The sequence below is a fragment of the Escherichia sp. KTE114 genome, assembly GCF_000407765.1.
Classification (GTDB): domain Bacteria; phylum Pseudomonadota; class Gammaproteobacteria; order Enterobacterales; family Enterobacteriaceae; genus Escherichia; species Escherichia ruysiae.
Window position 1 is genome coordinate 572,512 of record NZ_KE136626.1, and the last position, 175,703, is coordinate 748,214.

The 175,703-nt window shown below is 51.3% G+C and carries 170 protein-coding genes, 3 tRNA genes, 1 other RNA gene and 6 pseudogenes; 79 read left to right on the forward strand and 101 right to left on the reverse strand.

The window, feature by feature from the left end; genetic code table 11:
• Positions 1 to 375: 375 nt before the first annotated feature.
• From exuT to WC5_RS17740, 12 genes are all read left to right on the forward strand, one after another.
• Positions 376 to 1,674, forward strand: a complete 1,299-nt coding sequence (exuT, locus tag WC5_RS17790; RefSeq protein ID WP_016159739.1) for a hexuronate transporter ExuT — start codon at positions 376 to 378, stop codon at positions 1,672 to 1,674.
• A gap of 129 nt (positions 1,675 to 1,803) precedes the next feature.
• Positions 1,804 to 2,580, forward strand: a complete 777-nt coding sequence (exuR, locus tag WC5_RS17785; protein WP_000406484.1) for a transcriptional regulator ExuR — start codon at positions 1,804 to 1,806, stop codon at positions 2,578 to 2,580.
• A gap of 187 nt (positions 2,581 to 2,767) precedes the next feature.
• Positions 2,768 to 2,902 carry a hypothetical protein gene (locus WC5_RS26105; RefSeq protein ID WP_423779528.1) on the forward strand — a complete coding sequence of 45 codons (135 nt, stop codon included), beginning with the start codon at positions 2,768 to 2,770 and terminating at the stop codon, positions 2,900 to 2,902.
• A 21-nt stretch (positions 2,903 to 2,923) separates the two neighbouring features.
• Positions 2,924 to 3,586: a DedA family general envelope maintenance protein YqjA gene (yqjA, locus tag WC5_RS17780; RefSeq protein ID WP_000422149.1), complete on the forward strand. Its 663-nt coding sequence runs from the start codon at positions 2,924 to 2,926 to the stop codon at positions 3,584 to 3,586.
• A 3-nt stretch (positions 3,587 to 3,589) separates the two neighbouring features.
• Positions 3,590 to 3,973, forward strand: coding sequence for an EnvZ/OmpR regulon moderator MzrA (mzrA, locus tag WC5_RS17775; protein ID WP_001166775.1), 384 nt, complete (start codon positions 3,590 to 3,592; stop codon positions 3,971 to 3,973).
• Positions 3,974 to 4,119: 146 nt separating this feature from the next.
• Complete coding sequence (gene yqjC / locus WC5_RS17770) at positions 4,120 to 4,488, forward strand: DUF1090 family protein YqjC (protein WP_010350688.1); 369 nt, start codon at positions 4,120 to 4,122, stop codon at positions 4,486 to 4,488.
• Positions 4,489 to 4,525: 37 nt separating this feature from the next.
• On the forward strand, positions 4,526 to 4,831 hold the full coding sequence (locus WC5_RS17765) for an ElaB/YgaM/YqjD family protein (protein WP_000031409.1): 306 nt from the start codon (positions 4,526 to 4,528) through the stop codon (positions 4,829 to 4,831).
• Positions 4,832 to 4,833: 2 nt separating this feature from the next.
• Positions 4,834 to 5,238, forward strand: coding sequence for a phage holin family protein (locus WC5_RS17760; protein ID WP_000785727.1), 405 nt, complete (start codon positions 4,834 to 4,836; stop codon positions 5,236 to 5,238).
• Entirely contained in the window at positions 5,228 to 5,527 is a 300-nt protein-coding gene (locus WC5_RS17755) for a YqjK-like family protein (protein ID WP_000015589.1), read from the forward strand. Before WC5_RS17760 ends, WC5_RS17755 begins: the two co-directional genes overlap by 11 nt.
• Positions 5,528 to 5,712: 185 nt before the next feature.
• Positions 5,713 to 6,105: a DoxX family protein gene (locus tag WC5_RS17750; RefSeq protein WP_000732237.1), complete on the forward strand. Its 393-nt coding sequence runs from the start codon at positions 5,713 to 5,715 to the stop codon at positions 6,103 to 6,105.
• Positions 6,106 to 6,176: 71 nt separating this feature from the next.
• Entirely contained in the window at positions 6,177 to 7,163 is a 987-nt protein-coding gene (gene yqjG, locus WC5_RS17745; RefSeq protein WP_000531186.1) for a glutathionyl-hydroquinone reductase YqjG, read from the forward strand.
• Positions 7,164 to 7,455: 292 nt separating this feature from the next.
• Entirely contained in the window at positions 7,456 to 7,824 is a 369-nt protein-coding gene (locus WC5_RS17740; protein ID WP_001314179.1) for a DUF805 domain-containing protein, read from the forward strand.
• Positions 7,825 to 7,857: 33 nt separating this feature from the next.
• On the opposite strand, the gene yhaJ is transcribed toward WC5_RS17740, so the two are convergent.
• Positions 7,858 to 8,754, reverse strand: coding sequence for a DNA-binding transcriptional regulator YhaJ (yhaJ, locus tag WC5_RS17735; RefSeq protein WP_001041002.1), 897 nt, complete (start codon positions 8,752 to 8,754; stop codon positions 7,858 to 7,860).
• Positions 8,755 to 8,858: 104 nt separating this feature from the next.
• Here yhaJ and WC5_RS17730 point away from each other — a divergent pair, with 104 nt between their 5' ends.
• A complete protein-coding gene (locus tag WC5_RS17730) occupies positions 8,859 to 9,560 on the forward strand; it encodes a pirin family protein (protein ID WP_000633571.1) in 702 nt (233 codons plus the stop codon).
• A 22-nt stretch (positions 9,561 to 9,582) separates the two neighbouring features.
• A complete protein-coding gene (locus tag WC5_RS17725; protein ID WP_010346326.1) occupies positions 9,583 to 9,747 on the forward strand; it encodes a protein YhaL in 165 nt (54 codons plus the stop codon).
• A gap of 147 nt (positions 9,748 to 9,894) precedes the next feature.
• On the opposite strand, the gene cyuA is transcribed toward WC5_RS17725, so the two are convergent.
• The 9 genes from cyuA to tdcA all read right to left on the reverse strand — a co-directional run bounded on the left by cyuA (position 9,895) and on the right by tdcA (position 21,619).
• A complete protein-coding gene (cyuA, locus tag WC5_RS17720; protein ID WP_000460497.1) occupies positions 9,895 to 11,205 on the reverse strand; it encodes a cysteine desulfidase in 1,311 nt (436 codons plus the stop codon).
• Positions 11,206 to 11,232: 27 nt separating this feature from the next.
• Entirely contained in the window at positions 11,233 to 12,564 is a 1,332-nt protein-coding gene (locus WC5_RS17715) for an SLC5/6 family protein (protein ID WP_000401617.1), read from the reverse strand.
• A gap of 276 nt (positions 12,565 to 12,840) precedes the next feature.
• Entirely contained in the window at positions 12,841 to 14,205 is a 1,365-nt protein-coding gene (gene tdcG, locus WC5_RS17710) for an L-serine ammonia-lyase (protein ID WP_000622148.1), read from the reverse strand.
• 69 nt (positions 14,206 to 14,274) lie between these two features.
• Positions 14,275 to 14,664, reverse strand: coding sequence for an enamine/imine deaminase (locus WC5_RS17705; protein WP_000719986.1), 390 nt, complete (start codon positions 14,662 to 14,664; stop codon positions 14,275 to 14,277).
• A gap of 13 nt (positions 14,665 to 14,677) precedes the next feature.
• A complete protein-coding gene (tdcE, locus tag WC5_RS17700) occupies positions 14,678 to 16,972 on the reverse strand; it encodes a 2-ketobutyrate formate-lyase/pyruvate formate-lyase (RefSeq protein ID WP_000861697.1) in 2,295 nt (764 codons plus the stop codon).
• Between the two features lie 33 nt (positions 16,973 to 17,005).
• The gene (gene tdcD / locus WC5_RS17695; RefSeq protein WP_010352086.1) at positions 17,006 to 18,214 is read right to left on the reverse strand and encodes a propionate kinase; all 1,209 of its coding nucleotides are present in this window, start codon (positions 18,212 to 18,214) and stop codon (positions 17,006 to 17,008) included.
• Between the two features lie 25 nt (positions 18,215 to 18,239).
• Positions 18,240 to 19,571, reverse strand: a complete 1,332-nt coding sequence (gene tdcC, locus WC5_RS17690; RefSeq protein WP_000107716.1) for a threonine/serine transporter TdcC — start codon at positions 19,569 to 19,571, stop codon at positions 18,240 to 18,242.
• Positions 19,572 to 19,592: 21 nt separating this feature from the next.
• The gene (tdcB, locus tag WC5_RS17685; protein ID WP_000548355.1) at positions 19,593 to 20,582 is read right to left on the reverse strand and encodes a bifunctional threonine ammonia-lyase/L-serine ammonia-lyase TdcB; all 990 of its coding nucleotides are present in this window, start codon (positions 20,580 to 20,582) and stop codon (positions 19,593 to 19,595) included.
• A 98-nt stretch (positions 20,583 to 20,680) separates the two neighbouring features.
• Positions 20,681 to 21,619: a transcriptional regulator TdcA gene (gene tdcA / locus WC5_RS17680; RefSeq protein WP_000104198.1), complete on the reverse strand. Its 939-nt coding sequence runs from the start codon at positions 21,617 to 21,619 to the stop codon at positions 20,681 to 20,683.
• A gap of 313 nt (positions 21,620 to 21,932) precedes the next feature.
• On the opposite strand from tdcA, the gene tdcR reads away from it, so the two are divergent.
• The gene (gene tdcR / locus WC5_RS0121890; RefSeq protein ID WP_032159882.1) at positions 21,933 to 22,151 is read left to right on the forward strand and encodes a transcriptional activator TdcR; all 219 of its coding nucleotides are present in this window, start codon (positions 21,933 to 21,935) and stop codon (positions 22,149 to 22,151) included.
• A gap of 355 nt (positions 22,152 to 22,506) precedes the next feature.
• Here the strand turns inward: tdcR and rnpB are convergent.
• The 4 genes from rnpB to garL all read right to left on the reverse strand — a co-directional run bounded on the left by rnpB (position 22,507) and on the right by garL (position 25,848).
• An RNA gene (gene rnpB / locus WC5_RS23530) (RNase P RNA component class A) lies at positions 22,507 to 22,883 on the reverse strand.
• 32 nt (positions 22,884 to 22,915) lie between these two features.
• Complete coding sequence (gene garK / locus WC5_RS17675) at positions 22,916 to 24,061, reverse strand: glycerate 2-kinase (protein WP_010352085.1); 1,146 nt, start codon at positions 24,059 to 24,061, stop codon at positions 22,916 to 22,918.
• Between the two features lie 96 nt (positions 24,062 to 24,157).
• A complete protein-coding gene (gene garR / locus WC5_RS17670) occupies positions 24,158 to 25,048 on the reverse strand; it encodes a 2-hydroxy-3-oxopropionate reductase (RefSeq protein WP_016231474.1) in 891 nt (296 codons plus the stop codon).
• Between the two features lie 29 nt (positions 25,049 to 25,077).
• Complete coding sequence (garL, locus tag WC5_RS17665) at positions 25,078 to 25,848, reverse strand: 2-dehydro-3-deoxyglucarate aldolase (protein ID WP_001058059.1); 771 nt, start codon at positions 25,846 to 25,848, stop codon at positions 25,078 to 25,080.
• Between the two features lie 543 nt (positions 25,849 to 26,391).
• Here garL and garD point away from each other — a divergent pair.
• The 3 genes from garD to yhaV all read left to right on the forward strand — a co-directional run bounded on the left by garD (position 26,392) and on the right by yhaV (position 28,911).
• Entirely contained in the window at positions 26,392 to 27,963 is a 1,572-nt protein-coding gene (garD, locus tag WC5_RS17660; RefSeq protein WP_001273784.1) for a galactarate dehydratase, read from the forward strand.
• Positions 27,964 to 28,111: 148 nt separating this feature from the next.
• Positions 28,112 to 28,447 (forward strand): type II toxin-antitoxin system antitoxin PrlF, encoded by a 336-nt coding sequence (prlF, locus tag WC5_RS17655; protein ID WP_016159726.1) that lies wholly within the window; start codon positions 28,112 to 28,114, stop codon positions 28,445 to 28,447.
• Positions 28,447 to 28,911 (forward strand): type II toxin-antitoxin system ribonuclease toxin YhaV, encoded by a 465-nt coding sequence (gene yhaV, locus WC5_RS17650; protein ID WP_000346922.1) that lies wholly within the window; start codon positions 28,447 to 28,449, stop codon positions 28,909 to 28,911. The genes prlF and yhaV overlap by 1 nt, the downstream gene beginning before the upstream one ends.
• Positions 28,912 to 28,965: 54 nt before the next feature.
• Here yhaV and agaR read toward each other — a convergent pair whose 3' ends face one another.
• Positions 28,966 to 29,775: an aga operon transcriptional regulator AgaR gene (gene agaR / locus WC5_RS17645; protein WP_000072178.1), complete on the reverse strand. Its 810-nt coding sequence runs from the start codon at positions 29,773 to 29,775 to the stop codon at positions 28,966 to 28,968.
• Between the two features lie 249 nt (positions 29,776 to 30,024).
• Between agaR and kbaZ the strand changes: the two genes are divergently transcribed.
• The 11 genes from kbaZ (at position 30,025) to WC5_RS17590 (ending at position 39,402) form a co-directional block, all read left to right on the forward strand.
• Positions 30,025 to 31,305 carry a tagatose-bisphosphate aldolase subunit KbaZ gene (kbaZ, locus tag WC5_RS17640; protein WP_000876166.1) on the forward strand — a complete coding sequence of 427 codons (1,281 nt, stop codon included), beginning with the start codon at positions 30,025 to 30,027 and terminating at the stop codon, positions 31,303 to 31,305.
• Between the two features lie 22 nt (positions 31,306 to 31,327).
• Complete coding sequence (agaV, locus tag WC5_RS17635; RefSeq protein WP_010352084.1) at positions 31,328 to 31,801, forward strand: PTS N-acetylgalactosamine transporter subunit IIB; 474 nt, start codon at positions 31,328 to 31,330, stop codon at positions 31,799 to 31,801.
• Between the two features lie 10 nt (positions 31,802 to 31,811).
• On the forward strand, positions 31,812 to 32,591 hold the full coding sequence (agaW, locus tag WC5_RS17630) for a PTS N-acetylgalactosamine transporter subunit IIC (protein WP_000406230.1): 780 nt from the start codon (positions 31,812 to 31,814) through the stop codon (positions 32,589 to 32,591).
• Positions 32,581 to 33,459, forward strand: coding sequence for a PTS N-acetylgalactosamine transporter subunit IID (gene agaE, locus WC5_RS17625; RefSeq protein ID WP_016231475.1), 879 nt, complete (start codon positions 32,581 to 32,583; stop codon positions 33,457 to 33,459). Before agaW ends, agaE begins: the two co-directional genes overlap by 11 nt.
• Positions 33,460 to 33,476: 17 nt before the next feature.
• A complete protein-coding gene (gene agaF, locus WC5_RS17620) occupies positions 33,477 to 33,911 on the forward strand; it encodes a PTS galactosamine/N-acetylgalactosamine transporter subunit IIA (RefSeq protein ID WP_000948830.1) in 435 nt (144 codons plus the stop codon).
• A gap of 430 nt (positions 33,912 to 34,341) precedes the next feature.
• Complete coding sequence (locus tag WC5_RS17615) at positions 34,342 to 35,496, forward strand: AgaS family sugar isomerase (protein WP_001114848.1); 1,155 nt, start codon at positions 34,342 to 34,344, stop codon at positions 35,494 to 35,496.
• Between the two features lie 12 nt (positions 35,497 to 35,508).
• Positions 35,509 to 36,369: a tagatose-bisphosphate aldolase subunit KbaY gene (kbaY, locus tag WC5_RS17610; RefSeq protein ID WP_016231476.1), complete on the forward strand. Its 861-nt coding sequence runs from the start codon at positions 35,509 to 35,511 to the stop codon at positions 36,367 to 36,369.
• 165 nt (positions 36,370 to 36,534) lie between these two features.
• Complete coding sequence (gene agaB, locus WC5_RS17605; protein WP_000098036.1) at positions 36,535 to 37,011, forward strand: PTS galactosamine transporter subunit IIB; 477 nt, start codon at positions 36,535 to 36,537, stop codon at positions 37,009 to 37,011.
• A 38-nt stretch (positions 37,012 to 37,049) separates the two neighbouring features.
• Positions 37,050 to 37,853, forward strand: coding sequence for a PTS galactosamine transporter subunit IIC (agaC, locus tag WC5_RS17600; protein ID WP_000544481.1), 804 nt, complete (start codon positions 37,050 to 37,052; stop codon positions 37,851 to 37,853).
• Complete coding sequence (gene agaD / locus WC5_RS17595; protein WP_000534348.1) at positions 37,843 to 38,634, forward strand: PTS galactosamine transporter subunit IID; 792 nt, start codon at positions 37,843 to 37,845, stop codon at positions 38,632 to 38,634. Before agaC ends, agaD begins: the two co-directional genes overlap by 11 nt.
• Complete coding sequence (locus tag WC5_RS17590; RefSeq protein ID WP_077767117.1) at positions 38,635 to 39,402, forward strand: galactosamine-6-phosphate isomerase; 768 nt, start codon at positions 38,635 to 38,637, stop codon at positions 39,400 to 39,402. It abuts the gene before it with no gap.
• A 50-nt stretch (positions 39,403 to 39,452) separates the two neighbouring features.
• Here WC5_RS17590 and rsmI read toward each other — a convergent pair whose 3' ends face one another.
• Positions 39,453 to 40,316 carry a 16S rRNA (cytidine(1402)-2'-O)-methyltransferase gene (gene rsmI / locus WC5_RS17585; protein WP_000809263.1) on the reverse strand — a complete coding sequence of 288 codons (864 nt, stop codon included), beginning with the start codon at positions 40,314 to 40,316 and terminating at the stop codon, positions 39,453 to 39,455.
• A 64-nt stretch (positions 40,317 to 40,380) separates the two neighbouring features.
• Here rsmI and lpoA point away from each other — a divergent pair, with 64 nt between their 5' ends.
• Genes lpoA through dolP form a run of 4 tightly spaced genes read left to right on the forward strand, consistent with a single transcriptional unit; the run spans position 40,381 to position 43,965 of the window.
• Positions 40,381 to 42,417: a penicillin-binding protein activator LpoA gene (gene lpoA, locus WC5_RS17580; RefSeq protein WP_000249112.1), complete on the forward strand. Its 2,037-nt coding sequence runs from the start codon at positions 40,381 to 40,383 to the stop codon at positions 42,415 to 42,417.
• The gene (locus WC5_RS17575) at positions 42,375 to 42,770 is read left to right on the forward strand and encodes a YraN family protein (protein WP_000246842.1); all 396 of its coding nucleotides are present in this window, start codon (positions 42,375 to 42,377) and stop codon (positions 42,768 to 42,770) included. Before lpoA ends, WC5_RS17575 begins: the two co-directional genes overlap by 43 nt.
• 19 nt (positions 42,771 to 42,789) lie before the next feature.
• A complete protein-coding gene (gene diaA, locus WC5_RS17570) occupies positions 42,790 to 43,380 on the forward strand; it encodes a DnaA initiator-associating protein DiaA (protein ID WP_001158034.1) in 591 nt (196 codons plus the stop codon).
• Positions 43,381 to 43,389: 9 nt separating this feature from the next.
• A complete protein-coding gene (gene dolP / locus WC5_RS17565) occupies positions 43,390 to 43,965 on the forward strand; it encodes a division/outer membrane stress-associated lipid-binding lipoprotein (RefSeq protein WP_000646033.1) in 576 nt (191 codons plus the stop codon).
• 103 nt (positions 43,966 to 44,068) lie between these two features.
• Here dolP and WC5_RS17560 read toward each other — a convergent pair whose 3' ends face one another.
• Both WC5_RS17560 and WC5_RS17555 read right to left on the reverse strand, forming a co-directional pair.
• On the reverse strand, positions 44,069 to 45,109 hold the full coding sequence (locus tag WC5_RS17560) for a permease (RefSeq protein ID WP_000147591.1): 1,041 nt from the start codon (positions 45,107 to 45,109) through the stop codon (positions 44,069 to 44,071).
• A gap of 72 nt (positions 45,110 to 45,181) precedes the next feature.
• Entirely contained in the window at positions 45,182 to 45,817 is a 636-nt protein-coding gene (locus tag WC5_RS17555; RefSeq protein ID WP_001385509.1) for an NAD(P)H-binding protein, read from the reverse strand.
• A gap of 127 nt (positions 45,818 to 45,944) precedes the next feature.
• Here WC5_RS17555 and yhbO point away from each other — a divergent pair, with 127 nt between their 5' ends.
• The gene (yhbO, locus tag WC5_RS17550) at positions 45,945 to 46,463 is read left to right on the forward strand and encodes a protein/nucleic acid deglycase (RefSeq protein WP_000037602.1); all 519 of its coding nucleotides are present in this window, start codon (positions 45,945 to 45,947) and stop codon (positions 46,461 to 46,463) included.
• Here the strand turns inward: yhbO and WC5_RS17545 are convergent.
• On the reverse strand, positions 46,443 to 46,886 hold the full coding sequence (locus WC5_RS17545) for a YhbP family protein (RefSeq protein WP_000449442.1): 444 nt from the start codon (positions 46,884 to 46,886) through the stop codon (positions 46,443 to 46,445). The genes yhbO and WC5_RS17545 overlap by 21 nt on opposite strands.
• Before the next feature lie 50 nt (positions 46,887 to 46,936).
• Here WC5_RS17545 and yhbQ point away from each other — a divergent pair, with 50 nt between their 5' ends.
• A complete protein-coding gene (gene yhbQ / locus WC5_RS17540; protein WP_010350072.1) occupies positions 46,937 to 47,239 on the forward strand; it encodes a DNA damage response exodeoxyribonuclease YhbQ in 303 nt (100 codons plus the stop codon).
• On the opposite strand, the gene WC5_RS17535 is transcribed toward yhbQ, so the two are convergent.
• Positions 47,226 to 47,729: a GNAT family N-acetyltransferase gene (locus WC5_RS17535; protein WP_000908554.1), complete on the reverse strand. Its 504-nt coding sequence runs from the start codon at positions 47,727 to 47,729 to the stop codon at positions 47,226 to 47,228. The genes yhbQ and WC5_RS17535 overlap by 14 nt on opposite strands.
• Positions 47,723 to 48,247: a ubiquinone anaerobic biosynthesis accessory factor UbiT gene (gene ubiT / locus WC5_RS17530; protein WP_001517154.1), complete on the reverse strand. Its 525-nt coding sequence runs from the start codon at positions 48,245 to 48,247 to the stop codon at positions 47,723 to 47,725. The genes WC5_RS17535 and ubiT overlap by 7 nt, the downstream gene beginning before the upstream one ends.
• Positions 48,248 to 48,455: 208 nt before the next feature.
• On the opposite strand from ubiT, the gene ubiU reads away from it, so the two are divergent.
• The 3 genes from ubiU (at position 48,456) to WC5_RS17515 (ending at position 51,426) form a co-directional block, all read left to right on the forward strand.
• Positions 48,456 to 49,451 (forward strand): ubiquinone anaerobic biosynthesis protein UbiU, encoded by a 996-nt coding sequence (gene ubiU, locus WC5_RS17525; protein WP_000421305.1) that lies wholly within the window; start codon positions 48,456 to 48,458, stop codon positions 49,449 to 49,451.
• 8 nt (positions 49,452 to 49,459) lie between these two features.
• Positions 49,460 to 50,338, forward strand: a complete 879-nt coding sequence (locus WC5_RS17520) for a U32 family peptidase (RefSeq protein WP_001298329.1) — start codon at positions 49,460 to 49,462, stop codon at positions 50,336 to 50,338.
• A gap of 80 nt (positions 50,339 to 50,418) precedes the next feature.
• Positions 50,419 to 51,426, forward strand: coding sequence for a luciferase-like monooxygenase (locus WC5_RS17515; RefSeq protein WP_000130413.1), 1,008 nt, complete (start codon positions 50,419 to 50,421; stop codon positions 51,424 to 51,426).
• Positions 51,427 to 51,498: 72 nt separating this feature from the next.
• On the opposite strand, the gene mtr is transcribed toward WC5_RS17515, so the two are convergent.
• The 12 genes from mtr to WC5_RS17460 form a co-directional block, all read right to left on the reverse strand.
• Entirely contained in the window at positions 51,499 to 52,743 is a 1,245-nt protein-coding gene (gene mtr, locus WC5_RS17510; RefSeq protein WP_000224323.1) for a tryptophan permease, read from the reverse strand.
• A gap of 153 nt (positions 52,744 to 52,896) precedes the next feature.
• Entirely contained in the window at positions 52,897 to 54,786 is a 1,890-nt protein-coding gene (deaD, locus tag WC5_RS17505; RefSeq protein ID WP_010350076.1) for an ATP-dependent RNA helicase DeaD, read from the reverse strand.
• Entirely contained in the window at positions 54,779 to 54,859 is an 81-nt protein-coding gene (yrbN, locus tag WC5_RS24695; protein ID WP_010723222.1) for a protein YrbN, read from the reverse strand. The genes deaD and yrbN overlap by 8 nt, the downstream gene beginning before the upstream one ends.
• Positions 54,860 to 54,965: 106 nt before the next feature.
• Positions 54,966 to 55,850: a lipoprotein NlpI gene (gene nlpI / locus WC5_RS17500; protein WP_000802080.1), complete on the reverse strand. Its 885-nt coding sequence runs from the start codon at positions 55,848 to 55,850 to the stop codon at positions 54,966 to 54,968.
• A 108-nt stretch (positions 55,851 to 55,958) separates the two neighbouring features.
• Positions 55,959 to 58,094, reverse strand: coding sequence for a polyribonucleotide nucleotidyltransferase (pnp, locus tag WC5_RS17495; RefSeq protein ID WP_000933927.1), 2,136 nt, complete (start codon positions 58,092 to 58,094; stop codon positions 55,959 to 55,961).
• Positions 58,095 to 58,340: 246 nt separating this feature from the next.
• Positions 58,341 to 58,610 carry a 30S ribosomal protein S15 gene (rpsO, locus tag WC5_RS17490; RefSeq protein WP_000059470.1) on the reverse strand — a complete coding sequence of 90 codons (270 nt, stop codon included), beginning with the start codon at positions 58,608 to 58,610 and terminating at the stop codon, positions 58,341 to 58,343.
• 148 nt (positions 58,611 to 58,758) lie between these two features.
• Positions 58,759 to 59,703, reverse strand: a complete 945-nt coding sequence (gene truB, locus WC5_RS17485; RefSeq protein WP_000089703.1) for a tRNA pseudouridine(55) synthase TruB — start codon at positions 59,701 to 59,703, stop codon at positions 58,759 to 58,761.
• Complete coding sequence (rbfA, locus tag WC5_RS17480; protein WP_001040205.1) at positions 59,703 to 60,104, reverse strand: 30S ribosome-binding factor RbfA; 402 nt, start codon at positions 60,102 to 60,104, stop codon at positions 59,703 to 59,705. The genes truB and rbfA overlap by 1 nt, the downstream gene beginning before the upstream one ends.
• A 162-nt stretch (positions 60,105 to 60,266) precedes the next feature.
• Positions 60,267 to 62,939: a translation initiation factor IF-2 gene (infB, locus tag WC5_RS17475; RefSeq protein ID WP_000133059.1), complete on the reverse strand. Its 2,673-nt coding sequence runs from the start codon at positions 62,937 to 62,939 to the stop codon at positions 60,267 to 60,269.
• 24 nt (positions 62,940 to 62,963) lie between these two features.
• Positions 62,964 to 64,451, reverse strand: a complete 1,488-nt coding sequence (nusA, locus tag WC5_RS17470) for a transcription termination factor NusA (RefSeq protein ID WP_001031044.1) — start codon at positions 64,449 to 64,451, stop codon at positions 62,964 to 62,966.
• Between the two features lie 27 nt (positions 64,452 to 64,478).
• Positions 64,479 to 64,931 carry a ribosome maturation factor RimP gene (rimP, locus tag WC5_RS17465; protein ID WP_001300397.1) on the reverse strand — a complete coding sequence of 151 codons (453 nt, stop codon included), beginning with the start codon at positions 64,929 to 64,931 and terminating at the stop codon, positions 64,479 to 64,481.
• A gap of 206 nt (positions 64,932 to 65,137) precedes the next feature.
• Positions 65,138 to 65,214 (reverse strand) — tRNA-Met (locus tag WC5_RS17460).
• A gap of 347 nt (positions 65,215 to 65,561) precedes the next feature.
• Between WC5_RS17460 and argG the strand changes: the two genes are divergently transcribed.
• Entirely contained in the window at positions 65,562 to 66,905 is a 1,344-nt protein-coding gene (gene argG, locus WC5_RS17455) for an argininosuccinate synthase (RefSeq protein ID WP_016231478.1), read from the forward strand.
• Between the two features lie 239 nt (positions 66,906 to 67,144).
• Here the strand turns inward: argG and yjhR are convergent, their stop codons facing one another.
• From yjhR to WC5_RS17430, 5 genes and pseudogenes are all read right to left on the reverse strand, one after another.
• Complete coding sequence (gene yjhR / locus WC5_RS17450; protein WP_000378099.1) at positions 67,145 to 70,660, reverse strand: helicase YjhR; 3,516 nt, start codon at positions 70,658 to 70,660, stop codon at positions 67,145 to 67,147.
• A gap of 489 nt (positions 70,661 to 71,149) precedes the next feature.
• Positions 71,150 to 72,097: a nucleotidyl transferase AbiEii/AbiGii toxin family protein gene (locus tag WC5_RS17445; RefSeq protein ID WP_000342501.1), complete on the reverse strand. Its 948-nt coding sequence runs from the start codon at positions 72,095 to 72,097 to the stop codon at positions 71,150 to 71,152.
• Positions 72,090 to 72,485 carry a DUF6088 family protein gene (locus tag WC5_RS17440; protein ID WP_000152740.1) on the reverse strand — a complete coding sequence of 132 codons (396 nt, stop codon included), beginning with the start codon at positions 72,483 to 72,485 and terminating at the stop codon, positions 72,090 to 72,092. Before WC5_RS17440 ends, WC5_RS17445 begins: the two co-directional genes overlap by 8 nt.
• Before the next feature lie 69 nt (positions 72,486 to 72,554).
• Positions 72,555 to 73,145, reverse strand: a pseudogene (locus WC5_RS17435) (DUF4942 domain-containing protein); the annotation flags it as partial.
• A 110-nt stretch (positions 73,146 to 73,255) separates the two neighbouring features.
• Positions 73,256 to 73,340 (reverse strand) — tRNA-Leu (locus WC5_RS17430).
• Positions 73,341 to 73,491: 151 nt separating this feature from the next.
• On the opposite strand from WC5_RS17430, the pseudogene WC5_RS24700 reads away from it, so the two are divergent.
• A pseudogene (locus tag WC5_RS24700) lies at positions 73,492 to 73,623 on the forward strand (alcohol dehydrogenase); the annotation flags it as partial.
• Between the two features lie 116 nt (positions 73,624 to 73,739).
• Positions 73,740 to 75,242 carry a helicase HerA-like C-terminal domain-containing protein gene (locus WC5_RS17425; RefSeq protein ID WP_001294528.1) on the forward strand — a complete coding sequence of 501 codons (1,503 nt, stop codon included), beginning with the start codon at positions 73,740 to 73,742 and terminating at the stop codon, positions 75,240 to 75,242.
• 127 nt (positions 75,243 to 75,369) lie between these two features.
• Here WC5_RS17425 and lptG read toward each other — a convergent pair whose 3' ends face one another.
• From lptG to ytgA, 3 genes are all read right to left on the reverse strand, one after another.
• Entirely contained in the window at positions 75,370 to 76,452 is a 1,083-nt protein-coding gene (lptG, locus tag WC5_RS17420; protein ID WP_010346283.1) for an LPS export ABC transporter permease LptG, read from the reverse strand.
• A complete protein-coding gene (gene lptF, locus WC5_RS17415; protein ID WP_000584137.1) occupies positions 76,452 to 77,552 on the reverse strand; it encodes an LPS export ABC transporter permease LptF in 1,101 nt (366 codons plus the stop codon). Before lptF ends, lptG begins: the two co-directional genes overlap by 1 nt.
• Before the next feature lie 62 nt (positions 77,553 to 77,614).
• A complete protein-coding gene (gene ytgA, locus WC5_RS25625) occupies positions 77,615 to 77,665 on the reverse strand; it encodes a protein YtgA (RefSeq protein WP_211180521.1) in 51 nt (16 codons plus the stop codon).
• 153 nt (positions 77,666 to 77,818) lie between these two features.
• Between ytgA and pepA the strand changes: the two genes are divergently transcribed.
• The 3 genes from pepA (at position 77,819) to valS (ending at position 82,761) form a co-directional block, all read left to right on the forward strand.
• Positions 77,819 to 79,330: a leucyl aminopeptidase gene (gene pepA / locus WC5_RS17410; protein ID WP_000397162.1), complete on the forward strand. Its 1,512-nt coding sequence runs from the start codon at positions 77,819 to 77,821 to the stop codon at positions 79,328 to 79,330.
• Positions 79,331 to 79,462: 132 nt separating this feature from the next.
• A complete protein-coding gene (gene holC / locus WC5_RS17405) occupies positions 79,463 to 79,906 on the forward strand; it encodes a DNA polymerase III subunit chi (protein ID WP_024192185.1) in 444 nt (147 codons plus the stop codon).
• Entirely contained in the window at positions 79,906 to 82,761 is a 2,856-nt protein-coding gene (valS, locus tag WC5_RS17400; RefSeq protein WP_000416397.1) for a valine--tRNA ligase, read from the forward strand. Before holC ends, valS begins: the two co-directional genes overlap by 1 nt.
• Positions 82,762 to 82,810: 49 nt before the next feature.
• Here the strand turns inward: valS and WC5_RS17395 are convergent, their stop codons facing one another.
• Positions 82,811 to 83,998: a YjgN family protein gene (locus WC5_RS17395; RefSeq protein WP_001014715.1), complete on the reverse strand. Its 1,188-nt coding sequence runs from the start codon at positions 83,996 to 83,998 to the stop codon at positions 82,811 to 82,813.
• A 192-nt stretch (positions 83,999 to 84,190) separates the two neighbouring features.
• On the opposite strand from WC5_RS17395, the gene WC5_RS17390 reads away from it, so the two are divergent.
• Positions 84,191 to 84,694, forward strand: a complete 504-nt coding sequence (locus tag WC5_RS17390) for a GNAT family N-acetyltransferase (RefSeq protein WP_010353854.1) — start codon at positions 84,191 to 84,193, stop codon at positions 84,692 to 84,694.
• Between the two features lie 45 nt (positions 84,695 to 84,739).
• Here the strand turns inward: WC5_RS17390 and rraB are convergent, their stop codons facing one another.
• Entirely contained in the window at positions 84,740 to 85,156 is a 417-nt protein-coding gene (gene rraB / locus WC5_RS17385) for a ribonuclease E inhibitor RraB (protein ID WP_000002947.1), read from the reverse strand.
• Positions 85,157 to 85,317: 161 nt separating this feature from the next.
• Between rraB and argF the strand changes: the two genes are divergently transcribed.
• Positions 85,318 to 86,322, forward strand: coding sequence for an ornithine carbamoyltransferase (argF, locus tag WC5_RS17380; protein ID WP_000012938.1), 1,005 nt, complete (start codon positions 85,318 to 85,320; stop codon positions 86,320 to 86,322).
• A 45-nt stretch (positions 86,323 to 86,367) separates the two neighbouring features.
• On the opposite strand, the gene tabA is transcribed toward argF, so the two are convergent.
• Entirely contained in the window at positions 86,368 to 86,820 is a 453-nt protein-coding gene (gene tabA, locus WC5_RS17375) for a toxin-antitoxin biofilm protein TabA (RefSeq protein WP_000583474.1), read from the reverse strand.
• Between the two features lie 262 nt (positions 86,821 to 87,082).
• Here tabA and pyrL point away from each other — a divergent pair, with 262 nt between their 5' ends.
• The 5 genes from pyrL (at position 87,083) to WC5_RS17355 (ending at position 89,610) form a co-directional block, all read left to right on the forward strand.
• Positions 87,083 to 87,217, forward strand: coding sequence for a pyr operon leader peptide (pyrL, locus tag WC5_RS0121900; RefSeq protein WP_001296693.1), 135 nt, complete (start codon positions 87,083 to 87,085; stop codon positions 87,215 to 87,217).
• Between the two features lie 2 nt (positions 87,218 to 87,219).
• Entirely contained in the window at positions 87,220 to 88,155 is a 936-nt protein-coding gene (gene pyrB / locus WC5_RS17370) for an aspartate carbamoyltransferase (RefSeq protein ID WP_000013052.1), read from the forward strand.
• Positions 88,156 to 88,167: 12 nt separating this feature from the next.
• Positions 88,168 to 88,629, forward strand: a complete 462-nt coding sequence (gene pyrI / locus WC5_RS17365; RefSeq protein ID WP_000148581.1) for an aspartate carbamoyltransferase regulatory subunit — start codon at positions 88,168 to 88,170, stop codon at positions 88,627 to 88,629.
• A gap of 72 nt (positions 88,630 to 88,701) precedes the next feature.
• Complete coding sequence (locus tag WC5_RS17360) at positions 88,702 to 89,088, forward strand: enamine/imine deaminase (RefSeq protein WP_000047542.1); 387 nt, start codon at positions 88,702 to 88,704, stop codon at positions 89,086 to 89,088.
• 66 nt (positions 89,089 to 89,154) lie between these two features.
• Positions 89,155 to 89,610, forward strand: a complete 456-nt coding sequence (locus tag WC5_RS17355; RefSeq protein ID WP_001130091.1) for a transposase — start codon at positions 89,155 to 89,157, stop codon at positions 89,608 to 89,610.
• A 45-nt stretch (positions 89,611 to 89,655) separates the two neighbouring features.
• Here the strand turns inward: WC5_RS17355 and mgtA are convergent, their stop codons facing one another.
• Positions 89,656 to 92,352: a magnesium-translocating P-type ATPase gene (gene mgtA, locus WC5_RS17350; protein ID WP_000471852.1), complete on the reverse strand. Its 2,697-nt coding sequence runs from the start codon at positions 92,350 to 92,352 to the stop codon at positions 89,656 to 89,658.
• A gap of 140 nt (positions 92,353 to 92,492) precedes the next feature.
• Positions 92,493 to 92,546, reverse strand: coding sequence for a mgtA regulatory leader peptide MgtL (mgtL, locus tag WC5_RS25210; protein WP_001387276.1), 54 nt, complete (start codon positions 92,544 to 92,546; stop codon positions 92,493 to 92,495).
• 171 nt (positions 92,547 to 92,717) lie between these two features.
• Here mgtL and treR point away from each other — a divergent pair.
• The 5 genes and pseudogenes from treR to nrdG all read left to right on the forward strand — a co-directional run.
• Positions 92,718 to 93,668: pseudogene (gene treR, locus WC5_RS17345) on the forward strand (trehalose operon repressor TreR); the annotation flags it as partial.
• Positions 93,669 to 93,786: 118 nt separating this feature from the next.
• Positions 93,787 to 95,208: a PTS trehalose transporter subunit IIBC gene (treB, locus tag WC5_RS17340; RefSeq protein ID WP_016231480.1), complete on the forward strand. Its 1,422-nt coding sequence runs from the start codon at positions 93,787 to 93,789 to the stop codon at positions 95,206 to 95,208.
• 49 nt (positions 95,209 to 95,257) lie between these two features.
• Positions 95,258 to 96,913 (forward strand): alpha,alpha-phosphotrehalase, encoded by a 1,656-nt coding sequence (gene treC, locus WC5_RS17335; RefSeq protein WP_000183359.1) that lies wholly within the window; start codon positions 95,258 to 95,260, stop codon positions 96,911 to 96,913.
• A gap of 393 nt (positions 96,914 to 97,306) precedes the next feature.
• Positions 97,307 to 99,445 (forward strand): anaerobic ribonucleoside-triphosphate reductase, encoded by a 2,139-nt coding sequence (gene nrdD, locus WC5_RS17330; protein ID WP_000187803.1) that lies wholly within the window; start codon positions 97,307 to 97,309, stop codon positions 99,443 to 99,445.
• 186 nt (positions 99,446 to 99,631) lie between these two features.
• Positions 99,632 to 100,096, forward strand: coding sequence for an anaerobic ribonucleoside-triphosphate reductase-activating protein (gene nrdG, locus WC5_RS17325; RefSeq protein WP_001106233.1), 465 nt, complete (start codon positions 99,632 to 99,634; stop codon positions 100,094 to 100,096).
• Here the strand turns inward: nrdG and WC5_RS0121905 are convergent.
• The 4 genes and pseudogenes from WC5_RS0121905 to pmbA form a co-directional block, all read right to left on the reverse strand.
• Positions 100,097 to 100,386, reverse strand: a pseudogene (locus tag WC5_RS0121905) (type II toxin-antitoxin system RelE family toxin).
• Entirely contained in the window at positions 100,376 to 100,618 is a 243-nt protein-coding gene (locus WC5_RS17320; protein ID WP_000212715.1) for a type II toxin-antitoxin system RelB/DinJ family antitoxin, read from the reverse strand. The pseudogene WC5_RS0121905 and the gene WC5_RS17320 overlap by 11 nt, the downstream one beginning before the upstream one ends.
• A gap of 191 nt (positions 100,619 to 100,809) precedes the next feature.
• Complete coding sequence (gene cybC, locus WC5_RS17315) at positions 100,810 to 101,196, reverse strand: cytochrome b562 (RefSeq protein ID WP_001232263.1); 387 nt, start codon at positions 101,194 to 101,196, stop codon at positions 100,810 to 100,812.
• Between the two features lie 54 nt (positions 101,197 to 101,250).
• On the reverse strand, positions 101,251 to 102,603 hold the full coding sequence (gene pmbA, locus WC5_RS17310; RefSeq protein WP_001162191.1) for a metalloprotease PmbA: 1,353 nt from the start codon (positions 102,601 to 102,603) through the stop codon (positions 101,251 to 101,253).
• 93 nt (positions 102,604 to 102,696) lie between these two features.
• On the opposite strand from pmbA, the gene yjgA reads away from it, so the two are divergent.
• Positions 102,697 to 103,248, forward strand: a complete 552-nt coding sequence (gene yjgA / locus WC5_RS17305; RefSeq protein ID WP_000166265.1) for a ribosome biogenesis factor YjgA — start codon at positions 102,697 to 102,699, stop codon at positions 103,246 to 103,248.
• Positions 103,249 to 103,333: 85 nt separating this feature from the next.
• Here the strand turns inward: yjgA and mpl are convergent, their stop codons facing one another.
• Entirely contained in the window at positions 103,334 to 104,707 is a 1,374-nt protein-coding gene (mpl, locus tag WC5_RS17300; RefSeq protein ID WP_001219775.1) for a UDP-N-acetylmuramate:L-alanyl-gamma-D-glutamyl-meso-diaminopimelate ligase, read from the reverse strand.
• 175 nt (positions 104,708 to 104,882) lie between these two features.
• On the opposite strand from mpl, the gene fbp reads away from it, so the two are divergent.
• Entirely contained in the window at positions 104,883 to 105,881 is a 999-nt protein-coding gene (gene fbp, locus WC5_RS17295; protein WP_000853756.1) for a class 1 fructose-bisphosphatase, read from the forward strand.
• A 158-nt stretch (positions 105,882 to 106,039) separates the two neighbouring features.
• Here the strand turns inward: fbp and yjfF are convergent, their stop codons facing one another.
• From yjfF to ytfQ, 4 genes are all read right to left on the reverse strand, one after another.
• On the reverse strand, positions 106,040 to 107,035 hold the full coding sequence (gene yjfF / locus WC5_RS17290) for a galactofuranose ABC transporter, permease protein YjfF (RefSeq protein ID WP_000596028.1): 996 nt from the start codon (positions 107,033 to 107,035) through the stop codon (positions 106,040 to 106,042).
• On the reverse strand, positions 107,022 to 108,044 hold the full coding sequence (ytfT, locus tag WC5_RS17285; RefSeq protein WP_010349751.1) for a galactofuranose ABC transporter, ATP-binding protein YtfT: 1,023 nt from the start codon (positions 108,042 to 108,044) through the stop codon (positions 107,022 to 107,024). Before ytfT ends, yjfF begins: the two co-directional genes overlap by 14 nt.
• Before the next feature lie 13 nt (positions 108,045 to 108,057).
• Positions 108,058 to 109,560 (reverse strand): galactofuranose ABC transporter, ATP-binding protein YtfR, encoded by a 1,503-nt coding sequence (ytfR, locus tag WC5_RS17280; RefSeq protein WP_000205842.1) that lies wholly within the window; start codon positions 109,558 to 109,560, stop codon positions 108,058 to 108,060.
• 213 nt (positions 109,561 to 109,773) lie between these two features.
• Positions 109,774 to 110,730, reverse strand: coding sequence for a galactofuranose ABC transporter substrate-binding protein YtfQ (ytfQ, locus tag WC5_RS17275; protein WP_000265933.1), 957 nt, complete (start codon positions 110,728 to 110,730; stop codon positions 109,774 to 109,776).
• Between the two features lie 308 nt (positions 110,731 to 111,038).
• Here ytfQ and ppa point away from each other — a divergent pair, with 308 nt between their 5' ends.
• Positions 111,039 to 111,569, forward strand: a complete 531-nt coding sequence (ppa, locus tag WC5_RS17270; protein ID WP_000055074.1) for an inorganic diphosphatase — start codon at positions 111,039 to 111,041, stop codon at positions 111,567 to 111,569.
• Between the two features lie 375 nt (positions 111,570 to 111,944).
• Here the strand turns inward: ppa and WC5_RS17265 are convergent, their stop codons facing one another.
• From WC5_RS17265 to tamA, 3 genes are read right to left on the reverse strand one after another with little or no spacing between them, the layout of a single operon-like run.
• On the reverse strand, positions 111,945 to 112,289 hold the full coding sequence (locus tag WC5_RS17265) for a gamma-glutamylcyclotransferase family protein (protein ID WP_001219162.1): 345 nt from the start codon (positions 112,287 to 112,289) through the stop codon (positions 111,945 to 111,947).
• 2 nt (positions 112,290 to 112,291) lie between these two features.
• Complete coding sequence (gene tamB / locus WC5_RS17260) at positions 112,292 to 116,071, reverse strand: autotransporter assembly complex protein TamB (RefSeq protein WP_016231481.1); 3,780 nt, start codon at positions 116,069 to 116,071, stop codon at positions 112,292 to 112,294.
• On the reverse strand, positions 116,068 to 117,801 hold the full coding sequence (tamA, locus tag WC5_RS17255; protein ID WP_001269289.1) for an autotransporter assembly complex protein TamA: 1,734 nt from the start codon (positions 117,799 to 117,801) through the stop codon (positions 116,068 to 116,070). Before tamA ends, tamB begins: the two co-directional genes overlap by 4 nt.
• 205 nt (positions 117,802 to 118,006) lie before the next feature.
• Here tamA and msrA point away from each other — a divergent pair, with 205 nt between their 5' ends.
• Both msrA and paeA read left to right on the forward strand, forming a co-directional pair.
• Positions 118,007 to 118,645 carry a peptide-methionine (S)-S-oxide reductase MsrA gene (msrA, locus tag WC5_RS17250; protein ID WP_016159990.1) on the forward strand — a complete coding sequence of 213 codons (639 nt, stop codon included), beginning with the start codon at positions 118,007 to 118,009 and terminating at the stop codon, positions 118,643 to 118,645.
• 187 nt (positions 118,646 to 118,832) lie between these two features.
• Entirely contained in the window at positions 118,833 to 120,176 is a 1,344-nt protein-coding gene (paeA, locus tag WC5_RS17245) for a polyamine export protein PaeA (protein ID WP_000935031.1), read from the forward strand.
• Between the two features lie 59 nt (positions 120,177 to 120,235).
• Here paeA and WC5_RS17240 read toward each other — a convergent pair whose 3' ends face one another.
• On the reverse strand, positions 120,236 to 120,442 hold the full coding sequence (locus WC5_RS17240; RefSeq protein WP_016231482.1) for a DUF1107 domain-containing protein: 207 nt from the start codon (positions 120,440 to 120,442) through the stop codon (positions 120,236 to 120,238).
• 324 nt (positions 120,443 to 120,766) lie between these two features.
• On the opposite strand from WC5_RS17240, the gene WC5_RS17235 reads away from it, so the two are divergent.
• A complete protein-coding gene (locus WC5_RS17235; RefSeq protein ID WP_000175263.1) occupies positions 120,767 to 121,324 on the forward strand; it encodes a YtfJ family protein in 558 nt (185 codons plus the stop codon).
• Here WC5_RS17235 and cysQ read toward each other — a convergent pair.
• Complete coding sequence (gene cysQ, locus WC5_RS17230) at positions 121,314 to 122,054, reverse strand: 3'(2'),5'-bisphosphate nucleotidase CysQ (RefSeq protein ID WP_000893403.1); 741 nt, start codon at positions 122,052 to 122,054, stop codon at positions 121,314 to 121,316. The genes WC5_RS17235 and cysQ overlap by 11 nt on opposite strands.
• A gap of 170 nt (positions 122,055 to 122,224) precedes the next feature.
• Here cysQ and cpdB point away from each other — a divergent pair, with 170 nt between their 5' ends.
• Positions 122,225 to 124,168: a 2',3'-cyclic-nucleotide 2'-phosphodiesterase gene (cpdB, locus tag WC5_RS17225; RefSeq protein ID WP_016231483.1), complete on the forward strand. Its 1,944-nt coding sequence runs from the start codon at positions 122,225 to 122,227 to the stop codon at positions 124,166 to 124,168.
• Between the two features lie 128 nt (positions 124,169 to 124,296).
• Here the strand turns inward: cpdB and WC5_RS17220 are convergent, their stop codons facing one another.
• Positions 124,297 to 124,677, reverse strand: a complete 381-nt coding sequence (locus WC5_RS17220; protein WP_010351323.1) for a winged helix-turn-helix transcriptional regulator — start codon at positions 124,675 to 124,677, stop codon at positions 124,297 to 124,299.
• 88 nt (positions 124,678 to 124,765) lie between these two features.
• Between WC5_RS17220 and qorB the strand changes: the two genes are divergently transcribed.
• From qorB to ytfE, 3 genes are all read left to right on the forward strand, one after another.
• A complete protein-coding gene (gene qorB, locus WC5_RS17215) occupies positions 124,766 to 125,626 on the forward strand; it encodes an NAD(P)H:quinone oxidoreductase (protein WP_000560595.1) in 861 nt (286 codons plus the stop codon).
• A 108-nt stretch (positions 125,627 to 125,734) separates the two neighbouring features.
• Positions 125,735 to 126,700 carry a DMT family transporter gene (locus tag WC5_RS17210; protein WP_010351319.1) on the forward strand — a complete coding sequence of 322 codons (966 nt, stop codon included), beginning with the start codon at positions 125,735 to 125,737 and terminating at the stop codon, positions 126,698 to 126,700.
• Between the two features lie 107 nt (positions 126,701 to 126,807).
• The gene (ytfE, locus tag WC5_RS17205; RefSeq protein ID WP_000331447.1) at positions 126,808 to 127,470 is read left to right on the forward strand and encodes an iron-sulfur cluster repair protein YtfE; all 663 of its coding nucleotides are present in this window, start codon (positions 126,808 to 126,810) and stop codon (positions 127,468 to 127,470) included.
• 246 nt (positions 127,471 to 127,716) lie between these two features.
• On the opposite strand, the pseudogene WC5_RS17200 reads toward ytfE, so the two are convergent.
• The 4 genes and pseudogenes from WC5_RS17200 to bamJ form a co-directional block, all read right to left on the reverse strand.
• Positions 127,717 to 128,784, reverse strand: a pseudogene (locus WC5_RS17200) (hypothetical protein).
• Between the two features lie 104 nt (positions 128,785 to 128,888).
• Positions 128,889 to 129,317, reverse strand: a pseudogene (locus WC5_RS17195) (hypothetical protein); the annotation flags it as partial.
• Positions 129,318 to 129,451: 134 nt separating this feature from the next.
• Positions 129,452 to 130,855 (reverse strand): D-serine/D-alanine/glycine transporter, encoded by a 1,404-nt coding sequence (gene cycA / locus WC5_RS17190; protein WP_000228358.1) that lies wholly within the window; start codon positions 130,853 to 130,855, stop codon positions 129,452 to 129,454.
• A 308-nt stretch (positions 130,856 to 131,163) separates the two neighbouring features.
• Positions 131,164 to 131,784 carry a BamJ family beta-barrel-assembly machinery protein gene (gene bamJ, locus WC5_RS17185; RefSeq protein WP_000211237.1) on the reverse strand — a complete coding sequence of 207 codons (621 nt, stop codon included), beginning with the start codon at positions 131,782 to 131,784 and terminating at the stop codon, positions 131,164 to 131,166.
• Positions 131,785 to 132,000: 216 nt separating this feature from the next.
• Between bamJ and ytfB the strand changes: the two genes are divergently transcribed.
• Positions 132,001 to 132,639 carry a cell division protein YtfB gene (ytfB, locus tag WC5_RS17180; RefSeq protein ID WP_001119467.1) on the forward strand — a complete coding sequence of 213 codons (639 nt, stop codon included), beginning with the start codon at positions 132,001 to 132,003 and terminating at the stop codon, positions 132,637 to 132,639.
• Here ytfB and WC5_RS17175 read toward each other — a convergent pair.
• The gene (locus WC5_RS17175; protein WP_010351312.1) at positions 132,623 to 133,270 is read right to left on the reverse strand and encodes a TetR/AcrR family transcriptional regulator; all 648 of its coding nucleotides are present in this window, start codon (positions 133,268 to 133,270) and stop codon (positions 132,623 to 132,625) included. The genes ytfB and WC5_RS17175 overlap by 17 nt on opposite strands.
• 211 nt (positions 133,271 to 133,481) lie before the next feature.
• Between WC5_RS17175 and WC5_RS17170 the strand changes: the two genes are divergently transcribed.
• The 6 genes from WC5_RS17170 (at position 133,482) to WC5_RS17145 (ending at position 140,901) form a co-directional block, all read left to right on the forward strand.
• Entirely contained in the window at positions 133,482 to 134,273 is a 792-nt protein-coding gene (locus WC5_RS17170) for a 3-ketoacyl-ACP reductase (RefSeq protein ID WP_000843403.1), read from the forward strand.
• A 9-nt stretch (positions 134,274 to 134,282) separates the two neighbouring features.
• Positions 134,283 to 135,125, forward strand: coding sequence for a sugar phosphate isomerase/epimerase family protein (locus WC5_RS17165; RefSeq protein WP_001205222.1), 843 nt, complete (start codon positions 134,283 to 134,285; stop codon positions 135,123 to 135,125).
• 9 nt (positions 135,126 to 135,134) lie between these two features.
• The gene (locus WC5_RS17160) at positions 135,135 to 135,911 is read left to right on the forward strand and encodes an enoyl-CoA hydratase/isomerase family protein (protein ID WP_000999666.1); all 777 of its coding nucleotides are present in this window, start codon (positions 135,135 to 135,137) and stop codon (positions 135,909 to 135,911) included.
• A 9-nt stretch (positions 135,912 to 135,920) separates the two neighbouring features.
• Entirely contained in the window at positions 135,921 to 137,462 is a 1,542-nt protein-coding gene (locus WC5_RS17155) for an acyl CoA:acetate/3-ketoacid CoA transferase (RefSeq protein ID WP_001226883.1), read from the forward strand.
• A complete protein-coding gene (locus WC5_RS17150; RefSeq protein ID WP_000081830.1) occupies positions 137,459 to 139,531 on the forward strand; it encodes an FAD-dependent oxidoreductase in 2,073 nt (690 codons plus the stop codon). The genes WC5_RS17155 and WC5_RS17150 overlap by 4 nt, the downstream gene beginning before the upstream one ends.
• Before the next feature lie 92 nt (positions 139,532 to 139,623).
• A complete protein-coding gene (locus WC5_RS17145; RefSeq protein WP_001033619.1) occupies positions 139,624 to 140,901 on the forward strand; it encodes an MFS transporter in 1,278 nt (425 codons plus the stop codon).
• Between the two features lie 100 nt (positions 140,902 to 141,001).
• Here the strand turns inward: WC5_RS17145 and rplI are convergent, their stop codons facing one another.
• From rplI to rpsF, 4 genes are read right to left on the reverse strand one after another with little or no spacing between them, the layout of a single operon-like run.
• The gene (rplI, locus tag WC5_RS17140; protein ID WP_001196062.1) at positions 141,002 to 141,451 is read right to left on the reverse strand and encodes a 50S ribosomal protein L9; all 450 of its coding nucleotides are present in this window, start codon (positions 141,449 to 141,451) and stop codon (positions 141,002 to 141,004) included.
• A gap of 41 nt (positions 141,452 to 141,492) precedes the next feature.
• Entirely contained in the window at positions 141,493 to 141,720 is a 228-nt protein-coding gene (gene rpsR, locus WC5_RS17135; RefSeq protein ID WP_000135199.1) for a 30S ribosomal protein S18, read from the reverse strand.
• A 4-nt stretch (positions 141,721 to 141,724) separates the two neighbouring features.
• Positions 141,725 to 142,039 (reverse strand): primosomal replication protein N, encoded by a 315-nt coding sequence (gene priB / locus WC5_RS17130; RefSeq protein ID WP_016159978.1) that lies wholly within the window; start codon positions 142,037 to 142,039, stop codon positions 141,725 to 141,727.
• Positions 142,040 to 142,045: 6 nt separating this feature from the next.
• A complete protein-coding gene (rpsF, locus tag WC5_RS17125; protein ID WP_001216676.1) occupies positions 142,046 to 142,441 on the reverse strand; it encodes a 30S ribosomal protein S6 in 396 nt (131 codons plus the stop codon).
• A 326-nt stretch (positions 142,442 to 142,767) separates the two neighbouring features.
• Between rpsF and yjfY the strand changes: the two genes are divergently transcribed.
• The gene (gene yjfY / locus WC5_RS17120) at positions 142,768 to 143,043 is read left to right on the forward strand and encodes a DUF1471 family protein YjfY (protein ID WP_000492914.1); all 276 of its coding nucleotides are present in this window, start codon (positions 142,768 to 142,770) and stop codon (positions 143,041 to 143,043) included.
• Between the two features lie 74 nt (positions 143,044 to 143,117).
• On the opposite strand, the gene WC5_RS17115 is transcribed toward yjfY, so the two are convergent.
• From WC5_RS17115 to ulaA, 7 genes are all read right to left on the reverse strand, one after another.
• Positions 143,118 to 143,669, reverse strand: coding sequence for a YagU family protein (locus WC5_RS17115; protein WP_001008012.1), 552 nt, complete (start codon positions 143,667 to 143,669; stop codon positions 143,118 to 143,120).
• A 96-nt stretch (positions 143,670 to 143,765) separates the two neighbouring features.
• On the reverse strand, positions 143,766 to 144,452 hold the full coding sequence (gene ulaF, locus WC5_RS17110) for an L-ribulose-5-phosphate 4-epimerase UlaF (RefSeq protein WP_001170783.1): 687 nt from the start codon (positions 144,450 to 144,452) through the stop codon (positions 143,766 to 143,768).
• Positions 144,452 to 145,306: an L-ribulose-5-phosphate 3-epimerase UlaE gene (gene ulaE / locus WC5_RS17105; RefSeq protein ID WP_000949498.1), complete on the reverse strand. Its 855-nt coding sequence runs from the start codon at positions 145,304 to 145,306 to the stop codon at positions 144,452 to 144,454. Before ulaE ends, ulaF begins: the two co-directional genes overlap by 1 nt.
• Positions 145,307 to 145,315: 9 nt before the next feature.
• Positions 145,316 to 145,966 (reverse strand): 3-keto-L-gulonate-6-phosphate decarboxylase UlaD, encoded by a 651-nt coding sequence (ulaD, locus tag WC5_RS17100; RefSeq protein ID WP_000056749.1) that lies wholly within the window; start codon positions 145,964 to 145,966, stop codon positions 145,316 to 145,318.
• A gap of 13 nt (positions 145,967 to 145,979) precedes the next feature.
• A complete protein-coding gene (gene ulaC / locus WC5_RS17095) occupies positions 145,980 to 146,444 on the reverse strand; it encodes a PTS ascorbate transporter subunit IIA (protein WP_000776505.1) in 465 nt (154 codons plus the stop codon).
• Positions 146,445 to 146,453: 9 nt separating this feature from the next.
• Complete coding sequence (gene ulaB / locus WC5_RS17090; RefSeq protein ID WP_000218350.1) at positions 146,454 to 146,759, reverse strand: PTS ascorbate transporter subunit IIB; 306 nt, start codon at positions 146,757 to 146,759, stop codon at positions 146,454 to 146,456.
• Between the two features lie 15 nt (positions 146,760 to 146,774).
• Positions 146,775 to 148,172 carry a PTS ascorbate transporter subunit IIC gene (ulaA, locus tag WC5_RS17085; protein WP_001355100.1) on the reverse strand — a complete coding sequence of 466 codons (1,398 nt, stop codon included), beginning with the start codon at positions 148,170 to 148,172 and terminating at the stop codon, positions 146,775 to 146,777.
• A gap of 354 nt (positions 148,173 to 148,526) precedes the next feature.
• On the opposite strand from ulaA, the gene ulaG reads away from it, so the two are divergent.
• Positions 148,527 to 149,591 (forward strand): L-ascorbate 6-phosphate lactonase, encoded by a 1,065-nt coding sequence (gene ulaG, locus WC5_RS17080; protein WP_010351293.1) that lies wholly within the window; start codon positions 148,527 to 148,529, stop codon positions 149,589 to 149,591.
• A gap of 108 nt (positions 149,592 to 149,699) precedes the next feature.
• A complete protein-coding gene (ulaR, locus tag WC5_RS17075; RefSeq protein ID WP_000133631.1) occupies positions 149,700 to 150,455 on the forward strand; it encodes an HTH-type transcriptional regulator UlaR in 756 nt (251 codons plus the stop codon).
• Here the strand turns inward: ulaR and yjfP are convergent.
• Positions 150,452 to 151,201 (reverse strand): esterase, encoded by a 750-nt coding sequence (gene yjfP, locus WC5_RS17070; RefSeq protein ID WP_000571046.1) that lies wholly within the window; start codon positions 151,199 to 151,201, stop codon positions 150,452 to 150,454. The two genes, ulaR and yjfP, sit on opposite strands and share 4 nt — an antisense overlap.
• A gap of 181 nt (positions 151,202 to 151,382) precedes the next feature.
• On the opposite strand from yjfP, the gene bsmA reads away from it, so the two are divergent.
• Positions 151,383 to 151,712: a biofilm peroxide resistance protein BsmA gene (bsmA, locus tag WC5_RS17065; RefSeq protein ID WP_000254624.1), complete on the forward strand. Its 330-nt coding sequence runs from the start codon at positions 151,383 to 151,385 to the stop codon at positions 151,710 to 151,712.
• 148 nt (positions 151,713 to 151,860) lie between these two features.
• Positions 151,861 to 152,136, forward strand: a complete 276-nt coding sequence (yjfN, locus tag WC5_RS17060) for a DUF1471 family protease activator YjfN (protein WP_000811566.1) — start codon at positions 151,861 to 151,863, stop codon at positions 152,134 to 152,136.
• Positions 152,137 to 152,252: 116 nt separating this feature from the next.
• Here the strand turns inward: yjfN and WC5_RS17055 are convergent, their stop codons facing one another.
• The 21 genes from WC5_RS17055 to nnr all read right to left on the reverse strand — a co-directional run bounded on the left by WC5_RS17055 (position 152,253) and on the right by nnr (position 174,203).
• Positions 152,253 to 153,878 carry an isovaleryl-CoA dehydrogenase gene (locus WC5_RS17055; protein WP_010351289.1) on the reverse strand — a complete coding sequence of 542 codons (1,626 nt, stop codon included), beginning with the start codon at positions 153,876 to 153,878 and terminating at the stop codon, positions 152,253 to 152,255.
• Positions 153,879 to 153,961: 83 nt separating this feature from the next.
• Positions 153,962 to 155,125 (reverse strand): glutathionylspermidine synthase family protein, encoded by a 1,164-nt coding sequence (locus WC5_RS17050; RefSeq protein WP_000943937.1) that lies wholly within the window; start codon positions 155,123 to 155,125, stop codon positions 153,962 to 153,964.
• 2 nt (positions 155,126 to 155,127) lie between these two features.
• Positions 155,128 to 155,766 (reverse strand): DUF1190 domain-containing protein, encoded by a 639-nt coding sequence (locus WC5_RS17045; RefSeq protein ID WP_000101663.1) that lies wholly within the window; start codon positions 155,764 to 155,766, stop codon positions 155,128 to 155,130.
• A 9-nt stretch (positions 155,767 to 155,775) separates the two neighbouring features.
• Positions 155,776 to 156,174, reverse strand: coding sequence for a DUF350 domain-containing protein (locus WC5_RS17040; RefSeq protein WP_000547757.1), 399 nt, complete (start codon positions 156,172 to 156,174; stop codon positions 155,776 to 155,778).
• Positions 156,175 to 156,191: 17 nt separating this feature from the next.
• On the reverse strand, positions 156,192 to 156,851 hold the full coding sequence (locus WC5_RS17035) for a YjfK family protein (protein WP_000012523.1): 660 nt from the start codon (positions 156,849 to 156,851) through the stop codon (positions 156,192 to 156,194).
• Between the two features lie 50 nt (positions 156,852 to 156,901).
• The gene (locus WC5_RS17030; RefSeq protein ID WP_000511940.1) at positions 156,902 to 157,600 is read right to left on the reverse strand and encodes a PspA/IM30 family protein; all 699 of its coding nucleotides are present in this window, start codon (positions 157,598 to 157,600) and stop codon (positions 156,902 to 156,904) included.
• Between the two features lie 18 nt (positions 157,601 to 157,618).
• Complete coding sequence (locus WC5_RS17025) at positions 157,619 to 158,020, reverse strand: YjfI family protein (protein WP_000220110.1); 402 nt, start codon at positions 158,018 to 158,020, stop codon at positions 157,619 to 157,621.
• Between the two features lie 126 nt (positions 158,021 to 158,146).
• Positions 158,147 to 158,878 (reverse strand): 23S rRNA (guanosine(2251)-2'-O)-methyltransferase RlmB, encoded by a 732-nt coding sequence (gene rlmB / locus WC5_RS17020; RefSeq protein ID WP_016231484.1) that lies wholly within the window; start codon positions 158,876 to 158,878, stop codon positions 158,147 to 158,149.
• A gap of 295 nt (positions 158,879 to 159,173) precedes the next feature.
• On the reverse strand, positions 159,174 to 161,615 hold the full coding sequence (gene rnr / locus WC5_RS17015; protein WP_000076290.1) for a ribonuclease R: 2,442 nt from the start codon (positions 161,613 to 161,615) through the stop codon (positions 159,174 to 159,176).
• 38 nt (positions 161,616 to 161,653) lie between these two features.
• Positions 161,654 to 162,079 (reverse strand): nitric oxide-sensing transcriptional repressor NsrR, encoded by a 426-nt coding sequence (gene nsrR, locus WC5_RS17010; protein WP_001177639.1) that lies wholly within the window; start codon positions 162,077 to 162,079, stop codon positions 161,654 to 161,656.
• A gap of 204 nt (positions 162,080 to 162,283) precedes the next feature.
• Positions 162,284 to 163,582 carry an adenylosuccinate synthase gene (purA, locus tag WC5_RS17005; protein ID WP_000527963.1) on the reverse strand — a complete coding sequence of 433 codons (1,299 nt, stop codon included), beginning with the start codon at positions 163,580 to 163,582 and terminating at the stop codon, positions 162,284 to 162,286.
• Positions 163,583 to 163,685: 103 nt separating this feature from the next.
• Positions 163,686 to 163,883: a DUF2065 domain-containing protein gene (locus WC5_RS17000; RefSeq protein WP_001089300.1), complete on the reverse strand. Its 198-nt coding sequence runs from the start codon at positions 163,881 to 163,883 to the stop codon at positions 163,686 to 163,688.
• Positions 163,884 to 163,964: 81 nt separating this feature from the next.
• Positions 163,965 to 164,969 (reverse strand): protease modulator HflC, encoded by a 1,005-nt coding sequence (gene hflC / locus WC5_RS16995; protein WP_001232411.1) that lies wholly within the window; start codon positions 164,967 to 164,969, stop codon positions 163,965 to 163,967.
• Positions 164,970 to 164,971: 2 nt separating this feature from the next.
• Complete coding sequence (gene hflK, locus WC5_RS16990; RefSeq protein WP_000312488.1) at positions 164,972 to 166,231, reverse strand: FtsH protease activity modulator HflK; 1,260 nt, start codon at positions 166,229 to 166,231, stop codon at positions 164,972 to 164,974.
• Positions 166,232 to 166,317: 86 nt separating this feature from the next.
• Positions 166,318 to 167,598, reverse strand: a complete 1,281-nt coding sequence (gene hflX, locus WC5_RS16985; RefSeq protein ID WP_000460360.1) for a ribosome rescue GTPase HflX — start codon at positions 167,596 to 167,598, stop codon at positions 166,318 to 166,320.
• 75 nt (positions 167,599 to 167,673) lie between these two features.
• The gene (hfq, locus tag WC5_RS16980) at positions 167,674 to 167,982 is read right to left on the reverse strand and encodes an RNA chaperone Hfq (RefSeq protein WP_001051883.1); all 309 of its coding nucleotides are present in this window, start codon (positions 167,980 to 167,982) and stop codon (positions 167,674 to 167,676) included.
• 85 nt (positions 167,983 to 168,067) lie between these two features.
• Positions 168,068 to 169,018: a tRNA (adenosine(37)-N6)-dimethylallyltransferase MiaA gene (gene miaA, locus WC5_RS16975; RefSeq protein WP_001280353.1), complete on the reverse strand. Its 951-nt coding sequence runs from the start codon at positions 169,016 to 169,018 to the stop codon at positions 168,068 to 168,070.
• Positions 169,011 to 170,858: a DNA mismatch repair endonuclease MutL gene (gene mutL / locus WC5_RS16970; RefSeq protein ID WP_001122464.1), complete on the reverse strand. Its 1,848-nt coding sequence runs from the start codon at positions 170,856 to 170,858 to the stop codon at positions 169,011 to 169,013. Before mutL ends, miaA begins: the two co-directional genes overlap by 8 nt.
• Before the next feature lie 9 nt (positions 170,859 to 170,867).
• Entirely contained in the window at positions 170,868 to 172,205 is a 1,338-nt protein-coding gene (gene amiB, locus WC5_RS16965; RefSeq protein ID WP_000990343.1) for an N-acetylmuramoyl-L-alanine amidase AmiB, read from the reverse strand.
• A 17-nt stretch (positions 172,206 to 172,222) separates the two neighbouring features.
• A complete protein-coding gene (tsaE, locus tag WC5_RS16960; protein ID WP_000981978.1) occupies positions 172,223 to 172,684 on the reverse strand; it encodes a tRNA (adenosine(37)-N6)-threonylcarbamoyltransferase complex ATPase subunit type 1 TsaE in 462 nt (153 codons plus the stop codon).
• A complete protein-coding gene (gene nnr / locus WC5_RS16955; RefSeq protein ID WP_010349095.1) occupies positions 172,656 to 174,203 on the reverse strand; it encodes a bifunctional ADP-dependent NAD(P)H-hydrate dehydratase/NAD(P)H-hydrate epimerase in 1,548 nt (515 codons plus the stop codon). The genes tsaE and nnr overlap by 29 nt, the downstream gene beginning before the upstream one ends.
• Between nnr and queG the strand changes: the two genes are divergently transcribed.
• The gene (queG, locus tag WC5_RS16950; RefSeq protein WP_010349097.1) at positions 174,202 to 175,341 is read left to right on the forward strand and encodes a tRNA epoxyqueuosine(34) reductase QueG; all 1,140 of its coding nucleotides are present in this window, start codon (positions 174,202 to 174,204) and stop codon (positions 175,339 to 175,341) included. The two genes, nnr and queG, sit on opposite strands and share 2 nt — an antisense overlap.
• Here queG and WC5_RS25215 read toward each other — a convergent pair.
• A complete protein-coding gene (locus tag WC5_RS25215; protein WP_105285681.1) occupies positions 175,324 to 175,377 on the reverse strand; it encodes a hypothetical protein in 54 nt (17 codons plus the stop codon). The genes queG and WC5_RS25215 overlap by 18 nt on opposite strands.
• A 233-nt stretch (positions 175,378 to 175,610) precedes the next feature.
• Positions 175,611 to 175,686: transfer RNA gene (locus WC5_RS16945), tRNA-Gly, on the reverse strand.
• Positions 175,687 to 175,703: the final 17 nt, after the last annotated feature.

Below are 175,703 nucleotides of genomic sequence, written 5' to 3' on the forward strand. Positions count from 1 at the left end.
CAATAAACGTAGTTAAAAAAATTACTCTCAAAGTGGTAAATATCGCTGCAAGCCGCGCCGTTACTGGCCTCGCTATCATCCTGTAATGTCCCTACAAATATTCGCACATTTGTGATGGCTCTCACCTTTTAAAGTTGTATGACAAGTTATCTTTTTGCTGTCGCAAATCATAAGTCGACGGAATGCAAATTGCCGATTCATTCATTGGATAAATCGGGTTGACCGGTACGGAAGCCGAATTAACACGAAACTTTCATGGCAACGTTCGGGGCGTGCCGGTTTTTTTTCGGTTACCCGGTCGTAAGTAACATCTTCAGCCTCTGGCGGGATGATGGCCGCGATTACTGCGGATATAACAAAACGATGAGGTTTTACATGCGTAAAATTAAAGGGTTACGTTGGTATATGATCGCACTGGTGACGCTCGGCACCGTGCTCGGTTACCTGACGCGTAACACTGTGGCGGCAGCTGCGCCAACTCTGATGGAAGAGTTAAACATCTCCACCCAACAGTATTCCTACATCATCGCAGCTTATTCTGCTGCTTATACGGTCATGCAACCGGTAGCGGGTTATGTACTGGATGTTCTGGGTACAAAAATCGGTTACGCGATGTTTGCCGTGTTGTGGGCTGTGTTCTGTGGCGCTACCGCGCTGGCAGGTAGCTGGGGCGGCCTGGCGATTGCTCGTGGTGCGGTAGGTGCTGCTGAAGCAGCAATGATCCCGGCGGGTCTGAAAGCCAGTTCCGAATGGTTCCCGGCGAAAGAACGTTCCATCGCAGTAGGTTACTTTAACGTTGGTTCTTCAATTGGTGCGATGATTGCACCGCCGCTGGTGGTATGGGCAATCGTGATGCACAGCTGGCAGATGGCATTTATCATCTCCGGTGCACTGAGCTTTATCTGGGCGATGGCATGGCTGATTTTCTATAAGCACCCACGCGACCAGAAACATCTGACTGATGAAGAACGCGAATACATTATTAACGGTCAGGAAGCCCAGCACCAGGTTGGCACGGCGAAGAAAATGTCCGTTGGTCAGATCCTGCGTAACCGTCAGTTCTGGGGTATCGCGCTGCCGCGTTTCCTGGCTGAACCGGCGTGGGGTACTTTCAACGCGTGGATCCCGCTGTTCATGTTTAAAGTTTACGGCTTTAACCTGAAAGAGATCGCGATGTTCGCCTGGATGCCGATGCTGTTTGCTGACCTCGGTTGTATCCTCGGTGGTTACCTGCCGCCGCTGTTCCAGCGTTGGTTTGGCGTGAACCTGATCGTCTCCCGTAAGATGGTAGTAACGCTGGGTGCGGTGCTGATGATTGGCCCAGGTATGATCGGTCTGTTCACCAACCCATATGTCGCGATTATGCTGCTGTGTATCGGTGGTTTTGCTCACCAGGCACTGTCTGGCGCACTGATTACGCTCTCTTCTGACGTGTTCGGTCGTAACGAAGTGGCAACGGCAAACGGTCTGACCGGGATGTCCGCATGGCTGGCTAGTACGCTGTTTGCGCTGGTTGTTGGTGCTCTGGCTGACACCATCGGCTTCAGCCCGCTGTTCGCAGTGCTGGCAGTGTTCGACCTGCTGGGTGCGCTGGTTATCTGGACGGTATTGCAGAACAAACCGGCGATTGAGGTTGTGGAAGAAGCGCATAACGATCCCGCTCCACAACATTAACGCTTCGTGTAAGTTTTAGTTTCCCTTCAAAGCCGCCTTCTCAGGCGGCTTTTTCATCACTGCGAGTAGAGCTAAACTCGCAAAAGTGGTATAACAAATATAGTCTGCCGTATCATGCCTGGAGCGCATATGGAAATCACTGAACCACGCCGTTTGTATCAACAGCTCGCCGCTGACCTGAAAGAGCGCATCGAGCAAGGCGTCTATCTGGTGGGAGATAAACTGCCCGCCGAACGTTTTATTGCCGATGAAAAAAACGTCAGCCGCACCGTGGTTCGTGAAGCCATCATCATGCTGGAGGTTGAAGGTTATGTCGAAGTGCGCAAAGGCTCCGGCATTCATGTGATTTCAAACCAGCCTCGCCATCAGCAAGCGGCTGACGATAATATGGAATTTGCCAATTACGGCCCATTTGAACTGCTGCAAGCTCGCCAGCTTATCGAAAGCAATATTGCCGAGTTTGCCGCAACCCAGGTGACCAAGCAGGACATCATGAAATTGATGGCCATCCAGGAGCAGGCTCGCGGCGAACAATGCTTCCGCGATTCCGAGTGGGATTTGCAGTTCCACATTCAGGTAGCATTAGCGACTCAAAACTCCGCGCTGGCGGCCATCGTTGAGAAAATGTGGACCCAGCGTAGCCATAACCCGTACTGGAAAAAGCTCCACGAACACATTGATTCCCGTACCGTCGATAACTGGTGTGATGACCACGATCAAATCCTTAAGGCGTTGATTCGCAAAGATCCTCATGCAGCCAAACTGGCAATGTGGCAGCATCTGGAAAACACCAAGATAATGTTATTTAACGAAACCAGCGACGATTTCGAGTTCAACGCCGACCGTTACCTGTTCGCAGAAAACCCGGTTGTGCATCTGGATACGGCCGCCAGCGGCAGCAAATAAAACGCCCATCCGACAGGCGCTGACGCGCGCCTGTACGCTTTGTCAGTAAGCAAAAAGTATAAAGTGTCAGCCTGTGTAAATCCTCTCGCCACCCTCCCCTGCAATCAGCAAAATCAGACTCCACGGACATGTAATTTTGATAACGAACAACGTTGACCTTTGTTACAATTAGATTCAATTTGAATTTATGCTATTAAATGTTTTCTTATCTCACGTTTTAACAGGGAATAGTTCAGGCCGTGTTGGTGTCTCGACCCGCAATCCATACAAAAACAGCAATAATCTGGCGGGAGTACATCATTTAAAACCGGCGTGGCGTTAACCGATTCACCAGGAATAATGAATGGAACTTTTGACCCAATTACTGCAGGCCCTGTGGGCGCAGGATTTTGAAACGCTGGCCAATCCATCGATGATTGGCATGTTGTATTTTGTCTTGTTTGTAATTTTGTTCCTTGAAAACGGCTTGCTTCCGGCGGCCTTTTTACCGGGCGACAGCTTACTGGTGTTGGTCGGCGTATTGATTGCTAAAGGCGCGATGGGTTATCCACAAACGATTCTGTTACTGACCGTTGCCGCCAGCCTTGGCTGCTGGGTCAGTTACATACAGGGGCGATGGCTGGGCAATACCCGCACTGTGCAAAACTGGCTTTCCCATTTACCCGCGCACTATCACCAACGCGCACACCATCTTTTTCACAAACACGGTTTATCGGCGCTATTAATTGGTCGCTTTATTGCATTTGTCAGAACACTGCTGCCGACCATTGCCGGGTTATCAGGGCTGAATAACGCTCGCTTTCAGTTCTTCAACTGGATGAGCGGTCTGCTGTGGGTGTTGATCCTGACAACTCTGGGTTACATGCTCGGCAAAACGCCGGTATTTTTGAAGTACGAGGATCAGCTAATGTCATGCCTGATGCTGCTCCCGGTGGTACTGCTGGTATTTGGCCTGGCAGGTTCTCTGGTCGTGTTATGGAAAAAGAAATATGGAAATCGGGGGTAAGGGATGCAAATACCTCGCATGTCGCTTCGCCAGCTAGTCTGGTCCGGCGCTGCTTTATTGCTGGTCGGCACGCTGCTGCTGGCCTGGTCTGCGGTTCGTCAGCAAGATTCGACGCTGGCGATCCGTGCCGTTCATCAAGGAATGACGATGCCAGACGGTTTTTCCATCTGGCATCACCTTGACGCTCACGGCATTCCTTTCAAAAGCATTACCCCCAAGAACGACACTCTGTTAATTACATTTGACTCCAGCGATCAGAGTGCCGCCGCAAAAGCGGTCCTCGACAGAACATTGCCCCATGGCTACATCATTGCGCAGCAGGACGATAACAGTCAGGCCATGCAGTGGCTGACCCGGCTGCGGGATAATTCTCATCGCTTCGGATAACTTCCTGTTATCCGAAACATATCACTCACTTTGGTGATTTCACCGTTACTGTCTATGATTAATGAGGCGGTGGTTAACACCACCGCTTCGTTGTCTGGACAATCGTTCCTTTGTAATAGGTCCGAATCACAATGGAAGGTTCAAGAATGAAATACGGCATCGCTTTAGCTGTTTCTCTTTTTGCTCTTAGTGCCGGTAGTTATGCCACTACCCTGTGTCAGGAAAAGGAGCAAAATATCCTTAAGGAGATCAGCTATGCCGAAAAACACCAAAACCAGAATCGTATTGACGGTCTGAATAAAGCCCTGAGTGAAGTCCGGGCCAACTGTTCAGATAGCCAGCTGCGCGCCGATCATCAGAAGAAAATCGCTAAGCAGAAAGATGAGGTGGCGGAACGCAAGCAAGATTTAGCCGAAGCGAAACAAAAAGGCGATGCGGATAAGATTGCCAAACGCGAACGGAAACTGGCAGAAGCGCAGGAAGAGCTGAAAAAGCTGGAAGCGCGCGACTACTAATTCACAATAGTCACTACTTACTCACCTGGAGAAAACTATGTCGAAAGAACACACTACGGAACATCTGCGTGCAGAGTTGAAATCCCTGTCTGATACGCTGGAAGAAGTACTAAGCGCCTCAGGAGATAAGTCGAAAGAAGAGTTGAGTAAGATTCGCAGTAAAGCGGAGCAGGCGCTAAAACAGAGCCGCTATCGCCTGGGTGAAACTGGCGAGGCAATTGCCAAACAGACTCGTGAAGCGGCGGCGCGTGCCGATGAGTACGTGCGTGAAAATCCGTGGACGGGTGTGGGCATTGGCGCTGCAATCGGTGTAGTGCTCGGCGTTCTGCTGTCGCGTCGTTAATTATGGCGGACACTCATCACGCGCAAGGGCCCGGTAAAAGCGTTCTGGGCATCGGGCAGCGAATTGTCACCATCATGGTCGAAATGGTGGAGACACGTCTGCGGCTGGCGGTGGTGGAGCTGGAAGAGGAAAAAGCCAATCTCTTTCAACTGTTACTGATGCTGGGCCTGACGATGCTTTTCGCTGCATTTGGTCTTATGAGCCTGATGGTGCTGATTATCTGGGCGGTTGATCCGCAATATCGCCTGAATGCGATGATTGCCACCACCGTGGTGTTGTTGCTACTGGCACTGATTGGCGGTATCTGGACGTTACGCAAGTCACGGAAATCGACATTGTTGCGTCATACGCGCCATGAACTGGCGAACGATCGGCAACTGCTCGAGGAGGAGTCCCGTGAGCGGTAAAGTCGAACGTGAACGCCGCAAGGCACAGCTACTTAGCCAGATCCAGCAACAACGGCTGGATCTTTCCGCCAGTCGTCGAGACTGGCTGGAAGCAACAGGCGCTTACGATCGTCGCTGGAATATACTGTTGAGTCTGCGCTCATGGGCGCTGGTTGGCAGTAGCGTGATGGCTATCTGGACAATTCGCCATCCGAATATGCTGGTCCGCTGGGCCAGGCGCGGTTTTGGAGTATGGAGTGCCTGGCGTCTGGTTAAAACCACCCTCAAACAGCAACAGCTTCGCGGTTAACGCCTTTCTGGCCGGAGTCATTCCGGCCTTATCCCTCAAAATTTTTGAAAAAATTTGACAGTTTTCCTTGCTAACAATCACCATTCACTACGTTTATGCTTCTCTCCATCGACAGCAACGACGCTAATACCGCGTCAATGCACAAAAAAACAATCAGCAGCCTGAGCGGCGCAGTGGAGAGTAAGATGAAAAAATTAGAAGATGTTGGTGTACTGGTAGCGCGTATTTTAATGCCGATTCTGTTTATTACGGCCGGCTGGGGAAAGATTACTGGCTACGCTGGTACGCAACAATACATGGAAGCGATGGGCGTCCCGGGCTTTATGCTGCCGCTGGTGATTTTGCTTGAATTTGGTGGTGGTCTGGCAATTCTGTTTGGTTTCCTGACTCGCACCACGGCGCTGTTTACCGCTGGCTTTACACTGCTGACTGCATTTTTATTTCACAGCAATTTTGCAGAAGGCATGAACTCGCTGATGTTTATGAAAAACCTGACCATTTCTGGCGGATTCCTGCTGCTGGCGATTACGGGTCCGGGCGCATTCAGCATCGACCGCCTGCTGAATAAAAAGTGGTAAGCACACGCTATACTTAACGATAAAAAAACGAGGAGAAACACTCCTCGTTTTTGCTATTGGAGGAGAGAAAAATGGGTCAACTGATTGACGGCGTCTGGCATGACACCTGGTACGACACCAAATCCACCGGCGGTAAATTTCAACGTTCAGCTTCCGCATTTCGTAACTGGCTCACCGCTGACGGCGCACCAGGACCAACCGGCAAAGGTGGTTTTGCCGCAGAAAAAGACCGTTATCATCTCTATGTTTCACTCGCCTGCCCGTGGGCACACCGCACGCTAATCATGCGTAAACTCAAAGGCCTGGAACCGTTTATCTCCGTTTCCGTGGTGAATCCGCTGATGCTGGAAAATGGCTGGACCTTCGATGACAGTTTCCCGGGTGCAACCGGCGATACGCTCTATCAACATGAATTTTTGTATCAGCTTTATCTCCACGCCGATCCACACTACAGCGGACGTGTCACTGTTCCCGTGCTGTGGGACAAAAAGAACCACACCATTGTCAGCAACGAATCGGCGGAAATCATCCGCATGTTAAATACCGCGTTTGATGCACTGGGCGCGAAAGCTGGTGATTACTACCCACCAGCCCTACAAACGAAAATTGACGAACTTAACGGCTGGATTTACGACACCGTCAACAATGGCGTGTATAAAGCCGGTTTTGCTACCAGCCAGGAAGCCTACGACGAGGCGGTGGTGAAAGTGTTTGAATCGCTGGCGCGACTGGAGCAGATCTTAGGTCAGCATCGCTATCTGACCGGTAACCAGTTAACCGAAGCTGATATTCGCCTGTGGACCACGCTGGTGCGTTTTGATCCGGTGTATGTCACCCACTTCAAATGTGATAAGCACCGCATCAGCGATTACCTGAACCTGTACGGCTTCCTGCGCGATATCTACCAGATGCCGGGGATTGCCGAAACTGTCAATTTCGATCACATCCGTAATCACTACTTCCGCAGCCATAAGACCATCAACCCTACGGGGATTATTTCGATTGGTCCGTGGCAGGATCTCGATGAACCACACGGGCGGGACGTTCGCTTCGGCTAGACAAAGGCACCCTTCGTGGTGCCTCTGATTGTTGGCTAAGTGCGTGTTGTTCATGTCGGATGCGGCGTGAACGGCTTATCTGACCTAAAAATATTGTACATTCAATATATTGCAGAGGCCGCGTAGACCAGATAAGCGTAGCGCATCTGGCGATTTTACGCTTGCCATCAGTCTGAAGTTCCGTTCATTGCACCTAATTAATTCACCATGGTGATATTTACTGCCATTTCATTCATGTCTATTCTTAATTTGCTGCTTTAAAAACAAGTGATTGAGCAAAATTGAGGCAAAAATGGACTGGTATCTGAAAGTACTAAAAAATTATGTCGGATTCCGGGGTCGTGCGCGGCGCAAAGAGTACTGGATGTTTATTCTGGTCAACATTATCTTTACGTTCGTGCTGGGGCTGCTGGATAAAATGTTAGGCTGGCAACGCGCTGGTGGCGAAGGCATCCTGACGACAATCTACGGTATTCTGGTTTTTTTACCGTGGTGGGCGGTTCAGTTCCGCCGCCTGCACGACACCGACCGCTCGGCGTGGTGGGCACTGCTGTTCTTGATCCCGTTTATCGGCTGGCTGATTATCATCGTCTTTAACTGCCAGGCGGGTACACCGGGTGAAAACCGCTTTGGACCAGACCCGAAACTGGAACAGGAATAATAATTAAGCACCTTGTGAAAGGTGCTTAATCGTTTATTTTCCGGCGAATAATTTTGGAATTTCCCGCAGACACCAGGATTTTGCTTCTCCCATACTGTCGCGACGCCAGGCCATAATAATATCGATCTCGCTGGTCGATTCCGGGCTGACGACACGCAGCCGCCCTTCCGCAATATCTTTTTCGACCATCGGATACGGCATCGTCGCCACGCCAAGCCCCGCCAGTAATGCCTGACGTTTATCTTCAATCGTGCTCACCGTTAAGCGCGGCTGTTTGTCCAGCAACTGCACCGTCAACACCGGGCGCTCACGAGCGGTATCCGCTACCGCAATTCCACGATATTTCACGCGCGTCACTTCAGATAACGGTTCCGGCTCCTGATGAATCGGGTGATCAGGCGCGGCAACGTAGACGTTCATTAAGGTATAGAGCTTGCGCGAGTTGATCTCCGACGAGGAACGAAAATGCATATCCGGCGCGATAACGATATCCGCTCGCCCCTGCTCCAGCCGCTCCCACGCGCCCGCCAGCACTTCGGTGATGATTGCCAGTTGGGTGTTAGCCTTCACCGCCAGTTTGTCGATCAACGGAAAAAAGGCAGCCGTCGGCACCAGCGCCTCGGTCACAATGGTAAGATGCGTCTCCCAGCCGCGCGCGAGGGCTTCGGCATCGGTAGTCAGCTTATCTGCTGCCTCCAGCAGAACGCGTCCCCGCTCCAGCAACATACGCCCGACATTGGTGAATTTTGTCCGATGACCCGAACGGTCAAACAGCACCACATCCAGCTCTTCTTCCAGTTTTTGCATGGTGTAGCTAAGCGCAGAAGGCACGCGTCCCAGCTCATCTGCCGCTGCCGCAAAACTGCCACGGCGATCGATCGCGTCCATAACACGCAGTGCTTCCAGCGTTAATGCCCTTTCTTTGGCCATGTCGTTCTCATTCAGGAAATTTGAACATACCGGGCAGAATATCTGGCTAACAATGTAGCGTCCAGCCCCTTACCATAAAAGGAAGTAAAGAGAGGTCAATAATTATGATTACTACCCGAACTGCCAGGCAGTGTGGACAAGCAGACTACGGATGGTTACAGGCCCGATATACTTTTTCCTTTGGACACTACTTCGACCCGAAATTGTTAGGCTACGCCTCCCTGCGCGTGCTCAACCAGGAAGTGCTGGCTCCAGGTGCCGCCTTTCAGCCGCGAACCTACCCAAAAGTCGATATTTTGAATGTGATTCTGGATGGAGAAGCGGAATACCGCGACAGTGAAGGCAATCATGTTCAGGCCAGCGCCGGCGAAGCCTTATTGCTTTCTACTCAGCCGGGCGTGAGTTATAGCGAACATAACATCAGCAAAGACAAACCGTTAACGCGGATGCAGCTTTGGCTGGATGCCTGCCCGCAGCGAGAGAATCCGCTGATTCAAAGACTGGCGCTTAATATGGGCAAGCAGCAATTAATCGCCTCACCCGATGGTACAAAGGGCAGCCTGCAACTGCGCCAGCAAGTGTGGCTACATCATATTGTGCTCGCTAAGGGCGAAAGTGCGAACTTTCAACTGCACGGCCCGCGCGCCTATTTACAATCGATTCACGGCCAATTTCATGCGATTACGCATCATGAAGAGAAAGCGGCACTGACCTGCGGTGATGGTGCATTTATTCGTGACGAGGCTAACATTACGCTGGTTGCTGATTCCCCGCTGCGCGCTTTACTGATAGATTTACCTGTCTAGTTGTTTTTACAGGGAGAAGATGATGAGTAAAAAATCGGCGAAGAAACGCCAGTCAGTGAAGCCCGTTGTGGCGAAAGAAACTACTCGCGCAACTAAAAACTTTGGCTATGAAGAGATGTTGAGCGAGCTGGAAGCGATAGTCGCCGACGCCGAAACGCGGTTAGCCGAGGATGAAGCCGCCGCATAAAGACAGGTTGCCGGATGCGGCGTAAACGCCTTATCCGGCCTACAAAACCCAATAACATCAATAAATTGCGCACCCCGTAGGCCGGATAAGATGCGCCAGCATCGCATCCGGCTTCAGGCATCCGGCACGATACCCAAGACCCGCCGCTTATCTGGCCTTGCTCGCCATAATCTCGATAATCTGCCGATCCGTTTGCTGCATCGAATGGCTTGCCAGCGCACACAGGTTGGCAATCGACTGCTCAACATCATGCGCCACAATGCCTTCATTGCCGGTCACAGCGGTATCATCCAGCGCCATTAACACCGCTTTCCACGCAGCCGAAGCACTGGTCGAAACCTTCATCGCGCAACTGTTCGACGCACCATCGCAAATCATGCCGCTGACATCGCCGATCATACTGCTGATAGCCATAGAGATCGTTTCATAACGCCCATCCACCAGCCACGCCATCCCGGCGGCAGCCCCCATTGCTGCCGTCGTTGCAGCACACAGCGCGGATAAACGCGGCAACTGGTTATGGATGTAAATCGCGCTCAAATGCGAAAGCATCAGCGCGCGCGCCAGCCGTTCATCATCCGCCCCGAAGTGTTCCGCGACCACCACCACGGGCATTGTCGCGGTGATCCCCTGGTTGCCAGAACCGGAGTTACTCATCGCCGGAAGCGTTGCGCCGCCCATACGCGCATCGGATGCCGCGCTGGTACGAATCACAATCGACGAAGAGAGATCTTTCGCCAACAAACCGCGTGCACACTGTTTTTCCAGCGTTGCGCCAATATGCAGTCCCCAGTTGCCACTCAAGCCTTCCTGCGATAATGCGCAGTTTAGCTTCGCAGAATCGAGAATAAAGCGGATCGCCTCAAACGGAACTTCATTGACGAACTTCAGGATCTCGGCCAGCGTCGTTCTGGAGAGCACCGCCAGCGGCGACTCTTGCTCGCCCTCTGTCACACATGCCTGCTGGGTAAATACCACGCCATTGTGCGTCTCAATATGCACAATGTTGGTATGTCCACCGACAATGGTGACACACGCCCACTTCTCGCCGTTCCAGACTTTGGCGCGTGAGAAGAGGATCTCGTCGCAAGGTTCCTGGATCTTAACCGAGACTTTCCCCGCCGCCAGCAATGCTTTGGCATCGGCAATCGCCTGCGCAGTTGCGTCTTTCAGCACTTCCAGCCCGGCTTTGGCATTTCCGCCTAACGCTCCCAGCGCCGCCGCAATCGGCAGCCCCACCATTCCCGTGCCGGGAACGGTGACGCCCAGACCGTTCTTCATCAGATTTGGCGAAACCCAGGCTTCTACACGTTCAACCGGACCTTCCAGTTCTGCCGCAGCAACCGCCGCTGCCAGCGCCAGTGAAATAGGTTCAGTACATCCCAGCGCCGGTTTTACTTCCTCCTGAACGGCGAGGATGTAACGCTGCCATAACGGATTTAAAGTCGAATCAAACATAATAAAAACCTTAAAATTTCAGGTAAATCAAGAAAATGCCAGGAACGGAGAAACGCAAAGCAACAAACCAGTGACGATAATCAGGTACAGAGACATCCCTTTGTATTTGTGCAATGCCGGTACTTTGTAAACCAGCCACGCCGGGATCAGGCACCCTACCATGCCGAAAATCGGGCTACAGATAGAGGTGAAGCTCAACACCGGCGCGTTCAGTACGATGGCGCTCCAGGCCAGTAAAATGGCGAAAATCATGATGCCGCGCTGGACGAGATTTTCGTTAATCTTCTCAGCAGGTATCTTGCGGCGCAGGATGTTCATTACGATCCCTTGCGTTGCTTCACGGAAGCCTAAATAGACGCCAAAAAACGCGGTCATTACGGCAAAGATATTGAGAATGACACTAACCACTTTTACCCACGCAGCACCGTCACCGCTAATAAACTGTGCGGCAATCGCCAGCGCGGAAATATTCTGCTCGTAGGCTTTTACCGCTTCGTCATGTCCCATCGCCAGCGTAAACGACACGGCGTAGAAAAAGACAGTGACAAACAGAATGCCGAACGCGATGTTCATTGCCCGCAACGCTTTATGCCGCGCTACTTCAATCGATTTTTCCCGCGAGCGATAGGAAATCACCATCGGGCTTAATGTCTGGATAAACAGAATCGACGTCAGGGTAAACGGCAGCGTAATAATGGCGTTTTTCACCAGCAGCCCCAGCGGCGGCAGCGAACCCACGTTATACAGATGCCACATTCCCACCATCGACACGCCCAGCGCAGCGACTACCAGCAGTTTGGTCAGTACCATGCCAGTCGAAATCTTGAATAACAGTTTCTCGCCGCGTGAGGAGATGGCGACCAGAATGCAAATCAGTACCAGTCCATAAAACGGATTGTCTGATAGCACGCTTTCCGTCACGCCAAAAGTATGTAAATAGGAGGCGCTATCGTTGGTGATGGCGGTGGAATACACGAACATCCAGATCACCAACATCACGAAATAGAGCGCCCCCAACAGGATGCCCCAGTTTTTGCCTAAATAACCGCTGATGACGCTCGGGTAATCTTTACACTCCGGTGATTCTGCCAGCGTATTAATAAACAACCGCTGAAACAGATACATTGCCGGGTAACCAATCACTGATGAGAGCAAAAATACCCACAATCCCATCAAACCGACCTGCACCGGGAGAAAAACAATCCCCGCGCCAATCGCCATCCCGATACTCATAATCACCCAGCCGGTGTCGGTACTGTCGAATTTGATTGCTTCACGCCATTCACTTTCACTCATTCCAGCACGACCCGCCGGGGTCGAAGCGTCTGCAATGACGCCTTTATTCGTTGCAATTTCCATAATTTCTCGCTCAATATTTTGTAGGGCTTTTTATTTTTTCGAGCCGCATCAAGGCGATACGCGGTCTACGTTTTTTTGCAGGCGAGTTATTAGAATGAAGAAATGATACGCGTGAGGTTAGAGAAAATCTTCACAATCAAGACTTTGAAATAGCAGTTATGGATAATAATTTTCTATCAAATCAACCAAAGAGAAACAGTTATTCTCTATTTGCGGCAGATCACAATAAAAAAGGGTGCACATTTTGTGCACCCAAAGATAAATGCGGATGAAATATCAGCCGCAGACTACTTTTATGGCCAGTCCTCCGCGTGAAGTTTCGCGGTATTTATCGTTCATATCTTTGCCGGTTTCATACATCGTCTCGATCACTTTATCGAGCGAAACACGCGGTGCCGAGGTGCGACGCATCGCCATTCGCGCGGCGTTTACCGCTTTCACAGCGTTGATAGCATTACGTTCAATACACGGAATTTGCACCTGTCCGGCAACCGGATCGCAGGTCAACCCAAGGTTATGCTCCATAGCGATTTCCGCCGCATTGCATACCTGCGCCGGGCTGCCGCCCAACAGTTCGGTTAACCCTGCCGCAGCCATCGAACAGGCCACGCCAATTTCGCCCTGACACCCCACTTCTGCACCAGAGATGGAGGCATTCATTTTATACAGCGCGCCGATAGCGCCAGCCGCCAGCAGAAAACGGGCGATGGATCGCTCATTGAGCGGACGGCGGAATTTATCGTAATAGGCCAGCACTGCCGGAATAATACCGCAAGCGCCATTAGTTGGTGCTGTCACTACACGTCCGCCAGCGGCGTTTTCTTCGCTGACCGCCAGCGCAAACATATTGATCCAGTCGATGACGTTCATTGGATCGTTAGAGATATTGTCACTAGAGACCAGCAAACGGCGCAACGCCACCGCCCGGCGTGGGACATTGAGTGGACCTGGCAATACGCCTTCGGTATTCATGCCGCGTTCAATACCGTCGTGCATCACCTGCCAGATACGAGCAAACCCTGCATCAATTTCCGCTTTGCTGCGCAGCGCCAGCTCGTTATGCATCATCAGGCCAGAAATAGACAGGCCGTTGTAATCACACATTTTCAGCAGTTCGCCTGCCGAGTGGAAGTCATAAGGTACGGGTGTTTCGACATCGTGCGACATGCCGAAGTGTTCTTCTTCAACGATAAACCCGCCGCCGACAGAGTAATAGGTTTTGCTTAATAGCTCTTCCTGCCCGTTCCAGGCAGTAATCCGCATCCCGTTCTCATGACGAGGCAACATTTCGGGATGGAAGATAATGTTCTTTGCTACAGGAAAATCAACAATATGCGCACCAGAAGCCACCGGCAGTCGCCCACTGCGCGTCACAAGTTCAATAAATGCAGGGATCTCATCAATAACAACGTCCTGCGGGCTGTTTCCTGCCAGTCCCATAATGATGGCGATATCCGTGGCATGGCCTTTGCCCGTCAGTGACAACGACCCGTAAAGATCGACCACAATATGACTTGTTGCAGTTAATAAGCCACTACTCACCAGTCGGTCGATAAAACTTTTTCCAGCATTCATTGGCCCCACGGTATGCGAACTGGAGGGACCAATACCAATTTTGAAAATATCGAATGCACTAATCATAACCACACTCTCGGATTGCCGTTCTGTGAAGAGGAGCGGGACGACTCTACGGTCGCCCCGCTCCGGGCTTTACACGCTACGTACTGCGATAGCTTCAATTTCCAGCTTCACATCTTTCGGCAAACGCGCGACCTGCACGCAGCTACGGGTCGGGTAGGTCGCCTGATGCTCATCGAAGAATTGCTTATAGACTTCATTGATGGTGGCAAAGTCATTCAGATCGGTGATGAATACCGTCATCTTGATGATATCGCCCACGGTGAGGCCAGCAGCAACCACGATCGCTTTGACGTTTTCAAGGCTTAAACGCGCCTGATCTTTCACATCAGCCGGGATCTCGCCGGTCTGCGGGCAAACCGGAATTTGCCCGGAGGTGAAGACCATGCTGCCTAAATCAACGCCCTGAACATAAGGGCCGATTGCGCCTGGGGCACGTTGCGTTTCGATAATCTTTTTCATACATCCTCCGGCGTCAGAGCGCCTGGGTAAAGGTACGTGAAATCACATCCTGTTGCTGTTCGCGAGTCAGCGCGTTAAAGCGCACGGCGTAGCCAGAGACACGGATTGTCAGGTTCGGGTATTTTTCCGGGTGCTCAATGGCATCCAACAACATTTCCCGATTCATAACGTTAACGTTGAGATGTTGACCGCCTTCGATGTCCGCTTCGTGGTGGAAGTAACCATCCAGCAGGCCAACAAGGTTGGTTTTGCGTACCGGATCTTCTTTACCCAGCGCCGCAGGGACGATCGAGAAAGTGTACGAAATACCGTCTTTGGCGTAAGTGAACGGCAGTTTTGCCACGGAAGTCAGCGAGGCTACCGCACCTTTGCGGTCACGACCGTGCATCGGGTTAGCGCCCGGCGCAAACGGCGTACCCGCGCGGCGACCGTCCGGCGTATTACCGGTTTTCTGTCCGTACACCACGTTAGAAGTGATAGTCAGAATCGACTGCGTCGGCACGGCGTTACGATAGGTTGGCAGGGCTTTAATTTTCTTCATAAAGCGTTCAACCAGGTCACAAGCGATGCTGTCTACGCGCTCGTCGTTGTTGCCGTACTGTGGATATTCGCCATCGATTTCAAAGTCCACCGCCAGACCGTTTTCGTCACGGATCGGTTTCACACGGGCATATTTAATGGCGGAAAGTGAATCCGTCGCCACCGACAGACCCGCGATGCCGCAAGCCATGGTGCGATAGACATCACGATCGTGCAGCGCCATCAGCGAGGCTTCGTAGCTGTACTTGTCGTGCATGTAGTGGATGATGTTCAGCGCGCTGATGTACTGCACCGCCAGCCAGTCCATGAAATGGTCGAGGCTGTCCATTACTTTGTTGTAATCCAGCACGTCGTCCATCAATGGTGCCGTTTTCGGGCCGACCTGAATCTTCAGTTTCTCGTCCACCCCGCCGTTGATTGCGTACAGCAGCGTTTTCGCCAGGTTAGCGCGTGCGCCGAAGAACTGCATCTGCTTACCAATCACCATTGGGCTGACACAGCAGGCAATTGCGTAATCGTCGCTGTTGAAGTCAGTGCGCATCAGATCGTCGTTTTCATACTGCAAAGAAGAGGTGACAATAGACACTTGCGCCGCATATTTTTTGAAGGCAATCGGCAATGCTTCTGACCACAGAATGGTCAGGTTCGGTTCCGGCGCTGGTCCCATGGTGTGCAGGGTATGCAGATAGCGGAAGGAGTTTTTAGTCACCAGAGTGCGACCATCCAGCCCCATCCCGCCGATCACTTCCGTCGCCCAGATAGGGTCGCCGGAGAACAGCGAATCAAATTCCGGTGTACGCAGGAAGCGCACCATGCGGATCTTCATGATGAAGTGGTCGATCAGTTCCTGCGCCTGCTGCTCATTAAGCACGCCGGCTTTAAAGTCGCGCTCAATGTAGATATCGAGGAACGATGCGGTACGACCAAGAGACATTGCGCCGCCGTTCTGCGATTTCACCGCCGCCAGGTAAGCGAAGTAGAGCCACTGCACCGCTTCCTGCGCATTCTGTGCCGGACGGGAGATGTCGAAGCCGTATTTCGCCGCCATTTCCTGAATCTGCAACAGCGCATGACGATGTTCTGCCAGCTCTTCACGCAGACGGATGGTGGCTTCCAGATCCTCACCTTTTTCCAGACGAGACTGGAGATCGGCAAATTGCAGTTCGCGTTCACGTACCAGATAACTGATGCCGTACAGCGCCACGCGGCGATAGTCACCGATGATACGCCCACGACCATAACCGTCTGGTAAACCGGTCAGGACACCAGATTTACGGCAGCGCAGCATATCCGGTGAGTAAACATCAAATACCCCCTGGTTATGGGTTTTACGCAGATCGGTAAAGATGTACTCAAATTCGCTGTCCATTTCACGGCCATAGGCGTGGAATGAACTTTTAATCATATTAATGCCACCGAACGGATGCAGCGCGCGCTTTAACGGCGCATCGGTTTGCAGACCAACAATTTTTTCCAGCGGCTGATTAATATAACCAGCATCATGGGCGGTAATGGTAGTGGCAATATTAGTATCGAAATCAACCGGCGCGTGGGTCGCATTTTCGATACGAATGCCTTCCATTACTTTTTCCCACAATTCCGTGGTCGCTGGCGTTGCTTCAGCAAGGAAAGATTCATCACCTTCATACGGTGTATAGTTTTGTTGAATAAAATCGCGGACATTAATTTCGTTTTTCCAGTCCGTACCTTTAAAGCCAAGCCATGCGTCGGCGTACAGCTTATCGCCGGTATCAATATCTACCTTCATGAAAAATAATCTCTCTACAATACTTCAACTAAATTATGCAAACTCTGCGGGGGCGTTAACTTTGCCTAAATGAATTGCATCTAAGGCAATCATTTTTTCTTCATTAGTCGGAATAACGGCGCAAATTACGCGCGCATTTTCACTGGAAATAATTCGTTCACCGTAGGAATTAGATTGATTATTCATTTCCACATCAATCTCAACGCCTAATACGGCTAAATGTTCCATGACCAGACGACGAATTAAACTTGAGTTCTCCCCTATTCCACCGGTAAATATAATGCCATCCAGACGATGTAATGAGGCGGCATGTCCGGCAATATGACGGGCAATTCGATGAACAAAAGTTTTAATTGCCAGTTGTGCGCGTTCGTGACCTTCATGCCAGGCTTTTTCCAGAACGCGTAAATCTGAAGACAGACCGGAAATACCTAATAATCCCGACTCTTTATTCACTACGCGTTCCAGATCGCCCAGGCTCTGATTGGTTTGGCTGGCAACCCAGGACATCGCGCCGAAGTCGACATCACCACTGCGCGTCCCCATCATCAACCCTTCCAGCGGCGTCATTCCCATTGAGGTATCTACGCTCTGACCGTTACGAACCGCGCAGATTGACGCGCCATTACCAAGATGCGCCACAACCAGCCCGGAGTCATCTTCCACAAGGTTCAGCAGAGAATGCGCTCGCTGGGAAACATAGCGATGTGACGTGCCGTGGAAACCATAACGGCGCACACCTAACTCTTCATAATATTTCCACGGCAGGCCGTATAAATAAGCCTCTGGTGCCATCGTCTGGTGGAAACTGGTATCAAATACCGCCACCTGAGTTACGCCAGGAAATAATTGCTGCGCCGATTCAATGCCACTTAAATTGGCGTAATTATGCAGCGGAGCCAGTGGAGAAACGCGACGGATATTATCAATGACTTCATCGGTAATAATGGCGGACTCGGTAAAAATACTCCCGCCGTGGGCGATGCGGTGGCCAATTAAAGCCACACTGCCATTTAAATTTCGTTTTTCCAGTTCAAATGCGATTGCTTTCAATGCACCTTCGTAGCTGTGGTGAGCCAGCGGTGCTGGCTCTCCCCCATTTACGGATAAGAATGCATTTTCCGAGTTAATACCGTCGGCAATACCTGACATTAATACTTCACAGTCGCTGGCATCAAGCACGGAAAACTTAATCGAAGACGAACCACAGTTAATAACCAAAACAACCGGAAATTCATTCATCTCTTTTCTCATCCTGAGTTATGGATTAAAACAGTTTGTATACGATGTTCAGGATGGTCAGCAGACCAATCACGGTAACAAACACGTTATCCAGACGACCACGGTATTTCGCCAGAGACGGCGCTTTACGGATGGCGTACATCGGCAACAGGCACAGCAAGGATGCGATAATCGGCGCGCCCATGGCTTCAATCAGATCCAGGATGTTCGGGTTGGCGTAGGCAACAACCCAGGTTGAACCCATGATGAAGATCATGCTGATAGTGTTCAGTTTGCCCGCAGAAACTTTCGTTTTGTCGCCTTTATAACCAAACTTCAGAACCAGGCCGTTCAGACCTTCCAGCGTCCCCAGATAGTGACCGAAGAAAGATTTGAAGATAGCAACCAGCGCGATGATGGACGCCGCATATTCCAGAATAATAGCGAACGTCGTTTTGGTGCCGGTCATGGATGCAAAGTGGTTAGCCAGGTAAGAGAGCACCGGAATGTTCTGCGCTTTTGCTTCCGCCATGTTCGCCGGAGACAGCGTAAACAGGCAGCTGAAGGCAAAGAACATGACCACTGCAACCATCAGCATACTGGCGCGAGAGATGATTTGTGAACATTTCTGCTCAGTGAAGTCGCGACCAAAGTCTTTCTCATACTCTTCACGCTTAGAAACCACGAAAGAAGAGACGATTGGCGAGAAGTTGAAGGAGAAGACCATGATGGAAATCCCCAGCCAGACGGTGATCAGGATACCGTCATGACCAGTTAACGACAGCGCGCCAAGGTCAACTTGATCGATAACCGCAGAGTTCCAGTAAGGGATCAGCGACAGAGAAATCAGCACCAGGCTGGCGATAAAAGGCCATACCAGGTAGCTCATCACTTTAACCATCAGATCCTTACCAAACCAGATGACGAACGCCATCAGCAGCAGCAGGAACAGCGCCACGAAGCCACGGTTCAGCGGCGCAAAGCCGAGCTGGTTTTCCCAGAAGGTCATAAAGGTGTTGGTGATGGTAACGCCATAAATCCACAACAGTGGGCAAATCGCGAAGAAATACAGGAAAGTGATGACCACACCGCCGGTTTTACCAAAGTGCTCTTCTACCGTTTCCGTAATGTTGCCGGAAGGATTAGAGCCAGAGAGACACAGACGCGCCAGCGCCCGGTGGCAATAAAACGCAATCGGGTATGCCAATACCAACATCAGAAGAATCGGGATCAGTCCGCCAAAACCTGCGCGGATAGGGAAGAACAGCACCCCGGCGCCGATTGCCGTACCAAACAAGCCTAACGTCCATGTGGTATCTGATTTACGCCAGGACGATTGTTTTGTCTGGCTGGATACAATGCTATCTGAAGTACTCATATCCTATCCTCAACGAATTAATTAAGCGTCAACGAAACCGGTGATTTGAGAGACGCGAGAAAGATCGATATTACCGCCAGAAATAATACTGACGGTTTTTCTGTTTTGAATATATTGGTCTAATTTACCGCTTAATAATGCAGCACATGCCAGAGCGCCAGCGCCTTCGGTGATGACTTTATTACGCTGAATTAAGGCAACCATACTGTTTCTGATTTCGTCTTCGCTGACCAGCACGATGTCATCGACTAATTCACGAACGATTTCGTAAGTTAAATTACCCGGGCGGGCGACATCACAACCATCCGCCAGGGTGCCGGTAGTTCGGTGCGTGGTTATTTCTCCGGAGTGGAAAGAAGCCGCCATGCCGTGAACGTTTTCTGACTGTACGCCAATAACACGAATGGTAGGGTTAATAGATTTAATTGCCACCGCAATACCTGCAATTAAACCGCCACCGCCAATTGGCACAATGACGTTATCGACATCATAAAGATCTTCCATAATTTCCAGCCCAATGGTCCCCTGACCGGCAATCACTTTCGGATCATCATAAGGTGGAATAAAGATGCGACCTTCCGTTTCGACAATTTCGCTCACTTTGGCGATGGTGTCGTTGAAGTTGTCGCCGTGCAGTACCACTTCAGCAGAGTAGTCACACGTTGCTGCAACTTTGGATTTTGGCGCGCCTTTCGGCATTACAACTTTACCATCAATACCCAACATCGCACAGGAAAGCGAAACCCCTTGCGCGTGGTTCCCTGCTGAACAGGCCACTACACCTTTACGTTTCTCAGCATCAGTTAAGGAGCTTAATTTATTAAATGCGCCACGAATTTTAAATGAACCGGTACGCTGCATGTTTTCAAACTTAAGGAATATTTCACCTTTGCAACGTTCACTAAAATAGTTAGATCGAGGCATTCCTGTTTTATAAATTCGCCCAGCCAGACGTTGTTTTGCTTCAATAATGTCATCAATAGCAACCGGCAGATCGTATGTAATATGCATTATAAAACCTCTTAGCCTGAATTAAATATGTAGGTAACCGTAACCAGCACCTGCAAAAAGGCAGGTGGATTATTTATGTTTAAATAAAAAACAAATAACTAACAAGCTTCTATTAATTGCTTTCGTCTACACCCATTATAAGATGAATATTCTTTGGCTAATTCCACCAAAACCGATGCTGCTTTTTTAATACGATAATTTTTCGACCATACTGCGGCATATTGCGCTACCGGTAATGTTTCCTCAACCGGAATGGTAATAAATTGATTAGAACCAAAAGGTGAAGTCATATCGCAGGGAATCACGGTTAAGAAATCAGCATTGAGAACAAGATTATAAATTGTCACGACTGAGTCGGTTTTAACGATGTTTTCAATACTGATGCCATTTCTTTGTAACGTGGTGAGTAGTTCGCTGTAGTATCCCATATTCGTTTGCGGCAACACCCACTGTTCGTTCTTCAAAGACTCCAGCGTGGTGGTGCCGGTGGATGTTCGGGACTTACTGGCAACCAGCACAAACTCTGACTCGAACAGCGGCTCGACATGCAAATCCTGAAGCTTCATTTCTGCACTTAACGTACCTATCGCAAAATCCAGACGCCCGTCGCGGATAGCCGGTAAGAATGAGGACAATTGCGCTTCATACATTGAGACCTGCGCTTTCGGGAACACCTCTTTGAATTTGTTGATCATCCCGGACATAAAGGTAAAGCCAATCAGCGATGGAAAACCAAATGAGACCTCCACGACTGCATCAGAGGACATACCGCTAATCTCATTAACCATATTTTTCATTTCGCGGGTAATGGATTCGGAGCGTGAGAGCAACAATTGACCAGCTGGCGTCAGCGTTACACCGGTATTTTTCCGCACCACTAATTCCACGCCAAAATAATCTTCGATATCGTTAATGATTTTACTGACCGCTGGTTGAGTTAACCCTAATTCTTTTGCAGCCGAGCCAATAGAGCCACTTCTGATGACTTCCTGAAAGACTACCAGGTGTTGCGTTTTAGGAAGAAGAATAGTGCTCATAACAACCCGCGTTAATTACCTCATTGACGGTATGAAGTGTATCAAAATGCAATGAATAGGATATGTGCGACCACTCACAAATTAACTTTCAATAGTTTTCCAGGCATATCCTTAAAGGCATATAATCATTTAATATCAATGAGTTATATAAATAAAATCAACACAAAGGCTGACTTTTATCAAAAAAACAAGGGGGGATAACCATATTTTATGGCGATAACGGCGCACTTAATTTTTGTTATTAAAAAATGCTCTTAGACGATATTTCAAGCAATTATCGTGTATTTCGCAGACGAATTTTAAGTTAAATTTAATGAGCAAGTTATCAAATTTTATTATAAATAAATCATTTCCACAGATAAATAATGCGGTACGTCACATTTTTTTTCGCCATTTGTTGGAGATAGAACATTTATTTTATCAATATTTTAAAATTTCGAATACAGATATTGATCATCTCGAACAATTGATTAACGTCAATCATTGTCTCTTTTGCAGAACGTCATTTTGTGAATGCAATCGTTTTCCATGATTTATTGTCGCATTCCGGTTGCGGAACAGCATTTTGTGTTGAGGATCACAAAACTAATAATTGCAATTCGCAAGTAAGCTATCAGAAGAGAGCACAGGGTGACTAAAAAGAGTGTTTATATTGAACCAACAGGCCGCTTTCTTTTGGGTATAGCGTCGTGGATAGTCATTCATCTTTCCGCCTGCTCCAAAAGCAAAAACCCGCCAGTCTGCACTGGCGGGTTTTCGTTAAAACAGGTGAAACTGACCGATAAGCCGCTTTCTTTTGGGTATAGTGTCGTGGACAGTCATTCATCTTTCCGCTCGCTTCAAAAGCAAAAACCCGCCAGTTTTGCACTGGCGGGTTTCTGTTGAAGAGGTGAAACTGACCGATAAGCCGGGTTCTGTCGTGGACAGTCATTCATCTAGGCCAGCAATCGCTCACTGGCTCAAGCAGCCTACCCGGGTTCAGTACGGGCCGTACCTTATGAACCCCTATTTGGCCTTGCTCCGGGTGGAGTTTACCGTGCCACGGACTGTTACCAGCCGCGCGGTGCGCTCTTACCGCACCCTTTCACCCTTACCTGATCCCACTTGCGTGAGCCATCGGCGGTTTGCTCTCTGTTGCACTGGTCGTGGGTTTCCCCCCCAGGCGTTACCTGGCACCCTGCCCTATGGAGCCCGGACTTTCCTCCCCTCCGCCCGTCTCCCCCGAAGAGGACGACGACGAAGCGGCGACTGTCTGGTCAGCTTCGGCGCGCAGTATAGAGGGTTTGCGCGCCCTTGTCACCCCGCGTCGCGCATTCCAATCGCCAGCGTCGCGGCGATATTGCGCGAAGCACGGTAAATATTGTCATAAGCCCCGCTGAAAGCTTCATCCAGCGTAACAATACTGTTCAACACGCTGAATACAGCATCGATGCCATGCTGATGCACAACGCCGACATCCTTCGTCAGACTACCCGCAATACCAATTACCGGTTTATTGTATTTCTTCGCGACGTTCGCTACGCCAATCGGCACTTTGCCGTGAATGCTCTGGCTATCGATGCGACCTTCTCCGGTGATCACCAACGAGCAATCATGAATATGTTCTTCCAGATTGAGCGCCGTCGTCACAATTTCAATGCCGCTCTTTAGCTCTGCGCCAAGAAACGCCATTAGCGCCGCACCCATGCCGCCTGCCGCCCCTGCACCAGGAACGTTTTTCACATCAACATGCAGCGATTTTTTGATGACATCAGCATAGTGAGAGAGATTCCTGTCCAGCTCGATAATCGTGGCCTCATTAGCCCCTTTTTGCGGGCCAAAGATACGCGAAGCACCGTTATCGCCCACCAGCGGATTAGTGACATCGCAGGCGACGCGAATAGCGCAATCTTTTAAACGCGGCTCGAGGCCGGAAATATCAATATCATTCAGGGTATTAAGACTGCCACCGCCAAAACCGATTTCATTACCGTTGACATCGCTTAACTTCGCCCCCAGCGCCTGCATCATCCCCGCGCCGCCGTCGTTGGTGGCACTGCCGCCGATGCCAATAATAATGCTGGTCGCGCCACTCTCCAGCGCCTGTAAAATTAACTCCCCCGTGCCGCGAGAAGTCGTCACCAACGGATCACGCTTTTCCGACGGTACTAACGCCAGCCCACTGGCCGCCGCCATTTCAATAAACGCGGTTTTACCATCGCCAGAGATCCCCCAACTGGCATTCACCTTTTCGCCCAGTGGCCCTGTAACCCAGGCGTGACGTTCGAAACCCTGGGTGGCTGCAATCATCGCTTCCACTGTTCCTTCGCCGCCATCAGCAACCGGAACCGAAACGTACTGTGCATCAGGAAAAATTTCCCGAAATCCTTTTTCTATCGCCTGCGCAACCTCGCTGGCAGATAAACTTTCTTTATAAGAGTCTGGGGCGATTACGATTTTCATACCTGTGCCTGTTACCACATGACGCCGGAGGGCGTTTCTCTTATTCGGCCTGGATTCCAGACCCGGATTGCAATACGCCATCCGGGCGCGACGCCATTAACGAGTAACTTCGACTTTTGCCAGTTTTTCGTAGTAGCACGCCAGGGCGCTATGATCCGCCGTTCCCAAACCATCGGCACGCAGTGCCTGCATCATCTCCATAACCGCAGCAGTTAGCGGCAATTGCGCACCAACGCCGTGAGAGGTATCCAGCGCATTCGCCAGATCTTTAATATGCAGATCAATACGGAAGCCTGGCTTGAAGTTTCTGTCCATGACCATCGGCGCTTTAGCATCAAGAACGGTACTGCCAGCCAGCCCACCGCGAATTGCCTGATACACCAACTCCGGGTTAACGCCCGCTTTGGTTGCCAGCGTTAACGCTTCTGACATCGCGGCAATATTCAGCGCCACAATGACCTGATTTGCCAGTTTGGTGACGTTACCTGCACCGATCTCCCCGGTATGCACCACGGAACCCGCCATCGCTTTCATCAAATCATAGTATTTGTCGAAAATAGCCTTGTCGCCGCCCACCATCACTGACAGCGTACCGTCGATGGCTTTCGGTTCACCGCCGCTCACCGGGGCGTCCAGCATATCAATACCTTTCGCTTTCAGTGCTTCGCTGATTTCACGGCTTGCCAGCGGAGCGATTGAACTCATATCGATCAATACCGTACCTGGCTTCGCGCCTTCAATGATGCCATTTTCACCCAGCGCCACCTCTTTCACATGAGGGGAGTTTGGCAGCATGGTTATGATGACGTCGCACTGTTCAGCGATAGTTTTAGCCGTAGACGCTGTTTCTGCGCCTGCGGCAATCACTTCAGCAATGGCTTCAGGGTTACGGTCAGCAACCACCAGCGAGTAACCTGCTTTCAGGAGGTTTTTACTCATTGGTTTACCCATAATACCCAGGCCAATAAAACCAACTTTCATAGTCATATCAATCATCTCTCTTGTTGCGGTGGTGGTTATTTTTTAAAGGTATCTGCCAATTTCTGCGTGGCGGAACGGAATACGCCGAGATCGCTGCCGACGGCCACAAACGTAGCGCCCCATTCCAGATAACGACGCGCATCGGCCTCGACAGGGGCAAGGATGCCGCAGGGTTTGCCGTTGGCTCTGGCGCGATTAAAAATATGTTGAATCGCTTTTTGCACATCCGGATGTGACGCATTGCCGAGATGACCTAATGCCGCCGCCAGATCGCTGGGGCCAACGAAGATACCGTCAACGCCTTCAGTTGCGGCGATAGCATCAACGTTATCAACGCCTTGCTGGCTTTCGATTTGCACCAGAATGGTGATGTTCTTATTCGACTGAGCGAAGTAATCCACCACGGTGCCAAACATATTGGCGCGGTGAGAAACGGACACGCCGCGAATACCTTCTGGTGGATAACGGGTAGATGCCACCGCCTGCACTGCTTCTTCTTTCGTTTCGACAAAGGGGATCAGGAAGTTATAAAAACCGATATCCAGCAGACGCTTAATAATTACCGGTTCGTTGGTCGGTACACGCACCACTGGCGCGCTGACACTCCCCTTCAGAGCCATCAACTGAGGAATGAACGTGGAGATATCGTTTGGCGCATGTTCGCCATCCAGCACCAGCCAGTCAAAGCCAGCTAAACCAAGAACTTCAGTGCTAATTGGGTTAGAAAGTGCTGACCAGCAGCCAATCTGTACCTGTTTCGCTGCCAACGCGGCTTTGAACTTATTTGGGAAAATATCGTTATTCATCGCTTATACCTTTGCTTATTTCTGCAATTCCATACGTTTAATGTCGCCAGTCAGGCTTCCCGGTGCAGTATTGAAAGAGGGCAATCTCTTCGATGACAATAAAAATAGGCAGTAAGATTAAAAAGGCACATGCGTTCCTTATTCAGCAATCCCACTAATTATGTTTATATTCCGTCGATAGCAAAAAGGTCAGTGCTATTTATTAAATATTCTCTTAACGAATATTGACCCTGTTCAATAATAAATCTGTTTTCGACAATGAGTATAATCAGACCAGAAATAATAGGCATTGTGCAAATGCTCATTATGATTGCCTGATATAAATATTATTTTGAGCATATGCCTATCACGCTGCGTGCCAATGCACATATTTACGCTTTGCCGGCCCCAGTCGCCCTGCTATCACGATAATTAGTGATGTTGATCACATACTGACTTTTCATCTCCTGACACTCTTATTCCATCTCACAGATGAAATTATTTCTGTCATCAGAATCACTCAACATAAATTTATTATTACCAGCGACCGGAGAAAACGGGATAATGGCCAACATCGAAATCAGGCAAGAAACGCCGACTGCGTTTTATATAAAAGTTCACGACACAGATAATGTGGCAATTATTGTTAATGATAATGGCCTGAAAGCAGGAACACGTTTCCCGGACGGACTGGAATTAATTGAACATATACCCCAGGGGCATAAAGTCGCATTAGTTGATATCCCTGCGAATAGCGAAATTATTCGTTACGGTGAAGTGATTGGTTATGCCGTGCGCGCAATCCCACGCGGAAGTTGGATCGACGAATCAATGGTCGTACTGCCGGAAGCGCCGCCGTTACACACGCTGCCACTGGCAACTAAAGTGCCGGCCCCCTTACCGCCGCTTGAAGGTTATACCTTTGAAGGCTATCGCAATGCCGATGGCAGCGTGGGTACCAAAAACCTGCTCGGCATCACCACCAGCGTGCATTGTGTGGCAGGTGTTGTCGATTATGTGGTGAAAATTATTGAACGCGACCTGCTGCCGAAATACCCGAACGTCGATGGTGTGGTGGGGCTGAATCACCTGTACGGTTGTGGCGTGGCGATTAACGCTCCGGCGGCGGTGGTGCCTATTCGTACCATTCACAACATTTCGCTGAACCCAAACTTTGGCGGCGAGGTGATGGTGATCGGTCTGGGTTGCGAGAAATTGCAGCCTGAACGCCTGCTGGTCGGCACGGATGATGTACAAAGCATTCCGCTGGAGAACGCCAGTATTGTCAGCTTGCAGGATGAAAAGCATGTCGGTTTTCAGTCCATGGTCGAGGATATTTTGCAGGTTGCCGAGCACCACCTGCACAAATTAAATCAACGGCAGCGAGAAACCTGTCCGGCTTCAGAACTGGTTGTCGGTATGCAGTGCGGCGGCAGCGATGCGTTTTCTGGTGTAACGGCAAACCCGGCAGTGGGCTATGCATCTGATCTACTGGTGCGCTGCGGCGCAACGGTGATGTTCTCAGAAGTAACGGAAGTGCGTGACGCGATCCATCTGCTGACACCGCGCGCTATTAATGAAGAGGTCGGCAAGCGCCTGCTGGATGAGATGGAGTGGTACGACAACTATCTTGATATGGGAAAAACCGACCGCAGCGCCAACCCTTCGCCGGGCAACAAGAAAGGCGGTCTGGCAAACGTGGTGGAAAAGGCACTCGGCTCCATTGCCAAATCGGGTAAAAGCGCGATTGTTGAAGTGCTGTCACCCGGTCAGCGTCCGACCAAACGCGGATTAATTTACGCCGCGACGCCAGCCAGCGATTTCGTCTGTGGCACCCAACAGGTGGCTTCAGGGATTACCGTGCAAGTATTTACCACCGGTCGCGGCACACCATACGGTCTGATGGCAGTGCCGGTCATTAAAATGGCAACCCGCACCGAACTGGCGAACCGCTGGTTTGATTTGATGGATATTAATGCGGGCACTATCGCCACCGGCGAAGAGACCATTGAAGAGGTGGGCTGGAAGCTGTTCCACTTTATTCTTGACGTCGCCAGCGGGAAGAAGAAAACCTTCTCGGATCAATGGGGACTGCATAACCAACTAGCAGTATTTAACCCGGCACCGGTGACCTGATTTCTTTTGGAACGCGCCTCGCAAAACATGGCCTTAGTGCCATGTTTTTATTGTTTCAAGTCCCCTCATCCATTAATAATGCATTTGCATTACCTTAGTTGAAGATTATAATTTGAGCAGAAAAAAGGCTGTAAAAGGACAGTGAACAATGCCCGCAAATGCTCGCTCTAACGCTGTACTGACCACTGAATCAAAGGTCACGATACGCGGACAAACAACTATCCCCGCGCCAGTGCGTGAGGCCTTAAAACTGAAGCCAGGCCTGGACAGCATTCATTACGAAATCCTGCCTGGTGGGCAAGTATTTATGTGCCGTGTGGGAGATGAACAGGAGGATCATACTATGAATGCATTTTTGCGTTTTCTGGATGCAGATATCCAGAACAACCCGCAAAAAACCCGTCCATTCGAAATTCAACAAGGAAAAAGACTTGTCGCTGGCATGGACGTCAACATTGATGATGAGATTGGCGACGACGAATAATGGATTTTCTACAAAGGGTTAATGGTTGGGCGCTATATGCTCATCCCTGCTTTCAGGAAACCTACGACGCTTTAGTTGCCGAAGTTGAGACATTAAAGGGAAAAGATCCTGAAAATTATCAGAAAAAATCCGCCACAAAGTTATTGGCGGTAGTACATAAAGTTATTGAGGAGCATATCACGGTCAATCCATCATCACCGGCATTCCGTCATGGCAATTCGTTAGGCTCAGGGAAAAATAAAGACTGGTCACGGGTAAAATTTGGCGCTGGTCGTTATCGTCTCTTCTTTCGTTATAGCGAAAAAGAGAAAGTCATCATTCTTGGATGGATGAACGATGAAAACACGCTGCGCACCTACGGTAAAAAAACAGATGCCTATACCGTATTCAGCAAAATGTTAAAAAGAGGACATCCTCCTGCCGACTGGGAAACCCTCACCAGAGAGACTGAAGAAACCCATTGATGGTGTTCACAATGCCCGCCGAACGCATCCGTTTTGACCAGCGGGCACCATTTCTCACTCCCCGACCAGAATCACCTCAACCCCAGCCTTTCGCAGCCCTTCCAGACTATCCGCAGGAATGCCTTCATCGACAATGATCATGTCGATCCGTTGAGTATCGATGATCTTATGTAAACTGGAGCGGTTGAACTTACTGGAATCGGTGACCACGATGATCCGTTCCGCAACTTCGCACATCCGGCGGTTTAAACGAGCTTCATCTTCATTATGCGTACTGACGCCGCGCTCCAGATCGATAGCGTCTACGCCGAGAAACAGCATATCGAAGTGGTAATTTTGCAGCGATTGTTCAGCCTGATCGCCGTAAAAAGATTGCGACTGGCGGCGCAGATGCCCTCCGGTCATCAGCAGTTCAACGCCCTCCGCTTCCAGCAAAGCATTCGCCACGTTCATACCATTGGTCATCGCAATCACATCGGTGTGCTTGCGCATCAGACGGGCAATCTCAAAGGTGGTGGTTCCGGAATCGAGGATCACCCGATGACCTGGCTTAATCAACTCAACGGCAGCTTTCGCAACGCTGCGTTTCATCGCCGTGTTCAGCGCGCTTTTATCTTCTACCGAAGGCTCGACTGACGGCGTCGAGCCATCGCAGATCAGCGCGCCGCCGTAGGCACGCACGGCAATCCCCTGTTTTTCCAGAAACGCCAGATCGTTGCGGATTGTCACAGTAGATACACCATACAATGCCGACAGATCGTTAACCTGCACACTCCCTTGCTGACGCAGGCGCTGAATGATCTGCTCTCTTCGCTCGCTGGTGCCAGTCACTCGCTTCTCACCTGATGCGTCGGTATTACTCATAGTAAATCCTTTCGTAAATCTTTCGTTTCATTTCGTTTTTCTTATTAACGCCTTTCTATTAACCAAATGCAAGCCCACATTGCCTATTGACGTAAGCGACTCTTGTTTCAGTAACTTTCATTATGTTTCTTTTGTGAATCAGATCAGAAAACCATTACCTTTCGTTTTATTTTTACCTCACCATGGCGCAGTATAAATTGAAACAAAACGAAAGATTAACAATGGCAATTATTTGGTCTGGAGAAGAAAGTGAAATATCTGATAGAAATGGTGAGACAGCACAAAGAGGGCAAAACAAATGGGATTTATGCCGTTTGCTCCGCACATCCGCTAGTGCTGGAAGCGGCCATCCACTATGCCTTCGCAAACCAAACGCCGTTACTGATTGAAGCAACCTCCAATCAGGTGGATCAGTTCGGCGGTTATACCGGAATGACGCCCGCCGATTTTCGCGGCTTTGTTTGCCAGCTTGCCGACTCGCTGAATTTCCCGCAAAACGCGTTGATTCTCGGTGGCGACCATCTGGGGCCAAACCGCTGGCAGAATCTGCCTGCCGCTCAGGCGATGGCCAATGCCGATGATTTGATTAAAAGCTACGTCGCGGCGGGGTTCAAAAAAATCCATCTTGATTGCAGCATGTCCTGTCAGGGCGATCCGGTTCCCTTAACCGATGACATCGTGGCTGAACGCGCTGCCCGTCTGGCAAAAGTCGCGGAAGAAACCTGCCGCGAACACTTTGGCGAGACCGATCTGGTGTATGTCATCGGCACCGAAGTTCCGGTGCCCGGCGGCGCTCATGAAACCTTAAGCGAACTGGCGGTTACCACGCCGGATGCCGCCCGCGCCACGCTGGAAGCCCATCGTCACGCCTTTGAAAAACAAGGTCTGAATGCCCTGTGGCCACGCATCATTGCCCTGGTGGTACAACCCGGCGTCGAATTCGATCACACCAACGTTATTGATTATCAGCCCGCAAAAGCGACCGCCTTAAGCCAGATGGTCGAAAACTACCAAACGCTGATTTTCGAAGCTCACTCTACCGATTATCAAACGCCGCCATCACTACGCCAGTTGGTAATCGACCACTTTGCCATTCTGAAAGTTGGCCCGGCGCTGACCTTCGCCCTACGTGAAGCCCTGTTTTCTCTGGCGGCGATTGAAGAAGAACTGGTGCCAGCGAAAGCCTGTTCCAGTCTGCGTCAGGTCCTGGAAAACGTGATGCTTGACCGTCCGGAATACTGGCAAAGCCACTACCACGGTGACGGCAACGCACGTCGTCTGGCACGCGGTTACAGCTACTCAGATCGTGTGCGCTACTACTGGCCGGACAGCCAGATTGATGACGCTTTCGCCCATCTGGTTCGTAACCTGGCGGATGCGCCAATTCCGCTACCGCTCATCAGCCAGTATCTGCCGCTGCAATACGTCAAAGTTCGCTCCGGCGAGCTACAGCCAACGCCGAGGGCGCTCATTATCAACCATATTCAGGACATCCTGGCGCAGTACCACACAGCCTGTGGAGGCCAATAACCAAAACAAAGAGGAACACGCTATGCCAAATATTGTTTTAAGCCGGATCGATGAACGCTTGATTCACGGTCAGGTCGGCGTTCAGTGGGTCGGATTTGCGGGGGCAAATCTGGTTCTGGTAGCCAATGACGAGGTAGCCGAAGATCCGGTACAACAAAACCTGATGGAAATGGTACTGGCAGAAGGGATCGCTGTGCGTTTCTGGTCGTTGCAGAAAGTGATCGACAACATCCATCGCGCCGCTGAACGGCAGAAAATCCTGCTGGTTTGCAAAACACCAGCCGATTTCCTGACGCTGGTGAAAGGTGGTGTCCCGGTGAGTCGCATTAATGTTGGCAATATGCATTACGCCAATGGCAAGCAACAAATCGCCAAAACGGTTTCTGTAGATGCGGGTGATATCGCGGCGTTTAACGATCTGAAAACCGCCAGAGTGGAATGCTTCGTTCAGGGCGTCCCGACAGAACCTGCTGTGGAGCTCTTTAAATTACTTTGAGGGATTCATCATGGAAATCAGTCTGTTGCAGGCATTCGTGTTGGGCATTCTCGCCTTTATCGCTGGCCTGGATATGTTTAACGGCTTAACCCATATACACCGCCCGGTGGTTCTTGGGCCGTTGGTTGGGCTGGTACTTGGCGATCTACATACCGGTATTTTAACCGGCGGTACGCTGGAACTGGTATGGATGGGGCTGGCTCCGCTGGCTGGCGCACAGCCGCCTAACGTCATTATCGGTACTATCGTCGGTACGGCATTTGCTATTACCACCGGCGTGAAACCCGATGTCGCAGTCGGTGTCGCCGTGCCTTTCGCCGTCGCGGTACAGATGGGGATTACCTTCCTGTTCTCGGTGATGTCTGGCGTAATGTCCCGTTGTGACCGGATGGCGGAAAATGCCGATACACGCGGCATTGAGCGAGTGAACTATCTGGCACTGCTGGCGCTCGGCACCTTCTATTTTCTTTGTGCTTTCCTGCCGATTTACTTCGGCGCGGAACATGCCAAAACCATCATTGATGTCCTGCCGCAACGGTTAATCGACGGCCTTGGCGTCGCAGGCGGCATCATGCCAGCAATCGGTTTTGCCGTGCTGCTGAAAATCATGATGAAAAACGTTTACATCCCCTACTTCATCCTGGGCTTTGTTGCCGCCGCCTGGCTCAAGTTACCGGTGCTGGCTATTGCTGCCGCCGCGCTGGCTATGGCGCTGATCGACCTACTACGTAAATCTCCTGAACCGACTCAACCTGCGGCACAGAAAGAGGAATTTGAAGATGGCATCTAATCAAACGACCTTGCCGAACGTCAGTGAAAACGAAGAAACACTGCTGACTGGCGTCAATGAAAACGTATATGAAGATCAGAGCATTGGCGCAGAGCTGACGAAAAAAGATATCAACCGCGTCGCCTGGCGTTCCATGCTGTTACAGGCTTCGTTCAACTACGAACGTATGCAGGCTTCCGGCTGGCTGTACGGTCTGCTGCCTGCACTGAAAAAGATCCACACCAATAAACGCGACCTGGCGCGTGCCATGAAAGGCCATATGGGCTTTTTCAATACTCACCCGTTTCTGGTGACGTTTGTTATCGGCATTATCCTCGCGATGGAACGCTCAAAACAGGACGTGAACAGTATTCAGAGCACCAAGATTGCCGTTGGTGCGCCGCTCGGCGGGATTGGCGATGCGATGTTCTGGCTGACGCTGCTGCCAATTTGCGGCGGGATTGGCGCCAGTCTGGCGCTGCAAGGCTCCATTCTCGGCGCTGTGGTATTTATCGTGTTATTCAACGTGGTGCATCTCGGTCTGCGTTTTGGTCTTGCGCATTACGCTTATCGAATGGGCGTCGCGGCGATCCCGCTGATTAAAGCGAATACCAAAAAAGTCGGTCATGCCGCGTCTATCGTCGGGATGACGGTGATCGGCGCGCTGGTAGCAACCTATGTCCGATTAAGCACCACGCTGGAAATCACGGCGGGCGACGCAGTGGTTAAGCTACAGACTGACGTTATCGACAAACTGATGCCTGCCTTCTTGCCGCTGGTCTATACCCTGACCATGTTCTGGCTGGTACGTCGCGGCTGGAGTCCGCTGCGCCTGATTGCAATCACTGTGGTTCTCGGCATCGTCGGTAAATTCTGTCATTTCCTTTAAATACAATGAGGTATTAGATGTTAAGTATTATTTTGACAGGGCATGGCGGATTTGCCAGCGGCATGGAAAAAGCAATGAAGCAAATCCTCGGTGAGCAATCGCAGTTTATCGCCATTGATTTTCCAGAAACCTCAAGCACTGCGCTGCTTACATCGCAGCTTGAAGAGGCTATCGCCCAACTGGATTGTGAAGACGGCATTGTTTTTCTGACGGATTTGCTGGGAGGCACGCCGTTTCGCGTAGCTTCAACGCTGGCGATGCAAAAACCGGGATGTGAAGTGATTACCGGCACTAATTTGCAACTATTACTGGAAATGGTGCTGGAGCGCGAAGGGTTAAGCAGCGAAGAATTCCGCGTGCAGGCGCTGGAGTGCGGACACCGTGGGCTGACCAGTCTGGTGGACGAATTAGGTCGCTACCATAAAGAATGTCCGGTCGAGGAAGGAATATAAGGTAAACGCCCCGCCGCTGTTGGTAAAAGACAGTGAATGGCGTTTTACACTTTCGTTTCTTTATCTGGCTTTCACTTCCCCCACGAGGCCATTTTTTTCTTTTGTTTTGACTTTTGCACCGGTGTCGGATGCGACGCTGACGCGTCTTATTCGACCTACGGCTGGGCAGGTGGCAGCCTGGCTGGATCAGGCGTTTACGTCGCATCCGGCAATCGGTGCAAATATCCCCCCATCACGCAATACCTTTATCTTCCCTTGTCTTTTCTTTCAACGATCACAAATTTCGTTTTATTTCTTTCTTCATCATTGAACTTTCAGTTTATTTTCTATAAATTTTAATCAACGAAAGACATCACAAAGTGAAATGAAACGAAAGGCAAGCGAAAGCGATAATGCCAGACGTCAAGTTCATCAAACTAAGGATTGAGTTATGCCAGAAAATTACCCCCCTGCGACCACCACCACCGGCACATGGACTGAAGAAGAGATCCGCCATCAGCCTCGCGCGTGGCTTCGTTCGCTCGCCAACATTGACGCGCTACGTTCCGCGCTCAACAGTTTCCTTGCACCGTTACTGCGCAAAGAGGATCTGCGGATAATCCTGACCGGAGCCGGAACCTCGGCATTTATCGGTGACATCATCGCGCCGTGGCTCACCAGCCATACCGGCAAAAACTTCAGCGCCATACCAACCACCGATCTGGTTACCAATCCAATGGACTATCTGAATCCAGCGCATCCGCTGCTGTTGATCTCCTTCGGTCGATCCGGCAATAGCCCGGAAAGCGTCGCCGCCGTGAAACTGGCAAATAAGTTTGTACCGGAGTGCTATCACCTGCCGATCACCTGCAATGAAGCGGGCGCTCTCTATCAAAACGCGATCAACAGCGATAACGCGTTTGCCCTACTGATGCCCGCAGAAACGCACGATCGCGGCTTTGCGATGACCAGCAGTATTACCACCATGATGGCCAGCTGCCTCGCGGTTTTCGCACCTGAGATGATCAACAGCCAGACCTTCCGCGATGTGGCGGATCGTTGCCAGGCGATCCTGACCTCGCTCGGCGATTTCAGCGAAGGCGTGTTTGGTTACGCGCCGTGGAAGCGGATCGTTTATCTCGGCAGCGGTGGCTTACAGGGCGCGGCACGCGAGTCGGCGCTGAAAGTGCTGGAACTGACAGCGGGTAAACTGGTGGCCTTTTATGATTCCCCGACCGGATTCCGTCATGGCCCGAAATCACTGGTCGATGACGAAACGCTGGTGGTGGTGTTTGTCTCCAGCCACCCCTACACCCGTCAGTATGATCTTGATCTGCTGGCAGAACTCCGCCGCGATAACCAGGCAATGCACGTGATCGCCATCGCCGCTGAAAGCAACGACACTATCGCCGCCGGCCCGCATATCATCCTGCCGCCTTCCCGTCACTTTATCGACGTTGAGCAGGCATTTTGCTTCCTGATGTACGCCCAGACGTTTGCACTGATGCAGTCGCTACATATGGGCAATACGCCGGATTCCCCATCAGCCAGTGGCACCGTAAACCGCGTGGTGCAAGGCGTAATTATTCATCCGTGGCAGGCATAAGAGGATCGCATTATGAGCATTATCTCCACCAAATATCTGTTACAAGACGCCCAGGCCAATGGCTACGCGGTGCCTGCGTTTAACATCCATAACGCCGAGACGATCCAGGCGATCCTCGAAGTGTGCAGTGAAATGCGATCGCCGGTGATCCTCGCCGGGACGCCTGGCACCTTTAAACATATCGCGCTGGAAGAGATCTACGCCCTGTGTAGCGCCTATTCCATAACTTACAACATGCCGCTGGCGCTGCATCTCGACCACCACGAATCGCTCGATGATATTCGCCGTAAAGTCCACGCTGGCGTGCGCAGCGCGATGATCGACGGCAGTCACTTCCCGTTTGCTGAAAACGTAAAACTGGTGAAATCGGTTGTCGACTTCTGCCACTCGCTGGATTGCAGTGTGGAAGCCGAACTGGGCCGTCTGGGAGGCGTGGAAGATGATATGAGTGTTGACGCAGAAAGCGCGTTCCTCACCGACCCACAAGAAGCCAGACGCTTTGTCAAACAGACTGGCGTCGACAGCCTGGCGGTAGCGATTGGTACGGCGCATGGCCTGTACAGAAAAATACCGAAAATTGATTTTCAGCGGCTGGCGGAAATTCGTGAAATGGTAGACATCCCTCTGGTACTGCATGGCGCCAGCGATGTCCCGGATGAATTTGTTCGCTGGACTATTAAACTGGGTGTGACGAAAGTTAATGTCGCAACAGAATTAAAAATAGCCTTCGCCGGCGCGGTTAAAGCCTGGTTTGCAGAAAACCCGCAGGGTAATGATCCGCGCTATTATATGCGCGTCGGCATGGATGCAATGAAAGAAGTGGTCAGAAATAAAATTAATGTCTGTGGTTCAGCAAATCGCATTTCAGCATAATCATTAATTTTATAAAATTTATTAATAAGTACTGCTCGACTAATATCGGGTAGTGCCTTAATGGCAAAGGAAATGAGTAAACCGTAATAAATACATCAGTACAATATCGCAACGATAATATATTTTAAAATTATATTATTCAATTTTTATGGTGAGGATTACATAATGAGCAGTCCAAATATTCTCTTAACCCGTATTGATAACCGTCTGGTTCATGGCCAGGTTGGCGTGACCTGGACATCCACCATCGGTGCGAATCTGCTGGTGGTCGTGGATGATGTTGTCGCTAACGATGATATTCAGCAGAAACTGATGGGTATTACTGCGGAAACCTACGGCTTTGGTATCCGCTTCTTTACTGTCGAAAAAACCATTAACGTCATCGGCAAAGCAGCGCCACATCAGAAGATTTTTCTGATTTGCCGTACGCCGCAAACGGTACGTAAATTGGTCGAGGGTGGTATTGACCTGAAAGATGTCAACGTCGGCAATATGCATTTCTCGGAAGGGAAAAAGCAAATAAGTAGTAAAGTTTATGTCGATGACCAGGATCTCACGGACTTACGCTTTATTAAACAACGCGGCGTGAATGTTTTTATTCAGGACGTCCCGGGCGATCAAAAAGAACAAATCCCTGACTAAATCTAACATCGCCTTAATACTGGTTTGAGGTAATAAAAATGCATGAAATAACCCTACTTCAGGGATTATCCCTGGCGGCATTAGTTTTCGTTCTGGGGATTGATTTTTGGCTGGAAGCCTTATTTTTATTCCGCCCGATAATCGTTTGTACCCTTACAGGTGCTATTCTCGGTGATATTCAGACTGGCTTAATTACCGGTGGTCTGACAGAACTGGCTTTCGCCGGATTAACCCCTGCTGGTGGTGTTCAGCCGCCTAACCCGATTATGGCCGGTCTGATGACTACCGTTATTGCATGGTCTACGGGCGTCGATGCCAAAACGGCGATTGGTCTTGGCCTGCCGTTCAGCCTGTTAATGCAGTACCTCATTCTGTTCTTCTATTCGGCATTCTCGCTATTTATGAGCAAAGCCGATAAATGCGCCAAAGAGGCGGATACAGCAGCGTTTTCCCGACTTAACTGGACAACGATGCTGATTGTTGCCTTTTCGTATGCGGTGATTGCTTTCCTCTGTACTTACCTGGCGCAAGGTGCGATGCAGGCGCTGGTAAAAGCAATGCCCACATGGTTGACCCACGGCTTTGAAGTGGCTGGCGGTATTCTGCCTGCCGTCGGTTTTGGCTTGCTGCTGCGCGTGATGTTCAAAGCGCAATATATCCCTTACCTGATCGCCGGTTTCCTGTTTGTTTGCTACATCCAGGTCAGCAACCTGTTGCCGGTTGCCGTACTGGGCGCAGGCTTTGCGGTGTATGAGTTTTTCAATGCGAAATCCCGGCAGCAAGCGCAACCGCAGCCCGTTGCCAGTAAAAATGAAGAAGAGGACTACAGCAATGGGATCTGAAATCAGTAAAAAAGATATCACCCGTCTGGGCTTTCGTTCGTCGCTGCTGCAAGCGAGCTTTAACTACGAAAGGATGCAGGCTGGCGGCTTTACCTGGGCGATGTTGCCGATCCTGAAAAAGATTTATAAGGACGACAAACCGGGCTTAAGCGCGGCGATGAAAGATAATCTCGAATTTATTAATACCCACCCGAATCTGGTCGGATTCCTGATGGGGTTATTGATTTCGATGGAAGAGAAAGGAGAAAACCGCGACACCATTAAGGGTCTGAAAGTGGCGCTGTTTGGCCCAATCGCCGGGATTGGCGATGCGATTTTCTGGTTTACCTTGTTGCCGATTATGGCGGGGATTTGCTCATCGTTTGCCAGTCAGGGAAACCTGCTGGGGCCGATTCTGTTTTTCGCCGTTTACCTGCTTATCTTTTTCCTGCGCGTCGGCTGGACCCACGTCGGTTATTCAGTCGGCGTGAAGGCTATTGATAAAGTACGAGAGAACTCGCAAATGATCGCCCGTTCGGCAACCATCCTCGGGATCACGGTAATCGGCGGGCTGATCGCTTCGTATGTGCATATTAATGTGGTGACGTCGTTTGCTATCGACAGTAGCCACAGCGTCGCGCTGCAACAGGATTTCTTCGATAAAGTCTTCCCGAATATTTTACCGATGGCCTATACCCTACTGATGTATTACTTCCTGCGGGTGAAAAAAGCGCATCCGGTGCTGTTAATCGGCGTGACGTTTGTGCTCTCTATTGTTTGTTCCGCATTTGGCATTTTGTAAATGGAACAAGGCACTGCGCCTGGTGGTGCCTCTTTACTTAAGGAATTTCATCCTGTGCAAACCCTTCAGCAAGTTGAAAACTATACGGCGTTAAGTGAACGCGCCAGCGAATATTTATTGGACGTGATCCGTAGCAAACCAAAGGCCGTGATTTGCCTCGCGACCGGAGCGACGCCATTACTGACGTATCATTATCTGGTAGAAAAAATCCACCAGCAGCAGGTTGATGTCAGCCAACTCACCTTCGTGAAGCTCGACGAATGGGTGGATCTGCCATTAACCGCGCCCGGCACCTGCGAAACTTTCCTTCAGAAGCATATCGTGCAGCCGCTGGGGTTACGTGAAGACCAGCTCATCAGCTTTCGCTCCGAAGAGATAAACGAGACAGAGTGCGAGCGGGTAACGAATCTGATTGCGCGCAAAGGCGGTCTCGATTTGTGCGTTCTCAGACTAGGGAAAAACGGCCATCTTGGGCTGAACGAACCGGGAGAAAGCCTGCAACCGGCCTGCCATATCAGCCAACTTGATGCGAAAACCCAGCAGCATGAGATGTTAAAAACCGCTGGTCGTCCCGTGACTCGTGGAATCACCTTAGGCATGAAGGATATTCTCAATGCCCGCGAAGTTTTGTTACTGGTGACTGGCGAAGGAAAGCAGGATGCGACAGAACGTTTTCTCACGGCTAAAGTCTCCACCACTATCCCGGCGTCGTTTTTATGGCTGCATAACCATTTCACATGCGTAATTGATGAGATGTGTCGTCGTTAACTCGCCAGGAACAGGCGTTGCAGCTCTTATTCCTGCTGCAACGCCTGTAATTACTCCCCTTGCTGCTCCAGCGCATACTTATACAGCGCATTTTTCTTCACGCCGTGAATTTCTGCTGCCAGCGCCGCCGCTTTTTTCAGCGGCAGTTCTGCCTGTAACAGCGCCAGCGTGCGCAGCGCATCGGCAGGCAAGTCTTCTTCCTGCGCTTTATGTCCTTCGACAATCAGTACCATTTCGCCTTTGCGGCGGTTTTCATCTTCTTTTACCCACGCCAACAGTTCGCCAACGGGCGCGCCGTGAATGGTTTCCCAGGTTTTGGTCAGTTCTCGCGCCAGCACCACGTAGCGGGACTCACCCAGCACCGCGACGATATCTTCCAGGCTATCTAACAGACGGTGGGTCGATTCATAAAAAATCAGCGTGCGCGGTTCCGCTTCAATCGCTTTTAGCGCATCACGGCGGCCTTTCGATTTAGCGGGCAGAAAGCCTTCATAACAAAAACGGTCGGATGGTAAACCAGCGGCGCTTAATGCAGTGATGGCAGCACACGGTCCCGGTAGCGGCACCACGCGAATCCCCGCTTCACGGCAGGTACGCACCAGATGGTAACCAGGGTCGTTAATCAGCGGCGTTCCGGCATCAGAAACCAGCGCAATGTTTTGTCCCTCTTGCAGCTTCGCCAGCAGCGTTTCGGCTTTCTGTTGTTCGTTATGGTCGTGCAGAGCGAACAGTCGGGCGTTTATCCCAAAATGTTGCAGCAGTAAACCGGTATGACGCGTATCCTCGGCGGCAATCAGATCAACGGCCTGTAATACCTCCAGCGCACGCTGGGTGATATCCGCCAGATTGCCGATTGGCGTCGGTACAATGTAGAGCTGACCTTGAGAATTATCCGCCGATTGGTGTTGTTTCATTGTGTCGTCCGTATTGCCGATTTAATATTGAGAATTGCGTAAAAAAAATATCACTGGATACATTATGGTACCCTCAACATTTTCTCGTTTGAAAGCCGCGCGTTGTCTGCCTGTTGTTCTGGCAGCCCTGATTTTCGCCGGTTGTGGCACCCATACCCCCGATCAGTCCACTGCCTATATGCAGGGCACGGCGCAGGCCGATTCTGCCTTTTATCTTCAGCAGATGCAGCAAAGCTCTGATGATACCAGGATCAACTGGCAATTACTCGCCATTCGTGCACTGGTGAAAGAAGGTAAAACCGGGCAGGCGGTTGAACTGTTTAACCAGCTGCCGCAAGAACTGAACGATATCCAGCGTCGTGAAAAATCTCTGCTGGCGGTAGAGATTAAGCTGACACAAAAAGATTTTGCTGGCGCGCAGACCTTGCTGGCTAAAATTACTCCGGCAGATTTAGAGCAAAACCAGCAGGCGCGTTACTGGCAGGCAAAAATCGATGCCAGTCAGGGACGTCCTTCCATTGATTTATTGCGCGCATTAATTGCTCAGGAACCGTTACTCGGTGCGCAAGAAAAACAGCAGAATATCGATGCCACCTGGCAGGCGCTCTCCGCCATGACCCAGCAGCAGGCGAATACGCTGGTGATCAACGCCGACGAAAACATCCTGCAAGGCTGGCTGGATCTGCAACGCGTCTGGTTTGATAACCGCAATGACCCCGAGATGATGAAAGCCGGGATCGCTGACTGGCAGAAACGTTATCCGAACAATCCGGGCGCGAAAATGCTGCCAACGCAGTTGGTAAATGTAAAAGCGTTTAAACCAGCGTCAACCAACAAAATCGCCCTGCTGTTACCGTTGAATGGTCAGGCCGCAGTGTTTGGTCGCACTATTCAGCAAGGCTTTGAAGCGGCGAAAAATATCGGCACTCAGCCGGTAGCGGCTCAGGTAGCAGCCGCGCCTGTCGCTGACGTAGCAGAACAACCCCAGCCGCAAACCGTAGACGGCGTTGCCAGCCCGGCACAAGCGTCTGTTAGCGATCTGACAGGTGAAGAAACCGCCGCACAGCCGGTGCCTGTAAGCGCCCCTCCGGCAAGCACCGCAGCGGTAAGCTCTCCGGCGAATCCATCCGCAGAACTGAAAATCTACGATACCTCATCACAACCACTTAGCCAGATCCTCAACCAGGTTCAGCAGGATGGCGCGAGTATTGTAGTCGGTCCACTGCTAAAAAATAACGTTGAGGAGTTGCTCAAGAGCAACACCCCGCTGAACGTGCTGGCACTCAATCAGCCGGAAAATATCGAAAACCGCGCCAATATCTGTTACTTCGCGCTATCGCCAGAAGATGAAGCGCGCGATGCAGCGCGTCATATTCGTGACCAGGGTAAACAAGCACCGCTGGTACTGATCCCACGCAGTTCGTTGGGCGATCGCGTAGCCAATGCGTTTGCGCAAGAGTGGCAGAAACTCGGCGGCGGCACCGTTTTGCAACAAAAATTTGGTTCCACCAGCGAATTACACGCGGGTGTTAACGGCCGTGCAGGTATCGCTTTAACAGGTAGCCCGATTACACCCAGAGCGACAACCGACTCCGGCATGACGACCAACAATCCAACCCTGCAAACCACGCCGACCGGAGACCAGTTCACCGATAATGGCGGCCGTGTCGATGCGGTGTACATTGTGGCAACGCCAGCCGAAATCGCCTTCATCAAACCGATGATCGCCATGCGTAACGGCAGTCACAGCGGTGCAACGTTGTACGCCAGCTCCCGCAGCGCAGGAGGCTCTGCTGGCCCGGATTTCCGACTGGAGATGGAAGGCTTGCAGTACAGCGAAATCCCGATGCTGGCAGGCGGTAATCTGCCGTTAATGCAGCAGGCGCTCAGTGCGGTAAATAATGATTATTCGCTGGCGCGCATGTATGCGATGGGCGTCGATGCCTGGTCACTGGCGAATCATTTCTCGCAAATGCGCCAGGTTCAGGGTTTTGAAATCAACGGTAATACCGGAAGTCTGACGGCTAACCCGGATTGCGTGATTAACAGGAAGTTATCATGGCTACAGTACCAACAAGGTCAGGTAGTCCCCGCCAGTTAACCACTAAACAGACCGGCGATGCGTGGGAGGCACAAGCGCGTCGCTGGCTGGAAGGCAAAGGACTGCGCTTTGTCGCCGCTAACGTGAACGAGCGTGGCGGCGAGATTGATCTGATAATGTATGAAGGCCAGACCACCGTTTTTGTTGAGGTGCGCTACCGCCGCTCTGCCCTATATGGTGGCGCAGCAGCCAGTGTGACCCGCAGCAAACAACACAAATTATTACAGACTGCCCGCTTGTGGCTCGCGCGTCATAATGGGAGTTTTGATACTGTGGATTGCCGGTTCGATGTGATAGCCTTCACCGGGAATGAGGTTGAGTGGATTAAGGACGCCTTTAATGACCACTCATAATTAAGGTTTAAGGATTAGCGTGCAAGAAAGAATCAAAGCTTGCTTCACTGAAAGCATTCAAACTCAAATTGCAGCGGCAGAGGCGCTTCCGGATGCCATCTCCCGTGCAGCCATGACGCTGGTTCAGTCTCTGCTCAATGGCAACAAAATCCTCTGTTGTGGTAATGGAACCTCCGCTGCCAATGCACAGCATTTTGCTGCCAGCATGATCAACCGTTTCGAGACGGAGCGACCCAGCCTACCTGCCATTGCACTAAATACCGATAATGTTGTCTTAACGGCGATTGCCAACGATCGCTTACATGATGAAGTGTATGCAAAACAGGTGCGGGCGCTGGGACATGCGGGAGATGTGTTGTTAGCTATTTCTACTCGTGGCAATAGCCGAGATATCGTAAAAGCTGTTGAAGCCGCCGTTACGCGTGATATGACCATTGTGGCATTAACCGGCTATGACGGCGGTGAACTTGCAGGTTTGTTAGGGCCACAGGACGTGGAGATCCGCATTCCCTCGCATCGTAGTGCTCGCATTCAGGAAATGCATATGCTGACGGTAAATTGCCTGTGCGATCTGATCGATAACACGCTTTTCCCTCACCAGGATGATTAAGGAGAACACATGAAGGCATTATCGCCAATCGCAGTCCTTATTTCCGCGCTGCTGTTGCAAGGTTGTGTTGCTGCTGCCGTAGTAGGTACTGCCGCTGTGGGTACTAAAGCGGCGACCGACCCCCGCAGTGTCGGCACCCAGGTGGACGATGGTACTCTGGAAGTACGCGTGAACAGCGCATTGTCAAAAGACGAACAGATTAAGAAAGAAGCGCGCATTAATGTAACGGCCTATCAGGGCAAAGTGCTGCTGGTTGGGCAGTCACCAAACGCTGAACTTTCGGCTCGCGCCAAACAGATTGCTATGGGCGTAGACGGTGCCAACGAAGTGTATAACGAGATTCGTCAGGGTCAGCCGATTGGTCTGGGCGAAGCGTCTAACGATACGTGGATCACCACCAAAGTGCGTTCGCAGCTCTTAACCAGCGACCTGGTGAAATCGTCCAATGTGAAAGTGACCACCGAAAACGGCGAAGTGTTCCTGATGGGGCTGGTGACTGAACGTGAAGCAAAAGCGGCGGCAGATATTGCCAGCCGGGTGAGCGGCGTGAAGCGGGTGACCACGGCGTTTACGTTTATTAAATAACTGTCCCTTGTAATGCCTGATGCGACGCTTGCCGCGTCTTATCAGGCCTACAACGACACAAACCGTAGGTCGGATAAGGCGTTTACGCCGCATCCGACATGTTTCAGGCCAACAGCGCCAGACTACCGACAATCACGCCTGACACCGCCACCATCGCTCCGGTCAGCCATAATGCTTTTGCCGGAAATGCTTTACGCAACATAATCAGTGACGGCAAACTCACCGCCGGGAGCGTCATCAACAATGCCAGCGCCGGAGCTGTTCCCATACCTGCCAGCATCATCGTTTGTACAATCGGAATTTCTGCTGCCGTGGGAATGACAAACAAGCATCCTGCTACCGCCATCGCCACCACCCACATCAGGCTGTTATCGACAGCACCATCGGCATGGGGGAATAACCAGACGCGAGCGGCACCCAACGCCAGCACCGCCAGGATATAAACCGGGATCGTACTCCAGAACAGAATCCACAGCGCCCTTCCCCAGCGGGTAAAAAATCCGCCCTGCGCTTCCGGCATGTCAATTTCAACTGGAGCATGGGTTTGCGGTGTCTCATGCACCCATTTTTGCACCAGCGTCGCAATCAGCAACACCATCACCAGCCCCGCCACCAGACGAATCGCCGCAAAACCCCAGCCGAGGACAAACCCCATAAACACCAGCGTCGCCGGGTTTAACAACGGATTCCCCATCCAGAATGCCAGCGCACCGCCCATCGATACCTGTTGGCGACGCATTCCCGCCGCGACCGGAGCCGCACAGCAGGTACACATCATGCCCGGCAGCGAAAACAGCGTTCCCAGCAGAGTTCCGCGAAAGCGCGATTGCCCCAGCGTGCGCAGCAACCAGTCACGGGGAATCAGCACCTGAATCAACGAACCGAGGATCACCCCCAGCACCGCCGCTTTCCATACCGCAAGGAAATAGATCATCGCGTAGTCCCACGCAGCCAGCCACGGATTAGCATCCGCCTGCGCGAGTATTGATTTACCGATGCTGTGGGTTTCGGCGGCGGTAAACGCTTTGCCGTAGTAGGGTTGCCATTTCACATACCAAAGTCCGGCAATGACAACGAGAAAGAAAAGCGCGGGTTTCCACCACTGAATGGGCGTTGCCGCCTGAGATGAAGACTGACCAGTCATAGCATTCCCCAGGAATAAGTTATGATAATTGAGCGCGTGAATATTACGCTCACTATCAATCCTTGGGAATAATTATTCAGCTCTTTTGCGTAGTTCTGAAGAGCTTAAAATAGTCACCCCTTCATGTTCAGGCCGCATGGCTTCTGCCAGCATGACCCGCGCCACATCCCGTGCATCAATGGATTTCCAGTTGCCAGGCAGCAAACGAAACAGCGGCGCAAAAAGCGTTTCGTTCATCCTCTGCTTGCTACGATCGCCCAGCAACATCGACGGACGCGCAATGGTCAGTTTCGGCCAGTTCTGGGCGATTAACGCTTCTTCCATCTCCCCTTTGACGCGGTTATAGAAAAACGGCGAATGCGCGTTTGCGCCCATCGCACTGACCACTAGCATATGCTGTGCACCCAGCCGCCGTCCGGTTAACGCGGTGTCCACGACCAGCGTGTAATCGGCATGAATAAATGCCTCTTTGCTACCCGCTTCCCGCCGCGTGGTGCCGAGACAACAAAACACAATGTCGATGGGATCGGTAACCTGCGCCAGCGCGTCGGTCAGTTGTGGATCATGGGGATTGAACACGCCTGGCATATCGCCCAACGGGCGTCGCGTCGGCGCGACTATGGCGTTTACTTTCGGTTCGTTAATCAACATCCGCAGCAGGTGACCGCCCACCAGCCCCGTTGCGCCTGTAATCAGTACCTGACTCATCTTCGCTCCTTTACAGAATTGTCCGCCTTGCACTCCCCGGTACATGCACCAGGCTTAATAGTCTACGAGGTAATTATCCCCGATTGTGGGAAATTCGCCTCATCCAATGCAACAACGCGGAGGAAGCATGAGTAAAAAGATTGCTGTTTTAATCACTGATGAATTTGAGGATTCAGAATTTACTTCACCCGCAGACGCATTTCGTAAAGCCGGGCACGAAGTTGTCACTATTGAAAAGCAAGCGGGTAAAACGGTGAAAGGGAAAAAAGGGGAAGCCAGCGTCACCATTGATAAATCCATCGATGAAGTGACGCCAGCAGAGTTTGATGCCCTGCTGCTTCCAGGTGGCCATTCACCAGATTATCTGCGTGGTGATAATCGTTTTGTCACCTTCACACGAGATTTTGTGAATAGCGGTAAACCGGTCTTCGCTATCTGCCACGGCCCGCAACTGCTGATTAGCGCCGATGTTATTCGCGGTCGTAAGCTGACCGCCGTTAAACCGATCATTATTGATGTTAAAAACGCAGGAGCGGAATTTTACGATCAGGAGGTGGTGGTCGATAAAGATCAGCTGGTTACCAGCCGAACGCCAGACGATCTGCCAGCATTTAACCGCGAGGCGTTACGCCTGCTCGGTGCCTGAGCCGCGTAGCCAGACCAGTTTTTTACCAAAGCCCAGCGTGTTGTCGGTGAATTTGATTTCATCAAGCCGGATTTGCCATACCGGTGCCGACAACATTCGGGCAACCGGAAAGCGGCGATTGTACGCCTTGCGTGCGAGGTCGCTTTCCTCACCTTCCAGCCTGCGGATCTCGCCTTTAAACTGTACGCCACGGATTAACGCTACCGTTTTCGGCTGACCGTTTACCGTTCCGGCAACCGGAGCCTGCGACCCGCTCATCTGTGCATGACGCGTTTTATCTTCCGTGAGAATGTAAAGAGCAACCTTTTGCGAATCAAACAGATAAAAGGCATTGGCGCACCAGAGTTCCCCTTCCTGCTGCACACACCAGGTGACAACATGTTGTTTTGCCAGCCAATGGCTAATAGCGGTGAGTGTTTCCATTTTTGTTCTCTTTTATACTGGTGGCCTGACCTTAACATGTGACACAAACGATGACACCCTGGTATCTCTATTTGATTCGTACCGCCGATAATAAGCTTTACACCGGGATCACCACGGATGTCGAACGCCGCTATCAGCAGCACCAGAGCGGCAAAGGCGCGAAAGCACTGCGTGGGAAAGGAGAACTAACGCTGGCGTTTTCCGCGCCAGTAGGCGACCGTTCGCTGGCACTACGGGCGGAATATCGCGTTAAGCAGTTAACCAAACGGCAAAAAGAGCGTCTGGTAGCGGAAGGCGTAGGGTTTGCAGAGTTATTAAGGAGTCTGCAAACCCCGGAGATTAAAAGCGATTGAAATGCTCGTGGTACTCAACCAGACCAGTTACGCCATTCAGCGCGTCATCCGCTAAACGATGTACCTGGAAGGCGCTTTCAGTGCCCGGCCAGCGACAACGCAGATCGTGATGCGCAGCCAGCTCAAAGCCGAAACGACTGTACAGCGCCGGATCGCCCAGCGTCACCACTGCGGCATAGCCGAACTCATTAAGCGAATCGAGTCCTTCATAGACCAGTTGGCGTGCCAGCCCCTGTCCACGGTATTTTTCATCAACCGCCAGCGGCGCCATGCCAACCCATTGCAGGTCTTCGCCCTGCACATCAACCGGACTAAATGCCACATAGCCAATGACCTGACCTTCGTCATCTGTCGCCACCAGCCCCAGCGTCAGAAAGCCATCTTCACGCAGATCGTGAACCAGCTTCGCTTCCGCATCGCTTTCGAATGAACGACGCAGCAGGGCATCAATACCCGGCGCATCAATGGGAATTTCTACTCGAATTAGCATGGTTCACCTACCGATGTCTGTTTGGTTTCAGGCGTGGTTTTCATTCCCGCCTCAACAAAATCCGCCAGTTGCAGCAGCATCATGCGTAAGGCTTTCGGCATTTGCTCCAGCTCAATGGCGTCCATCAGGTTTTTCACATACAGCCCCAGCTCCGTATCGCCTTCAATCACCAGCCGACGCTGGAAAAAAAGCGTATCCGGATCTTGTTTACGCGCCGCAATCATCAGCAGATCGCTGGCGTCGGCACTAAAACTCACATCAGCTTGCGCGTTCTGGCTGACAACCAGTTTGCCATTCACCACCGAGGTAAACCACTGCAGATCAATATCACGCACATGAATACTTAACCAGCGACCTTCAAGGAACTCCAGCTCGCCGTCGTCCAGCGCCTGGCGAAATTGCCAGCTTAAGACCTGCTCAAGAACCTGGCGTTTTAGCGCAAATGGCGTCAGTTTTACCGGTACACTCAACAGAGATGGCCCCAAATGCACAATACGGGAACGCAGTTTATCCAACACGAGTTTTACTCCCTGTTTCAACAATCGTCCTATTTTGCCATATCAGGAAAATAACATAGCGGTATAAATCAACAATTCCATATGAAATTGCTGCTACCACCAATACAACTTTAACTGCCTTAAATCAAAAATTGTCGCAGCAAGGTTAACTAAAATCCCAGTTCGTTAACATTTTTGCGCTTTGATAGCGCAACCTTCAGGAAAAATTATGGAGCTGCTCTGCCCTGCCGGAAATCTCCCGGCGCTTAAGGCGGCCATCGAAAACGGCGCAGATGCTGTTTATATCGGGCTAAAAGATGATACCAATGCCCGCCACTTCGCCGGCCTTAACTTTACCGAGAAAAAATTGCAGGAAGCGGTGAGTTTTGTCCATCAACATCGCCGCAAACTTCACATCGCAATTAACACTTTTGCGCACCCGGACGGTTACGCCCGCTGGCAGCGCGCCGTGGATATGGCGGCGCAGCTGGGTGCCGACGCGCTGATCCTCGCCGACCTCGCCATGCTGGAGTACGCCGCCGAGCGTTACCCGCATATTGAGCGTCATGTGTCAGTGCAGGCTTCGGCGACCAATGAAGAGGCGATTAACTTTTATCATCGCCATTTTGACGTTGCCCGCGTGGTGCTGCCGCGCGTGTTGTCGATTCATCAGGTGAAACAACTGGCGCGGGTTACCCCTGTACCGCTGGAAGTGTTCGCTTTCGGCAGCCTGTGCATTATGTCGGAAGGGCGCTGCTATCTGTCGTCGTATCTGACAGGTGAGTCGCCCAACACCGTCGGTGCGTGTTCTCCGGCTCGCTTCGTGCGCTGGCAACAAACGCCGCAGGGGCTGGAATCCCGTCTTAACGAAGTGCTGATCGACCGTTATCAGGATGGCGAAAACGCAGGTTATCCGACGCTGTGTAAAGGGCGTTATCTGGTAGACGGCGAACGCTATCACGCGCTGGAAGAACCAACCAGCCTCAATACCCTGGAACTACTGCCAGAGTTAATGGCGGCAAATATTGCTTCGGTGAAAATTGAAGGCCGCCAGCGTAGCCCGGCGTATGTCAGCCAGGTGGCGAAAGTCTGGCGTCAGGCTATCGACCGTTGTAAGGCCGATCCACAAAACTTCGTACCGCAAAGCGCGTGGATGGAGACGCTCGGGTCGATGTCCGAAGGCACGCAAACCACCCTTGGCGCGTATCACCGTAAATGGCAGTGAGAAAAGCAATGAAATATTCCTTAGGGCCAGTGCTGTGGTACTGGCCAAAAGAGACGCTGGAAGAATTTTATCAGCAGGCCGCCGCCAGCAGCGCCGATGTTATTTATCTCGGTGAAGCCGTGTGCAGCAAGCGTCGGGCAACCAAAGTTGGCGACTGGCTGGAGATGGCAAAATCGCTCGCCGGTAGCGGCAAGCAGATTGTGCTCTCCACACTGGCGCTGGTTCAGGCATCCTCTGAACTTGGCGAACTGAAACGCTATGTTGAGAATGGCGAATTTCTGATTGAAGCCAGCGATCTCGGCGTGGTGAATATGTGCGCTGAACGCAAACTGCCGTTCGTCGCCGGGCACGCGCTGAACTGCTACAACGCAGTGACGCTGAAAATATTACTCAAACAGGGCATGATGCGCTGGTGTATGCCGGTGGAACTTTCCCGCGACTGGCTGGTGAATCTGCTCAATCAGTGCGATGAGCTGGGCATTCGCAACCAGTTTGAAGTGGAAGTCTTGAGCTACGGTCATCTGCCGCTGGCCTATTCCGCCCGCTGCTTTACCGCGCGTTCGGAAGACCGCCCGAAAGATGAGTGTGAAACCTGCTGCATTAAGTATCCGAACGGGCGCAACGTGCTGTCGCAAGAGAATCAGCAAGTGTTTGTACTCAACGGTATTCAGACTATGAGCGGCTACGTGTACAACCTCGGTAACGAGCTGGCATCCATGCAGGGGCTGGTCGATGTGGTTCGCCTGTCACCGCAGGGTACTGACACTTTCGCTATGCTCGACGCCTTCCGCGCCAATGAAAATGGCGCTGCGCCACTGCCGTTGACGGCAAACAGCGATTGTAACGGCTACTGGCGACGGCTGGCAGGACTGGAGTTGCAAGCGTAAGTAAATAGCTCACTTTGTTAACAAGTTTAACTACTCTTTAATGCAGTATTAAAGATTAATCGGTAACAAAGTGAGCTGTTATGACTGATAAAACTATTCCTTTTTCGCTACTCGATCTGGCTCCCATCCCCGAAGGTTCTTCAGCACGAGAAGCGTTCTCCCACTCTCTCGACCTCGCCCGTCTGGCTGAAAAGCGCGGCTATCATCGCTACTGGCTGGCGGAACACCACAATATGACCGGCATTGCCAGTGCTGCCACATCGGTGTTAATTGGCTATCTGGCGGCGAACACCACCACGCTACACCTGGGTTCCGGCGGCGTGATGTTACCTAACCACTCACCGTTGGTGATTGCCGAACAGTTTGGCACGCTCAATACGCTCTATCCGGGGCGAATCGATTTAGGGCTGGGTCGTGCACCGGGTAGCGATCAACGGACAATGATGGCGCTACGTCGACATATGAGCGGTGATATTGATAATTTCCCCCGTGATGTTGCAGAGCTGGTGGACTGGTTTGACGCCCGCGATCCAAATCCGCATGTGCGCCCGGTGCCTGGCTATGGCGAGAAAATCCCGGTGTGGTTGTTAGGCTCCAGCCTTTACAGCGCACAACTGGCGGCGCAGCTTGGCCTGCCGTTTGCGTTTGCCTCACACTTCGCGCCGGATATGTTGTTCCAGGCGCTACATCTTTATCGCAGCAACTTCAAACCGTCGGCACGGCTGGAGAAACCATACGCGATGGTGTGCATCAATATTATCGCTGCCGACAGCAACCGCGATGCCGAATTTCTGTTTACCTCGATGCAGCAAGCCTTTGTGAAGCTGCGCCGTGGCGAAACAGGGCAACTGCCGCCGCCGATTCAAAATATGGATCAGTTCTGGTCACCATCCGAGCAGTATGGCGTGCAGCAGGCGCTGAGTATGTCGTTGGTAGGTGATAAAGCGAAAGTGCGTCATGGCTTGCAGTCAATCCTGCGCGAAACCGACGCCGATGAGATTATGGTTAACGGACAGATTTTTGACCACCAGGCGCGGCTGCATTCGTTTGATCTGGCGATGGATGTTAAAGAAGAGTTGTTGGGGTAAGTGCATTTTCCGCGCCGGGCAGTCCCCTCTCCCTGTGGGAGAGGGTTAGGGTGAGGGCATCAGACCTCACCCTTACTGATATACCGGCAGCAAATTAAAGCTCGATAAAATATGGATCAGTGCATTGCCAATGCCAAACACCAGAATCAGGACAATCATCGGCTTGCCGCCCCAGACGCGGAATTTCGGGCTACCGAAGCGTTTACGCGATGCGCGAGCCAGCAGCGCCGGAACAATTGCCGCCCAGATGGTAGCCGCTAAGCCAGCATAACCAATGGCATACAGGAATCCGTTCGGGAACAGCAGGCCACCAACAACAGGCGGTGCAAAGGTCAACAGTGCCGTTTTAAAGCGACCCAGAGCCGAGTCGTCGAAACCAAACAGATCTGCCAGATAATCGAACAGACCAAGCGTTACGCCGAGGAACGAACTCGCTACCGCAAAGTTTGAGAACACTACCAGCAGCAGATCCAGACTACGACTGTTCAGCACACCGCTTAACGCCTGTACCAGCACGTCAATATTGCCGCCCTTCTCGGCGATGCCGATAAACTCCGGACGTGGGATGTTACCCATCGTCGCCAGCAACCAGATGGTATACAGCGCCAGCGCCATCAGCGTACCGTACACCAGACATTTGACGATAGTTTTCGGGTCCTTGCCATAATATTTCATCAGGCTCGGCACGTTACCGTGATAACCAAACGATGCCAGGCAGAACGGCAGCGTCATCAGCAGATACGGCGCATAAGACGCATTGCTTTCGGCGACGTTGAGCAATGTCGCAGGCTGTACATGCCCCAGCAGGCTGCCGAAAGTGAGGAAAAAGGTAATGACCTTCGCCCCCAGCACAATCGCCGTCATTCGGCTGACGGCTTTAGTGCTCAACCACACCACAAACGCCACCAACAGTGCAAAACCAAAACCCGCCGCCCGTGCCGGGACATTTAGCGACATCTCTGCGAAGGTGTGATGCAAAATCGAACCGCAGGCAGAGATATAAGCGTAAGTCAGGATATAGAGCACAAAGGCAATGGAAATGCCATTGACCACGTTCCAGCCTTTGCCCAGCAAGTCTTTGGTGATGGTGTCAAAGCTCGAACCGATTCGATAATTCAGGTTAGCTTCCAGAATCATCAAACCGGAATGCAGCATACAAAACCAGGTGAAGATTAGCGCCGCCATTGACCAGAAGAACCACGCACCGGACATGACCACAGGCAGAGAAAACATTCCTGCGCCAATAATGGTGCCGCCGATAATCACCACGCCGCCAAGCAGCGACGGTGACGTTTGGGTGGTGGTTAGTGTTGCCATAAGGGCTTCTCTCCAGTGAAAAATAGTGCGACTGCGTTGTTATGTGTTGCACTGTACCAGTACGCGAGTACAAAAGACAGAAAAAAAACCCCGATTGTTAAAATCGGGGCTGTATATATTATTTTACAGATTGTGTTCGATGGTCAGCGTGTATTACGCATCACCACCGAAACGACGACGACCGGTAGAGTCATCACGACGCGGTGCGCGGCCTTCACGACGTTCGCCGCTAAAACGACGACCATCACCACGACCACCTTCACGGCGTTCACCGCTGAAGTTACGACCGCCTTCACGACGCTCGCCACCGACACCACGACCACCGCCACGACGCTCACCGCCAGTATGCGGCTGTGCATCGCCCAGCAACTGCATGTTCATCGGTTTGTTGAGAATGCGAGTGCGCGTAAAGTGTTGCAGCACTTCACCCGGCATACCTTTCGGCAGTTCGATGGTGGAGTGAGAAGCAAACAGCTTGATGTTACCAATGTAACGGCTGCTGATGTCGCCTTCGTTAGCAATCGCGCCAACGATATGACGAACTTCAACGCCATCATCACGACCCACTTCAATGCGGTACAGCTGCATGTCGCCAACATCACGACGTTCACGACGCGGACGATCTTCACGGTCGCCACGCGGGCCACGGTCGTTACGATCGCGCGGACCACGGTCATCACGGTCACGGAATTCACGTTTCGGACGCATCGGCGCATCTGGCGGAACAATCAGAGTACGTTCACCCTGTGCCATTTTCAGCAGTGCGGCTGCCAGAGTTTCGAGATCCAGTTCTTCACCTTCTGCGGTCGGCTGAATTTTGCTCAGCAGTGCACGGTATTGATCCAGATCGCTGCTTTCCAGCTGCTGCTGTACTTTAGCGGCAAATTTTTCCAGACGACGTTTGCCCAGCAGTTCTGCGTTCGGCAGTTCTACTTCTGGAATGGTCAGCTTCATAGTACGTTCAATGTTGCGCAGCAGACGACGCTCGCGGTTCTCAACGAACAGCAGCGCGCGGCCAGCACGACCCGCACGACCGGTACGACCGATACGGTGAACGTAAGACTCAGAATCCATCGGGATATCGTAGTTAACTACCAGGCTGATACGCTCAACGTCCAGGCCACGAGCCGCAACGTCGGTCGCAATCAGGATATCCAGACGACCATCTTTCAGGCGTTCCAGAGTCTGCTCACGCAGCGCCTGGTTCATGTCACCGTTCAGCGCGGCGCTATTGTAGCCGTTACGCTCAAGGGCTTCAGCCACTTCCAGAGTCGCGTTTTTGGTACGAACGAAGATAATCGCCGCATCAAAATCTTCTGCTTCCAGGAAACGTACCAGTGCTTCGTTTTTACGCATACCCCAGACAGTCCAGTAGCTCTGGCTGATGTCAGGACGGGTAGTCACGCTGGACTGAATGCGCACTTCCTGCGGCTCTTTCATAAAGCGGCGGGTAATGCGACGAATCGCTTCCGGCATGGTGGCAGAGAACAGAGCGGTCTGATGACCTTCCGGGATCTGCGCCATAATGGTTTCAACATCTTCAATGAAGCCCATGCGCAGCATTTCGTCAGCTTCATCCAGAACCAGACCGCTCAGTTTAGAGAGATCCAGAGTGCCACGTTTCAGGTGGTCAAGCAGACGGCCCGGAGTACCGACAACGATCTGCGGCCCCTGACGCAGGGCGCGTAATTGCACGTCATAACGCTGGCCGCCGTACAGGGCAACCACGTTTACGCCGCGCATGTGTTTAGAGAAATCCGTCATTGCTTCAGCAACCTGTACCGCCAGTTCGCGGGTCGGTGCCAGCACCAGAATCTGTGGTGCTTTCAGCTCAGGATCAAGATTCTGCAGCAGAGGTAAAGAGAATGCTGCAGTTTTTCCGCTCCCCGTCTGGGCCATACCCAGTACGTCGCGGCCATTCAGCAGATGTGGAATACACTCTGCCTGAATTGGAGATGGTTTTTCGTAACCCAGATCGTTAAGGGCTTCAAGGATAGGAGCCTTCAGGCCCAGATCTGCAAAAGTGGTTTCGAATTCAGCCATGTAGTACGTGTGCCTCAAAATTAATGGCGGCCAGTCTACATAACTCATCATGAAATTGATCAGCAATTTTCATTGAAAAGTGTGAACCGGCTCAAAGTAGGTGTATTAACGAACAACAACGCCCTCACCCGTTAAGGTGATGGCAATCAAATAAGATTACGGGCTGATGTGTACGTCAGCTATTGCTGGTCCGATTCTGCCAGGTCATCTTGGTCCTGGCCCAGGAGCGATAATTCCAACAATGCGTATCGGTGCTCAACAAAGTTATGAACGTTGTTGGCAACCGCCAGTTTGAACAGTGCCGTGGCGCTGTCCAAATCCCCCAGACTTAGGTAGTACTTACCTAAATAGAAGTTGGTTTCACTGAGATGCTCAGCGAGCGAGGTGTTATCCGTTGCGTCCGCCTTGAGCCTTTCCATTAACGTTTGTTCGCTAATGTTGCCCAGGTAGAACTCGACAATGTTCCATCCCCACTGCTCCTTGTCCGATTTTTCGAAGTGCTGTTTTAACACTTCTTTAGCCTGCTTCTCATCGAGCTTCTGCTCGGCGAGATAAAGCCACAGACTACGGAAAGGATCATTGGGATCGTCTTGATAAAACGCCAGCAGATCATCTTGCGCTAACTTGTCACGACCGCCGTAATATAATGCGATCCCGCGATTCAAGTGCGCGTAGTTGTAAGTTGGATCAAGCTCAAGTACAGAATCAAACGCTTCATAGGCAGCATCAAAATTGCCTGCCTGCGTTAAATATATGCCTAAGTAATTGAATACTTCAGGCATATCCGGTCGGATTGCCAGCGCCTGCGAAAAATCGTTACGCGCTAATGCCCTCAGACCGAGACTATCATACAACACTCCGCGCTCATATAAAAGCTGTGCGCGTTCGTCATCGGTTAAAGCCCGACTGGCAAGGATCTGTTCCATACGTGCCAGAATCACTTCCTGCTGTAAAGTCGGTTGCAATGGTACTGCGAGGACTTCACTTTTACGCCAGGAAGTATTACTGCATCCTGCAAGCGTAAGTGCTGTCGCAACGAAACACCAGCGCAAAAAAGGCTTCATTTCCCACTCCCGAAGACCACGGTTGAATGAACGTCCTGTTCCCGGTTGCTAACAAGGCGTCCTGCCTGGTTAAAAGCCCCCCGCCGCAGCGGAGGGCAAATGGCAACCTTACTCGCCCTGTTCAGCAGCCGGAGCTTCCGGTGCCGCAGCAGGTTGAGACTGCTCAGTCGCTTCTTTAATGCTCAGACGGATACGGCCCTGGCGATCAACTTCCAGAACTTTCACCGGTACTTCCTGACCCATCTGCAGGTAATCGGTCACTTTCTCAACGCGTTTGTCAGCGATTTGAGAGATGTGTACCAGACCTTCTTTACCGCCGCCGATGGCAACAAATGCGCCAAAGTCAACGATACGGGTCACTTTACCATTGTAGACGCGGCCCACTTCGATTTCCGCCGTGATCTCTTCGATACGACGAATGGCGTGTTTTGCTTTCTCGCCGTCGGTCGCTGCGATCTTCACAGTACCGTCATCTTCGATTTCGATGGTGGTGCCGGTTTCTTCGGTCAGGGCACGGATAACTGAACCGCCTTTACCGATAACGTCTTTGATCTTGTCCGGGTTGATCTTGATGGTATGGATACGCGGAGCGAACTCAGAGATATCACCGCGCGGCGCGTTGATCGCCTGTTCCATTACGCCAAGGATATGCAAACGCGCACCTTTAGCCTGGTTCAGCGCAACCTGCATGATCTCTTTGGTGATACCTTCAATTTTGATATCCATCTGCAATGCAGAGATACCGTCGCGGGAACCCGCAACTTTGAAGTCCATATCGCCCAGATGGTCTTCGTCACCCAGAATGTCAGACAGTACAACGTAGTTGTCGCCTTCTTTCACCAGACCCATTGCGATACCCGCAACGGCGGCTTTGATCGGCACACCTGCGTCCATCAGCGCCAGAGAAGCGCCGCACACGGAAGCCATAGAAGAGGAACCGTTGGATTCGGTGATTTCAGATACAACACGTACGGTGTACGGGAATTTGTCCATATCCGGCATTACTGCCAGCACGCCGCGCTTCGCCAGACGACCGTGACCAATTTCACGACGCTTCGGAGAACCGACCATTCCAGTTTCGCCTACGGAGTACGGAGGGAAGTTGTAGTGGAACAGGAAGGTGTCAGTACGTTCGCCCATCAGTTCATCAAGAACCTGCGCGTCACGTGCTGTACCCAACGTTGCGGTAACCAGCGCCTGAGTTTCACCACGGGTGAACAGCGCAGAACCGTGAGTACGCGGCAGCACGCCAGTACGGACATCCAGACCACGGATCATATCTTTTTCACGGCCGTCGATACGCGGTTCGCCTGCCAGTACGCGGCTACGAACAACGTTTTTCTCGATAGCGTGCAGAATTTCACCCAGTTCGTTTTCGTCCAGGGTTTCGTCTTCAGCAAGCAGCGTCGCGATGGTTTCAGATTTGATCACGTCAACCTGTGCATAACGCTCTTGTTTGTCGGTGATGCGGTAAGCATCGCTCAGACGAGCTTCAGCCAGTGCAGCAACGCGTGCGTTCAGCTCTTCGTTTACCGGCTCCGGCTGCCAGTCCCAACGCGGTTTACCGGCTTCTTTCACCAGTTCATTGATGTTCTGAATAACAACCTGCTGTTGTTCATGACCGAACACCACTGCGCCCAGCATCTGGTCTTCGCTCAGCAGTTCAGCTTCAGATTCAACCATCAGTACAGCGGCTTCAGTACCCGCAACAACCAGATCCAGTTTGCTTTCTTTCAGCTCGTCCTGGGTCGGGTTCAGTACGTACTGATCATTGATGTAACCCACACGGGCAGCACCAATCGGACCATTGAACGGAATACCAGACAGAGACAGTGCTGCAGAAGCGCCAATCATCGCGACGATATCCGGGTTAACCTGCGGGTTAACAGAAACTACGGTGGCGATAACCTGAACTTCGTTGACGAAGCCTTCCGGGAACAGCGGGCGAATCGGGCGGTCAATCAGACGCGCGATCAGGGTTTCGCCTTCGCTTGGGCGGCCTTCACGACGGAAGAAGCTACCCGGGATACGACCAGCAGCGTAGGTACGCTCCTGATAGTTAACGGTCAGTGGGAAGAAGTCCTGACCTGGTTTGGCTTTTTTCTGGCCAACAACGGTAACAAATACCGCAGTGTCATCCATGCTAACCATAACAGCGGCAGTGGCTTGACGCGCCATCATGCCTGTTTCCAGAGTTACGGTGTGTTGGCCGTACTGGAATTTACGAACGATCGGATTAAGCAATGTAATATCCTTTCTCTTTCTTAGACAGCACCTTAACGGCACTGGTGTTAATACCCGATCTTCTGCGCATCCTCGCGACTAATGACAACCCTAACCCAGCCTGATGTGGGTAAAGCCTCTCATTAGCCGCGCGAACCTCTGCAACGGAAGATCATTCATAGCAACAATACATTAGTTTCCAGTGAATTGCTGCCGTTAGCTTGAAAAAAGGGGCCACTCAGGCCCCTTTTCTGAAACTCGCAAGAATTAGCGACGCAGACCCAGGCGCTCGATGAGCTGGGTGTAACGTGCTACATCTTTACGTTTCAGGTAGTCGAGCAGTTTACGACGCTGAGAAACCATGCGCAGCAGACCACGACGGCTGTGGTGATCTTTTTTGTGCTCTGCAAAGTGACCCTGCAGGTGGTTGATCTGTGCAGTCAGCAGTGCTACCTGAACTTCGGTAGAACCGGTGTCGTTTTCACCACGACCAAACTCAGAAACGATTTTAGCTGTTGCTTCAGTACTTAGAGACATTTTAAAACTCCAAAGTATATAGAATGAAAGGACGCCGATCTCTAATTCAGCGATCCCAGTGTACGTTACGTAAAGTGTTAAACAATTTACGCGACGTTAAGCGGCAGTATTCTACTCGTAGCGACCTGTTATCGCAAGACGGTTAACATTACGCCGGGTATTCAACCACCAGGCGACGAGGCGCTACGCGGCCTTCATCGTCAATTTCGCCCATACCGATAAACTTACCGTTCTCACCTTCCGTAACACGAACCAGTCCTTCCAGCGGCGCACCAGATGTACGAACCGGGTTACCATTTTTGAAGTAAACAGAAGACGTTAACGGAAGATTCACCACCGGATAGTCCGAAGCTGGACTGTCCATTGGCATCAATAATGGATCAAGCAATTTTGCCGCCGGAATCTCCTGCTGTTCAGCTTGCTCAACCAGTTCACGCAGATGTTCCAGAGTCACCATCCGTTCGACTGGATATTTACTTACTGCCAGACGGCGCAGGTAAATAACATGCGCGCCACAGCCGAGTTTTTCACCCAGGTCGTCAATGATGGTGCGGATATAGGTGCCTTTTGAGCAATGAATTTCCAGCTCCAGCTCATTGCCTTCATGACGAATAAACAGCAATTCATAAACGGTAATCGGACGCGCTTCGCGTGGGACTTCAATGCCCTGACGCGCGTACTCGTACAGTTTTTTGCCCTGATATTTCAGCGCCGAATACATCGAAGGGATCTGTTCGATATCGCCACGGAAAGTATCCAGTGCTGCCGCCAGTTGCTCTGCACTAAAGGTTACCGGACGCTCCTCAACGATTTGTCCGTCAGCGTCGGAAGTATCGGTACGCTGCCCAAGACGCGCAATCACCCGATAGCGTTTGTCGGAGTCCAGCAGATACTGGGAAAACTTCGTCGCTTCCCCGAGGCAAATCGGTAACATGCCGGTCGCCAGCGGGTCCAGCGCGCCGGTGTGTCCGGCACGGTTGGCGTTATAAATGCGTTTCACTTTTTGCAGCGCATCGTTGCTGGACATGCCCTGCGGTTTATCCAGCAACAAAACGCCGTTAATGTCGCGACCGCGACGACGAGGACGACTCATTAGTCCTCCTTGCTGTCGTCCGGGTTAACACGACGTTCTTCGTCATGTTTGACCACGCTGGTCACCAGGTTTGACATACGCATCCCTTCAACCAATGAGTTGTCGTAGAAGAAGGTCAGTTCCGGCACGATACGCAGACGCATCGCTTTGCCCAGCAGGCTGCGGATGAAACCAGAGGCTTCCTGCAACGCTTTGATGCCCGCTTTTACCGCATCTTCATCTTTGTCGTTGAGGAAAGTGACATACACTTTGGCATACGCCAGGTCACGAGACATTTCGACACCGGAAACGGTGGTCATCATGCCCAGACGAGGATCTTTAATTTCGCGTTGCAGGATGAGAGCGATCTCTTTTTGCATTTCCTGCGCTACGCGCTGCGGGCGACCAAATTCTTTCGCCATAATAAATTCTCCTGACAAAAAAGGGGCCATAAGCCCCTTTTTAAAATTAATTTCAGGTGGAAGGGCTGTTCACGTAGGCCTGATAAGACGCGCCAGCGTCGCATCAGGCAACGGCTGCCGGATGTGGCGCAAACGCCTTATCCGGCCTACACCCAATCAGCCTTAGGCAATCGTACGCTGAATCTCGATGATTTCGAATACTTCGATCACATCGCCAGTGCGGACGTCGTTGTAGTTCTTAACGCCGATACCACATTCCATACCGTTACGGACTTCGTTAACGTCATCTTTGAAGCGGCGCAGGGACTCCAGCTCGCCTTCGTAGATAACCACGTTGTCGCGCAGAACGCGGATCGGGTTGTGACGTTTAACCACACCTTCGGTAACCATACAACCTGCGATGGCGCCGAATTTCGGTGATTTGAACACGTCACGCACTTCTGCCAGACCGATGATCTGTTGTTTCAGTTCCGGAGACAGCATACCGCTCATCGCCGCTTTAACTTCATCAATCAGGTTATAGATGACGGAGTAGTAACGCAGATCCAGGCTTTCAGCCTCAATCACTTTACGCGCAGAGGCATCAGCACGAACGTTGAAGCCAACCAGGATAGCGTTGGATGCAGCCGCCAGGGTCGCGTCGGTTTCGGTGATACCACCTACGCCAGAACCGATGATCTTCACTTTAACTTCGTCAGTAGACAGTTTCAGCAAGGAATCGGAAATCGCTTCCACAGAACCCTGAACGTCAGCCTTCAGTACGATGTTCACTTCATGAACTTCGCCTTCGGTCATGTTGGCGAACATGTTCTCGAGTTTAGATTTCTGCTGACGCGCCAGTTTAACTTCACGGAATTTACCCTGACGGTACAGTGCAACTTCACGTGCTTTTTTCTCGTCACGAACAACGGTAACTTCGTCACCCGCAGCCGGAACGCCGGACAGGCCAAGGATTTCCACCGGAATGGACGGACCTGCTTCCAGCACTTCCTGACCCAGTTCGTTACGCATTGCACGAACACGACCGTATTCGAAGCCACACAGAACGATGTCGCCCTTGTGCAGAGTACCTTCACGTACCAGTACAGTTGCAACCGGACCACGACCTTTATCGAGGAAGGATTCGATGACCGCACCGCTCGCCATCCCGTTACGCACAGCTTTCAGTTCCAGGACTTCAGCCTGCAGCAGGATCGCATCCAGCAGTTCGTCGATACCTGTACCCGCTTTTGCAGATACGTGTACGAATTGGCTTTCACCGCCCCACTCTTCCGGCAGAATGCCGTACTGGGACAGTTCGTTTTTAACGCGATCTGGATCGGCTTCTGGCTTATCGATTTTGTTCACAGCAACCACAACCGGCACACCCGCCGCTTTCGCGTGCTGGATTGCTTCAATGGTCTGCGGCATTACGCCGTCATCTGCAGCGACAACCAGAACTACGATATCCGTTGCCTGCGCACCACGTGCACGCATTGAAGTAAACGCGGCGTGCCCTGGGGTGTCCAGGAAGGTGATCATGCCGTTTTCAGTTTCAACGTGGTATGCACCGATGTGCTGGGTAATGCCGCCTGCTTCGCCAGAGGCCACTTTCGTTGAACGAATGTAGTCCAGCAGAGAAGTTTTACCGTGGTCAACGTGACCCATGATGGTCACGACCGGTGCACGCGGTTCAGCCGCAGCGCCAGTATCACGGTCGCTCATTACCGCCTCTTCCAGTTCGTTTTCACGACGCAGGATAACTTTGTGGCCCATCTCTTCGGCAACCAGCTGTGCGGTTTCCTGGTCGATGACCTGGTTGATGGTTGCCATTGCACCCAGTTTCATCATCGCTTTGATGACCTGAGAGCCTTTAACCGCCATCTTGTTAGCCAGTTCGCCAACGGTGATGGTTTCACCGATCACCACGTCACGGTTAACGGCCTGAGCTGGCTTCTGGAAGCCCTGCTGCAGTGAAGAACCTTTGCGTTTTCCGCCTTTACCGCCACGAACCGCTGCACGCGCTTCTTCACGATCGGCTTTAGATTCTGAATGTTTGTTGCCTTTCTTCGGACGAGCGGCTTTCGCGTTACGACCACGGCCACGACCGCCTTCGACTTCACGATCGCTTTCGTCTTCTGCCTGGCGAGCATGTTGAGAGGTTGTAACGTGATAATCGCTGGAATCTTCGGTCGGTTCCGCGCTATCAGTCCATTTGTTTTCTTCCGCCATACGACGTGCTTCTTCAGCAACGCGACGTGCTTCTTCTTCGAGTTTACGACGCGCTTCTTCTTCAGCTTTACGCTTGAGCTCTGCAGCTTCCTGCTCACGGCGGGCTTTTTCAGCCTGGGCGTTTTTAGTCATATCGTCTTGTTGATTGCTCACTTTGTCTTTTTCCGCAGCTTCACGTTTCGCTTGTTCAGCGGCTTCACGTTTAGCTTGTTCTGCGGCCTCACGTTCAGCTTTTTGTTGCGCCTCGCGTTTGGCCAATTCTTCTGCCTCACGACGGGCTTGCTCTTCCGCTTCACGCTGCGCTTGCTCTTCCGCTGCAAGGCGTTCAGCCTCTTGCGGATCGCGTTTCACAAAGGTGCGTTTCTTGCGGACTTCGATTTGTACCGATTTGCTTTTTCCACCGGTACCAGGAATGTTAAGGGTGCTACGTGTTTTACGTTGCAGCGTTAATTTGTCCGGTCCTGAATTTTTCTGATTCAGGTGGTCAATTAAAGTCTGTTTCTCTTGTGCAGTCACAGAGTCGTCAGCAGACTTCCGGATACCTGCATCAGCAAATTGCTGTACCAGGCGTTCCACGGAGGTCTGTCGCTCTGCGGCCAGCGTTTTAATCGTTACATCTGTCATGCTGTTCCTTCCTGCTACAGTTTATTACGCTTCGTCACCGAACCAGCAAATATTACGGGCAGCCATAATCAGTGCTCCGGCTTTTTCGTCGGTCAACCCTTCGATATCAGCCAGATCATCAATGCCCTGTTCGGCGAGATCTTCCAGCGTACAAACGCCACGGGCGGCCAGTTTGAATGCCAAATCACGATCCATCCCTTCAAGGTTCAGCAGATCGTCAGCCGGTTTGTTATCACCGAGGCTTTCTTCCTGGGCCTGTGCAATGGTGGCCAGTGCATTTTTAGCACGCTCGCGCAGTGCTTCAACAGTCGGCTCATCAAGGCCTTCAATTTCCAACAGCTCTTTCATCGGCACATAGGCCAGTTCTTCCAGCGTCGAGAAGCCTTCTTCTACCAGGACAGTGGCAAAGTCTTCGTCAATGTCGAGATAACGGGTGAAGGTATCGATCGCTGCGTGTGCTTCCGCCTGATGTTTAGCCTGCAGGTCGTCAACGGTCATTACGTTGAGTTCCCAACCACTCAGCTGCGAAGCCAGACGCACGTTCTGACCGTTACGGCCAATTGCTTGCGCCAGATTACCAGCTTCAACGGCGATATCCATGGTGTGTTTATCTTCATCCACCACGATAGAAGCAACGTCTGCCGGTGCCATCGCGTTGATCACGAACTGCGCCGGGTTATCATCCCACAGGACGATATCGATACGCTCGCCGCCGAGCTCGGTGGAAACTGCCTGAACACGGGCACCGCGCATACCGACACAAGCACCTACCGGATCGATACGTTTATCGTTGGTTTTCACCGCGATTTTCGCACGAGAGCCCGGATCGCGAGCTGCAGCTTTAATTTCAATCACTTCTTCGCCGATTTCCGGCACTTCAATGCGGAACAGTTCGATCAGCATTTCCGGCTTGGAACGGGTTACGAACAGCTGCGCGCCACGCGCTTCCGGGCGAACGGAATAAAGTACGCCACGAACGCGGTCGCCCGGGCGGAAGTTTTCACGCGGCAGCATGTCTTCACGCAGGATGACAGCTTCAGCATTGTTACCCAGATCCAGAGAGATATTATCGCGGTTTACTTTTTTCACCACGCCGGTGATGATTTCACCTTCGTGTTCACGGAACTGATCAACAACCATCGCGCGTTCGGCTTCACGAACTTTCTGCACGATAACCTGTTTTGCCGTCTGGGTCGTAATGCGGTCAAAGGTGACAGACTCAATCTGATCTTCAACGTAATCGCCCAGGTTCAGGCTTTCATCTTCAAAACGCGCAGCTTCAAGGGTGATTTCTTTGGTCGGCTGAGTGACTTCATCAACAATCAGCCAGCGACGGAAGGTGTCAAAATCACCGCTTTTGCGATCGATCTGTACGCGGACGTCGATCTCTTGTTCATATTTTTTCTTGGTTGCTGTAGCCAATGCGCTTTCCAACGCTTCGAAAATTTTCTCGCGAGGCAGCGCCTTTTCATTGGAGACGGCTTCAACTACAGCCAAAATTTCTTTGTTCATCGCGGGGTTTTCACCTCATCCAGACTATTAAAAGTGGGGAACCAGGTTCGCCTTCTGGATATTACTCAGCGCGAACACTTCATCTTTACCTTCGACGGTAACTGTGATCATTTCACCGTCTACCGCTTTGATAACGCCCTGCCATTTACGACGGTTTTGTACCGCCATACGGAGAACCAGAGTCACCTCTTCTCCGACGAAACGGGCGTAGTGTTCAGCCGTGAACAGTGGGCGATCGAGACCCGGTGAGGAGACTTCCAGGTTATAAGCAACGGTGATGGGATCTTCAACATCCAACACGGCACTTACCTGGTGGCTCACATCAGCACAATCATCAACATTGATGCCATCTTCACTATCAATATAGATGCGCAGTGTGGATGTGCGACCGCGAATAAACTCGATGCCAACCAGTTCAAAACCCAGGGCCTCAACTGGCGCAGTAATCATCTCTGTTAATTTTTGCTCTAATGTGGACAAGCCCACCCCCAAGACATAAAAAAAGGGCCTAAAGCCCAGTTATTCTGTAGTCAGATAACAAAAAACCCCGATAAATCGGGGCTTTATATAACTGAACCCTATAACCGCAAATGCGGTCTGGAGCACTTTCCAGAAGGATTTTTTCAAATCCCACTACGAAGGCCGAAGTCTTCACAGTATATTTGAAAAAGAACTCTAAGGGAAAGTGGTTGCGGGGGCCGGATTTGAACCGACGACCTTCGGGTTATGAGCCCGACGAGCTACCAGGCTGCTCCACCCCGCGCCTGAAACGTGGCAAATTCTACTCGTTTTGAGTAAAAAATGCAAATACTGCTGGGATTTGGTGTACCGAGACGGGACGTAAAATCTGTGGTCATTATAGTGATCCACGCCACATTTTGTCAACATTTATTGCTAGTCACGTGAATGGATATCCAGTTCACTTTCATTGATTGAATAATTTCTACCTCACCTTACTTCTCTTAAACGCATTATTTTACAAAAAACGCACTAAACTCTTCCGGTCTCCGATAAAAGATGATTAAATGAAAACTCATTTATTTTGCATAAAAATTCAGTGAGAGCGGAAATCCAGGCTCATCATCAGTTAATCAAGCAGGGTGTTATTTTATGACGACGATTCTCAAGCATCTCCCGGTAGGTCAACGTATTGGCATCGCTTTTTCTGGCGGTCTGGACACCAGTGCCGCACTGCTGTGGATGCGACAAAAGGGAGCTGTCCCTTATGCATATACTGCAAATTTGGGTCAGCCAGACGAAGAGGATTATGATGCGATCCCTCGTCGTGCCATGGAATACGGCGCGGAGAACGCTCGTCTAATCGACTGCCGCAAACAACTGGTGGCCGAAGGCATTGCCGCTATTCAGTGTGGTGCTTTCCATAACACCACTGGCGGCCTGACCTATTTTAACACCACGCCGCTGGGTCGCGCCGTGACTGGCACCATGCTGGTTGCTGCCATGAAAGAAGACGGCGTTAACATCTGGGGTGATGGCAGCACCTATAAAGGAAACGATATCGAACGTTTCTATCGTTACGGTCTGTTGACCAACGCGGAACTACAAATTTACAAACCGTGGCTTGATACTGACTTTATTGATGAGTTAGGCGGTCGTCATGAAATGTCTGAATTTATGATTGCCTGCGGTTTCGACTACAAAATGTCGGTCGAGAAAGCCTACTCCACCGACTCCAATATGCTTGGTGCGACGCACGAAGCGAAAGATCTGGAATACCTCAATTCCAGCGTCAAAATCGTCAACCCGATTATGGGTGTGAAATTCTGGGATGAGAGTGTGAAGATCCCGGCAGAAGAAGTCACGGTACGTTTCGAACAGGGTCATCCGGTGGCGCTGAACGGCAAAACCTTTAGCGATGATGTGGAAATGATGCTGGAAGCCAACCGCATCGGCGGTCGTCACGGCCTGGGCATGAGCGACCAAATCGAAAACCGTATCATCGAAGCGAAAAGCCGTGGTATCTACGAAGCTCCGGGGATGGCGCTGTTGCATATCGCTTATGAACGTCTGCTGACAGGTATTCACAACGAAGACACCATCGAGCAGTATCACGCGCATGGTCGTCAGTTGGGTCGTCTGTTGTACCAGGGACGTTGGTTCGATTCCCAGGCATTGATGCTACGTGACTCTCTGCAACGCTGGGTTGCCAGCCAGATTACAGGTGAAGTTACCCTGGAGCTGCGTCGCGGGAATGATTACTCCATCCTTAATACCGTCTCTGACAATATGACTTACAAACCAGAACGTCTGACGATGGAAAGAGGTGACTCGGTGTTCTCGCCAGATGATCGTATTGGTCAACTGACCATGCGCAACCTGGATATCACCGATACTCGCGAGAAACTTTTCGGTTATGCCAAAACGGGTCTGCTCTCATCTTCTGCAGCTTCAGGCGTACCGCAGGTTGAGAATCTGGAAAACAAAGGCCAGTAATTCGACGTTAACCCTGCCCATCAAGGGCGGGGTTATCTGGATTTCCTCTGTCAAACCTTTTCTTATAATGCCATGCGCATTATGCAAAGATGAAAGATGAGATAAACAATGAGATTGAAAATAGGGAAGGCGACTCGCAATAAATCTTATAGTCGCCTTCATATGAGTAAAATATTCTCTTTATCGATTTCACCGATGACATTATTACGTCATCCTGTGTCAGGAACCGATCTTCGCACTTATAGCTGACGCTGTTCCAGACTGCTATATATTGCCTTTATTTCATTTTTTACGCCTTCGCCACGGTACACCAAAGACGTATCGTATCGTTGATATTTATCTTCCCGCGCGGCACTGAACCAGTTAAAAGATCCGACGCACAGCAGCTCTTCATCCTCAATCACAATTTTGCTGTGGACACGATTAACCAATTTCGTAGCGATACCCATATTATTGAACTTTTCAACAGCATCATTCAGCAGATGTCGTTTCTCCTGACGCTTACCATCATCGACATGCGCTATATTGCAGTTTTTATCCGTCACCACGGTAATATCAATGCCCCGGGAACGGGCCAGAGCCATTGACGCCAGAAACCCGGTTTGCTCCACTTTTTGCCAGGATAACCAGGGAGAAATGATCGTTATTTTCTTTTGAGCCCCGGCAAGAGCCTTATTCAAAAATGCATCATGCTGCTCCACACCATGCAGCGTTGAAATCTGTGCATTTGCGGAACTTAAATCTTGTCGTTTCTGAAACTCAAATTGCAACGCATTGTTGTCTGAAGCAAACAGATATGTAGCCAGTAATCCTCGCGGCGAGGAAGCCGGCTGCATCTCAATAAGGTCCATATCCCCAAAAACCAGAAAACTATCTTTCGCACGCGAGACTGCGACATTGAGGATGCTGCTATTGCTATCAATAAACCGCCCATCCTCATGTTTTGAATAGACCGTAGAGAAAAGAACTATCGCCCTCTCCGCCCCCTGCAAGGAATGCACAGTTCCCACGGTCAGCGAATCATCTTCGTCACTGCAATTAATCTCCAGCTTACGCAATGACGTCTTGATGGCATTAACCTGTGCCGAAAATGGCGTCACAATGCCAACGACTTTATACAACGGTTCCCCGTAATGGCGTTCTATTTCTTCCTTATGAGCCACCAGCCATGCTGCAATTGTTTCAGCTTCGAGGGAGTTGTAACGGCTACCTCCATTTGGCTTCATACCCCTGCCGTCAATATGCAGATACCCCATTGCCGGGAAAATCGTTTCTTTTTCCAACCCTCTTTTGGGCTGCAACTTACCGTGATAGCAAAGTGAATTACAGTAGCCAATGATGTTATCGAAGCAGCGACGATGCTCATACAGATACATTCCGCGCTCGAACTTGGGATCATACTGATAGCGAGAATTGTATTGAGCAACCTTCATCACGCTGCCAGATGCCGCACTTTTTCCAGACTCACACACATGAGAATATGCATTCATTAACTCTTCCTGAGTGACGCCAGGAAGAATGTTATCCTCCAGCATATTGCCTATATCGGTGATGGGCAGACAATTCCAGATAGGTGCTATTTGTTCCGTATCGCCTATCACCAGAGATTTCTTCGCCAATGCAAATGAGGCCGCAGCAACCTCCGGGAGCACCTGCCCCGCTTCATCAACAATCAGTAAATCGGCAAAGTTATATAAATAATGATTATCAGGTTTTCCGTCCCTGCCGAAAGATTTTTTCCTGCTCATATGGTAAGGCAACATGTAGCAGGTCATCACCACACAAGGGGTAAGTTTCATTCTTCTTAACCAACGAGCCTTAACGCTAATTGCCTCATTGAGTCCTTTTTCTTTTTGCAGATTATTGATAGCCGCCATATCCATCAGCCAACGCCCCTCCCAATAATGGGTCGCTAACAAGAACGCTGGAAAACGGATCTGCGTATCGGCAAGCTCGTCTGCTCCGGCCAGGTTCAATTCATCATCCCCCCTGTAACCCAGAGCATAAGTCAACTCGCGCCATTGGTTTGCTGCTTCCATTTCGCGTCGGGCTATGTCCTGCGCAAAATTGATGTTCTGTTGGCACTCCACCTGCTCTTTTTGCGTTTTAGCAATCAAACCATCAATAAATTCATCAATATCTTCGGGATAATTTCCCTGGAACGATGTCATTCTTGCGCCGAATGTAGAGTCCAGGAAGAGATTAATCTGGCAATGGCGTTTAGTACGAACAGCAGGAAGCCATGACAAAATCGCATACACAAGCGACTCATCAGCACGGTATTGCTGCCACTGCTTTTTACCTCTGACTAAAAGTGAAATTTCATTGCCAATATTAAAAAGGAGTGTGTTTTTGTCCTTAAGATACTGGTCGAGATTCTCACTGATGGCTCGCCGTTCATGGCGGATATCTTTGAGTCTGCGCCATGCGGGTTCGATTTGCTGAAGTTGCATAAACTGTGAAGTTAAACGCTCATGCAAAAGCTTCACTACATGCTCTGGGGAATTGCACTCCCCGACGCCAAAAGCCACCTCAGCTTTTTCAAGGTAAAAGGCCCGGGCATTTGCCAGGTATTCCAGGGATTCAACGCGGTTAAAAAAATCTTCAGTCTGGTATTTTTTCGCAGCCTCAATCTTACGGCTTTTAGACGGAAAATAAGCGCCATAGCTTTTTACCTCCGGCAACCAACGTCCAGCCATTACGCCAAAACCAGTAGAGAAGTCTTTTCCAAAGGCTTCAATAATATTGGTGACGGCCTGATTGTTAGTTGATGTGGCAATAATTACAGGAGGTTCAGTTTGATTAAGTGCAGCTCTTGCCCATTCGGTGGCAATAATAGAAAGCACCAGCGTGGTTTTACCGGTTCCCGGGGGACCATTGACAGCGAGCATATCGCCTGGTCGTTGAGTCAGATAATGGCTCAGGGCATCGCGCTGCGCCACAGCCAGCGGGAACTTATCGCCAGAATGCCCCAGACGTTCGCAGAACATAGCATTCTTAGCGAGAAGTGGCTCCACCGGGGCCATCTCATTTGAGGCAAAACGCGTTAATAACGGAACCTTAACCTGGCTCATCAGCAGATGATCATACATAGGCAGGATATGAACACTGGCCCCTACATGCTGGCTCGCTTTGACAATATAACCATATCCAGCCCGTTCATATGGCTCAGGTGTAGCAACCCAATTTCCAGCAACGTTTCTTAAAAGGTTGTTTGATTGTTGAAGATAATTTTGCCAATGCTGGCGATACCTGGCATGGCGCTCCGCTTTCTCTTCGTCAGTTTCTTCATAATGTTCCGGTTCATCTTCATTAATAGTGGCTGTGTTATGCGTAGTTTTGTATTTGTCATATTGCGCCAACTCACCAATAGAAAAATGGCCGGAAGGGAGAGGTTCAAGCAGATCACGGGGAATAGTAGCTGAAGCAGCAGGGAACAAAAAACCTTCTCTATTCAGGAGAGCGGAAGTAACCAGTGGCGTGATAATTGCGGGTGCACCTGCCGTTTGTTCTTTGCCATGTTTTACTATGCGGTTCCACACCTGGGGTCGTAACACGACTTCAACGGTTTTTACCGACTCCCCTTCACCGTCAAAAAATGCCCGAATAGTCTCGTCATCCAACTGCCCTGCGGTGATGTTTATCCACCGAGTGAATGAGTCGGTATCTTTACGTGAAAACGTTCCTTTACCAGATTCGGCGTCAGCTAAGGAGTTGCGCCAGTATGAAGTGAATCCCAACGTATTGCTGTCCATTTTCCATTCCGTGACATAATAGAAATCATTGATTTCATTAATGTAAATATTATTTATGATTAAACATTGTCCACGATGCGAGCGCGATCGCAATAAATATTGTGCCTGGAGGATGGATTAGATTTTCTGAAAGGGCTGAATCCTTAATAAATGAGCGCATACATACCTGGTTCGATATTCTTAAGGGATTTAATATGGATTGAATCAGGTTGACGTTAGTTGAAAAAAACAGCGGAAAAGATTTGTATAGTGCGGATTTTAGACACAAAAAAAGCCGCCCTTGAGCGACTTGATGTGCATACGATGTGGTGCGAAGGCCGCACAGCTCTTTCAAACATAATTCATTGAAATTAATGTGATTTATTAACCCAAAAATCACTTTGTATACTCAGCGCGATTCTCTGAGAAATCAACAACCTGAATAATCAGTCGGTACTTTAACGCTTCACAATGTTTATCGGAATTTCAAGTAAAGACAAATGCTGCATATCAAGTATTCAGGATGGATAACGCTAAGCTCCTAAACCTGGAGTAAGCCTCATCCCATGTGATCTTTCGCTCTCCATACACCATTGGAGAAACAAACTGCTGATAGCGCATCTGGTAGAGAGGATTGTTCGCCAACTCATCCAGTCCCATTTTTAACTCATCAACTGGACACGCGCAAAACTGCGGGTACTGGTTGCCGTAACGCTGAATGTCCTGCTCAATAGTTTGTTGAACAAAATCAACGAGCAGACTCATATCAACATGACTCGTCTCAACAATACAGTTTGTATCGTAGATATGACGTACCAGCGATGCATCATCAAATCGCTCAACATCTCGCACAACTGCCGCAGTACGACGTAACATCGCCACCAGCTTTTCAGCCTGTGTGCTAATGATAGTTGCGCATGGAAACGCTGAAACAATAGCCGCTTTTCCCGTGATCCCTGTTACCAGTGAATGAATATCCCGTAATTCAAAAGGCTCCAGTAACTTCGCTTCCATCAGTTCCAGTCGGATAAAAGGACGCAAACAAGGTGCCTGCACCACTCGCTGTGGATAACGAACAGGTATGTCATTATAACGATATTCATCCCGCGTCACTTTTGGGTAATCATCATCAAAATTGAACACACCCGATGAAGCTATTGCACTGGAAACTGCCTGAACAATTTCTTTACGGGTATTTTTTCGCTGAGTGCGGGAAAGTGTCTGAAATGCATCCTTAGGCACCAGTTTGATATCCACATCTTCCGACATGCGATTAAGTGCGACACCTGATTTTGCCAGAGCAGTTCCTCCGGCAAACACCAATTGATGAGTATCGAACACCAGAGGTTTAAGTAATTGCAAAAGCTCAACGATATAGTGATCTTTTTCCACAATTGCGACAGACTCAATACCAAGCGCGTCAGCCACTTCAGAAAAAAGAGTGGTTAAATCATCCATTTAATCTGCTGTTCCCTACAGATAATACGCGTTTAAAACGCCGGGGGGTTTTTATCTCCGGTGAAGCTGGGATCTGCGTAGAAGTACCGCTGTTGTATGCCTGCGTTGCACCAGCAAAACGATAGCGTACTTTCAGGCGTTCCAGCGTTTCGACAATCACCGCTGAAGAGCCTCCGGGAGCCGCTGGCATTACCTTACCTGTAATACTGTTCCGCCGTGCTTTGGTATATACGCCATAACCAACCTTCAACAGTTGCCCTTCCCTGACAAGATCGCGCAATACCCGACCAACCTGATCGTAGCCTGCAATATCTTTAAAGTCGTCACGAGTGAATACGTAACGTTTAGAACGTTTCAGTCGTGACTGAATGCGTGCTTTTATCGTCATATTCGCCTCCTGAGTCATTGCATAAAGAGTAGCAAAAATACGACATTTTAGATAGCAAACATACGACATTCATTTTGCTGATAACGCTGACGGATAGTGCTTCGCCACAATGTCATTCATCTTATCCACCAGATCCAAACGTTTGAAAGTGATATGCCCACTGCCTTTCTGGTAATAGCGGATGACAAATAAATCGTCATCAAATATCTGCTCATGCGGGTGAGCACTAACGAAGTCCATAAACCGAATCGAAACATCATGCCGGTTATCGGGAATGGTCTTCCCATCCAGCAGGTATAACATCCGTTCCAGATCGGCGAGTTGATCTTCTCGCCAGCCCCAGTTCAGGCTGTAGCCCCATCTGTCATGCTTCACCAGATTGTTAACGATAATCTTCTTACCGAAATAACAGGGATTATTGGTTTTGTAATCCCAGCTCAATCCCTTAAATACATTGATAATCCCACGTTCGAAAACGTCCTGCTTGTTGTTGTGGAGTTGTTCAAAGGTACTCAGGATGTTGGCTTCGCTAATCGCCGGAAGATCGCCCTCCTCCAGGTTATTTGCCCACTGACTGCGGGCTTCGGCATCCATCAGAGTCAACATCCCGGACTTCAGCATGAGATCGCGCCAGATGCTGCGATCGATATTGCGGGTGATGTGGGTTGAGTCAGGTTGACTTCAGTTGAGGAGAAAAGCTGGAAAAGCCTTGTGTAGCGCGGATTTCAGGCATAAAAAAAGACCTCAGTTGAGGTCTATTTACATACTTTTGGTGCCGAAGGCCGGACTCGAACCGGCACGTATTTCTACGGTTGATTTTGAATCAACTGCGTCTACCGATTTCGCCACTTCGGCACTGAAGAGGTATGCGGAAAACGTTGTGGATTATACCTGTCATGCGCCGCCATGCAAGCGCCAGCTTATGCCTGCCTCGCTAAGTGCTGAAAATTTCGGCATTGTATTCCACGATGTGTAACCTCTGTCACACTCCAGGCACCTGCCGACCATGCTCTACACTTCCCGCAGCAAAGTCGCACCAACAACCGAACTGTTCCCAATGTCGAAAATTAACGATGCCATCCAGCATGTACGTGACGGTAAGGCGCGCTGCCGCGTGGTCCTGAAAGCCGACTTCTAATCCCTTTATCAGGTCGATTCTGCCCGGCCTTTAAGACATCTCGCAATCGGCTGAATTTAGTGGTGAAAACTTTTCAACCGTGCCTATACTCCAGGCAGGGAACTGGAGGAAATCTCATGAGCGAACCACTTTTAATTGCACGCACGCCTGACACGGAACTGTTTTTATTACCCGCTATGGCTAACCGTCACGGGCTGATTACTGGTGCAACGGGGACGGGTAAAACTGTCACGCTGCAAAAACTAGCGGAATCACTGTCAGAAATCGGTGTACCCGTGTTTATGGCCGATGTGAAAGGCGATTTGACCGGGGTTGCACAGGAAGGTACGACCTCGGAAAAACTGCTCGCTCGGTTGAAAGGTATCGGCGTCAACGACTGGCAACCACATGCGAATCCAGTGGTGGTGTGGGATATTTTTGGTGAGAAAGGTCATCCAGTACGGGCAACGGTCTCCGATCTAGGGCCGCTGTTGCTTGCACGACTGTTAAATCTCAACGACGTGCAAACTGGTGTGCTGGATATCATCTTCCGCATTGCTGACGATCAGGGACTGTTGTTGCTCGACTTTAAGGATCTTCGGGCCATTACCCAGTACATCGGAGATAACGCCAAATCATTCCAGAATCAGTATGGCAATATCAGTAACGCATCTGTTGGTGCAATCCAGCGCGGATTACTGTCGCTGGAGCAGCAAGGAGCGACGCATTTCTTTGGCGAGCCAATGCTAGATATCAAAGACTGGATGCGTACCGATGCCAACGGCAAAGGCGTTATCAATATCCTTAGCGCCGAAAAGCTCTACCAGATGCCAAAACTGTACGCTGCCAGTCTGCTGTGGATGCTTTCTGAATTGTATGAGCAACTGCCGGAAGCGGGGGATCTGGATAAACCGAAACTCGTCTTTTTCTTCGACGAAGCGCATCTGCTGTTTAACGATGCACCGCAGGTGCTGCTGGATAAAATTGAGCAGGTAATACGGCTTATCCGCTCGAAAGGCGTGGGCGTCTGGTTTGTCTCGCAAAACCCTTCGGATATACCCGACAACGTACTCGGGCAGTTGGGGAATCGCGTTCAACACGCTCTGCGCGCCTTTACGCCGAAAGACCAGAAAGCAGTGAAGACGGCAGCGCAAACCATGCGACCCAATCCAGCGTTTGATACAGAAAAGGCAATCCAGGAGCTGGGAACCGGCGAAGCGTTGATCTCATTTCTGGATGCGAAAGGTAGTCCTTCTGTGGTGGAGCGTGCGATGGTGATTGCGCCTTGTTCACGGATGGGACCGGTGACGGAAGATGAGCGTAACGGCCTGATTAATCACTCGTCGGTATATGGCAAGTATGAAGATGACGTGGATCGGGAATCTGCCTATGAGATGCTGCAAAAAGGAGTGCAAACCAGTACCGAACAGCAAAATAATCCACCAGCCAAAGGAAAAGAGATGGCTGTGGATGACGGTATTCTCGGTGGGTTAAAGGACATTTTGTTTGGCACTACCGGACCGCGTGGCGGAAAGAAAGATGGCGTAGTGCAGACTATGGCGAAAAGTGCCGCCCGCCAGGTCACGAACCAGATTATACGCGGTGTGCTGGGAAGCTTGCTGGGAGGGAGAAAAAGGTAAGTAAGGTGCTGTCTGTGCCCCTCACCCTAGCCCTCTCCCCAAAGGGGCGAGGGGACCGATCGAGCTCGTATTTGACTTTATCAAAAATCTGAAAGGGAGCTTTCGCTCCCTTTCTTCACTCATCTGGTTACGATTTTCTCATTAACAGCCACAGGCTGATTAAGAAGAAACTTGCACTTGGCAACAGTGCGCCGATGATCGGCGGGATGCCGTAAACCAACGTCAGCGGGCCGAAGATCTGATCCAGTACATAGAACACAAAACCGAAGCTGATACCAGTAACCACGCGCACGCCCATCGGCACGCTACGCAGTGGGCCGAAGATGAACGACAGAGCCATCAGCATCATCACCGCCACGGATAGCGGCTGGAAGATTTTGCTCCACATGTTGAGCTGATAACGTCCGGCGTCCTGACCGCTCGACTTCAGATACTTCACATAGTTGTGCAAACCGCTGATGGAGAGTGCATCCGGGTCCAGCGCCACCACGCCCAGTTTGTCTGGAGTGAGGTTGGTTTTCCAGGTGCCACTCACGGTCTGTGAACCGGTGATTTGTTTTGGATTAGTCAGGTCAGATTCATCAACCTGCGACAGACGCCAGACTTTATGTTCAGGATCAAACTTAGCGGAAGCGGCATAGCGCACAGATTGCAGACGACGATTTTCGTTAAAGGCATAAATACTGATACCCCCTAACTCTTCGTCACCTTTTACCCGCTCAATATAGACAAAATTATTGCCATCTTTAGCCCATAAACCTTGCTGGGTAGAGAGCAACGAGCCGCCGTACATCGCCTGTGCACGGTAGTTACGTGCCATCTGCTCGCCCTGCGGTGCGACCCATTCGCCAATCGCCATCGTCAGCAAGACCAGCGGAATGGCGGTTTTCATTACCGACAACGCCACCTGCATACGGGTAAAACCAGAAGCCTGCATCACCACCAGTTCGCTGCGCTGCGCCAGCATCCCAAGACCCAGCAACGCCCCCAGCAGAGCCGCCATCGGGAAGAAGATTTGCACATCTTTCGGCACGCTCAGCAGGGTATACATTCCTGCGCCTAACGCGTCGTAACTCCCCTGCCCGGCTTTTTTCAGCTGATCGACAAATTTGATAATGCCGGAGAGCGACACCAGCATGAACAGCGTCATCATGATGGTGGTGAAAATAGTTTTACCGATATAGCGGTCAAGTACGCCAAAAGGTTGCATCACACCGCTCCTTTACGCGAAAAACTGGCGCGCAGGCGGCGGACCGGCACGGTGTCCCAAAGGTTGAGAACAATCGCCAAAGCCAGATAAATCAGGTTAACGGTCCACATCCACAGCGTCGGGTCCAGCTTACCTTTGCCGCCGTTCGATTTCAGGGAGGTCTGGATCAGGAAGAAAAGCAAATACAGCAGCATCGCAGGCAACATCGACAGTACGCGTCCCTGACGTGGGTTAACCACGCTCAACGGTACAACCATGAGCGCCATCATAAACACGGTGAATACCAACGTGATACGCCAGTTCAGTTCCGCCCGGGCGCGATCGGTGTCGGTGTTCCACAACGTGCGCATGTCCATCTGGTCGGTATCGTTCGGGTCGAGCGCCACCGCCTGGTGACCAATGATCGCCTGATAATCCTGGAAGTCAGTAATGCGGAAATCACGTAACAGTGCAGTGCCTTCGAAACGCGTTCCCTGGTTGAGAGTCACCACCTGAGAGCCATCCCGCAACTGAGTTAAATGTCCGGAATCGGCCACCACCACAGAAGGTCGTGCATTACCTTTTGGTCGAATTTGCGCGAGGAACACATCTTTGAAATCGCTGCCGTCAACGCTTTCGATGAACAGCACCGAGCTGCCATTGGTCGCTTGCTGGAATTGCCCTTGCGCCAGCGCAGCCATGCCAGGGTTAGCTTTCGCTTCGGCTAACACCTCATCCTGATGACGCGATGACCACGGTCCCGCCCACATGACGTTAACCGCCGCGACAATCGCCGTGAACACCGCGAGAACCATTGCCGCTTTCACCAGAACCGCTTTGCTCAGGCCGCAGGCATGCATTACCGTAATTTCACTTTCGGTATACAGTTTACCCAACGTCATCAGCAGCCCGAGGAACAGGCTTAATGGCAGGATAAGCTGCGCCATTTCCGGCACGCCCAACCCGAGAAGGGAGAGCACCAGGTTCGCCGGAATGTCGCCGTCAACCGCTGCGCCGAGTATCCTCACTAACTTTTGACAGAAGAAGATCAAAAGCAAGATGAAGAGTATCGCCAGCTGGCTTTTGAGCGTCTCCCGAACCAGATATCTTATGATTATCACTTTAAATACGCCCGTAAAAACTCGTCTTTTGCAGGATTTTAGCTTGTTTCATGGCTTAAACGTCATTTATTCTCTTGAGTCGTCGAAATCGTCGCTAAGATAATTATACTCAACGGATTCACCTCTCAGATTTTGTTCTGACGTGCCAATGCCGTAATAACGTTAAGATTAACACGAAGTCATCGCAACAGCGGACATGAGTTACGAAAGCTTGCAATTCTATCTGTAGCCACCGCCGTTGTCTTTAAGATTCAGGAGCGTAGTGCATGGAGTTTAGTGTAAAAAGCGGTAGCCCGGAGAAACAGCGGAGTGCCTGCATCGTCGTGGGCGTCTTCGAACCACGTCGCCTTTCTCCGATTGCAGAACAGCTCGATAAGATCAGTGATGGGTACATCAGCGCCCTGCTGCGTCGGGGCGAACTGGAAGGAAAACCGGGGCAGACCCTGTTGCTGCACCATGTGCCAAATGTGCTCTCCGAGCGCATCCTCCTTATTGGTTGCGGCAAAGAACGTGAGCTGGATGAGCGTCAGTACAAGCAGGTTATTCAGAAAACCATTAATACACTGAATGATACTGGTTCAATGGAAGCGGTCTGTTTCCTGACCGAGCTGCACGTCAAAGGTCGCAACAACTACTGGAAAGTGCGTCAGGCGGTCGAGACGGCAAAAGAGACGCTCTACAGCTTTGACCAGCTGAAAACAAACAAGACCGAGCCGCGTCGTCCGCTGCGTAAGATGGTCTTCAACGTGCCGACCCGCCGCGAACTGACCAGCGGTGAGCGCGCGATCCAGCACGGTCTGGCGATTGCCGCCGGGATCAAAGCCGCGAAAGATCTCGGCAATATGCCACCGAATATCTGTAACGCCGCTTACCTCGCCTCTCAGGCGCGCCAGTTGGCTGACAGCTACAGCAAGAATGTCATCACCCGCGTTATCGGCGAACAGCAGATGAAAGAGCTGGGGATGCATTCCTATCTGGCAGTTGGTCAGGGTTCACAAAACGAATCGCTGATGTCGGTGATTGAGTACAAAGGCAACGCGTCGGAAGATGCACGCCCAATCGTACTGGTGGGTAAAGGTTTAACCTTCGACTCCGGCGGTATCTCGATCAAGCCTTCAGAAGGCATGGATGAGATGAAGTACGATATGTGCGGTGCGGCAGCGGTTTATGGTGTGATGCGTATGGTCGCAGAGCTGCAACTGCCGATTAACGTTATCGGCGTGCTGGCAGGCTGCGAAAACATGCCTGGCGGACGAGCCTATCGTCCGGGCGATGTGTTAACCACCATGTCCGGTCAAACCGTTGAAGTGCTGAACACCGACGCCGAAGGCCGCCTGGTACTGTGCGATGTGTTAACTTACGTTGAGCGTTTTGAGCCGGAAGCGGTGATTGACGTGGCGACGCTGACCGGTGCCTGCGTGATCGCGCTGGGTCATCACATTACCGGTCTGATGGCGAACCACAATCCGCTGGCCCATGAGCTGATTGCCGCGTCTGAACAATCCGGTGACCGCGCATGGCGCTTACCGCTGGGTGACGAGTATCAGGAACAGCTGGAGTCCAATTTTGCCGATATGGCGAACATTGGCGGTCGTCCTGGTGGGGCGATTACCGCAGGTTGCTTCCTGTCGCGCTTTACCCGTAAGTACAACTGGGCGCACCTGGATATCGCGGGAACCGCATGGCGTTCTGGAAAGGCAAAAGGCGCAACCGGTCGTCCGGTAGCGTTGCTGGCACAGTTCCTGTTAAACCGCGCCGGGTTTAACGGCGAAGAGTAAGTTTGCGTTTTACCCTCACCCTAACCCTCTCCTAAGGGAGAGGGAACCGATCGAGCGCAATAGAAATTCATTGCTCATCTTTCAGGGTGAGGAATGCAGCAATATTTAAATCCACCACAAGAAGCCCCATATATGAAAAACGCAACGTTCTACCTTCTGGACAATGACACCACCGTCGATGGCTTAAGCGCCGTTGAGCAATTGGTGTGTGAAATTGCCGCAGAACGTTGGTGCAGCGGTAAGCGCGTGCTCATCGCCTGTGAAGATGAAAAGCAGGCTTACCGGCTGGATGAAGCCCTGTGGGCGCGTCCGGCAGAAAGTTTTGTTCCGCACAATTTAGCGGGAGAAGGGCCGCGCGGCGGTGCGCCGGTGGAGATTGCCTGGCCGCAAAAACGTAGCAGCAGCCCGCGTGATATATTGATTAGTCTGCGAACAAGCTTTGCAGATTTTGCCACCGCTTTCACAGAAGTGGTAGACTTCGTTCCTTATGAAGATTCTCTGAAACAACTGGCGCGCGAACGCTATAAAGCCTACCGCGTGGCTGGTTTCAACCTGAATACGGCAACCTGGAAATAATGGAAAAGACATATAACCCACAAGATATCGAACAGCCGCTTTACGAGCACTGGGAAAAGCAGGGCTACTTTAAGCCTAATGGCGATGAAAGCCAGGAAAGTTTCTGCATCATGATCCCGCCGCCGAACGTCACCGGCAGTTTGCATATGGGTCACGCCTTCCAGCAAACCATCATGGATACCATGATCCGCTATCAGCGTATGCAGGGTAAAAACACCCTGTGGCAGGTCGGTACTGACCACGCCGGGATCGCTACCCAGATGGTCGTTGAGCGCAAGATTGCCGCAGAAGAAGGTAAAACCCGTCACGACTATGGCCGCGAAGCCTTCATCGACAAAATCTGGGAATGGAAAGCAGAATCCGGCGGCACCATTACCCGTCAGATGCGTCGTCTTGGCAACTCCGTAGACTGGGAGCGTGAACGCTTCACCATGGACGAAGGTCTGTCCAATGCGGTGAAAGAAGTTTTCGTTCGTCTGTATAAAGAAGACCTGATTTACCGTGGCAAACGCCTGGTAAACTGGGATCCGAAACTGCGTACCGCTATCTCTGACCTGGAAGTGGAAAACCGCGAATCGAAAGGTTCGATGTGGCACATCCGCTATCCGCTGGCTGACGGCGCGAAGACCGCAGATGGTAAAGATTATCTGGTGGTTGCGACCACCCGTCCGGAAACCCTGCTGGGCGATACCGGCGTGGCTGTTAACCCGGAAGATCCGCGTTATAAAGATCTGATTGGCAAATATGTCATTCTGCCGCTGGTTAACCGTCGTATTCCGATCGTTGGCGACGAACACGCCGACATGGAAAAAGGCACCGGCTGCGTGAAGATCACTCCGGCACACGACTTTAACGACTATGAAGTCGGTAAACGTCATGCCCTGCCGATGATCAACATCCTGACCTTTGACGGCGATATCCGTGAAAGCGCCCAGGTATTCGATACCAAAGGTAACGAATCCGACGTTTATTCCAGCGAAATCCCGGCAGAGTTCCAGAAACTCGAGCGTTTTGCTGCGCGTAAAGCAGTCGTTGCTGCGGTTGACGCACTCGGCCTGCTGGAAGAAATTAAACCGCACGACCTGACCGTTCCTTACGGCGACCGTGGCGGCGTGGTTATCGAACCGATGCTGACCGACCAGTGGTACGTTCGTGCCGACGTGCTGGCGAAACCGGCGGTTGAAGCAGTTGAGAACGGCGACATTCAGTTCGTACCGAAGCAGTACGAAAACATGTACTTCTCCTGGATGCGCGATATTCAGGACTGGTGTATCTCTCGTCAGCTGTGGTGGGGTCACCGAATCCCGGCATGGTACGACGAAGCGGGTAACGTTTATGTTGGCCGCAACGAAGATGAAGTGCGTCAGGAAAATAACCTCGGTGCGGACGTCGCGTTGCGTCAGGACGAAGACGTTCTCGACACCTGGTTCTCTTCCGCGCTGTGGACCTTCTCTACTCTTGGCTGGCCGGAAAATACCGACGCCCTGCGTCAGTTCCACCCGACCAGCGTGATGGTTTCTGGCTTCGACATCATCTTCTTCTGGATTGCCCGCATGATCATGATGACCATGCACTTCATCAAAGATGAAAATGGCAAACCGCAGGTGCCGTTCCACACTGTTTACATGACCGGCCTGATTCGTGACGACGAAGGCCAGAAGATGTCCAAATCCAAGGGTAACGTTATTGACCCGCTGGATATGGTCGACGGTATTTCGCTGCCTGAACTGCTGGAAAAACGTACCGGCAACATGATGCAGCCGCAGCTGGCGGACAAAATCCGTAAGCGCACCGAGAAGCAGTTCCCGAACGGCATTGAGCCGCACGGTACTGACGCCCTGCGCTTCACCCTGGCGGCGCTGGCTTCTACTGGTCGTGACATCAACTGGGATATGAAGCGTCTGGAAGGTTACCGTAACTTCTGTAACAAACTGTGGAACGCCAGCCGCTTTGTGCTGATGAACACAGAAGGTCAGGATTGCGGCTTCAACGGCGGCGAAATGACGCTGTCGCTGGCGGATCGCTGGATTCTGGCGGAGTTCAACCAGACCATCAAAGCATACCGCGAAGCACTGGATAGCTTCCGCTTCGATATCGCTGCTGGCATTCTGTATGAATTCACCTGGAACCAGTTCTGTGACTGGTATCTGGAGCTGACCAAGCCGGTAATGAACGGTGGCACCGAAGCCGAACTGCGTGGTACTCGCCATACGCTGGTGACCGTGCTGGAAGGTCTGCTGCGCCTTGCGCATCCGATCATTCCGTTCATCACCGAAACTATCTGGCAGCGCGTAAAAGTGCTTTGCGGCATCACCGCTGACACCATCATGCTGCAGCCGTTCCCGCAGTACGATGCATCTCAGGTTGATGAAGCCGCACTGGCCGATACCGAGTGGCTGAAACAAGCGATCGTTGCGGTACGTAACATCCGTGCGGAAATGAACATCGCCCCGGGCAAACCGCTGGAGCTGCTGCTGCGTGGTTGCAGTGCGGATGCAGAGCGTCGCGTGAATGAAAACCGTGGCTTCCTGCAAACGCTGGCGCGTCTGGAAAGCATCACCGTGCTGCCTGCCGATGACAAAGGTCCGGTTTCCGTTACTAAGATCGTCGACGGCGCAGAGTTGCTGATCCCGATGGCAGGCCTCATCAACAAAGAAGATGAGCTGGCGCGTCTGGCGAAAGAAGTGGCGAAGATTGAAGGTGAAATCAGCCGTATCGAGAACAAGCTGGCGAACGAAGGCTTTGTCGCCCGCGCACCGGAAGCGGTCATCGCTAAAGAGCGTGAGAAGCTGGAAGGCTATGCAGAAGCGAAAGCGAAGCTGATTGAACAGCAGGCTGTTATCGCTGCACTGTAATCAATGCAGTAAAGAAAACGAAGGCCGGATCATACTCCGGCCTTTTTATTTAGATAAACGGAACATACGGCATAATACCGCGAGAAATCCACATTAACGGACCGCTATCCTGCGGTTTGTCATCATTGGTTAACTCCAGCGAATCAAGGTCACCCTGAACGTGGGTATTGTTGGCAATCCAGCTAATCATCCACATTTTCAACCAGGGGTAAGCCAGGCCACAGGTGATTGAGGCTCCCATTAATACTGCAAACATGCGCAGAAGCATACCGAACGTGGTAATGGACGAATGAAAACGAATTGTTCCATTTGCCAGCGTTAAATTATTCAGAAACAGATTGCGTAACGTGACATAGAGATAACTGGAAAACACAAGAATCGCAACAAAATACAGGAAGTAGGAAGCCGTAATCTGCGGGTAATATTGCAATACAAGCTCACCTCCTGCATCAGACTGCCCCAACATGCTCATCATTATTAACTGCTGGAATACTGGCGCAATCATAATACCAATCACAATGATGAAAGGAGCCATAGTTAATATTGCGAGTGTACATCCTTTAATGCATTCTTTTACGTTTACCTGAATAGAAAATTTATTAATGCCAAAAGTTGCATTATTACCCAGCAATGGCATCCATTTACTATAGGTTATACCATGGACAACACCCAGCCCGATGGCAGAAAGCAAACTTAACGCGACTAAGTTAAAGAATAATCCTCCTATCGATGTCGTCACTTGCGCAATAAGATACAGTGCGAACCAAAAAGCTAACGCCAACAGAACAGGCAGACCTAACATGACCCACCATGCACGGAGCATCGAGCAGTTAAAGCCAAAGCGAATGCCATTCAGTGAGGTCATGTTCGCCTGATATTGCAGACTCTTCACTGCCATGCAAGGAATACCGCAGATCAAGAGAGCAAACAGGAGAAAACCAAGAACAAAGTGCTGGCCTGAAAAACAAGAAATACTGAGAAGATAAACGACCATAATAAGGAACATGCTAACGAAAATGGCACCACCAGTTCCCTTATAACTAAATGGTTGCCCATTGAGTGTCACATGTTGATAAATATAACGACGGCATTTCACCAATGCCCACGGCCCATATATTCCCAGAGTAATAATTGTCAGTAAAAAATTCACAAGACAAATAAGAAAATACTCACCACCTTTGCCTGTAAAAACAAATGAGTGACGAGAATTATCTTTCCCGACGTTTACACCATTCATGAATCATATCCCTAAAATAAATTCCATTCATATAGATAATAATCCCAGTAAATTGATACTGGTACGCCTAGAATACGCTTTCTCAAAGAGATATATGCTTAATATTTTCTGATTTATCTTCTTCTTGCACCGCATAAGCGAGGGTGGTATTAAAGTGAGCTATAAATCATACATTTGAAATTGAGCTATGCTATGAATGTTGTCGCTTCTCCCGCGCTCCGTTTGCGCAAACTTACTGCCGCCGATAATCCCGCCATCGCCAGCGTCATCCGCCAGGTATCCGCAGAATACGGTCTTACCGCTGATAAAGGCTACACCGTCGCCGATCCCAATCTCGACGAATTGTATCAAGTGTATAGTCAGCCTGGTCATGCGTATTGGGTAGTTGAACACAATGGCGAAGTGGTGGGCGGCGGCGGGATTGCGCCATTAGCAGGTAGTGAATCGGACATTTGCGAACTGCAAAAGATGTATTTTCTTCCTGCTATTCGCGGTAAAGGACTGGCGAAAAAACTGGCCTTAATGGCGATGGAGCAGGCGCGAGAAATGGGCTTCAAACGCTGCTATCTGGAAACGACCGCTTTTTTAAAAGAAGCGATTGGTTTGTATGAACATTTAGGTTTTCAACATATCGATTACGCACTTGGTTGCACGGGCCATGTCGATTGTGAAGTGCGGATGCTGCGTAAACTCTAAAAAAATGCCCGCTAGTGTGTACTAGCGGGCATTTTAATCAATTAATTAGTGACGAACACCGTCATCGTCTTCGTCGACATAATCTTCATCGTCGCCGTCTTCGCCGTTAGGATCTTCAAAGTAAGTGCCCCAACCGTCGTATTCAACGTCGAATTTCTCTGCCAGGTTCATCAATTGCTCAACCTGGGCGTCGATAAGATCGGCATTCAACGCGCATTCGCTGAGGATGTCACAGCAAATTACGATATCGCCATCTTCCACTTCCAGCTCTTCAGGATCGGTCACTTCGTAACCGAGTTTAAACGCTTCAACCGCTGCTTTTTCCAGGGTTTCCAGATCGTCTGCGGAAAGGTGATGTTCGATGGTGTACAGCGCGTCCGGATCGCTGCCATCTTCCAGTAATTCTTCAATAATCAAACGCGTTTCTTCACGCTGTTCTTCCAGTTGTTCCGGGTTTGCCATGGCTCATTCCTCTTAATGTCCTGCCGATACTCTTATTGTCACACACCACTGACATTGCCTCCACCTTTGTGACAAAGATTTATGTTTTAGGCTTGCAAATGAATAATCATCCATATAAATTGAATTTTAATTCATTACAGCGTTAGCCACTGGAGGGATCTATGTCCGGGTTTTATCATAAACATTTCCTGAAATTACTCGATTTCACACCAGCTGAACTCAACAGCCTGCTGCAATTAGCTGCGAAGCTGAAAGCCGATAAGAAAAGCGGTAAAGAAGAAGCCAGACTCACAGGTAAAAATATCGCGCTCATCTTCGAAAAAGACTCGACTCGTACCCGATGCTCTTTCGAAGTTGCCGCATATGACCAGGGCGCACGTGTCACTTATCTCGGCCCCAGCGGCAGCCAGATTGGCCATAAAGAGTCGATTAAAGATACCGCCCGCGTACTTGGTCGCATGTATGACGGTATTCAGTATCGCGGCTATGGTCAGGAGATTGTCGAAACGCTGGCGGAATATGCAGGTGTGCCAGTATGGAACGGCCTGACCAATGAGTTTCATCCTACACAGCTTCTGGCGGATCTGCTGACCATGCAGGAGCATTTACCAGGTAAAGCTTTCAATGAGATGACGCTGGTTTATGCCGGAGATGCACGCAACAACATGGGTAACTCAATGCTGGAAGCTGCGGCGTTGACCGGTCTGGATTTACGCCTGGTAGCGCCACAAGCGTGCTGGCCGGAAGCTTCGCTGGTTACGGAATGCCGCGCCCTGGCGCAGCAAAATGGCGGGAATATTACGCTGACAGAAGATATCGCAGCAGGCGTTAAAGGGGCCGACTTTATTTACACCGATGTGTGGGTGTCGATGGGGGAAGCGAAAGAGAAATGGGCAGAACGTATTGCATTGCTGCGTGATTATCAGGTGAATAGCAAAATGATGCAGTTGACCGGTAATCCAGACGTCAAATTCCTGCACTGCCTGCCCGCGTTTCATGACGACCAAACGACGCTAGGTAAAAAGATGGCAGAAGAGTTTGGCCTGCACGGTGGGATGGAAGTGACGGATGAGGTCTTTGAATCTGCCGCAAGTATTGTTTTTGATCAGGCGGAAAACCGCATGCATACCATCAAAGCGGTAATGGTTGCGACGCTCGCCCAATAACGCCAGTACCGGAGGCGGCGTAACGTCGCCTCCGGCATAATCCACTTACGCCATCAGCATTTTCACAACCGCTTTGCGAACCTGGGCTGGCTCGCCCACTGCGCATAGTGGCTTGTGTACTTCACCCGGATAGAACACGACAAAGTCGCCTTCATTGAGGATAACTGTTTTCTCCTCAACACCTTCTGGCAAAAAGGCGATGTCTTTATCGGCTAACCAATCGGTATCCGGCGTGCCCGCAGGTTGTGTGCTGAAGGTCATGCCTTCCTGCCCTTTTAGCACAATCTGAATATCGAGATAGCGGGCATGGTACTCCGCACGGCGTGCTTCATACGGCTCGGTCATATCTTCAGAGATAAGATAAAATAGGCGGTTGCCTTCGATGTCGTGCTTACCTTTTGGCGTTTCTGCCGTAACGTGCGCTTTAATATACTCAATCGCCTGGCGTAACTCTTCTGGCAACCATTGCTGGAGATTATGAATATTTCCGATGATCATTTTTTCATTCCCTCAATTAAAACATCGTTTCATTTCTCTTGTTATACGTAATTCCTTACTGCCATACCAGCATTTTTTGCCGCCTGATTGCGCCAGCGCATATTTTTCCACCCACATTCCCCCCCCAAATTCATTTCGTTATAAATTCAAATTTTAAGCATATAAATTCACAACAATCGTTTACCTGGGGAATTTCTTGCATTAATCGCTTGATCCCACTTTCTGGCTGAGTATAATGCCGGACAATTTGCCGGGAGGATGTATGGTTCAGTGTGTTCGACATTTTGTCTTACCGCGTCTGAAAAAAGACGCTGGCCTGCCGTTTTTCTTCCCGTTGATCACCCATTCCCAGCCCCTCAATCGAGGGGCTTTTTTTTGCCCAGGCGTCAGGAGATAAACATGGCTAATCCGCTATATCAAAAACACATCATTTCCATAAATGACCTTAGTCGCGATGACCTTAATCTGGTGCTGGCGACAGCGGCGAAACTGAAAGCAAACCCGCAACCAGAGTTGTTGAAACATAAAGTGATTGCCAGTTGCTTCTTCGAAGCATCAACCCGCACCCGCCTCTCTTTCGAAACCTCGATGCACCGCCTGGGCGCTAGTGTGGTGGGATTCTCTGACAGCGCAAACACCTCACTGGGAAAAAAAGGTGAAACGCTGGCTGATACCATCTCGGTTATCAGCACTTACGTCGATGCAATTGTGATGCGCCATCCACAGGAAGGTGCGGCGCGCCTGGCGACTGAGTTTTCCGGCAATGTGCCGGTGCTGAACGCCGGTGATGGTTCCAACCAACATCCGACGCAAACCTTGCTGGATCTGTTCACCATTCAGGAAACCCAGGGACGTCTGGACAATCTTCGCGTCGCAATGGTCGGCGACCTGAAATATGGTCGCACCGTTCACTCCCTGACTCAGGCGTTAGCGAAGTTCGACGGCAACCGTTTTTACTTCATCGCGCCGGACGCGCTGGCAATGCCGCAGTACATTCTGGACATGCTTGATGAAAAAGGTATCGCCTGGAGCCTGCATAGCTCCATTGAAGAAGTGATGGCGGAAGTGGACATTCTGTATATGACCCGCGTGCAAAAAGAACGCCTGGATCCGTCCGAATACGCTAACGTAAAAGCGCAGTTTGTCCTGCGCGCCAGCGACCTTCACAACGCCAAAGCCAATATGAAAGTGCTGCATCCGCTGCCGCGTATTGATGAAATTGCAACGGATGTCGATAAAACGCCGCACGCCTGGTACTTCCAGCAGGCAGGCAACGGGATTTTCGCTCGCCAGGCGTTACTGGCGCTGGTTCTGAATCGCGATCTGGTACTGTAAGGGGAAATTGAGATGACACACGATAATAAATTGCAGGTTGAAGCTATTAAACGCGGCACGGTAATTGACCATATCCCCGCCCAGATCGGTTTTAAGCTGTTGAGTCTGTTCAAGCTGACCGAAACGGATCAGCGTATCACCATCGGTCTGAACCTGCCTTCTGGCGAGATGGGGCGCAAAGATCTGATCAAGATCGAAAATACCTTTTTGAGTGAAGATCAGGTAGACCAACTGGCGCTGTACGCACCGCAAGCCACAGTAAATCGTATCGACAATTATGAAGTGGTTGGTAAATCGCGCCCCAGCCTGCCGGAGCGCATCGACAATGTGCTGGTCTGCCCGAACAGCAACTGTATCAGCCATGCCGAACCGGTTTCTTCCAGCTTTGCAGTGCGAAAACGCGCCAATGACATCGCGCTCAAATGCAAATACTGCGAAAAAGAGTTTTCCCATAATGTGGTGCTGGCCAATTAATTGCGGTTGGTAATAAAAGTCTGGCTCCCTATAATGAGCCAGACTTTTTACCGCTGTAATAAAGGAGAAATCATGAGCAAAACTATCGCTACGGAAAATGCACCGGCAGCTATCGGACCTTATGTTCAGGGCGTTGATCTGGGCAGTATGATCATCACCTCCGGTCAGATCCCGGTAAACCCGAAAACTGGCGAAGTACCGGCAGACGTAGCAGCACAAGCGCGTCAGTCACTGGATAACGTAAAAGCGATCGTGGAAGCGGCTGGCCTGAAAGTGGGCGACATCGTTAAAACCACCGTGTTTGTGAAAGATCTGAACGACTTCGCAACCGTAAATGCGACTTACGAAGCCTTCTTCACCGAACACAACGCTACCTTCCCGGCACGTTCTTGCGTTGAAGTTGCCCGTCTGCCGAAAGACGTGAAGATTGAGATCGAAGCGATCGCTGTTCGTCGCTAATCTCTGTCAGAAAGATAATCCAGGAATCGCGCCTGGATTATCTGATTCAACCACGGAGGGTTGAAGATGGCTAAATCCCGTTTCACGAATGAACAAATTGCTGAAATTTTACAGCGGTCAAAAGAGGGTACGTCTAATAAGGAGCTATGTGAACACTATCAATTTAGTGTTAGTACGCTCCGGCGCTGGCAAGAACAGCACGCAGAAGGCGTAAGAAGCGAATTAAAAAAAATAGAATCCAAAGCGCAAATCGTCTTTCTGCTTTTCTTTGCTGTCTCCATTATACTCACGCTTATATTTGGCAAACCAACAGGTGGATGGGTAATACCGCCTTTATTACTTTATTGTGTTTATTATATCCGCCTGTATCGCAACATCTCCTCCAGACACATTAAAAAAGAAGACATCTTTCTCTCTCGTTCGGTAAATAAAAGCTATAGCGCCCTTTATAATTTGAGCTGGACGTTTATTTGTTTTTTTATTTTTGCAGTAATTTATTTTTTTGTTCAGGTCTTTTCGTAGGAGACTGACCAGTAAGAATATTTATCGATCAGTCTCAGCACTCACTTATTGCCAGCCGTAACGACGGCTATAAAATCCTTTCACTAACTGGGTTAACGTCATATACCCTGCCAGAATCGCAATCAGCCACGGGAAATAGCTTAACGGCAGCGCCTGCAGTTGCAGATAACTGGCCAGCGGCGAAAACGGTAACGCGATCCCGACAATCATCACGATCACGGTCATGATCATTAACGGCCACGATGCACAGCTCTGAATAAACGGCACACGGCGGGTGCGGATCATATGCACAATCAGCGTTTGTGACAGTAACCCCACCACAAACCAGCCCGACTGGAACAGCGTTTGCGTTTCCGGCGTGTTGGCATGAAATACCCACCACATCAGGCAAAACGTCAGAATATCGAAGATCGAACTGATCGGTCCGAAGAAGATCATAAAGCGTCCCAGATCCGCCGGATTCCAACGCTGCGGCTTTTGAATTTGCTCATCGTCTACGTTATCAAACGGGATCGCCACCTGTGACACATCATACAGCAGGTTCTGAATAAGCAAGTGTAACGGCAACATCGGCAGGAAGGGCAAAAAAGCACTCGCCACCAGCACGCTGAACACATTACCGAAGTTAGAACTCGCCGTCATTTTGATGTATTTCAGCATATTGGCGAAAGTACGGCGCCCTTCAATAACCCCCTCTTCCAGCACCATCAGGCTTTTTTCCAGCAGAATGATATCCGCTGCTTCACGGGCAATATCTACCGCGCCGTCCACAGAAATGCCGATATCCGCAGCACGTAAGGCGGGCGCATCATTAATACCATCGCCCATAAAGCCAACCACATGCCCTTCGCGCTTCAGCAACGTTACGATGCGTTCTTTATGCATCGGCGTCAGGCGGGCAAACAGTGTGGTACGCTGCACGAGACTTGCCAGCTCGTCGTCAGATAGCGTTTCAATATCACTACCAGTAACCACCTCTCCCGCGTCCAGTCCCACTTCATGGCACACTTTCGCCGCCACTAACTCACTGTCGCCAGTGAGGATTTTTACGGTAATGCCACTCGCTTTTAATGCCTTCAGTGCCGGAGCGGTTGTCTCTTTGGGCGGATCAAGGAAAGCAATATATCCTTCGAGGATCAGGTCGGATTCATCTGCCCGCTGGTAATCCCCTTCACGCGCCGGCAGGTATTTCGTCGCCACCGCTACCACACGCAGCCCCTGACGATTCAGCGTATCAGTAACCCGCTTAATCTTACGCAGCATGGTGTCATCGAGCGGCACAATCTCGCCATTGTGACGTACCTGCGAACACACATTGAGGATTTCCTGCAATGCACCTTTGCACACCAGTTGATGGTGTTCGGTATTTTCTGCTACTACCACCGACATCCGGCGACGCTCAAAATCAAACGGAATCTCATCAATTTTCTGCCAACGGCTGGCCAGCGAGCGCGCCGACTCTTCATCCGTACCTTCGAGCACCGCTGTATCAAGCAGGTTTTTAAGCCCGGTCTGGTAATGGCTGTTCAACCACGCGCTATGCAGCACGCGTTCGCTGGTTTTACCGGAGATATCGGTATGATTCTCCAGCACAATTTTATCCTGCGTCAGGGTGCCGGTTTTATCGGTACACAGAATATCCATAGCGCCAAAGTTCTGAATGGCATCCAGATGTTTGACGATCACTTTCTGTTTCGACAGCTTTACTGCGCCACGCGCCAGCGTTGAGGTGACAATCATCGGCAACATTTCCGGCGTCAAACCTACCGCTACCGAAAGCGCGAACAGCGCCGCTTCCCACCAGTCGCCTTTGGTGTAACCATTGATTAACAGCACCACGGGCGCCATCACCAGCATAAAGCGAATCAGCAGCATACTGACGCGGCTGATCCCTTGCTGAAAGGCATTCGGCTCACTTTCCTGCTCACTGACACGCCCCGCCAGTTGACCAAACCAGGTGTTAGCGCCTGTGGCAATCACCATCGCTTGTGCCGTGCCGCTCACCACTGTGGTGCCCATAAAACACAGGGTGTCACACTCCAGCGGATTGCTGTGATCCGGCTGGCGCGTGGTCGCGTTTTTTTCAACGGGCAGAGACTCACCGGTTAACGATGCCTGAGCAACGAACAGATCCCGCGCCTGCAAGATACGTAAATCTGCCGGGATCATATCCCCCGCCGCCAGTTTAATAATATCGCCGGGCACCAACTGGTCGAGCGGGATCTCCAGCCAGCCATTTTCGCCTTTGTCATTAATTACGCGCAGCACCGTCGCGGTATTACTGACCATCGCTTTCAGGGCATCTGCCGCTTTGGTGGAACGTGCTTCCTGAATAAAGTTCAGCAACGTAGAAATAGCCACCATTAACGCGATAACGCCAGCGGCAAATAAATCTTCCGTGGCGTAAGAAATACCGCCAAGGATCGTGAGCAAAATATTAAAGGGGTTGCGATAGCAGACCCACAAATGTACCCACCACGGTGACGGCTGTTGCGCAGGTAATTTATTTTCGCCATGTTTTTCACGGGCAACTTCCACTTCCGCCTGATTCAACCCTTCCGGGTGGGTGTCGAACGTTTTCCATAATTCTTCTTCTGGCATCACCGCCATTTTCAGGCAATGCGCGCTTAAGGAAGGCGGGATTGGTGCATTCGCTGTCTGCTGCGCCCCCGGTAGCGGATCGCGACGGATCAGACGGGAAGGTAAATGGCGAATGAGCCGGGTAAAAATTTCTTTAAACATAGAGAGTCCCTCCGCGCTGTCAGGAACAGTGCAGAAATATCTTCAGGCGTGGCGAAGCCTTACCTGAAGGTAATAAAACTGAGCAGGGACGTTAAAACGTCACGGCCTTACGCATCCGGTAACGCCGTGAAAAGACAGGCTTACCGGAAAAGTTTTAATCTCCGTCGAGGGAGAGGCGTGGGATCAGGTTCCATATAACCTCCGGTAAGTGAATAAATAGCGCCGCGAATCCAATAATATTCGTAGCATTTATGCCGATATAATACCTGTCGGCAACTAAACAAACGATAAACCAGACTTTGCCCATTGCTGAATGCGAGGGTAAAGTTAGTCTCTAATAATTAAACAACAAGTTACGGGATAACAGGATGCAAAATCGGCTGACCATCAAAGACATCGCGCGCTTGAGCGGCGTGGGAAAATCCACTGTTTCCCGGGTGCTGAATAACGAAAGCGGCGTGAGCCAGCGTACGCGCGAGCGTATTGAAGCGGTGATGAATCAGCATGGATTTTCCCCTTCCCGCTCTGCGCGCGCCATGCGTGGGCAAAGCGATAAAGTGGTCGCCATCATCGTGACCCGCCTGGATTCGCTCTCAGAAAATCTCGCGGTTCAGACCATGCTGCCGGCATTCTATGAACAGGGTTACGACCCCATCATGATGGAAAGCCAGTTTTCCCCACAATTAGTTGCCGAACATCTGGGCGTTTTGAAACGTCGTAATATCGACGGCGTGGTACTGTTTGGTTTTACCGGTATAACCGAAGAGATGTTAGCCCACTGGCAGTCATCGCTGGTGCTGCTGGCACGCGACGCAAAGGGCTTTGCTTCAGTCTGTTATGACGACGAAGGGGCGATCAAAATCCTGATGCAACGACTGTATGACCAGGGGCATCGCAATATCAGTTATCTCGGCGTACCGCACAGCGACGTGACGACCGGTAAACGACGTCACGAAGCCTATCTGGCGTTCTGCAAAGCGCATAAACTGCATCCCGTCGCCGCTCTGCCTGGCCTCGCCATGAAGCAAGGTTATGAGAACGTGGCAAAAGTCATTACCCCTGAAACCACCGCGTTGCTGTGCGCAACTGACACGCTGGCACTTGGCGCAAGTAAATACCTGCAAGAGCAACGCATCGATACCTTACAGCTGGCGAGCGTTGGTAATACACCGTTGATGAAGTTCCTCCATCCGGAGATCGTCACCGTTGACCCAGGCTACGCAGAAGCCGGACGCCAGGCGGCCTGCCAGTTGATTGAGCAGATAACCGGGCGCAGCGAACCGCAACAAATCATCATCCCCGCCACCCTGTCCTGATCGTTTCCTGAACGATAAATTGTGATCTTCGCCGTGTTTCGGGAACGTTCCCATTTTTAATTTTTCCTTCCCACTATATTCTGCCGTCAACCAAATATGTCATCTGCCACGGGGCCTTATGATGAGCAAAGTGAACCAAACGGATATCGATCGGTTGATTGAACTGGTCGGCGGGCGCGGCAATATCGCGACGGTCAGCCACTGTATTACTCGCCTGCGCTTTGTCCTCAACCAACCAGCCAATGCCAGACCAAAAGAAATTGAACAACTCCCCATGGTGAAAGGCTGTTTCACCAATGCAGGACAATTTCAGGTGGTGATTGGCACCAACGTTGGCGATTACTACAAAGCGTTATTGGCAACGACTGGTCAGGCGCAGGTCGATAAAGAGCAGGTGAAAAAAGCCGCCAGGCAGAATATGAAATGGCATGAACAGTTGATCTCCCATTTCGCGGAGATCTTCTTCCCATTGCTGCCCGCGCTGATTAGCGGCGGTTTGATCCTCGGTTTTCGCAATGTTATCGGCGATCTGCCGATGAGCAACGGCCAGACGCTGGCGCAAATGTACCCTTCCCTGCAAACGATCTACGATTTTCTGTGGTTGATCGGTGAGGCGATCTTCTTCTACCTGCCGGTCGGGATTTGCTGGTCGGCGGTGAAAAAAATGGGCGGCACGCCGATCCTTGGTATTGTGCTTGGCGTAACGCTGGTTTCTCCACAACTGATGAACGCCTATCTGCTCGGGCAGCAGGTGCCGGAAGTGTGGGACTTTGGCATGTTCAGTATTGCGAAAGTAGGCTATCAGGCGCAGGTGATCCCGGCGCTGTTAGCCGGGCTGGCGCTGGGCTTTATTGAAACTCGCCTTAAGCGCATCGTGCCGGATTATCTCTATCTGGTGGTTGTACCGGTCTGCTCGCTGATCCTCGCGGTGTTCCTCGCCCATGCGCTGATTGGTCCGTTTGGTCGCATGATTGGCGATGGCGTTGCCTTTGCGGTACGTCACCTGATGACTGGCAGCTTTGCTCCGATTGGCGCAGCGTTGTTTGGCTTCCTCTATGCGCCGCTGGTCATTACCGGCGTACACCAGACCACGCTTGCCATTGATATGCAGATGATTCAAAGCATGGGCGGTACGCCAGTCTGGCCGCTGATTGCCCTTTCGAATATTGCTCAGGCGTCGGCAGTGGTAGGAATTATTATCGCCAGCCGTAAACAGAACGAGCGGGAAATTTCGGTTCCAGCGGCGATCTCCGCTTATCTTGGGGTTACTGAGCCGGCAATGTACGGCATCAACCTGAAATATCGCTTCCCGATGCTGTGCGCGATGATTGGTTCCGGTCTGGCGGGATTGCTCTGCGGCCTGAACGGCGTTATGGCGAATGGCATCGGCGTCGGTGGTCTGCCTGGTATTCTCTCCATTCAGCTGAGCTACTGGCAGGTATTTGCGCTGGCAATGGCTATCGCCATCATCATCCCGATTGTGCTCACCTCGTTTATCTACCAGCGAAAACACCGCCTGGGCACGCTGAACATTGTTTAATTTTCTTCGGGGCGCACTTGCGCCCCCTCGCATTTGCAGGAATGACGTAATGACTAATCTTCCCCACTGGTGGCAAAACGGCGTTATCTACCAGATTTATCCAAAGAGTTTTCAGGACACCACGGGCAGCGGCACCGGCGATCTGCGAGGAGTCACTCTGCGCCTCGACTACCTACAAAAACTGGGCGTCGATGCTATCTGGTTGACACCTTTTTATGTCTCCCCACAGGTCGATAACGGTTACGACGTAGCGAACTATACGGCGATTGATCCCACCTATGGTACGCTGGACGAGTTTGACGAACTGGTGGCGCAGGCGAAATCGCGCGGTATTCGCATTATCCTTGATATGGTGTTTAACCATACTTCTACCCAACACGCCTGGTTTCGCGAGGCACTGAACAAAGAAAGTCCTTACCGTCAGTTTTATATCTGGCGTGATGGCGAACCAGGAATACCACCGAATAACTGGCGTTCTAAATTCGGCGGCAATGCCTGGCGCTGGCACGCAGAAAGCGAACAGTATTATTTGCATCTGTTTGCACCAGAACAGGCCGATCTCAACTGGGAAAACCCAGCAGTACGCGCAGAACTGAAAAAAGTCTGTGAGTTTTGGGCCGATCGCGGGGTAGACGGGCTGCGCCTGGATGTGGTGAATCTGATTTCCAAAGACCAGAACTTCCCCAACGATCTGGATGGCGACGGGCGTCGCTTCTACACCGACGGGCCACGAGCACACGAATTTTTGCACGAAATGAACCGCGATGTCTTTACGCCACGCGGATTAATGACTGTGGGTGAAATGTCCTCCACCAGCCTTGAACATTGCCAGCGATACGCGGCACTGACAGGCAGTGAATTGTCGATGACCTTTAATTTTCATCACCTGAAGGTCGATTACCCCGGCGGTGAAAAATGGACGCTGGCTAAACCTGACTTTGTGGCGTTAAAAACATTGTTCCGCCACTGGCAACAGGGAATGCACAACGTTGCGTGGAATGCTTTGTTCTGGTGTAACCACGATCAGCCGCGCATTGTTTCTCGCTTTGGCGATGAAGGTGACTACCGTGAGCCTGCGGCAAAAATGCTGGCGATGGTACTGCATGGTATGCAGGGAACACCGTATATCTACCAGGGTGAGGAGATTGGCATGACTAATCCGCATTTCACGCGCATTACCGATTACCGCGACGTGGAGAGCCTCAATATGTTTGCCGAGCTGCGCAACGATGGGCGTGACGCCGAAGAGCTATTGGCAATCCTCGCCAGTAAATCCCGCGATAACAGCCGCACGCCAATGCAATGGAGCAACGGCGATAACGCAGGGTTTACTACCGGCGAGCCGTGGATTGGTCTGAGTGATAACTATCGCGAAATCAACGTGGAAGCTGCGCTGGCCGATAAATCCTCAGTGTTTTACACCTACCAGAAGTTAATCACGCTGCGTAAACAAGAACCCATTCTGACATGGGGCAATTACCAGGATCTCCTGCCAAACAGCCCTGTATTGTGGTGCTATCGCCGTGAATGGCTGGGGAAAACTTTATTGGTGATAGCCAACCTTAGCCGTGACGTGCAGCCCTGGCAACCAACGCAAATCAGCGGCGACTGGCAACTATTAATGCATAACTATGAAGAAGCCGCCTCTCAACCGGGAGCCATGACATTGCGACCTTTTGAGGCTGTCTGGTGGTTGCAGAGATAATTCTTCGCCAGGCCCCGGTAAAGCGAGTATTTCCGGGGCCTTACCTGTCAGAGCGTTGTTTTTGTTGGTTTTTTGAACAGAAAATTATTAAAAAATTTACACATCGCTGTAGCGCCCGTCATCCGTACACTCTGCTTTTTACTTTGAGCTAAATCAAAAAAACCTCAAACATCCTTAATGCAAAGCACTATATATAGACTTTAAAATGCCTCTCAACCCAATATGTTGTATCCGTCGACTATACTTGCACCAAGACACACGCCAACAAAGCCGACAAAATTGTGGATAAAGCGGATTGGGATTGCAGTAACTCCCCGTAAAAAGAGCTAAATAAAGCGGGGCGCACTTCCCAACTTTCTGTGTATAACCTGTTCTTAAAAATATGGAGCGATCATGACACCGCATGTGATGAAACGAGACGGCTGCAAAGTGCCGTTTAAATCAGAGCGCATCAAAGAAGCCATTCTGCGTGCAGCTAAAGCAGCGGAAGTCGATGATGCAGATTATTGTGCCACTGTTGCCGCCGTCGTCAGCGAGCAAATGCAAGGCCGCAACCAGGTCGATATCAACGAAATTCAGACCGCAGTTGAAAACCAGCTGATGTCAGGCCCGTACAAACAACTGGCTCGTGCTTACATTGAGTACCGTCACGATCGCGACATCGAACGTGAAAAACGCGGTCGCCTGAACCAGGAGATCCGTGGTCTGGTCGAGCAAACCAACTCTTCGTTGCTCAATGAAAACGCCAACAAAGACAGCAAGGTAATTCCAACCCAACGCGACCTGCTGGCTGGTATTGTTGCTAAACACTATGCGCGTCAGCACCTGTTGCCGCGTGACGTGGTGCAGGCGCATGAGCGTGGCGATATTCACTACCACGACCTCGATTACTCGCCGTTCTTCCCGATGTTCAACTGCATGTTGATCGACCTGAAAGGTATGCTGACCCAGGGCTTTAAGATGGGGAACGCCGAGATCGAACCACCGAAGTCGATCTCCACTGCCACCGCAGTAACTGCGCAGATTATCGCCCAGGTTGCCAGCCATATTTATGGCGGCACCACCATTAACCGTATCGACGAAGTTCTGGCTCCGTTTGTCACTGCCAGCTACAACAAGCACCGTAAAACAGCGGAAGAGTGGAGCATCCCGGACGCTGAAGGCTACGCCAACTCTCGTACCATCAAAGAGTGCTACGACGCGTTCCAGTCGCTGGAGTACGAAGTAAATACCCTGCACACCGCCAACGGTCAAACACCGTTTGTAACCTTTGGCTTTGGTCTGGGCACCAGCTGGGAGTCGCGCCTGATTCAGGAATCCATCCTGCGTAACCGTATCGCAGGCCTGGGTAAAAACCGCAAAACCGCCGTGTTCCCGAAACTGGTGTTTGCGATTCGCGATGGCCTGAACCATAAAAAAGGCGATCCGAACTACGACATCAAACAGCTGGCGCTGGAGTGCGCAAGCAAGCGCATGTATCCGGATATCCTGAACTACGATCAGGTAGTAAAAGTAACCGGTTCGTTTAAAACCCCGATGGGCTGCCGCAGCTTCCTCGGCGTGTGGGAAAATGAAAACGGCGAGCAGATCCACGATGGTCGTAACAACCTCGGCGTGATCAGCCTGAACCTGCCGCGTATTGCTCTGGAAGCAAAAGGCGATGAAGCCACCTTCTGGAAGCTGCTGGATGAACGTCTGGTGCTGGCACGTAAGGCGCTGATGACCCGTATCGCTCGTCTCGAGGGCGTGAAAGCGCGCGTGGCTCCAATCCTTTATATGGAAGGTGCCTGCGGTGTACGCCTGAATGCCGACGATGATGTTTCTGAAATCTTCAAAAACGGCCGTGCGTCTATTTCGCTGGGTTACATCGGTATCCACGAAACCATTAACGCGCTGTTCGGCGGCGAGCATGTTTATGACAACGAGCAGCTTCGCGCGAAAGGTATTGCGATTGTTGAACGTCTGCGTCAGGCGGTTGATCAGTGGAAAGAAGAGACTGGCTACGGTTTCAGCCTTTACAGCACGCCAAGTGAAAACCTGTGCGACCGCTTCTGCCGTCTCGATACCGCTGAGTTTGGCGTGGTGCCGGGCGTGACCGATAAAGGTTACTACACCAACAGTTTCCACCTTGATGTGGAGAAAAAGGTGAACCCGTACGACAAGATCGACTTTGAAGCACCTTACCCGCCGCTGGCTAACGGTGGTTTCATTTGCTACGGCGAGTATCCAAACATTCAGCACAACCTGAAGGCGCTGGAAGATGTCTGGGATTACAGCTATCAGCATGTACCGTATTACGGCACCAATACGCCGATCGATGAATGCTATGAATGCGGCTTTACCGGTGAGTTTGAGTGCACCAGCAAAGGCTTCACCTGCCCGAAATGTGGTAACCATGACACCTCCCGTGTGTCGGTAACTCGCCGCGTGTGCGGATATTTAGGTAGCCCGGATGCGCGTCCGTTTAACGCCGGTAAGCAGGAAGAAGTTAAGCGCCGCGTTAAACATTTGGGTAATGGGCAGATCGGTTAAGCCTTCCCCCCTCACCCTAACCCTCTCCCTCAGGGAGAGGGGACCGTTCCGTGCCCCTTCTTGACTCCCGACATAATGAGTTGCCTCTAGCCAGTTGGTGTCGTCGCAAGGTGGCAAATGCGTAAGCCTCAGAGGACTTCGCCCCGTACGCACCAGAGCAGTCATGGCGTCAATTGAGAAGCGAAAATGAATTATCATCAGTACTATCCTGTCGACATCGTTAACGGCCCCGGCACTCGCTGCACCCTGTTTGTCTCCGGGTGTGTTCATGAATGCCCCGGTTGCTACAACAAAAGCACCTGGCGGGTAAATTCCGGTCAGCCATTTACCAAAGCAATGGAAGACCAGATCATTAACGATCTGAATGACACTCGTATCAAACGCCAGGGTATTTCCCTCTCCGGCGGCGATCCGCTGCATCCGCAAAACGTGCCGGACATTTTAAAACTGGTACAACGCATCCGCGCCGAGTGTCCGGGTAAAGATATCTGGGTGTGGACAGGCTATAAACTCGACGAACTCAATGCTGCGCAAATGCAGGTTGTTGATCTGATTAACGTGCTGGTCGACGGCAAATTTGTGCAGGATTTAAAAGACCCTTCCCTGATCTGGCGCGGCAGCAGCAATCAGGTGGTGCATCATTTGCGTTAATCACTCATCCAGCCGTTTAGTCGCGTCTTCATAAACGGCTGAGTTCTCTCTCTTACCAATAGCTATCACCAACACGAGCAACTCTTTATCGTTAACCTGATAAACCAGGCGATATCCCAGTGTGTGCAGCTTAATTTTGTAGCAGTCCGGTAAATCCCGCAGTTTAGCCGATGGATTGCGCGGCCTTTTCAGCACATCCTCAAGCTTTTTTTAAATTGTTCCCGGACTGTCACGCCCAGTTTTTGCCACTCTTTCAGCGCCCGCAGATCAAAAGCCAGCTCATAGTTCATCCAGTCGGACCTTAATGGCCTCTTGTGGGTTGGCCAGTCGTTCCCTGACAGTGCGTAACAAGGCTTCTTCACTATCACTGACAGTGAGCGTTTTTACCGGCATTCTTCCATTTTCCGCAACGTACTGAAACAGCAGCCGCACTGCTTCAGTAGGCGTGATATTTAATTTTTCCAGCACCGCATAAGCCTCATTTTTCAGTTTGTCATCCAGGCGGACGTTAAGTGTGGCCATTATGCCTCCGGTAATTATGAAAAGTGTAATGCATTATAGCATTACATATGCATTACATTCATTTCTGGAAAACGCCTCGCAAAAATGAGGACGACACGCAGGAATATGCCGTGGTGAAGATAGATATTGCGGTGATTTTACGAAGGGAGAAGAAAGCGTTGGGCGGTAACGTTTCACCGCCCAATAAGGAATTAACGATACTTCTGGTGGTAGGCGTTGCGGGTCGTTTTCAGTTGCTCTGCGGCGGCCTGTGCTTCTTTGACTTTACCTTCATTAGCCAGCTTCAGCGCGTCGTCAATCTGACCGACCAGAATGTCAAAACCGTGGCGGAAGTCTTTCATTTCCGGGCTGTCTGGTGATTTACCTTCCAGCTTCGGCGGCGTCGCTTTTTGCGCATCCAGCGCCGCAGCGCGCATTTTGGTTAACGCGTCTTTGACTTGTACCGCGTTATCCGCCTTTTCGACCACTTTTAAATTGTCATTGAGGGTTTCCATATTGTCTTCCAGCTCAGCGGCAAACGACACCGAACTGAATACCAACGAGGAGACTGCAAGAATAGCTAACAGGCTTTTACGCATTGCTCACTTCCTTTTTTATTATGAAGATTCGGCGCGGCAGGTCGCGCCAGTTTTTTACTGCCCGGCGATTTTCATCTCCGGCAACAGTACAGAACCACACTGTATATTGCTGCGTGTTTCAATATCGTTACCGACGGTGACAATATTGCGCCACATATCTTTTAAATTACCTGCGATAGTGATTTCACTAACCGGATATTGAATTTCGCCATTCTCTACCCAGAAGCCCGCTGCACCACGGGAATAATCACCGGTAATTGCACTCACGCCCTGACCCATCAGTTCCGTCACTACCAGGCCGGTGCCCATTTCTTTGAGCATCTGCTCAAAGCTGAGTCCTTGCCCGGCAATACGCCAGTTGTGAATACCACCTGCGTGTCCGGTGCTTTTCAGCCCCAGTTTACGCGCGGAATAGCTGGTCAGCAGCCACTGGGTCAGGATGCCATCTTTAATAATATCGCGACGCTCGGTGCGCACCCCTTCGCTGTCGAATGGCGTAGAGGCCAGCCCTTTCAGCAGATGCGGATGTTCTTCAATGGTCAGCCAGTCCGGCAGAATTTGTTTACCCAGCGAGTCGAGCAGGAAGGTGGATTTACGGTAGACCGCGCCACCGGCAATTGCGCCAACTAAATGACCAAACAATCCGGTTGCGACTTCATTGGCAAAAATCACCGGCGCTTTCATGGTGGAGAGTTTACGCGGTGACAGGCGCGATAAAGTGCGGCGAGCGCAGTCTGCCCCAACCCACTCTGGCGTTTGCAGATCGCTCATCGCGCGGCCAATGGTGTAAGCGTAATCACGTTCCATATCGCCATTTTCTTCGGCAATCACACAGCTGGAGAGTGAATGACGCGTTGAGCAGTATCCCTGCAACATACCGTGGCTGTTGCCGAAAACTTTTACGCCGTAGTGGCTGTTAAAGCTGCCACCTTCGGTATTGGTGATGCGTTTGTCCGCCTGCAATGCCGCCTGTTCAGCACGAGCCGCCAGTTCAATAGCTTCATCCGGGGAAACTTCTGCAGGATGGAATAAATCGAGATCCGGCGCATCAAAGGCCAGCAGTTCTTTATCTGCCACACCTGCGTAAGGGTCTGGCGAGGTATAACGAGCAATATCCAGCGCCGCCTGTACGGTGCGGGCAATAGCCTGCGGGCTTAAATCGGTGGATGATGCGCTACCTTTGCGGTTCTGGTGATAAACGGTGATCCCCAGCGCGCCATCGCTATTGAATTCGACATTCTCCACTTCACCATAGCGCGTGCTTACGCTAATGCCGGTGGTCTTGCTGACGGCAACTTCCGCACCGTCCGATTTGCCTGAGGCCAACTCCAGCGCAGTCGAAACTGCTTCTTCCAGAATCTTGCGCTGCGCTTCAACTTGAGAGATTACTTTCATTGCAAGTGCCATAATGTAGAGAGTTTATCTGAAGTCTAACAGAGAACCGTTTTTCAGTGCGCATCTTAACTGGTAACATTAGCCTCTTTTTTTAAGGAGCCTGACATGACTAAGCAGCCCGAAGACTGGCTCGACGACGTTCCCGGTGATGATATCGAAGACGAAGACGATGAAATTATCTGGGTCAGTAAAAGTGAAATTAAACGCGATGCCGAGGAGTTAAAACGCCTGGGCGCGGAAATTGTTGATCTGGGGAAAAACGCGCTGGATAAGATCCCGTTAGATGCGGATCTGCGTGCGGCTATCGAGTTAGCCCAGCGTATTAAAATGGAAGGTCGCCGCCGCCAGTTGCAGCTCATCGGTAAGATGCTGCGCCAGCGCGACGTAGAGCCTATCCGTCAGGCGCTGGATAAGCTGAAAAACCGCCACAACCAGCAGGTGGTGCTGTTCCATAAACTGGAAAACCTGCGCGATCGTTTGATCGATCACGGCGATGATGCCATCGCTGACGTATTGAACTTGTGGCCTGATGCCGATCGCCAGCAACTGCGTACTCTGATCCGCAACGCGAAGAAAGAGAAAGAAGGGAATAAGCCGCCGAAATCCGCGCGACAGATTTTCCAGTATCTGCGCGAGCTGGCAGAGAACGAAGGGTAAGTTGTGTTGTTGATGTGAGTATGGTTTGCCGGATGCGGCGTAAACGCTTTATCCGGCAATGCTACTCCAGGCTGAAGCTTCAGAATTACTGCGCAGCTTCCGCCTTCTTCGCCAGACCATCCAGCAGTTTCTGATGAATACCACCAAAACCGCCGTTGCTCATCACCAGAATATGGTCGCCAGGCTGGGCGGTTTTCACCACCATATCTGCCAACGCATCGACATCACCACTCCAGTGCGCAGGCTGAATACAGGCTTCTGCCACTTCAGCTACCTGCCACGGAATATGCGCCGGTTGCAGCAGAAAGACTTCATCGGCACGGCCTAACGACGGTGCCAGATCGTCTTTGCAGACGCCCATCTTCATGGTGTTTGAGCGCGGTTCCAGCACGGCAATAATACGCGCCGTACCACCGACTTTACCGCGCAGCGCCGCCAGCGTTGCCAGAATCGCCGTCGGGTGATGGGCAAAATCGTCATACACCGTCACGCCATTCGCTTCACCGCGCAACTCCAGACGACGACGCGCGTTGATAAACGACCCCAGCGCATTAGCAGCATCTGCCGGCGCAACACCAACATGACGAGCCGCAGCAATCGCCATCAGACCGTTGTGCATGTTATGTTCGCCAACCAGCGACCATTTCACTTCGCCCACTTTTTCGCCGTCCAGCAATACTTCCCATTCGGAAGCATCGGTGGTCAGCTTTTTCGCCTGCCAGCGTCCCTGCTCGCCTACCTGTTCCTGATCACTCCAGCAACCCATCGCCATGGTCTGTTTCAGGTTGATGTCGTTTTCCGGCCAGATAATACGACCCTGCCCAGGAACAATACGTACCAGATGGTGGAATTGTTTCTGGATCGCTTTCAGGTCATCAAAGATATCGGCGTGATCGAACTCAAGATTGTTGAGGATCAGCGTGCGCGGGCAGTAATGGACAAATTTGGAGCGTTTGTCGAAGAAGGCGCAGTCATACTCGTCCGCTTCGATAACAAAGAAGTCGCTTTCGCCCAGACGCGCCGAAACATCAAAGTTTCCAGGCACACCGCCAATAACAAAACCTGGTTTATAGCCACACTGTTCCAGAATCCTGGTCGCCATTCCCGCCGTGGTGGTTTTGCCGTGTGTACCGGCAACGGCCAGCACCCAGCGGTCGCGCAGCACAAAATCGTGCAGCCACTGCGGCCCCGACATATACGGAATGTTTTTTTCCAGTACCGCTTCCACACACGGATTTCCACGGGTCATGGCATTACCAATAATCACCAGATCCGGCTGCGGATCGAGTTGGCTGGCATCGTAACCCTGAATCAGCTCAATGCCTTGCTTCTCAAGTAAGGTGCTCATCGGCGGATACACATTAGCGTCCGAACCCGTTACTTCATGGCCCAACTGGCGCGCCAGAATCGCCAGACCACCCATAAACGTGCCACAAATTCCTAAAATATGAATGCGCATACGTCATTATCCTTTTTTAATCTACCGCTCATTTTACGCATATGTCGGGCAAGTGAGAAACGCATTTCAGGATAATCCGTAATTTGCTGGCGCGATTCACCTGAGCGCAACATTCAGATTATTTGTTAAGATTGTTGCGGTCGCTTTACTCCATAAACATTGCAGGGAAAGTTTTATGAAAACGTTAGGTGAATTTATTGTCGAAAAGCAGCACGAGTTTTCTCATGCTACCGGTGAGCTCACTGCTTTGCTGTCGGCAATAAAACTGGGCGCCAAGATTATCCATCGCGATATCAACAAAGCAGGACTGGTTGATATCCTGGGTGCCAGCGGTGCTGAGAACGTGCAGGGCGAGGTTCAACAGAAACTCGACCTGTTCGCTAATGAAAAACTGAAAGCCGCATTGAAAGCGCGCGATATCGTTGCGGGCATTGCATCTGAAGAAGAAGATGAGATTGTCGTCTTTGAAGGCTGTGAACACGCAAAATACGTTGTGCTGATGGACCCACTGGATGGCTCGTCCAACATCGATGTTAACGTCTCTGTCGGTACGATTTTCTCCATCTACCGCCGCGTTACACCTGTCGGTACGCCGGTAACGGAAGAAGATTTCCTCCAGCCTGGCAACAAACAGGTTGCCGCAGGTTACGTGGTATACGGCTCCTCTACCATGCTGGTTTACACCACAGGATGCGGTGTTCACGCCTTTACCTATGATCCTTCACTCGGCGTTTTCTGCCTGTGCCAGGAACGGATGCGCTTCCCGGAGAAAGGCTCAACCTACTCCATCAACGAAGGAAACTACATTAAGTTCCCTAATGGGGTGAAGAAGTACATTAAATTCTGCCAGGAAGAAGATAAATCCACCAACCGCCCGTATACCTCGCGTTATATCGGTTCACTGGTTGCGGATTTCCACCGTAACCTGCTGAAAGGTGGAATTTATCTCTACCCAAGCACCGCCAGCCACCCAGACGGTAAACTACGTTTGCTGTATGAATGCAACCCGATGGCATTCCTGGCGGAACAAGCAGGCGGTAAAGCGAGCGATGGCAAAGAGCGTATTCTGGATATCATCCCGGAAACCCTGCACCAGCGCCGTTCGTTCTTCGTCGGCAATAACCATATGGTTGAAGATGTCGAACGCTTTATCCGTGAGTTCCCGGACGCGTAAATCTGATAACAAATGAAAAATAGCCTGATGCGCTACGCTTATCAGGCCTACAGAATGTATTGTAACATTTTGAATTTGCAGACTTTGGTAGGCCGGATAAGGCGTTTACGCCGCATCCGGCAACATCATCTGGCGCCTCTCCTGACGGAGAGGCGTTTTTATCTTTGCGCTATATTCACCCGCGTCACTGGTGAACTCTGACGATTCTCCCACAGCACCGTTAACCCACGCTGTAAGGCAATAAAAATAAACAACAAAATTCCGATGGCGATTTTCGTCCACCATGAACTCAGCGTACCGTCAAAGTTTATGTAAGTCTGAATGAGTCCCTGAATCGCCACGCCAAACAGCGTTCCTAATACTGTCCCAACGCCGCCGCTTAAAAGTGTACCGCCAATCACCACGGAGGCGATAGCGTCCAGTTCCACACCTACGCCAGCCAGCGCGTATCCGGCCTGGGTGTAAATAGAGAAGACAATCCCCGCCAGTGTCGCCAGTCCGGTGGAAAGCATATAAATGCGAATCGTGGTGCTGCGGGTGGAAATCCCCATCAGATTCGCTGATGTAGCGTTGCCACCAATGGCATACACCTGATTACCAAAGCGGGTGCGATGTGCGAGAAAAATACCGATAACCACGACCGCCAGCATCAGCAGCCCCATCGCGCTTAAGCGACCGCCGCCGGGAATTTTCCACGCAAGGCCAGAGAGTGTGTCATAAATGGGATGGTTAATCGGGATCGACTCTTCCGAAACGAGATAACTGACGCCACGCAAAAAAAACATTCCCGCAAGAGTAATAATGAATGCCGGGATCTTCAGCGCGTCGATCAAAAGCCCCATAAATGCGCCGAATGCACAGCCCATCGCCAGTACCAGTGGGAAGGCCAAGAGTGGTGAAATTCCAAAGTCGCCAATCACCTTTGCCAGAAACACGCCGGTAAAAGCGATCACCGAACCGACGGAGAGATCGATACCGCCAGAGAGGATCACAAAGGTCATACCGACGGCGATGATCCCCAAAAAGGCGTTATCGGTCAGGATATTGCAGATCACTCGCGTAGAAGAAAAACCGGGAAACTGCGTCAGGCAGTAGAGATAGCCCAACACAAAAACGCCGATGGTGATCATCAGTGGCAAATTACGTTTTATCATGACTACGTACTCCTTTAATCAGACTGATAAAGCGTTGCGACTGAACAATCAGCACGCAAAGCACCACCACCGCTTTCACCACCTGGTTCATCTCTGGCGGAAAGCCCGAAAGTAAAATCCCGGTGTTCATTCCCTGAATGATCAGCGCCCCCACTACCGAAAGCAGCAGGTTAAAACGCCCGCCCATCAGCGATCCACCGCCGATCACAACCGCGAGAATGGCGTCCAGTTCCAGCCATAATCCGGCGTTATTGGCGTCCGCACCGCGAATATCCGCAGCCACGATAATGCCCGCTATTGCCGCACACAGCCCACTCAACACGTAGGTGAGCATGACGATAATCCGAGTGTTCACTCCGGCATTTTTCGCTGCCCGAATGTTGATACCAACGGCTTCAATAAACATCCCCAGCGCCGTTTTGCGAGTCAACAGCCAGAACAGGAGAAGCGTCAGCACGGCGATAATGACTGGCGTTGGCAGGAACAGCAGCGATCCACTGCCGAACCACGAGAGATCTGGTGAGTTGAAAGTGACGATCTGCCCGGAGGTGATCAGTTGCGCCACGCCGCGCCCGGCAACCATCAGGATCAGAGTGGCGACAAACGGTTGAATTTTGAGGATCGCCACCAGAATGCCATTCCACAATCCTGCCAGAATGCCGGTGCCCAGGGCGCTTAACAAAACAATCGGCAGGCTGAATCCCGCTACCGTCATCGCGGCAGTTGTGGCTCCGGCGATAGCCATCACCGCGCCTACGGAGAGATCAATCCCACCAGTGGCGATCACCAGCGTCATGCCAATCGCCAGTAACGCAACGGGAGCCGCACGGTTAAGAATGTCGATGGGGCTACCGAACAAACGCCCATCCTGAAGCACCACCTGCCAGAAATGTGGGGCGACCAGACTATCGACCAGCAGCACCAGCAATAGCGCCGCCAGTTGCGGCATTCCCGTCGGCCAGCGAAAACGCCTTTTCGACGACGCGGTGTCAGGGAGAGATTGAGGCATCACACTGTTCTCCTTACGCCGCAATGGCGTTCATGATCGCCGGAACGGAGAGTTCTGCCAGCGGGATTTCCGCCACCTGTTTGCGATCGCGCATGATGATCACCCGATCGGCATAGCCCACCAGCTCTTCCAGTTCGGAAGAAATTACTAATAAAGCCAGACCGTCGGCGCAAAGTGTTTCAATCAGGCGGATGATCTCGGCGTGGGCGCCCACGTCAATACCGCGCGTTGGCTCGTCGAGGATCAGAAATTGCGGACGAGTCAGCAGCCAGCGTGAAAGTAATACTTTTTGCTGATTGCCGCCGGAGAGAAACTCAATCGGCTGTTCGGTGGAAGGTGTGCGAATGCCAAGCTGGCGGATAAAACGTTCAGCAATCTCTTGCTGTTCTTTGCGAGAGATCGGTCGTAGCCAGCCGCGCTGGGCTTGTAAGGCAAGGATGATATTTTCGCGCACCGAGGCGGCGGCGATGATGCCATCGGTTTTTCTGTCTTCCGGGCAAAAACCAATGCCCAGTACCGAAGCCTGATGTGGCGATCGTAGCGTTTGTGGTTGGCCTTTGATCAGAGCAGTGCCGCTGTCGGCGGGTTTGATTCCGAAGATAACTTCAGCGGTTTCGGTACGACCCGATCCCAGCAAGCCTGCCAGTCCGACGATCTCGCCCGGGCGCACTTCGAGATCAAACGGCGCGATCGTTCCTTTCTTGCCGTAATTTTTAAACGCAGCAACGGGTTTGTCGCTAAGTAATGTCCGTCCGGCACGTTGTAGCGCGTGGGTATCGAGTTCGCGCCCAAGCATCATTTTGACCAGTTCGATCTGCGGTAGCTCGCGGGTTTCCCGACAGCCAACGAAGCTGCCGTTGCGTAAGACAGTGATCCGATCGCTGACCTGATAAACCTGATCGAGAAAGTGCGTAACGAAGATCAAGCTGACGCCGCGATCGCGCAACTGGCGCATCAGGCCAAACAGCAACTCTACTTCCTGAGTATCGAGACTGGCGGTGGGTTCATCGAGGATCAGCACTTTGGCGGAGAGATCGATGGCCCGGCAAATGGCGACGATTTGCTGCATCGCCACCGAAAAGCGGTTGAGTGGTTCCCGCACGTCGAGGGAGAAGCCATACGATGCCATCAGTTCGGTAGCGCGCTTTTCCATCTCTTTACGGCGTAGCAGGCCGAAACGTTTAGGTTCGCGGCCGATAAAAAGGTTGTCGGCTACCGACATGTTGGGTAACAGGTTGACTTCCTGATAGACGGTGCCGATGCCTAGCTGTTGTGCGTGGGCGGTGTTTTTTGGTGAGATAGTCTGACCGTCCAACCAGATAGTACCGCGATCGGCGTGGTAGACACCGGTAAGTGCTTTGATCAGCGTCGATTTACCGGCTCCGTTTTCACCGAGCAGCGCCATAATTTCACCGCGCCGTAGGCTGAAGTCGACGCTGTCTAACGCTTTGACGCCGGGGAAAAATTTACTTAATCCTTCGGTACGGAGGATTTCCTGGTGTTGGTCGGTCGTCATGGTTTCCCCCCTTAGCCACGCTCTAAAAGTCTGGGAATAGATCGTGCCTGATGTTAAGAGCTGCGCCGTTTGTCCCCCTCACCCTAACCCTCTCCCCGAAGGGGCGAGGGGACAGATTGTGCACGATGTTAAGTCCGGTGCTGTACAACCGCCGGATGCGGCATAAACTCCTTATCCGGCGGCCCACAAGTCGGCATCAGGTATTGATGCCCCTCAATACCCCATGTTTTTCTTCTTCTCTAACTCTTCTTTTGCGGTATCAGGCAGGTAAAGGGTGGACTTGGTCAACGTCAGCTTTTCAGGCATAGTGCCGTCTTTTTTGTATTTCTCCAGCGCGTCGAAGGCCGGGCCGGCCATGTTTGGCGTCAGTTCAACGCTGGCATTCGCTTCGCCATCAATCATTGCTTTGTAGATGTCCGGCACGCCGTCAATGGAACCCGTGAGGATATCTTTGCCTGGCTTCAGACCCGCTTCTTTAATTGCCTGAATTGCGCCAATCACCATGTCGTCGTTATGGGCGTAAACCATGCAGATGTTTTTGCCGTTGTTTTCCGCTTTGATAAAGCTCTCCATGACTTCTTTGCCTTTACTGCGGGTGAAATCACCGGACTGCGAGCGGATGATTTTGATATTTGGCGCATTCTTAATGGCTTCGGCAAAGCCTTTTTTACGGTCGATGGCAACACTTGCCCCAACGGTGCCCTGCAACTCCACCACGTTGCATGGTTTGCCATTCACTTCTTTTACCAGCCAGTCACCAATCAGCTTACCTTCAAGAATGTTGTCAGCGGTGACAGTGGTCATATAGAGAGATTTGTCTTTCACATCAATGGAACGGTCGAGCAAAAAGACCGGAATTTCGGCATCTTTCGCCTCTTTTAATACCGGTTCCCAACCCGTCGCCACCACTGGAGCGATAAAGATCGCATCTACCCCTTGTGCAACGAAGGAACGTACCGCTTTAATCTGGTTTTCCTGCTTTTGCTGACCATCGGCAATTTTTAGCGTGATACCACGTTTTTCGGCCTCACTTTTCGCCACGTTGGTTTCTGCGGCGCGCCAGCCGGATTCCGATCCGACCTGCGAAAATCCTACGGTTAATGGAGCGGCCAACGCCATAGACGACATGGCTGCCGAGACTGCAGAGACTACAAGTAAGCGTTTCCACATAGGGTTGTCCTCGTCGGGGTAATTATTATTGGTGAAAAGATGTTCGCGAAAAAACTATAGACAATTCGTTATGTAACGGATTGCGTTACATCACACTTCAAAAAAGTAAATAAAACGTTAATCACAAGTTTGTAATCGCTTTCATATCACTATGAAAAATGCGGCTACGGTTATGGATTTTCCTGCTCCACGAGCCGTCTTAAAACTGGCGAAAAAGGAATATGAGGACGAAAACAAGCGAAGACATTCGGCGCGAGTTGGCTATAATACTCGGCACTTGTTTGCCACATATTTTAAAGGAAACAGACATGAGCTTACTCAACGTCCCTGCGGGTAAAGATCTGCCGGAAGACATCTACGTTGTTATTGAGATCCCGGCTAACGCAGATCCGATCAAATACGAAATCGACAAAGAGAGCGGCGCACTGTTCGTTGACCGCTTCATGTCCACCGCGATGTTCTATCCGTGCAACTACGGTTACATCAACCACACCCTGTCTCTGGACGGTGACCCGGTTGACGTACTGGTTCCGACTCCGTACCCGCTGCAGCCGGGTTCTGTGATCCGTTGCCGTCCGGTTGGCGTTCTGAAAATGACCGACGAAGCCGGTGAAGATGCGAAACTGGTTGCTGTTCCGCACAGCAAGCTGAGCAAAGAATACGATCACATCAAAGACGTTAACGATCTGCCGGAACTGCTGAAGGCTCAGATCGCTCACTTCTTCGAGCACTACAAAGACCTCGAAAAAGGCAAGTGGGTTAAAGTTGACGGCTGGGATAACGCCGAAGCCGCTAAAGCTGAAATCGTTGCTTCCTTCGAGCGCGCAAAGAATAAATAAGTTCTTCTAGCGCAATAACCCTGAACGCCGGGCTTCGGTTAGTAAGGGTTTTTTTATGCCCGCAATATATAAACTATCTATTCCACTATCATTATTCTCAGCAGTTGAAAGGCTTGAACGGTAAGAACAAGCTAAACTCGACCACCATTTTGCTGTTCATAGCCACTTGCTGGAAGTTAGCCGACCTCACTCATACTCACCGTTCAAAGCGTGCCCCGGTTTTACCCCTGCGCATTTGTAAACGCCAGCAGAGTTTTTCATGCGTTAACAGATATGGAAAGCGGCTCGGAGAGAAAAGCAAAAGGTGGGGGAATTACAAAAAAGAATGCGAGATACCTCGAAAAAACAACGCCACCCGAAGGTGGCGTGTTTATATTATGACTTATCCCTGTCTAACCAGTCGCCGCTTTCAATCAGCGTTAATCCATCGACGGGTCGTTGATAAACGTACATCCATGCACTCCCGTACGGCGTCTGAATCAACTGGCGCGCGTATTCACCGCCCCTGGTGCGCAAGGCATCAAGTTCGGCCAGCGTGGCGTTGTCAATACGATAAACTTCACCGTGTACCGTTCCGTTTCCCGGAACTGCGCCTGGATAGTGGCCCAGGCTATACAACTGGTAGTTATCGATACTGAAATCGCCCAGCAACTGGGCATTGGTCATCCAGTGGCTGTTGCCTTGTTTGTGACGTAAACTGCCGTAGACAAATATTCGCATCGCTAAAACTCGAACTGATAGAGCAAATCCAGTGCCTGATCTACACCAGACACGGCTTCCAGATATAGCTTTGGCATCAGGCGATAACGTAACGTGAGTGTTGCTATAGAGTCAAATATCCCCACGCCGTATTTCACTTGTAGACCTGGTAATACATAGCCGCTGACCACCACCTGGGAGGAGTCACCTACTCCCTCGGTGTCGAGAGCTAAATTACTTACGCCAAATGTCTCGCCGATTTTACCCACAATCTGACCACTTTGTGCAACCCCCAGACCAATCAGCATCGAGGTCATCGCCGCGCTGTCGCTCTGATCGCTCTCCAGCCCTTGTCCACGCAACAAGTAAGACAACGCAGCCTGTTGCGACATCGCCGGGTCAGAGAAAATCTCCGCTTTCGGTTCATCCGCCAGTCCAGTGACGCGAACACCGGCGATTACGTCATCTTCTGTAGCATCCGGGTTACGAATTGCTTCGATATTAAGATACGGTTGATCCGGTGGACCAGAGAACAGCAACTCGCCTTTGCGAACGATCAGATCCTGACCATAGGCATGGAAGCGCCCTTCCGGTATGTTGATCTGTCCGTTCAGCCCCAGCCCCTGTTTGTCCTGTACGACATTGAGATCGCCCGTCAGCCGCGCTTTCAGACCAAAGGCATCAATGCGCACGTTGTTGCCGACGTGGACAATTAGGTTGCTGTTAATCGGAATCGACGCAGTTTTCGCCTCCTCCGGTTGCAGATTATCGTTGAGCATCACGACATCGCTGGAGACGCCCACCGCACTTTCTGGCAGATCGTGCACCACAATGCGCGCCCACGGTACGTCAACGCGACCATCAAGGGTAAACAGGCTTGGTGTGGCTTCAAATACGACATCTGGCGACACATCCATGCGCACCATCGGCGGTACGGTGATCCGCACCTTACTGCCTTTTGCCGTCACCCGCGCGCGCCAGTTTTCAATCTGACTCCAGTCTGCATCCCCGTTCAGGTAAATGTCACCCTGCTGGGTGCGCACAGTGCCCGCAAGCGTCGAGCGCATACCGTTAAAGTTGACCGCAAGCTGGCTCGGCTGCATATCAAACGGCATAAAGTTGCCATCGATATCCACACCCGTAACCTGGAGCTGACCAAAAAGCTGCGGGCTTTGTACATCACCGCCCAGACGTAAATTAGCACTCACCATCCCCGCCGCTTTTTCCCCACGGGTAAAGATGGGGTTTACCATCGCGAGGTTAAAGTTGCGGATGTTGACGTTGCCACCGAGATTGCGGCGGCCTTGTGGATCGGTCACCTGCACCTGACCATCGAACTGACCATTATTAGTCAGGCGGATGGTCCAGCCCAGTTCGGCGCGGTTGTTACGCAACTCCGCCGTCAGATTCAGCGTCTGAAACGCCACCGGCAGCGCCGCATCGTTGACGGTTTGCGTCACCTGCACGTTACGCCCCGAAAGGGTGATGCTGCCCTGCGGCAACCCTTCTTTGGTGGTGTCCCAGGCTACGTCTGCTTTACCTGTAAAGATACCGCTTGCCTGAGTCGTTTCCGGCATAAACGGTTTCAGCATGGCCAGGTCGAAACGGTTGAGATTCACCACCGCACGCCCTTCAGCCCCGGCATCAATGGTTTGCGGCACGCACAGTTCCGCGTTCGGGTTAAGCCAGCAGTGCGGCCCGATGCTGATTTTTTGCTCCTGATTGCGGTAATCCAGAGCTATATCGCGGGTCAGCGCCCACGGCCCAACTGGCGTCTGGAAGCGGGTATTACTCAGCGTTCCCTTCCAGCGTTCTTCTTTACGATCAAAGCTACCCGCCAGATTGAGCTGTCCGGAAACCGGCTCGCCCTGAATCCGCAGTTGTAGCTCGTGCTGCTTTTCACTGCCTTTCGCATTCAGGGTAACGAGGTTGATATTCACATCCGGCTGCGAAATTTGCTCAACGCGCACGTCGAGTTTACCCGCAATCTGATCGGTGGATTTTATATCGCCTTCCACGCGAACCTGCGCCACGGAGAGTTCCTGCCAGCGCAGGTTGCGCGCGGTGATATCCGCCAGCAACTGCGGTGCTTCCACCGTACCTCGAACCTTCACCAACCCTTTCGCTGTACCGCCCAGCCCTGGCAGCGCGTTATCCAGACCTGGCGCGTTGATCGTGGCATCAAGATTGAGATCTTTTACTCCCAGTTCGCCTTTCACTTCGGCACTGTTTGATCCCAGTTCCAGATGCAGACCTGGGATCATCCACTGCATATAACTGTTGCCTTTCAGCGTACCTTCAACGTTCACTTTGTTCTGTTTAACGTTACCGGTCAGCTTCAGCTCCGGCACGTCCATCTGCCAGGTGCCGCCGTACAGGCTGCCGCGCGTTTTGATCAAACCATTGAGTTTCGACGGCCAGTCCGGGAACTCTTTCACGGTGTTAATGCCGTTAAGCGTTAACTCACCACGCCAGCTAATTGCCTGCTGCCAGTCGAGCAACGCTTTCAACTCAGTTTTCCCTTCCAGCGCCGCGACGGTAAGTTTGTCGAGATTCACCTGCTGTTCATTACCTTTCGCGTCGAGGGTAATGGTGGCTGGCGGGATCTCCTGTCCCTTCACTGCCGTGCGCATAGAGAGCGTGTAATCGGTCATTTTGCCGGTGAGTTTCAGTTTCAGATCGTCCGCCTGATACTGCTTCTCGCCGGTAAACGGCCAGTAAAGCTGTTTGCTGTTCACTTCGACGTTAAGCGGCAGTCCAGCCTCCGCCAGCCGCGTCTGGGCACGCAGATCCATATCAACCGGACCGGAAAGGTTAACGCCAATCTCCAGTTGTTCGCGCAGCGCACCGCCTACTTTCAGCTTCACTTTTTCACCCTTCAACGGCTCCACGTTCAGTGTGCTGTTGAGGGTGAGATCCACCGGCCAGTTATCGGCCAGTTGCGCCGTACCGCTGGCATTGACGATCCCCTGGTTGGAATCGATATCCAGCGCGTCCAGTTTGGTATTGCCGTCGATACTGCTCACTTTCAGCAGCATGGTGCGCACGGTAATGTCCGTATCGCCCGTCACGCGCAATTGCTCGCCCTTAAACTCTTCAATGTTCAGATTGAGCGGCAAATGCACGTCGGTCATTTCCGGCAATACCGGGCGAGAAAAGAGATCTTTCAGCGTTTCGCCGAGCGGCTTTTCATCCGGCTGCGGATTTTCAATTTTCGGTTCAACGACTTCTTCCTGCGCCACTTCCGCCACTTTCGGCAGGGCAATTAGCAGGCCTTTCAGCGATGTCGGTTTCAGGGTCAGGGTTTTCTCCTGCCAGTTCAGACCGGAGGTGAAGTCCATCACCGACACCGTAGTATCATCAATTTTGATATTGACGTTATCCAGCGCCACCCGCGTCAGGGTAATGGGATACGGCGTAGAGAGATCCAGCGGGCCGCTGTCTTCCTCTTCTTCAACCTGCTCTGAAGGGGGCATTTTTTTGCTGTCGATGTTGACCTGAATATCCTTCAGTGCCAAATCGTTAATGCAAATACTGCTGTCCCACAGGCACTCCAGCCCGACTGCCAGATGCAGATTACCCGCTTTAACCGCCACACCTGGCTGCTCATAACGAACGTCAGACAGAGTAAGGTCGCGCCAGCCGCCAGTCACCTTACCGATGTCCAGCCCTGGCACCCAGCGATCTGCCGCTTTAAATACCAGATGCAAACCACTGGTAGTGCCCACCAGAAATGCCACCGACCCCAGCAATAATAAGAGGACGACAACCACGCCGAGGCTGATTTTTTTCCATAAACTCATAATTCTGGCCCCAGACCGATGTAAAACTGTAAACCATGCTCGTCTTTGTCAGCGACCGGAACGGCGAAATCGAGCTTGATCGGCCCGACTGGTGATTCCCAGCGCACACCAACCCCGGTGCCGGTTTTAAAGTCACTGCGGCGAATATCGCTTACCGCTTCGCCGCTATCAACAAACACCGCCCCCCACCATTTTCCGGTCACGTTGTACTGGTACTCCAGCGATCCGGTTATCAGTTTTGATGCCCCTTTCAGGTCACCATTGGCGTATTTCGGGGCGATAGATTTGTATTTATAGCCACGAATGCTACGGTCGCCTCCGGCAAAGAAACGTAGATCAGGCGGCACTTTGTCGAAGTCACCCGTTTCAATCCAGCCCAACGTGCCGCGCGTGACAAAACGATGGCGATCGTAGAGTGTGCGTATCCAGACGTTCTGCGCCTGAAACACAGAGAAATCGACGTCCGAGCCCCAGGCCGTATTTGAGTAGTCGATTGAGTAGCGTTGCGAGTCGCCCCAGGTCGGCATCAGGCCACCACGTGAACGCGTGCGGCTAATCATCACACCTGGATAAAACAGCATCGTGGTGTTGGTAATTTCACCCTGGGTAAAGTGGTCAAGACTCCAGCGTAAGTTAATGGCGCGCTGCCAGCCGCTGGAGAGATCCCAATAACGGGAGGCCACCAGAGTTGTAGAATCGGATTCAGTATCGTTTAGATCGGTGCGCTTAAAACCGCCCTGTACCAGATAATATTGTTCCAGCGGGTTCTTAAGCAGCGGCATTTTATAGCTAAAATCGAGGGTCTGTTCCGGTGCAGAAATACTTGTGCTGGTGGTCAGGCTGTGACCGTAAGAGTTCATCCACGGCTTTTTCCACGTGGCTTTGACACGTGGACCAACGTCCGTTGAGTACCCGACACCGGTTTCAATCGTGTTTTCCGTGCGCGGCGAAACGACGCCGGTAAGCGGCAATACTTTTGTTTCTCGCGCTTTATCAAACTGCGGTGCAACCACCACCGAGTTAAACCAACCAGTGGCGGAGAGACGGCGGTTCAGCTCTGCCAGGTCTTTTGACTCGTATTCATCACCTTCTTTAAACGGAACAAGGTTTTGCAGATACTCATCGCGGATCTGTGAGCCTTCGAAGGTCACATGCCCAAAGCGGTAGCGTTCGCCACTGTTGTAATCAATATCCCAGTAGGCTTTATGCAAGCCAAGTGCAATACCCAACTGGGCTTTGGTAAATTCACTATCGAAATAGCCTTTGCGCAACGCGATGCTGGTTAAGGACTTTTTGAAATTTTCGTAGTCGCCCTGATTCAGCACCGTGCCTATAGCCGGGCGAGTATCGAGCAACTTCAAATAGTCTTTATCGGTCCGTGCTCCACCGCGCAGCACAACATCGGTGCCGCCAATCAAAACGGGCACGCCGGGCGTGACTTTGGCGATCAAAACCTGTCGCCCTTTCTTTGGCGGTGGGCGAAGATCAAATTCAATGGTCGGCTGGTAATAGCCCAGCGCCTTCAGGCCTTCGCGGATGGCATCATCGACACGCGCGCGAAATCGCCGGTCTGGCGTCACTTCATCACTTTCAATCGTAGAAAGCTGTGCACGAACATTTTTTTCCAGCTGTCCTGATAACCCTTCGACCTGTAGACGGACGTTCGCGGCGATAGCAGAACCACCAAAACAGAGTAAGCTTACACAACATAACTGTCGGATATAGCGCACATTTTCTCCTGAATATCCTTTGTTCCTGCCCCTGGAACCCCGTTAAACGGCTTAACAAAAAACCAGCAATATGGATTTAAAAGCAGACTAAATCCAAAATATTTCTTATGTTTTACTTTATACACATTCACGAGAGTTATTGTGTGCAAATACGTCTCTTGTTACAACCTAAACCCCAAAGACCGATTTTCGGGAGAGCGATACCATGAGTTTATTTGATAAAAAGCATCTGGTTTCCCCCGCCGATGCCCTTCCTGGACGTAATACCCCGATGCCCGTAGCCACGTTGAATGCAGTCAATGGTCACTCAATGACAAATGTGCCTGACGGAATGGAAATCGCCATTTTTGCTATGGGCTGTTTCTGGGGCGTGGAACGCCTTTTCTGGCAACTTCCCGGCGTTTACAGCACCGCCGCAGGTTATACCGGCGGTTACACGCCAAACCCGACTTATCGGGAAGTGTGTTCTGGTGATACCGGCCACGCCGAAGCGGTACGCGTGGTTTACGATCCGTCAGTGATCAGCTACGAACAACTGTTACAAGTATTTTGGGAGAATCACGATCCCGCACAAGGGATGCGTCAGGGCAATGACCATGGCACGCAGTATCGTTCCGCGATTTATCCGCTAACACCAGAACAGGATGCTGCCGCCCGCGCCAGTCTGGAACGTTTTCAGGCCGCGATGCTTGCCGCCGATGACGATCGTCAAATAACCACCGAGATCGCCAACGCGACACCGTTTTATTATGCCGAAGATGACCACCAGCAATATCTGCATAAAAACCCGTATGGTTATTGCGGAATTGGTGGGATCGGCGTTTGCCTGCCGCCTGAAGCGTAGCAATAAAAGGCAGAACTAAAGCGAAATGAAGCAAAAATTTAACCCTCTGGCGACTTTACAGTACCTTACGCTATACTAGCCACTGAAAATGTCGGTTCACTCTCTTCGAGCCGGCTTTCAATGTGTATTTCGCACAAATTAATCAACTTCCCCTTCCGAGGATCTGACCTGAACGGTCGGATAAGATATGTTAAACAGTATTTTAGTCATACTCTGCTTGATCGCTGTGAGTGCGTTCTTCTCGATATCCGAGATCTCGCTTGCCGCCTCACGCAAAATCAAACTTAAACTGCTGGCTGATGAAGGCAATATAAACGCCCAGCGCGTTCTGGATATGCAGGAAAATCCCGGCATGTTCTTTACCGTGGTGCAAATTGGTCTGAACGCGGTGGCAATACTCGGCGGTATCGTCGGTGATGCGGCGTTCTCTCCGGCTTTTAATAGCCTGTTCTCCCGCTATATATCGGCGGAACTCTCTGAGCAACTGAGCTTTATTCTCTCTTTCTCGTTAGTGACTGGCATGTTTATTCTGTTTGCGGATTTAACCCCGAAACGCATCGGTATGATTGCGCCAGAAGCTGTGGCTTTGCGTATCATCAACCCGATGCGCTTCTGCCTGTTCGTCTGCACCCCTCTGGTGTGGTTTTTCAACGGCCTGGCGAACATGATCTTCCGTATCTTTAAATTGCCAATGGTACGTAAAGATGACATCACATCTGATGACATCTACGCAGTAGTGGAGGCCGGTGCACTGGCTGGTGTATTGCGTAAACAGGAACACGAACTGATCGAAAACGTGTTTGAACTGGAATCCCGTACCGTGCCGTCTTCCATGACGCCGCGTGAAAACGTGATTTGGTTCGATCTCCATGAAGATGAGCAAAGCCTGAAGAATAAAGTGGCGGAGCATCCGCACTCGAAATTCCTCGTCTGTAATGAAGATATCGATCACATTATCGGTTATGTCGATTCAAAAGATCTGCTGAACCGCGTGCTGGCCAATCAAAGCCTGGCACTGAACAGCGGCGTGCAAATTCGCAACACGCTGATCGTGCCTGATACGCTGACTCTCTCTGAGGCGCTGGAAAGCTTTAAAGCTGCGGGTGAAGACTTTGCGGTAATCATGAACGAGTACGCACTGGTGGTGGGAATCATCACCCTCAACGACGTGATGACCACGTTGATGGGCGATCTGGTCGGTCAGGGACTGGAAGAACAGATTGTGGCGCGTGATGAGAACTCATGGCTAATCGATGGCGGTACGCCGATTGACGACGTGATGCGCGTGCTGGATATCGACGAGTTCCCGCAGTCGGGCAACTACGAAACCATCGGCGGCTTTATGATGTTTATGTTGCGTAAGATCCCGAAACGCACTGATTCGGTGAAGTTCTCCGGTTACAAATTTGAAGTGGTGGACATTGATAACTACCGCATCGACCAGCTACTGGTTACGCGAATCGACAGTAAAGCCACCGCCCTTTCGCCAAAACTGCCTGACGCCAAAGATAAAGAAGAAAGCGTCGCATAACCCCAGAAACATCAACGGCTCCTGAATCAGGAGCCGTCTTATTACTGCATAGCACTTGGTTAAGCCATCTCTGTTTGCAGACGCATAACCTGACGGTTAACTTCGGACATCACTGACAAATGCAGTTTATCCTTCACTTTTGGGATAAGAATCTTACCCTTATCAAATTCAAAAGCGCCAACGTCCTTGATGTATAACCGTCCACGGAACAGGATCTTCACGTACTTCGCCACCTGAAGTAGGTTGTACCGTTGGAAAATTTTCATTGTTGTCTCCTGCTGAGTATTACGCCTTTGCGGTGCCACAATCGGCCCAACTATTATGAGGCGCAAATTTTAATGCCTAATGACTATAGACTATCGGGGTAATGTTTCCAGCGTGTATAAATTTTTTTACCCTACTGTTACAATTATTCAGAATTATCTTTTCGCCTAACCACAATCTTCAGTATAAACATTCATTTTTCATATGATTTGTGCGCTTGTCCGCAAACTGGCACCGCACTTGCGGGAAATTCGATAAATAGCACATATGATTAAAAGCCAGACCCAAGTGGTCGGATCACCTGCATACGATAAGAAGGAAACACTATGACCCTACGCAAGATTCTCGCGCTGACTTGCTTGCTACTGCCGATGATGGCCTCCGCACATAAATTCGAAACTGGTCAGCGCGTACCGCCGATTGGTATTACCGATCGTGGCGAGTTGGTGTTTGATAAAGATCAGTTTAGCTACAAAACCTGGAACAGTGCGCAGTTAGCGGGAAAAGTGCGAGTACTGCAACATATTGCCGGTCGCACCTCCGCAAAAGAGAAAAATGCGACGCTGATTGAAGCAATTAAATCGGCGAAATTGCCGCACGATCGCTACCAGACGACCACCATAGTCAACACCGACGACGCCATCCCCGGTTCCGGTATGTTTGTGCGCAGCAGTCTGGAGAGCAATAAAAAGCTCTATCCGTGGTCGCAGTTTATTGTCGACAGCAATGGCGTCGCGCGCGGAGCCTGGCAACTGGATGAAGAGAGTTCCGCCATTGCAGTGCTGGATAAAGACGGTCGCGTACAGTGGGCGAAGGACGGGGCGTTAACCCCGCAAGAAGTGCAGCAAGTCATGGACTTGCTGCATAAATTGCTTAATAAATAGAAACCCGGAATCCAGGATTCAGGAACGATTCGCGCGGAGTATAATCCAGCGGTTTGCCCTGCCAGTCGTGAACGTGTGCTCCGGCAGCTGCAGCCACGGCATGGCCGGCAGCGGTATCCCAAATATTCGTCGGCCCGAAACGCGGGTAGAGCTGCGCCTGACCTTCCGCCACCAGGCAGAATTTCAATGAAGAGCCGATGGATGTCGTCTGGTGTTCACCAAGCTGTTGCAGATACTCTTTCAGCTCAGCATCCGCATGGGAACGGCTGATGACCACCAGCGGCGGACGGGCGTCGCGTACCTGAATCTGCTTGCGCACGCCGCACTCTTCTTTCCAGGCTTTGCCTTCCGCCGCGCTGTACATGACGTTCATTACCGGCGCATACACCACACCTAATACCGGTTTGCCTTTGTCGATCAGCGCAATGTTAACGGTAAATTCACCATTTCGTTTAATAAACTCTTTGGTGCCGTCCAGCGGATCTACCAGCCAGTAACGTTGCCAGTGCTGGCGGACTTCCCAACCGGGAGGATCTTCTTCGGAAAGAACGGGAATATCCGGCGTCAGGGTACGTAAACCGTCCATGATTACGGTGTGCGCGGCAATGTCCGCCACCGTCACCGGTGAGTTATCCGCTTTGCTGACGACGTCCATCGGTTTTGTCCCGTCGTAGACCTGCATAATGGCATCGCCCGCATTCCGTGCGAGTTGACATACTTGTTCTAACATTCTCCACCTCTTTTGTTTCAGTGGTGTTAACTTGTTGTTTTACTTATACCCTATCGTTACAGAATCCGCCAACTGTGATGGCGTCATCGTTTCCTGATTTATTATTTATGGCATCCTTCACGCTCCGTATGAAAGACGTCTCATCTTCTTGTTCATAAAAGGATGCCCAGATGGTTAAGTTTAGTGCAACGCTTCTTGCTACGCTGATTGCCGCCAGTGTGAATGCGGCAACAGTCGATCTCCGCATAATGGAAACCTCTGATTTGCATAGCAACATGATGGATTTCGATTATTACAAAGATACATCGACAGAAAAATTTGGACTGGTACGCACTGCGAGCCTGATTAATGACGCGCGCAATCAAGTGAAAAATAGCGTCCTGGTCGATAACGGTGACCTGATCCAGGGTAGCCCGCTGGCAGATTACATGTCGGCGAAAGGATTAAAAGCAGGTGATGTTCATCCGGTCTATAAGGCGCTGAATATGCTGGATTATACCGTTGGCACACTCGGCAATCATGAATTTAACTACGGTCTGGATTATCTGAAAAATGCGCTGGCTGGAGCAAAATTCCCCTATGTGAATGCCAACGTCATCGACGCTAAAACCAAACAGCCGATGTTTACACCGTATTTAATTAAAGACACCGAAGTGGTCGATAAAGACGGCAATAAACAGACGCTTAAGATTGGCTACATCGGTGTTGTACCACCACAGATCATGGGATGGGATAAAGCCAATTTATCCGGCAAAGTCACCGTTAACGATATAACGGAAACTGTGCGCAAGTACGTGCCGGAAATGCGCGAGAAAGGTGCCGATGTTGTTGTCGTTCTGGCGCACTCTGGCTTGTCTGCTGATCCGTATAAAGTGATGGCGGAAAACTCAGTTTATTATCTCAGTGAAATTCCGGGCGTTGACGCCATTATGTTTGGTCATGCTCACGCCGTTTTCCCGAGTAAAGATTTTGCTGATATCAAAGGCGTAGATATCGCCAAAGGCACGATTAACGGTGTTCCAGCAGTGATGCCTGGCATGTGGGGCGATCATCTCGGCGTGGTTGATCTGCAACTCGATAATGACAGCGGAAAATGGCAGGTGACGCAGGCGAAAGCGGAAGCACGGCCGATTTACGACATCGCCAATAAAAAATCCCTTGCGGCGGAAGATAGCAAACTGGTCGATACGCTTAAAGCCGATCACAACGCCACACGCCAGTTTGTCAGCAAGCCGATTGGAAAATCTGCCGACAATATGTATAGCTATCTGGCGCTGGTGCAGGACGATCCGACCGTGCAGGTGGTGAACAACGCACAAAAAGCGTATGTCGAACATTACATCCAGGGCGATCCCGATCTGGCAAAATTGCCGGTGCTCTCTGCTGCTGCGCCGTTTAAAGTTGGCGGTCGCAAAAACGACCCAGCCAGCTATGTTGAAGTGGAAAAAGGCCAGCTTACCTTCCGCAACGCCGCCGATCTCTATCTCTACCCCAATACGCTGATCGTGGTGAAAGCCAGCGGTAAAGAGGTGAAAGAGTGGCTGGAGTGCTCTGCCGGACAGTTTAATCAGATTGACCCCAACAGCACGAAACCACAGTCACTCATCAACTGGGATGGTTTCCGCACCTATAACTTTGATGTTATTGATGGCGTGAATTACCAGATTGACGTCACCCAGCCCGCCCGCTATGACGGTGAATGTCAGGTGGTTAATGCTAATGCGGAAAGGATTAAGAACCTGACCTTTAATGGCAAACCGATTGATCCGAACGCGATGTTCCTCGTTGCCACCAATAACTATCGCGCTTACGGCGGCAAATTTGCCGGTACGGGTGACAGCCATATTGCTTTTGCTTCACCGGATGAAAACCGCTCGGTGCTGGCAGCGTGGATTGCAGAAGAGTCGAAGCGTGCGGGGGAAATTCACCCGGCGGCAGATAACAACTGGCGTTTGGCACCGATCCCCGGCGATAAGAAACTGGATATCCGTTTCGAAACTTCTCCGACAGATAAAGCCACTGCGTTTATTAAAGAGAAAGGGCAATATCCGATGAAAAAAGTCGCGACCGATGATATCGGGTTTGCGATTTATCAGGTGGATTTGAGTAAGTAATACACTTCTTTTTCGGCCTATAAATCATCAACCGCATCCGGCATTTATTGGCGGATGCGATGCTGACGTATCTTATCCGCCCTACAAGTCATGAAGCGCAGGGTGGATAAGCGCAGCGCATCCGGCAGTTATGCCGCACGTTCATCCCGCACCGCCAGCACCTCTGGCAGATGAATCTCAATCCAGTCCGCCAGTGCAGCAACCTTTTCGCTCACCTGCTCGCCCAGCGGCGTGAGGCTATATTCCACATGTGGCGGCACCACCGGATACGCGATACGGTTAAGAAACCCATCCTGCTCCAGCGCCTGTAACGACTGCGCAAGCATCTTTTCACTCACCCCGCCCATTTTACGGCGCAGGTCGCTAAAACGATGAGTGCCTTCGCGTAGCGCCACCAGAATCAATACTCCCCAACGGCTGGTGACGTGTTTCAGCACCTCGCGCGACGGGCACTGTTCAGCGAAGAGATTTCCCTCTTTCAGTTGTTGCGACAGACTAACCTGACTCATTTCACACTTACCTTTTTGTACGTACTTACTAAAAGTAAGTTTAGGTGGTAGCGTATTTAAACACAAGACAAAACGATGGAGACTTCCCATGATCGCTATTACCGGCGCAACCGGCCAACTTGGTCACTATGTTATTGAGTCCCTGGTGAAAACCGTCCCTGCCAGCCAAATAGTGGCTATCGCACGTAATCCGGCAAAAGCCCAGGCATTGAGCGCGCAAGGCATTACCGTGCGTCAGGCTGACTACGGCGATGAAGCCGCACTGACATCTGCGCTACAGGGCGTGGAAAAACTGCTGCTGATCTCTTCCAGCGAAGTGGGTCAACGTGCCCCGCAGCATCGTAATGTTATTAATGCCGCAAAGGCGGCTGGCGTGAAATTTATTGCGTACACCAGTCTGCTGCACGCAGATAAATCTCCGCTCGGCCTGGCTGCTGAGCATATCGAGACGGAGAAAATGCTGGCTAATTCTGGCATCGCTTATACCCTGCTGCGCAACGGCTGGTATACCGAGAACTACCTCGCCAGCGCCACGGCAGCACTGGAGCACGGCGTATTCATCGGTGCGGCGGGCGATGGCAAAATTGCCTCAGCAACGCGGGTAGATTATGCAGCCGCTGCCGCGCGCGTGATTAGCGAAGCCGGTCACGAAGGCAAGGTTTACGAACTGGCGGGCGATAGTGCCTGGACGTTGACACAGTTAGCGGCAGAGCTGACCAAACAGAGCGGCAAGCCGGTTACCTACCAGAACCTGAGCGAAGCCGATTTCGCCACTGCGCTGAAAGGCGTTGGTCTTCCTGTCGGACTGGCGGACATGCTGGCTGATTCTGACGTTGGCGCATCGAAAGGTGGTCTGTTTGATGACAGCAAAACGCTGAGCAAATTGATTGGTCGCCCAACGACAACGTTAGCCGAAAGCGTAAGCAATCTTTTTAATGTTAATAACTAGTTAATTAAAGTGGCATCCTCCCGCATCCTCTCTGATAATGACGGGATGCCGGGAGCAACCATGTCTGCTTCCTGAACATTTCTTCTGACAGACCAGTGGATGCCAGTGATGATTAGCGGCGTGTTGTACGCCCTGCTAGCAGGGTTGATGTGGGGGCTTATTTTTGTCGGGCCGTTGATCTTGCCGGAATACCCGGCGATGTTGCAGTCGATGGGGCGTTATCTGGCGTTAGGATTAATTGCGCTACCCATTGCCTGGCTGGGGCGCGTGCGTCTGCGTCAGTTGGCGCGTCGCGATTGGTTTACCGCCTTGATGCTCACCATGATGGGCAACCTGATTTATTATTTTTGCCTTGCCAGTGCCATTCAACGTACCGGCGCGCCTGTTTCCACGATGATTATCGGCACCCTGCCGGTGGTTATTCCTGTCTTCGCCAATCTGCTTTATAGCCAGCGCGACGGCAAACTCGCATGGGGAAAACTCGCTCCGGCGCTGGTTTGTATTGGCATCGGCCTGGCGTGTGTGAATATTGCTGAGTTAAACCACGGACTCCCCAATTTTGACTGGGCACGTTATACCTCTGGCATCGTGCTGGCGTTAGTTTCCGTGGTCTGCTGGGCGTGGTATGCCCTACGCAACGCCCGCTGGCTGCGGGAAAACCCAGACAAACATCCAATGATGTGGGCGACGGCGCAGGCGCTGGTCACGCTGCCGGTTTCGCTCATCGGCTATTTCGTCGCTTGTTACTGGCTAAATACGCAAACGCCGGACTTCTCCCTACCTTTTGGCCCCCGTCCGCTGGTGTTTATTAGTCTGATGATTGCGATAGCCGTGCTTTGCTCATGGGTTGGCGCACTTTGCTGGAACGTCGCCAGCCAGCGATTACCGACAGTGATTCTCGGTCCGCTGATTGTTTTCGAAACGCTGGCAGGTTTGCTGTACACCTTTTTACTCCGCCAGCAAATGCCGCCGCTAATGACGCTGAGCGGTATCGCGCTGTTAGTGGTTGGTGTGGTCATTGCAGTCAGAGCAAAACCAGAAAAACCTTTAACCGAACCTGTCTCTGAAAGTTGACACCTTGCCAGTCTGTTAAATAAGCCTCTGCTACGTAAGGGTTATAGCTTTTAACTTAAAGATGCATTTAAAATACATCTTATCTTATTAAGAATGAGGTATCAGCTATGGCTTATCGCGACCAACCTTTAGGTGAACTGGCGCTCTCTATTCCTCGCGCTTCGGCTCTGTTTCGTAAATATGATATGGATTACTGCTGCGGCGGTAAGCAGACGCTGGCGCGCGCGGCGGCACGTAAGGAGCTGGATATTGACGCCATTGAAGCCGAACTGGCAAAGCTTGCTGAACAACCGATTGAGAAAGACTGGCGTAGCGCGCCGCTGGCGGAAATCATCGACCATATCATCGTGCGCTACCACGATCGTCACCGCGAACAACTGCCGGAACTGATTCTGCAAGCCACCAAAGTCGAGCGCGTTCACGCCGACAAACCGAGCGTGCCAAAAGGGCTGACAAAATACCTGACCATGCTGCATGAAGAGCTTTCCAGCCACATGATGAAAGAAGAGCAGATCCTCTTCCCGATGATCAAACAAGGCATGGGCAGCCAGGCAATGGGGCCTATCAGTGTGATGGAAAGCGAGCACGATGAAGCGGGCGAACTGCTGGAAGTGATTAAACACACGACCAATAACGTCACACCGCCGCCGGAAGCCTGCACCACCTGGAAAGCGATGTATAACGGCATTAATGAACTGATTGATGACCTGATGGAGCACATCAGTCTGGAAAACAATGTGCTGTTCCCGCGCGCGCTGGCGGGTGAGTGATTTGTTCGATCAACGCACCTGGTTTACACAATCAGGTGCGTTTTCAAATGCTTTGAGTTATTCACCACTCCGGGACAATCTTTTGTATCTACTGAACTGGGAAAATTCATTATTCAGCCAATAATAAGTTCCTTCAACGGTTACTAACTTATTTTTTTCATTAATATAATTACTTATTCATCGCTCCTGTATAAGCCAGAATAAAATCACCCATTCCCTGGTTTTTACGTGTACATCCAGCTACCGCTACGCTTCCACCCACACCGACCCGCCATCATGGCGGTTCATCAGCGACCACAGCACATGGAATTTCTCGCCTCTTTTATACTCCCCCTCCATTTTCCTGTCCGTCCATTCTGGCATCTGCTCTCCCTGCTCCAGTGTCACCGTCGCTTGTCTACCTTCTACAAAAATCGACCACTCCCCGCTATGAGGACAAGCTTCACCGCTAAAGGCCGCGATCCGCTGCCGGTCTGTAACATACTGCGCTTCGCGCTGTGGCCAGTTGTACAACTCCTCCGGCATGCCCTGTGGGAAAAATCCCTCCGGCGGCACATTGATAAATCGGTTTGCCACCCGCCGTATACGTTTCCAATTGCATTTTGCCCACGCCCCGCTTTCCCAGTAATATTCTTGTATCCCAGCCTCGTTGACATACTTCGTTCGTACCCGCCCCTGCCAAGCCTCGGGAATATGTTCACTCCGGTACAACAGTTGGGCGCTGGCATCTGGGATATCCGGCAGATACAGGCCAGCCACCGTTACCGGGTCATCCTCACGCAGGTATACGCTACTATCCAGCTCATACAACGGTAATTGCATCGGCAGGGCCAGCGGGCCGTGCAGACTTTCCTCATAATAATAAGTCAGTTCGCCGTCATACCAGTATCCGCCCGAGGTACGTCTGATTAAATTATTATAATGTGCACCTCGCCATTTCAGTCTGTCATACTGTTTTTGCGCGGCGAGTGACATCCAGTCCGACGGATAATCAATTAGTCCTTTCATATCACTGCTAATATTGCCCCCGGATTGCAGTACCCGCAGGTCCCCCTGCTGTAGCTGAATAAAGTCATACTGTACCGACTTTAAAGTACTGCGGATATTGGGCAACACTCGCCCGCCCCAGACGACGTCAATCTGCTCGCACAGCGGACGACGGCGCACATCCAGCGGCATGGTCTTGCTCCACTCTGCCACCTGTCACTCGCACAGCTCGACAAACTCCTGCCACCCCTCAAAACGACGCCGATAATATTCCGGCGACATTATTCTTTCCAGCAACCAGCACTCCTGTGGATGTAATATAGCCACTTTATCTCCTGATTTATTAATTAATTGTCTATTGATACTTTTATTTCGGTACATAAATATTTGTTTGCAACTGAGACACAGCTATATACATATCCACTTCATCTATCATCGGTACGCTGACCGTCAAAATAGACGCTGCGTTTATCGGCAGCGAAAGCGCCGAATGCCTGAAAACTGGCGGCATCGACATTAGGTTCACCGGATGGATTTTTCAGGACTTTGCCTGCCCAAAGGACAGAACGTCCATCGGTGAGCCAGGTATGCTGGCAATCCCCCTCATCATCGCAATCGAACTTATCGGGATTAAAATCGGACAGTAACCGGGAATCTTGTTTATTGGCTAAATTGGCAATACGCCAAAGGCGGGAAAAATTAATATCCGGTAATTCGGAGAGGATCTCATCTTTTTTCCCCTTCTGTTCGGCAACGTAAACAGTGCCTTTCTCCTGCTGGCGGTAATAAAAATCCGCGCCCCAGGAAGGTGAAATGGAGAGAGGTAATGCGGCGATTAATAACCAACTGCGCTTAACCATAATGAACTCTGCAATGAGTGGCAAAGATTCACGGTAAGCCCGCGCCTGGGGGGATGTCGATGACGGTAAGTTTTTTTAGGAATGTATAAAGACAAAGGCACCCGCAGGTGCCTTTCAGAGTGATAAACGCGGCATTACTTCGCCATGCGTTTTTTACCAATAAACAGCCAGCCCAGCCCCAGTACAATAAACCACAACGGGGTAACCAGCAGCGCCTGGCGGGTGTCATCTTCCAGCGTCAGCAGCACGATGACGAATACAAAGAATGCCATACATACCCAGCACATCAGTTTGCCGAGCGGCATCTTGTAGATCGACTTCTCATGCAGGTGCGGACGTTGTTTGCGGTACACCAGGTACGAACAAAGGATAATCGTCCAGACGAACATAAACAGAATCGCGGAAACTGTAGTGATCATCGTGAACGCGCCAATCACGCTTGGATTCACATACAACATCACCACGCCGCCGAGCAGACAGATGCAGGAGAAGGTCAGCCCTTTCGCGGGTACTGCGCGTTTAGAGAGTTTAGCGAACGCTTTCGGCGCGACGCCTTCCTGTGCCAGACCAAACAACATACGGCTGGTAGAAAATACGCCACTGTTAGCAGAAGAAGCCGCAGAGGTCAGCACCACAAAGTTAATCACGCTTGCCGCCGCAGGCAGCCCCACCAGCACAAACAGTTCAACAAATGGGCTTTTCTCCGCGACCACAGAACTCCACGGCGTCACGGACATAATTACAATCAGCGCGAAGACGTAGAACATAATGATGCGGATCGGAATGGAGTTAATTGCGCGTGGCAGTGATTTCTCCGGATCTTTCGTTTCCGCAGCCGTTGTACCGACCAACTCAATCCCCACGAAAGCGAAAACCGCTATCTGGAATCCGGCAAAGAAGCCGCTTAAGCCTTTCGGGAACCAGCCGCCGTCATTCCACAAATGCGCGAACGACGCTTCCACACCGTTCGGAGACTGGAAGTGCATCATCACCATGATCAGACCAACGACAATCAGCGACACGATGGCGACGATTTTGATCATCGCAAACCAGAACTCCATCTCACCGAACATTTTTACCGTGGCGAGGTTTAGAACCAGTAACAGAATGATCACGGATAACGACGCAACCCAGTCAGAAAGCCCCGGGAACCAGAACTGCGCATAAGCGGTAATAGCGACAACATCCGCCATACCAGTAACTACCCAACAGAACCAATAAGTCCAGCCGGTGAAATATCCTGCCCACGGTCCCAATAAATCGGAAGCGAAGTCACTAAAAGATTTATATTCCAGATTCGAAAGCAGCAATTCCCCCATTGCCCGCATCACGAAAAAGAGCATAAAACCGATGATCATATAAACGAAAATGATCGACGGCCCGGCAAGACTAATTGTTTTACCGGAACCCATAAACAACCCTGTACCTATGGCACCGCCAATGGCAATAAGCTGAATATGTCGGTTTGTGAGATTGCGCCGTAGCGACTGTTCAGCCGGAGCCTGATCATCGGCAACGACTTTTACCTGATCTACCATGTTTTTTTCTTCCTGTACCTGTCTGTGTTGTTCAGGCTCTGCGGCCTTTAGTCAGTCTATGATACGACGAATCTGTATCGGGACTCATCGATATTAGGTAACAATACGCGGGATGAATACTAAGATTTAGATCTAATGTTAATTTAATGTTTAAAGTGAGTGTCATATCACGGTGATAACGCGAAACAGCTCACAAAAATACACGCTTACGTGGTCTTTGCAACACAAAATAGCGTCGTTTGGCAAACTGAAGGGTTTATTGCTGAATGCCTGCTCCCCTCTGGCTCGAGGGGAACAGAATGCGCTGCTTAGAGGATTTCCAGCAGTTCGACTTCAAACACCAGGGTGCTGAACGGAGGGATGGACGCGCCTGCGCCACGCTCGCCATAAGCCAGTTCCTGCGGAATGGTCAGTTCCCATTTAGAACCTACCGGCATCAGAGTCAGTGCTTCAATCCAGCCAGGGATCACGCCGTTAACCGGGAATTCAGCCGGTTCACCACGGGCAACGGAGCTGTCAAATACAGTACCGTCGATCAGTTTACCGGTGTAATGAACGCGAACGCGGTCGGTACGCGCAGGAATTGCGCCTTCGCCCTGATTGATCACGCGGAATTGCAGGCCAGATTCGGTGCTGTTCACGCCCTCTTTTTTGGCGTTTTCTTCGAGGTATTTCACACCTTCGGCAGCCATCGCCTGGAAACGCTGACGACGAACGGCATCAGCACGTTCGTGAATTTCACGCAGCGCGCGGTGCACCACATCAACCGGAACAGCCGGATGTTTACCTTCCAGCGCATCGGCAATGCCCGCAACCAGTGCTTCTGGCAGCAGCCCTTGCAGACCAGATTCACTCAGTTGTTGCCCTACCTGCAAACCAATACCGTAGCTTGCTTGCGCTTCGATGGTATCAAAAGTTGGAGTGGTCATCGTATTTCCTTTCTTCGGGTATAAAGTAGCGGCAGCATATCAGCCACACTTCCTTGGGTAAAACTTTGTCGCGGGAATGATGACAAATCACGGGGAAAAAGAAACAATAGCAATATCCCGTATGAATATAATAAAGGCGGGTTTACCACGGACATCATAGCGTTAGCTTATTCATAGGCTATGATTGAGGAACAAGACGCGGAGCAGGAGGAAACCATGCCCGGGCGCTTTGAACTAAAACCAACCCTGGAGAAAGTCTGGCACGCGCCGGACAATTTTCGCTTCATGGACCCGCTGCCGCCGATGCATCGTCGGGGGATTATTATTGCCGCCATTGTATTGGTGGTCGGTTTTCTGCTTCCGTCTGATGATACGCCCAACGCGCCGGTGGTGACGCGTGAAGCGCAGCTGGATATTCAGTCGCAATCACAACCGCCAACGGAAGAACAACTGCGGGCGCAATTAGTTACCCCACAAAATGATCCTGATCAGGTGGCTCCGGTCGCCCCTGAACCGATACAGGAAGGCCAGCCGGAAGATCAGCCACAAACTTCGCAAACGCAACCTTTCCAGCCAGATGGTGGAATTGATAATCAGTGGCGCTCTTATCGTGTCGAACCGGGTAAAACGATGGCGCAATTGTTCCGCGACCACGGACTACCCGCTACCGATGTCTATGCGATGGCGCAGGTAGAAGGCGCGGGCAAGCCGCTAAGTAATTTGCAAAATGGGCAATTGGTACAAATCCGCCAGAACGCCAGCGGCGTAGTGACGGGCTTAACCATTGATACGGGGAATAATCAACAGGTTCTGTTTACCCGCCAGCCGAATGGCAGTTTTATTCGTGCGCGGTAGATGAAGGGTCAACGAGAAGCCAGCTAAGGATCGTCTCTTTGATGACCTTACGTCTGGCTTCCAGCGCCTGCGGTGAAACCATACTGATGTGATAAACCAGGCCAAGCGTATGCTGGTTGATCAAATAATATCCCCCGAGCGCGGCAATATTAATATTCACCTGCAACGGGTCGATATCTGGCTTAAAAATATTGAGCCTCTTCCCTTCAGCCAACAAAGATTCCATTAACTGCAAGTGCGCATGGTTAATTTCTAAAAGACGCTGTGATTTTGCATAATGCACACCTTTACTCTGGTTTTCACTATGCACAATTTTTAAAAACCAGGGGTTAGCAATGTAATAATCCCAGGTAAAATCGATGATTTTTTCAATTGCTTTTTGTGGAGGAAAACCTGAAACATCCAGGGATTTTTCTTTTTGTCGAATATCGTTCCAGGTATATTCCAGCACTTCGATAAATAAATATTCTTTATTACCAAAGTGGTGATAAACCGTCTGTTTACTGCACCCTGCGGCCTTAACAATATTATCGACTCTGGCTCCTTCGTAACCATATTCGGCAAATTCATTAACCGCACATAACAGCAGCTTTTCCTTCAGGCTCTGTACGTTGCTGGTATCAAGATACATAACGCTTCCCCACGACCTCTTCAAGATGACTATCTTAACCCGATTAATTAGAAGCTCCAGTAAAAAGGCTAAAAACTTGTACTTTCATCGGGTTATCAAATGTCCTGTGATCACTATCGCATATCAACCAACCAGATGGTTGATCTTTCTTGCCGCACGTCGCAAGCTAATCGTCACTTAGGGAAACAATATTCAAAAAGAGAGCTATTGTATGAAATCCACTCGTCCTGTTGCCGTCATCACTGGAGCCGCACGTGGCATTGGTAAGGGGTGTGCGCTGGAGCTTGCCCGTGGCGGATTTAATCTGTTGATTAACGATCGCCCCGATGCCGACAGCGTAGAAAAATTATATGCCACGCAACAGGAATGTATGGCAGAAGGCGTGGAAGTGATTTGCTTCCCTGCCGATGTTGGCGATCTCTCCCTGCATGAAGAGATGCTCGACGCGGCGCAAAATCAGTGGGGGCGTCTGGACTGCCTGCTCAATAACGCGGGCATTTCTGTGAAAAAACGCGGTGATCTCCTCGACCTCGAACCAGACAGTTTCGACCAAAACATTGCTATTAACACCCGCGCGCCGTTCTTCCTCGCACAGGCATTCAGTAAACGTCTGCTCGCACAGCCAAAACCAGAAACAGAATTCCCGCACCGCTCGATTATTTTTGTCAGCTCAATCAACGCCATCATGCTGGCGATGAATCGCGGCGAATATACCATCGCTAAAACCGCCGTTTCTGCCGCTGCTCGTCTGTTTGCCGCTCGCCTTTGCAACGAACAAATTGGCGTCTATGAAGTGCGCCCTGGTCTAATCAAAACCGATATGACTATTCCGGCAACGGCTTATTACGACGAACTGATCGCTAAGGGACTGGTGCCGTGGGGACGTTGGGGTTATCCGGCTGATATCGCCTCCACTGTCCGCGCGATGGCGGAAGGCAAACTGATTTACACCTGTGGTCAGGCCGTCGCCATCGACGGTGGCTTAAGTATGCCGCGTTTCTGAGGCTGAACCATGAGAGATCTGTTACAACGCCCGGATTTATTCAGCATCAATACCGCGACGCTGGGCTATAAAACCCCGCTACCCGCCATTATTGATGCCTGCGCCGCACGCGGTATTGGTGCGATCGCCCCCTGGCGCAGAGAGTTGCAGGGCGAAGATCTTCAGCAGATCGCCCACCAGCTTGCCGCTAGTAACATGAGCGTTTCCGGTTTGTGCCGTAGCACTTACTACACCGCGCCGACACTGGCGGAACGCAAACTGGCGATTGATGATAACCGCCGGGCGCTGGACGACGCAGCGGTGCTGAACGCCGCCTGTTATATGCAGGTGGTTGGCGGCTTACCACAGGGCACAAAAGATCTGTATGAAGCACGGGAACAGGTGAAACAAGGGATACGCCAGTTACTGCCACATTCGAAAGATGTCGGCGTGCTAATTGCGCTGGAGCCACTGCACCCAATGACCGCCGCCGATCGCTCTTGTTTGTGCACGTTACGCCAGGCGCTGGACTGGTGTGATGAACTCGATCCCGATGGGGAGTTTGGCCTCGGCGTGGCGGTGGATGTTTATCACGTCTGGTGGGATCCGGATCTCGCCAGTCAGATCCTGCGTGCCGGAAAACGCATCCTCGCGTTTCATGTTTCCGACTGGTTAGTGCCGACCACCGATCTGGTCAATGACCGTGGAATGCCGGGAGATGGCGTCATCAATATTCCGTCAATTCGTCGGCTGGTTGAAAACGCCGGATTTAATGGTGCTATTGAACTGGAAATATTCTCGCCTTACTGGTGGCAGAAAGATATTAACAGCACGCTGGATATTAGCGTCGATCGCATCGCGCATTATTGCTAAGGAATAATCATGAATGACCAACCCGTTCTGTTCAGCAGAGCGGCGGCTTCCTGCCGTCTGACGTTGAACCGTGAAGATAAATGTCATGCTATTAACGAAGAGATGATTGAATCTCTCGACCATTATTTAAATGAAATTGAAAACGACACCACATTACGATTAGTCGAATTAACGGCAACCGGCGATAAATTCTTTTGTGCGGGCGGTGATATTAAATCGTGGTCGGCCTATTCGCCATTAGATATGGGCAGAAAATGGATTAAACGCGGTAATGACGTTTTTAATCGTCTGCGCAATTTACCGCAATTAACGGTTGCGAATCTCAACGGTCATACCATCGGCGGCGGTATTGAACTCGCCTTGTGCTGCGATATTCGAATCGCTCGCCCCAGCGCGAAATTTTCTAACCCGGAAGTCATGCTCGGCATGGTGCCTGGCTGGATGGGCATTGAACGCGTGCTTAATCAGGTTGGTCCGGTGGTCGGTCGCCAGATGCTGATGCTGGGTAAACGCCTGACGGCGCATGAAGCCCAGGCGGCGAATTTAATTGATGAAGTAGTAGAAAAAGAACAGGTGGAAAGCTGGATGGCGAACCAGTTAGCGCAGCTGGAAAAATGTGGTCCGGTGGCACTGGCGCATATTAAGCAGCTGATTCTGGCACTGGAAAATAAACACGCTGAATACCCACACCAGTTACTGGCTGGATTAATGTCCGCCACTCAGGATTGCCAGCAGGCGACGCAGGCATTTGCCGAAAAAAGTAGCGTGAGCTTCCATAATCACTAAGGAAATTGTATGCGTAAGATATCAACCGCCGAGGCACTGGCGGCGCAAATTCAGGATGGCGCAACCATTGCCATTAGCGGTAACGGCGGCGGTATGGTGGAAGCCGACCATATTTTGGCAGCTATTGAAGCGCGTTTCCTGCAAACCGGACATCCACGCGACCTGACGCTAATCCACTCGCTGGGCATTGGCGATCGCGACTGCAAAGGCACGAACCGCTTCGCTCATGCTGAAATGCTCAAACGCATTATTGCCGGGCACTTTACCTGGTCGCCCAAAATGCAGGAACTGGTGAAGAACAATACCATTGAAGCCTACTGCTTCCCAGGCGGTGTGATTCAGGCATTGCTGCGGGAAATTGGTGCCGGACGTCCGGGGCTTTTTACCCACGTTGGCCTGGGATCATTTGTTGATCCACGCAATGGCGGCGGAAAGTCGAACGCTTGCACCACCGAGGATCTGGTAGAACTGATTGAAATTGATGGCGAAACCAAACTCCGCTATCGCCCTTTCAAAGTGGACTATGCCATTTTGCGGGGCACCTATGCCGATCCGCGTGGCAACGTCAGCCTCGAAGAAGAAGCGATTGATATGGATAGCTATTCGATGGCGCTGGCAGCACACAACAGCGGTGGCAAAGTGTTCGTACAGGTGCGCGATGTACTGGAAGCTGGCGCTATTGAACCACGTCGGGTCAAATTACCGGGGATTCTGGTTGATAGCATCGTTGAATACCGCGAACAACCGCAAACCTATCTTGGCGGTTACGACCTGACGATCAGCGGTCAACATCGCCGTCTGAGTTCTAACGGCGCTATTGAACTGGTTAGTCATCCGGTACGTCGCTTAATTGCCCGTCGGGCAGCGCGCGAGCTGGTGGCAGGCGCTTCAACCAACTTTGGCTTTGGTATCCCCGGCGGTATTCCTGGGGTTGCGCTGCGTGAAGGCGTTCCTTACCAAAGTTTATGGCTAAGCGTCGAGCAAGGCGTGCATAACGGTATGATGCTGGACGACGCGTTTTTCGGCTGCGCCCGTAACGCCGACGCCATTATCCCTTCGCTGGATCAATTCGAGTTCTACAGCGGCGGCGGCATCGACATTACGTTCCTCGGCATGGGCGAGATGGATCAACATGGTAACGTCAACGTCTCACATCTCAATGGCAATCTGATTGGCCCTGGCGGATTTCTCGAAATTGCGCAAAACGCCCGTAAGGTGGTGTTCTGCGGTACGTTCGACGCCAAAGGCAGCAAAATTGACGTAACACCAGATGGCTTGCATATCGCCCAGCCAGGTCAAATCCCCAAACTGGTTACTCAGGTGGAAAAAATCACCTTTAGCGCCGCCTACGCACAGCAAAGCGGTCAGGAAGTACTGTATATCACTGAACGTGCGGTATTCCAGTTAACGGCAGAAGGCGTTGAATTAATTGAAATCGCGCCGGGCGTAGAGATTGACCGCGACATTCTGCCGTATATGGCCTTCCGTCCAATTATCAACCAACCGCGCCTGATGGAAAGTAGCCTTTTTACGCCGATGGAGGACGCATGAGCCAGCCTGATGACGCCATCCTCGATGCGCTGACCCACGTCACCTTCCCGAAGGGTTTTGTGTCAACAGAGCCAACGTCAATTGTCACGGTGGACGGTGTTGACTACCCACTCTGGCAAACAGATGCTCTGGTCGTTGGTAGCGGCGCGGCAGGATTACGTGCGGCGGTTGAACTGAAACGTCGCCAGCAAAATGTGCTGATCGCCACCGCCGGGTTATACATGGGAACATCGGCCTGCTCCGGTTCCGATAAACAGACGCTGTTTACCGCCGCTACGGCGGGCAACGGCGACAACTTCACCAAACTTGCCGAAGCACTGGCGAGCGGCGGTGCGATGGATCACGACACGGCGTATGTTGAAGCAGTCGGTTCCCTGCATACCCTTGGCGGGCTGCAATATCTCGGTCTGGAATTACCGGAAGATCGCTATGGTGCAATTCTCCGTTATCAGACCGACCATGACGAAGCCGGACGCGCAACCTCCTGTGGGCCGCGCACTTCTCGTCTGATGGTGAAAGTATTGCTCGAAGAAGTGCAGCGTCTTTCCATCCCATTGTTAACCAGCGCGACAGTTATCAAACTGCTGCATCAACGCGGTGAGAATGGCGAAGATCGCGTGGCAGGAGCTATCCTCGCAACCGGTTCCCGCGCCCATAACCCGTGGGGACTGGCAATTGTTACTGCGCCCAATGTGGTACTGGCAACAGGCGGGCCGGGCGAGCTTTATCGCGACAGTGTTTATCCGCATAAATGCTTTGGCTCGCTGGGGCTGGCGCTGGAAGAAGGTCTGACGCTAACCAATCTGACCGAAAGCCAGTTTGGTATAGGCACGCCGCGCAGCACGTTTCCGTGGAATTTGTCCGGCACCTATGTGCAGGTGATCCCGTATATCTATTCCGTGGATGCCGAGGGCAACGAGTATAACTTCCTCGCGGATTACTATCGCACCACCCAGGAACTGGCTTCAAACATCTTCCGTAAAGGCTATCAGTGGCCGTTCCACGCCACGCGGGTGATGGGTTTTGGCTCAAGCCTGTTGGACATGGCGGTAGCGCAAGAGCAGCAATCAGGCCGCCAGGTTTTTATGGATTTCAAGCGAAATCCTGAAGCGGTGCCTGGTGATTTGCCATTCTCATTAGATCGACTGGACGACGACGTTCGCACGTATCTGGAAAATAACGATGCTCTGGCACCATCGCCCATCGAACGACTGCAACGAATGAATCCGCTGTCTATCTCGCTGTATAAGATGCACGGTTACGATCTCACCACGCAGCCATTGCAGTTTGCCATGAATAATCAGCATATGAATGGCGGCATTGAGGTTGATATCTGGGGGCAAACTTCTCTGCCCGGTTGTTTTGCGGTGGGAGAAGTCGCCGGAACTCACGGTGTTACCCGACCTGGCGGCGCGGCGCTGAATGCCGGACAGGTTTTTGCCGTGCGTCTGGCGCGTTTTATTGGCTGCACACAAAAGCGATCTGTTGAAGATGATGTCGCACAACTGGCATCTCCGGCACTAAATTCAATCAGAGAGATCATCACTCAGGCGCTGGCAAACGAAAATGGAATGGCGCTGGTAACGGTGAGGGAAAAAATCCAGGCACGAATGTCTGACTACGCTGGGTTTATTTGCCATGGCGATAAAGTCCGGCGCGCCACTCGCGATGCCCTGCTATTGAATGAATTTGTACAACGGCATGGTTTGGCTATCAAACACGTGGGCGAAGTTGCCGAATTGTTTATGTGGCGGCATATGGCGCTGACGTCTGCCGCCGTTTTAACACAATTAACGCATTTTATTGACGCAGGCGGCGGCAGTCGTGGGGCGCGGATGATTATTGATCCCCAGGGTGAATATCTACCGCAAACTCGTCAGGGGGCAAAAGAAGAATGGCGTTTTCGCTCTGAACAAGATGATGATAAAAATCACAAATTAACTATTCATTATTCACAAGACTCTTTTATTACTGAAGTGAAGTCGTTACGTGTGCTACCGCGTATTAATGGTATTTACTTTGAAAAAAACTGGCCAGATTTTCTAAAGGGAGAGATTTACACACAATAATTTTTAATATGTTCTCTGTACCTGATTTTTATTAACTATTATACGGAATTACCAACAACCAGGGTTTATTAATATAATTAAAAGGTTTAAACATGAATAAAATAAAAAATTACCGGTGGCATATGATTGCCCTCGTATGCTTTATCACTGTAATCAATTATCTGGACAGAACGGCGTTAGGTATTGCAGCTCCAACTATTATGGAGACAACTGGAATAACCAAAGAGCAATATTCATGGATTGTCAGTGCATTCCAGTTGGCCTATACATTGGGTCAACCGGTAATGGGATTCTTTATTGACACTGTTGGTCTGAAATTGAGTTTTGCGATTTGCGCCGCAGTATGGGGGCTGGCAACAATGGGTCATGCGCTGACCGGAACATGGTCAGGTCTGGCATTTATGCGCGCCCTGATGGGTTTCAGCGAAGCGTCGGCAATTCCGGCCGGTGTAAAAACCGCATCAACATGGTTCCCGGCAAAAGAGCGTGGCGTGGCAACAGGTGTTTTCAATATGGGCACCTCACTCGGCGCGATGCTTGCACCACCGCTAATTGCCTGGTGCATTATGTTTCATAGCTGGCAATTTGCGTTTATTGTCTCAGGTAGCCTTGCTTTGCTCGCGGCTTTATTTTGGTTCTTTTGTTATAAAGATCCAAAAGATGCCAAACGCCTTTCTGATGAAGAGCGCCACTATATTGAATCAGGGCAAGAACAGCATCTTAAAACAGATAAGAAAGAAAAAACGTCAATCAAGCATATCCTCAGCCAACGTAATTTCTGGGGGATTGGCATCGCGCGTTTTCTCGCTGACCCGGCATGGGGAACCATTAACTTCTGGGTGCCAATTTTCTTTGTTGAAACGCTGCATTTTAGCCTGAAAGAAATTGCGATGTTCGTCTGGCTACCTTTCCTGTTGGGCGACCTTGGCTGTTTAGCCAGTGGTTTTGTCGCGAAGTTCTTCCACGATCGCGGCGTGAGTTTAATCAACTCACGAAGAATTACCTTCACTATCGCTGCCGTCATCATGATGACGATTGGTCTGGTGAGTATTGTCGAAAATCCCTACATTGCCGTGTTACTGATTAGTATTGGCGCGTTCTCGCATCAATGCCTTTCTACCGTTGCAGCAACTTTGGGCGGCGATCTGTTCAAAAAAGACGAAGTGGCTACCGCAGTGGGTATGGCTGGAGCCTGTGCGTGGAGCGGTCAGTTGATTTTCAACCTGTTCATCGGGGCATTCGTTCACATTATCGGCTTCGCGCCGTTCTTTATTGCCCTGGCTTTCTTTGACATTATTGGTGCCATTGCATTGTGGACGCTTATCAAAGTTAAAGATGAAGAACCGCAAGTACAGCTAGCGACAAGCTAATTAATAGATATCAGAGCGTTATACTCCAGTTGTAACGCTTTCGCTATAAAGCAAAACGCCGACCAATGGTCGGCGTTTTTACGTCTCGTTGAATAACGAATTATTCAGCTACTACGTTTACAATCACTTTCGCGAATACTTCGCTGTGAACCTGGAAGCTCACTTCGTGTTCGCCAGTGGTACGCAGAACGCCGTTCGGCAGACGAACTTCGCTCTTAGCCACTTCAACGCCAGCTGCAGTTACAGCGTCAGCGATGTCGCGAGTACCGATGGAACCGAACAGTTTACCTTCGTCGCCAGCTTTAGACGCGATGGTAACAGTTTCCAGTGCATTGATTTTCTCAGCGCGAGCGTTAGCTGCTGCCAGAACTTCAGCCAGTTTAGCTTCCAGTTCAGCGCGACGTGCTTCGAAGAATTCAATGTTTTTCTTGGTAGCTGGAACAGCTTTACCCTGCGGTACCAGGAAGTTACGAGCATAGCCCGCTTTAACGTTTACCTGATCACCCAGGCTACCCAGGTTTGCTACTTTATCAAGCAGAATAACTTGCATTACCTTATCCTCTCAAAGTCGTATTAATGGACCGTGACCGATTACTGATGGCGATCAGTGTACGGCAGCAGGGACAGGTAGCGAGCGCGTTTGATAGCGCGAGCCAGCTGACGCTGGTATTTTGCACGGGTACCGGTGATACGGCTTGGGACAATCTTACCGCTTTCGGTGATGTAGTTTTTCAGCGTAGCGATATCTTTATAGTCGATCTCTTGAACGCCTTCCGCGGTGAAACGGCAGAACTTGCGACGACGGAAATAACGTGCCATATGGCTAGTCTCCAGAATCTATCAATTCAATCTGCTCGGCATGCAAAACCATTTTGCTCAGTCCGTTCTTCGCCTTGTGGCATGAAATGAACCCCTGAACGGTTATGCGACTGCCGACCGTTATACTGTGAGTAATGGCCTGGTTTTCGTGTCCGCTAATAATAACGGGCATTTGGCACCACGCCTGCCGGTGAAAACCGGCTTCCTCCTGCACAGAACGATGCTCAAGCACGAACTGGCAGTGAGGAATTCCTGATGGACTGACCTTTCGAAGGGGAGTCCTGCACACGGTGCCGGACAACACCAGACGGTTGGTCATCAGAAATTACTCTTCAGAATCCCCAGCTTCAGCATCATCAGCGGTTTCGTTTGCGAAATCATCGCGACGCTCACGGCGCTCGTCTTTCGCTTTAACCATCGGAGATGCTTCGGTAACGGCGTGCTTAGTACGCATTACCATGCTACGGATAACGGCGTCGTTGAAGCGGAAGGTAGTTTCCAGCTCATCGATCACTTCCTGCGGCGCTTCAACGTTCATCAGAACGTAGTGAGCTTTGTGCAGTTTGTTGATCGGGTAAGCCAGCTGACGGCGGCCCCAGTCTTCCAGACGGTGGATCTTGCCTTCTGCACCAGTGATGGCAGCAGTGTAGCGCTCGATCATGCCCGGAACCTGTTCGCTCTGGTCAGGATGGACCATAAAAACGATTTCGTAATGACGCATCGAATTGCTCCTTACGGATTATTCAGCCTCCTGTCTGGGTCAGCCGCAGCCCATGGAGGCAAGGAACGTGTTAAAGGGCGGCTGAAAAATGACGCGTTATAGTACTGGTATACCCCGCTAAACTCAAGGCCAGCCGACAAATAAATCTCACCTTTCGCCAAATCGTACTAACCCGCTGATTTGAAGTTCATCACATTCCATTACGGTGCTTTTTTGAACAACAGCATCAGAAATGGTCACCATCAACTTCTTTATCATTGATTAAAATTAAATCAGAAGATCATCACAGAGGAGAGCACACAAAGACAGCCGTCGAGGAGGTATCTATGTTCAGCCGTGTTTTAGCCCTTCTGGCTGTGCTTTTGCTAAGTGCAAATACATGGGCAGCCATTGAAATTAATAACCACCAGGCCAGAAATATGGACGACGTACAGAGCTTAGGCGTGATTTATATCAACCATAACTTCGCCACTGAAAGTGAAGCTCGCCAGGCACTGAATGAAGAGACAGATGCGCAAGGCGCAACGTACTACCACGTGATTCTGATGCGGGAACCGGGGAGTAACGGCAACATGCACGCCAGCGCGGATATTTATCGCTAGCACCAGGTATAACCAACGAAACATTGCCATAGTTTGCTTTGCCCCCTTCTCAGGGGGCTTTTTTACGCGGACATTCAACGAATAGTAACTTCCGGATCCGGCTCATGGGTAATGCGATTACGTAAGTCGCGGCGCATTATTTCTATTACCCAGAACCAGAAAATATGCCCAAGAATTTCAGATGCATATTCGTCAAAAGGCAATTGAGTGAGCGGCGGCGTTAAATTCAGCGCCGGACAAAATATACCGTGAACTGCCACTGTCACAATAAGCCCAGCTAATATTCCCTGCCATAATTTCACTTTCGGGAAGATTTCCGCGACAACACAATACCCTATCGCAAAAACCAGTGAGAAGATGATATGCGTTACCATTACCGGGTTGATGATATGTTCCGAGAATGTATACACCGTTTGTGTTGGGTCAATACCTAAATAATCCCGTAAAAAGATATACGGCGGGTTAAATTCATCACGACCACCGGAAAATGTGCGTGGCGGCAACGGAACTTCCGCTCCCCATTTAACAAATGCTGAAATAATTCCTGAAAGTACACCCACAAGTAACGCAACGCCATAGCGGCGACGTTGCGGATCAGTTCTGACAAATAATCCACTGATAGCCATAAAACCACCTGTTGTTTATACGATTTTTTAACTGAAGCGGCCCCGGAATCAGACCAATTACATCCCGCAGGAGGCAATAATTCCGGGGCGCACTGCTTACTTCTGCCCGTAATAAGCGTTAGGACCATGCTTACGCATGAAGTGTTTATTCATCAGGTAGCTGTCGATGGGATTAAGCTGCGGGTTAATGCCGCGCGCAATCCACGCCATCTTCGCCACTTCTTCCATCACGACCGCGTTATGCACCGCATCGTGAGCATCTTTCCCCCAGGCAAATGGTCCGTGCTGATACACCACAATTCCCGGTGTATGCAGCGGCTCGGCATCGCCCAGCGTTTCGATAATCACTTTGCCGGTGTTCAGTTCATACTCGCCCTGCACCTCTTCTTCGCTTAATCCACGCGTACACGGGATGTCGCCAAAGAAGTAGTCAGCGTGCGTGGTGCCTAACGCCGGAATTGCCAGCCCCGCCTGCGCCCATGCGGTGGCATGAGTGGAGTGGGTATGGACAATGCCGCCAAGCGACGGGTAACGGCGGTAGAGTTCGAGATGCGTCGCGGTGTCTGATGAGGGGCGATACTGACCGTCCACCACCTTGCCACTCATATCGACCACCACCATATCGTCCGCTTTCATGGTTTCGTAGGCGATACCGCTGGGCTTGATCACCACCAGCCCGTGCTCGCGATCAATGGCGCTAACGTTGCCCCAGGTAAAGGTCACCAGCCCGTAACGCGGCAGATCCATATTGGCTTCAAACACCTGCTGTTTCAGCTTTTGCATTATGCCGCCTCCACCATACCTGCTTTGGCCATGCGCGCTTTCACCCAATCACGCGCTTTCGCCACTTCCGCCGCCGGGTCTTCCGCCGTTTCACTCCACATCTCAATCAGGTAAGGCCCGCAATAACCACTCTGTTTGAGCGTTTCAAAGCAACGTTCGAAATCCACCACGCCTTCGCCAAACGGCACGTTTTTGAAGACGCCCGGTTTGGTGTCTTTCACATGCACTGCGACGATATGCCCGATTCCGGCCTGCAACTCCATCTGCACATCGTTGTCCCACGCCGACAGGTTGCCGATATCCGGGTAGAGCTGGAACCACGGATTGTTGAGATAGTGCGCGTAGCCCAAAGCCTTGCTGATGGAGTTCATCAGGGGGTAATCCATAATCTCCATCGCCAGCGTCACCTGCGCGCGGCTCGCCATCTCGACGCTCTCTTTCAGGCCGTCACGGAAACGACGACGCGTTTCATTATTGGCTTCCTGGTAGTAAACGTCATAGCCCGCCAGTTGGATCACGCGAATGCCGACGTCCTGCGCGAACTGGATGGCCTTACGCATAATCTCCAGCCCCTGCGCCCGCACTGCGTCATCTTCACTGCCCAGCGGAAAACGACGATGAGCAGAAAGGCACATAGACGGCACGCGCACGCCGGTTTCCACAATTGCATTCACCAGCGCCAGACGCTGCTCGCGGCTCCAGTCGAGGCGCGACAGGCGATCGTCAGTTTCATCCACCGACATCTCGACAAAATCGAAGCCTAACGTTTTTGCCAGTTGCAGCCGTTCCAGCCAGCACTCCCCGGCGGGGAGTGCTTTTTCATAGATGCCAAGCGGGATTTGTTTAGACAACATATCCGCTCCTTAGCCCCACAGTTCGGCGATGGAACGTTTGAACTGACGTGCGGCTTCAACCGGAGAAGCGGCATCACGGATGCTGCGACCTGCGATAAACACATGAATCGGAATGCCTTTGAACAGCGGCAGATCTTCCAGCGCCAGGCCACCGGTGACGGTCACTTTGAAGCCCATATCGGAAAGGCGTTTGATCGCGGTAATGTCCGCTTCGCCCCAGGCCACGCCGGCGGCCTGCGCGTCACGGCTGCGATGATAAACCACCTGCCCAATGCCTGCGTCACGCCACTGCTGCGCCTGTTCCCAGGTCCAGTAACCGGTCAGTTCAATCTGCACATCACCGTTAAACTCTTTCGCCACGTCCAGCGCGCCTTTGGCGGTGTTGATATCCGCGCAGCAAATCACGGTCACCCAGTCAGCGTTGGCTTCGAAGCACATACGCGAAAGGATTTTGCCCGCATCGGCAATTTTGGCGTCTGCCAGCACAATTTTATGCGGGTAGAGTGCTTTAAGATCGCGAACCGCACGCACGCCTTCGCCCACGCACAGAATGGTGCCCACTTCGATAATGTCGACTTCTTCGGCAATCAGGCGAGTGGTTTCGTAGGCGCTATCCATAGTCTGGTTGTCCAGCGCGACTTGCAACATCGGTAATGACATCTTTAATTCCTTCTTAAGCTGCCGCGTTGGTGCGGTCAATGAGATCCAGTACTTCCTGCTCGGTACGGCAGGCGCGTAAACGGTCGAAATTCTCTTCATCTTCAAACAGGTTGACGATCTGCATGATGCCCACTTCCTGGTGAGTGTTGGCATCGACCGCCGCCATGGTGATGAGGATATCCACCGGATCGTTATCTTCGTGGTTGAACTCCAGCGGCTTTTTCAGCGTCACTAGCGCAAAACCGGTTTTCTTAACGCCCTCTTCCGGGCGTCCGTGCGGCATTGCCAGGCCTGGTGCGAGCACGAAGTACGGGCCGTGCTGTTCAACCGCATCCAGAATCGCCTGGTAGTAACGCGGCTCGACAACGTCTGCCGCCACCAGCAGGTCGACGCCAATTTTTACCGCGTCCTGCCAGGTTTCAGCTTCAGCCTGTAGACGGATAGATTTATTTTCCGCCAGCGAATCACGTAATTTCATGGCGCGTCCTTACTTCACGTCCTGCGGGAAATGTTCTTTGATCACTTCCAGCAGTTTCGGGCCAAAGTCGGCAGGAGAGAGCATGTTGCGCACACCAACGACATATTTGTTGCCGGTAACGGTGATTTCGCCCGCAATATGCGTAGAAGCGATGATGATATCCGCGCCGCTCAACTCGCTTTTGTATTCGCCAACCGCGCAGCTATTTACCGAGTGGTCGATGTTCGACTGGGTTAAAAACTGATCCACTTTCATCTTCATGATCATGGAACTACCTTGTCCGTTGCCACACACAGCCAGAATACGTACGGTCATAATCAAAACTCCTTATTAAGCAGACTGTTCTGCCAGTTGTTTTTCTGCATCTTCTTCTGCGCGCAGTGCGCGGCCAGCGAAGAACATATAAGCCAGTGCAATGACGATAATGACGGCCATAAAGGCGATACCGATGGAGAAGAAGCCCTGCATCATCGGTGGTGCCAGAATCGACCAGTCCGCCATGCCCATCCAGGCGCTCATACCGGTGAGTTTCACCGCCCAGACACAGCCAAAGATTTCGATCATCCCCATCACCAGACAAATCTTCAGCGCCGCGCGCCAGCCGCCAAAGTGGTTAGCGAACACGCCGATGGTGGCGTTGGAGAAGAACATTGGGATAAAGCCAGGAATAATCAGAATCGAAGAGCCGCAGGCAACCAGGATGCCAACCGCAATCAGCTGACCGATGGTGCCCCACATAAAGCCCCAGACCACGGCGTTCGGCGCGAAGCTATAGATAGCCGCACAGTCAATCGCCAGAACCGCACCCGGGATCAGGCGCTGGGAGATACCGTTAAACGCTTCAGAGAGTTCCGCCACAAACATGCGCACGCCCTGAGTGATGATGAAAATCGCTACCGCAAAGGAGAAACCGGTTTGCAGGATATAGACCGTCCAGTGCACTTTGCCTGCCATCGCCTGTACGGTGTCGATACCGAAGGAAAGCAGAATGGCGCCAAAGAAGATGGTCATCACAATCGCCGTGGAGACGATGTTGTCGTGGAAAATATTCAGCCAACCTGGCAGTTTGAGGTCTTCAACACTCTCCTCTTTCTTGCCCAGGAACGGCGCGACTTTGTAGGCAATCCATGATGCAAACTGCTGCTGGTGACCGATGGAGAAACCGCAGCCGTCTGTCACTTCCTGAGTTGGCTTGTACATCATGTTGGAGGTGATGCCCCAATAGAGCGAAACCAGAATCGCAGTGCAGATAATGGTCGTCCACATGGAGTAGCCGAAGATAAACAGCGTTACCGCAATCAGCCCTGCCTGCTGGAACATAATGTGACCAGTCAGCATGATGGTACGAATGCCAGTAATTCGACGCAGCAGCACGTAACAGATGTTCAACGCCAGAGCCAACAGCACCGCATAACCCACCCAGCTATAGGCATCACCCATACGTTCGATGGTCGCCATCATTGAGGCATAGGTATCTGAAATCGCACCGTTAATGCCATAAACTTCCGACATTTTCGCCACTACCGGTTTGAAGGTGCTGGTAAGGATGCCGGATCCTGCCTGCAACAACATGAAACCAATAATGGTTTTAATCGTACCTTTGATAATCACGCTGACACTTTTGCGCAGCAGGATGTAGCCCAGACAAGTCACAATACCCAGCAACAATGGGGCATTGGTCATGACCTGGTTAAAAAACACGGTAAAGATGTTGTAGAGGATCTCCATAACGATCTCCTGAAGAAGAGGTAACCGGGTATTCCACACACCCGGAATGTTGTGTACTCACTCTAATTTTCAAAAGTAATCACAACAAGATTATTTATGATTAAATGTGACGCGACACGCAAATAATTCCACAACGAAAGTATGCGATTCACATAAAGAAACAATTAATCATTTAAATTCATTAAGTTAACTTTATTACACATTCCATTAAATCTTTCCACAGCCAAAATTCACAACAACTTCCCAGGCCAAAAGTCAAAAAATGGTCATTGCCTTCCTGAAAAAATAGTGTCAGGATTAATCAAAACCAATCAATTATTGATTCGAATTGAACCATCATGAAGGTAAATGGCGATGAGTAAAGTGAAAAGTATCACCCGTGAATCCTGGATCCTGAGTACTTTCCCGGAGTGGGGTAGCTGGCTGAATGAAGAAATTGAACAGGAGCAGGTCGCACCAGGCACATTCGCGATGTGGTGGCTCGGCTGTACCGGGATCTGGTTGAAATCAGAAGGTGGCACCAACGTTTGCGTCGATTTCTGGTGCGGTACTGGCAAACAAAGCCACGGCAACCCGCTGATGAAACAGGGTCACCAGATGCAGCGCATGGCGGGCGTGAAAAAACTGCAACCAAACCTGCGTACCACGCCGTTTGTTCTAGATCCGTTTGCTATTCGCCAAATCGACGCCGTGCTGGCGACGCACGATCACAACGATCATATCGACGTGAACGTGGCAGCCGCCGTGATACAAAACTGCGCTGATGACGTACCGTTTATCGGGCCGAAAACCTGCGTGGATTTATGGATTGGCTGGGGCGTGCCGAAAGAACGTTGCATCGTGGTCAAACCAGGCGATGTAGTAAAAGTGAAAGACATTGAAATTCATGCGCTTGACGCGTTTGATCGTACTGCACTGATTACCCTGCCTGCGGATCAAAAAGCGGCGGGCGTACTGCCAGATGGCATGGACGATCGCGCGGTGAACTACCTGTTCAAAACGCCTGGCGGTTCCCTTTATCACAGCGGCGACTCCCACTACTCTAACTACTATGCGAAGCACGGTAACGAGCATCAGATCGACGTGGCGTTAGGATCGTACGGTGAGAACCCGCGCGGTATTACCGACAAAATGACCAGCGCCGATATGCTGCGTATGGGTGAAGCCCTGAATGCGAAAGTGGTTATCCCGTTCCACCACGATATCTGGTCAAACTTCCAGGCCGATCCGCAAGAGATCCGCGTGCTGTGGGAAATGAAAAAAGACCGCCTGAAGTATGGCTTCAAGCCGTTTATCTGGCAGGTTGGTGGCAAGTTCACCTGGCCGCTGGATAAAGACAACTTCGAGTACCACTATCCGCGTGGTTTTGACGATTGCTTCACTATTGAACCGGATCTGCCGTTCAAATCGTTCCTGTAATCGTGTCGTTTATACCGGATAGCGTAGAGATGTTCGCGCTATCCGGCGTAGTATTTCCTGGCTATTTCAAATATCATCTAAAAAAATCAAATTTTATCGGAATAGCTCATGACTGAAGCACAAAGACATCAAATTCTCCTGGAAATGCTCGCACAACTGGGCTTTGTGACTGTTGAGAAAGTCGTTGAGCGTCTGGGAATTTCGCCTGCTACCGCGCGGCGTGATATCAATAAACTCGACGAAAGCGGCAAACTGAAAAAAGTGCGCAATGGCGCAGAAGCCATTACCCAGCAGCGCCCGCGCTGGACGCCGATGAATCTGCATCAGGCGCAAAATCACGATGAAAAAGTACGTATCGCTAAAGCGGCCTCGCAGCTGGTCAATCCGGGCGAAAGCGTGGTCATCAACTGCGGTTCCACCGCATTCCTGCTTGGGCGGGAAATGTGTGGCAAGCCAGTGCAAATTATCACTAATTATCTGCCGCTGGCGAATTACCTGATCGATCAGGAACATGACAGCGTGATAATCATGGGCGGGCAATACAACAAAAGTCAGTCCATCACCTTAAGCCCACAGGGCAGCGAAAACAGTCTCTATGCCGGGCACTGGATGTTTACCAGTGGCAAAGGACTAACAGCGGAAGGGTTGTATAAAACTGATATGCTGACGGCGATGGCAGAACAGAAAATGCTGAGTGTAGTAGGGAAACTGGTGGTACTGGTTGATAGCAGCAAGATTGGCGAACGCGCGGGGATGCTCTTTAGCCGTGCCGATCAAATCGATATGCTGATCACCGGCAAAAATGCTAACCCAGAAATCCTGCAACAACTGGAAGCGCAAGGGGTCAGCATTCTGCGTGTTTAAAGATGTTGGCGGAAAAATGTCACAGCGGCATCTAACGCCTCGGGTGTAATACGGTGGCGCACGCCTGGCTGCCATGAACAGGTTAACTGTTTATCCCGTCCCGTTTCTCTTAATGCCTGCTGCAAACGTAGTGATTCGTCGGCAGGCACTACATCATCGTCAAGGCCATGCCACAGCAGGAGCGGCCTGTCCCCGAGTTGTTCCAGGTGGTTTGTCGCTTCCCACTCCACCAGTGGCGCAATAACATTATTAAATTCATTCTGTTGTGCTGCCGTTTCAGGTATTAGCGGTGGAAACAGTGAACGGGCAAGCGATGTGAAATAGCCCGAGCCCATCATGCTGGCAGTACATTTCACCGTTGGGTGGCGAGCGGTAATCCCCAGCGCCGTCATCGCGCCCATCGATGCGCCACCAACCGCCAGACGTTCATCAAGCAGCCATTTTTCTTCGGCTATTGCCGCACGTAAGGTAGTGAACTCCTGCATACTTTGTAGCAAGATTTGCCAGAATTGATTTAACCGTCGCGGTGCGTCGCCACTAAAACGGCTACCGTGATCGGGCGCATCCGGCATAATCACCCGCAAACCAGTCTGCGCCAGCGCGACGGCAAAATAGCTATATACCAGGCTGGATGAAGTAAAGCCGTGATAAAAAATCACGCATGGTAACGGGGTTTCTTTTTGCCCTGTGGGATAAGCGTGAAGAACGGGAATATCTGCCAGCACGCGCGATTCTAATTCAATCATCTGTTTCTCCTTTGGGTCTGGTATGACATGAACAAACCCTTAGCACAAGTTTCTGCTGGCAGTATTAGTTCATAATGTTGAGATGTGGATTACGCTTTCGCCACGTTTTCATTCGAAAATCGCGTACCAGGTAACAATTCGGGAACATTCCCCCAAAGTTAAATTAATAAGGCACTACACTATGGTTAGCAGGAAACATAATAGCGTTATTTCCCGGTTTGCCAGTTTATTATTGATGTTGATGTTAAGCGCCTGTAGCGCACTGCAAGGTACGCCACAGCCAGCACCACCAGTAACAGACCATCCGCAAGAAATTCGCCGCGACCAAACCCAGGGGTTGCAGCGAATAGGTAGCGTAAGCACGATGGTTCGGGGTTCTCCGGATGACGCATTAGCAGAAATCAGGGCGAAAGCTGTCGCTGCAAAAGCTGATTATTACGTTGTCGTCATGGTGGATGAAACCATCGTGACAGGACAGTGGTATTCACAAGCCATTTTATACCGTAAATAAATCAGACAACTTACATAGTAAGCTTTACATTGCTTTGCGTCCCTATGCGTTTACCTGTGCACAATAAATTACCGACTGGAAGCTCGGGCGTTTATTACCGCGATGGAATGCCCTGCAACATGTGGGGAAACGAAAAATGGAGCTGACGATGAAACAATTACTTGCCTCACCCTCGCTACAATTAGTGACTTATCCTGCGAGCGCCACGGCACAGTCTGCAGAATTCGCCAGTGCTGACTGCGTGACGGGCCTGAATGAAATAGGTCAGATCTCGGTTAGCAATATTTCAGGGGATCCGCAGGACGTGGAACGTATCGTGGCGTTAAAGGCCGATGAACAGGGGGCGTCATGGTATCGCATTATTACCATGTACGAAGACCAGCAGCCCGATAACTGGCGTGTACAGGCGATACTGTATGCATGAATGTCATCAACATCGAATGAACAATGCCGGATGCGGCGCCTGCGCCTCACCCGGCCTACAAATCTCATACACTTCATTTAGTGAAGCGAAAACAGCATCGCATCACGCATGAACGCTTACAAACACACACCTCCCGTCGCCCGCAGTAATAAATCATTCTGGATCTGCTCTGACAACCGTACGCTGCCGCGCGTATCTAACATCACCTGACACCACGCCTGCGCCATTGGCGGTGAAGCATATTTCAACATTTGTGCGCCGCAACCCAGCAGGAATAGCTGATGAGTGATCTCTCGCCCAAGCTCTTCAGTCGGTTTGCGCAGTTGCTGCTGTAATCGACGAACCGCGCGATCAAAATAGCGATCCTGCCCTTTCACTTCCATAAACGCTTCCGCCAGTAAATCGTATACACCAGCCTGCTTATTGAGCACACGCAGAACATCCAGACACATGATGTTGCCAGAGCCTTCCCAGATGCTATTTACCGGCATCTCCCGGTAAAGACGCGGCAGCTCGCTCTCCTCGCAATAACCAATGCCGCCCAGCACCTCCATCGCTTCGGCCACAAACGGCATACCACTTTTGCAAATCACAAACTTCGCCGTTGGAGTGAATAGGCGCGCCCACAGGGCTTCTTTAGCATCGGCACGCCGATCCCACGCTCGCGCAAGACGAAACAGCAACGCCGTTTGCCCTTCAAGCAGAAGTGCCATACGACTTAAGACATGACGCATAAGGGGCTGTTGGATCAATGGATTACCAAAAACATGACGTTGATGTGCATGATAAATCGCCAGCGAGAATGCACGGCGCATCATGGCATGGCTACCCAGGGCGCAATCAAAACGCGTCATCCCGCCCATTTTCAGGATCAGGCGAATACCTTCTCCTTCCTGACCCAATAACCAACCGATGGCATCCTGAAACTCCACTTCGCAACTGGCGTTGGAGCGATTACCCAGCTTGTCTTTCAGCCGCTCCAGGCGAATCGCATTCCGTTGCCCATCAGGCAGAAAGCGCGGCACAAAAAAGCAGGACAACCCCCCCGTGGTCTGCGCCAGCACCAGATGCGCATCGCTTTGCGGCACCGAGAAAAACCATTTATGCCCCACCAGCCGATAAGAACCATCTTCCAGACGTTCTGCCCGAGTGGTATTGCTCATAACATCAGAGCCGCCCTGCTTTTCCGTCATTCCCATGCCAATCAACAGGCCGCGTTTTTGCCCGCCGGGTAATAGGTGGGAATCGTAGCGATCGCTCAACAACGGCGTGCTCCAGTCCTTAAACGGCGCAGGTAGCATCTGTAACAACAATGGCATGGCGGCAAAGGTCATGGTTATCGGGCATAACGATCCGGCCTCAACCTGCGCGTGTAACATAAAACGCGCTGCCCGCGCCACAAATGCGCCAGAGCGAGCGTCTTCTTCCCAGGCCAGATTGTGCACCCGATTGGTACATAACGCCTGCATCAGCAGGTGCCAGGCAGGGTGAAAACGCACATCGTCCAGACGGCGTCCCTGCGCATCGTAGCGCAACAATTCAGGCGGATTCACATTTGCCAGCCGCCCCAGTTCAAGGGATTCAGCCGTTCCTAGTTGCTGACCAATACTGGCAAGAAAATCGCTATCCCAGCCAGCACCTTCACGCGTTACCGCTTCGCAGAGCGCGCCATCAGACAGGTATAAGTTGCTGTTATTTAATGGTATCGGTTGATTGAAAACGGTGTGAGTTTGCCAGTGCACTGTGTCTCCCTCCATCAATGGCAGTCACCATTAGTATGGTCACTGCCACGGATTCCTGACAGAAAGAGATTGCTAAAACATTCTTAACCAGCAATGTAATGCGGAACAAAACGCGAGGTGTCTTTAGTGATCAGCGTGTTATCTTCACGGATCCCCATTCCGCACGCTTCATCATCGACAACCCAGCTACCAATCAGTGTGTAGCTATCGCCAAATCGCGGCAGCGGTTGAAACGCCTGGTAGATCATCGGTTCATCGGCGTAATCACCATCAGCATGGTCAACGACATTATTCTGACCGTTGAAAATGGTGACGTTACCACCTTCGCGCGAGTAGATCGGTTTACGTACGTAGCTTTCGCCAGCGGCAATCTGCGGTTTTTCGCCCTCAAACCAGGATGCCAGAAGGTTAGGATGCCCAGGGAAGAAACGCCACAGCAGCGGCATTAACCCTTTATTGCTCAATATGCTTTTCCATAGCGGCTCCACCCATTGCTCACGGCGCTTGCGCAGCAAAGGACCGTTATCGTCACGCATCATCCACTCCAGCGGATACAGCTTAAATGCACGCTGGATGACGTTATCATCAAGATCGGTCAACACGCCGCCGACGCCCAGACCGAGATCTTCAATGTAGATAAACCGTGACTCCTGCCCTGCCTGCTGAGCACAGTCCTGCAAGTAGAGCACGGTAGTCCGGTCTTCGTCGGTATCCTGACAGCAGCAAAAATAAAACGGCTCCCGGCTATAAAGCTCGCTAAAGCGCGAGATCAGGCGTTCCTGAATGGCATTGTACTGATCGGCGTCACGTGGAATAACGCCGCTGCGCCGCGCATCCTCCAGCCATAGCCACTGGAAATATGCCGACTCATACAACGAAGTCGGCGTATCGGCGTTGTACTCCAGCAGCTTCACCGGCGCATTACCACACCAAGCAAAATCCATACGGCCATACAGCGAAGGATCGCGCGCACGCCAGCTTTCAGCGATCACATCCCAGTACAACGGCGGGATCGCCAGTTGCGTCAGGATCTGTTCATCTTTAACGGCACGATCCACCACCTCAAGACACATCTGATGTAACTCTGCGGTTGGTTTTTCGATCTGCTCTTCTATCTGGCGCAGAGTAAAGCGATAGGCCCGACTCTCATCCCAATAGATCTCATTATCAATGATATGAAAGTCGAAACCGTTGTCGGCGGCGATCTGGTCAAGATCCTGCCGTACAGGGACGTTATGTCTCAGCATAATTACCCTCCCCAATGCCCACGGGCGCTGGAAGAACGACCATAGCCGCCGCGAGAAACCGTTGAGGCTTTTCTGGTGGTAAAGCCGCCCGAGGAGTAAGACTCTTTTTTGCCAGAACCGGACCGCCAGGAGTAATCACCGGAAGTGCTGCGCCAGACGGGGCGCGAAGCAAATGAGGATCCTCCGCTGTTATAGACGAACGGCTCATCGCGATCTTTACGAATAACCCGGCTTAACAAAAATCCTGAAATGACTGGAATCCAGCTCTGTTCAACATTGTCGTAGTAGCAATTTTCGTACTTAGACTGACAATTCTGCTGAGTCATATTCTTCGGAACATCGGCATAAAATGCCGCTTTGGCATTGTTCCAGCCACGCGCACAGATGTCTGAATTATTACCATCATCAATACAATCCTGCACTGTCGAATAAAACGTTCCGTCGCCGTCGTTATCGACGTCGCTACTATCGGCACATCCTTTCAATACGAAAAAAGCGGCACCGCCCATTAGCGCCAACGTTAAGTATTTTTGTGCGTAACGATTGCGACGCGGTTCAAAAGGATTATTCGGTCTACCAATGCGACTGATCGCTCCGTGACCAATTTTACTGTTATTTCTTGATTTGCGTTTTCTGGCCATGATCGTCCATTACCATGTCATACAAGCTGCGTTAAAAATACCGCCAGCCAGCGCGGCGGTTCCCATAAACATTCCTGCCGCAGTGTTGTGATTAATAATTTTATCGCTTAATGCCGGCATATAAAGTCTAACGCCAGCAAAAACGAGTAACTGAATCACCAGTGCGATTCCGCCCCAGGCAAAATAATCTGGAATACTCACCGCATTGATTGCCGCACTGGATAATGGAATAACGTAACCCAACAACGTGCCACTGAACGCCAGCGACGCCGCAGTGTTATTATTCTTGATCAACTGCCATTCATTATGCGGAGTAATTTTGGAATAGATAAAAAGAAAGATAATCACCATAGCTACGCCGATAAAAAAATAGGCGCTAAAAGCAAGGAGTGAATCCAGTATATGCATTGTAAACGTCCTTGTAATTAACCAATAATATGAAGTGATGTCAGTGGGATATCGACACCCAGCGCGCGAGAAAATAGCCACTCCGGCTCGCCGAGGTCGTTAAATGATTCCTCACCATTTAACAGCAAATATTCGTAAGTATCTTCGGTCACCTGCCGTTGGTAGCCCATGGTAAAATTATGCACTTCCCATTTGGCATGTTTTTGATTTTCTACTTTTTCCAGCATGTAAACGGGTTCAATATTTCCCGGTTCTTCACTGTTAAAAAATCGCTGCCAGCGTTTTTCCTGCCAGTTTAAGGTTATCGCCCCCATCGCTTTGGCGTTGATCGCCTCGCGCCAGTGGCTTTCTTTGCTGATACCGTAGCTCTCTTCATAGACAAATAGCTTGATATCATCAATGTCATCAATATCTTCGCCGCCGGTGGTGTTAATTTGCAAAAATTCATCGCCAGAAGTGTAATAGCGGAAAATCTGGCTACCGCCGCCCAGATCGATGCAGCTGACGGCGGCCACGGTATATTCTTCACCCGGTAACTCGATCAGCAATGCCTCTTCCAGCAAACGAAACGCTAACGTATCGAGCGTGAAACCACTATTGAGATGGAGTCCCAGCGGACCACGATTAATAGCAGGCTTATCATCCTTGCCAAACAGGCGCTGGAAAAAACCAGACATATTTTATCCTTAAAATAGTTGCCAGCCTTGCAGTGAGGCTGGCAAAAAAATTACTCACCCTGTTGGCGTTGCAGTCTCGCCAGCACATCCTGGGCACTGCTTTTATTGGTGCCGCCAATTCCGGCCTCCGCCAGCTTTTCGTCAAGATCGCGACCGTCTGCGACTTTCTCCAGCTGTGCGGCGGCATCCAGTCGAGCCTGACGTTCAGCCTGACGCGTTTGCAGGCGTTTTAATGACTCTGCCGCTGTCGAAACGCTGGAAGACGCGCCGACTGTAGATGTCGTCACAGCCTGCTGCGCACGTTGCATAGCTTCAGTGGCCTTAACGACTTCCATTTGTTGTTCAAATTGGGCAATACGCTGTGCCGTCGCCGCAACCGCTTTTTCTACGCCATCGCGGGAGACTTCCAGATTCGACAATACTTGTTCTTCAGCGGTAATGAGATTCTCAAGACGCGCGATTTCTTCAGCAACTTCGTTAATCAACGACGGATTAACGTTCTTACTCAACGCTTCCAGCGCACGGGCTTCCAGACCCGCTTTACGTTCGCGTAAATCTTTCAGTTTGTCGTTGCTTAATTTCACTCGCGCCAGCAGATCGACGCGAGATTTTCCGGCTTTATCCAGTTCAGCTTTAGCGTCGCGAATATGTTGTTCCAGCATCCGCACACCCTGGGTTTCTTCAATGGACTCTTCCGCCTGTGCGATAAATGATTTACCCAGCGTAAATAAACTTTTTAAAATCCCCATAAATACGAATCCTTGTAATTAGTGTGAATATTCTTCAGTAATTTCAGCCAGATCCAAGGCGTTATCCACCAGTGTGGTTATCTCCAGCAGAATGTCGTCAAGGGAAGATTTTAGCGATAACGCCCCGAAAACGATGTAATACTCTTCCTGTTGCACACTGGAGATCCCTACCGATGACAGCGGCATAATCTTCTGATTTCTTAATAAAAAGGTATTAAATTCATCTGGATTGCTGATATAACAAACCGGACAAATGAAGGTTTCGATAATCATCTGGCGAGAAGTAAAAAGAATATTGATCTGCAAATCGCCATAATCATTCATTTTAATAATTAATGCGTTTTCGCTATTTGTTATATCAATATTTTGTTCAGGTACAGCTTGCAGCGCCGCCGCCAGCGCCAACGGATTCCATGTCATATATTATTCCATATAGATTAAATTTAATTATTAATAAAATGAATATTTATAGAGCGTAATTATCTTACCAGCTATAGATAAAAAAAAACCATCCAAATATGGATGGTTTTTCATAATTCAGAGGAATTAGCTACGCTGGCGAACTGCTTCAAATAAGCAAATTCCGGTCGCAACCGAAACGTTCAGGGAAGAAACGCTACCTGCCATCGGAATACTAATCAGTTCATCGCAATGTTCACGGGTCAGGCGACGCATACCTTCACCTTCCGCGCCCATCACCAGCGCCAGACGACCGGTCATTTTGCTCTGATAAAGCATATGATCCGCTTCACCTGCCGTACCGACGATCCAGATGTTCTCTTCCTGCAACATACGCATGGTGCGCGCCAGGTTAGTCACCCGAATCAGCGGAACGCTTTCTGCCGCACCACAGGCCACTTTTTTCGCCGTGGCGTTGAGCTGGGCGGAGCGATCTTTCGGCACAATCACTGCATGAACGCCAGCGGCGTCCGCGCTACGCAGGCACGCACCAAGGTTATGCGGATCGGTTACGCCGTCGAGGATCAGCAAGAACGGTTGATCGAGCGAAGCGATCAGATCCGGCAGATCGTTTTCCTGATACTGACGTCCAGGCTTCACGCGAGCGATAATGCCCTGATGCACGGCACCGTCGCTTTTCTCGTCGAGATATTGGCGGTTTGCCAGCTGGATAACCACGCCCTGGGACTCAAGGGCGTGAATCAGCGGCAACAGACGTTTATCTTCACGGCCTTTTAAAATAAAGACTTCCTGAAAACGTTCAGGGGCGCGCTCCAGCAGGGCCTGCACTGCGTGGATGCCGTAAATCATTTCGCTCATTAATGTACTCGTTGTTTACGTTTTGCCTGATGCGCTACGCTTATCTGGCCTACGGATAATTCACCCTCTTCTTTTTTAAGAGAGCGAGATTGCTGACAAACAAGTTCACTCGTTAACGTGGGCACGGTTTTCTCCCCCTGGAAGGCGAGTGAGCCCGGGTGAGGGCAATTATACGCGCCAGTGCTGGCCTGTTCCCCTCACCCTAACCCTCTCCCCAAAGGGGCGAGGGGACTGTCCGAGTGAATTTTGGCGTTGGTCATAATACTAACCCTCTTCTGTTTGAAGAGGGTAATGATCACTCTGCCACTTTTTTCTTCGCCGCACGCTTCGCTTTGGTTGCAGCGGCTATTTTCTGCGTTTTCGCCGATGGCTTTTTCGCTTTTTTCGCGTCTTTCTTTGCCGCTTTCGGCTTCGTTTTTTTCTCACCACGGAAGGCGCTGTCTGGCTCAAAGTTTACCTTTTTACCGACCTGACGACGCTTGCCGCCTTTTTTGCCTGCATCGCCTTTTTTCGCTTTCTCGCGCGCCGTTTTACCGACGTTGCGCGGTGCTCGTTCGCTGGAGATCAGGCTAAAGTCGATTTTGCGCTCGTCCATATTAACCGCTTCGACGCGAACTTCCACGCGATCGCCCAGACGATAAGTCTGACCGCTGGATTCCCCCATCAGGCGTTGTCCGACTTGATCAAAGCGATAGTAGTCGTTGTCCAGCGAAGAGACGTGAACCAGACCATCGATGAACAAGTCGTCCAGACGGACGAAGAAGCCAAAGCCAGTGACGCTGGAAATCACGCCTTTAAAGACGTTACCTACCTGGTCGAGCATGAAGTCACACTTCAGCCAGTCAGCCACATCGCGCGTTGCTTCGTCGGCACGGCGTTCCGCCATCGAACAGTGCTGACCCAGTTGCAGCATCTCTTCCATCGAATAATGGTAGCCGCCGGTTTCAGTGGTGTTGCCCTGATGCCCCTGCTCTTTCGCCAGCAGATATTTAATGGCGCGGTGCAGCGTCAGGTCAGGATAACGACGAATCGGCGAAGTAAAGTGCGCATAGGACTGCAATGCCAGACCGAAGTGACCACGGTTTTCCGGGTCATAAATCGCCTGTTTCATTGAACGCAGCAGCATGGTTTGCAGCATTTCTGCATCAGGACGATCGGCAACCGACTCCAGCAGCTCCGCGTAGTCACGTGGTTCCGGCTTGTTACCACCCGGCAATTCCAGCCCCAGCTCCGCCAGCACTGAACGGAAAGAGGTAATCGCTTCGGTGCTCGGCTTGTCGTGAATACGGAACAGTGCCGGTTCTTTGGCTTTCTCAACGAAACGTGCCGCTGAGATATTCGCCAGAATCATACACTCTTCAATTAATTTGTGCGCGTCGTTACGCTGAGTCTGTTCGATACGTTCAATACGACGTTCGGCGTTGAAAATGAACTTCGCTTCTTCGCTCTCAAATGAGATCCCGCCGCGTTCTTCACGGGCTTTATCCAGCACTTTATAGAGGTTATGCAACTCTTCGAGATGCTTAACCAGCGGGGCGTACTGCTCGCGCAGATCCTGATCGCCCTGCAGAATATGCCAGACTTTGGTGTAGGTCAGACGCGCGTGAGAGCTCATCACCGCTTCGTAGAATTTGTAGCCAGTCAGGCGACCTTTCGACGAAATGGTCATCTCGCACACCATACACAGGCGGTCTACTTGTGGGTTGAGCGAACACAGGCCGTTAGAGAGCACTTCCGGCAGCATCGGGATAACCTGCGACGGAAAGTAGACCGACGTACCACGGTTACGCGCTTCTCTGTCCAGCGGCGTTGGCGGACGCACATAGTAACTGACGTCGGCAATTGCGACCCATAAACGCCAGCCGCCGCCGCGTTTTTTCTCGCAGTAAACCGCATCGTCAAAGTCACGGGCGTCTTCGCCATCAATGGTGACCAGCGGTAAATCGCGCAGATCGACACGACCCGCTTTTGCTTCTTCCGGCACTTCTTCTTTCAGTCCGGCAACCTGTTGCTCAACGGCCTGTGGCCAGATATACGGAATTTCATGGGTACGCAGAGCGATATCAACCGCCATGCCGGTGCCCATATTATCGCCAAGCACTTCGACGATTTTACCCACCGCTTTGGTACGGCGAGTCGGGCGTTGGGTCAGTTCGACCACCACCACAAAGCCCATCCGCGCGCCCATGATCTGATCTGGCGGGATTAAGATATCGAAGCTCAGACGGCTGTCGTCAGGAACCACAAAGCCGACGCCCGCTTCGGTAAAGTAGCGACCAACAATCTGGCTGGTTTTTGGCACCAGTACGCGGACAATACGCGCTTCACGGCGACCTTTACGGTCAGCGCCCAGCGGCTGCGCCAGCACCTGATCGCCATGAATGCAGGTTTTCATCTGCTCGCTAGAGAGATACAAATCATCTTTACGTCCTTCAACCCGCAGAAAGCCGTAGCCATCACGGTGGCCAATAACGGTACCTTTCACCAGGTCGAGGCGTTCCGGCAGCGCATAGCACTGACGGCGAGTGAAGACCAGTTGACCGTCGCGCTCCATCGCGCGTAGGCGGCGGCGCAGGCCTTCAAGCTGCTCTTCGCCTTCAATGTGCAGTTCAACCGCCAGCTCATCACGGCTGGCCGGTTTTTCACGTTTGGTTAAATGTTCGAGGATAAATTCCCGACTAGGGATGGGATTCGCGTATTTTTCAGCTTCGCGTTCCTGGAAAGGATCTTGTGACATCTCGGTTCCTCCGTTGTCATCTCTGATGAAGATTTTCGTCACTCCACCAGCAATAATTTATAAAGCGGTTGATTCTCTTCAACCAAATCGGCAAGCGTGTAGTTATCCAGTTCCGTAAGAAAACTTTGCACGGCCTTAGAAAGTGCCTGTTTCAACCGACAGGCAGGTGTAATGTGGCAAAACTCGCTACTGCAATTCACCAGCGATAAGGGTTCCAGCTCGCGCACCACATCACCAATACGTATCGCACTCGCTGGTTTACCCAGGCGAATGCCGCCATTTTTTCCACGAACAGCAGTCACGTAGCCGGCACGACTAAGTTGATTGATTATTTTGACCATATGATTACGGGAGACGCCGTAGACGTCAGTCACTTCAGAAATACTGGTCATCCGCCCTTCTGGCAATGACGCCATGTAGATCAGCGCACGTAATCCGTAATCAGTGAAACTCGTTAACTGCACATCAACCTCAAAAGGGAAATCGGGAAAAAATACATTTACATTGATGATAAACCAGCCACAAGCTGTGTCGCTAATTTATTTCAGTTTGGGGAAGGAAAAAAGCGAGGATTTAACACTGCGTCGGAAAGCGTAATGGCTTACTCGACGCAGTAATGTATCACACTGCTAGCCCAGCAGGCAAAATATCTGCCGGGCACACCAGAATTACGCGTCGAACGGGTCGCGCAGAATCATGGTTTCAGTACGATCCGGACCGGTAGAGATGATATCGATCGGCACACCAGTCAGCTCTTCGATACGCTTGATGTAGTTCAGCGCCGCCTGCGGCAGGCCGCTACGATCTTTCACGCCGAAGGTGGATTCAGACCAGCCCGGCATGGTTTCGTAAATCGGCTCTACACCTTTCCAGTCGTCAGCTGCCAGCGGAGTGGTGGTCACTTCGCGACCATCCGGCATACGGTAAGCCACGCAGAGTTTCACCTCTTTCAGACCATCCAGTACGTCCAGTTTGGTCAGGCAGAAGCCAGACAGGGAGTTCAGCTGTACCGCACGACGAACGGCAACGGTGTCCAGCCAGCCGGTACGACGACGACGACCCGTAGTTGCGCCGAATTCGTTACCCTGCTTGCAGAGGAACTCGCCAGTTTCATCAAACAGTTCAGTCGGGAACGGACCTGCACCCACACGAGTGGAGTAAGCTTTGAGGATACCCAGAACGTAATCAACATAACGCGGACCCAGGCCGGAACCGGTCGCCACGCCACCAGCAGTGGTGTTGGAAGAAGTTACGTACGGATAAGTACCGTGGTCGATATCCAGCAGCGTACCCTGCGCACCTTCGAACATGACGAAATCGCCACGCTGACGCGCCTGGTCGAGCAGGTCAGAAACGTCAACAACCATAGAAGTCAGGATGTCGGCAACAGCCATCGTATCATCCAGAACTTTCTGGTAATCAACCGCTTCAACTTTGTAGTAGTTAACCAACTGGAAGTTGTGATATTCCATCACTTCTTTCAGTTTTTCAGCGAAGGTTTCTTTGTCGAAAAGGTCGCCAACACGCAGACCGCGACGTGCCACTTTATCTTCATAAGCAGGCCCGATACCACGACCGGTGGTGCCGATCGCTTTCGCGCCACGCGCTTTCTCACGCGCGTTATCCAGCGCAACGTGATAATCAAGGATCAGCGGACATGCTTCAGACAGCAGCAGACGCTCACGAACGGGGATGCCACGGTCTTCCAGTTCTTTCATCTCTTTCATCAGCGCGGCCGGAGACAGCACAACACCGTTACCGATGATGCTGGTTACATTCTCGCGGAGAATACCTGATGGAATAAGATGGAGAACGGTTTTTTCACCGTTGATTACGAGAGTATGGCCTGCGTTGTGACCGCCCTGGTAGCGTACAACATATTTAGCCCGTTCAGTCAGAAGATCGACGATCTTACCTTTACCTTCGTCACCCCATTGGGTGCCCAGTACGACGACGTTGTTACCCATTTTTCAAAATCACCGTTTGCTTAAAAATGGATTCTACCATCGCTTTTTCAGAGTTACAGCACTTTTTGCATCCAAAAATGACCTTAATCAGTCTATTTTTTGTTCAGCCAATCGTTTTCCTCAACATGTAGTAGACCACAACGCCCGCAACCACAAGTCCACCACCAAAACGACGTAAAATATTATCGGGCAAATTGGTCATCGCAGAGATCATCTTCTTCCATGCCTGCGGGTAAAGCATCGGCCCTAAACCTTCCAGCACCAAAACCAGGGCAAGCGCCAGCCAGATTGTCGAATTCATTCATTATCCTTATAGAAAAAGAAAACCACCGACATCCCTGAGGATGCGGTGGCTTTATTGACCTGTACCGCAGTCGTTATCTTAACGTGTCGCGGAGCTCGGCGTCTTCATGTAGCGGAAGAAATCGCTGTCCGGGCTCATGACCATCACGTCCTGATTGCCAGAGAAGCTGTTCTCATAAGCACGCAGGCTACGGATGAATGCGTAGAAGTCCGGATCTTTGCTGAATGCATCAGCAAACAGTTTGGCAGCTTCAGCGTCGCCTTCACCGCGCATGATACGACCCTGACGCTCTGCTTCTGCCAGCGTTCTGGTCACTTCATAGTCGGCAGTCGCGCGCAGTTTCTCCGCTTCTTCCTGACCTTGTGAACGGTGACGACGCGCTACCGCTTCACGCTCGGCGCGCATACGGTTGTAGATCGCTTCAGACACTTCGGTCGGCAGGTTGATCTGCTTAATACGCACATCGACAACTTCAATACCCAGCGCCGCCATACTGTTCGGGTTGATGACCGGAACTTTGCCCTTCGTCTCAGCCGTTACGCGCTCTGCCGCTTCGGCAATGGCGTTATCTGCTGCTGGGGTAGTAACTTCATCTTCTGTACCCGCAGAACCAGAGTTCAGCGCGTCACGCACTTCCAGGGTCAGACGACCACGGGAATCGGTGACGATGTCTTTCACATCCAGGCGACCAATTTCAGAACGCAGACGGTCAGAGAACTTACGTTTCAACAGCACTTCCGCTTGCGAAATGTCGCCACCGCCCGTTGCCAGGTAGTAACGGCTGAAATCGCTGATGCGCCATTTGATGTAAGAGTCGACGATCAGGTCTTTCTTCTCTTTGGTCACAAAGCGGTCGGCCTGGTTGTCCATGGTCTGAATACGCGCGTCGAGCATTTTCACCGTTTCAATGAACGGTATCTTGAAATGCAGACCCGGCTCATAAACCAGAGGTTTGTTGTCATCATCACGCAGTACCTTACCAAAACGCAGCGTAATACCGCGCTCACCTTCTTTGACGACAAAGACAGACATGTAAAGCACTACCAGCACGATGATGATAATCGCGATAACTGACTTACGCATCGTTATTCCCCCTGACGCTGGTAGTCGTTACGCTGCGCGTTGGCGCGGCGTTGGTCCATAATATCGCCCTGACTGGTGGACGATGTGTTGCTTGCCCCACTGGTCGTGGAGGAAGAGGCTGGCGGCAGACGCAGCAGATTGCTGGCACCGTTGTCGCTCTTCGCCGCAGGCGCGTTACCCCCTTTCAGCATCTGGTCTAACGGCAGAACCATCAGGTTGCCACCTTTGTCGTTAACCAGCACTTTGCGGGTATTGCCCAACACTTTTTCCATCGTCTCGATATACAGACGCTCGCGAGTAATTTCCGGCGCGGCTTTATATTCCGGCAGAAGCTTAGCAAAGCGCGCGACCTCACCCTGGGCTTCCAGGATAGTCTGAGCCTTGTACGCACGCGCCTCTTCGAGGATACGTTGCGCCTGACCGTTCGCACGCGGCTGAACTTCGTTGGTATACGCTTCTGCTTCGCGAATGTATTGCTGTTCGTTTTCACGTGCGGCAATCGCATCGTCAAACGCTGCTTTTACTTCTTCCGGCGGACGAGCAGCCTGGAAGTTGACGTCCAGCAGCGTGATACCCATGTCATACGGGCGGATAGTCTCTTCCAGTTCGCGCTGAGTATCGCTACGAATCACGGTACGACCTTCCGTCAGAATGCGGTCCATGGTGTATTTACCGATAACTCCACGCAGGGCGCTGTCGGTAGCCTGACGCAGGCTGTCATCCGGGCTGGTCACGCTATACAGATATTTTTCCGGATTGGTGACGCGGTACTGCACGTTCATCTCAACGCGCACTACGTTCTCGTCCGACGTCAGCATCACACCAGAAGCTGCCAGTTCACGCACGGCTTCCACGTTCACCGGTTTAACTTCGTCGATAAATGTCGGTTTCCAGTTCAGACCAGGCTCAACCAGATGGCTGAATTTACCAAAGCGTGTTACCACGCCGCGTTCGGCTTCTTTAATGGTGTAGAAACCACTGGCCGCCCAAATAATGACAATCGCTGCCGCTGCGATGGTAACGACACGACCGCCAAGCTGCGGGCGCGGGCCTTGCGATGAACTACCACCGCCAGATCCAGTGCCTTTACCGCCGCCCAGACCACCGAGCTTTTTGCTCAGTTTACGGAAGATATCATCTAAATCAGGTGGCCCTTGATCGCGACCGCCTTTGTTTCCATTTCCCTCAGAGTTGCCGCCAGGTTTGCTGCTTCCCCACGGGTCGCGGTCTTGTCCGTTATTACCGGGCTGATTCCACGCCATGTTTGTGCTCCATATTTGTTATGCGGTGATCCCTGTTGTCTTTCGACGCCAGAGGATATGACTCCACGCTTCAGACGCTTTGCCGGTTAGATCAGGTAATCGATCAACGCCGGTTCTTGTTTACAGAGGCGACGCCAGTCAACGATCGGCATACGAACTTGCAGACTTACACTGCCGTCCTCCTCCATCCACTCTTTTTCTATTGCCTGAAGCTGATAAAAACGACTTCTCAGACGCCCTTCCTGCGGCGGCAGACGCAATGTATGCTGCGCCACCTCACCGGAAAGCCGCTCCGTCAAAGCCTGAAAAAGCTGTGGTATCCCCGCTCCGGTCTGCGCAGAAAGCCAGACACGGATCGGTTTGTTCTCTTCGTCCCGATCAATACGCGGTTCGAAATCTTCCAGCATATCGATCTTATTCATCACCAGCAGGGTTGGGATCTCGTGAGCATCGATCTCTTCAAGAACCGTATTCACCGCTTCGATGTTTTCTTGTACACGCACATCTGCCGCATCAATGACGTGCAGCAGCAATGTGGCTTGCCGCGTCTCTTGTAACGTGGCTTTAAACGCCGCCACCAGATCGTGCGGCAAGTGGCGAATAAACCCTACGGTATCTGCCAGCACGGTTTCACCGACATCCGCGACGTCAATACGCCGCAACGTCGGATCGAGGGTGGCAAACAACTGGTCTGCCGCATAGACCCGTGCTTCGGTAATGCGATTGAAAAGGGTAGATTTACCGGCGTTGGTATATCCCACCAGCGAAACAGTAGGAACGTCGGCTTTGATACGCGATTGCCGCCCCTGCTCACGCTGCTTTTCAACTCTTTCCAGGCGCGACTGTATCTGCACGATGCGATTACGCAACAAACGACGGTCGGTTTCGAGCTGGGTTTCACCCGGACCACGCAAACCGATCCCGCCTTTCTGTCTTTCAAGGTGGGTCCAGCCACGCACCAGGCGCGTAGCCAGATGGCGCAGCTGCGCCAGCTCAACCTGCAACTTACCCTCATGGGTACGCGCACGTTGGGCGAAAATATCTAAAATAAGGCCGGTGCGGTCGATGACACGACACTCGCACAAACGCTCCAGGTTACGCTCTTGCGCTGGGCTCAGGGCATGGTCAAAAAGAACGACCGAAGCACCCGTCGCTTTGACAGCTTCCGCAATTTCAACTGCTTTACCTTCACCTACAAAATACTTTGGGTGCGGCGCTTTACGGCTACCGGTAATCACCTGCAATGCTTCGACACCGGCGGAAGAAACCAGAGATTCAAACTCCTGGAGGTCTTCCATATCTTTGTCTTGCGTAAAATAGATGTGTACCAGCACCGCCTGCTCACCAGCATCATAACGGTCAAACAAGCGTAAAACCCTCTAAATAGATCAGCGGGGAACGCAGGATCGCTGGCTCCCCGTGTAAAAAAACAGCCCGAAACCTTATTCGGTTTCTTCGCTGTCCTGTTGCGCGGAAGTATTCTGCGCGCTGCTACCATGATGGTAGTTACTGCTCGTACCGCCACCGGCGTTGTTACTGTGATGAGAAACCGGACGAGACGGGACAACAGTAGAAATCGCGTGCTTATAAACCATCTGGCTGACCGTGTTTTTCAACAGGATCACGAACTGATCAAAAGACTCGATTTGTCCTTGCAGCTTAATACCATTCACCAAATAAATAGAAACTGGAACACGTTCCCGACGCAGTGCGTTCAGGAACGGATCTTGTAAAGATTGCCCCTTAGCCATTCTCTCTTTTCCTTATATGCTTATTTGTACTTTGAACCTTTCGATTCTGAAAAAATTGCGCACGATACGTCTCAATTGTACACATTCAGCCTGCGATAGCACCAACAACCTGTAATACTTCGTCACGCGCCTGTTCTGGTTTTTCACTGTCAAGCCAGTGAACCCCTTCCCAACCACGCAGCCAGGTTATCTGCCGCTTCGCCAACTGTCTCGTGGCGCAAACACCTCGATAAACCATTTCATCGTATGAGATTTCGCCTTCAAGGTAAGACCACATCTGGCGATAACCCACGCAACGAATGGAAGGCAAATCCGTATGCAAATCTCCTCGGGCAAAAAGCGCCCGGACTTCTGCTTCAAAACCTGAAGCCAACATCTGATGAAAACGCTGCTCAATTCGTTGATGGAGCAGTTCACGGCTCGCCGGGGCGATGGCGAACTGATGCACCTGATACGGTAGAGCGTCTCCTGACGTTTGCGTCAGTTCCGTTAAAGTTTTACCCGAAATGAAAAAAACTTCCAGTGCCCGGGAAAGCCTTTGTGGATCATTTGGATGAATCCTTGCTGCCGCAACAGGATCTATCTCCTGCAGTTGACGATGCAATGACTCCCAACCTTGCTCTGCCGCTTGTTGCTCAATTCTGGCTCGTACTTCCGGGTCCGCCGACGGTAGCGGCGACAACCCCTCCAGTAACGCCTTGAAATACAACATAGTACCGCCCACTAACAGCGGGATCCGCCCCGCCGTCGTGATATCGGCCATTTCCGCCAACGCATCGCGACGAAAATCAGCAGCCGAATAAGCCTGCGACGGATCGCGAATATCCAGCAATCGGTGCGGCGCGGCGAGTAACTCTTCAGCGTTCGGCTTCGCCGTCCCGATATCCATCCCTTTGTAAATAAGGGCAGAATCAACGCTTATCAACTCTACTGGTAAAATTTTACGCAGCTCAATAGCCAGCGCAGTTTTACCGGAGGCCGTCGGCCCCATCAAAAAAATTGCCTTAGGCAGGCTCGCCTTACTGATATCACTCATCTTTCAGGGCTTTTATCGCCGGATGTAAATCAACAGATTGTAACAGACCACCCGGCGGCGTTTTCACAAGCTGCGGACATAACCGTTCTACATCCGCCAGCAGGGTAATAGCCTGAGCCATTGACCACTGCGTGTGTTCGCTCATCAGATTTCGTGCAATCCACTGCGCAATATTGCCAGGTTCGAATACGGACTGCTTCGCCAGGTAGCCTATCAGTTCAGGAATCAAGATTTGTAAATTTTGTTGGCGTAAGGGTAAAGGCACGGCTCTGATGGTCACATGCTGCGCATCAGACTGAAATTCAATGCCTAACTCCGCCAGAGCAGACTGCGCTTTTTCTAATGCCGATTTTTCTTCACCAGAGACTTTTAACCGCAACGGAATAAGCAACGGCTGAGCGCAAACTGGCGATTCCCCCGGCGTCAGTTGCACCTGACGCAGCCAGCGTTCCGCTACCGCCAGGGCTAAAAGTGAAATGTTGCCGTCGCGCTCCAGCAGCGCACAGTCGGAATGGACGATAGTCAGCACCCGACCAAAGCTTTGACCATTCGAGGCCAGCGTAAGTTCCTGAGGTTCTGGCGCTTTTGGTTTGAGCGTCGGCGCAGGCGTTTGCAAAAGCTGGCGATACACTTCACCTTGCTGTTTCTGGTAGCCCGGTTGCGCGTTCGGCCAGGGAGCAGACTGGCGACTGCCTGATGCTGGCGCAGGAGTGTAGCGTGGAGCTACCGGCTCACGAACTGCCGGTTCTGCAAAATGATTACGCCCTGCGGCTACGCGGTTTTCCGGGATGGCGCGCGGTGCAGGTTGTGGTTCATCATCCAGCGGCAGCGGCGTTTCCAGTTGCTGTTGTAGCACGCTCAGCACGCCCTGATAGATAAAGTCATGCACCAGACGCGACTGATGGAAACGCACTTCGTGTTTGGCGGGGTGCACGTTGACATCCACCTGATGCGGGTCGATCTCCAGATACAGCACAAACGCCGGTTGCTGATCGGCGCCCAGTTTATCTTCGCAGGCCTGGCGGATCGCGTGATTGATCAAGCGATCGCGCATCATGCGCCCATTCACGTAGCAATACTGAATTTCCGCCAGTGCGGGCGTGGTGTGATTCGGTTCTGCCACCCAGCCGCGCAGCGTGAGATCGCCGTGCTGCCATTCAATCGCCAGCGCATGTTCGAGAAAAGCGGTGCCACAAATCGCCCCTAAACGGCGTTCTTTTTGTCCGCCTTCCGGCACTGCGCGGTACTGGCGTACGATTTTGCCGTTATGCGATAAGTTGATAGTGACGTCAAAACGTGCCAGCGCGATGCGGCGGATGATTTCATCGATATGGTTAAATTCGGTTTTCTCGGTGCGCAGGAATTTGCGCCGCGCCGGGGTGTTGTAGAACAGATCCAGCACCTCCAGCGTCGTTCCCACCGGATGCGCCGCCGGTTTAACCGTCACGTCCATATCACGCCCTTCGGCATAAGCCTGCCAGGCTTCCTGCTGTTCCGCAGTGCGCGAAGTGAGCGTCAGGCGGGAAACCGAACTGATACTCGCCAGCGCCTCACCGCGAAAACCCAGGCTGATAATGGCTTCGAGATCGTCCAGAGAGGCGATTTTACTGGTAGCATGACGAGCCAGCGCCAGCGCCAGCTCATCTTTTTTGATACCGCAGCCGTTATCACGAATGCGGATAAGTTTCGCCCCACCGCGTTCGATATCAATATCGATACGCGTCGCACCCGCATCGAGGCTGTTTTCCACCAGTTCTTTAACTACCGACGCAGGTCGCTCGACCACCTCACCTGCGGCAATCTGATTCGCCAGTTGTGGCGGTAAGACCTGAATTGGCATCAATAATCCTTAGTTTGGCAGTGTGCGATCTGGCGTCGTCACCGTACTGGCAGTTTGTGCCGTTGCACCCTGCGGCGCAGACTGCATCGGATGCGCAAGGAAGTAATTGCGCAGGCCTTTATAAATGGCTTCTGCCAGCTGTTGTTGGTAATCGTCGCTCGCCAGCAAACGTTCTTCGCTGTTGTTGCTGATAAAACCGGTTTCGACCAGTACTGACGGGATATCCGGCGAACGCAGAACGCCAAGGCTGGCGTGTTCTGGTCGACGTTTATGAATTTCGCCAATGCGTTGCAACTGGCTGATCATACTGGTCGCCACATCATACCCTACCCGCTGGGAATGACCGAACTGTAAATCCAGCACCGCCTGGCTTAAATACGGGTCAGACTGACTGTTCGCCAGCACATCGCCTGCCCCGCCCAGCAGCTCCGACTGTTTCTCGTGCTGTTCCAGCCAGCTTGCCATTTCACTGTTTGCACGACGGTTAGAGAGCACCCATACGGAAGCGCCGGTAGCACTGCGATTCGGAGCGGCATCAGCGTGAATCGACACAAGGAAATTGGCGTTTTGCTTACGTGCCACATCGCTGCGCCCCATCACCGAGATAAAGTAATCTCCGTCACGGGTTAGAACGCCCTTAAACATCGGATCATCATTGAGCAAAGTACGCAATTTACGTGCGATGGCGATGGTGACGTTTTTCTCCCGCGTACCGCCAGGGCCGATAGCGCCAGGATCCTGGCCGCCGTGTCCGGCATCAATAGCGATGACAATTTTATCGCCAGTGTTAGCCGTCGCGCGCGCTGCCGGACGCGTCACCGTATTGCTACTGATGACACCCGTAGCCCGGTTGCTCTCGGTTTTAAACGGATTGCGCGCCGGTTCGCTGACGCGCGGTGCAACAACGGCTGGCGTTTCAACACGTTTAGCAACCACTGGCGGCGGAGGAGGCGGTGGCGGCGCATCGGCGTTAATCGTAAAGACAACGGTGTAATTGCTACCATTCTGCCGCTTCACCGCTTCGGTTTTACCGTTTTCGGTGAGATCCACCACCAAACGCATCGTTTGCGCATCTTTTGGCGTTCCAGAGCGAATCGCCTTCACCAGATTATTACCGCTGAACGACAACGGCAGCCCCTGAATCACACCCGTTTGTTTGATATCGAGCGCCACGGTGCGTTTGCTTTGATGGCTAAATGCATAGTCAGGATCGCCAATAAAACTTAACGTTATCCGCGCCTGTTGATTGCCATTAGAAACCTGAATATCAGAGAGCGTAGCGGCGCCAGCCTGCGCGCACAGCAGCACCAACGTCGCTACCAACCAATTTCTGATGCGATACATCATCCCGCCACCTTCAAAGGTTAACCGGCTAAACGCGCCAGCAACAATTCACCCGTAGAGGAGACCGCACTCACGCGCGCCTCACGGCCTTGTGCCTGATAATCAATGTGTATTTCGACATCCGGGTCAGGAAGAACACCTGTACCTTGTTGTGGCCACTCCACCAGGCAGATGGCATCGTTGGCAAAATAATCGCGGATCCCCATAAACTCCAGCTCCTCGGGATCGGCAAGGCGGTACAAATCAAAGTGATAAACCATTAAGTTGTCGAGCGTATAGGGTTCGACCAGCGTATAAGTGGGGCTTTTGACATTACCCTGATGACCCAGAGCCTGTAAAAAGCCCCGGCTAAAGGTGGTTTTACCTGCGCCTAAATCGCCATACAGATAGATTACGGTTGCGCCATCGCAGGCTTTGGCTACCCGCTCGCCCAGGTCTAATGTTGCCTGCTCATCAGGGAGCGGAATTACTCGATTCATCATGGTTTTTATCAGTCACTTCCGGGTTAACAATACGCTGTAGCGTGGAAAAGAGATCGGTTGCCAGCATCCCGCGCGTACCAAAACGCGCCGCCAGCACGTCAGCCGCCGCGCCGTGTGCGATACATCCAGCACAGGCGGCATCATATGGCGACAGTTTTTGCCCAAGCAATGCGCCAATAATACCAGAGAGCACATCGCCCATGCCGCCAGTGGCCATGCCTGCATTCCCGGCATCAATAATGCCTAAGTCATCAGGGTTTGCTGCGACCACGGTTCCGGCACCTTTCAGCACCGCTACGCCGCCATAACGTTGTACCAGACGTTGGGCGCAATGTAAGCGGTCACTTTCAATTTCAGCGACGGAACAGCCCAACAACCGTGCGGCCTCGCCAGGATGCGGCGTGATCACGCGATTGTGACGCTTATCGGGATTGATTGCCAGCAGGTTCAATGCATCGGCATCCCACAACATCGGTTTGCGAAAATTCTCCACTTTTTGCAGGGCTTTTTTCCCCCACTCTTGCTGGCCCAGACCGGGACCAATCACCACCACATCGGCCCATTCCAGGCTTTCAGTAAGAGAGTCCATAGTCAGTTCGTGCACCATCAATTCCGGACGTGCGGTCAGCAGCGGCGCAATATTTTCGCTGCGGGTCAGCACTCTGACTAAACCGGCTCCAGCACGCAGCGCCGCTTCTCCCGCCATACGAATAGCCCCTGCCGTGCCGTGATCGCCACCGATAATCACCAGCCGCCCATGATCGCCTTTATGCGAAGACGGGCGACGCGGTTTCAGCCAGTGAGAAAGTTGTTCTGCAGAAAACCGCTGAATTTTCGTCTCCTGACTTGCCAGCCAACAGTCCAGTCCCAGCGAGTCAAAATGCAGTTGCCCGGTAACATCCCGCGCTTTGCCGGTTAACAAACCTGGTTTCAGCGCAATAAAAGTGATGGTTTGATCGGCGTTGATCACCGCGCCTGGCGCGGCTCCGGTTTGTGCCAGCAGGCCGGAAGGGATATCAATCGCCACAATCGGCGCAGGACAGGAATTAGCATGGTCGATTAATTGGCTAATAGATTCGCGGGGCGCTTGCTGCAAGCCTGTGCCGAGCAGCGCATCAACAATCAACTCCACCGACTCGGGCCAGACAATATTCGAGGCATGGATCTCGCCTCCCGCGTTTAACCATGCTTCGCATGCCAGCGCAGCCTCTTCCGGTAACGGTTTGTCGCTCTCCAGAGCCAGCAACGTAACCTCAATACCGACCGCTTTTGCCAGCCGCGCGACCACGTAGCCATCGCCGCCGTTATTGCCATGACCGCACAGCACCAGCCAGTGGCGGGCGTCAGGATAAGCCGAACGACACACCTGAAACGCGGCTTCACCCGCGCGAAGCATCAGCTCATAGAGTGTAAGCCCCAGCGCATCTGCCGCTTCGCGTTCACCACGTCGGATATCGTCGGCGTGCCAGACGGTGTGTGGTATACTTACGGGGTTTTTCTTCATTGTATGGTCCGTCATGTCAGAGCCCCTCGATCTCAATCAGTTAGCGCAAAAAATTAAACAGTGGGGGCTGGAACTGGGCTTTCAGCAGGTGGGTATTACCGACACCGATCTCAGCGATTCCGAGCCAAAACTGCAAGCATGGCTGGACAAACAATACCATGGCGAAATGGACTGGATGGCACGTCACGGTATGCTGCGCGCCCGCCCCCACGAGTTATTGCCCGGTACGCTGCGCGTGATCAGCGTGCGGATGAATTACCTGCCTGCCAACGCCGCATTTGCCAGCACGCTGAAAAATCCCAAACTCGGCTATGTTAGCCGTTATGCGCTGGGCCGTGATTATCACAAACTTCTGCGCAACCGACTCAAAAAGCTGGGCGAGATGATTCAGCAACATTGTGTTTCGCTGAATTTTAGACCGTTTGTCGATTCTGCGCCTGTTCTTGAGCGCCCGTTGGCTGAAAAAGCGGGACTTGGCTGGACAGGTAAGCACTCACTTATCCTCAATCGCGAAGCTGGTTCGTTCTTCTTTTTAGGCGAACTGCTGGTTGATATTCCGTTACCTGTGGATCAAACGGTCGAGGAAGGATGCGGTAAATGCGTGGCCTGTATGACGATTTGCCCGACCGGAGCCATTGTCGAGCCATATACCGTAGATGCTCGCCGCTGCATTTCTTATCTGACGATAGAACTGGAAGGGGCAATCCCGGAAGAGTTACGCCCGTTAATGGGAAACCGTATTTACGGTTGCGATGATTGCCAGCTTATCTGCCCGTGGAATCGCTATTCGCAACTGACAACTGAAGACGATTTCAGCCCACGCAAACCATTACACGCACCGGAACTCATTGAGTTATTCGCCTGGAGCGAAGAGAAGTTTTTAAAAATAACAGAAGGTTCAGCGATTCGCCGTATAGGCCACCTGCGCTGGCTGCGTAATATCGCCGTAGCATTAGGCAATGCGCCCTGGGATGAAGCGATTCTGGCGGCGCTGGAAAGTCGTAAAGGTGAGCATCCACTTCTTGATGAACACATAGCGTGGGCGATTGCGCAGCAAATCGAGCGACGAAATGCATGCGTGGTTGAGGTTCAACTACCGAAAAAACAGCGTCTTGTTCGGGTGATTGAAAAGGGCTTACCACGCGACGCCTGATTCATCCACAGCTTGTGAATAAAAATAAAAACGTATTGCAATTCAAGCCGGAAAAAATCGTCAAGCGATCAATACGACAAATCGAAACCTTAATTTTCAATTTAAATATCAACACGTTAAGAATTTACTATTCACCGTGCGAAGTTTTTCTGAAATTAAGATTACAGCCTGAACCTGTGGATAACTCTGTTTACAAGAGTTTGTCAGAGACAACAAAAACCAGCAATAACGCATCGCGTCGCTGTGGATAGTTTATTGAGAGGAGAATTTGGAGCGGGAAACGAGACTCGAACTCGCGACCCCGACCTTGGCAAGGTCGTGCTCTACCAACTGAGCTATTCCCGCTTGGGTGGTCTGTGCTT

Bases quoted from the DNA above. Each gene is read 5' to 3' on its own strand.
- exuT (WP_016159739.1), top strand. From the start codon at position 376: ATGCGTAAAATTAAAGGGTTACGTTGGTATATGATCGCACTGGTGACG.
- exuR (WP_000406484.1), top strand. From the start codon at position 1,804: ATGGAAATCACTGAACCACGCCGTTTGTATCAACAGCTCGCCGCTGAC.
- WC5_RS26105 (WP_423779528.1), top strand. From the start codon at position 2,768: ATGCTATTAAATGTTTTCTTATCTCACGTTTTAACAGGGAATAGTTCA.
- yqjA (WP_000422149.1), top strand. From the start codon at position 2,924: ATGGAACTTTTGACCCAATTACTGCAGGCCCTGTGGGCGCAGGATTTT.
- mzrA (WP_001166775.1), top strand. From the start codon at position 3,590: ATGCAAATACCTCGCATGTCGCTTCGCCAGCTAGTCTGGTCCGGCGCT.
- yqjC (WP_010350688.1), top strand. From the start codon at position 4,120: ATGAAATACGGCATCGCTTTAGCTGTTTCTCTTTTTGCTCTTAGTGCC.
- WC5_RS17765 (WP_000031409.1), top strand. From the start codon at position 4,526: ATGTCGAAAGAACACACTACGGAACATCTGCGTGCAGAGTTGAAATCC.
- WC5_RS17760 (WP_000785727.1), top strand. From the start codon at position 4,834: ATGGCGGACACTCATCACGCGCAAGGGCCCGGTAAAAGCGTTCTGGGC.
- WC5_RS17750 (WP_000732237.1), top strand. From the start codon at position 5,713: ATGAAAAAATTAGAAGATGTTGGTGTACTGGTAGCGCGTATTTTAATG.
- yqjG (WP_000531186.1), top strand. From the start codon at position 6,177: ATGGGTCAACTGATTGACGGCGTCTGGCATGACACCTGGTACGACACC.
- WC5_RS17740 (WP_001314179.1), top strand. From the start codon at position 7,456: ATGGACTGGTATCTGAAAGTACTAAAAAATTATGTCGGATTCCGGGGT.
- yhaJ (WP_001041002.1), bottom strand. From the start codon at position 8,754: ATGGCCAAAGAAAGGGCATTAACGCTGGAAGCACTGCGTGTTATGGAC.
- WC5_RS17730 (WP_000633571.1), top strand. From the start codon at position 8,859: ATGATTACTACCCGAACTGCCAGGCAGTGTGGACAAGCAGACTACGGA.
- WC5_RS17725 (WP_010346326.1), top strand. From the start codon at position 9,583: ATGAGTAAAAAATCGGCGAAGAAACGCCAGTCAGTGAAGCCCGTTGTG.
- cyuA (WP_000460497.1), bottom strand. From the start codon at position 11,205: ATGTTTGATTCGACTTTAAATCCGTTATGGCAGCGTTACATCCTCGCC.
- WC5_RS17715 (WP_000401617.1), bottom strand. From the start codon at position 12,564: ATGGAAATTGCAACGAATAAAGGCGTCATTGCAGACGCTTCGACCCCG.
- tdcG (WP_000622148.1), bottom strand. From the start codon at position 14,205: ATGATTAGTGCATTCGATATTTTCAAAATTGGTATTGGTCCCTCCAGT.
- WC5_RS17705 (WP_000719986.1), bottom strand. From the start codon at position 14,664: ATGAAAAAGATTATCGAAACGCAACGTGCCCCAGGCGCAATCGGCCCT.
- tdcE (WP_000861697.1), bottom strand. From the start codon at position 16,972: ATGAAGGTAGATATTGATACCGGCGATAAGCTGTACGCCGACGCATGG.
- tdcD (WP_010352086.1), bottom strand. From the start codon at position 18,214: ATGAATGAATTTCCGGTTGTTTTGGTTATTAACTGTGGTTCGTCTTCG.
- tdcC (WP_000107716.1), bottom strand. From the start codon at position 19,571: ATGAGTACTTCAGATAGCATTGTATCCAGCCAGACAAAACAATCGTCC.
- tdcB (WP_000548355.1), bottom strand. From the start codon at position 20,582: ATGCATATTACATACGATCTGCCGGTTGCTATTGATGACATTATTGAA.
- tdcA (WP_000104198.1), bottom strand. From the start codon at position 21,619: ATGAGCACTATTCTTCTTCCTAAAACGCAACACCTGGTAGTCTTTCAG.
- tdcR (WP_032159882.1), top strand. From the start codon at position 21,933: ATGAGCAAGTTATCAAATTTTATTATAAATAAATCATTTCCACAGATA.
- garK (WP_010352085.1), bottom strand. From the start codon at position 24,061: ATGAAAATCGTAATCGCCCCAGACTCTTATAAAGAAAGTTTATCTGCC.
- garR (WP_016231474.1), bottom strand. From the start codon at position 25,048: ATGACTATGAAAGTTGGTTTTATTGGCCTGGGTATTATGGGTAAACCA.
- garL (WP_001058059.1), bottom strand. From the start codon at position 25,848: ATGAATAACGATATTTTCCCAAATAAGTTCAAAGCCGCGTTGGCAGCG.
- garD (WP_001273784.1), top strand. From the start codon at position 26,392: ATGGCCAACATCGAAATCAGGCAAGAAACGCCGACTGCGTTTTATATA.
- prlF (WP_016159726.1), top strand. From the start codon at position 28,112: ATGCCCGCAAATGCTCGCTCTAACGCTGTACTGACCACTGAATCAAAG.
- yhaV (WP_000346922.1), top strand. From the start codon at position 28,447: ATGGATTTTCTACAAAGGGTTAATGGTTGGGCGCTATATGCTCATCCC.
- agaR (WP_000072178.1), bottom strand. From the start codon at position 29,775: ATGAGTAATACCGACGCATCAGGTGAGAAGCGAGTGACTGGCACCAGC.
- agaV (WP_010352084.1), top strand. From the start codon at position 31,328: ATGCCAAATATTGTTTTAAGCCGGATCGATGAACGCTTGATTCACGGT.
- agaW (WP_000406230.1), top strand. From the start codon at position 31,812: ATGGAAATCAGTCTGTTGCAGGCATTCGTGTTGGGCATTCTCGCCTTT.
- agaE (WP_016231475.1), top strand. From the start codon at position 32,581: ATGGCATCTAATCAAACGACCTTGCCGAACGTCAGTGAAAACGAAGAA.
- agaF (WP_000948830.1), top strand. From the start codon at position 33,477: ATGTTAAGTATTATTTTGACAGGGCATGGCGGATTTGCCAGCGGCATG.
- WC5_RS17615 (WP_001114848.1), top strand. From the start codon at position 34,342: ATGCCAGAAAATTACCCCCCTGCGACCACCACCACCGGCACATGGACT.
- kbaY (WP_016231476.1), top strand. From the start codon at position 35,509: ATGAGCATTATCTCCACCAAATATCTGTTACAAGACGCCCAGGCCAAT.
- agaB (WP_000098036.1), top strand. From the start codon at position 36,535: ATGAGCAGTCCAAATATTCTCTTAACCCGTATTGATAACCGTCTGGTT.
- agaC (WP_000544481.1), top strand. From the start codon at position 37,050: ATGCATGAAATAACCCTACTTCAGGGATTATCCCTGGCGGCATTAGTT.
- agaD (WP_000534348.1), top strand. From the start codon at position 37,843: ATGGGATCTGAAATCAGTAAAAAAGATATCACCCGTCTGGGCTTTCGT.
- WC5_RS17590 (WP_077767117.1), top strand. From the start codon at position 38,635: ATGGAACAAGGCACTGCGCCTGGTGGTGCCTCTTTACTTAAGGAATTT.
- rsmI (WP_000809263.1), bottom strand. From the start codon at position 40,316: ATGAAACAACACCAATCGGCGGATAATTCTCAAGGTCAGCTCTACATT.
- lpoA (WP_000249112.1), top strand. From the start codon at position 40,381: ATGGTACCCTCAACATTTTCTCGTTTGAAAGCCGCGCGTTGTCTGCCT.
- WC5_RS17575 (WP_000246842.1), top strand. From the start codon at position 42,375: ATGGCTACAGTACCAACAAGGTCAGGTAGTCCCCGCCAGTTAACCACT.
- dolP (WP_000646033.1), top strand. From the start codon at position 43,390: ATGAAGGCATTATCGCCAATCGCAGTCCTTATTTCCGCGCTGCTGTTG.
- WC5_RS17560 (WP_000147591.1), bottom strand. From the start codon at position 45,109: ATGACTGGTCAGTCTTCATCTCAGGCGGCAACGCCCATTCAGTGGTGG.
- WC5_RS17555 (WP_001385509.1), bottom strand. From the start codon at position 45,817: ATGAGTCAGGTACTGATTACAGGCGCAACGGGGCTGGTGGGCGGTCAC.
- yhbO (WP_000037602.1), top strand. From the start codon at position 45,945: ATGAGTAAAAAGATTGCTGTTTTAATCACTGATGAATTTGAGGATTCA.
- WC5_RS17545 (WP_000449442.1), bottom strand. From the start codon at position 46,886: ATGGAAACACTCACCGCTATTAGCCATTGGCTGGCAAAACAACATGTT.
- yhbQ (WP_010350072.1), top strand. From the start codon at position 46,937: ATGACACCCTGGTATCTCTATTTGATTCGTACCGCCGATAATAAGCTT.
- WC5_RS17535 (WP_000908554.1), bottom strand. From the start codon at position 47,729: ATGCTAATTCGAGTAGAAATTCCCATTGATGCGCCGGGTATTGATGCC.
- ubiU (WP_000421305.1), top strand. From the start codon at position 48,456: ATGGAGCTGCTCTGCCCTGCCGGAAATCTCCCGGCGCTTAAGGCGGCC.
- WC5_RS17520 (WP_001298329.1), top strand. From the start codon at position 49,460: ATGAAATATTCCTTAGGGCCAGTGCTGTGGTACTGGCCAAAAGAGACG.
- WC5_RS17515 (WP_000130413.1), top strand. From the start codon at position 50,419: ATGACTGATAAAACTATTCCTTTTTCGCTACTCGATCTGGCTCCCATC.
- mtr (WP_000224323.1), bottom strand. From the start codon at position 52,743: ATGGCAACACTAACCACCACCCAAACGTCACCGTCGCTGCTTGGCGGC.
- deaD (WP_010350076.1), bottom strand. From the start codon at position 54,786: ATGGCTGAATTCGAAACCACTTTTGCAGATCTGGGCCTGAAGGCTCCT.
- yrbN (WP_010723222.1), bottom strand. From the start codon at position 54,859: ATGAAAATTGCTGATCAATTTCATGATGAGTTATGTAGACTGGCCGCC.
- nlpI (WP_000802080.1), bottom strand. From the start codon at position 55,850: ATGAAGCCTTTTTTGCGCTGGTGTTTCGTTGCGACAGCACTTACGCTT.
- rpsO (WP_000059470.1), bottom strand. From the start codon at position 58,610: ATGTCTCTAAGTACTGAAGCAACAGCTAAAATCGTTTCTGAGTTTGGT.
- truB (WP_000089703.1), bottom strand. From the start codon at position 59,703: ATGAGTCGTCCTCGTCGTCGCGGTCGCGACATTAACGGCGTTTTGTTG.
- rbfA (WP_001040205.1), bottom strand. From the start codon at position 60,104: ATGGCGAAAGAATTTGGTCGCCCGCAGCGCGTAGCGCAGGAAATGCAA.
- infB (WP_000133059.1), bottom strand. From the start codon at position 62,939: ATGACAGATGTAACGATTAAAACGCTGGCCGCAGAGCGACAGACCTCC.
- nusA (WP_001031044.1), bottom strand. From the start codon at position 64,451: ATGAACAAAGAAATTTTGGCTGTAGTTGAAGCCGTCTCCAATGAAAAG.
- argG (WP_016231478.1), top strand. From the start codon at position 65,562: ATGACGACGATTCTCAAGCATCTCCCGGTAGGTCAACGTATTGGCATC.
- yjhR (WP_000378099.1), bottom strand. From the start codon at position 70,660: ATGGACAGCAATACGTTGGGATTCACTTCATACTGGCGCAACTCCTTA.
- WC5_RS17445 (WP_000342501.1), bottom strand. From the start codon at position 72,097: ATGGATGATTTAACCACTCTTTTTTCTGAAGTGGCTGACGCGCTTGGT.
- WC5_RS17440 (WP_000152740.1), bottom strand. From the start codon at position 72,485: ATGACGATAAAAGCACGCATTCAGTCACGACTGAAACGTTCTAAACGT.
- WC5_RS17425 (WP_001294528.1), top strand. From the start codon at position 73,740: ATGAGCGAACCACTTTTAATTGCACGCACGCCTGACACGGAACTGTTT.
- lptG (WP_010346283.1), bottom strand. From the start codon at position 76,452: ATGCAACCTTTTGGCGTACTTGACCGCTATATCGGTAAAACTATTTTC.
- pepA (WP_000397162.1), top strand. From the start codon at position 77,819: ATGGAGTTTAGTGTAAAAAGCGGTAGCCCGGAGAAACAGCGGAGTGCC.
- holC (WP_024192185.1), top strand. From the start codon at position 79,463: ATGAAAAACGCAACGTTCTACCTTCTGGACAATGACACCACCGTCGAT.
- valS (WP_000416397.1), top strand. From the start codon at position 79,906: ATGGAAAAGACATATAACCCACAAGATATCGAACAGCCGCTTTACGAG.
- WC5_RS17395 (WP_001014715.1), bottom strand. From the start codon at position 83,998: ATGAATGGTGTAAACGTCGGGAAAGATAATTCTCGTCACTCATTTGTT.
- WC5_RS17390 (WP_010353854.1), top strand. From the start codon at position 84,191: ATGAATGTTGTCGCTTCTCCCGCGCTCCGTTTGCGCAAACTTACTGCC.
- rraB (WP_000002947.1), bottom strand. From the start codon at position 85,156: ATGGCAAACCCGGAACAACTGGAAGAACAGCGTGAAGAAACGCGTTTG.
- argF (WP_000012938.1), top strand. From the start codon at position 85,318: ATGTCCGGGTTTTATCATAAACATTTCCTGAAATTACTCGATTTCACA.
- tabA (WP_000583474.1), bottom strand. From the start codon at position 86,820: ATGATCATCGGAAATATTCATAATCTCCAGCAATGGTTGCCAGAAGAG.
- pyrL (WP_001296693.1), top strand. From the start codon at position 87,083: ATGGTTCAGTGTGTTCGACATTTTGTCTTACCGCGTCTGAAAAAAGAC.
- pyrB (WP_000013052.1), top strand. From the start codon at position 87,220: ATGGCTAATCCGCTATATCAAAAACACATCATTTCCATAAATGACCTT.
- pyrI (WP_000148581.1), top strand. From the start codon at position 88,168: ATGACACACGATAATAAATTGCAGGTTGAAGCTATTAAACGCGGCACG.
- WC5_RS17360 (WP_000047542.1), top strand. From the start codon at position 88,702: ATGAGCAAAACTATCGCTACGGAAAATGCACCGGCAGCTATCGGACCT.
- WC5_RS17355 (WP_001130091.1), top strand. From the start codon at position 89,155: ATGGCTAAATCCCGTTTCACGAATGAACAAATTGCTGAAATTTTACAG.
- mgtA (WP_000471852.1), bottom strand. From the start codon at position 92,352: ATGTTTAAAGAAATTTTTACCCGGCTCATTCGCCATTTACCTTCCCGT.
- treB (WP_016231480.1), top strand. From the start codon at position 93,787: ATGATGAGCAAAGTGAACCAAACGGATATCGATCGGTTGATTGAACTG.
- treC (WP_000183359.1), top strand. From the start codon at position 95,258: ATGACTAATCTTCCCCACTGGTGGCAAAACGGCGTTATCTACCAGATT.
- nrdD (WP_000187803.1), top strand. From the start codon at position 97,307: ATGACACCGCATGTGATGAAACGAGACGGCTGCAAAGTGCCGTTTAAA.
- nrdG (WP_001106233.1), top strand. From the start codon at position 99,632: ATGAATTATCATCAGTACTATCCTGTCGACATCGTTAACGGCCCCGGC.
- WC5_RS17320 (WP_000212715.1), bottom strand. From the start codon at position 100,618: ATGGCCACACTTAACGTCCGCCTGGATGACAAACTGAAAAATGAGGCT.
- cybC (WP_001232263.1), bottom strand. From the start codon at position 101,196: ATGCGTAAAAGCCTGTTAGCTATTCTTGCAGTCTCCTCGTTGGTATTC.
- pmbA (WP_001162191.1), bottom strand. From the start codon at position 102,603: ATGGCACTTGCAATGAAAGTAATCTCTCAAGTTGAAGCGCAGCGCAAG.
- yjgA (WP_000166265.1), top strand. From the start codon at position 102,697: ATGACTAAGCAGCCCGAAGACTGGCTCGACGACGTTCCCGGTGATGAT.
- mpl (WP_001219775.1), bottom strand. From the start codon at position 104,707: ATGCGCATTCATATTTTAGGAATTTGTGGCACGTTTATGGGTGGTCTG.
- fbp (WP_000853756.1), top strand. From the start codon at position 104,883: ATGAAAACGTTAGGTGAATTTATTGTCGAAAAGCAGCACGAGTTTTCT.
- yjfF (WP_000596028.1), bottom strand. From the start codon at position 107,035: ATGATAAAACGTAATTTGCCACTGATGATCACCATCGGCGTTTTTGTG.
- ytfT (WP_010349751.1), bottom strand. From the start codon at position 108,044: ATGCCTCAATCTCTCCCTGACACCGCGTCGTCGAAAAGGCGTTTTCGC.
- ytfR (WP_000205842.1), bottom strand. From the start codon at position 109,560: ATGACGACCGACCAACACCAGGAAATCCTCCGTACCGAAGGATTAAGT.
- ytfQ (WP_000265933.1), bottom strand. From the start codon at position 110,730: ATGTGGAAACGCTTACTTGTAGTCTCTGCAGTCTCGGCAGCCATGTCG.
- ppa (WP_000055074.1), top strand. From the start codon at position 111,039: ATGAGCTTACTCAACGTCCCTGCGGGTAAAGATCTGCCGGAAGACATC.
- WC5_RS17265 (WP_001219162.1), bottom strand. From the start codon at position 112,289: ATGCGAATATTTGTCTACGGCAGTTTACGTCACAAACAAGGCAACAGC.
- tamB (WP_016231481.1), bottom strand. From the start codon at position 116,071: ATGAGTTTATGGAAAAAAATCAGCCTCGGCGTGGTTGTCGTCCTCTTA.
- msrA (WP_016159990.1), top strand. From the start codon at position 118,007: ATGAGTTTATTTGATAAAAAGCATCTGGTTTCCCCCGCCGATGCCCTT.
- paeA (WP_000935031.1), top strand. From the start codon at position 118,833: ATGTTAAACAGTATTTTAGTCATACTCTGCTTGATCGCTGTGAGTGCG.
- WC5_RS17240 (WP_016231482.1), bottom strand. From the start codon at position 120,442: ATGAAAATTTTCCAACGGTACAACCTACTTCAGGTGGCGAAGTACGTG.
- WC5_RS17235 (WP_000175263.1), top strand. From the start codon at position 120,767: ATGACCCTACGCAAGATTCTCGCGCTGACTTGCTTGCTACTGCCGATG.
- cysQ (WP_000893403.1), bottom strand. From the start codon at position 122,054: ATGTTAGAACAAGTATGTCAACTCGCACGGAATGCGGGCGATGCCATT.
- cpdB (WP_016231483.1), top strand. From the start codon at position 122,225: ATGGTTAAGTTTAGTGCAACGCTTCTTGCTACGCTGATTGCCGCCAGT.
- WC5_RS17220 (WP_010351323.1), bottom strand. From the start codon at position 124,677: ATGAGTCAGGTTAGTCTGTCGCAACAACTGAAAGAGGGAAATCTCTTC.
- qorB (WP_000560595.1), top strand. From the start codon at position 124,766: ATGATCGCTATTACCGGCGCAACCGGCCAACTTGGTCACTATGTTATT.
- WC5_RS17210 (WP_010351319.1), top strand. From the start codon at position 125,735: ATGATTAGCGGCGTGTTGTACGCCCTGCTAGCAGGGTTGATGTGGGGG.
- ytfE (WP_000331447.1), top strand. From the start codon at position 126,808: ATGGCTTATCGCGACCAACCTTTAGGTGAACTGGCGCTCTCTATTCCT.
- cycA (WP_000228358.1), bottom strand. From the start codon at position 130,855: ATGGTAGATCAGGTAAAAGTCGTTGCCGATGATCAGGCTCCGGCTGAA.
- bamJ (WP_000211237.1), bottom strand. From the start codon at position 131,784: ATGACCACTCCAACTTTTGATACCATCGAAGCGCAAGCAAGCTACGGT.
- ytfB (WP_001119467.1), top strand. From the start codon at position 132,001: ATGCCCGGGCGCTTTGAACTAAAACCAACCCTGGAGAAAGTCTGGCAC.
- WC5_RS17175 (WP_010351312.1), bottom strand. From the start codon at position 133,270: ATGTATCTTGATACCAGCAACGTACAGAGCCTGAAGGAAAAGCTGCTG.
- WC5_RS17170 (WP_000843403.1), top strand. From the start codon at position 133,482: ATGAAATCCACTCGTCCTGTTGCCGTCATCACTGGAGCCGCACGTGGC.
- WC5_RS17165 (WP_001205222.1), top strand. From the start codon at position 134,283: ATGAGAGATCTGTTACAACGCCCGGATTTATTCAGCATCAATACCGCG.
- WC5_RS17160 (WP_000999666.1), top strand. From the start codon at position 135,135: ATGAATGACCAACCCGTTCTGTTCAGCAGAGCGGCGGCTTCCTGCCGT.
- WC5_RS17155 (WP_001226883.1), top strand. From the start codon at position 135,921: ATGCGTAAGATATCAACCGCCGAGGCACTGGCGGCGCAAATTCAGGAT.
- WC5_RS17150 (WP_000081830.1), top strand. From the start codon at position 137,459: ATGAGCCAGCCTGATGACGCCATCCTCGATGCGCTGACCCACGTCACC.
- WC5_RS17145 (WP_001033619.1), top strand. From the start codon at position 139,624: ATGAATAAAATAAAAAATTACCGGTGGCATATGATTGCCCTCGTATGC.
- rplI (WP_001196062.1), bottom strand. From the start codon at position 141,451: ATGCAAGTTATTCTGCTTGATAAAGTAGCAAACCTGGGTAGCCTGGGT.
- rpsR (WP_000135199.1), bottom strand. From the start codon at position 141,720: ATGGCACGTTATTTCCGTCGTCGCAAGTTCTGCCGTTTCACCGCGGAA.
- priB (WP_016159978.1), bottom strand. From the start codon at position 142,039: ATGACCAACCGTCTGGTGTTGTCCGGCACCGTGTGCAGGACTCCCCTT.
- rpsF (WP_001216676.1), bottom strand. From the start codon at position 142,441: ATGCGTCATTACGAAATCGTTTTTATGGTCCATCCTGACCAGAGCGAA.
- yjfY (WP_000492914.1), top strand. From the start codon at position 142,768: ATGTTCAGCCGTGTTTTAGCCCTTCTGGCTGTGCTTTTGCTAAGTGCA.
- WC5_RS17115 (WP_001008012.1), bottom strand. From the start codon at position 143,669: ATGGCTATCAGTGGATTATTTGTCAGAACTGATCCGCAACGTCGCCGC.
- ulaF (WP_001170783.1), bottom strand. From the start codon at position 144,452: ATGCAAAAGCTGAAACAGCAGGTGTTTGAAGCCAATATGGATCTGCCG.
- ulaE (WP_000949498.1), bottom strand. From the start codon at position 145,306: ATGTTGTCTAAACAAATCCCGCTTGGCATCTATGAAAAAGCACTCCCC.
- ulaD (WP_000056749.1), bottom strand. From the start codon at position 145,966: ATGTCATTACCGATGTTGCAAGTCGCGCTGGACAACCAGACTATGGAT.
- ulaC (WP_000776505.1), bottom strand. From the start codon at position 146,444: ATGAAATTACGTGATTCGCTGGCGGAAAATAAATCTATCCGTCTACAG.
- ulaB (WP_000218350.1), bottom strand. From the start codon at position 146,759: ATGACCGTACGTATTCTGGCTGTGTGTGGCAACGGACAAGGTAGTTCC.
- ulaA (WP_001355100.1), bottom strand. From the start codon at position 148,172: ATGGAGATCCTCTACAACATCTTTACCGTGTTTTTTAACCAGGTCATG.
- ulaG (WP_010351293.1), top strand. From the start codon at position 148,527: ATGAGTAAAGTGAAAAGTATCACCCGTGAATCCTGGATCCTGAGTACT.
- ulaR (WP_000133631.1), top strand. From the start codon at position 149,700: ATGACTGAAGCACAAAGACATCAAATTCTCCTGGAAATGCTCGCACAA.
- yjfP (WP_000571046.1), bottom strand. From the start codon at position 151,201: ATGATTGAATTAGAATCGCGCGTGCTGGCAGATATTCCCGTTCTTCAC.
- bsmA (WP_000254624.1), top strand. From the start codon at position 151,383: ATGGTTAGCAGGAAACATAATAGCGTTATTTCCCGGTTTGCCAGTTTA.
- yjfN (WP_000811566.1), top strand. From the start codon at position 151,861: ATGAAACAATTACTTGCCTCACCCTCGCTACAATTAGTGACTTATCCT.
- WC5_RS17050 (WP_000943937.1), bottom strand. From the start codon at position 155,125: ATGCTGAGACATAACGTCCCTGTACGGCAGGATCTTGACCAGATCGCC.
- WC5_RS17045 (WP_000101663.1), bottom strand. From the start codon at position 155,766: ATGGCCAGAAAACGCAAATCAAGAAATAACAGTAAAATTGGTCACGGA.
- WC5_RS17040 (WP_000547757.1), bottom strand. From the start codon at position 156,174: ATGCATATACTGGATTCACTCCTTGCTTTTAGCGCCTATTTTTTTATC.
- WC5_RS17035 (WP_000012523.1), bottom strand. From the start codon at position 156,851: ATGTCTGGTTTTTTCCAGCGCCTGTTTGGCAAGGATGATAAGCCTGCT.
- WC5_RS17030 (WP_000511940.1), bottom strand. From the start codon at position 157,600: ATGGGGATTTTAAAAAGTTTATTTACGCTGGGTAAATCATTTATCGCA.
- WC5_RS17025 (WP_000220110.1), bottom strand. From the start codon at position 158,020: ATGACATGGAATCCGTTGGCGCTGGCGGCGGCGCTGCAAGCTGTACCT.
- rlmB (WP_016231484.1), bottom strand. From the start codon at position 158,878: ATGAGCGAAATGATTTACGGCATCCACGCAGTGCAGGCCCTGCTGGAG.
- rnr (WP_000076290.1), bottom strand. From the start codon at position 161,615: ATGTCACAAGATCCTTTCCAGGAACGCGAAGCTGAAAAATACGCGAAT.
- purA (WP_000527963.1), bottom strand. From the start codon at position 163,582: ATGGGTAACAACGTCGTCGTACTGGGCACCCAATGGGGTGACGAAGGT.
- WC5_RS17000 (WP_001089300.1), bottom strand. From the start codon at position 163,883: ATGAATTCGACAATCTGGCTGGCGCTTGCCCTGGTTTTGGTGCTGGAA.
- hflC (WP_001232411.1), bottom strand. From the start codon at position 164,969: ATGCGTAAGTCAGTTATCGCGATTATCATCATCGTGCTGGTAGTGCTT.
- hflK (WP_000312488.1), bottom strand. From the start codon at position 166,231: ATGGCGTGGAATCAGCCCGGTAATAACGGACAAGACCGCGACCCGTGG.
- hfq (WP_001051883.1), bottom strand. From the start codon at position 167,982: ATGGCTAAGGGGCAATCTTTACAAGATCCGTTCCTGAACGCACTGCGT.
- miaA (WP_001280353.1), bottom strand. From the start codon at position 169,018: ATGAGTGATATCAGTAAGGCGAGCCTGCCTAAGGCAATTTTTTTGATG.
- mutL (WP_001122464.1), bottom strand. From the start codon at position 170,858: ATGCCAATTCAGGTCTTACCGCCACAACTGGCGAATCAGATTGCCGCA.
- amiB (WP_000990343.1), bottom strand. From the start codon at position 172,205: ATGATGTATCGCATCAGAAATTGGTTGGTAGCGACGTTGGTGCTGCTG.
- tsaE (WP_000981978.1), bottom strand. From the start codon at position 172,684: ATGATGAATCGAGTAATTCCGCTCCCTGATGAGCAGGCAACATTAGAC.
- queG (WP_010349097.1), top strand. From the start codon at position 174,202: ATGTCAGAGCCCCTCGATCTCAATCAGTTAGCGCAAAAAATTAAACAG.
- nnr (WP_010349095.1), bottom strand. From the start codon at position 174,203: ATGACGGACCATACAATGAAGAAAAACCCCGTAAGTATACCACACACC.